At 60.7% G+C, this 230,686-nt stretch carries 200 protein-coding genes, 4 tRNA genes, 3 rRNA genes, 1 other RNA gene and 3 pseudogenes (2 of these 211 cut by a window edge); 76 read left to right on the top strand and 135 right to left on the bottom strand.

Translation table 11 applies throughout. The features are described from left to right. A protein-coding gene (acs, locus tag BVH74_RS01990; protein WP_080048462.1) for an acetate--CoA ligase crosses the window boundary here: on the top strand, nucleotides 1-1,572 show its 3' portion. Its footprint begins 369 nt before the window's first position; 1,572 of the gene's 1,941 nt are visible here — the last part of the coding sequence; its start codon lies beyond the left edge, outside the window; its stop codon occupies nucleotides 1,570-1,572. 162 nt (nucleotides 1,573-1,734) lie between these two features. Beyond that, on the top strand, nucleotides 1,735-2,916 hold the full coding sequence (locus tag BVH74_RS01995; protein WP_080048463.1) for an acetyl-CoA C-acetyltransferase: 1,182 nt from the start codon (nucleotides 1,735-1,737) through the stop codon (nucleotides 2,914-2,916). Nucleotides 2,917-2,946: 30 nt separating this feature from the next. Here BVH74_RS01995 and BVH74_RS02000 read toward each other — a convergent pair whose 3' ends face one another. From BVH74_RS02000 to thpR, 3 genes are all read right to left on the bottom strand, one after another. Beyond that, on the bottom strand, nucleotides 2,947-3,345 hold the full coding sequence (locus BVH74_RS02000) for a DUF2784 domain-containing protein (RefSeq protein WP_080048464.1): 399 nt from the start codon (nucleotides 3,343-3,345) through the stop codon (nucleotides 2,947-2,949). 4 nt (nucleotides 3,346-3,349) lie between these two features. Further along, entirely contained in the window at nucleotides 3,350-4,027 is a 678-nt protein-coding gene (locus BVH74_RS02005; protein ID WP_205890227.1) for an MOSC domain-containing protein, read from the bottom strand. A gap of 90 nt (nucleotides 4,028-4,117) precedes the next feature. Then, entirely contained in the window at nucleotides 4,118-4,657 is a 540-nt protein-coding gene (gene thpR, locus BVH74_RS02010; RefSeq protein ID WP_080048465.1) for an RNA 2',3'-cyclic phosphodiesterase, read from the bottom strand. A 107-nt stretch (nucleotides 4,658-4,764) separates the two neighbouring features. Here thpR and wrbA point away from each other — a divergent pair, with 107 nt between their 5' ends. Continuing rightward, nucleotides 4,765-5,364 carry an NAD(P)H:quinone oxidoreductase gene (gene wrbA, locus BVH74_RS02015; RefSeq protein ID WP_080048466.1) on the top strand — a complete coding sequence of 200 codons (600 nt, stop codon included), beginning with the start codon at nucleotides 4,765-4,767 and terminating at the stop codon, nucleotides 5,362-5,364. Nucleotides 5,365-5,388: 24 nt separating this feature from the next. Here wrbA and BVH74_RS02020 read toward each other — a convergent pair whose 3' ends face one another. After that, nucleotides 5,389-6,489, bottom strand: coding sequence for a rhomboid family intramembrane serine protease (locus tag BVH74_RS02020; RefSeq protein WP_080048467.1), 1,101 nt, complete (start codon nucleotides 6,487-6,489; stop codon nucleotides 5,389-5,391). A 115-nt stretch (nucleotides 6,490-6,604) separates the two neighbouring features. Beyond that, a complete protein-coding gene (locus BVH74_RS02025) occupies nucleotides 6,605-7,561 on the bottom strand; it encodes a sensor domain-containing diguanylate cyclase (RefSeq protein ID WP_080048468.1) in 957 nt (318 codons plus the stop codon). A 279-nt stretch (nucleotides 7,562-7,840) separates the two neighbouring features. Here BVH74_RS02025 and BVH74_RS02030 point away from each other — a divergent pair, with 279 nt between their 5' ends. From BVH74_RS02030 to BVH74_RS02045, 4 genes are all read left to right on the top strand, one after another. Continuing rightward, nucleotides 7,841-8,539, top strand: coding sequence for a pseudouridine synthase (locus BVH74_RS02030; RefSeq protein ID WP_080048469.1), 699 nt, complete (start codon nucleotides 7,841-7,843; stop codon nucleotides 8,537-8,539). A gap of 128 nt (nucleotides 8,540-8,667) precedes the next feature. Then, the gene (locus tag BVH74_RS02035; protein WP_080048470.1) at nucleotides 8,668-9,312 is read left to right on the top strand and encodes an alternative oxidase; all 645 of its coding nucleotides are present in this window, start codon (nucleotides 8,668-8,670) and stop codon (nucleotides 9,310-9,312) included. Between the two features lie 82 nt (nucleotides 9,313-9,394). Beyond that, entirely contained in the window at nucleotides 9,395-10,840 is a 1,446-nt protein-coding gene (locus tag BVH74_RS02040; RefSeq protein WP_080048471.1) for an NfeD family protein, read from the top strand. 25 nt (nucleotides 10,841-10,865) lie between these two features. Continuing rightward, a complete protein-coding gene (locus tag BVH74_RS02045) occupies nucleotides 10,866-11,639 on the top strand; it encodes a slipin family protein (protein WP_080048472.1) in 774 nt (257 codons plus the stop codon). Here the strand turns inward: BVH74_RS02045 and BVH74_RS02050 are convergent. From BVH74_RS02050 to rlmE, 17 genes are all read right to left on the bottom strand, one after another. Continuing rightward, nucleotides 11,636-13,090, bottom strand: a complete 1,455-nt coding sequence (locus BVH74_RS02050) for a hypothetical protein (RefSeq protein WP_080048473.1) — start codon at nucleotides 13,088-13,090, stop codon at nucleotides 11,636-11,638. The two genes, BVH74_RS02045 and BVH74_RS02050, sit on opposite strands and share 4 nt — an antisense overlap. Nucleotides 13,091-13,181: 91 nt before the next feature. After that, nucleotides 13,182-14,078 carry a mechanosensitive ion channel domain-containing protein gene (locus BVH74_RS02055; RefSeq protein ID WP_080048474.1) on the bottom strand — a complete coding sequence of 299 codons (897 nt, stop codon included), beginning with the start codon at nucleotides 14,076-14,078 and terminating at the stop codon, nucleotides 13,182-13,184. Between the two features lie 150 nt (nucleotides 14,079-14,228). Beyond that, complete coding sequence (gene pnp, locus BVH74_RS02060; RefSeq protein ID WP_080048475.1) at nucleotides 14,229-16,337, bottom strand: polyribonucleotide nucleotidyltransferase; 2,109 nt, start codon at nucleotides 16,335-16,337, stop codon at nucleotides 14,229-14,231. Between the two features lie 93 nt (nucleotides 16,338-16,430). After that, on the bottom strand, nucleotides 16,431-16,700 hold the full coding sequence (gene rpsO, locus BVH74_RS02065; RefSeq protein WP_080048476.1) for a 30S ribosomal protein S15: 270 nt from the start codon (nucleotides 16,698-16,700) through the stop codon (nucleotides 16,431-16,433). 146 nt (nucleotides 16,701-16,846) lie between these two features. Next, nucleotides 16,847-17,767, bottom strand: coding sequence for a tRNA pseudouridine(55) synthase TruB (gene truB, locus BVH74_RS02070; protein ID WP_080048477.1), 921 nt, complete (start codon nucleotides 17,765-17,767; stop codon nucleotides 16,847-16,849). Between the two features lie 3 nt (nucleotides 17,768-17,770). Beyond that, complete coding sequence (rbfA, locus tag BVH74_RS02075; RefSeq protein WP_080048478.1) at nucleotides 17,771-18,157, bottom strand: 30S ribosome-binding factor RbfA; 387 nt, start codon at nucleotides 18,155-18,157, stop codon at nucleotides 17,771-17,773. Nucleotides 18,158-18,253: 96 nt separating this feature from the next. Next, nucleotides 18,254-20,785, bottom strand: coding sequence for a translation initiation factor IF-2 (gene infB / locus BVH74_RS02080; protein WP_080048479.1), 2,532 nt, complete (start codon nucleotides 20,783-20,785; stop codon nucleotides 18,254-18,256). Nucleotides 20,786-20,846: 61 nt separating this feature from the next. Next, complete coding sequence (gene nusA, locus BVH74_RS02085; protein WP_080048480.1) at nucleotides 20,847-22,328, bottom strand: transcription termination factor NusA; 1,482 nt, start codon at nucleotides 22,326-22,328, stop codon at nucleotides 20,847-20,849. Nucleotides 22,329-22,378: 50 nt separating this feature from the next. Beyond that, the gene (gene rimP / locus BVH74_RS02090; RefSeq protein WP_080051589.1) at nucleotides 22,379-22,834 is read right to left on the bottom strand and encodes a ribosome maturation factor RimP; all 456 of its coding nucleotides are present in this window, start codon (nucleotides 22,832-22,834) and stop codon (nucleotides 22,379-22,381) included. Nucleotides 22,835-22,964: 130 nt separating this feature from the next. Further along, a tRNA-Met gene (locus BVH74_RS02095) sits at nucleotides 22,965-23,041 on the bottom strand. 100 nt (nucleotides 23,042-23,141) lie between these two features. Further along, nucleotides 23,142-23,226: transfer RNA gene (locus BVH74_RS02100), tRNA-Leu, on the bottom strand. A gap of 13 nt (nucleotides 23,227-23,239) precedes the next feature. After that, the gene (secG, locus tag BVH74_RS02105; protein WP_080048481.1) at nucleotides 23,240-23,620 is read right to left on the bottom strand and encodes a preprotein translocase subunit SecG; all 381 of its coding nucleotides are present in this window, start codon (nucleotides 23,618-23,620) and stop codon (nucleotides 23,240-23,242) included. Further along, on the bottom strand, nucleotides 23,620-24,378 hold the full coding sequence (gene tpiA, locus BVH74_RS02110) for a triose-phosphate isomerase (RefSeq protein WP_080048482.1): 759 nt from the start codon (nucleotides 24,376-24,378) through the stop codon (nucleotides 23,620-23,622). The genes secG and tpiA overlap by 1 nt, the downstream gene beginning before the upstream one ends. Before the next feature lie 154 nt (nucleotides 24,379-24,532). After that, on the bottom strand, nucleotides 24,533-25,882 hold the full coding sequence (glmM, locus tag BVH74_RS02115) for a phosphoglucosamine mutase (protein WP_080048483.1): 1,350 nt from the start codon (nucleotides 25,880-25,882) through the stop codon (nucleotides 24,533-24,535). A 37-nt stretch (nucleotides 25,883-25,919) separates the two neighbouring features. Continuing rightward, complete coding sequence (gene folP / locus BVH74_RS02120) at nucleotides 25,920-26,771, bottom strand: dihydropteroate synthase (protein ID WP_080048484.1); 852 nt, start codon at nucleotides 26,769-26,771, stop codon at nucleotides 25,920-25,922. A gap of 6 nt (nucleotides 26,772-26,777) precedes the next feature. After that, on the bottom strand, nucleotides 26,778-28,712 hold the full coding sequence (ftsH, locus tag BVH74_RS02125) for an ATP-dependent zinc metalloprotease FtsH (protein WP_080048485.1): 1,935 nt from the start codon (nucleotides 28,710-28,712) through the stop codon (nucleotides 26,778-26,780). Nucleotides 28,713-28,862: 150 nt separating this feature from the next. Next, nucleotides 28,863-29,492: a 23S rRNA (uridine(2552)-2'-O)-methyltransferase RlmE gene (gene rlmE, locus BVH74_RS02130; protein ID WP_080048486.1), complete on the bottom strand. Its 630-nt coding sequence runs from the start codon at nucleotides 29,490-29,492 to the stop codon at nucleotides 28,863-28,865. 82 nt (nucleotides 29,493-29,574) lie between these two features. Here rlmE and yhbY point away from each other — a divergent pair, with 82 nt between their 5' ends. Then, entirely contained in the window at nucleotides 29,575-29,889 is a 315-nt protein-coding gene (gene yhbY / locus BVH74_RS02135) for a ribosome assembly RNA-binding protein YhbY (RefSeq protein WP_080048487.1), read from the top strand. Here yhbY and BVH74_RS02140 read toward each other — a convergent pair. Genes BVH74_RS02140 through carA form a run of 4 tightly spaced genes read right to left on the bottom strand, consistent with a single transcriptional unit; the run spans nucleotide 29,876 to nucleotide 35,167 of the window. Further along, a complete protein-coding gene (locus BVH74_RS02140) occupies nucleotides 29,876-30,304 on the bottom strand; it encodes a hypothetical protein (protein ID WP_080048488.1) in 429 nt (142 codons plus the stop codon). The genes yhbY and BVH74_RS02140 overlap by 14 nt on opposite strands. A gap of 5 nt (nucleotides 30,305-30,309) precedes the next feature. Continuing rightward, nucleotides 30,310-30,783, bottom strand: coding sequence for a transcription elongation factor GreA (gene greA, locus BVH74_RS02145; RefSeq protein WP_080048489.1), 474 nt, complete (start codon nucleotides 30,781-30,783; stop codon nucleotides 30,310-30,312). 1 nt (nucleotide 30,784) lies between these two features. Then, complete coding sequence (gene carB, locus BVH74_RS02150) at nucleotides 30,785-34,000, bottom strand: carbamoyl-phosphate synthase large subunit (RefSeq protein ID WP_080048490.1); 3,216 nt, start codon at nucleotides 33,998-34,000, stop codon at nucleotides 30,785-30,787. Nucleotides 34,001-34,030: 30 nt separating this feature from the next. Next, nucleotides 34,031-35,167 carry a glutamine-hydrolyzing carbamoyl-phosphate synthase small subunit gene (gene carA / locus BVH74_RS02155; RefSeq protein WP_080048491.1) on the bottom strand — a complete coding sequence of 379 codons (1,137 nt, stop codon included), beginning with the start codon at nucleotides 35,165-35,167 and terminating at the stop codon, nucleotides 34,031-34,033. 354 nt (nucleotides 35,168-35,521) lie between these two features. Between carA and BVH74_RS02160 the strand changes: the two genes are divergently transcribed. Beyond that, nucleotides 35,522-36,292 carry a hypothetical protein gene (locus BVH74_RS02160; protein WP_080048492.1) on the top strand — a complete coding sequence of 257 codons (771 nt, stop codon included), beginning with the start codon at nucleotides 35,522-35,524 and terminating at the stop codon, nucleotides 36,290-36,292. Nucleotides 36,293-36,350: 58 nt separating this feature from the next. Here BVH74_RS02160 and dapB read toward each other — a convergent pair whose 3' ends face one another. The 4 genes from dapB to grpE all read right to left on the bottom strand — a co-directional run bounded on the left by dapB (nucleotide 36,351) and on the right by grpE (nucleotide 41,005). Continuing rightward, the gene (gene dapB, locus BVH74_RS02165) at nucleotides 36,351-37,154 is read right to left on the bottom strand and encodes a 4-hydroxy-tetrahydrodipicolinate reductase (RefSeq protein ID WP_080048493.1); all 804 of its coding nucleotides are present in this window, start codon (nucleotides 37,152-37,154) and stop codon (nucleotides 36,351-36,353) included. Nucleotides 37,155-37,167: 13 nt separating this feature from the next. Further along, nucleotides 37,168-38,307 carry a molecular chaperone DnaJ gene (gene dnaJ, locus BVH74_RS02170; protein WP_080048494.1) on the bottom strand — a complete coding sequence of 380 codons (1,140 nt, stop codon included), beginning with the start codon at nucleotides 38,305-38,307 and terminating at the stop codon, nucleotides 37,168-37,170. A 108-nt stretch (nucleotides 38,308-38,415) separates the two neighbouring features. After that, a complete protein-coding gene (dnaK, locus tag BVH74_RS02175) occupies nucleotides 38,416-40,335 on the bottom strand; it encodes a molecular chaperone DnaK (RefSeq protein ID WP_080048495.1) in 1,920 nt (639 codons plus the stop codon). Between the two features lie 88 nt (nucleotides 40,336-40,423). Next, entirely contained in the window at nucleotides 40,424-41,005 is a 582-nt protein-coding gene (gene grpE, locus BVH74_RS02180) for a nucleotide exchange factor GrpE (protein WP_080048496.1), read from the bottom strand. A 192-nt stretch (nucleotides 41,006-41,197) separates the two neighbouring features. Here grpE and recN point away from each other — a divergent pair, with 192 nt between their 5' ends. Next, a complete protein-coding gene (gene recN / locus BVH74_RS02185) occupies nucleotides 41,198-42,871 on the top strand; it encodes a DNA repair protein RecN (RefSeq protein WP_080048497.1) in 1,674 nt (557 codons plus the stop codon). Between the two features lie 16 nt (nucleotides 42,872-42,887). Here the strand turns inward: recN and fur are convergent, their stop codons facing one another. Continuing rightward, the gene (gene fur, locus BVH74_RS02190) at nucleotides 42,888-43,295 is read right to left on the bottom strand and encodes a ferric iron uptake transcriptional regulator (RefSeq protein WP_080051590.1); all 408 of its coding nucleotides are present in this window, start codon (nucleotides 43,293-43,295) and stop codon (nucleotides 42,888-42,890) included. 95 nt (nucleotides 43,296-43,390) lie between these two features. Between fur and BVH74_RS02195 the strand changes: the two genes are divergently transcribed. After that, nucleotides 43,391-43,819, top strand: coding sequence for an outer membrane protein assembly factor BamE (locus BVH74_RS02195; RefSeq protein ID WP_080048498.1), 429 nt, complete (start codon nucleotides 43,391-43,393; stop codon nucleotides 43,817-43,819). Between the two features lie 53 nt (nucleotides 43,820-43,872). On the opposite strand, the gene BVH74_RS02200 is transcribed toward BVH74_RS02195, so the two are convergent. The 3 genes from BVH74_RS02200 to BVH74_RS02210 are packed head-to-tail and all read right to left on the bottom strand — an operon-like array spanning nucleotide 43,873 to nucleotide 46,034. Continuing rightward, nucleotides 43,873-44,196, bottom strand: coding sequence for an RnfH family protein (locus BVH74_RS02200; protein ID WP_080048499.1), 324 nt, complete (start codon nucleotides 44,194-44,196; stop codon nucleotides 43,873-43,875). After that, complete coding sequence (locus BVH74_RS02205; protein ID WP_080048500.1) at nucleotides 44,189-44,623, bottom strand: type II toxin-antitoxin system RatA family toxin; 435 nt, start codon at nucleotides 44,621-44,623, stop codon at nucleotides 44,189-44,191. The genes BVH74_RS02200 and BVH74_RS02205 overlap by 8 nt, the downstream gene beginning before the upstream one ends. 7 nt (nucleotides 44,624-44,630) lie before the next feature. Then, nucleotides 44,631-46,034 (bottom strand): sodium-dependent transporter, encoded by a 1,404-nt coding sequence (locus tag BVH74_RS02210; protein WP_080048501.1) that lies wholly within the window; start codon nucleotides 46,032-46,034, stop codon nucleotides 44,631-44,633. A 123-nt stretch (nucleotides 46,035-46,157) separates the two neighbouring features. Here BVH74_RS02210 and smpB point away from each other — a divergent pair, with 123 nt between their 5' ends. Then, the gene (smpB, locus tag BVH74_RS02215) at nucleotides 46,158-46,640 is read left to right on the top strand and encodes an SsrA-binding protein SmpB (RefSeq protein WP_080048502.1); all 483 of its coding nucleotides are present in this window, start codon (nucleotides 46,158-46,160) and stop codon (nucleotides 46,638-46,640) included. A 230-nt stretch (nucleotides 46,641-46,870) separates the two neighbouring features. Beyond that, nucleotides 46,871-47,226, top strand: a transfer-messenger RNA (tmRNA) gene (ssrA, locus tag BVH74_RS02220). A 96-nt stretch (nucleotides 47,227-47,322) separates the two neighbouring features. Here ssrA and BVH74_RS02225 read toward each other — a convergent pair. The 12 genes from BVH74_RS02225 to BVH74_RS02280 all read right to left on the bottom strand — a co-directional run bounded on the left by BVH74_RS02225 (nucleotide 47,323) and on the right by BVH74_RS02280 (nucleotide 62,600). Further along, entirely contained in the window at nucleotides 47,323-48,009 is a 687-nt protein-coding gene (locus BVH74_RS02225) for an NYN domain-containing protein (RefSeq protein WP_080048503.1), read from the bottom strand. Nucleotides 48,010-48,433: 424 nt separating this feature from the next. After that, a complete protein-coding gene (locus tag BVH74_RS02230; RefSeq protein WP_080048504.1) occupies nucleotides 48,434-49,207 on the bottom strand; it encodes a nuclease-related domain-containing protein in 774 nt (257 codons plus the stop codon). A gap of 24 nt (nucleotides 49,208-49,231) precedes the next feature. Then, entirely contained in the window at nucleotides 49,232-50,143 is a 912-nt protein-coding gene (locus BVH74_RS02235) for a restriction endonuclease (RefSeq protein ID WP_080048505.1), read from the bottom strand. Between the two features lie 27 nt (nucleotides 50,144-50,170). Further along, nucleotides 50,171-53,356, bottom strand: a complete 3,186-nt coding sequence (locus BVH74_RS02240) for a type I restriction endonuclease subunit R (RefSeq protein ID WP_080048506.1) — start codon at nucleotides 53,354-53,356, stop codon at nucleotides 50,171-50,173. Then, on the bottom strand, nucleotides 53,356-54,681 hold the full coding sequence (locus tag BVH74_RS02245; RefSeq protein WP_080048507.1) for a restriction endonuclease subunit S domain-containing protein: 1,326 nt from the start codon (nucleotides 54,679-54,681) through the stop codon (nucleotides 53,356-53,358). Before BVH74_RS02245 ends, BVH74_RS02240 begins: the two co-directional genes overlap by 1 nt. Before the next feature lie 124 nt (nucleotides 54,682-54,805). Beyond that, nucleotides 54,806-56,788: a type I restriction-modification system subunit M gene (locus tag BVH74_RS02250; protein WP_080048508.1), complete on the bottom strand. Its 1,983-nt coding sequence runs from the start codon at nucleotides 56,786-56,788 to the stop codon at nucleotides 54,806-54,808. Between the two features lie 275 nt (nucleotides 56,789-57,063). Further along, nucleotides 57,064-59,658, bottom strand: coding sequence for an ankyrin repeat domain-containing protein (locus tag BVH74_RS02255; protein WP_080048509.1), 2,595 nt, complete (start codon nucleotides 59,656-59,658; stop codon nucleotides 57,064-57,066). A 15-nt stretch (nucleotides 59,659-59,673) separates the two neighbouring features. Then, entirely contained in the window at nucleotides 59,674-60,402 is a 729-nt protein-coding gene (locus tag BVH74_RS02260; protein WP_080048510.1) for a TonB family protein, read from the bottom strand. Further along, entirely contained in the window at nucleotides 60,402-60,836 is a 435-nt protein-coding gene (locus tag BVH74_RS02265; protein WP_080048511.1) for a biopolymer transporter ExbD, read from the bottom strand. Before BVH74_RS02265 ends, BVH74_RS02260 begins: the two co-directional genes overlap by 1 nt. A gap of 2 nt (nucleotides 60,837-60,838) precedes the next feature. Next, the gene (locus tag BVH74_RS02270; RefSeq protein WP_080048512.1) at nucleotides 60,839-61,693 is read right to left on the bottom strand and encodes a MotA/TolQ/ExbB proton channel family protein; all 855 of its coding nucleotides are present in this window, start codon (nucleotides 61,691-61,693) and stop codon (nucleotides 60,839-60,841) included. Nucleotides 61,694-61,723: 30 nt separating this feature from the next. Further along, the gene (locus tag BVH74_RS02275) at nucleotides 61,724-62,050 is read right to left on the bottom strand and encodes a transcriptional regulator (protein ID WP_080048513.1); all 327 of its coding nucleotides are present in this window, start codon (nucleotides 62,048-62,050) and stop codon (nucleotides 61,724-61,726) included. A gap of 1 nt (nucleotide 62,051) precedes the next feature. Beyond that, on the bottom strand, nucleotides 62,052-62,600 hold the full coding sequence (locus tag BVH74_RS02280) for a hypothetical protein (protein ID WP_080048514.1): 549 nt from the start codon (nucleotides 62,598-62,600) through the stop codon (nucleotides 62,052-62,054). A 325-nt stretch (nucleotides 62,601-62,925) separates the two neighbouring features. Between BVH74_RS02280 and BVH74_RS02285 the strand changes: the two genes are divergently transcribed. From BVH74_RS02285 to BVH74_RS19095, 8 genes and pseudogenes are all read left to right on the top strand, one after another. Further along, on the top strand, nucleotides 62,926-63,612 hold the full coding sequence (locus BVH74_RS02285; RefSeq protein WP_080048515.1) for a hydrolase: 687 nt from the start codon (nucleotides 62,926-62,928) through the stop codon (nucleotides 63,610-63,612). Nucleotides 63,613-63,754: 142 nt separating this feature from the next. After that, a pseudogene (locus tag BVH74_RS19090) lies at nucleotides 63,755-63,847 on the top strand (antibiotic biosynthesis monooxygenase); the annotation flags it as partial. Then, a complete protein-coding gene (locus tag BVH74_RS02295; protein ID WP_080048517.1) occupies nucleotides 63,844-65,826 on the top strand; it encodes an amidohydrolase in 1,983 nt (660 codons plus the stop codon). The pseudogene BVH74_RS19090 and the gene BVH74_RS02295, both read left to right, overlap by 4 nt. A 1-nt stretch (nucleotide 65,827) precedes the next feature. Continuing rightward, nucleotides 65,828-67,444 (top strand): MFS transporter, encoded by a 1,617-nt coding sequence (locus tag BVH74_RS02300; protein ID WP_080048518.1) that lies wholly within the window; start codon nucleotides 65,828-65,830, stop codon nucleotides 67,442-67,444. A gap of 50 nt (nucleotides 67,445-67,494) precedes the next feature. Continuing rightward, nucleotides 67,495-68,259 carry an alpha/beta fold hydrolase gene (locus BVH74_RS02305; RefSeq protein WP_080048519.1) on the top strand — a complete coding sequence of 255 codons (765 nt, stop codon included), beginning with the start codon at nucleotides 67,495-67,497 and terminating at the stop codon, nucleotides 68,257-68,259. Beyond that, nucleotides 68,246-71,305, top strand: coding sequence for a sensor histidine kinase (locus BVH74_RS02310; RefSeq protein WP_080048520.1), 3,060 nt, complete (start codon nucleotides 68,246-68,248; stop codon nucleotides 71,303-71,305). Before BVH74_RS02305 ends, BVH74_RS02310 begins: the two co-directional genes overlap by 14 nt. Beyond that, nucleotides 71,302-71,943, top strand: coding sequence for a response regulator (locus BVH74_RS02315; RefSeq protein ID WP_080048521.1), 642 nt, complete (start codon nucleotides 71,302-71,304; stop codon nucleotides 71,941-71,943). Before BVH74_RS02310 ends, BVH74_RS02315 begins: the two co-directional genes overlap by 4 nt. A 319-nt stretch (nucleotides 71,944-72,262) precedes the next feature. Beyond that, nucleotides 72,263-72,607 carry a helix-turn-helix domain-containing protein gene (locus BVH74_RS19095; RefSeq protein WP_373279487.1) on the top strand — a complete coding sequence of 115 codons (345 nt, stop codon included), beginning with the start codon at nucleotides 72,263-72,265 and terminating at the stop codon, nucleotides 72,605-72,607. A 49-nt stretch (nucleotides 72,608-72,656) separates the two neighbouring features. Here the strand turns inward: BVH74_RS19095 and BVH74_RS02325 are convergent, their stop codons facing one another. Further along, complete coding sequence (locus tag BVH74_RS02325) at nucleotides 72,657-73,409, bottom strand: SDR family NAD(P)-dependent oxidoreductase (protein ID WP_080048523.1); 753 nt, start codon at nucleotides 73,407-73,409, stop codon at nucleotides 72,657-72,659. Nucleotides 73,410-73,553: 144 nt separating this feature from the next. Between BVH74_RS02325 and BVH74_RS02330 the strand changes: the two genes are divergently transcribed. From BVH74_RS02330 to BVH74_RS02360, 7 genes are all read left to right on the top strand, one after another. Next, a complete protein-coding gene (locus tag BVH74_RS02330) occupies nucleotides 73,554-74,888 on the top strand; it encodes an MFS transporter (protein ID WP_080048524.1) in 1,335 nt (444 codons plus the stop codon). 13 nt (nucleotides 74,889-74,901) lie between these two features. Further along, nucleotides 74,902-75,411: a chalcone isomerase family protein gene (locus tag BVH74_RS02335; RefSeq protein ID WP_080048525.1), complete on the top strand. Its 510-nt coding sequence runs from the start codon at nucleotides 74,902-74,904 to the stop codon at nucleotides 75,409-75,411. Between the two features lie 34 nt (nucleotides 75,412-75,445). Next, a complete protein-coding gene (locus BVH74_RS02340; RefSeq protein ID WP_080048526.1) occupies nucleotides 75,446-76,975 on the top strand; it encodes a cryptochrome/photolyase family protein in 1,530 nt (509 codons plus the stop codon). 76 nt (nucleotides 76,976-77,051) lie between these two features. Next, complete coding sequence (locus BVH74_RS02345; protein WP_080048527.1) at nucleotides 77,052-78,512, top strand: protein adenylyltransferase SelO; 1,461 nt, start codon at nucleotides 77,052-77,054, stop codon at nucleotides 78,510-78,512. Nucleotides 78,513-78,716: 204 nt separating this feature from the next. Next, nucleotides 78,717-79,793, top strand: a complete 1,077-nt coding sequence (locus BVH74_RS02350) for an HlyD family secretion protein (RefSeq protein ID WP_080048528.1) — start codon at nucleotides 78,717-78,719, stop codon at nucleotides 79,791-79,793. Next, on the top strand, nucleotides 79,790-82,537 hold the full coding sequence (gene rbbA, locus BVH74_RS02355) for a ribosome-associated ATPase/putative transporter RbbA (RefSeq protein ID WP_080048529.1): 2,748 nt from the start codon (nucleotides 79,790-79,792) through the stop codon (nucleotides 82,535-82,537). The genes BVH74_RS02350 and rbbA overlap by 4 nt, the downstream gene beginning before the upstream one ends. Before the next feature lies 1 nt (nucleotide 82,538). Further along, entirely contained in the window at nucleotides 82,539-83,654 is a 1,116-nt protein-coding gene (locus BVH74_RS02360) for an ABC transporter permease (RefSeq protein ID WP_080048530.1), read from the top strand. 8 nt (nucleotides 83,655-83,662) lie between these two features. Here the strand turns inward: BVH74_RS02360 and BVH74_RS02365 are convergent, their stop codons facing one another. Next, complete coding sequence (locus BVH74_RS02365) at nucleotides 83,663-84,130, bottom strand: redoxin family protein (protein ID WP_080048531.1); 468 nt, start codon at nucleotides 84,128-84,130, stop codon at nucleotides 83,663-83,665. Nucleotides 84,131-84,138: 8 nt separating this feature from the next. After that, nucleotides 84,139-84,615 (bottom strand): cytochrome P460 family protein, encoded by a 477-nt coding sequence (locus BVH74_RS02370; protein ID WP_080048532.1) that lies wholly within the window; start codon nucleotides 84,613-84,615, stop codon nucleotides 84,139-84,141. 106 nt (nucleotides 84,616-84,721) lie between these two features. Here BVH74_RS02370 and BVH74_RS02375 point away from each other — a divergent pair, with 106 nt between their 5' ends. Next, the gene (locus tag BVH74_RS02375) at nucleotides 84,722-85,285 is read left to right on the top strand and encodes a MarR family winged helix-turn-helix transcriptional regulator (protein ID WP_080048533.1); all 564 of its coding nucleotides are present in this window, start codon (nucleotides 84,722-84,724) and stop codon (nucleotides 85,283-85,285) included. A 4-nt stretch (nucleotides 85,286-85,289) separates the two neighbouring features. Here BVH74_RS02375 and BVH74_RS19035 read toward each other — a convergent pair whose 3' ends face one another. From BVH74_RS19035 to BVH74_RS02400, 5 genes are read right to left on the bottom strand one after another with little or no spacing between them, the layout of a single operon-like run. Further along, complete coding sequence (locus BVH74_RS19035) at nucleotides 85,290-86,285, bottom strand: methyl-accepting chemotaxis protein (RefSeq protein ID WP_080048534.1); 996 nt, start codon at nucleotides 86,283-86,285, stop codon at nucleotides 85,290-85,292. Next, nucleotides 86,285-87,667 carry an aspartate aminotransferase family protein gene (locus BVH74_RS02385; protein WP_080048535.1) on the bottom strand — a complete coding sequence of 461 codons (1,383 nt, stop codon included), beginning with the start codon at nucleotides 87,665-87,667 and terminating at the stop codon, nucleotides 86,285-86,287. Before BVH74_RS02385 ends, BVH74_RS19035 begins: the two co-directional genes overlap by 1 nt. Nucleotides 87,668-87,718: 51 nt before the next feature. Continuing rightward, complete coding sequence (gene gabD, locus BVH74_RS02390) at nucleotides 87,719-89,173, bottom strand: NADP-dependent succinate-semialdehyde dehydrogenase (RefSeq protein WP_080051591.1); 1,455 nt, start codon at nucleotides 89,171-89,173, stop codon at nucleotides 87,719-87,721. A gap of 8 nt (nucleotides 89,174-89,181) precedes the next feature. After that, nucleotides 89,182-90,678 carry an aldehyde dehydrogenase gene (locus BVH74_RS02395; RefSeq protein ID WP_080048536.1) on the bottom strand — a complete coding sequence of 499 codons (1,497 nt, stop codon included), beginning with the start codon at nucleotides 90,676-90,678 and terminating at the stop codon, nucleotides 89,182-89,184. Nucleotides 90,679-90,708: 30 nt separating this feature from the next. Next, nucleotides 90,709-91,392, bottom strand: a complete 684-nt coding sequence (locus tag BVH74_RS02400) for a type 1 glutamine amidotransferase (protein ID WP_080048537.1) — start codon at nucleotides 91,390-91,392, stop codon at nucleotides 90,709-90,711. Nucleotides 91,393-91,675: 283 nt separating this feature from the next. Here BVH74_RS02400 and BVH74_RS02405 point away from each other — a divergent pair, with 283 nt between their 5' ends. The 10 genes from BVH74_RS02405 (at nucleotide 91,676) to BVH74_RS02450 (ending at nucleotide 101,975) form a co-directional block, all read left to right on the top strand. Beyond that, nucleotides 91,676-92,896, top strand: a complete 1,221-nt coding sequence (locus tag BVH74_RS02405; protein WP_155121686.1) for a cytochrome P450 — start codon at nucleotides 91,676-91,678, stop codon at nucleotides 92,894-92,896. Then, the gene (locus BVH74_RS02410; protein WP_080048538.1) at nucleotides 92,893-94,182 is read left to right on the top strand and encodes an FAD-dependent oxidoreductase; all 1,290 of its coding nucleotides are present in this window, start codon (nucleotides 92,893-92,895) and stop codon (nucleotides 94,180-94,182) included. Before BVH74_RS02405 ends, BVH74_RS02410 begins: the two co-directional genes overlap by 4 nt. After that, a complete protein-coding gene (locus BVH74_RS02415; protein WP_080048539.1) occupies nucleotides 94,179-94,619 on the top strand; it encodes a flavodoxin domain-containing protein in 441 nt (146 codons plus the stop codon). Before BVH74_RS02410 ends, BVH74_RS02415 begins: the two co-directional genes overlap by 4 nt. A gap of 47 nt (nucleotides 94,620-94,666) precedes the next feature. Further along, nucleotides 94,667-95,395 (top strand): type 1 glutamine amidotransferase, encoded by a 729-nt coding sequence (locus BVH74_RS02420; RefSeq protein ID WP_177344504.1) that lies wholly within the window; start codon nucleotides 94,667-94,669, stop codon nucleotides 95,393-95,395. 306 nt (nucleotides 95,396-95,701) lie between these two features. Continuing rightward, complete coding sequence (locus tag BVH74_RS02425; protein WP_080048540.1) at nucleotides 95,702-97,078, top strand: glutamine synthetase family protein; 1,377 nt, start codon at nucleotides 95,702-95,704, stop codon at nucleotides 97,076-97,078. Continuing rightward, complete coding sequence (locus tag BVH74_RS02430; protein WP_080048541.1) at nucleotides 97,075-97,767, top strand: substrate-binding periplasmic protein; 693 nt, start codon at nucleotides 97,075-97,077, stop codon at nucleotides 97,765-97,767. Before BVH74_RS02425 ends, BVH74_RS02430 begins: the two co-directional genes overlap by 4 nt. A gap of 81 nt (nucleotides 97,768-97,848) precedes the next feature. After that, nucleotides 97,849-98,574 carry a TorF family putative porin gene (locus BVH74_RS02435; protein WP_080048542.1) on the top strand — a complete coding sequence of 242 codons (726 nt, stop codon included), beginning with the start codon at nucleotides 97,849-97,851 and terminating at the stop codon, nucleotides 98,572-98,574. A gap of 150 nt (nucleotides 98,575-98,724) precedes the next feature. Then, nucleotides 98,725-99,474, top strand: a complete 750-nt coding sequence (locus tag BVH74_RS02440) for a FadR/GntR family transcriptional regulator (protein WP_080048543.1) — start codon at nucleotides 98,725-98,727, stop codon at nucleotides 99,472-99,474. 110 nt (nucleotides 99,475-99,584) lie between these two features. Then, nucleotides 99,585-100,343 carry a cache domain-containing protein gene (locus tag BVH74_RS02445; protein ID WP_080048544.1) on the top strand — a complete coding sequence of 253 codons (759 nt, stop codon included), beginning with the start codon at nucleotides 99,585-99,587 and terminating at the stop codon, nucleotides 100,341-100,343. 438 nt (nucleotides 100,344-100,781) lie between these two features. After that, nucleotides 100,782-101,975, top strand: a complete 1,194-nt coding sequence (locus BVH74_RS02450) for an MFS transporter (RefSeq protein WP_080048545.1) — start codon at nucleotides 100,782-100,784, stop codon at nucleotides 101,973-101,975. 43 nt (nucleotides 101,976-102,018) lie between these two features. On the opposite strand, the gene BVH74_RS02455 is transcribed toward BVH74_RS02450, so the two are convergent. The 4 genes from BVH74_RS02455 to BVH74_RS02470 form a co-directional block, all read right to left on the bottom strand. Next, nucleotides 102,019-102,861 carry an EamA family transporter gene (locus tag BVH74_RS02455; protein WP_080051594.1) on the bottom strand — a complete coding sequence of 281 codons (843 nt, stop codon included), beginning with the start codon at nucleotides 102,859-102,861 and terminating at the stop codon, nucleotides 102,019-102,021. A 76-nt stretch (nucleotides 102,862-102,937) separates the two neighbouring features. Continuing rightward, nucleotides 102,938-104,227, bottom strand: coding sequence for a flavin monoamine oxidase family protein (locus tag BVH74_RS02460; RefSeq protein WP_080048546.1), 1,290 nt, complete (start codon nucleotides 104,225-104,227; stop codon nucleotides 102,938-102,940). Further along, nucleotides 104,214-104,675 carry a GNAT family N-acetyltransferase gene (locus BVH74_RS02465; RefSeq protein ID WP_080048547.1) on the bottom strand — a complete coding sequence of 154 codons (462 nt, stop codon included), beginning with the start codon at nucleotides 104,673-104,675 and terminating at the stop codon, nucleotides 104,214-104,216. Before BVH74_RS02465 ends, BVH74_RS02460 begins: the two co-directional genes overlap by 14 nt. Continuing rightward, the gene (locus BVH74_RS02470; protein ID WP_119701894.1) at nucleotides 104,668-105,444 is read right to left on the bottom strand and encodes an SIR2 family NAD-dependent protein deacylase; all 777 of its coding nucleotides are present in this window, start codon (nucleotides 105,442-105,444) and stop codon (nucleotides 104,668-104,670) included. Before BVH74_RS02470 ends, BVH74_RS02465 begins: the two co-directional genes overlap by 8 nt. Nucleotides 105,445-105,531: 87 nt before the next feature. Between BVH74_RS02470 and BVH74_RS02475 the strand changes: the two genes are divergently transcribed. Then, nucleotides 105,532-107,448 carry a DUF294 nucleotidyltransferase-like domain-containing protein gene (locus BVH74_RS02475; RefSeq protein WP_080048548.1) on the top strand — a complete coding sequence of 639 codons (1,917 nt, stop codon included), beginning with the start codon at nucleotides 105,532-105,534 and terminating at the stop codon, nucleotides 107,446-107,448. Continuing rightward, nucleotides 107,445-108,158 carry a 3'-5' exonuclease gene (locus tag BVH74_RS02480; RefSeq protein ID WP_080048549.1) on the top strand — a complete coding sequence of 238 codons (714 nt, stop codon included), beginning with the start codon at nucleotides 107,445-107,447 and terminating at the stop codon, nucleotides 108,156-108,158. Before BVH74_RS02475 ends, BVH74_RS02480 begins: the two co-directional genes overlap by 4 nt. 33 nt (nucleotides 108,159-108,191) lie before the next feature. Here the strand turns inward: BVH74_RS02480 and BVH74_RS02485 are convergent, their stop codons facing one another. After that, a complete protein-coding gene (locus tag BVH74_RS02485) occupies nucleotides 108,192-109,862 on the bottom strand; it encodes a BCCT family transporter (RefSeq protein WP_080048550.1) in 1,671 nt (556 codons plus the stop codon). A 395-nt stretch (nucleotides 109,863-110,257) separates the two neighbouring features. Beyond that, nucleotides 110,258-110,431, bottom strand: a pseudogene (locus BVH74_RS18855) (transcriptional regulator); the annotation flags it as partial. Between the two features lie 118 nt (nucleotides 110,432-110,549). Here BVH74_RS18855 and ggt point away from each other — a divergent pair. From ggt to BVH74_RS02510, 4 genes are all read left to right on the top strand, one after another. Next, nucleotides 110,550-112,271, top strand: a complete 1,722-nt coding sequence (gene ggt, locus BVH74_RS02495; RefSeq protein ID WP_080048552.1) for a gamma-glutamyltransferase — start codon at nucleotides 110,550-110,552, stop codon at nucleotides 112,269-112,271. A gap of 62 nt (nucleotides 112,272-112,333) precedes the next feature. Next, nucleotides 112,334-113,338, top strand: a complete 1,005-nt coding sequence (locus BVH74_RS02500; RefSeq protein WP_080048553.1) for an amidoligase family protein — start codon at nucleotides 112,334-112,336, stop codon at nucleotides 113,336-113,338. After that, nucleotides 113,335-114,021 carry a gamma-glutamyl-gamma-aminobutyrate hydrolase family protein gene (locus tag BVH74_RS02505; RefSeq protein ID WP_080048554.1) on the top strand — a complete coding sequence of 229 codons (687 nt, stop codon included), beginning with the start codon at nucleotides 113,335-113,337 and terminating at the stop codon, nucleotides 114,019-114,021. The genes BVH74_RS02500 and BVH74_RS02505 overlap by 4 nt, the downstream gene beginning before the upstream one ends. A 9-nt stretch (nucleotides 114,022-114,030) precedes the next feature. Further along, the gene (locus BVH74_RS02510) at nucleotides 114,031-114,324 is read left to right on the top strand and encodes a DUF6916 family protein (RefSeq protein ID WP_080048555.1); all 294 of its coding nucleotides are present in this window, start codon (nucleotides 114,031-114,033) and stop codon (nucleotides 114,322-114,324) included. A 3-nt stretch (nucleotides 114,325-114,327) separates the two neighbouring features. On the opposite strand, the gene BVH74_RS02515 is transcribed toward BVH74_RS02510, so the two are convergent. The 8 genes from BVH74_RS02515 to BVH74_RS02550 form a co-directional block, all read right to left on the bottom strand. Beyond that, entirely contained in the window at nucleotides 114,328-114,792 is a 465-nt protein-coding gene (locus BVH74_RS02515) for a GNAT family N-acetyltransferase (protein ID WP_218189164.1), read from the bottom strand. Between the two features lie 8 nt (nucleotides 114,793-114,800). Then, on the bottom strand, nucleotides 114,801-115,322 hold the full coding sequence (locus tag BVH74_RS02520) for a phage tail protein (RefSeq protein ID WP_080048557.1): 522 nt from the start codon (nucleotides 115,320-115,322) through the stop codon (nucleotides 114,801-114,803). 9 nt (nucleotides 115,323-115,331) lie between these two features. Beyond that, nucleotides 115,332-115,838, bottom strand: a complete 507-nt coding sequence (locus BVH74_RS02525) for a phage tail protein (RefSeq protein ID WP_080048558.1) — start codon at nucleotides 115,836-115,838, stop codon at nucleotides 115,332-115,334. A 10-nt stretch (nucleotides 115,839-115,848) separates the two neighbouring features. After that, on the bottom strand, nucleotides 115,849-116,358 hold the full coding sequence (locus BVH74_RS02530; protein ID WP_080048559.1) for a phage tail protein: 510 nt from the start codon (nucleotides 116,356-116,358) through the stop codon (nucleotides 115,849-115,851). 27 nt (nucleotides 116,359-116,385) lie between these two features. Further along, entirely contained in the window at nucleotides 116,386-127,935 is an 11,550-nt protein-coding gene (locus BVH74_RS02535) for an inverse autotransporter beta domain-containing protein (protein WP_080048560.1), read from the bottom strand. A gap of 271 nt (nucleotides 127,936-128,206) precedes the next feature. After that, complete coding sequence (locus tag BVH74_RS02540) at nucleotides 128,207-128,713, bottom strand: Hsp20/alpha crystallin family protein (protein WP_080048561.1); 507 nt, start codon at nucleotides 128,711-128,713, stop codon at nucleotides 128,207-128,209. A gap of 11 nt (nucleotides 128,714-128,724) precedes the next feature. Continuing rightward, complete coding sequence (locus BVH74_RS02545; protein WP_080048562.1) at nucleotides 128,725-129,105, bottom strand: Hsp20/alpha crystallin family protein; 381 nt, start codon at nucleotides 129,103-129,105, stop codon at nucleotides 128,725-128,727. Nucleotides 129,106-129,116: 11 nt separating this feature from the next. Further along, nucleotides 129,117-129,554 (bottom strand): Hsp20/alpha crystallin family protein, encoded by a 438-nt coding sequence (locus tag BVH74_RS02550; RefSeq protein WP_080048563.1) that lies wholly within the window; start codon nucleotides 129,552-129,554, stop codon nucleotides 129,117-129,119. 168 nt (nucleotides 129,555-129,722) lie between these two features. Here BVH74_RS02550 and BVH74_RS02555 point away from each other — a divergent pair, with 168 nt between their 5' ends. Both BVH74_RS02555 and BVH74_RS02560 read left to right on the top strand, forming a co-directional pair. Further along, nucleotides 129,723-130,682, top strand: coding sequence for a hypothetical protein (locus tag BVH74_RS02555; RefSeq protein ID WP_080048564.1), 960 nt, complete (start codon nucleotides 129,723-129,725; stop codon nucleotides 130,680-130,682). Next, the gene (locus BVH74_RS02560) at nucleotides 130,679-131,176 is read left to right on the top strand and encodes an NUDIX hydrolase (protein WP_080048565.1); all 498 of its coding nucleotides are present in this window, start codon (nucleotides 130,679-130,681) and stop codon (nucleotides 131,174-131,176) included. The genes BVH74_RS02555 and BVH74_RS02560 overlap by 4 nt, the downstream gene beginning before the upstream one ends. Here BVH74_RS02560 and recD read toward each other — a convergent pair. Genes recD through recC form a run of 3 tightly spaced genes read right to left on the bottom strand, consistent with a single transcriptional unit; the run spans nucleotide 131,167 to nucleotide 140,346 of the window. Next, complete coding sequence (recD, locus tag BVH74_RS02565) at nucleotides 131,167-133,236, bottom strand: exodeoxyribonuclease V subunit alpha (RefSeq protein ID WP_080048566.1); 2,070 nt, start codon at nucleotides 133,234-133,236, stop codon at nucleotides 131,167-131,169. The two genes, BVH74_RS02560 and recD, sit on opposite strands and share 10 nt — an antisense overlap. Beyond that, a complete protein-coding gene (recB, locus tag BVH74_RS02570) occupies nucleotides 133,229-136,867 on the bottom strand; it encodes an exodeoxyribonuclease V subunit beta (protein ID WP_080048567.1) in 3,639 nt (1,212 codons plus the stop codon). The genes recD and recB overlap by 8 nt, the downstream gene beginning before the upstream one ends. Then, a complete protein-coding gene (gene recC / locus BVH74_RS02575) occupies nucleotides 136,864-140,346 on the bottom strand; it encodes an exodeoxyribonuclease V subunit gamma (protein ID WP_080048568.1) in 3,483 nt (1,160 codons plus the stop codon). The genes recB and recC overlap by 4 nt, the downstream gene beginning before the upstream one ends. A gap of 156 nt (nucleotides 140,347-140,502) precedes the next feature. On the opposite strand from recC, the gene BVH74_RS02580 reads away from it, so the two are divergent. Further along, a complete protein-coding gene (locus tag BVH74_RS02580) occupies nucleotides 140,503-141,936 on the top strand; it encodes an OmpA family protein (protein ID WP_218189165.1) in 1,434 nt (477 codons plus the stop codon). Between the two features lie 48 nt (nucleotides 141,937-141,984). On the opposite strand, the gene BVH74_RS02585 is transcribed toward BVH74_RS02580, so the two are convergent. Further along, entirely contained in the window at nucleotides 141,985-143,331 is a 1,347-nt protein-coding gene (locus tag BVH74_RS02585; protein ID WP_080048569.1) for a glutamine synthetase family protein, read from the bottom strand. 172 nt (nucleotides 143,332-143,503) lie between these two features. Between BVH74_RS02585 and BVH74_RS02590 the strand changes: the two genes are divergently transcribed. Next, nucleotides 143,504-145,183, top strand: a complete 1,680-nt coding sequence (locus tag BVH74_RS02590) for a VOC family protein (protein WP_080048570.1) — start codon at nucleotides 143,504-143,506, stop codon at nucleotides 145,181-145,183. Between the two features lie 55 nt (nucleotides 145,184-145,238). Here the strand turns inward: BVH74_RS02590 and BVH74_RS02595 are convergent, their stop codons facing one another. After that, entirely contained in the window at nucleotides 145,239-146,477 is a 1,239-nt protein-coding gene (locus BVH74_RS02595) for a saccharopine dehydrogenase family protein (RefSeq protein ID WP_080048571.1), read from the bottom strand. Nucleotides 146,478-146,532: 55 nt separating this feature from the next. Further along, complete coding sequence (nspC, locus tag BVH74_RS02600; RefSeq protein WP_080048572.1) at nucleotides 146,533-147,630, bottom strand: carboxynorspermidine decarboxylase; 1,098 nt, start codon at nucleotides 147,628-147,630, stop codon at nucleotides 146,533-146,535. A gap of 267 nt (nucleotides 147,631-147,897) precedes the next feature. Here nspC and BVH74_RS02605 point away from each other — a divergent pair, with 267 nt between their 5' ends. From BVH74_RS02605 to BVH74_RS02615, 3 genes are all read left to right on the top strand, one after another. Further along, complete coding sequence (locus tag BVH74_RS02605; protein ID WP_080048573.1) at nucleotides 147,898-149,865, top strand: alkyl/aryl-sulfatase; 1,968 nt, start codon at nucleotides 147,898-147,900, stop codon at nucleotides 149,863-149,865. Nucleotides 149,866-150,330: 465 nt separating this feature from the next. Next, on the top strand, nucleotides 150,331-151,647 hold the full coding sequence (locus BVH74_RS02610; protein WP_080048574.1) for an NTP/NDP exchange transporter: 1,317 nt from the start codon (nucleotides 150,331-150,333) through the stop codon (nucleotides 151,645-151,647). Further along, complete coding sequence (locus BVH74_RS02615) at nucleotides 151,631-152,575, top strand: aldo/keto reductase (protein WP_080048575.1); 945 nt, start codon at nucleotides 151,631-151,633, stop codon at nucleotides 152,573-152,575. The genes BVH74_RS02610 and BVH74_RS02615 overlap by 17 nt, the downstream gene beginning before the upstream one ends. Before the next feature lie 58 nt (nucleotides 152,576-152,633). Here BVH74_RS02615 and BVH74_RS02620 read toward each other — a convergent pair whose 3' ends face one another. The 4 genes from BVH74_RS02620 to glnT all read right to left on the bottom strand — a co-directional run bounded on the left by BVH74_RS02620 (nucleotide 152,634) and on the right by glnT (nucleotide 156,584). Beyond that, nucleotides 152,634-153,248 (bottom strand): porin family protein, encoded by a 615-nt coding sequence (locus BVH74_RS02620; protein ID WP_080048576.1) that lies wholly within the window; start codon nucleotides 153,246-153,248, stop codon nucleotides 152,634-152,636. A 146-nt stretch (nucleotides 153,249-153,394) separates the two neighbouring features. After that, nucleotides 153,395-154,003, bottom strand: coding sequence for a TetR family transcriptional regulator (locus tag BVH74_RS02625; protein WP_080048577.1), 609 nt, complete (start codon nucleotides 154,001-154,003; stop codon nucleotides 153,395-153,397). A gap of 52 nt (nucleotides 154,004-154,055) precedes the next feature. Continuing rightward, the gene (locus BVH74_RS02630; protein WP_080048578.1) at nucleotides 154,056-155,150 is read right to left on the bottom strand and encodes a putative urea ABC transporter substrate-binding protein; all 1,095 of its coding nucleotides are present in this window, start codon (nucleotides 155,148-155,150) and stop codon (nucleotides 154,056-154,058) included. A gap of 78 nt (nucleotides 155,151-155,228) precedes the next feature. Next, complete coding sequence (gene glnT / locus BVH74_RS02635; protein WP_080048579.1) at nucleotides 155,229-156,584, bottom strand: type III glutamate--ammonia ligase; 1,356 nt, start codon at nucleotides 156,582-156,584, stop codon at nucleotides 155,229-155,231. Nucleotides 156,585-156,734: 150 nt separating this feature from the next. On the opposite strand from glnT, the gene BVH74_RS02640 reads away from it, so the two are divergent. After that, on the top strand, nucleotides 156,735-157,757 hold the full coding sequence (locus tag BVH74_RS02640) for an alpha/beta fold hydrolase (protein WP_080048580.1): 1,023 nt from the start codon (nucleotides 156,735-156,737) through the stop codon (nucleotides 157,755-157,757). A 5-nt stretch (nucleotides 157,758-157,762) separates the two neighbouring features. On the opposite strand, the gene BVH74_RS18860 is transcribed toward BVH74_RS02640, so the two are convergent. Continuing rightward, nucleotides 157,763-158,014 (bottom strand): DUF1127 domain-containing protein, encoded by a 252-nt coding sequence (locus BVH74_RS18860; protein WP_080048581.1) that lies wholly within the window; start codon nucleotides 158,012-158,014, stop codon nucleotides 157,763-157,765. Nucleotides 158,015-158,275: 261 nt separating this feature from the next. On the opposite strand from BVH74_RS18860, the gene BVH74_RS02650 reads away from it, so the two are divergent. Further along, complete coding sequence (locus tag BVH74_RS02650; protein ID WP_080048582.1) at nucleotides 158,276-159,130, top strand: LysR substrate-binding domain-containing protein; 855 nt, start codon at nucleotides 158,276-158,278, stop codon at nucleotides 159,128-159,130. Here BVH74_RS02650 and BVH74_RS02655 read toward each other — a convergent pair whose 3' ends face one another. From BVH74_RS02655 to flgB, 17 genes are all read right to left on the bottom strand, one after another. Then, entirely contained in the window at nucleotides 159,131-160,225 is a 1,095-nt protein-coding gene (locus BVH74_RS02655) for a sulfate/molybdate ABC transporter ATP-binding protein (protein WP_080048583.1), read from the bottom strand. Between the two features lie 288 nt (nucleotides 160,226-160,513). Then, nucleotides 160,514-161,353, bottom strand: a complete 840-nt coding sequence (gene cysW / locus BVH74_RS02660; RefSeq protein WP_080048584.1) for a sulfate/thiosulfate ABC transporter permease CysW — start codon at nucleotides 161,351-161,353, stop codon at nucleotides 160,514-160,516. 9 nt (nucleotides 161,354-161,362) lie between these two features. After that, on the bottom strand, nucleotides 161,363-162,229 hold the full coding sequence (gene cysT / locus BVH74_RS02665; protein ID WP_080048585.1) for a sulfate ABC transporter permease subunit CysT: 867 nt from the start codon (nucleotides 162,227-162,229) through the stop codon (nucleotides 161,363-161,365). Between the two features lie 12 nt (nucleotides 162,230-162,241). After that, nucleotides 162,242-163,261: a thiosulfate ABC transporter substrate-binding protein CysP gene (gene cysP / locus BVH74_RS02670; RefSeq protein WP_080048586.1), complete on the bottom strand. Its 1,020-nt coding sequence runs from the start codon at nucleotides 163,259-163,261 to the stop codon at nucleotides 162,242-162,244. Nucleotides 163,262-163,481: 220 nt separating this feature from the next. Next, the gene (locus BVH74_RS02675; protein WP_080048587.1) at nucleotides 163,482-163,829 is read right to left on the bottom strand and encodes a tryptophan synthase subunit beta; all 348 of its coding nucleotides are present in this window, start codon (nucleotides 163,827-163,829) and stop codon (nucleotides 163,482-163,484) included. 225 nt (nucleotides 163,830-164,054) lie between these two features. After that, nucleotides 164,055-165,095: a hypothetical protein gene (locus tag BVH74_RS02680; RefSeq protein ID WP_080048588.1), complete on the bottom strand. Its 1,041-nt coding sequence runs from the start codon at nucleotides 165,093-165,095 to the stop codon at nucleotides 164,055-164,057. A 13-nt stretch (nucleotides 165,096-165,108) separates the two neighbouring features. Beyond that, the gene (flgL, locus tag BVH74_RS02685; RefSeq protein WP_080051597.1) at nucleotides 165,109-166,023 is read right to left on the bottom strand and encodes a flagellar hook-associated protein FlgL; all 915 of its coding nucleotides are present in this window, start codon (nucleotides 166,021-166,023) and stop codon (nucleotides 165,109-165,111) included. 38 nt (nucleotides 166,024-166,061) lie between these two features. Then, a complete protein-coding gene (gene flgK, locus BVH74_RS02690; RefSeq protein WP_080048589.1) occupies nucleotides 166,062-167,426 on the bottom strand; it encodes a flagellar hook-associated protein FlgK in 1,365 nt (454 codons plus the stop codon). Then, nucleotides 167,423-168,478 (bottom strand): lytic transglycosylase domain-containing protein, encoded by a 1,056-nt coding sequence (locus tag BVH74_RS02695; protein WP_080048590.1) that lies wholly within the window; start codon nucleotides 168,476-168,478, stop codon nucleotides 167,423-167,425. Before BVH74_RS02695 ends, flgK begins: the two co-directional genes overlap by 4 nt. 2 nt (nucleotides 168,479-168,480) lie before the next feature. Further along, the gene (locus BVH74_RS02700; RefSeq protein ID WP_080048591.1) at nucleotides 168,481-169,584 is read right to left on the bottom strand and encodes a flagellar basal body P-ring protein FlgI; all 1,104 of its coding nucleotides are present in this window, start codon (nucleotides 169,582-169,584) and stop codon (nucleotides 168,481-168,483) included. A 13-nt stretch (nucleotides 169,585-169,597) separates the two neighbouring features. Beyond that, on the bottom strand, nucleotides 169,598-170,257 hold the full coding sequence (gene flgH / locus BVH74_RS02705) for a flagellar basal body L-ring protein FlgH (protein ID WP_080048592.1): 660 nt from the start codon (nucleotides 170,255-170,257) through the stop codon (nucleotides 169,598-169,600). Nucleotides 170,258-170,261: 4 nt separating this feature from the next. Then, a complete protein-coding gene (gene flgG / locus BVH74_RS02710; RefSeq protein WP_080048593.1) occupies nucleotides 170,262-171,047 on the bottom strand; it encodes a flagellar basal-body rod protein FlgG in 786 nt (261 codons plus the stop codon). Between the two features lie 13 nt (nucleotides 171,048-171,060). Next, nucleotides 171,061-171,792 (bottom strand): flagellar basal body rod protein FlgF, encoded by a 732-nt coding sequence (locus tag BVH74_RS02715; RefSeq protein WP_080048594.1) that lies wholly within the window; start codon nucleotides 171,790-171,792, stop codon nucleotides 171,061-171,063. Nucleotides 171,793-171,801: 9 nt separating this feature from the next. Further along, nucleotides 171,802-172,989 carry a flagellar hook protein FlgE gene (gene flgE / locus BVH74_RS02720; protein WP_080048595.1) on the bottom strand — a complete coding sequence of 396 codons (1,188 nt, stop codon included), beginning with the start codon at nucleotides 172,987-172,989 and terminating at the stop codon, nucleotides 171,802-171,804. Nucleotides 172,990-173,025: 36 nt separating this feature from the next. Beyond that, nucleotides 173,026-173,706: a flagellar hook assembly protein FlgD gene (gene flgD / locus BVH74_RS02725; protein WP_080048596.1), complete on the bottom strand. Its 681-nt coding sequence runs from the start codon at nucleotides 173,704-173,706 to the stop codon at nucleotides 173,026-173,028. Next, a complete protein-coding gene (flgC, locus tag BVH74_RS02730) occupies nucleotides 173,706-174,134 on the bottom strand; it encodes a flagellar basal body rod protein FlgC (RefSeq protein ID WP_080048597.1) in 429 nt (142 codons plus the stop codon). Before flgC ends, flgD begins: the two co-directional genes overlap by 1 nt. Before the next feature lie 2 nt (nucleotides 174,135-174,136). Continuing rightward, entirely contained in the window at nucleotides 174,137-174,502 is a 366-nt protein-coding gene (gene flgB / locus BVH74_RS02735) for a flagellar basal body rod protein FlgB (RefSeq protein WP_080048598.1), read from the bottom strand. A 109-nt stretch (nucleotides 174,503-174,611) separates the two neighbouring features. Between flgB and flgA the strand changes: the two genes are divergently transcribed. The 4 genes from flgA (at nucleotide 174,612) to BVH74_RS02755 (ending at nucleotide 178,718) form a co-directional block, all read left to right on the top strand. After that, entirely contained in the window at nucleotides 174,612-175,388 is a 777-nt protein-coding gene (flgA, locus tag BVH74_RS02740; protein WP_080048599.1) for a flagellar basal body P-ring formation chaperone FlgA, read from the top strand. A 290-nt stretch (nucleotides 175,389-175,678) separates the two neighbouring features. Further along, a complete protein-coding gene (gene lafA, locus BVH74_RS02745) occupies nucleotides 175,679-176,509 on the top strand; it encodes a lateral flagellin LafA (RefSeq protein ID WP_080048600.1) in 831 nt (276 codons plus the stop codon). Nucleotides 176,510-176,770: 261 nt separating this feature from the next. Continuing rightward, nucleotides 176,771-177,610 (top strand): lateral flagellin LafA, encoded by an 840-nt coding sequence (lafA, locus tag BVH74_RS02750; RefSeq protein WP_080048601.1) that lies wholly within the window; start codon nucleotides 176,771-176,773, stop codon nucleotides 177,608-177,610. A 250-nt stretch (nucleotides 177,611-177,860) separates the two neighbouring features. Beyond that, the gene (locus BVH74_RS02755) at nucleotides 177,861-178,718 is read left to right on the top strand and encodes a winged helix-turn-helix domain-containing protein (protein ID WP_080048602.1); all 858 of its coding nucleotides are present in this window, start codon (nucleotides 177,861-177,863) and stop codon (nucleotides 178,716-178,718) included. A 220-nt stretch (nucleotides 178,719-178,938) separates the two neighbouring features. Here BVH74_RS02755 and BVH74_RS02760 read toward each other — a convergent pair whose 3' ends face one another. The 17 genes from BVH74_RS02760 to BVH74_RS02840 all read right to left on the bottom strand — a co-directional run bounded on the left by BVH74_RS02760 (nucleotide 178,939) and on the right by BVH74_RS02840 (nucleotide 193,140). Beyond that, complete coding sequence (locus tag BVH74_RS02760) at nucleotides 178,939-179,862, bottom strand: flagellar motor protein MotB (RefSeq protein ID WP_080048603.1); 924 nt, start codon at nucleotides 179,860-179,862, stop codon at nucleotides 178,939-178,941. After that, the gene (gene motA, locus BVH74_RS02765; protein ID WP_080048604.1) at nucleotides 179,859-180,731 is read right to left on the bottom strand and encodes a flagellar motor stator protein MotA; all 873 of its coding nucleotides are present in this window, start codon (nucleotides 180,729-180,731) and stop codon (nucleotides 179,859-179,861) included. Before motA ends, BVH74_RS02760 begins: the two co-directional genes overlap by 4 nt. Before the next feature lie 6 nt (nucleotides 180,732-180,737). Then, entirely contained in the window at nucleotides 180,738-181,478 is a 741-nt protein-coding gene (locus tag BVH74_RS02770; protein WP_080048605.1) for a FliA/WhiG family RNA polymerase sigma factor, read from the bottom strand. An 11-nt stretch (nucleotides 181,479-181,489) separates the two neighbouring features. Continuing rightward, a complete protein-coding gene (locus BVH74_RS02775; RefSeq protein WP_080048606.1) occupies nucleotides 181,490-181,960 on the bottom strand; it encodes a flagellar basal body-associated FliL family protein in 471 nt (156 codons plus the stop codon). Nucleotides 181,961-182,005: 45 nt separating this feature from the next. Then, a complete protein-coding gene (locus BVH74_RS02780) occupies nucleotides 182,006-183,136 on the bottom strand; it encodes a flagellar hook-length control protein FliK (protein ID WP_231705589.1) in 1,131 nt (376 codons plus the stop codon). Continuing rightward, nucleotides 183,136-183,459, bottom strand: coding sequence for a hypothetical protein (locus BVH74_RS02785; protein ID WP_080048607.1), 324 nt, complete (start codon nucleotides 183,457-183,459; stop codon nucleotides 183,136-183,138). Before BVH74_RS02785 ends, BVH74_RS02780 begins: the two co-directional genes overlap by 1 nt. Further along, nucleotides 183,440-183,841 carry a flagellar export chaperone FliS gene (fliS, locus tag BVH74_RS02790; protein WP_080048608.1) on the bottom strand — a complete coding sequence of 134 codons (402 nt, stop codon included), beginning with the start codon at nucleotides 183,839-183,841 and terminating at the stop codon, nucleotides 183,440-183,442. The genes BVH74_RS02785 and fliS overlap by 20 nt, the downstream gene beginning before the upstream one ends. Further along, entirely contained in the window at nucleotides 183,841-185,172 is a 1,332-nt protein-coding gene (fliD, locus tag BVH74_RS02795) for a flagellar filament capping protein FliD (RefSeq protein WP_080048609.1), read from the bottom strand. Before fliD ends, fliS begins: the two co-directional genes overlap by 1 nt. Before the next feature lie 266 nt (nucleotides 185,173-185,438). After that, nucleotides 185,439-185,879, bottom strand: coding sequence for a flagellar protein FlgN (locus tag BVH74_RS02800; RefSeq protein ID WP_080048610.1), 441 nt, complete (start codon nucleotides 185,877-185,879; stop codon nucleotides 185,439-185,441). Then, complete coding sequence (locus BVH74_RS02805) at nucleotides 185,876-186,154, bottom strand: flagellar biosynthesis anti-sigma factor FlgM (RefSeq protein WP_080048611.1); 279 nt, start codon at nucleotides 186,152-186,154, stop codon at nucleotides 185,876-185,878. The genes BVH74_RS02800 and BVH74_RS02805 overlap by 4 nt, the downstream gene beginning before the upstream one ends. A 71-nt stretch (nucleotides 186,155-186,225) precedes the next feature. Next, nucleotides 186,226-186,651 (bottom strand): flagellar FliJ family protein, encoded by a 426-nt coding sequence (locus BVH74_RS02810; RefSeq protein ID WP_080048612.1) that lies wholly within the window; start codon nucleotides 186,649-186,651, stop codon nucleotides 186,226-186,228. Further along, nucleotides 186,648-187,982, bottom strand: coding sequence for a flagellar protein export ATPase FliI (fliI, locus tag BVH74_RS02815; RefSeq protein ID WP_080048613.1), 1,335 nt, complete (start codon nucleotides 187,980-187,982; stop codon nucleotides 186,648-186,650). The genes BVH74_RS02810 and fliI overlap by 4 nt, the downstream gene beginning before the upstream one ends. After that, entirely contained in the window at nucleotides 187,979-188,683 is a 705-nt protein-coding gene (fliH, locus tag BVH74_RS02820) for a flagellar assembly protein FliH (protein ID WP_080048614.1), read from the bottom strand. The genes fliI and fliH overlap by 4 nt, the downstream gene beginning before the upstream one ends. Before the next feature lie 11 nt (nucleotides 188,684-188,694). Then, nucleotides 188,695-189,711: a FliG C-terminal domain-containing protein gene (locus BVH74_RS02825; RefSeq protein WP_080048615.1), complete on the bottom strand. Its 1,017-nt coding sequence runs from the start codon at nucleotides 189,709-189,711 to the stop codon at nucleotides 188,695-188,697. Between the two features lie 11 nt (nucleotides 189,712-189,722). Continuing rightward, nucleotides 189,723-191,375, bottom strand: coding sequence for a flagellar basal-body MS-ring/collar protein FliF (gene fliF, locus BVH74_RS02830; RefSeq protein ID WP_080048616.1), 1,653 nt, complete (start codon nucleotides 191,373-191,375; stop codon nucleotides 189,723-189,725). 20 nt (nucleotides 191,376-191,395) lie between these two features. Continuing rightward, nucleotides 191,396-191,722: a flagellar hook-basal body complex protein FliE gene (fliE, locus tag BVH74_RS02835; RefSeq protein WP_080048617.1), complete on the bottom strand. Its 327-nt coding sequence runs from the start codon at nucleotides 191,720-191,722 to the stop codon at nucleotides 191,396-191,398. A gap of 14 nt (nucleotides 191,723-191,736) precedes the next feature. Further along, the gene (locus tag BVH74_RS02840; RefSeq protein WP_231705559.1) at nucleotides 191,737-193,140 is read right to left on the bottom strand and encodes a sigma-54-dependent transcriptional regulator; all 1,404 of its coding nucleotides are present in this window, start codon (nucleotides 193,138-193,140) and stop codon (nucleotides 191,737-191,739) included. A 384-nt stretch (nucleotides 193,141-193,524) separates the two neighbouring features. On the opposite strand from BVH74_RS02840, the gene BVH74_RS02845 reads away from it, so the two are divergent. From BVH74_RS02845 to BVH74_RS02875, 7 genes are read left to right on the top strand one after another with little or no spacing between them, the layout of a single operon-like run. After that, nucleotides 193,525-194,364 (top strand): FliM/FliN family flagellar motor switch protein, encoded by an 840-nt coding sequence (locus BVH74_RS02845; RefSeq protein ID WP_080048618.1) that lies wholly within the window; start codon nucleotides 193,525-193,527, stop codon nucleotides 194,362-194,364. Further along, on the top strand, nucleotides 194,361-194,732 hold the full coding sequence (locus BVH74_RS02850) for a FliM/FliN family flagellar motor switch protein (RefSeq protein ID WP_080048619.1): 372 nt from the start codon (nucleotides 194,361-194,363) through the stop codon (nucleotides 194,730-194,732). Before BVH74_RS02845 ends, BVH74_RS02850 begins: the two co-directional genes overlap by 4 nt. After that, a complete protein-coding gene (gene fliP / locus BVH74_RS02855) occupies nucleotides 194,729-195,487 on the top strand; it encodes a flagellar type III secretion system pore protein FliP (protein WP_080048620.1) in 759 nt (252 codons plus the stop codon). Before BVH74_RS02850 ends, fliP begins: the two co-directional genes overlap by 4 nt. Before the next feature lie 7 nt (nucleotides 195,488-195,494). Beyond that, nucleotides 195,495-195,767 carry a flagellar biosynthetic protein FliQ gene (locus BVH74_RS02860; RefSeq protein WP_080048621.1) on the top strand — a complete coding sequence of 91 codons (273 nt, stop codon included), beginning with the start codon at nucleotides 195,495-195,497 and terminating at the stop codon, nucleotides 195,765-195,767. Between the two features lie 4 nt (nucleotides 195,768-195,771). Continuing rightward, the gene (locus BVH74_RS02865; RefSeq protein WP_080048622.1) at nucleotides 195,772-196,560 is read left to right on the top strand and encodes a flagellar biosynthetic protein FliR; all 789 of its coding nucleotides are present in this window, start codon (nucleotides 195,772-195,774) and stop codon (nucleotides 196,558-196,560) included. Nucleotides 196,561-196,562: 2 nt separating this feature from the next. Beyond that, entirely contained in the window at nucleotides 196,563-197,693 is a 1,131-nt protein-coding gene (flhB, locus tag BVH74_RS02870; protein ID WP_080048623.1) for a flagellar biosynthesis protein FlhB, read from the top strand. A 13-nt stretch (nucleotides 197,694-197,706) separates the two neighbouring features. Next, the gene (locus tag BVH74_RS02875; RefSeq protein WP_080048624.1) at nucleotides 197,707-199,803 is read left to right on the top strand and encodes a flagellar biosynthesis protein FlhA; all 2,097 of its coding nucleotides are present in this window, start codon (nucleotides 197,707-197,709) and stop codon (nucleotides 199,801-199,803) included. Here BVH74_RS02875 and BVH74_RS02880 read toward each other — a convergent pair whose 3' ends face one another. The 7 genes from BVH74_RS02880 to tyrS form a co-directional block, all read right to left on the bottom strand. Further along, the gene (locus BVH74_RS02880; protein WP_080048625.1) at nucleotides 199,804-200,151 is read right to left on the bottom strand and encodes a PilZ domain-containing protein; all 348 of its coding nucleotides are present in this window, start codon (nucleotides 200,149-200,151) and stop codon (nucleotides 199,804-199,806) included. Nucleotides 200,152-200,336: 185 nt separating this feature from the next. Further along, nucleotides 200,337-200,452 (bottom strand): 5S ribosomal RNA (rrf, locus tag BVH74_RS02885). Between the two features lie 152 nt (nucleotides 200,453-200,604). Beyond that, nucleotides 200,605-203,494: ribosomal RNA gene (locus tag BVH74_RS02890) — 23S ribosomal RNA — on the bottom strand. Nucleotides 203,495-203,798: 304 nt separating this feature from the next. Next, nucleotides 203,799-203,874, bottom strand: a tRNA-Ala gene (locus BVH74_RS02895). 23 nt (nucleotides 203,875-203,897) lie between these two features. Then, a tRNA-Ile gene (locus tag BVH74_RS02900) sits at nucleotides 203,898-203,974 on the bottom strand. A gap of 103 nt (nucleotides 203,975-204,077) precedes the next feature. After that, nucleotides 204,078-205,614, bottom strand: a 16S ribosomal RNA gene (locus BVH74_RS02905). The 16S, 23S and 5S rRNA genes sit together here with 2 tRNA genes alongside, the layout of an rRNA operon. 565 nt (nucleotides 205,615-206,179) lie before the next feature. Next, nucleotides 206,180-207,379 carry a tyrosine--tRNA ligase gene (gene tyrS / locus BVH74_RS02910; RefSeq protein ID WP_080048626.1) on the bottom strand — a complete coding sequence of 400 codons (1,200 nt, stop codon included), beginning with the start codon at nucleotides 207,377-207,379 and terminating at the stop codon, nucleotides 206,180-206,182. A gap of 233 nt (nucleotides 207,380-207,612) precedes the next feature. Between tyrS and BVH74_RS02915 the strand changes: the two genes are divergently transcribed. After that, nucleotides 207,613-209,067, top strand: coding sequence for an OapA family protein (locus BVH74_RS02915; protein ID WP_080048627.1), 1,455 nt, complete (start codon nucleotides 207,613-207,615; stop codon nucleotides 209,065-209,067). After that, the gene (locus BVH74_RS02920; protein WP_080048628.1) at nucleotides 209,067-210,170 is read left to right on the top strand and encodes an anhydro-N-acetylmuramic acid kinase; all 1,104 of its coding nucleotides are present in this window, start codon (nucleotides 209,067-209,069) and stop codon (nucleotides 210,168-210,170) included. The genes BVH74_RS02915 and BVH74_RS02920 overlap by 1 nt, the downstream gene beginning before the upstream one ends. 13 nt (nucleotides 210,171-210,183) lie before the next feature. Here BVH74_RS02920 and erpA read toward each other — a convergent pair whose 3' ends face one another. The 4 genes from erpA to argC form a co-directional block, all read right to left on the bottom strand. After that, complete coding sequence (erpA, locus tag BVH74_RS02925; RefSeq protein ID WP_080048629.1) at nucleotides 210,184-210,537, bottom strand: iron-sulfur cluster insertion protein ErpA; 354 nt, start codon at nucleotides 210,535-210,537, stop codon at nucleotides 210,184-210,186. Nucleotides 210,538-210,603: 66 nt separating this feature from the next. After that, nucleotides 210,604-211,044: a bactofilin family protein gene (locus BVH74_RS02930; RefSeq protein WP_080048630.1), complete on the bottom strand. Its 441-nt coding sequence runs from the start codon at nucleotides 211,042-211,044 to the stop codon at nucleotides 210,604-210,606. Continuing rightward, nucleotides 211,044-211,808, bottom strand: coding sequence for a DUF6776 family protein (locus BVH74_RS02935; RefSeq protein ID WP_080048631.1), 765 nt, complete (start codon nucleotides 211,806-211,808; stop codon nucleotides 211,044-211,046). The genes BVH74_RS02930 and BVH74_RS02935 overlap by 1 nt, the downstream gene beginning before the upstream one ends. Further along, the gene (argC, locus tag BVH74_RS02940) at nucleotides 211,808-212,842 is read right to left on the bottom strand and encodes an N-acetyl-gamma-glutamyl-phosphate reductase (RefSeq protein ID WP_080048632.1); all 1,035 of its coding nucleotides are present in this window, start codon (nucleotides 212,840-212,842) and stop codon (nucleotides 211,808-211,810) included. Before argC ends, BVH74_RS02935 begins: the two co-directional genes overlap by 1 nt. A gap of 112 nt (nucleotides 212,843-212,954) precedes the next feature. Between argC and hemJ the strand changes: the two genes are divergently transcribed. After that, nucleotides 212,955-213,377, top strand: coding sequence for a protoporphyrinogen oxidase HemJ (gene hemJ, locus BVH74_RS02945; protein WP_119701963.1), 423 nt, complete (start codon nucleotides 212,955-212,957; stop codon nucleotides 213,375-213,377). Here the strand turns inward: hemJ and BVH74_RS02950 are convergent. Beyond that, nucleotides 213,374-214,855: a Ycf46 family AAA ATPase gene (locus BVH74_RS02950; RefSeq protein WP_080048634.1), complete on the bottom strand. Its 1,482-nt coding sequence runs from the start codon at nucleotides 214,853-214,855 to the stop codon at nucleotides 213,374-213,376. The two genes, hemJ and BVH74_RS02950, sit on opposite strands and share 4 nt — an antisense overlap. An 87-nt stretch (nucleotides 214,856-214,942) precedes the next feature. Between BVH74_RS02950 and BVH74_RS02955 the strand changes: the two genes are divergently transcribed. Beyond that, a complete protein-coding gene (locus BVH74_RS02955) occupies nucleotides 214,943-215,281 on the top strand; it encodes a histidine triad nucleotide-binding protein (protein WP_080051600.1) in 339 nt (112 codons plus the stop codon). A gap of 64 nt (nucleotides 215,282-215,345) precedes the next feature. Further along, nucleotides 215,346-215,990, top strand: coding sequence for a 2-polyprenyl-3-methyl-6-methoxy-1,4-benzoquinone monooxygenase (gene coq7 / locus BVH74_RS02960; RefSeq protein WP_080048635.1), 645 nt, complete (start codon nucleotides 215,346-215,348; stop codon nucleotides 215,988-215,990). A gap of 15 nt (nucleotides 215,991-216,005) precedes the next feature. Here coq7 and BVH74_RS02965 read toward each other — a convergent pair whose 3' ends face one another. Beyond that, a complete protein-coding gene (locus BVH74_RS02965; protein ID WP_080048636.1) occupies nucleotides 216,006-216,428 on the bottom strand; it encodes an OsmC family protein in 423 nt (140 codons plus the stop codon). A gap of 187 nt (nucleotides 216,429-216,615) precedes the next feature. Between BVH74_RS02965 and crp the strand changes: the two genes are divergently transcribed. The 3 genes from crp to BVH74_RS02980 all read left to right on the top strand — a co-directional run bounded on the left by crp (nucleotide 216,616) and on the right by BVH74_RS02980 (nucleotide 219,426). Further along, nucleotides 216,616-217,260 carry a cAMP-activated global transcriptional regulator CRP gene (gene crp / locus BVH74_RS02970; protein WP_080048637.1) on the top strand — a complete coding sequence of 215 codons (645 nt, stop codon included), beginning with the start codon at nucleotides 216,616-216,618 and terminating at the stop codon, nucleotides 217,258-217,260. Between the two features lie 87 nt (nucleotides 217,261-217,347). Then, the gene (locus tag BVH74_RS02975) at nucleotides 217,348-218,700 is read left to right on the top strand and encodes an adenosylmethionine--8-amino-7-oxononanoate transaminase (protein ID WP_080051601.1); all 1,353 of its coding nucleotides are present in this window, start codon (nucleotides 217,348-217,350) and stop codon (nucleotides 218,698-218,700) included. A 3-nt stretch (nucleotides 218,701-218,703) separates the two neighbouring features. After that, nucleotides 218,704-219,426: a 16S rRNA (uracil(1498)-N(3))-methyltransferase gene (locus BVH74_RS02980; protein WP_080048638.1), complete on the top strand. Its 723-nt coding sequence runs from the start codon at nucleotides 218,704-218,706 to the stop codon at nucleotides 219,424-219,426. 3 nt (nucleotides 219,427-219,429) lie between these two features. Here the strand turns inward: BVH74_RS02980 and BVH74_RS02985 are convergent. From BVH74_RS02985 to BVH74_RS18755, 8 genes and pseudogenes are all read right to left on the bottom strand, one after another. Next, nucleotides 219,430-221,010 (bottom strand): annotated as a pseudogene (locus tag BVH74_RS02985) (methyl-accepting chemotaxis protein); the annotation flags it as partial. Nucleotides 221,011-221,035: 25 nt separating this feature from the next. Beyond that, a complete protein-coding gene (locus BVH74_RS02990) occupies nucleotides 221,036-223,255 on the bottom strand; it encodes a putative bifunctional diguanylate cyclase/phosphodiesterase (protein ID WP_080048639.1) in 2,220 nt (739 codons plus the stop codon). 178 nt (nucleotides 223,256-223,433) lie between these two features. Beyond that, nucleotides 223,434-223,739, bottom strand: a complete 306-nt coding sequence (locus BVH74_RS02995; RefSeq protein WP_080048640.1) for a hypothetical protein — start codon at nucleotides 223,737-223,739, stop codon at nucleotides 223,434-223,436. Nucleotides 223,740-223,836: 97 nt separating this feature from the next. Next, on the bottom strand, nucleotides 223,837-224,130 hold the full coding sequence (locus BVH74_RS03000) for a copper-binding protein (RefSeq protein ID WP_080048641.1): 294 nt from the start codon (nucleotides 224,128-224,130) through the stop codon (nucleotides 223,837-223,839). Nucleotides 224,131-224,150: 20 nt separating this feature from the next. Then, on the bottom strand, nucleotides 224,151-224,666 hold the full coding sequence (locus BVH74_RS03005) for a cupredoxin domain-containing protein (protein ID WP_080048642.1): 516 nt from the start codon (nucleotides 224,664-224,666) through the stop codon (nucleotides 224,151-224,153). An 18-nt stretch (nucleotides 224,667-224,684) separates the two neighbouring features. Beyond that, a complete protein-coding gene (locus BVH74_RS03010) occupies nucleotides 224,685-226,070 on the bottom strand; it encodes a copper oxidase (protein ID WP_080048643.1) in 1,386 nt (461 codons plus the stop codon). A gap of 2 nt (nucleotides 226,071-226,072) precedes the next feature. Beyond that, a complete protein-coding gene (locus BVH74_RS03015) occupies nucleotides 226,073-227,494 on the bottom strand; it encodes a TolC family protein (protein WP_231705560.1) in 1,422 nt (473 codons plus the stop codon). Nucleotides 227,495-227,882: 388 nt separating this feature from the next. Continuing rightward, complete coding sequence (locus BVH74_RS18755) at nucleotides 227,883-228,263, bottom strand: hypothetical protein (protein ID WP_155121689.1); 381 nt, start codon at nucleotides 228,261-228,263, stop codon at nucleotides 227,883-227,885. 137 nt (nucleotides 228,264-228,400) lie between these two features. On the opposite strand from BVH74_RS18755, the gene BVH74_RS03025 reads away from it, so the two are divergent. The 3 genes from BVH74_RS03025 (at nucleotide 228,401) to ispA (ending at nucleotide 230,381) form a co-directional block, all read left to right on the top strand. Beyond that, entirely contained in the window at nucleotides 228,401-229,177 is a 777-nt protein-coding gene (locus tag BVH74_RS03025) for a sulfite exporter TauE/SafE family protein (RefSeq protein WP_080048646.1), read from the top strand. Between the two features lie 68 nt (nucleotides 229,178-229,245). After that, complete coding sequence (locus BVH74_RS03030) at nucleotides 229,246-229,497, top strand: exodeoxyribonuclease VII small subunit (RefSeq protein ID WP_080048647.1); 252 nt, start codon at nucleotides 229,246-229,248, stop codon at nucleotides 229,495-229,497. Beyond that, nucleotides 229,494-230,381, top strand: a complete 888-nt coding sequence (gene ispA / locus BVH74_RS03035; RefSeq protein WP_080048648.1) for a (2E,6E)-farnesyl diphosphate synthase — start codon at nucleotides 229,494-229,496, stop codon at nucleotides 230,379-230,381. Before BVH74_RS03030 ends, ispA begins: the two co-directional genes overlap by 4 nt. 8 nt (nucleotides 230,382-230,389) lie before the next feature. On the opposite strand, the gene BVH74_RS03040 is transcribed toward ispA, so the two are convergent. Next, a protein-coding gene (locus BVH74_RS03040) for an efflux RND transporter permease subunit (RefSeq protein WP_080048649.1) crosses the window boundary here: on the bottom strand, nucleotides 230,390-230,686 show its 3' end. Its footprint extends 2,835 nt past the window's final position; the window shows 297 of its 3,132 coding nt (coding positions 2,836-3,132); the start codon falls outside the window, past its right edge — the gene reads right to left on this strand; it ends in the stop codon at nucleotides 230,390-230,392.

A 230,686-nucleotide genomic window follows, 5' to 3' on the forward strand; every position in this document is an offset into this window, starting at 1 on the left:
AAAGCTCGCGGCGTCAAGAAAGGCGACCGGGTCTGCCTGTACATGCCAATGATTCCCGAGGCCGCCTACGCCATGCTGGCCTGCGCCCGGATTGGCGCAGTGCATTCGGTGGTGTTCGGCGGTTTCTCCCCCGACGCCCTGCGCGACCGCATCCTTGACGCCGACTGCCAGGTAGTGATCACCGCCGACGAGGGTGTGCGCGGCAGCAAAAAGGTGCCGCTCAAACAGAATGTGGAGAAGGCCCTCAAGGATTGCCCCAACGTTCACAGCGTGGTCACCGTGCAACGTACCGGCGCCGACATCCCCTGGCACGAACACCGTGACCTCTGGTACCACGACGCCATTGCCGGAGTCAGTGCCGACTGCGCGGCGGAGCCGATGGACAGTGAAGACCCGCTGTTCATCCTGTACACCTCAGGCTCGACCGGCAAGCCCAAGGGCGTGCTGCACACCACTGGCGGCTACCTGCTCGGTGCCGCCATGACCCACCACTATGTGTTCGACTATCACGAAGGCGAAACCTACTGGTGCACCGCCGACATCGGCTGGATCACCGGCCACTCCTACATCGTCTACGGGCCGCTGTGCAACGGCGCCACCACCCTGATGTTCGAAGGCGTACCAACCTATCCGGACGCCTCGCGCTGCTGGCAGGTGGTCGACAAGCACAAGGTCAACATCTTCTACACCGCACCAACAGCCATCCGCGCCCTGATGGCCAAGGGTGACGAATACGTAACCAGCGCCTCGCGCACCAGCCTGCGCCTGCTCGGCAGCGTTGGTGAGCCGATCAACCCGGAAGCCTGGGAGTGGTACTTCCATGTAGTGGGCGACTCGCGCTGCCCGATTGTCGATACCTGGTGGCAGACCGAGACCGGCGCCATCATGATCACCCCGCTGCCCGGCGCCACCAACCTCAAACCCGGCTCGGCGACCCGTCCCTTCTTCGGTGTTGAACCAGCCCTGGTCGATCCAGAAGGTAATGAACTGGAAGGCCCGGCCAGCGGCAACCTGATCATCAAGCGTTCCTGGCCGAGTCAGATCCGTACTGTCTATGGCGATCACCAGCGACTGATCGACACCTACTTCAGCGCCTACAAGGGGGTATATTTCACCGGCGATGGCGCCCGTCGTGACGAAGACGGCTATTACTGGATCACCGGCCGGGTCGATGACGTGCTCAACGTCTCCGGTCACCGGATCGGTACCGCCGAAGTCGAAAGTGCCCTGGTGCTGCACGATGCCGTAGCCGAAGCCGCCGTGGTCGGCTGCCCGCACGATATCAAGGGCCAGGCGATCTATGCCTTCGTCATGCCAATGCACGATATCGAGCCCAGTGACGCCCTGGTGGCCGAGCTCAAAGCGTTCGTCGCCGAACAGGTCGGCGCATTTGCCCGCCCCGAGTTCATCCAGTGGACCCCTGGCTTGCCCAAGACCCGCTCGGGCAAGATCATGCGCCGCATCCTGCGCAAGATCGCCTGTGACGAACTGGATACCCTGGGTGACACCTCAACCCTGGCCGATCCCAGCGTGGTCGATGAGCTGATCGCCCAGCGTCTGAACCGGGCCTGAGCTGGCTCCATCCCTTGCGGCTGCGAACCGAGTTCGCAGCCGCCGCCTCCCCCCGTGCAATCAACGTGCGCCAGTCGCACGTATTGCGCTGCGCCCGGTTGTCGATCGTGACTGACAAGTCTATCCTAGTCACCCCTGAGAACCGGTCATGAGGAGTCGTTCATGCAAGAGGTCGTCATCGTCGCCGCTACCCGTACCGCCATCGGCAGCTTCGGCGGGCAGTTCGCCAACATTCCCGCCCACGAGTTGGGCGCCACCGTCATTCGCGCCCTGCTTGAACAAACCGCCATCGACCCCGCCAGTGTCGACGAGGTGATCCTGGGCCAGGTACTAACGGCAGGCTGCGGCCAGAACCCGGCGCGCCAGGCCGCGATCCACGCCGGACTGCCGCACAGCGTGCCGGCCCTGACCCTGAACAAGGTCTGCGGCTCCGGGCTCAAGGCCCTGCACCTGGCAGCCCAGGCTATCCGTTGCGGCGATGCCGAGATCATGATCGCCGGCGGCCAGGAATCCATGAGCCTATCCCCTCACCTGCTGCCGACCTCGCGCAGCGGTCAACGCATGGGCCATGGTCAGATCATCGACAGCATGATCCATGACGGTTTGTGGGATGCCTTCAACGACTACCACATGGGGATTACCGCCGAGAACCTGGTCGACAAGTACGGCATCAGCCGGGAAGAGCAGGATGCCTTTGCTGCCGCCTCGCAACAAAAAGCCGTCGCCGCGCAGCAAGCCGGCCGCTTTGACGCCGAGATAACCCCGGTCAGCGTCCCCCAGCGCAAGGGCGAAGCCCTGCTGATCAACCAGGATGAGCAACCGCGCCCAGGCACCACAGCCGAGTCACTGGGCAAACTGCGCCCGGCGTTCAAGAAGGACGGCAGTGTCAGTGCCGGCAACGCCTCCAGCCTCAACGATGGCGCCGCCGCAGTCATGCTGATGAGCGCCAGCAAGGCCGCCGAACTGGGTCTGCCGGTACTGGCCAAGGTAGCGGCCTATGCCAATGCCGGGGTCGATCCGGCGATCATGGGCATTGGCCCGGTCTCCGCCACCCAGCGCTGCCTGAGCAAGGCCGGCTGGCAGGTACAGGATCTGGATCTGATCGAAGCCAACGAAGCTTTCGCGGCCCAGGCTCTGGCGGTTGGCAAGGAACTGCAGTGGGATGCCAGCAAGGTCAACGTCAATGGCGGCGCCATTGCCCTCGGTCACCCGATCGGAGCCTCCGGCTGCCGGGTGCTGGTCACCCTGCTGCATGAAATGCTCAAGCGCGACGCCAAAAAAGGTCTGGCGACGCTGTGCATCGGCGGTGGCCAGGGCGTGGCGCTGGCACTGCAACGCGACTGAGCCGACCACAGGGGCGGCATCATGCCGTCCCTAGCGCCTGAGCGGCGGGTAGCGCCACCAGACCGCCAGCACCAGCAGCGCAAACAGGCTGTAAATCAGGATAAAGACCCAGTCAGGGGCCTCGTAATAGAGCAGGCGCTGCAACCAGTACTGAATGAAGCTACCGGCATAAACCCGGCTGCCGGCCTGCTCACGCAGCCACATCTCCAGCGTGGTCAACGGACATACCAGCCCCAGCCAAGCCTCGGCCACCACCACCAGAATCGTGGCCAGGTGCGCCAGCCGAAACCACAGACGATTGACCCAGCGCCAGCCCCAGGCGTTACCCAGCACAATCAGCACCACCCCCAGGATCACGAACAGTACGATGGCCACATGCACGGCCAGCACCAGGTCAGCCAGCCATTGCCAATAGGCAGGCGCGTTCATCTGCTCAGATTCCCGGCAGCGGTGCGGTCCCTGCCTCCAGCTCGACCAGCCACTCATCCAGCTCGCGCCGCATCCGCAGCGCTATCGGTGATGCCAGCGCTCGCCGCACGAAAGCCTCTGAACGGGTTTTGCCCAGCCAGTAGCGGAAGGTTTCCTCGATACCCGGCCACTCAGCAGCGCCCCGCATTTCCAACTGGCAAGGCATCCCGGCCTCCAGTATCCCCGGCTCCAGCACTCGCACATAAGCCCCGCTTCGGGCAGCCCGGGCAAAAGTCTTGGCAAAGGTTGGCTCACCCGCCCGCGCCGCCAGGGTCGAGCAAGGAATCCGTGGCCCGGTCAGCTCCAGCAGTACCTCGCCAATACGCAGGCGATCACCGATACGCGGCAGCTCCCACCAATCGCTCAGAGTCAGGTTCTCACCGAAGAAGCCCGGCATCAGCTCGCGCTCAAGCTGGCCTGACCACCAGTCGATGTCAGCCTGGCTGTACAGGTACAGCGCCTGATCCGGCCCACCGTGGTGCTTGCCATCAGCGATGAAGTCGCCCACCAGCCCATCCGGGCCAACCGGCACGGGAGCACTCACAGGCCGTTTGAAATGCCCGGTGCGGGCCCGGCGCTTACCAATATCCAGCCATTCGGGCTGCGCTCGGTTGATCGCAATCAGATCAATATCCTGAGTCATGACTCCCTCACAGTATGCATTGCCACTCCAACGACCAGTCTGCCACGAAACCTCAGGCGCGTCCTTCAAGCGATCCCAACGATGGCCGGTCTACTCCTCAACGCACGGATAACGCCCCAGCACCCGATAGCTGGCGCCCTGCTCGCTCAGGTCACTGAGAAACAGACTGACGTGCTCGACCCGAAAACACGGACCTCGCAGGTCTTTGTGGCGCTGCACGTAGTCCTCAGGCCCTGGTTGCGGCCCATGCAGCCGAGCCAGGGTGATATGCGGCTTGTAGCCCTGTCGGTCGGGGCCAATTCCGGCCTCGGCCAGCAGGTGATCGAGCTGCTGCTTGAGCCGGCGCAGAGGTGCTTGCGGACTGACTCCGGCCCACAAGGCCAGGGGCCGGCGCGGAGGCCCGAACCAGCCCATCCCTTTTACCGTCAGGGTAAAGTCCCTAAAACGCAGGCTGGTCAGTGCCGCTATCACCTGCTCGACCTGCCCGGCGGCAACTTCGCCGACAAACCTCAGAGTCAGATGCAACTGCTCGGCTGACTGCCAACGTGCGCCCGGCATCGGCTCGGCAAGCTGCAGCAAGGCTTGTTTAACGGGCTCTGGCAACTCCAGGGCAATAAACAAACGCGGCATGCGCGGCCCTCCTTAACATTGGACTACCACAACCCGCCAGCCTGACCTAGGCTGGGTAGAGTGCCGGTTCTGCCCGACACCCCTTTCCCTACTTCATGGAGGTCAGTATGGCCAAGATTCTGGTGCTGTATTACTCAATGTACGGACATATCGAAACCATGGCCAATGCCGTGGCTGATGGGGCTCGCCAGGTGCCTGGAGCCGAGGTCAGCGTCAAGCGGGTGGCCGAAACCATGCCCGCCGAGGCGTTCAAGAATGCCGGCGGCAAGCTGGACCAGGCCGCCGAAGTGGCCTCCCCGGCCGAGCTACCTGACTACGATGCAATCATCTTCGGTACCCCGACCCGATTCGGCAACATGAGCGGCCAGATGCGCACGTTCCTCGACCAGACTGGCGGGCTCTGGGCCAAGGGCGCGCTGCGCGGCAAGGTCGCCAGTGTATTCACCTCGACCGGCACCGGCGGTGGCCAGGAGACCACGGTGATAACTACCTGGACCACCCTGGCCCATCACGGCATGATCATCGTGCCGCTGGGCTATGGCGCCAGCGAGTTGTTCGACATTTCCACTACCCGCGGCGGCAGCCCCTATGGCGCGGCGACCATTGCCGGCGGCGACGGCTCGCGTCAGCCCTCGGACGCCGAGCTGTCCATTGCCCGACATCAGGGCGAGCTGGTGGCAGGCATCGCGGTGAGGCTGGCTGGCTGAACCTGTGCGCCCGAGGCCCCAGGACTAACGGCGCAAACGCGCCTCGGGCGCATTGAGCATGCGTACCAGCGGATTGGCCGCCTCGACCCGGTCCTGCAGCGCCAGACCGGCCAGCAGGCCAAAGGCGAATCCACCCAGATGCGCAGCGTAGGCGACATTGGTTTCGCCAACCATCATGCCGAAGATGTTCATGCCGCTCCAGATCAGAAAAAACCAGTGCGGTGCCAGTTTCTTCTGCCAAACCACGAACATGAAACTCAGGCTGGAATAGCGGAACCAGATCAGATACAGGCCAAACAGCGTGGCGATAGAACCACTGGCGCCGACCAGCAGCAGGTCACGCCCGCCCAGCCAGGAGGTCACCAGCAGCTCGGCCAATGCCGCTATCACCCCACCCAGCAGATACAGCCCCAGATAGCGCCAGGGGCCCAGCACATCCTCGATGTTGTCGCCAATGATCCAGAGAAAATACATATTGCCCAGCAGGTGCATCCAGCCGCCATGCACGAACTGGTAACTCAACAGTTGCCAAAGCATGGGGGGCTGCCCAACCAGATCGGACTGCACACCCAGTAGCAGCATCAGCACCACCTCCATCTGAGCGCTACTCTGACCCAGCAGAAACACCAGTGCGCACAACCCGATCAGGCTATAGGTTACCCAGGGTGTGCGCCGGGTCTTGATGTTGAATTCGACCGGCATCCGGGTCATGAATTCGAAAAGCCAGGAGCGCCAATTGAGCGTAGCGTTGAGCATCTGCATGGCGTCCTTGAGCTTGGGTGAATGCATAACTTGATCGACCTCGTCATGGTCGAGCCAGACGCCGTCACAGCTCGCACAGCGGTCAATCTCGACCTGATAGTCCGGTAACAGGTGGTAATGCTCCATCGGCGCCTGACAGTGCCAGCAGACCCGCTGGCTAGCCCCCAAATGCTCGCCCAGGTGGCTGACATGGCAGTGCTGATCGATATCCGGGTGGGTATCGCTGATCGCCTGGTTGAGCTGACGGTCCTCGAACCACATCCCTTCGCAGCTGCGGCACTGAAATACCCGGCCAGACTGAAATGGCACCTCATACAGGGTTCGGGTCAAACAGCAGGGGCAATGGGCTTTTCGTAGGGGCATGACAGGCATCCTTGCAAACCGCGGACGGGTATCCGCACGACATGATGCTGGCGATGATAATCGTTTGGCCGCCCAAGCCCAACACCACCACCGCCATTTCCTCGCCACCAGCCCGCTAGCGGGCCTGTGCCTGACCATCGGCAACGATCCGGTTACGCCCCTGCTGTTTGGCCTGGTACAGACGTTCATCCACCAATTCGATCAGGTCTCTGGGCTCATCAGCATGGCCGGGGATACAGCTACCAACCCCAAGGCTGATACTCAGCACCGGCCCGGCCTCGGAGCGCTGATGCGGGATCTGCTCCTTGAAAATCTGTCGGCGGCAACGCTCGGCCACGATCAACGCCGCCTCGATGTCGGTCTCCGGCAATACCAACACGAATTCTTCGCCGCCATAACGGGCCAGAAAGTCCCGGGAGCGGGTTGCTGTCAGGTCCAGAGCCTTGGCCACCCGCTTGAGGCATTCGTCGCCCTGAAGGTGCCCGTAGTGATCGTTGTACTGTTTGAAATAGTCAATATCGATCAGGATCAGCGCCAACGGACTCTGGTTACGCCGAGCCTTGAGCCACTCATCCTCCAGCACCGAGTCGAACAACCGACGGTTGCCCACCCCGGTCAGACCGTCCTTGTAGGACAACTCCTCAAGCTCGCGCTGCAGGCTGACCAGTTTGTCTTCGATCTTCTTGCGCTCACTGATGTCGAACATGAAGCCGACCAGACAATCGACCTCACCATCGGGTTTGCGTACCACATGCACCACATCACGAATCCAGACGTAACGTCCATCCTTGGTCAGCGCCCGGTAGTCGGCTTCGTGATCCACCCCGCTTTGCGACTGGCTGACGCAATAGTTGACCGTCCATTCGCGATCATCCGGATGCATCCGCTCGGCCCAGTCATTGACGCTGGCCCAACTGGAGCGCTCCCAACCAAGCAACTGCTCGATCTGCGGTCCGATGTAGGCGAACTGCATGGTGCTCCAATCGATCTTCCAGGGGATCGCCCGCGTGGATTCGAGCAGGGTCTTGTAGACCGCGCTGTCTAGCTCCATGTCTTTTTCTTGCTCGCTCATATGCGACTCCCCCAGGCGTCCTGGATTCAAGATCGCGGCTGCCTGCCTCCCTGCCCGGCACCTCCAGCCGGCTCAGCTACGCGATGGTCTCTTATTGTTCTCGATATCACTTTAGCATCATCTTTTGACGACCTAGCAGTGGCCTCTTGATGCCAGCCCTATCCTAGACCATCAATCAGGTAATACGCAGACCCACCGCCTGCGGGCACGTACTTAATCAGGGCAGTTCGTCGGAAAGTCATCCGTAGCCAGGGTCAGTTGCCGACTATAATCGTCGCCATGCGACTCGACCGTATCCTCAGCAATCAGGCCCAATACAGCCGCCAGACCAGCCGTCAACTGATCGCCTGCGGCCGAGTCACGGTCAATGGCATTGTTTGCCGCACGCCGGACCAGGAGGTTGATCGCTTCGCCGCCGTCAGCCTGGACGGCGCCCTGATCAAACCTGGCCGGCCGGCCCATTACCTGATGCTACACAAGCCAGCCGGCTACCTCAGTGCCACTTGCGACCCACAACACCCGACCGTGATGACACTGTTGCCCGAGGCCTGGCGCAATGAATTGCATATCGGCGGGCGGCTGGACCGAAGTACTACCGGCCTGCTGATTCTGACCAACGACGGCCTGTGGTCGCGGCGCCTGACCGAGCCGCGCACCAAGCTGGCCAAGGTCTATCATGTCCGTACCCGCCAGCCGATCAGCCCACAGACCGCCAACCGCTTTGCCGAAGGCATTCATTTCGCTTACGAGGGGTTGACCACCTCGCCAGCGCAACTTGAACAACTGGATGAGCACAGCGCCCGACTAACCATTTACGAAGGCCGCTACCATCAGGTAAAGCGTATGTTTCACGCCGTCGGCAATCAGGTTGAGAGCCTGCATCGTGAAAGTATGGGCAGCATTGTTCTCGATCCCCAGCTGGCCCCGGGTCAGTACCGCCCCCTGAGCCCCGAGGAAATAGCCTCGCTTGAGTGCTGAGGGCACGGCCCATCCAACTGGCTTGGCTGGTCATAAAATGAAAAACACCACAACGAACCCCGCAAGTGGCTTGCGGTCCAGATGTCCAGTACGTGACTGAAACCCACTTGCCGCCAAGGAGGCCCGCCATGCCGCAATCCGCGTATTCAGCCACCGCCACCGATGATCCCCTGAGCAGTCACCATCAACCATCGGGACTGTCTGACCAGATTGCCTTTCGGCTGACCCGTTTTCTGCGCTGGTTTGCCGATCGCTTCTTCAAAAAACGCTATGGCCACCGTGCCGTGGTGCTCGAAACCGTAGCCGGGGTACCCGGCATGGTCGGTGGCATGCTGCGCCACATGCGCAGCCTGAGGCGCATGGAGGATGACCGCGAATGGATCCACACGTTGCTCGAAGAAGCAGAGAACGAGCGCATGCATCTGATGACCTTCATTGAAATCGCCAAGCCGTCGTGGTTCGAACGGCTGATCGTGCTGCTGGCCCAGGGTATCTTCTTCACCTGTTTCCTGCTTCTGTATATCGTCTCCGCCAGAACCGCGCACCGACTGGTTGGCTACTTCGAGGAAGAGGCGGTCTACAGCTATACCGAGTATCTCGGCGAGATCGACAGTGGCCGACTGGCCAACACCCCAGCCCCGCAAATTGCTATTGATTACTGGCAACTTCCGGCCGACGCCCGACTACGTGACGTAGTACTGGCTGTGCGCGCCGACGAAGCTGGCCACCGCGACGTCAACCACTCGCTGGCCGATAGTTTCGACCAGAATTGACGCCGCAGGCGCGTCAGAACTGGACAACGGCCGCTATCTGCTAGGCTGAATAGTATCCCCTCGAACCGGACCGGCCCATGCAATGAAGGTTACGAGCTTCCATCCCGCACAGCCGCGCGTCCTGCTCTGGCTAGGTTGCCTGCTGCTGGGCGCACTGCTGACCCTGCTCTCGGCCCTGGCCAATGAACCCGCCGAACGCCGAAGCGGCCTGCTGTTGACGGTCGACGGAGCCATCGGTCCGGCGACCATGGACTATCTGCTGCGTGGCCTGCAGCAGGCAGCCGACGAAAACGCCAGCATCGTGGTAATCCAGATGGACACTCCTGGCGGTCTGATGGAGTCTATGCGCCAGATCATCAAAGACATCCTCGCCTCGCCGGTGCCAGTTGCCACCTATGTCAGCCCGCAGGGCGCCCGGGCCGCCAGCGCCGGAACCTACATTCTCTATGGCAGCCATATCGCCGCAATGGCCCCGGCCACCCACCTTGGCTCGGCAACCCCTGTGCAGATGGGCGGCCTGCCTGGGCGCGAGGAACCTGAAGAGCGTGACAGCGAGCGCCAACCGGAGACGGAGCAGGCCGAACCAGATCAGGAACGGCGCAGCGAACCACGGCGCGGCGGTAGCGCCATGGAGCGCAAGGTCCTGGAAGATGCGGTTGCCTATATCCGTGCACTGGCCGACAAGCATGGACGCAACGCTGACTGGGCCGAGCAGGCCGTGCGCGAGGCGGTCAATCTTGGGGCCAGCGAGGCGCTGGAGCTGAACGTGATCGATGTGATCGCCAGCGACGTGGACGATCTGCTAAGCCAGATCCATGGCCGCAGTGTGGCCATGGCATATGGTGAACGGGTGCTGGATACTGCCAACCTAAATCTGATCCGGGTCGACCCCAACTGGCGCACCCGTCTGCTGTCAGTCATCACCAATCCCAACGTTGCCTATCTGCTGATGATCATCGGTTTTTACGGAATCATCTTCGAACTATCCAATCCAGGCAGCCTGTACCCCGGCGTCATCGGGGTAATCTGCCTGATTCTGGCACTGTTTGCCTTCCAGGTCCTGTCGGTGAACTATGCGGGGCTGGCACTAATCCTGCTCGGCCTGACGCTGATTGTCGCCGAAGCCTTCCTACCCAGCTTCGGCATCCTCGGGATTGGCGGGATTGTTGCCTTTGTCGCTGGCTCGATCATCCTGATGGATGGCAGCCACTACGCCGTCTCACTGCCGACTATCGGTGGCATTGCCGCCATCGCCGCAGTATTCCTGATGTGGGCGGCCGTGCGTTTTATTGGCCTACGCCGCCGCCCGGCAGTCAGCGGCGCCGAACACCTGCGCCTGGAGCAGGCTATTGCTATCGACGATTTTCAACCCCGGGGCAGCCACTTCCACGGTCATGTCCAGGTAAGCGGTGAACGCTGGAAAGCCCTGGCCGCCTATCCGGTACAACAGGGACAAACCGTGCAGATCGACCGGATCGAAGGGCTGACCCTGCATCTCAAAGGCAATCCACAGGAGCACGCCGACTGAGCTCGGCCCACTTCGAGGAGGCACCATGAGTTTCGAGTTCCTACCCTATCTACCTCCGCTGATCTTCCTGCTGATCATTCTCGCCTCGGCCATTCGGATCCTGCCGGAATATCAACGCGGCGTGGTGTTCTTTCTCGGCCGCTTCCAAGGCGTCAAGGGCCCTGGGCTGGTGATCGTCATCCCGGGCCTACAGCAACTGGTGCGAGTCGATCTGCGGGTCGTGGCCCTGGACGTACCCAGCCAGGACGTGATCTCCAAGGACAATGTCACGGTCCGGGTCAATGCAGTGCTGTATTACCGGGTCATCGACCCAGAGCGGGTGATCATCAGAGTGGAGAACTACAGTGAAGCCACCAGCCAGTTGGCCCAGACCACACTGCGCTCGGTCCTGGGCAAGCATGATCTGGACGAAATGCTCTCCGAACGTGACAAGCTCAACAGCGACATCCAGGAAATCCTCGATGCCCAGACCGAAGAATGGGGCATCAAGGTCGCCAACGTCGAGATCAAGCATGTCGATCTCAACGAATCGATGATCCGCGCCATTGCCCGCCAGGCCGAAGCCGAGCGCGAACGACGAGCCAAGATCATTCATGCCGAAGGTGAACTGCAGGCCGCGGAGAAACTGGTCGAGGCTGCCAAGATCCTGGCCCAGCAACCCAGCGCCATCCAGTTGCGCTACCTGCAGACTCTGGCGGACATGAGCACCGGCAACACCTCGACCATTGTTTTCCCATTACCCATCGATTTGCTGGTAGGTTTGAGCAATCGGCAGGACACTCCCGGAGAAACCCGTTAGGGCCTGCTCTGCACGACCGAACTGCGCCTGTAAATGCGTTCCAGAAGATCGGCATCATCGAAATGCCGACGACCGACAAAGGCGGTGGCATGCCGCTGCGCCTGGCGCATCGCCCCCGGCTCGCGTACCCCTGACACCCAGAACAACCAGCGTTCGCGGCGCTCGGTTCCAGGTACCAGGCCATGGCGGCCAAACAGGCTACCCGGACCGCCCGCGCTCACAGCCAGCTGCCGCAGCTCCTGATAATCACGCAACTGATAAACCTGCCCGGTATCGGGTAGCGGGGCAAAGGTCAGATGAGTGACATAGTGACTGGCACTGGTTTGCCTCAGGCGCAGATGCAGCCCCGTCTCGGCCGGACCCGGCCCCGGAAGAATCAGCGGCGGCTCGGCATAGGTGCTACGTAGCTTCGGCTGCAGCCCCGGTAGCGGGTAGTGCTGATGGTAACAGCCGCAATTGTGCATGCTTTCAACGAGCAGCGGGGTAGCCTCGGCATCCAGGGTCAGACGCAGGGTCAGACCATCCAGGCGCCCGGCATACAGATCGAAGCCATCGCCTTCAGGACGCTCAGGAAACCACCAGACATAGTTGAGCTGTACCAAAGTCTGGCTCTGGAAACGTACGGCGCTAAGATAGGTGTAGACACTCGGCAGGCCGGTATCGACCTGCGGCAAGCCATCAGGGTTCAACCCTGGCGCACCGATCCGATCATGATCGGCAGCGCCATCCAGCTCAATGACCGGGGCAAAGCGCGCAAACAGCAGTCGCCAGTGTTCATCCGCCAACTGTGGCCAGCCCAGCGCGTCCCGCTCAGCGGCGGTAAAATACAACCGTCCCTGCTCGGCCTCAGGCTCCAAGACCGGCAGATAGCGCAATCCCGGCGGCACAATGGCCACATCCGCCTCGAACAAGGCCCGCACCCGCTGCTGCCAACGCCCGACCCCAGCGCGGATAAACCAGCGGGTCACAGGGTACAGACCAACGCCACGCTGCCACAGCCGATAATCATCCGCTATCCGCAAGGCCCGCGCCGCCTGCGGCCAGGGCCCATCATCGGCATCCAGCCGATCAGCCCGGCGCAAGCGCTCGGCGCACTGCTCGACCGCCAACACATGACCGGGTAGCCCAGCCGGTCGCTCCAGCCCGTGCAGTGACGATTCTGGCAAGGCCGCCAACTCACGCAAACGCGCCTGCTGATCAAGAGCCTGCCCGGCGTCCAGCCAGGCCCGGCGCAATTCGGGTTGATGCAGTTCCGGCTCAAAGCTGTTGAGGAAGCGATTGGCGCGCAAATAGGGATAGGCCGCAGGCGGCGGACCCAGGCCGTCATGCAGGCCAGCAGCAGCGACTCGCCGGTCCAGCTCGCGCAGATAGCCACGACATTCCGGTTCCGGCCCCGGCACCCGCAACAGCCCAGCGCAGCCGCTGAGCAGCAGCAGCGCGCTGCCAATCATCAGCCAGCACCACACTTCTCGTCTCACCTGTCCACCCGCGTTGGGCAACCTGTCAGACTTTCAGTATCGGCGCCAACAGCTCCAGGTCAAGTTACGTCGTTGCCGCCGGGTCAGACTCGGGAAGACTGCTCACTTCCGGCTTTTTCGCTGCGAAGTCATGCTTGGATAGCACTTCGCTGAGCACTGTCTGTTCGATATAGCCGCGCTGCCCGGAGCGAGTCGGCAGGCGCACGATCAGATGCACTTCACCAGCCACCGGGACCTGGATGGTTACCCGCGGCTCGACCGATGGCACCTCCAGCCCGCGCTGAACATTGAAGCGTTTCATGTAGCGCCGCACCGCCTCAAGATAGGGCTCGCAGTGGCGGTTGGCCGCGTCCAGGAATGCCTGCTGGGCGGCCTGCCAGTTGTCCTCACGCTTGAACGGCACAGTGAATACATGGAAGACAAAATCATGGGTAAAGCTTTCATTGATAACCGGTTCAGAGACGAACAACGCATTGGGGATGACAATCATCCGACCGGTACGCTGGTGGGTAATCTTGCCCGGCCCAACCTCCAGAATGGTGGTAGCCAGCAAGCTCTGATCGATCACGTCACCACGGAAGTCCTTGATCTGAATACGGTCACCGATATTGAACGACCCCGAGCCGGTTTTCAGGATCGAGCCGGTTACGCACAGGATCAGCTCCTTGGTCGCCACCACGAAGGCCACCGCAATAGCCACAATCGACAGCGCCAGGGTCCGCAGTTCATTGCCCCAGATGATCACCAGCCCCAGCAACAGCAGCAACAGGAACCCATTGCGGGTATTGACCAGCCACTTGCGCTGCAGCTCGATGGAGTTCACGGTCTTGCGAATGAAGCGGCCCGCCAGCGCCCGGGCGATAAAAACCGTCAGCAACAGCAACACCGTGCTGATCAGGTGTTGCCACAAACTATCGGAAATGGTGATGGTGGCCGGCAGTTGACCAAGTGTTTCAAGCATACGCACATCCTGTTGGCAGCCCCGGGCAAATCGTACCGGGGTGTAGCGGATAGTGCCTGAGTCATAATCCTCGGTAAAGTGATGCCCTGAAACGCAAAAGCCCCGGCAACTTGCCGGGGCTTAACGCACTACATCAACACTGACCGGTTATCAGACGCCCGAGACCTCGGCGGCTTCGACATCTTTCATCGACAGCTTGATCCGGCCACGGTTGTCGACGTCCAGAACCAGGACCTTGACTTCCTGGCCTTCCTGCAGCACGTCGGTGACTTTCTCGATGCGCTGGTTGGCGATCTGGGAAATGTGTACCAGACCATCCTTGCCAGGCAGGATGCTGACGAAGGCACCGAAATCGACGATGCGCTCGACCTTGCCGGTGTAGACCTTGCCGATTTCCGCTTCAGCGGTAATCGCATCAACCCGGGCCTTGGCGGCATTGGCGGCATCCTTGCTGGCAGCGAAGATCTTGACCATGCCGTCGTCGGTGATGTCGATCGAAGCACCGGTTTCTTCGCAGATACCACGAATAACCGCACCACCCTTGCCGATCACATCGCGGATCTTGTCCGGATCGATCTTCATGCTGATCATGGTCGGGGCGTTGGCCGACAGTTCCTTGCGCGACTCAGGCAGTACTTCGTTCATCTGCTTGAGGATGTGCAGACGGGCTTCGTTGGCCTGCTGCAGCGCGATTTCCATGATCTCTTCGGTAATACCGTTGATCTTGATATCCATCTGCAGCGCAGTGACACCCTTCTCGGTACCGGCAACCTTGAAGTCCATGTCGCCCAGGTGATCCTCGTCACCGAGGATGTCAGTCAGGACTGCGAACTTGTCGCCTTCCTTGACCAGACCCATGGCGATACCGGCTACCGGCGCCTTCAGCGGCACACCGGCATCCATCAGCGCCAGCGACGCACCACAGACCGACGCCATGGAGCTGGAACCGTTGGATTCGGTGATTTCCGACACTACACGGATGCTGTAGGGGAACTGCTCCATGTCGGGCATGACGGCCTGCACGCCGCGGCGGGCCAGACGGCCATGACCGATTTCACGGCGACCAGTGCCACCCATGCGACCACACTCACCGACCGAGAAGGGCGGGAAGTTGTAGTGGAACATGAAGGGCTCTTTGCGCTCACCTTCGAGCATGTCCAGCAACTGTGAGTCACGCGCGGTACCCAGCGTGGTGACTACCAGCGCCTGGGTTTCGCCACGGGTGAACAGCGCCGAGCCGTGGGTACGATCCAGTACGCCGACTTCGATGTTCAGCGGACGCACGGTCTTGGTGTCACGGCCATCGATACGCGGGTTGCCGTTGACGATGCTCTCACGCACGGTGCGGTATTCGATTTCGCCGAAGGCATCCTTGACCTCGCCGACCGAAGGTTTGCCTTCCTCGTCGCCGGTCAGGGCAGCAATGGCCTGATCACGCAGCTCGCCCAGGCGCTTGTAGCGATCCTGCTTGATGGTGATGGTGTAGGCTTGGGCGATCTCGGCACCAAACTGGCCCTTGATGGCATCCAGCAGCGCGGTATTCTCGACCGGAGCGGTCCACTCGAACGCCGGCTTGGCGGCCTCGGCGGCCAGTTCCTTGATCGCCTGGATCACAGTCTGGAATTCCATGTGGGCAAACAGAACAGCGCCCAGCATCTGGTCTTCGGTCAACTCCTGGGCTTCGGACTCAACCATCAAAACGGCGTCTTCGGTACCGGCCACGACCATGTCCAGACGCGAGGTCTTGAGCTGTTCGTAGTTAGGGTTGAGGACGTAACCGGTGTTGTCGTCGAAGCCGACCCGGGCACAGCCGATCGGGCCACTGAACGGCAGATTGGCGACAGCCAGGGCGGCGGAGGTGCCGATCATGGCGGCGACATCCGGATCAGTGCTCTTGTCCGAAGAGACCACGGTGCAGACTACCTGCACTTCATTCATGAAGCCTTCGGCGAACAGCGGGCGGATCGGTCGGTCGATCAGACGCGAGGTCAGGGTTTCCTTCTCGCTCGGACGGCCTTCACGCTTGAAAAAACCGCCGGGGATACGGCCGGCGGCATAGGTTTTTTCGACATAGTGCACCGACAGCGGGAAGAAGTCCTTGCCCGGATCAGCCGACTTGGCGGCAACTACGGTACACAGGACGCTGACGGCATTGTCGATGCTTACCAGCACGGCGCCGGAGGCCTGGCGGGCGATGCGTCCGGTTTCCAGGGTAACGGTACTGTTACCGAATTTGAATTGCTTGATTACCGGTTTCACGGTGCTTTCTCTCTCTTCTCTACTTTGCCTTTTGGCGGAATCCTGGGCATGACCGGGAATCGGACCCGGTCATGTCCAAAAGGGCGAGGTCGCTTAGCGACGCAGACCCAGACGGCCGATCAGATCACTGTAGCGAGCAACGTCTTTGGACTTGAGGTAGTCCAGCAGCTTACGACGCTGGTTAACCATGCGGATCAGACCACGACGGGAGTGGTGGTCCTTGCCGTTTTCCTTGAAGTGACCTTGCAGCTTGTTGATGTTGGCGGTCAACAGCGCTACCTGGACTTCCGGGGAACCGGTGTCACCTTCGCCACGCTTGTACTCGGCTACGATTGCGGCCTTATCTTCAACACTCAGTGCCATCTCTTTACTTCCTCTGAGGTAACAGGCCAGGGCCTTTGCCCTGTGTGATATAGCGAGAAATGACCGTGCCTGTTGACAGCCACCCTCGTGATGACCCGATTCGGGTCAACCAGGTATCCGCCGGCTACTGCCGACGGATGCAAACCTCATGCATTGAAGCGCAACAAACGCTTCGGCGCCACCCGCGCATCATCGGTCATCTCGCCGATACCGATGAAACGCCCGGAAGGCTCATACAACCGGACCATGCCGAAAGCCGGCGCACCCGGCACCCGGACCGCCTGACCATGGTTCAGGTAATAGGCGGTCTGCTCGGTGAGCTGGACCACCGGCCAATCCGCCAGCCCGCTGTCGATCGGCAGCAGCAGATCGTCCAGAGCTTCGGCCCCGCCGTCAGCATGGCGTTGCTCCAGAGTATCCAGACTGACCGCCTGGGACAGACTGAACGGCCCGGCCTGAATTCGCCGCAGCTCGGCAACATGCGCACCACAGCCCAGCGCCTGACCAATATCCTCAACCAGGGTGCGGATATAGGTGCCCTTGCTGCAGTGCACCTCGAGCCGCAGGCGATCGCCGTCGAGTCCGAGCAGTTGCAGACGCGATATTCTAACAGATCGCGCCTGACGCTCCACCGTCTCGCCGGCCCGGGCCAGCTTGTACAGTGGCTGGCCACCCTGCTTGAGCGCCGAGTACATCGGCGGAATTTGCTCGATATCGCCAGTAAAGCGGGGCAACAGAGCTTCGACCTGGGCCAGCTCGACTGCCACCGGGCGCATTTCCAGCACATCGCCTTCGGCGTCACCGGTGGTAGTGGTCATACCCAGCCGCGCCTCGGTGATATAGGCCTTGTCGGCATCCAGCAGGAATTGCGAGAACTTGGTCGCCTCGCCCAGACACAGCGGCAGCACGCCACTGGCCAGCGGATCGAGACTGCCGGTATGTCCACCCTTGTTGGCGTTGAACAACCAGCGCACCTTCTGCAGTGCGGCATTTGAAGTCATGCCCAGCGGCTTGTCGAGAATCAGAATGCCGTCGATATCACGGCGCTTGTTACGCGGACGCGACACCAGCTACTCCTCGCCATCCTTCGGATGCTTGCGATCTTCGGCCACCGCCCGCTCGATCAGCGACGACAGGTGCACGCCGCGGCGAACACTCTCGTCATAATTGAAGTGCAGGTGCGGGATGCTGCGCAGCTTCATGGCCCGCCCCAACTGCATGCGCAGAAAGCCGGCGGCGTCCTTCAGAATCTCCTGATTGAGTGCGACATCTTCGTCACTGTCCTTGCCCAGCAAGGTAAAAAACACCTTGGCATGGGCCAGGTCGCGGCTGACTTCAACCGCGGTAATGGTCACCATGCCCAGGCGCGGGTCCTTGACCTCGCGCTGGACCAGCAGCGCCAGTTCACGCTGCATCTGGTCGGCAACCCGCTGGGTACGGCTGTATTCTTTGGCCATAATTTCAGTTCTACTCAAAAGCGTGAAGCTGAAAGCCCGAAGCTGGGAGTCACGCGAGCAACTCCCAGCTTCCGGCTTCCAGCTTCTGGCCTGGGTTTAGAGCGTGCGTGCAACCTGGACCTTCTCGAATACCTCGATCCGGTCACCAGCACGTACGTCATTGTAGTTCTTCACGCCGATACCGCACTCCATGCCATTACGCACTTCGGCGACATCGTCTTTGAAGCGGCGCAGCGACTCCAGCTCACCTTCGTAGATCACCACGTCGTCGCGCAGCACACGGATCGGGCGATTACGATGGACGGTACCTTCTATGACCATACAACCAGCCACCGCACCGAACTTCGGCGAACGGAACACATCACGCACTTCGGCAACACCCAGAATCTGTTCGCGAACATCGCTGCCAAGCATACCGGTCAGTGCCTTCTTGACATCATCGATGATGTCGTAGATCACACTGTAGTAGCGCAGGTCGATGCCTTCGCTCTCGATGATCTTGCGCGCAGTGGCGTCAGCCCGGACGTTGAAGCCGAAGATTACCGCGTTGGAGGCCAGCGCCAGGTTGGCATCGGTTTCGGTGATACCACCCACCCCGCCAGAGACAATCTTGACCTGAACTTCCTCGTTGCCCAGATCGCTGAGCGAGCCCATCAGGGCCTCCAGCGAACCACGCACATCGGCCTTGAGCACGACGTTGAGAGTCTTCTTCTCGTCCTGGCCCATGCTTTCGAACATGTTCTCGAGCTTGGCCGATTGCTGACGCGCCAGCTTGATTTCGCGGAACTTGCCCTGACGGAACAGTGCCACTTCACGGGCCTTCTTCTCGTCGGATACCACAGTCAGCTCATCACCAGCATCCGGGGTGCCATCCAGACCCAGGATCTCGACCGGAATCGACGGACCAGCTTCCTTGATCGGCTGGCCGTTTTCATCGAGCATCGCCCGCACCCGGCCATAGTTGACTCCGGCCAGCACGATATCGCCCTGACGCAGAGTACCGTTCTGCACCAGCACGGTGGCAACCGGGCCACGGCCCTTGTCCAGCCGCGACTCAACCACCACGCCCTTACCCGGTGCTGATGGCTGGGCCTTGAGCTCAAGTACTTCGGCTTGCAGCAGAACCGCTTCCAGCAACTCGTCGATACCGGTGCCGACCTTGGCCGAGACGTGGACAAACATGGTGTCACCACCCCATTCTTCGGGGATCACGTCACGCGCGGCCAAATCGTTCTTGATCCGATCCGGATCAGCATCTTCCTTGTCGATCTTGTTCACCGCCACCACGATCGGCACGCCAGCAGCCTTGGCATGCTGTACGGCCTCTTCGGTCTGCGGCATCACACCGTCGTCGGCGGCCACTACCAGGATCACGATATCGGTGGCCTGGGCACCACGGGCACGCATCGCGGTAAAGGCGGCGTGACCGGGGGTGTCGAGGAAGGTAACCATGCCACGCTCGGTTTCAACGTGGTAGGCGCCGATGTGCTGGGTAATGCCGCCAGCCTCACCGGCCGCAACCTTGGCCCGGCGAATATAGTCGAGCAACGAGGTCTTGCCGTGGTCGACGTGACCCATGACGGTCACCACCGGCGCGCGCGACACTTCTTCACCTTCGAAATGCATCGATTCGACCAGTTGGTCTTCGATGTCGCTCTCGCGGACCTGCTTGACCTTGTGCCCCATATCCTCGGCCACAATGCTGGCAGTGTCCTGATCCAGCACCTGGTTGATAGTTACCATGGTGCCGTTCTTGAACATGTATTTGATGACCTCGGCTGCCTTCACCGACATCTTCTGGGCCAGTTCGGCCACGGTGATGGTTTCGCCGATCACAACTTCGCGCACTAGAGGTCCTGTGGGCTTCTCGAACCCATGCTGATTGCGTTTCTTGGCCTTGAGTTTGCCACCGCCGCCACGACGCCGGCTCAGACCATCCTCATCCTCGATGATACGAGCGGTCTGACGGGCCTTGTCCTTGCCACCATGACCACCAGCGCGCTTGCGATTGCGCTCTTCCTCTTCCTCAGCCCGGCTTGGCTTGCGCCGGTGCTCTTCCTTCTTCTTGGCCGGTTCAGCTGCGGCAGGTACTGCAGCAGGGGGCTCGGCGGCAACTGCGGCAACCGGCTCCGGCTGCTTGACCGGCTCTTGGGCAGCAGGCTGAGCCTTGACGGCTTCGGCCTTCAGCCGCTCTTCTTCGGCCTTGCGTGCGCTTTCCTCAGCCGCCAGGCGAGCATCTTCCTCGGCCTTGCGCCGGGCTTCCTCAGCCCGCTGACGTGCCTCTTCAGCAGCACGCAGCTCTTCCAGCTCACGCTGACGCTCGGCCTCCAGTTCGGCCGGATCACGCTTGACGTAAGTTTTCTTCTTACGCACTTCGACGTTGACCGTCTTGCTGCCGGACACCTTCAGGGTGCTGACTGTCTTGCGCTGCAAAGTAATCTTGCGCGGCTCGCTGGCCGATTCGCCATGGGCATTCTTGAGAAATGCCAACAGAGCCTGTTTCTCCTCATCGGAAACCGACTGCTCCGGGCCGGTCTGTTTTAGACCTGCTTCTTTCATCTGTTGCAGCAGGCGCTCTACCGGCGTTCCTACCACACTAGCCAATTCTTTGACCGTCACTTCCGCCATTCACTTCTCTCCTCAGTCGGGTCCGTGCGTTACCGCAGGGTGATGTCACCAAACCGACCGGTTATTCAAACCAGGGCGCGCGGGCGGCCATGATCAGGGCGCCAGCCCGCTCTTCGTCCATGCCGTCGATATCGAGCAGATCATCGACAGACTGTTCGGCCAGGTCTTCCATACACAGGATGCCCTTGGCAGCGAGTTGGAAGGCCAGAGCACGGTCCATGCCTTCCATGTTGAGCAGGTCGTCAGCCGGCTGAGCCTCTTCGAGTTTCTCCTCGTTGGCGATGGCCTTGGTCAACAGACGATCCTTGGCCCGGGCGCGCAGCTCATTGACGATATCCTCGTCGAAGCCGTCGATATCCAGCATTTCTTCCATCGGGACGTAGGCGATTTCCTCCAGCGAGGTGAAACCTTCCTCGACCAGTACCTGCGCCAGTTCCTCATCCACATCCAGCTCGTCGATGAAGACCTTGAGCACGTCGCCGGTTTCCGCTTCCTGCTTGGCGCGGATCTCGTCTTCGGTCATTACGTTCAGGGTCCAGCCGGTCAGTTGGCTGGCCAGACGAACGTTTTGGCCGTTGCGACCAATGGCCTGGGCCAGATTGTCCTCAGCCACTGCCAGATCGATGGTGTGAGCATCTTCATCGAGAATGATCGAAGCCACTTCGGCCGGGGCCATGGCGTTGATCACGAACTGGGCCAGGTTGTCGTCCCACAGCACGATGTCGACACGCTCGCCACCCAGCTCACCGGATACGGCCTGGACCCGCGAGCCGCGCATACCGATGCAGGCGCCCTGCGGATCAATGCGCTTGTCCTTGGAACGAACCGCGATCTTGGCCCGCGAACCAGGATCCCGGGCAGCGCCCATGACTTCGATCAGCTCTTCGGCGATTTCCGGCACTTCAATGCGGAACAACTCGATGATCATTTCCGGGCAGGCACGCGACAACACCAGTTGCGGGCCGCGATTTTCGGTACGGATGTCCTTGAGCAGAGCACGGATGCGCACGCCGGTACGGAAGGTTTCACGCGGAATCATTTCCTCGCGCGGCAACACGGCCTCGGCGTTGTTGCCCAGGTCAACGATGATGCTGTCGCGGGTCACCTTTTTCACCGTGCCGCTGATGATTTCACCCAGGCGGTCGCGATAGGCGTCAACGACCTGGGCACGCTCGGCTTCGCGAACCTTCTGCACGATCACCTGCTTGGCAATCTGGGCAGCGATTCGGCCAAACTCGATCGATTCGATCTTCTCTTCGATCACGTCGCCAATGTTCAGCGCGGCATCCCGCTCCTGGGCCTGATCCAAAGTCAGCTGCATCTCCGGCTCTTCGAAGTCTTCGTCAGCCACTACGGTCCAGCGCCGGAAGGTCTCGTAGTTGCCGGTGTGGCGATTGATCTCCACCCGTACATCCACTTCGTCCTCGTAGCGCTTCTTGGTGGCCGTAGCCAGCGCCAGTTCCAGCGCTTCAAAAATGACTCCAGGCGGTACGCCCTTCTCATTGGAAACGGATTCCACAACCAGCAGCACTTCTTTGCTCATCGTATGCCTCGCCTAACGCCGTCCATTGGGTAACTTACGCCCCAAAACCTTCAGAACCGGGGAATGATGTTGCCCTTGTCGATTGAGTCGATCGGCAACAAGTACTCGTGATCATCCACCTGGATAACCACCTCGTCACCCTCCACACCGCGGAGGATGCCCTGAAAATTGCGCCGCCCATCGAACGGAGTACGCAGGCGAATCTTTGCCTGTTCACCGACATAGGCAGCATACTGCTCAAGCTTGAACAACGGACGATCCATCCCCGGTGACGACACCTCCAGGGTGTAGTCATTAGCAATCGGATCCTCAACATCCAATACCGCACTCAACTGCCGGCTGACCGTAGCGCAGGCCTCCACATCTATGCCATCGGCATGCTCGATGTACACCCGCAACAGGGTATGCTTGCCCTGCGAAAGGTACTCGATACCCCAGCATTGATAGCCCAAAGCCTCAATACTCGGGGCCAGCATGGCCTCCAACTCAGTCTGCTTGCCGGACAAATTCAGCGCCTCTTTCAAACACGAACAAAAAATGGGCCCTTGGCCCATCCTGGATCTGGCCACCCCATGCACCAGTCACGGAGTCCAGACAACTAGCTAAGAAAAAGCCCCTCTGAAGGGGCCCTGTGACTGGTTGCGGGGGCAGGATTTGAACCTACGACCTTCGGGTTATGAGCCCGACGAGCTACCAGACTGCTCCACCCCGCGTCGAATCTTAGGGCGTGGATTATACGCCCGGACGCCTAACAAGACAACCGGGCAACGCCCTTGCAATGATCAGAGCCCATATGACGGGCTCTGCTATGGTTGGTGCGGAAGATGGGACTCGAACCCATACACCCTAAGGCACTACCCCCTCAAGATAGCGTGTCTACCAATTCCACCACTTCCGCAAAACTGTTTGGCTTACTCAGCGCTCGGCACATCATCCGAGACTGGAGCCTGAGGAACCTGGCCTTCCACCTCCAGCACAGGTACATCTTCACTGATCACCGGAGCCGGCTGCGTTTGCAGCGCCGGACTCGGCAGACCGGCATCACGCTCGAAACTGGCCTTGTTACTGGCGTAATAAGCCAGACCCAGCGAGGTGACGAAGAATACAGTGGCCAGCACAGCAGTCAAGCGACTCAGAAAAGTAGCTGAACCCTGGCTGCCAAACACGGTGCCCGACGCACCCGCACCAAAGGACGCACCGGTCTCGGCACCCTTACCCTGCTGCATAAGCACCAACCCAACCAGGGCAATGGCGACCAGCAGGTGAATAACCACAACTACGGTTTCAATCATTACACACGTCCCGCGGCACGAGCGATCGCACCAAACTCTTCAGCGTTGAGGGAGGCACCACCAATCAACCCCCCATCGATATCCGGCATAGCAAACAACGCCTCGGCGTTATCAGCCTTCACACTACCGCCGTACACAATCTGCACCATCCGGGCCTGCTCGTCATCGAGCAATGCCAGACGCGCGCGAATCATGGCGTGCACATCCTGAGCCTGCTCAGGACTTGCCGTCAAGCCCGTACCAATGGCCCAGACCGGCTCATACGCCAACACACCTTGTGCCAGACCACCGACACCAAAGGCATCCAGCACTACCTGGAGCTGCCGACCGATTACATCAGCCGTTTCACCAGCATCGCGCTCGGCCTGGGTTTCCCCGACGCAGAGCACTGGACGCAGACCGCAGGCCAGTGCCGCAGCAAACTTGCGCTTGACCACTTCATCGCTTTCACCGAACAGAGTCCGGCGCTCGGAGTGACCAACCAACACATACTCACAACCAGCATCACGCAGCTGAGCTGGCGATATTTCGCCGGTCAACGCACCCGGCTCGGCCTGGTGAGCACAACTTTGCCCACCGATGCGGATCGGCCCGGCTGCCAGCGCTTCGCGGCAACGCTCGATATAGAGCGCTGGCGGTGCAATCATCAGCTCCACCTGCTCAGGCCAGTCCTGCTGGGACAGAGCCACCAGCAGCGCATCGACGGATTGCCGTGTACCGTGCATTTTCCAGTTTCCGGCGACCAACGGACGACGCATGCCTAACCTCTCAGCTCAAGCGGGCGCCAATGTTAACCAAGATGCCCGAACGACACAACCGCCTTTTTGAGCTTTAAGGAACTTCTGAGAACACAGGCGAGGCCGGCAAGGCTGTTTCAGGCAGTCTTGCCAACACTGTTGGTTCTCAGAGATTTCAGTCGTGTTCGGCAAACAGCTCTTTCACCCGCTCAGCCAGCAGACCGGCCTCGGCCTTGACCTGAGCGGCATCCTGGCCTTCGACCATAACCCGAATCAGCGGCTCGGTACCGGACAGGCGCAACAATACTCGACCACTATCACCCAGACGCTGCTCAACGGCCTCGACCGCCGCCAGCAGCGAGGCATCCTGCAACGGCGACTGAGTACCAGGCTGATAGCGCACATTGATCAGCGTCTGCGGGCACTTGCTCATGCCAGCGCAGGCTTCGGCCAAGGTCAGCCCCGAGCGCTGCAATGCCATCAGCACCTGCAACGCGGCGATCACGCCATCGCCGGTTGAGGTATGGTGCAGGCAGACCAGATGCCCGGACGACTCGCCACCGAGAATCCAGCCACGCTCGCGCAACCCGGCCATGACGTAGCGATCACCGACTTTGGCCCGGACAAACTCGACACCTCGCTCCTTGAGTGCCAGCTCCAGCCCCAGGTTACTCATCAATGTCCCTACCACACCTCCGCGCAGCAGGTCTCGCCGATGCAGGTCATCAGCAATGATGAACAGCAACTCATCACCATCAACTTCTCTGCCCTGCGCATCGACCATCATCACCCGGTCGCCATCGCCATCAAAAGCAATCCCCAGATCAGCGCCCTGAGCCAGAACCGCCTTGCGCAAGGCAGCCAGATCGGTCGAGCCGACCCCGGCATTGATATTCAGCCCATCAGGCTGAACACCGATTACACTGACCTCGGCCCCCAATTCGCGAAACACGCTGGGCGCCACTTTGTAGGTCGCCCCGTTAGCGCAGTCCAGGACCAGCTTCAAGCCCTTGAAACTGGCACTAGTGGGCACACTGCTTTTGCAGAATTCAATATAGCGCCCGGACGCATCCTCGACCCGGGTCACCTTGCCCAGGGCTGCCGACTCAACCACTTCAAGCGGTGCATCGACCAGTCGCTCGATTTCCAGCTCCAGCTCATCCGGCAGTTTACTGCCATTGGCCGAGAAGAACTTGATGCCATTGTCGTAGAAAGGATTGTGCGAGGCACTGATGACAATCCCGGCATCAGCCTGGAAAGTGCGGGTCAGATAGGCGATGGCCGGAGTCGGCATCGGTCCGAGCAATTGCACCTGAGCCCCCGCCGCCGACAACCCAGCCTCTAATGCGGACTCGAACATATACCCGGAGATCCGGGTATCCTTGCCAATCACAACTCGGCAACTGCCCTGGTTGCGGAACGCCATACCAACCGCCCAACCCAGGCGCAGCATGAAATCGGGAGTAATCGGGTGGCTCCCAACACGGCCACGAATGCCGTCGGTGCCGAAATAGCGTTTTTCCATCTGCTGATTCCTGTTTGCTTGCGCGCTATCGTTTTAGTCAGCCAGCCTGCTGCACCGCCTCGGCCATTCGCACCGCATCGACGGTGGCCGCAACATCATGGACACGTAGAATACGCGCACCCTTGCCTACAGCCAGCGCCGCCAGAGCCAGACTGCCATATAGACGCTGATCAACCGGCCGGTCCAGCACCTGCCCGATCATGGTCTTGCGCGACACGCCGACCAGCAGCGGCAGACCTGCCGGCTGCAACAGATGCATACGGGCGAACAATTGGAGATTATGATCCAGACTTTTGCCAAAGCCGAACCCCGGATCAAGGATCAGCCGCTCCCTGGGAATCCCGGCCGCCACGCAAGCCGCCACCCGCTCGACCAAGAAAGCATTGACCTCATCCAGCACTGAATCGTAGCTGGGCGAGCGCTGCATAACATCAGGCTCCCCCTTCATATGCATGATGCACACCGGCAAACCCGTGGCAACCGCCGCCGCCAAGGCTCCGGGACGGGTCAGCGAGCGCACGTCGTTGATCAGCCCGGCGCCGACTGCGGCACTGGCAGTGATCACCTCAGGCGTACTGGTATCGACTGAAACTATGGTATCGAAGCGCTGCTTGATCGCTTCCACCACTGGCACGACCCGCTCCAACTCCTGCGCAACACTGACCGGAGCCGCACCAGGGCGGGTGGACTCGCCACCGACATCAATCAGCGTAGCGCCCTCGCCCAGCATCCGCTCGACATGCCGCAGCGCGGCGTCGCGGTGATTGAAGCACCCACCGTCGGAAAACGAATCCGGAGTAACATTAAGAATGCCCATGACCTGGACACGGGAAAGATCAAGCTCCCGGTCGCCGCAAGGCAACCGGGAGCTGCTAGGCCGTTCAACCATGAAGAATCAGTGCTCGCCCGCCGGATCGCCGATCACACCGTCATCACGCTCGGCGTCATCGCTGGCCGCCTGATCGCCAGACTTGGCCGCAGCGCCCGGACCAGCCTTGTCATCACCCTGCCAGTCCTTAGGCTCGCGCGGGGGCCGACCAGCCATGATGTCGTCGATCTGGTCAGAGTCGATGGTCTCGTACTTCATTAGTGCTTCGGCCATCAAATCCAGCTTGTCGCGATTTTCTTCCAGCAGGCGCTTGGCGATGGTGTAGCAGTCATCAATGATACGCCGCACTTCCTCGTCGATCTGCTTGGCCGTATCACCGGACACATTGATGTGCTGACTACCAGCACTGCGGCCGAGGAACACTTCACCCTCTTCCTCTGCATACATCAACGGCCCGAGCTTTTCCGACAAGCCCCACTTGGTCACCATGTTCCGAGCCAACTGGGTAGCCCGCATGATGTCGTTGGAGGCCCCTGTGGTTACGCCATCAAAGCCCAGAGTCATCTCTTCGGCAATCCGGCCACCGAACAGCGAGCAGATCTGACTTTCCAGCGCCCGCTTCGACAAGCTGTAGCGATCTTCTTCGGGCAGGAACATGGTCACACCCAAGGCCCGGCCACGGGGAATGATCGACACTTTGTAAACCGGGTCATGCTCGGGCACCAGCCGGCCAACAATCGCGTGACCGGACTCGTGATAGGCGGTATTGAGCTTCTCCTTCTCGGACATGACCATCGACTTGCGCTCGGCGCCCATCATGATCTTGTCCTTGGCCAACTCGAATTCCTTCATTTCCACCAGCCGCTTGTTGGCCCGGGCCGCGAACAGCGAAGCCTCGTTGACCAGGTTGGCCAGATCGGCACCGGAGAAACCCGGTGTACCGCGAGCAATCAGTGACGGCTTGACGTCATCGCCAACCGGAACCTTACGCATGTGCACCTTGAGAATCTGCTCACGACCACGCACATCCGGCAGGCCAACCACCACCTGACGATCAAATCGGCCCGGGCGCAGCAGCGCCGGGTCGAGAACGTCCGGACGGTTGGTAGCAGCCACCACAATGATGCCGTCATTGGCCTCGAAACCATCCATCTCGACCAGCAACTGGTTCAGGGTCTGCTCTCGCTCGTCATGCCCGCCACCCAGACCGGCACCACGATGGCGACCCACGGCATCGATCTCGTCGATGAAGATAATGCACGGCGCATGCTTCTTGGCCTGATCGAACATGTCGCGAACCCGGCTGGCACCGACACCTACGAACATTTCCACGAAGTCGGAACCGGAAATGGTGAAAAACGGTACCTTGGCCTCGCCAGCGACGGCCTTGGCCAGCAGGGTTTTACCAGTACCAGGCTGACCGACCATCAGTACGCCACGCGGAATATGGCCGCCCAGGCGCTGAAACTTGCCCGGGTCACGCAGAAACTCAACCAGCTCGCTGACCTCTTCCTTGGCCTCGTCACACCCGGCGACATCGGCAAAGGTAGTCTTGACCTGATCCTCAGACAGCATTCGCGCCTTGGACTTGCCGAAGCTCATCGGCCCGCCGCGGCCACCGCCGCCGCCCTGCATCTGGCGCATGAAGAACATGAATAGCGCGATGATGATCAAAATCGGGAAGCTGGCGATCAGCAACTGAGTCCAGATGCTCTGCTGCTCGGGCTGTTTGCCCTCAACCACCACATCATTGTTCAGCAGGTCGCCGATCAGGCCACCGTCCTGAATCGCCGGCCGCACGGTCTTGAAGGTTTCACCATCGCGCCGCTTGCCGGTGATTACAAAGCCATCAACCGTCACCCGCTCGACCTGGCGATCCTTAACCAGCTCCAGGAACTCGGTGTAATTTACGGTACGCGGCTCACTGGGACTGCTGAAGTTGTTCATCACCGTGACCAGGACGGCGGCAATGATCAACCACAGAATGAGGTTTTTCGCCATATCGTTCAAAGTCCTACCCTCTTGCTCCGCCGCTCGCCGGCAGAGCCTTCGCTAAAATCGTGTGTCTGCTTAGACACGATTACCTTACACCAGTTTCACCCCTGACGGCAGATCGGCCAGTGTAACGCCCTATGTCGCCCAGCGGGATTCTCAGTGATCGCCACCCTTGAATCCACGCGCCAGCAGGTAGGTTTCCCGCGAACGACCACGCGAGGCATCCGGCTTGCGGGTCAGCAGCTTGTCAAACTGACCACGCATACCCCGGTAATAATCATCAAAACCTTCACCATGGAACACCTTGATCAAAAAGTCGCCGCCCGGGCGCAACACCCTGGTAGCCATATCCAACGCCAACTCGCACAGATACATGGCGCGCGGCTGATCCACCGCAGGTGTTCCACTCATATTGGGGGCCATATCGGAAATAACAAGGTCGACCGGCTGATCACCAATGGCGGCCAGAATGGCTTCGAACACGCTATCCTCGGTAAAGTCACCCTGAATGAAAGTGACATCAGCAATACTGTCCATCGGCAGAATATCAGAGGCGATCAGCCGCCCCTTCTCCCCCAGCACCCGGCTGGCGACCTGCGACCAGCCACCCGGTGCCGCCCCCAGATCGAGGACCGTCATGCCTGGCCTGAGCAGGCGATCACGCTCCTGGATTTCCAGCAGTTTGTAACTGGCGCGCGAACGATAGCCGTCCTTTTGCGCCTTCTTGACGAAAGGATCGTCGAAATGCTCTTTCAGCCAGCCTTTGCTGGTTTTGGATCGGGCCACGGAATACCTCGTGCAGCGGATCGCGCCGCCGGTTAAACTATGCGCTTTCACTCCATTACCCTAGGAAAGCACTCGGATCATTATGGCGCTCAGTTCGGCACAGAAGAAAGACCTCAAGAAGATCGGCCACCACCTCAAGCCGGTGGTAATCGTCAGTGAACAGGGCGTCAGCGCCGGCGTGCTGGCTGAACTGGAGCGCGCCCTGAACGATCACGAGCTGATCAAGATCCGCCTCAGCGTCGCCGACCGTGAAGCCAAGCAGGCGCTGATCAGCGAGATCTGCCAGCAGACCGGCGCAGAACTGGTTCAGGTCATCGGCAAAATGGCTATCCTGCTGCGCCGCAGCAAGCAACCCAACGCCAACCTGTCCAACCTGCTGCGCTTCAAGAACGCCTGAGCGGTTCGACATCCTCGTCAGGCCTGGGTTGCAATACCAGCACCAGGCCGGCAAATGCCACCACCAGATAGGCGAACATCGCCCAGTATTCGCCACCGGCAAAACCATGCGCGACGAAGAATACCGTACAGGCCAACAGCACCAGCAACAGTAGCTGACCTCGCAGATCGCGCCAGCAGCGTGCGCCAAGAGCAACGCCCGCCACCAGCAACTGCAGCAGCGCGCACGCCGCGGCGAAACCAATCATCAGCGGCCGCATGAACGCACCGATTTCATTGACCAGCAGCGCCGCCAGGCCAAAACGATCAAGCGCAGGCAGCAGCACGAAGTGAACCACCCAGATACCACCAACCCAGAGGGTTTGAGCCAGTTGCCAAGCCACCCGACCACCGCGAGGAGTTGGCCGGGTCAGCATATCGCTCACTGGTGACGCACCTCGACGATTTCGAATTCGACCACACCACCGGGCGTCCTGACAGCAACCACATCACCCTCGTCCTTACCGATCAGGGCGCGAGCGATGGGCGAACCCACGGAGATCTTGCCGGACTTGATGTCTGCCTCATCCTCACCAACGATCTGGTACACCACTTCCTCGTCGGTATCGACATTAGCAATGGTCACGGTCGTGCCGAAGATCACCTTGCCGGTATGCGGAATGCTGGTGACATCGATCACCTGGGCATTGGACAGACGGCCCTCGATATCACGGATGCGCGCCTCAACCATGCCCTGCTGCTCGCGCGCAGCATGGTATTCGGCGTTCTCCTTGAGATCACCCAGCTCACGCGCCTCGGCAATCGCCTGACTGAGCTGCGGACGCACCACGCTCTTGAGCTGCTTGAGTTCAACTTCGAGGGCTTCAGCGCCCTGCTTGGTCATCGGATACTTCATATCAAATTCCTGCGTGCAAATCCTGGAGTCGACGTACGATCTTCTCCGGACCAAACTTCAGCGCCATGCAGATCGCCTGGCCACCGGCCAGGGTAGTGGTCGAGTAGACCTTGTGCTGCAGCGCGTTGCGACGAATCGAATAGGAGTCGGCAATCGACTGACGGCCTTCGGTGGTATTGATCACCAGACTGACCTGATCGTTCTTGATCATGTCGACAATGTGCGGACGCCCCTCAGTCACCTTATTGACCCGGCGTACCGGGATACCGGCCGCCTCGATCACCTTGGCGGTACCACTGGTAGCCACAACCTCGAAGCCCAGCTCAACCAGGTCACGCGCCACCTCGGCAACAAACGGCTTGTCGTCTTCGCGCACACTGAGGAACGCGCAGCCGCCGGTCGGCAGGCGCTCGCCAGCGCCAACCTGAGCCTTGGCATAGGCTTCGGCAAAGCTGTCGCCAACGCCCATGACCTCACCGGTGGACTTCATTTCCGGGCCAAGGATCGGGTCTACACCAGGGAACTTGGCGAACGGGAACACCGCCTCCTTGACGCTGAAGTACGGCGGTACAACTTCCTGGGTAAAGCCCAGCTCCTTCAGGGTTTTGCCGGCCATGACCCGAGCGGCAATCTTAGCCAGCGACTGGCCAATGCACTTGGATACAAAGGGCACGGTGCGCGAGGCCCGCGGATTAACCTCGATCACATAGATGGTCTCACCCTGCACTGCCATCTGCACATTCATCAGGCCAACCACGCCAAGCTCAAGCGCCATCTTGCGCACCTGTTCGCGGATCTGATCCTGAATATTGGCCGGCAATGAGTACGGCGGCAGCGAGCAGGCCGAGTCACCGGAGTGCACGCCAGCTTGCTCGATATGCTGCATGATCGCGCCGATCACCACATCGGTACCATCAGAAACGGCATCGATATCGACTTCGATGGCACAGTTGAGGAAGTGGTCGAGCAGCACCGGGCTGTCGTTTGACACCTTGACCGCCTCGCGCATATAGCGTTTGAGCTCATCTTCCTGATAGACGATTTCCATCGCCCGCCCACCCAATACGTAGGAGGGGCGCACCACCAGCGGATAACCGATATTCTTTGACAGTGCCAGCGCCTGCTCTTCACTGCGCGCGGTGGCATTCGGCGGCTGACGCAGATTAAGCCGCTCAACCATCTGCTGGAAACGCTCACGGTCTTCGGCCCGGTCGATCGCCTCGGGGCTGGTGCCGATGATCGGCACCCCGGCCTCTTCCAGCGCACGCGCCAGTTTCAGCGGGGTTTGGCCGCCATACTGGACGATCACACCCTTGGGCCGCTCGACCCGGACAATTTCCAGCACGTCTTCCAGAGTCACCGGCTCGAAGTACAGACGGTCGGAGGTGTCGTAGTCAGTCGATACGGTTTCCGGGTTGCAGTTGACCATGATGGTCTCGTAACCATCTTCACGCATCGCCAGCGCGGCATGCACACAGCAGTAATCGAACTCAATGCCCTGACCGATCCGGTTCGGGCCACCGCCCAACACCATGATCTTATCGCGTCCGCTCGGATTGGCCTCGCACTCTTCCTCGTAGGTCGAATACATGTAGGCGGTATCGGTGGCGAACTCAGCGGCGCAGGTGTCGACCCGCTTGTACACCGGTTGCACCTTGAGCTTCTGACGGTGGCTACGCAGGGTTTTCTCGCTGACTGCCAACAACTGAGCCAGACGAGCGTCGGAGAAGCCCTTGCGCTTAAGCCGATACATCAGATCGCGATCGATGTTGGCCAGCCCCAGCGTCTTGACCCGCTCTTCATCCTTGACCAGATCCTCGATCTGGATCAGGAACCAGGGATCAATCCGGGTCAGTTCGAACACCTCGTCACGGCTCATGCCGATGCGGAAGGCGTCCGCTACATACCAGATCCGATCGGCGCCGGGCACGGTCAGTTCACGAATGACTTCGGCGCGTACTTCGGCATTGGCCGGATCAACCTTGGGATCGAGACCCACCACGCCAACTTCCAGCCCACGCAAGGCCTTGTGCATAGACTCCTGGAAGGTGCGACCGATGGCCATGACCTCACCCACGGATTTCATCTGGGTGGTCAGACGGGCATCGGCGTTGGGGAACTTCTCGAAAGCGAAACGCGGAATTTTGGTGACCACGTAGTCGATCGACGGCTCGAACGAAGCCGGCGTGCGGCCACCGGTAATGTCGTTTTGCAGCTCATCAAGCGTGTAACCGACCGCCAGCTTGGCGGCGATCTTGGCAATCGGGAAGCCGGTGGCCTTGGAGGCCAGCGCCGAACTGCGCGACACCCGCGGGTTCATCTCGATCACGACCATCCGCCCGGTGTTCGGACAGATACCGAACTGCACGTTGGAGCCGCCAGTTTCCACGCCAATCTCACGCAGCACCGCCAGCGAGGCGTTGCGCATGATCTGGTATTCCTTGTCGGTCAGGGTCTGGGCCGGGGCAACAGTGATCGAGTCACCGGTATGCACACCCATTGGATCGAAGTTTTCAATCGAGCAGACGATGATGCAGTTGTCCTTCTTATCGCGGACCACTTCCATCTCGTACTCTTTCCAGCCGATCAGCGATTCGTCGATCAGCAGCTCGTTGGTCGGCGACAGGTCCAGACCGCGGGTGCAGATCTCTTCAAACTCTTCGCGGTTGTAGGCGATCCCGCCACCAGTGCCGCCCATGGTGAAGGACGGACGGATAATGCACGGGAAACCAACCTGATCGAGTACCGCATTGGCCTCGTCCATGTTGTGGGCGATACCCGAGCGCGGGCACTCCAGACCAATGGACTTCATGGCCTTGTCGAAGCGCGAACGGTCCTCGGCCTTGTCAATGGTGTCGGCATTGGCGCCGATCATCTCGACACCGTACTTCTCCAGCACGCCGTGCTTTTCCAGATCCAGCGCACAGTTCAGTGCGGTCTGGCCACCCATGGTCGGCAGCACCGCATCCGGGCGCTCCTTCTCGATGATCTTCTCTACCGTCTGCCACTTGATCGGCTCGATGTAGGTGGCATCAGCCATGGCCGGATCGGTCATGATGGTGGCCGGATTGGAGTTGACCAGGATCACCCGGTACCCCTCTTCCTTCAGCGCCTTGCAGGCCTGAGCGCCGGAGTAGTCAAACTCACAGGCCTGGCCGATGACGATGGGGCCGGCGCCGAGAATCAGAATGCTTTGAATGTCTGTACGTTTTGGCATGATCTTCAGTAAATCCTGTATTCCGGCGGTTTAGCGGCGCTTGGCCATGGCCTCGATGAAACGGTCGAACAGCGGCGCGACATCATGCGGGCCGGGGCTGGCTTCGGGGTGACCCTGGAAGCTGAAAGCGGCCTTGTCGGTGCGCTCGATGCCCTGCAGCGTGCCGTCGAACAACGACTTGTGGGTAGCACGCAGATTGCCCGGCAGGCTCGTCTCATCGACAGCAAAACCGTGGTTCTGGCTGGTGATCATTACCACGCCGCTATCCAGATCCTGCACCGGGTGGTTGGCGCCATGGTGGCCATGGCCCATCTTCACGGTCTTGGCGCCGGAGGCCAGGGCCAGCAACTGGTGACCCAGACAGATACCGAAGACCGGAATCTCGGTTTCGAGAATCTCGCGAATGGCCTGGATCGCATAATCGCAGGGTTCCGGATCACCAGGGCCATTGGACAGGAATACCCCATCCGGATTCAGCTCCAGCACTTCACTGGCCGACGTCTGGGCCGGCACCACGGTCAGGCGGCAGCCGCGCGCCACCAGCATGCGCAAAATGTTGGTCTTGACCCCATAGTCATAGGCCACGACATGGTAGGGCAGTTCGGCATCGGCTCGCTCGGGGTGGCTGTCACTGGCCAGCTCCCAGACACTGGAGCGCCACTGGTAGGGCGCCTTGACCGTGACTTCCTTGGCCAGGTCCATGCCCTTGAGCCCCGGGAAGCTGCGCGCCAGCTCAAGCGCCTGTTCCTCGCTGACCGAATCACCGGCAATAATGCAGCCGTTTTGCGAGCCCTTTTCACGCAGAATACGGGTCAGCCGGCGGGTATCGATACCGGCAATGGCCACCACGCCGTTGTCTTTGAGGTAATCGGGCAGGCTCTGCTTGCAGCGCCAACTGCTGGCGAGCAGCGGCAGATCGCGAATGACCAGACCGGCAGCGTGCACCCGATCGGCTTCAACATCTTCGGGAGTAACACCGGTATTGCCGATATGCGGGTAGGTCAGGGTTACGATCTGGCGGGAGTAGGACGGATCGGTGAGGATCTCCTGATAACCGGTCATGGCCGTATTGAACACGACCTCGCCGACACTGTGGCCGTCGGCGCCGATGGCCTCACCGCGAAAAATACTGCCGTCGGCAAGGGCGAGAATGGCTGGCTTGGACAAGAAAACCTCCGATTGAGCTGACACGTTTTACCAAACGCGGGCTGCACAAAAGCGGGAATGGGGTGCCGTGACACCACATCCCGCTACAAGGCATTGTCAGATACGCGCTAGATAGACAGATTAGCGCCATAGTCTAGCGGTTTGACCCCAAAATATCCACACCGAATGGCACCGTTCGCCCGACCGCAACAACCGGACACAATCCCATTGTGTTTCATCCTTCGGTCAACTGTGATAAAACCCCCGATGAACGCATGCAGTCATCTGTCCAAGCGCCACCCCGCCGGCAGCACAGACCTTAGCTAACGGTCACGACTTGCATCACAACAAAAAGAAAAACTCGGGGACAACACCATGGTAGTGCACCTGAAACGCATCGTCATCGTGCTGGCATTGTTGTGCATGGCGCCCTTGGCCCAGGCCGACCTTCAGCGCCTGCAAACCCTGCATGAGTTCCGCAGTGAAGGCTATATCACCGGAACCTACCTGCTGATCGACAACAACCTCTATGAGCGAGTACGCGAACCTGGTAACCGCGAAACCTACAACCAGGCCCTGACCCGCATGGACCAGCTCCTGCGCCAGCTCGGCAACCCCAACGAACTACGCAACCCCTATACCGATTTCGTCAACCTGATCCGCGAATTGGAAGGACAGCCGGAAGATGAAGCACACTTCAACCTGGCCACAGTCAACCGCATCATGCAGGCCCATGGCCGCCTGGAACGCACCGCCGCGCAACTTTACAGCGAGCAGATCGGCGGCGCGCCAGAGCAACTGCTGACCCTGCACCAGCAGAGCCTGGAAACCAACCAGATCCTGCTGCTATACCAGAACACCATGTTCAGCTCAGTTGGCGTGTACTTCATGGACGCCGATGAGGGCATCTTTGCCGCCATGGACAAACGCATCACCGAGCGCGCCAGCCAGCTGCACAGCCTATTCCCCGACCAGCAGGCCACACTCAGTCGACTGGACAAACAATACACTTTCATCCAGCCGCGCCTGATCAAGTATTACGAGGACTGGGTGCCGACCATCGCCGCTTTTTATCTGCAACGCAACATACAGACCCTGGACATGTTGGCCCGCGAACAGGTCCGGGTCGCCAGTCAAAGCAGCTAAGCCCACCCCAGATACGACAAAGCCCGGCATTGGCCGGGCCTTGTCCACTCAACCACACTCAGCGTAACGTCAGCACATCCTGCATGTCATACAGGCCCGCAGCCTGAGTTTCCAGCCACAATGCCGAACGCACAGCCCCCTTGGCGAAAGTCATCCGACTTGAAGCCTTATGGGTGATTTCCACCCGCTCGCCTTCAGTGGCGAACAGCACAGTATGATCACCTACCACATCGCCTGCCCGCACTGTGGCAAAGCCAATGGTTTCACGCTCGCGCGCGCCGGTCTGACCCTCGCGACCATAGACTGCAACCTTGTGCAGATCACGCCCCAGCGCCTGGGCAACCACTTCCCCCATGCGCAGCGCCGTGCCCGAAGGAGCATCGACCTTGTGCCGATGGTGCGCTTCGATCACTTCGATATCAGCATCGTCACCCATTACCCGGGCAGCCATATCCAGCAGCTTCAGACACAGATTGACACCCACACTGAAGTTCGGGGCAAACACTACGCCAATTTGCCTGGCCGCCTCGGCGATCTGTTGCTTTTGCTCCTCGGAAAAACCGGTAGTGCCAATCACCATGGCCTTACCATGGGCCCGGCACAACTCCAGATTGACCAAGGTACTGGTCGGATGAGTGAAATCGATCAGCACATCGAAATCATCCAGCACCTGCTCCAGACTTCCGGCCACCGTCACACCCAGGCGCCCAACCCCGGCCAACTCGCCGGCGTCAGCCCCAACCAGAGTGCTCTGCGGACGCTCGATGGCGGCAGTCAATGCCGCACCTTCAGCCTGGGTCACGGCCTCGATCAGGGTCTTGCCCATACGCCCGGCGGCGCCAATCACTGCGATTCGTCTCATGGATTCGCTCCGCTCAGAATTTCATGTCTTCGAAGAAGTTTTTCACCCCTTCGAACCAGCTTTTGGCCCGTGGCGACTGATTGGAGCCTTCGGCCTCCAGGGTGCTGCGCAACTCCTCAAGCAGCTCGCGCTGGCGCTTGGTCAGATTGACCGGCGTCTCGACCACGATCCGGCACAGCAGGTCGCCTGCCGAACCACCGCGCACCGGCACCACACCCTTGCCACGCAGCCGGAACAGCTTGCCGGTCTGGGCGCCTTCAGGGATTTTCAATTTGACCCGACCATCCAGGGTCGGCACTTCCAGCTCACCACCCAGCGCAGCATCGGCAAAACTGACCGGCACTTCGCAATACAGATTCTTGCCATCACGCTGAAAAATCTTGTGCTCACGCACCGATACCACGACATACAGGTCGCCCGACGGGCCGCCATTGACCCCGGCCTCCCCTTCACCCGCCAGGCGGATGCGGTCGCCGGTGTCCACACCAGCCGGCACCTTGACCGACAAGGTCTTCTGCTCTTCCACCCGACCATGGCCATGACAGTCGCCACAGGGGTCGGTAATCATCTTGCCGCTGCCATGACAGCGCGGACAGGTCTGCTGTACCGAGAAGAAGCCCTGCTGCATACGCACCTGACCATGCCCGCCACAGGTGGTACAGGTGACCGGGCTTGAGCCCTTCTTGGCCCCAGTCCCGTTACAGGTCTTACACTCGGCCAGCGTCGGCACCCGAATGGTTACGGTCGTGCCACGCACAGCCTCTTCCAGGTCCAGTTCCAGGGTATAGCGCAGATCACTGCCACGCTGCACGCTGGAACGACCACCACGCCCACCGCCACCACCGAAGATGTCGCCGAACACATCACCAAAGATGTCCGAGAAACTAGCGCCACCACCAAAACCACCGGCCCCGGCCCCCATGTTCGGATCGACTCCGGCATGCCCATACTGGTCATAGGCAGCACGTTTCTGGGCATCGGTCAGCACTTCGTAGGCCTCGTTGGCCTCCTTGAACTTTTCTTCCGCCTCTTTATCGTCCGGATTGCGATCCGGGTGATACTTCATTGCCAGACGGCGATAGGCCTTCTTCAGCTCGGCTTCACTGGCGCCGCGCTCCACGCCCAGCACCTCATAATAATCACGCTTGGCCATCGTTTCCGTTTCCTTCACAACACGCTTGCGGCACAAACGGCAACGCGGGAGCTAAGTCCCGCGTTGCCTGGCACAGTTACCGGTCTGCTGGTACAGACGGCCGGGACATCACTTGTTGTCCTTGACCTCTTCAAACTCGGCGTCCACCACATCATCGGCGCCGCCCTGTGCCGCATCGGCCTGAGCCTCACCCGCCTGGGCGGCCTGTGCCTGTTCGGCATACATCTTCTGCACCACCGGCCCGGAGACCTCTGACAGGGCATTGATCTTGGCTTCGATCAGTTCCTTGTCGTCACCCTTGACTGCTTCTTCCAGCTCAGCCAGGGCTTTCTCAATCGCTGCCTTTTCCTCGTCAGTGGCCTTGTCGCCTACTTCCTTGAGGGTCTTGCGAGTGGCATGCACCAGCTGATCGCCCTGGTTACGGGTAGTGACCAGTTCCTCGAACTTGCGATCTTCCTCGGCATTGGCCTCGGCATCACGCACCATCTGCTCGATTTCGTCCTCGCTCAGACCCGAAGAGGCCTTGATCACGATCGACTGCTGCTTGCCGGTCGCCTTGTCCTTGGCCGACACGTTGAGAATACCGTTGGCATCGATATCGAAGCTGACCTCGATTTGCGGCACGCCGCGCGGCGCCGGCGGGATATCGGCCAGATCGAAGCGACCCAGCGACTTGTTCTGTCCAGCCTGCTTGCGCTCGCCCTGCAGCACATGAATGGTCACGGCCGTCTGGTTGTCATCGGCAGTCGAGAACACCTGCGACTTCTTGGTCGGGATAGTGGTGTTCTTCTCGATCAGCGCGGTCATCACCCCACCCATGGTCTCGATCCCCAGTGACAGCGGGGTCACATCGAGCAACAGCACATCCTTGACGTCACCGGCCAGTACCGCACCCTGAATCGCCGCACCGATGGCCACAGCCTCGTCAGGGTTGACGTCCTTGCGCGGTTCCTTGCCGAAGAACTCGGTAACCGCCTTCTGCACCATCGGCATCCGGGTCTGACCACCGACCAGGATCACCTCATTGATGTCGGACACATCCAGACCAGCATCCTTCATCGCCACACGACACGGCTCAAGGCTGCGCTTGACCAGATCCTCGACCAGCGACTCCAGTTTGGCCCGGGTCACCTTGACATTCAGGTGCTTGGGACCGGAGGCGTCGGCAGTGATGTACGGCAGATTGACGTCGGTCTGCTGGCTGGAGGACAGCTCGATCTTGGCCTTCTCGGCAGCCTCTTTCAGGCGCTGCAGAGCCAGCGGATCGTTGTGCAGATCAACGCCATTCTCTTTCTTGAACTCGTCGGCCAGGTAGTCGATCAGGCGCAGGTCAAAGTCCTCACCACCGAGGAAGGTATCGCCATTGGTGGCCAACACCTCGAACTGATGCTCGCCATCAACCTCGGCGATCTCGATCACCGACACGTCGAAGGTGCCGCCACCAAGGTCGTAAACCACGATAGTGGAGTCACCGCGGGCCTTGTCCATGCCGTAGGCCAGCGCTGCGGCAGTCGGCTCGTTGATGATCCGCTTGACTTCCAGGCCCGCAATCCGGCCGGCATCTTTGGTGGCCTGACGCTGACTGTCGTTGAAGTAGGCCGGCACGGTGATCACCGCTTCGGTAACCGGCTCGCCCAGGTAGTCCTCGGCGGTTTTCTTCATCTTTTTCAACACTTCTGCCGACACCTGCGGCGGTGCCATTTTCTCGCCCTTGGCTTCAACCCAGGCGTCACCGTTGTCAGCCTTGACGATCTTGTAGGGCACCAGCTTGATGTCCTTCTGCACCACGTCCTCGTCAAACCGACGACCGATCAGGCGCTTGACCGCATACAGGGTGTTCTGCGGGTTGGTTACCGACTGACGCTTGGCCGACTGACCAACCAAGGTCTCGCCATCGTTGGTGTAGGCGACGATGGACGGGGTAGTGCGCGCACCCTCGGCGTTCTCGATCACCTTGGTGGCACCGTTTTCCATGATGGCGACGCAGGAGTTGGTAGTCCCCAGGTCGATACCGATAATTTTGCCCATAATTACTCGTTCTCCGAATCTGCTCGCCGCTTTACCCGCGGCCGGTTCAATCTGTCATGCCCACTAAATGGGGGCGCTCACAGCAATTTCAAGCCTGCTCGTCAATTTGCGGCGCGGCCGGTTTATCACTCGGGGTCTTGCTCACCACCACCATCGCCGGACGCAGCAAACGACCACTCAGGGTGTAGCCTTTCTGGAAGACCTTGAGCACGGTATTGGGCTCAACAGCGGCGCTCTCCTCCATAGCCATGGCCTGATGCAGCTCAGGGTTGAAGGGCTCGCCATGCGGCTCCACTGCCTGGACCTGGAAGCGACCCAGAGTATCGGTAAACATTTTCAGGGTCAGCTCAATGCCTTCGCGCATCGGCTTGATCGCCGGATCATTGGGATCGGACAGCTCCATGCCACGCTCCAGACTGTCGAGAATCGGCAACAGATCACCGGCGAAGCGCTCCAGCGCGAACTTGTGCGCCTTCTCGACATCCTGCTCGGCCCGACGACGGGCGTTCTGCACATCGGCAGCAGCGCGCAGCAACTGGTCCTGCGCTGTCGCCAGTTGCTCTTCCAGACTGGCGACACGGGCGGCCAGATCCTCGTCGGCCTGGGTCTCAACCACATCCCCAGCGTCAGGCGCCTGGCCGTTCAGATCCTGTTTATAGTCATCCGCCATGGAAATCTCCTGTGATGCAAAGGGCATACAGCCCGATTAAGCGAAAAATAAGCAACCCATAGTGACAGCCTATATGGGGACGCTGGCGCCAGCTTCAAGGGCTGGCGCGAAGGAATCCTCAGCTCTTGTCGGAGCTAACATAAGTACTGTATAAATAACCAGAACAAATAATCACCGGAGGGGAGCAAGGTCATGCTGGTACATCTGGCAGTGAACAATTACGCCATTGTCGACCATCTCGAACTTGAGCTCAAAGGCGGCATGAGCGCCATTACCGGCGAGACCGGGGCCGGCAAATCGATCATGCTTGACGCTCTGGCACTCACCCTGGGCGACCGCGCCGACAGCGGCGCCGTGCGCCCTGGCGCCGACAAGGCCGACATCCTCGCCACCTTCGACATCAGCAAGATTCCCGAAGCCCAGGCCTGGCTGGACGATCGTGACCTGGACAGCCCCGAGCAACAGGTGATTCTGCGCCGAGTGATCACCGCCGAAGGCCGATCGCGCGGCTACATCAACGGCAGTCCCTGCCCCCAGCAAGATCTCAAGACCCTCGGCGAAATGCTGATCGACATCCACAGCCAGCATGAGCACCAGTCACTGCTCAAGACCGAGACCCATCGCCGGCTGCTCGATGAGTACGCCGGCGCCAGCGACCTGGCCCGCCAGATTCAACTGGCCGCACAGCGCTGCCGTCAGACCGAGCAGGCCCTGCAGCAGGCCAGCGAACACAACGACGAACAGGAGGCGCGCCTGCAACTGCTGAGCTACCAGCTTGAAGAACTGGACAACCTCAGCCTGCTCGATGGCGAACTGGAGTTGCTGGAAGGCGAACAGCGTCAACTGGCCAATGCCGAACAGATTCTGATGGCCTGCCAGCAGGTGATCAACCTGTGCAGCGAGAACGACACTGGCAGCGTGCTGCAGGCCATGACCTCCAGCCTCAACCGCCTGGGCGGCCTGACCGAACACAGCCGCCACCTCAACGAAGCCCACAATCTGCTGGCCAGCGCCCAGATCCAGGTTGAAGAAGCCGTTGGTGAGCTGAGCCGCTACCTGGATCACTTTGAGGCCGACCCACAACGCCAGCAGGAAGTTGAAGAGCGGCTGGGCAGCATCTACGAACTGGCCCGCAAGCACCGGGTCAACCCCGAGGAGCTGCCGGCCCTGCAACAGCGCCTGATCGACGAACTGGAGAGCTTCCAGCAACGCGATGCCGACATCGAGCGCCTGGGCGACGAACTCAAGGCCTACCGCGAGCATTACCAGCAACTAGCCGACAAACTATCCGGCATTCGCCACAAAGCCGCGCAAAAACTGGCCAAGGCTGTCACCAGTGAAATTCAGCGTCTGGGCATGCCGGGCGGGCGGATCGAACTACAGCTAGCGCCCCTGAACCCGGGCCACTATCCACCCAATGGACTGGAAAGCGTCGAGTTTCTGGTCAGCGCCAACCCCGGGCAGCCCGCCAAGCCACTGGCCAAGGTCGCCTCCGGCGGCGAACTGTCACGCATCAGCCTGGGGATTCAGGTCATCACCGCACAAACGTCACGGGTGCCGACTCTGGTATTCGACGAAGTGGACGTTGGCATTGGCGGCCCCACCGCCGAGATCGTCGGTCAACTGCTGCGCCAGCTTGGCGAGCGCGGCCAGGTGCTTACCGTCACCCACCTGCCCCAGGTCGCAGCCCAAGGGCATCAGCATCTGTTCGTGCGCAAGGAGCAAAAAAAGGACTCAACCCGCACCCGGATTGACGAACTCGACCAGAGCGGCCGCATTCAGGAAGTGGCGCGCATGCTCGGCGGCGTGGACTTGACCGAAGAGTCATTGGCCCACGCCCGCAAACTGCTCTCGCTTACAGCATAAACGTGAAAAAGGCGCCTCAGGCGCCTTTTTTCTTCACGTACAACACCAGATTGTGGTCAACCAGCTCGAAACCGTGTTCACGGACGATTTCCTTCTGCCGACGCTCGATTTCCGGATCGAAAAACTCGATCACCTCGCCGGAGTCAACACAGACCATATGGTCGTGATGCTCGCCATCGGCCAACTCGAACACCGCATGACCGCTGTCGAAGTTGTGGCGCACCACCAGACCGGCCGATTCAAATTGAGTCAGAACCCGGTAAACGGTAGCCAACCCAACATCTTCTCCGGCCTCCATCAGGGACTTGTATACATCCTCGGCGCTCATGTGACGCTCTTCGGAATTGTCCAGCATCTGCAGGATTTTTACTCGCGGCAGCGTTACCTTAAGGCCAGCTTTGCGGAGTTCTTGATTTTCAACCATGGTCAGTTTCTCGTTCAGCGCTTCGCAGGGCGGGATCAGTCGGGTATGATTCATGGCTCACTGAGCCATTTCACAATAGTGGATGTTACCACGTCATGCCAAAGACCCTGAACCAAATCTTGTGTATTCTCATTTGCGCGATCAGTTTGAGCGCCTGTGGCTTCCCCGGCGTTTACAAGATTGACATCCAGCAGGGTAACGTTGTGACTCAGGACATGGTCGACCAATTGCGCCCCGGCATGACCACCCGTCAAGTCCGCTTCATCATGGGCACCCCGCTGATTCAGGACACCCTGCACCCCAACCGCTGGGACTACCTGTACAGCATGAAGGCCGGGCACAGCCCGCGTACCCAGGAACGCATTTCATTGGTCTTCGAGAATGATCGCCTGGTAGGCCTGAGTGGCGACTTTGTCCCCGGCACCAGCCGCGACGAAGCCATTATGGGTGGCCAGGCCCCGCGCAGCTCCGGCACCGAAACCTACCCGGTCGATCTGGGCGCCCCGCTGGGCACCGGCGAGTAAACCTCTCATCAATCCTGGCGCCAAGCTGCTGCATGGCGCCAGAGTCGTCTGCACTACTCCTGCTCGCCCTGCTCGTCCTTAACCGCCTTGGCTTTTGCCGCGCGCTGCTTGCGCACTTCCTTGGGATCGGCTATCAGCGGCCGGTAGATCTCGACCCGCTCACCCTGGGCAAGAATCCGCTCAGCCGGCTTGGGTACCGTCTTACCAAACACGCCCATGGCACTGGCATCCAGATCCAGTTCGGGAAAGTGCTCGGCAATGCGCGACAGCTTGGCAGCTTCCAGCATGCTGGTACCCTCGGGCACTGTCAGACTGATGATTTTCTGCTTATGGGCCAGCGCATAGGCCACTTCAACGGCAATAGTTCGTTCAGCCACCGTATTGCTCCTTGGCCCGCTGGCAGAAAGCATCCACCATGGTGTTGGCCGCCTGATTGAACAACGGCCCCAGCGTCGCCTTGACCACCGGGCCGGCATAATTGAAATGCAGATCCAGGCTGATCTTGCAGGCCGCCTCACCCAGCGCCTTGAACTCCCAGACACCATGCAGCTCACTGAACGGACCATTTTCCAGCCGCATCTCAATGCGCTGGCCCGGCAGCAGCTCATTGCGAGTGGTGAACGCCTGCGTCATCCCGGCCTTGGCCACGGTCAACCGGGCTCGCATCTGCACATCCGTCTCTTCCAGAATCTCCGCCAGCGAACACCAGGGCAGAAACTCCGGATAACGCTCTACCCGATTGACCAGATCAAACATCTGTCTGGCCGTATACGGCAGCAAGGCCGAGCGCTGAATATGAGTCATAAGGCTTTCACTTCAACAGTTCAGAGGCAAACACGATCAGCACCCCTACCGGCGCCACGTAGCGAAGCAGCCAATATACCACCGGGAACAGCCGTGGGTATCGGAGCCCCAACTCGGCCCGGAACACCTCGCGATCCAGCACCCAGCCGGCGAACAACGCAAACAGCAAACCACCCAGCGGCAGCATGATCCGACTGGTCAGGTAATCAACCAGTTCGAAGAAGGTCTTGCCACCCTCCGCCCCCCACTGGATCAGATGCCAGCCCAAGGCATCACGGACAAAGAACTTGGCATCGGCCAGCACGTTGAATGACAGCACCGTACCCAGACCCACCACCCAACAGAACAGCGCAATACAGCCGGTAATCTGAGCCCGGCTGCGGCCACTTCGCTCTACCCAGTAGGCCACTGCCGGCTCCAGCATGGAAATGGCCGAACTCCAGGCCGCCACCGCCACCAGCACAAAGAAAATGAAGCCGAACACCTGGCCCATGGCAATATTGCCGAAGGCGATCGGCAGGGTGACAAACATCAGACCCGGACCACCGCCCGGCTCCAGCCCGGCCGCGAACACAATCGGGAACAGCGCCAGGCCCGCAGTCAGCGCCACCACGGTATCCAGCAGCGCCACCGTGATCACCGTGCTACCGATTGAGGACTTTTTCGGCATGTAGGCACCGAACACCATGATCGATCCCACCCCCACACTCAGGGTGAAGAACGCGTGGCCCATCGCTGCCAGAATGCCGTCGGGCACTTCGCTCAAATTGAAATGGAACAGGAATTCGACCCCTTCCATGAAGTGGCCGGTGGTCAACGCATAGCCAAGCAGAATCACCAGCAGCACGAACAGCATCGGCATCATGATCCGCAAGCTGCGCTCAAGGCCGGCCACTACGCCCCGAGCAATGATAAAGGCCGTCACCAGCATGAACAGGCTGTGCCACAGTGTCAGACGCCAGGGGTCAGCGGTCAGCCCGTTAAACCGCTCGCCCGCACCAGGACCGTCGATGGCGGCAAACTCGCCACGGCCCATGCCAATGATGTAGTCCAGCGACCAGCCCGCCACCACACTGTAGAACGACAGAATCAGCAAGGCGGCGATCATGCCCATCATTGCCGCCCAGGACCAGCGCGGCGACGCCGCCGACTGCACGGCCAGGCTACGCAAGGTATTGACCGGGCTCTGGCGGCCACGGCGTCCCAGCACCGTCTCGGCCAGCATAATCGGCAAACCGATCAGGGCAATGCACAGCAGATAGACCAGTACGAAAGCACCGCCACCGTAGACACCCGCCATGTAGGGGAACTTCCAGATATTGCCCAGCCCTACCGCCGATCCGGTCGCTGCCAGAATGAATACCCAGCGACTGGCCCAGATACCGTGGATCGACACATTCTCATTCGCCATGGGAAAACCCGGTCTGCCTTTGAAAAAAGGAAGGCATTGTCCAGATTTTGACCAACCAGGACAAGGGCAAAGCACCGGCCAACGATAGCGGTAATCCCTACAACCCCCTATAATGCGCCGCCTATGAGCAAGCAAAAGAAACCCCAGGCCAACAGCGGCACCATTGCGCTGAACAAAAAGGCCAAACACGACTACTTCGTCGAAGAACGCTTCGAGGCCGGCCTGGCCCTGACCGGCTGGGAAGTGAAGAGCCTGCGCGCGGGCAAAGCCCAACTGGTCGACAGCTATGTCGTCTTCAAGAATGGCGAGGCTTTCCTGTTCGGCGCCCATATCACGCCCCTGCTGAGCGCCAGCACCCACGTGATCGCCGACCCGATCCGCACCCGCAAGCTGTTGCTCAATGCCCGCGAGCTGGAGAAGCTGATCAGCGGCGTGCAGCAAAAAGGCTACAGCTGCGTCCCGATGGCGCTGTACTGGAAGAAGCATCTGGTCAAGTGCGAGATAGCCCTGGTCAGAGGCAAGAAGGACTTCGACAAACGCGAAACCGAGAAAGAACGCGACTGGGCCCGCGAGAAGGCGCGCATCGTTCGCGAGAACCATCGCTGATTTTTTTGCACCTGCGCTGAACTTTGCCGACAGCCCCCGGTCAGAACTGATAACCAGGCTGGTCTGCTCCACCAGCAGAGGTTCAAAGCAAGCAATGCCTAGCCCCGCTCAGCGGGGTATTTTTTTATGCGCAAAACAGCCCGTGCGTTTGCTCAAACCAGCTCACAGCCGCCTTTCAACCCGGGAACCTTTCCCGTACAATGCACTCTTAGAACTGACCAGCAAGATTTGGGGCCGATTTGGATTCGACGACGGTTACAAAACTTGAGGGGCATGCCGAGTTGGTAACAGAACTCGTAAATCCACTGTTGCACACTTATAGTTGCCAACGACGACAACTACGCCCTAGCCGCTTAAGCCGGCTAGCAGCCTCTAGGGGATGCCTGTAAACCCGAAGATTTGGCTGTCATATAGAACAGGATCGCCGCCAAGTTCGCTGTAGACGTAACGGCTAAAACTTATACAGCTCGCTCCAAACACCCTGCCACTCGGGCGGTGAGGAGTTAACTAAGTAGAGATGGCTAAGCATGTAGAACCGATAGCGGCGGACTGGCGGACGGGGGTTCAAATCCCCCCGGCTCCACCAAATTAGAAAGACCTAAGGCCCTGATTATCCTAGTGATTTTCGGGGCTTTTTGGTTTCTGGCGTATGCGAATGTCCAAGCAGTGTCACACCTGAAAATCACCAATAATCGGGCTTCACTATCGCTGGCTTTCTAGGCAACGGGATCTTCGCGGGAAGCTGGCAAGCCTCCAGCTCGGAATCAGAAATATAGGTGCGCATCCAGTCAGAGCATTTTTTCAAAGAGCCTGGAGGGTTACGCATCACGCCACCGGCCTCTTGGCGATGAGGAAGAATGATACCTAGAGCAATATGAGGGAAGTCTTCACGAATGGCACTTAAGGCAGGTGAAAGGTCGGTGTCGCCGGAGACCAAAACAATCTGCGACAACCCGGTAAGATGTGACTTACAAGCTGACCTATACATGCCTAGAGCCAAATTCACATCCGTTTCTTTTTCTTCCAGCTCCCAGATAGCCACCTGATCCAGGCGAGAGGACTTCTTACCATCCAGATACAAGGGGGCATACCCACGCCCCAAACGATGATTACCCAACGTGACATGCACACCTTTGGCCTGCAAGGCCCGAATGTAGCGATGCTGGGCATCATTGGATAATTGACCACGAGTAGCCAGCTTGGCAATGACGGGGGCGGTGAAATAGTGAACTGAATCTAAAAAAGCTGAGGGATCTTGAACGCGCAAAATACTGTCAAGCAGCGCACCTAGATCTAGCCACTTGTGAGGAGACCCGCGTAACAGGCCGTAGTAGAGGTTGTAACCATCAACAAAGAAAGCTGTTCGCACGAATTTTCCATCCCTTGAAACGAAAAAACCGGCTTTCGCCGGTTTCTTCACCCAAGGCTAAGGCTGAACTTAATCGGCCCGCCAAAGGTTGAGTCGTGAATTTAGAATACCTAAACACACCGAATAACACAATCCCGCACCATCTCTGGATATCCCAGAATATCCCACAATGTCCCAGACAGTGAGAGACGACACTGTAGAGCATCATGTTAGCTTTATCGGAACAGATCACTTGAAACGGGGCTCAGGCGGACAGCTTCAGACAAATGATCAGGTGCTAAATGGGCGTAGAGCATGGTGTACAGATCACTGCTTACCGAGCCTCGGCGGCGATCAGCAGCCTCTATGTCGATGGCCTGTGCTGATAGAAAAGCATGTTGATTGCTCAGTCCCATACCCTCGACGGGCTGTTTCGCAAGGGAGTTTAGTTCAAGGGCTGCATGGTTCGACATTTGGGGAAGGCGCTGCAGCCCCAGAACTGTTGGCCGGCCTTGGGGCCGCTCTTGATCGTGCGCACCAGCAGGGTGCTGCCACACTTGGGGCATTGGCGCTCGGCGGAGGGATCGCTGCGCTGCTTGAGGCGCTGCACATGCTCGCGCTGAGTGGCCAATGTTGGAGCGAGGCGACCGCTTTGCAGAGCGTCCAGCATGTCCTCTACCTGAACCTCGCTGAACACTGGCTGGTCGAACGACTTGATGTAGCGGATAAAGCCGGTGCCCTGGGTGACATTGGCCGGCATCGGCGTCTTCAAGGTGGCGCCGCCAACGAAGGCGATTACCGAGTGCAGCTGCTCCGGTGCCACGCCCAGAGCCGTTTCCAGCGCCTTTAGGTGTTTGTAGTTCTGCCGCAGCGGGTTCTGGAATTTGAAGCGCTGCTTGTAGATCTGCTGAGTCCACTGCGCCTGCTGCTCGCTGCCGAATATCCAGCCGCTCATGTTCTTGGTCTCCAGCACGAAGATGCCGAAGGGCGAAAGAAACACATGGTCGATCTGCGTGGTGCCGTCCGGCGTGGGCAGCGTGACGTCATGCAGACGCCGGTAGACCTGGCGATCCAGCTGATAGCGGGCTAATACCCGAACCAGTCGTTCGCCGAACCAGCCCTTGAACCAGGACGTTTTCAGCAGGCCGATCAGCAGCATGAGCGGGATCAGCCACTTCATGGTGTCGAGCAGGGGCTGGAGGATGACGAGGTAGTTCATGGCATTCCTTTTCGTTGTTGCAGATCAGTCTTCGCTGAAGTAGTCACTGTCTAGCTGCTTCACCTCGTACACCTGCTTAACGCTCACGCCCAAGTTGTTTTCCACCATCAGCCGCGCAAGCTCCACACCGTCAATCAGCACCACCTTGATATCCAATCCCAGCGCCGCTTCGCGGGCACCAGAGGAGAACTCCGAGGTGGTGATAAACACGCCCTTGCGCGCCCGCTGGCGGGTCAATGCGCCGATGAACTTGTCTATCTCGGGCCTATGTACCGTATTGGACCAGCGCTTGGCCTGCAGATAGATCACGTCGAGGCCGAGCTTGTCTTCCTTGATGATGCCGTCGATACCATCGTCATTGGTGGCCTGAGTCGCCTTGCCTGCTTCCTTGCGCGACCCGCCGTACCCCATGGCCAGCATCAGATCGACAACCAACTGCTCGAAGAAGCTCGGCGTCGCGGCCCGCACCTGCGCCAACAGCTCATCAACGAGTGACTGCTGCAGCGTTTGATGCGCCTCTGCCAGTTGCTCATCCGGCGTCGTCTCGGCCAAGTCCAGCTCTTTCGCGACCGTCGCATCACTGCCCTGCGGCTTGGCAGTATGAAAGTCAGCGAACTCAGGAAACTGCTTCAACCACCCCACCGTGATGCGTTGCGGGCCGCTGGTCAGCGCCTCTTTCCCTCGCGCGGTAATCTGCACCATCCCCCTGGCCGGTATACACAGCAAACCAGCCTTGTTCAGGTAGGTGCGCGCCCAGCCGATACGATTATTGATCACCGTCTGATGGCCGGAGGGAAGGCGCTCCTTACGTTCGTCCTCCGTCAGCTGGAATTGATTGGCAACTCGCTCGCGCAGCTCATTAAGCGCCAGCGGCACGCCATCCTGCACAGTCGCCAGCACCGGGCGCATTACAGTTTGAAAATCCGGAATTGCCATCGTTACTCCCCGACTTGGTTAGACCGTTCAGGTGCGGCGCTCGCCGCTCTGATCCAGCCCCGCCTGCTGCGTCAGCATCTTCAAAATCACCAACGCAAACGCCCGGCTCTTGGTCTCGTTATCCAGCACTTCCAGCGACAGCTTCTCGTGGTCGGTCATGGCGTCCAGCACTGTGTCCAGCACCCGCTTGGGGAACAGGCCATGCATCACCTGTTCGACCGAGTGGTTGCTCACCTGGGCCATCACATCCTCCTGACGACTGATGCGATTGGCGATGCCGGTGAGAAACTGCAGCTGATCCTCATCACTCACCTCGGCACCGAAAATATCGTTCAGCGCCTCGATGATTTCCGATAGCCGCTTCTTCTCCGGGTCATGGGGTTTGCCGCTGCCCAGTCCTGTGGCCGGGTCGAGGCCGTAGTCGCCGCCCTCCTCGCTCAACCTCAGCTGATGCTCGGCGCGCTTGGTCAGGCGGTAGTGGGTCAGTTGCAGCTCGCCCACGTCCACGTCGTCCTGATCGAGGCGATCCACACGCAGCAGCGGGTGCAGGTGCTTGGCGTAGACGCACAGCTGCTCCAGCTCGCGATCCTCATAGGGAATGATCTGCGAGAGGAACTCGTACAGGCGCACGAAGCTCTGCAGGTTCTTCTTGAACAGGTCGAGCTGGTCCACCTGCTCGCCGGCTTCCTTCACGGCTGCTTCGGCCTTCTTCACACCAGCGCTGTCGCCGTTCTGCTCGGCGGTACGCTTGAACTCCAGCGCGTGCTGGCGTGATTCATGGGCCAGCCTGTAGCGCTTGGCAAAGCGCTCCTTGGCCGGCGCGCAGTAGTAGCTGAGCTTGCTGGCCGCTGCCTTGGGGTCGAAGAAGGCCATGGCGAACGCCTCGACCTCCTGCCAGTAGTAAATGCCCTCGGCATCCAGCTTCTTTTGCAGGTCGTAGATGAGCTGCGGGTCGGTCACGTCGGTCAGCTCGGCCCTGGTGTAGTAGGGCAGGAAGGCGTCGAGAATGTCCTGAGGATCGTTGAAGAAGTCGAGGATGAAGGTCGGCTTGCTGTCGCCGAAGGTGCGGTTCAGGCGCGACAGGGTTTGCACGCAGTCCACGCCCTGCAGCTTCTTGTCCACGTACATGGCGCACAGCTTGGGCTGATCGAAGCCGGTCTGGTACTTGTTGGCGGCGATCATAACATTGAAGTCCTGGGTATCGAAGGCTTCTGCCAGATCACGCCCGTTCAGGCCGGGGTTGAGCAGGCTGCTGCTTTCCGTCACCTCTTCGGGAATCACCCCGTCCGGCAGCACGCTGCCGGAGAAGGCCACCAGCGGGTGCACATCGCCGTAGCCCATCTGCTTTACATAGGCCTGCACCGCCAGCTGGTAACGCACCGCCTCCTGCCGGCTGCCGGTAACGACCATCGCCTTGGCCTGGCCACCCAGCAGGTGGCGGATATTGGCGCGGAAGTGCTCGACGATCACCTCGACCTTCTGGCTGATGTTGTACGGATGCAGGCGCACCCAGCGCGCCAGCTTCATGCGCGCCTTCTTCGAGTCCACTTCCTCGTCGTCGCCGTCCGGGTGGGCGATCTTCCAGGCGGTGCTGTAGGTGGTGTAGTTCTGCAGCACATCGAGGATGAAACCCTCCTCGATGGCCTGGCGCATGGAGTACAGGTGGAACGCCTCGGGCTTGTTGTCGGCGCTCGCCGGCAGCACCGGGTTGGCCGGGCGACCGAACAGCTCCAGGGTCTTGGCCTTGGGCGTGGCAGTAAAGGCGTAGTAGCTGATGCGCTCGTTCGGCGCACGAGCAGCCACGGCGGCGTCCAGCAACTCTTCGGCGCTGATCTCCTCAGCGTCAGGCGCATCGCTACCAAGGATCTGCTTCAGCTTGCTGGCCGATGAGCCAGTCTGCGAGGAATGCGCCTCGTCAGCGATCACCGCATAGCGGCCGCTGGCTAGCTTGGGGTATTTATCCAGTGCATCGAACAGCGCCGGGAAGGTCTGGATGGTAACGATGATGATGCGCGTCTGCTCGGCCAGCGCCTCGGCCAGTTGCTCGGACTTGCTCTGGCTGCCGATATCGCGGGTGATGCACTTGACCACGCCCTGGGCGTGCTCGAACTGGTAGATGGTGTCCTGCAGCTGCTTGTCCAGCACGGTGCGGTCGGTAATCACGATCACCGAGTTGAACAGCCGCTGGCCCTCGGCATCGTAGAGCGAGGCCAGTTGATGCGCCGTCCAGGCAATCGAGTTGGACTTGCCCGAGCCGGCGCTGTGCTGGATCAGGTAACGCTTGCCCGGCCCCTCATTGCGGGTGGTCTCGATCAGCGTGTTGACCACTTCCCACTGGTGGTAGCGCGGGAAGATCAGGGTTTCTTTAGTGACGCGCTGGCCGTCGGCATCTTCCTTCACGCTCTTCTGCAGGTGCAGAAAGCGGCCCAGCACCTTGAGCCAGGCATCCGGCTGGAACAGGCGCTGCCACAGGTAGCCGGTGGCGTACTGGCTGTCATCCGGCGCAGGCGGGTTGCCGGCACCGCCGTCGAGGCTGCCGAGGTTGAACGGCAGAAAGAAGGTGTCCTTGCCCGCCAACTTGGTGGTCATCGCCACCTCATCCTGGCTCACGGCAAAGTGCACCAGCGCGCCGCGCTTGAAGGTCAGCAACGGCTCGGGTTTGCGTGTCAGCGGATCTTTTACCGGGCGATCAACGCGGTACTGGCGCTTGGCGTTTTCCACGCTTTGCTTGAACTCGCTTTTCAGCTCCAGCGTGGCGACGGGGATGCCGTTGACGAACAGCACCAGATCCAGACGCGGGTTGTACTCGCCCTCGCGGTAGTGAGGGGAATACGACACCTCCGGTACCACGCGCAGGCGGTTGCACTGGTAACGCTTGAGGGTGTCCGGGTTCATGCCGTGGTCGGGCTTGAAGCTGCACACCTCGACCTTTACCCCCGGCAGCTTGAAACCATGGCGCAGCACATCCAAGGTGCCGTCCTGCTCCAGCTCGCGCACCAGCTTCTGCACCAGCACGGCTTCAGGGTTATTCGGGTTGGCCTTGGCGAACTTGTCCCAACGCTCCGGCCAGGCGGCCTTGAAGTAACCGAGAAAGTCCTCGGTATACAGCGCCGTGCGCCGGTCATAGCCGCTGGCCCGGCCGGTGAGCCAGCCCTGGGCTACCATCGCGGTGATGATGTCCTGCTGGAATTGCGCTTCCTTGCTATCTGCCATTACACGGCCTCTGCTACGGCTAATTCGGGGGCTTGGATGCTGGCCGGTGGCTGCCAGCCGCGTACGTCGATTTTGCCGGTGACGGCGGCGGAGATAAGGGCGGAGCGGCGTTCTTTGAGTAGCAACATCGATCTCTCCGACTCCTCCATGAGGGCATTGAATACAGATGACTGCCCGCCAATGAACTCGGCGATCATTGTTTGCTCTTCTATTGGCGGCTCAAACATCCAAAACTCAATAGCATCAGCGATGTTGAACTGCTTCTGAGCTGCACCATACTGCACTACTTCGACTTGCTGTCTAACAAGGCGACTGTTCATCACAGCACAAAGCCAGTGCGAGTCATAATTTCCTCGCTTCACTAGCATGACCGAAGCGCAATTTCCCCCTGCGCACTCAGGCGGAACAACTGCTGTTAATCCGGGGTAGCCCACTCGCATCGTGACGATGTCGCCAGCTTCCAACATCGTCTTTCGATTTTTCCTACTGTGCTCTGGCGAAATTTTTCTTGCTTTATCGACCTCGATAAAACCTTCTTTCACCTCTCCGCCATATAAGAATGGGAGTCCCTCATCCGCCACGTAATCACTTGGATTAACAACAATTCCCACTGTAATGAATGGCGATATGTTTTTTAGCCGTTTTTTCACCCAATGTGCCGGCACCTCGCCCAGCCACTCCACGCCGGAGTCTTTCATCGGCACCGTAGGGTCGAGGCCTTTGGTGACGGCGTGGGAGATCACGGCCTGGCGCTTTTCCTTGAGCAGTTCGATCAGGCGCTGCTGCTCTGCGATCAGCGCGTCAATGCGGGCGGTTTCGTGGTCGAGGAAAGCGGCAATGCAAAGCTGCTCCGATACTGGAGGAAAAGGTAGATCAATCAGAACAAAGTTCTGATAGTTCATATCCTGCCCATCGCGAATAAAGTTCGCCGTTGACTGCAATGCCTGAATGTAATCTACCGACTTGAAAAGGCGCTGATAGTAGCCCGGCACAAGATCTGCCCTTGGCCTCAACACCACGTAGGATGAGCGGATTCCTCCCTCAGCCCATGCGCGCTCCAACCCTCCTTGAAAACTTCGCATACTTATTACGAAGTCACCTATCTCAACACGCTTCCTCAACTCTAAGTTTTGATTCAGCTGAACAACCCGCCTCCCGGCTAAGCGCATAAACTCGGCTTGGGAAATCACGCCATACTCCTGAGTGGCTGATAGCTGCTCGTCACTTTCAGGCGCACGCTCTTTGGATTCTGGAAAAAGGCGTTTTGAAGGTAGAACTGTCCAGCGATCCGGAAATTTACAAGGCCATTTAACTTTTCCACTCACGCCCGTTTCTCCATCAACGAGTTATTGCATCTCGGATGCGATAGAAACGTACTTGGGCTATCCCTGCCCTCGCCCTGCGGGCCAACGGCTGCGCCGTTGTTCAAATTTGCTCCCGACAAATCTGTCATGCCGACAGCCCCTCGATCATCTGCTTGATGCGGTCGGTGCAGGCTTTCAGGTCGCGGTCGATCTCTTCCAGCGGGCGCGGTGGCTGGAACACGTAGAAGTGGCGGTTAAAGGGAATCTCGAAACCGACGATGCCGACTTCGCCGTCCTGCGCGTCTGTCTTGCTCTCGTCGATCCAGGCATCCGGCACATGGGGTTTTACTTCGCGCTCGAAGTAGTCGTAGACCGACTCGCCCAGCGGCACGTTCTCGTTGTCGCGCAGGCCGGCGTCGGCTTCCGGCTGGCCTTTGACCATGCAGATATCCGCCTCGGGGTCGCGCTCGCTCAGGGCATTGAGGATGGCCTTCAGCTCCGGCGTGCTGGGGAAGAAGTCATGGTTGCCGAGGGTCTTTTTCAGCAGTTTGCTGAACTGCTCGCGGTTGCGGTGCAGCACGCTGGCATCCATGGCCTGCAGGGCGTTGATCAGGCGCTGGCGTGCCGGGGCTTCCAGCCTCTGGATGGCTTTTTCTTCCAGCACCTTTTCGATGCGCTCGGCGCTGGTCTGGAAGTTCAGGCGCAGCGGGCGCTCGACGGTGATGCGCCGGTAGCCAAAGGCTTCGACGGGGAAGATTTTGCTCTGTGCGGTCTGCTCAAAACGGCCATACAGACGCACCAGATCCTCGATCTGCTCGTCGGTAATGTACTGGCGCTTGCTGCCCAGCGACTTGCGCATCTTGGCAAAGTGCTGGCTGCCATCGATCAACTGCACCTTGCCCTTGCGCTCGGCGGCCTTGTGATTGCTCAGCACCCACACATAGGTGGCGATGCCGGTGTTGTAGAACATGTCGGTAGGCAGGGCGACGATGGCCTCGACCAGGTCGTTCTGCAGAAGGTAGCGGCGAATCTCCGACTCGCCCGAACCGGCGCCGCCGGTAAACAGCGGCGAGCCGTTGAGGATGATGCCGATGCGCGAGCCACCTTCACGCGGGTCACGCATTTTGCTGACCAGGTGCAGCAGGAACAGCAGCGAGCCATCGGACACACGCGGCAGGCCCGGCCCGAAGCGTCCGTTGAAGCCTTTCTCGCTGTGCTCGTCGGTGATCTGCTTTTGTACCTTCTTCCACTCCACACCAAACGGCGGGTTGCTGAGCATAAAGTCGAAGCGGTGCTCGGGGCCGGCCAGTTGGTCGTTGGACAGGGTATTGCCCAGCTTGATGCTGGTGACGTCCTGGCCCTTGATCAGCATGTCCGCCTTGCAGATGGCGTAGGACTCGGGGTTGAGCTCCTGGCCGTGCAAAGACACTGTGACCTGCTGGCTGATGGACTGGATGTACTCGTCGCCCTCGGAGAGGAAGCCGCCGGTGCCGGCAGTCGGGTCGTAGATGGTGACGATGCTGTTGGGCTTGAGCTTGTCGTCCTGCCCGGTGATCACCAAGGATGTGGTCAGGTGCACGATATCGCGCGGGGTGAAGTGCTCCCCGGCGGTTTCGTTGGAGCTTTCCGCGAACTTGCGGATCAGCTCTTCGAAGATGATGCCCATGCCGAAGTTGCTGATGCGCTCGGGGCTGAGGTCGGTGGCGGCAAATCGCTGGACCACCTGATACAGCAGGTTGGCCGACGAGAGCTGCTGCACGAAGTCCTCGAAGTGGAAGTGCTCGAAGATCTCGCGAGCGTCCTTGCTGAAGGACTGCACATAGCTCATCAGGTCGGCAGCGGTCTGGGTGTCGGACAGCGTGCCCAAGGTCAGTTTGGAGGCATTGAAGAACTGCTGCCCGGCGGCACGCAGCAACAGCCGCTCGCGCACCAGATCAGGCCGACCTTCCTGGGCATGGGCCTCACGGATCACCGCGTCTTTGGTCGGCGCTAGCACACATTCCATGCGCCGCAACAGGGTGAACGGCAGGATGATGCGGCCGTACTGCGACTGCTTGAAGTCACCGCGCAGCAGGTCGGCAATCGACCAGAGAAAGGCGGCCGTCTGGGAATGGTTTTCCGTGTTCACGTAACAGCTCCAGGGTGAGGCGGCAAAACCTGAACTTTAACCCACTATGCATGCTGAGATCAGCCCGCGCGCTTGAATAATCGATGCTGGCTGGATATGCGTATTGGTTGCTTGGATACGCCGCTGGAAGAGGAATCCACGCCTAGGTATCCAAGGTTGGTATCCACGCAATTGAGCTTTTTGCGCCGATGAGCTGGCCCCGGCACGGCTCAGGCTGCGGGCAGCGACAGAGTGACCCCGGTTCAGGGGCTTTTACTTTCCAGCATCGAAACCAACTACTCGGTCACCACCAACTGATACTCGGTCCAGCTCCGTCCGCGTGTGTGTATAAGCACATAACCCTGCCCGGTAGGGCGAAAGCCCTGAGTCAGGGCGGCGCTGTAAAGCGCCCGCCAGGTTGACTCGGCATCATTGCGCTCAGCATCAAAGGGCGTGCTCAGTACCTGCATGGCCGGGCTTGTCGACAGGGCATAACCGGCCACTGCTGCTCCGCTACCACTGACCGGAAAGGACACCTGCAAAGGCACATTCTCTGGGCTGACCGCCGCCAGGTCATCGAAGACCAGCGTCAAAGGGCCGCTGATGCTCAAACGGGCACGCCTGTTGGCTGCTATACCTACGTTGGTAGCCAGACCGCGCAGGTCACTGCGCAAGCGTTTGGGCGTTAACTGGTAATGCCGCCCAAACAGTTGGGTTTCGCCGCGCTGCAGCAGGCTGACCGGATACTCGATACCCTCGTCACGAATCACCAGCACATCACCCTCTCGCAGATTGGCTGCCACCTGTCGGCTGACCGGCAACGGCGCATAATCATCCTCCACGCACAGGCGGGCCCGCAACGCCTGCTGCGTGCTGGCAAGTAGCTGCGCATTGCCAGCCAGCGCCGTGCAGACGGCCATATCGTAGCCGCCCCAGGCTTGGCGCGCGGCATCGGCAGCCAACAGTTGCGTGATAACGGTTTCCGAGGCCTGTTCGGCGGCCATCAGCAGTGCGGTCTGGCGTCCCCGAGCTGCTTCCTGGCGATCCGGCCCACCGACACCAGCCTGGCGGGCACGGGTCTGGGCGTGCACGTCGGCACCGGCTGCCAGCAGCAGGCTTACCGCTTCGGCGTTGTCCTGTTGCACGGCGGTCATCAGTGCGGTCTTGCCCCAGGCATTGGCCTGATTTGGGTCCAGCCCCTGTTCAAGCAGATAAGCCAGCGCTGGCGGGTTGTTGGCGGCGGCCATGAGGGCCGTATCAGCGTCGGCACCGAGCCCGCGCTCCTCGCCGAAGGTGCGGCTTTCCCAGGCCAGAAAGTCACGCACTGCCGGCAATGGCCCCTGATTCAACAGCACGCTGTGCAGGCGCTGGAAATTGCGTCCGTGTTCCAGTTCACCTGGGGCCGGGGCAATCGCGTAACGCGGCTGATAGCTGGCAAATCCCGCCAGCGGCAAGCCCGGCACACCGGCTGGCGCCTGCAGATTCTCCAGACTCCGGGCAAATGTTTCATGCAGCAGCAGGTCCGCGGCAGCGCCCGCCTGAGCGGCATCCAGCCCCTGCTGCTGATACATCGCGTGCAGCTCAGCGTGTGCCGGACGCAGCAACGGCAATAACTGCTGGTAGCGCTGCTTGCTGCGCAGGTTGTGCTCGGACCACTGGAACAGCATCTCCAGCGCCTGGTCATGGCGCTGACGCAGAGCTGCCTCGCGGCCATACCGTGACAGTGCATCAGCACCCAGCAGCGGCAGGTTCAGCAGCGTCCACTGACGCTCCTTCCAGCGCTGAAAATTGTCACGCCGTTCATGCTGGGCATACCCAGGCAAGGGATCACCCGCCAGCGTATCCAATGCTTCGGTCAACTGGCTGTAAATCGGTAAGCCTTCAAGCAGGCGCGTGCGCGGCGGGGTCAGGTAGCTTTGGTACAGGCACAGCGGCTGCAGACTACCGCCTTGCAGCGCATAGAGTCCGGCAAACGCCGACTCGCCTCGCGCAGCTGGCGAGTAGAAGCCCCAGGTTTCATTGACCAGCACCAGGGGGCGGCCCTCGCGCTCAAAAACGTCAATCCGCGCATAGTCGCCGGTCTGTGACGAGGATACGTTGGCCCGCCCGCCATAGTTCGGCTGTGCCGCGACCCAGCGCGGCAACGTGCGCTGATCCAGTTGCAGCACGCCGTTGATGCTCAGGCCACGGCTGCGCTGCTGATAGCCGGCAAACGGCCCGGCATTATAGCGATCGACCTCCAACTGCACGCCGGCCAGATTGATCTGTTGCTCACCACCTGCGCTGCTGATCAGCGCACGATTGCCGGGCAAACGCGCTACATCCGGATCACCATGGCGCCTCAAGTCGGCATTCAGGGCGTTGGCCAGTGGCTGGCACAAGGCATCATGCCCCTCGACCAGACGAAACTCTGCGTAAGCCGCCAACGGGTGCTCGGCATTACTGCGCGGACTGACCGACGGCCAGCTATCCAGTGCCTGCAGCCGCTCCTGATAGAGCCGGCCCAGACAAGCCTGTGCAGCTGGATCGGCAACCCCGCTACTGGCGCTCTGCTCGCCCAGGCCGCACTGGCCCGCCCGGCTCAACTGCCACTGGCGCTGACTGGCCTCGAGCAGCAACGCACCGACCAGATCCAGCTCCTGCACACGCTGGTGCACACGCTCGGCCAACTGCCGATCAAGGCTGGCCAATGCATCACTGGTACAGATCTGCCAGTGCACCTCGGGCAAGGCGCCGCTGCAGGCAAAGCTGGCACGCATGGAGACTGGCGGCGGCAACACCTGCGGCGCCTCAGGGGTTTGAACAGGAGCCGGTGGCGCGCTGACGCAGCCGCCAAGCAGCAGCCCGGCAAACACTGGCAAGAACCATGAACGGGACAGGGCAAGCTGCATGGCTGGGTTCTCCGGTTATTTGATGAAAATGGCCGTGCCGTAAATGGTCACCTGGCCGCTGCCACCCGGAGGTGGCGGAAATGGGCCGGCATTGAGGATGGCGCGCTCGGCAGCCGCATCGAGCAACTCGTCGCCACAGCGGTCGATCGTGTAGGACTGCATCCGCCCATTGGCATCGACCACGATTTCATAGGGGATATAACACTGGCGCTTGAAATCATTGGGATCACCCCGATAACCGGGCGGCGGCTTATAGACCGAACCTTCGGGGCGCTGCAAATGGGCAGTCACGCGGTTCTTCACCGTATCGGCATAACCGGACGGCGCCATCCGCGCGCGCGAACCACTGCTGGTACCGGGCGCCGGCGGTGCAGCCCAGTTCTGGTTGGAGCCGAAGGCATAGCTCGGTGGTGCGGCCGGATCGGCAGCGGCCGGTTGCCGCGCTGCCGGACTCGGACTCGGGCGGGGCGCCGGCGTCGGTCTGACTGGCTCGGGCTCGGGCTCGGGTTCAGGCTCCGGTTCAGGCTCTGGCTCTGGTTCAGGCGCGGGCATCTCGATCAGCTCCACCGCCACAACCGCAGACGCATCAACCACCGGGCGACTGAAACGCTCACTCAGCAACCAGGCCAGCAAGGCGGCATGCAACAGCAGCGAAAGCAGGATCAACAGCATCCGCAGCGGCCAACCAATCGGCGCTGCCTGGTCAGCCATCGTCGAGCGCTCTGATGTCGGCTGGCCGGACATCAGAGCGCAAGCTCCTCGGTGGCAACCAGGCTGATACGGCTGTAACCGGCCTTCTGCAGGGTATTCATGACGCGCATCAGGGTGCCGTAATCGACCGCCTGATCACCCCGCAAAAACAGCCGCGCCTCGCGGTTGCCACCCGACTGCACATCCACACGGGCAGCAATCTCGGTCAGGCTGCTCGGCTGCTCCTGGACAAACAGCGTGCCGTCGGCCTGCACGCTGACGTAGATGGGCTCCAGCGGCGGCGGATTGGCCTGCGCGGCATTGCTGGGCAAATCAACCGGCACATCCACCGTAGCCAGCGGCGCAGCGACCATGAAGATGATCAGCAGAACCAGCATCACGTCGACAAAGGGCGTGATGTTCATTTCGGCGTTCTGCTGGTAGTTGTGGCGCTTGACCACCGGCCCGGAGTCAAACTGGATGCCCATGCTCAGTGCCCCTCGTCGATCTTGCGCGACACGCTGGCAATCATTTCCGCGGAGAAGTTGTCCAGTGCACCGACGAAGCCGTTGATGTCACGGGCGAACTTGTTGAAGATCATCACTGCTGGAATCGCCGCAAACAGCCCCAGCGCAGTGGCCAGTAGCGCCTCGGCAATCCCCGGTGCGACAATCGCCAGGCTCGCCGAGCGCATGGTGGCAATGCTGGCGAAACTGTTGAGAATCCCCCAGACCGTGCCGAACAGTCCAATAAAGGGCGCCGTGGCGCCGATGGTAGCCAGCACGCCCATCATGCTGCCCAGCCGCGCCAGATCACGCTCCTGAACGATGCTGGCGTTCAGCGACATACGCTGCAGCATGCGGTTGACCCGACCGGCATCGGCACTGGCACCCGGCTGACGGCAGAATTGCTGGTACTCACCCATACCGGCCTGCCACATGCGCCCCATGGCGCTTTGGCTCAGACGCTCACCCAGCACTTCAATGGTTCCGGCACGAAAGTGCGTCAGAAAACGCTGGTTGGCACGTCGGGCGCGGACAAACACCAGCAGCTTTTCCAGCAGCACGGCCCAGGTCAGCAGCGAGCACAGCACCAGGAAGATCATCACCGACTTCACCACCCAGTCAGCCTGTTCGAACATCTCGCGCACGCCGAAACGCTCGCCCACCGCCGGCAACTCGTCCAGAGGCTGGATCTGAGCCGATTCAGCGGGCGCCACCGCCGCCGTGTCGGCAATCACGTACCCCGCTGATAGCGCCGCGACAGACAGCAGCGCGGCAATGGCCGCCAGTCTGGCGCGGTTCAGCCAGCGTTGAGTCGACTCACTAAGAAGTGTGGTGAACATGGAATCCCCGATTTGGTTGTTGTTGTCAGGTCAATCACCGGTCTCACCACTGTCGGTGTCCAGTGTTTGCAGTTCGAGAATGGCGTGCAGGGCAGCGACATAACTGGCAAACGCCTCGCGCCCGCGAGCGCTCAGGCATACCCGGGTACGCGGCTTCTTGCCGGCAAAATCTTTTTTGATGCGCACGTAATGAGCGCTTTCAAGAGTATTGAGATGGGCCCCAAGATTGCCGTCGGTGGTATCGACAATCCGCCGCAGGGCAACGAATTCCAGCCATTGGCTGCTGCCCAGCGTATTCAGTGCCGCCATGATTTTCAGGCGCACCGGCTGATGGATAATCTCATCGGGTGTTTGCATATCAGAGCCTGCCGAGCCAGACACCCGAAAGCATCAGGGTGCCGCCCCAGGTCATCGCCATGGCCCACCAGAACCAGGGGCCAGCAAACAGGAAGCTGAGCAGACTCAGACCGGCCAATGCGCCGCCGATCACCAGATAGCGCGGACGCAGCAACACCCCACGGAGAAAATACAGTACGCCGACGAACAGCGGCGCGATCATCGCCCCCTGCTCGGGCGCCAGCGGCCAGAACACCGCATGCAAAGCAACGATGAGAAACAGGATGGCACCGAGAATCAGCAGATAACGCCAGCCAATCCCGGGCAGCAAGGCATTGGTGCGACGTGCCAACAAGGCACCGGCAACCAGACACAGCAGCACCAATGGCACCCAGATCTGCAACAGATGCTGTTCGAACAGCGCCGTGGCAACCAGACCAATACTGTTGGCCGCGCCCCAGAGGATGAGCTGCGCCGACTCGGCCTGATAGTCCTGAAAGCCGGCGGCACGTTCCTTGATAGCGTCGATTTCACGCAGCGCTCGGGCTGCTTCTTCAGCGGAGGGCGACATGGCAACTCGCATGTTTGTTCTTATTGCAAAGCACTCTATTTCACAGAGTAGACAAAAACAAGAGCTGTCTCAAAGATTGATCCGGGTGATGCCTGAGCATTGGCAAAATGATGTCGCATCGACGGCGTCAACCACCATCAGGCACGCATCTGCAGCCTGGACGCGGATAGGTATCTCGAGCGCATGAAAGTACCAAAACCACAACAACATCCAATCACAAGCACCGATTCTATTTTACTTTCTTCGGACCTGACCGAGCCCAGCCCTACAGCCCTATACCGCTTCGGCAGAATATCCCCCCCGACACCGCTGACAGGTAACCGATATGAGCAATCCAAAAACCGAAGTTCTGACCCCACAGAACAGCCAGCTGATCTTCATCGACCATCAGCCGCAAATGGCCTTTGGCGTGCAGAGCATCGACCGGCAAACCCTGAAGAACAACACCGTGGGTCTGGCCAAGGCGGCCAAAATTTTCAACGTGCCTACCATCATCACCACGGTCGAGACCGAAAGCTTTTCCGGCCACACCTACCCCGAGCTGCTCGCCGTATTCCCAGACGCGCCGCTACTTGAGCGCACCTCGATGAATTCCTGGGACGACCAGAAGGTACGTGACGCGCTGAAGAAGAACGGCCGCAACAAGGTCATCGTCTCCGGTCTGTGGACCGAGGTGTGCAACACCACCTTCGCCCTGTCGGCCATGCACGATGCCGGCTACGAGATCTACATGGTCGCCGACGCTTCTGGCGGTACTTCGCAGGCCGCTCATGATTACTCCATGCAGCGCATGATTCAGGCCGGCGTGGTGCCAGTGACCTGGCAGCAAGTGCTGCTGGAATGGCAGCGCGACTGGAAGAACCGCGACACCTACGACGCCGTCATGGCCCTGGTCAAGGAACACTCCGGCGCCTATGGCATGGGCGTGGACTACGCCTACACCATGGTGCACAAGGCACCGGAGCGTGTGGAGCATGGCCCGACCCTGGCCCCGGTCGCAGCGCCCATCTGACCCCATGACAGCCGCACCAGTGGCGCGTATCGGTGCGCGCCGCTGGATCGACAAGACCACGGTCTCGAGCAGAGTCTCCAGCATGAGCGAGACGCAACAGGAAACCGTCACCTGGTGGTGCGCCATCAGGTTCGCCGAAAACATTGTTTTGTTCGTGGTGTACCTGTTCATGCCCATGGCCACGCGGCTGTTCGCCGCCTGGCTGAGCCCAACCGCAGACGAGGATCGACCATGAGCCAGGATCCCTCCGACCCGAAACGCCGCCATTTTCTCGCCACCAGCAGCATCCTCGGCGCCGCCGGGGCGCTGTGGTCCACCCTGCCTTTCGCCGCCATGGTCGGCGACTCATCCGCCAGTTCATCAGGAGGCAACATGAGCGCCGATCTCATTCTCTACAACGGTCGCCTGCACACGGTCGACCGCGAAAACCCCCAGGCCAGCGCCGTGGCCATCAAGGACGGGCGCTTCGTCGCCGTCGGCAGCGATGCCGAGGCCATGGCCATGCGCGGCGATGCCACCCGCGTGATCAACCTGCAGAAACGCACCGTCATACCCGGCCTCAACGACTCGCACCTGCACCTGATCCGCGGTGGCCTCAATTACAATCTGGAGCTGCGTTGGGAAGGCGTGCCGTCGCTGGCCGACGCCTTGCGCATGCTCAAGGAACAAGCCGACCGCACACCAACGCCGCAGTGGGTGCGCGTGGTCGGCGGCTGGACCGAATTCCAGTTTGCCGAAAAACGCCTGCCGACCCTGGATGAACTGAACAAGGCGGCGCCCGACACCCCGGTGTTCGTCTTGCACCTCTACGACCGCGCCCTGCTCAACCGCGCCGCGCTGCGCGCCGTGGGCTACGACAAGAACACGCCGAATCCGCCCGGCGGCGAGATCCAGCGCGATGCCAGCGGCGAGCCCACCGGCATGCTGATCGCACGGCCCAATGCGCTGATCCTCTACGCTACCCTGGCCAAGGGACCGACGCTGCCGCTGGAGTATCAGGTCAACTCCACCCGCCAGTTCATGCGCGAGCTCAACCGCCTGGGCGTGACCAGCGCCATCGACGCTGGCGGCGGTTACCAGAACTACCCCGACGACTACCAGGTGATCCAGGAGCTGGCCGACAAGGATCAGCTCACCGTGCGCATCGCCTATAACCTGTTTACCCAGAAACCCAAGGAAGAGCTGACCGACTTCAAGAACTGGACCGGCAGCGTCAAACTACACCAGGGCGATGATTTCCTCCGTCACAACGGCGCGGGCGAAATGCTGGTGTTCTCCGCCGCCGACTTCGAGGACTTTGTCGAGCCGCGTCCAGACCTGGCACCGAGCATGGAAGCCGATCTGGAGCCGGTGGTGCGTCATCTGGTCGAGCAGCGCTGGCCGTTCCGCCTGCACGCCACCTACGACGAATCCATCTCGCGCATGCTCGACGTGTTCGAGAAGGTCGACCGCGACATGCCGTTCAACGGCCTGCCCTGGCTGTTCGACCACGCCGAGACCATCAGCCCGCGCAACATCGAGCGGGTACGGGCGCTTGGCGGCGGCATTGCCATCCAGCACCGCATGGCCTTTCAGGGCGAGTACTTCATCGACCGTTACGGCGCCAAGGCCGCCGAAGCCACCCCGCCGATCCAGCGCATGCTGGCCGAAGGCGTGCCGGTCGGTGCGGGTACCGACGCCACCCGCGTGGCCAGCTACAACCCCTGGACGGCGCTGTACTGGCTGGTCAGCGGCAAGACGGTCGGCGGCACCACGCTCAACCCGCAGGGCCTTTCGCGCGACACCGCGTTGCAGCTGTTCACCCACGGCAGCGCCTGGTTCTCCAGCGAACAGGGCAAGAAGGGCCAGATCAAGGTCGGTCAACTGGCCGACCTGGTGGCCTTGAGCGCGGACTTCTTCAGCATCGAGGAAGAACAGATCAAGTGGCTGGAGTCGGTACTGACCATCGTCGGCGGCAAGGTAGTGCATGGCACCGGCGAGTTCGACAAGCTCGCCCCGCCGACGCTGCCGGTACTGCCGGACTGGTCGCCGGTGGCGATGGTGCCCGGGCATTGGAAGCCGGCAGCGGCGCCCATGGCCGCCAGCATCCACCAGTGCATCGGCGCCTGCGCGGTGCATGCCCACCAGCATGACCGCGCACGCCGCAGCAATGTGCCGGTGAGCGATCACCAGGGTTTCTGGGGCGCCTTCGGCTGCTCGTGCTTTGCCTTCTGACATGGCCAGCGAAAAACCCTCGCCCTGGGGTGCACTCAAGCACAGCACCTTCCGCTGGCTGTGGCTGGCCAGCATCGCCTCGAACATCGGCACCTGGATGCACGAAGTCGGTGCCGGCTGGCTGATGACCAGCCTGTCGGCCAACCCCATGCACGTGGCGCTGGTGCAGGTCGCCGGTTCAGCGCCGATGTTCCTCCTGGCGCTGCCGGCCGGGGCCATGGCCGACATTATCGACAAGCGTCGCTACCTGCTCGGCGTGCAGTTGTGGATGGCGGCGGTAGCCAGTCTGCTGGCCGTGCTTACCCTGCTCGGCCTGACCACGGTCTGGCTGCTGCTGAGCATGACCCTGGCCATGGGCGTCGGCACCGCGCTGATGATGCCGGCCTGGTCGGCGCTGACGCCGGAGCTGGTGAGCAAGCGCGACCTGCCCTCAGCCATCGCCCTGTCCAGCCTCGGCATCAACGTCGCCCGCGCCCTCGGCCCGGCCATCGCCGGGGTACTGGTCAGCTTGAGCGGCCCTTGGGCGACCTTCGCCCTCAACGCCCTGTCGTTCTTCGCGGTCATGGTGGTGCTGCTGACCTGGAAGCGCGAGCGCCAGGTCGCCACCTTCCCGGCCGAACGCCTGCTTGGCGCCATCCGCGCTGGCTGGCGCTACAGCCGGGCCTCAAAACCGCTGCAGGCGGTACTGGTGCGTGCCGCGGTATTCTTCGTCGGTGCCAGCGCCGGCATGTCGCTACTGCCTTTGATCGTGCGCGGCGAGTTGCAGGGCAGCGCCAGCGACTTCGGCCTGATGCTCGGCAGTGTCGGCGTCGGTGCAGTACTTGGCGCCACCTTGCTGCCGCGCGTTCGCGAGCGCATCAGCAGTGACCGCCTGGTGTTGCTGGCCAGCCTGCTCTACGCCCTGGTGCTGGTGGCTCTGGCCAGCCTGCGCCACTTTGCCGCCTTGCTGCCGGTGATGCTGCTCAGTGGTGCGGCGTGGATCGCCGTACTGTCCAGCCTGCAGGTCGCCGCGCAAACCTCGGTGCCGGACTGGGTCAGGGCGCGGGCTCTTTCCGTCTATATCCTGGTGTTCTTCGGCAGCATGGCCGCCGGCGGCGCGCTCTGGGGGTTCGTCGCCAGTCATGCCTCCATCCCGCTCGCCCTGCTCGCCGCAGCCGGATGCCTGGCGCTGGGCGTGCTACTGACTCCCCGTTTCCCGTTGCCGGTTACCGAAGCCGAGGACCTAGCGCCATCGCTGCACTGGCCAGTGCCGATTCTGGCCAACGAGTCCGACCGCGAACGCGGTCCGGTGATGGTCACGCTGCAATATGACGTCGCGCCGGAGCATGCCATGGCCTTCTGCCAGGCGATGAATGAAGTGGCACGAATGCGCAGACGCAACGGCGCGTTCTCCTGGGGGCTGGTGCAGAACAGCGAGAATCCTCGGCATTGGCAGGAGTTCTTCTTCGACGAGTCCTGGCTCGAACATCTGCGCCATCACGGCCGGGTCACCCGCGCCGAGCAGCGCATCGAGGCTGCTGCCAGACGATTCCAGAGCCCTGGAGTACCAATTCTCATCGAGCACTTCCTGGTGCCCGCCAAGGACACCCCCCAGCCAGCGGAATCAGCGCATGCCTAACCCTAGCTACAGTGACTGCCCCAGGCAGAGCACGACATACTGAATCGGACATGCATAGGCACGCTCTGTTCATCCATGGCTGCTGGCTCACTCCTGCAATTTGGGATTCGTTCCAGCGGCGCTTCAGAGCATGTGGCTATAGCTGCAGCGCACCGTCCTGGCCACAAGACCCGAAAGATCAGCCCGGAGAGCCCAAACAGCAAATGGCGCAATTGAGTATCCGCTCACTCCTCGCTTACTACGAAGAACACATTCGCACTTTAGACCAACCTCCAGTTTTGATCGGTCACGACCTCGGCGGCCTGCTGGTGCAATTACTACTCGACCGTGGCCTGGGTCAGGCGGGCATAGCAATCAGCCCGCTACCGCCTCGCGCAAGCCTGCTAGATTTGTACCGTAGCCGTCACTGGTTGCTACAGTGGGCAGGCTGGCGCAACATGCTGTACATGAGACATGAGTATTTCGCGCACAATATGGCGCAAAACCTGACACCGGAGCAGCAATACGCTGCCTATGCGCGACACATCGTACCGGCACCGGGCAGAGTGTTCTTCGAGGCCACGCTTGGGATAGGCAGTCGCCTTGATTTCTCCAATGCCGACCGTGCGCCTCTACTACTGGTCGCAGGAGGCCAGGCCCGGACCGTTCGCGCCAACATGGTTGCCGCCACTTATCGTCGCTATCGACGCTCGGCAGCCGTAACCAGCTTCAAGCAGTTCCCCGGCTACAGCCACTGGCTGATCGCCGAGCCCGGATGGGAAACAATCGCCGACTACAGCATTGAATGGGCGCAGAACCAACTTGGACGCTTCTAGACAACCGCTGGCCTCACTACCCTGCCTCGGCATTGTACTTGGCCTGTTTTGCCTGTTGCTTTTCAGCCCCGCGGCCCAGGCAGACAGAAGTGTACTGACACAGCAGCTGGAGCATCGCCGCTGGGCACACAACGACGACAGTCCCAGCCAGATCGGGGCTCTGGCCGAAACCCGCGATGGCTATCTATGGCTGGGTACCCATGACTCCCTATACCGCTTCGACGGCTTCAAATTCACTGGTTACCACACACCGAACGGTCGTGATTTGGGCATCGTCTCCAGTCTGCTGACCAGCCACGTCGGGCTATGGGTAGGCCAGCGCAATGGTCGCATTCGCCTGATCACTTCAGAGGAAGAACCGCCGGTCACCTTCGACCTAGGCCGCGGCGTGATCTACGCCCTGGCGCAAACAGCGGATGGTCGAGTTTGGGCGGCCGCCAACGACGGCCTGATGCGGTTCGACGGTAAGCATTGGGAACAACTGGGTAGTGTTGACGGTTTTCTTGGCAGTAATGCCTACAGCCTCTTTGTCGATAGCAGTGACAGACTTTGGGTTGCCGACGAACAACGCCTCTATTACTTGCAGCCCGGCACAAAGATGCTGCGCGACAGTGGCATTCGAAGCAATCGCACCCGACAAATGTCACAGGCGCCTGACGGGGCGCTGTGGCTGATCGAAGGCGATCACGAAATCTTGCTTCGGATTGAAACAGACAACCCCCAACAGCAGGCGACTCGCATCCCTGTTGGCGAGCCGGTCAACGCGATGCTCTTCGACCAATATGGCTACCTGTGGCTGAGTACGGCTGGCGGCGGTCTGCTGCGCGTGACCAACCCCAACGACTATGGCAGTGAAGGTTTCAACTCCAGCGAGCGGTTTTCCTCACGCGACGGTCTTAGCTCCGACTTCACCAGGTCGTTGTTCGAAGACAGCGAAGGCAGTCTCTGGATCGGCACACACAACGGTCTGGACCGTCTACGCGAGCGCTTCTTACTGCCTGCTGGCTTTCCAGCCAACGCGCAGAATCTGGCACTTGCTGCCGATGACCAAGGTAATCTCTGGGCGGGTAGCAGCAACCTACCCGTCATGCGCCTGAACGAAGATGGTCTGCATTACCTGGCCCTGCGCACACCCGTCAGCGCGATCAGCAAAGCCCCTAACGGTTCGGTCTGGCTGGCCGGCCCCGAAGGCATCTGGCGCAGCATTGACGATCAGATGCAGAAAATCTCTGCCCTCCCCGTCGAGCGCGAACTGGACTCGTCGGTTCGTACTCTATTAATTGATCACCAAGATACGCTTTGGCTGTCATTGAATCGCCAGGGCCTCTACGTTCTGCGTCAGGGGCAGTGGCAAAGGTTGCCCGCGCCAACTAACAATCCGGCACAACTGATGCCGGTAAGCTCAGGTCTTGCACCTGACGGCCGACGCTGGTTCGGCTACCGCGACAACCTGCTCGTCAGCCACGATGATCAGGGCGAACACCACTGGAGCGACACCGACGGGCTTGATATCGGCCATGTAACCGCGATGGCCCATCTATCAAGTCACAGTTGGTTCGGTGGTCAGCGAGGGTTGGCTCGTTTCGACGGTACGCGGTTCACTACCCTGCCGCTCCCTGATAACGGCCTGTTCGACAATATTTACGCCATCATTCCCGTCGCCAGCGAACATGGCGAAGATCTCTGGGTGCAAGGCAAAGGTGGTATTTTCCAGTTACCGGCCGAGGAAATCGAGCAAGCACTGAAGACCTCCCAACACCATATCATCTACCGTACCTATGACCTGCAAGGCGGGCTGGCCAATGACCCGCAGCAGGTGCTCGCCTTGCCCACAGCCGCACTTACCACCCAAGGAAAGTTGTGGTTCGTGACCCGCCAGGGCGTTGTCGGGCTGGATCCAGATCGTGCAATACAGAAAAGCACACCGCCCAAGGTGCGCATCGAGTCGATGGTCGTTGACGGCGAAGCAATATCACTAAAAACACCGCCAACGTTATCTGCCAGCAGTAAACGCCTGGCTATCGGCTACGGCGCCTTGAGTCTATCCACCCCCGAAGGCCTGCATTTTCTCTATCGCCTCGATGGTTTCGATAACGACTGGCACTCCGCCGGACGACAACGCGAAGCGACCTATACTGGCCTGCCCGCCGGCGACTACCGCTTTCGCGTGCGAGCCCTCAACCAGAGGGGGATAGCCAGTGAGCAGGATGCAGAGTTGAGCTTCAGCATCGACCAAGTGTTCTACCGCCATCCTCTGTTCATCCTGGCTGTAGTTCTGGTCATGCTGGTTATGCTACACCTGCTCTACCGAAGCAATATGCAACGAGCCTCTGAACGTCTGCGTACTCGCCTGGAAGAGCGCCACGACGAGCGTGAACGAATAGCTCGCGAATTGCACGACACGCTGCTGCAGGGAGTACAGGGACTGATGCTGCATGTACAGGCCGCCGCGGACAGCCTCCCAGCCGATCAGCCAGCACGGAGCAAACTGGAAAACGCCTTGGATCGCGCCGATCAGGTGATCGCCGAAGGGCGCGACCGGGTACGCAATCTGCGTCACATTCAAGATGCTTCGGCCGATCTGCCAAAGACCCTGCGCGAGCTCAAACACCTGCACGGACACACCGACATCGGTTACCACGTCGATATCGAAGGCATACCCTGCCCATTGCACCCAGTGGTACATGATGAACTCTGCCAGCTTGCCCGTGAAGCCGTCAGCAATGCCTTTCGCCATGCTATGGCCAGCAGTGTGCACGTACAGCTGGACTACAACCCTAGACAGTTTTCACTACGGATCAGCGATGACGGGCAAGGTATACCGACCAAGCACCAGCAGAGTGATGAATCCGTTGATCATTGGGGCTTGAGGGGAATGTACGAACGCGCCGCCAAAATTGGTGCTATCTTGAACATTGAGAGTACACCCGGGCATGGCAGCCAGGTGCAGTTATCCCTTGCCGGTTCACTGGCCTACCATCAACCGCAGCCTCGCGCAAAGCGCTGGCTGCAGTGGAAACGATTCGCCAAGAGCTCGCCCCCATGACAACCGTCACCCCTATTCGTGTCCTGGTCGCCGATGATCATCCCCTGCTACGTGAAGGGATCGCTGCGGTACTCGCTGGGCAGTTAGACATTGATCTAGTCGGTGAAGCCAGTGATGGTCGTGAAGCATTGGACTGCTTTCGGCGCCTGCGCCCGGACGTCACCCTGATGGATCTACAGATGCCATGTATGAACGGCATTGATAGCATTCTGGCGATTCGCGATGAATGCCCAGATGCGCGCATCGCTATCCTCACCACCTACCGTGGTGACGTGCGAGCCCTGCATGCCATTCAGGCAGGCGCACAGGCTTATCTGCTCAAGAGCAGCCTGCGCAAGGAACTGGTCGGAACCATTCGCACACTGGCCGCTGGCAAGCGCCACATTCCCCCAGAGATCGCCACCGATCTAGCCGAGCACTTAGGCCAGCAGTGTTTGAGTCCACGCGAGATCAGTGTGCTAGAGGCCGCGTCCATAGGCCGCTCAAACAGAGATATTGCACAACAGCTATGCATCAGCGAAGACACGGTCAAGGGCCACATGCGCCTGATCATGGACAAGCTAGGCGCCAAAAACCGCACCCATGCTGTCGTCATTGGAGTTCAGCGCGGCATTCTCGACATCTTGCCCACACTTTAGTGTTGATAATGCCCCCTTCCTTGTGAGCTGTGCACTGACGTCAAAGCAGCACATGCTCTGACTGTACTCATAAGGAGGGACTCAAATGGGTTCATTCGCGGAAATTAAAAGTACTGCGCCACCCCGTTCGCACTCGGAGTGTTGCAATATGCAAACTCTCTCACAGGTCGCCCGCCTGTTAAGAGAAGCCAAGACCGTGCTTTACGAGGACACCAAGTGCGCATATTGCTACCTGGATCAGGCCGAGGCACTACTAAGTCAACAGGATGTTTACAGTCACTTCAAGCCCAGTCAGCCGGGCGAACTCAGCCTATGGCAGATGCGACGCGTGGGCGAATACATCAGTCAGAATTGTGATGCCCCCATCCGTACCAGCAGCCTAGCCGCCCTGATCGGACTTAGTGCCAGCCATTTTTCTCACCTGTTCAGAAAAACCTTCGGTATGACACCTCACGCCTACGCAACACGGATGCGAATAGAGGCTGCGTGCAAGACGATGCTTGACACTGAGGAGCCGCTGACACATATCGCACATGCTTATGGTTTCTGCGACCAATCACACTTCAGTCGCACCTTCCGCCGCGTGATAGGCACAAACCCGCAGGCCTGGAGGCAGAGATACAGTCATGAAGAGCTGCCTCTTCGGGAAATACCTCGTAGGTAGAGGCCTTATCCATTACGCCAATAACCTGAGCCTGCCCCAGGCTCCGATCTCACCTGAGCATCCTGCGCGCCAACGGCAGCCAAAACAAATAGGGCAGACTCCTCACCCCCTTCATCAGCCAGCCAAATCCCCTGGGCACAAGAATCTCAAAGCGCCGCCCATCCACCTCACGCAGCACGGCGGCGGCGACCTGAGCCGGTTCGGTCAGCCCAGGCATCGGGAAGTCATTCTTGTCGGTTAGCGGGGTGCGCACAAAGCCCGGGCAGATGAGCCGCAGGCGCACTCCATCGCGGGCGAATTCGGGCTGCAAGGATTCAGCCAGGCTGATCAGCGCGGCCTTGGTCGCCCCATAGGGAGCGGCATAGGGTAACCCGCGATAACCCGCAACACTGGCGGTTATCATGATCTGCCCTCGCTTGCGCTCACGCATGCACCGCTGCAGCGCATCCAACCCATGAACCACGCCGATGTAGTTAACCTGCATCAGACGGACAAAGAGCGCCGCACTAAAGTCATCCAGCGCCATCGGCTCATAATCTCCGGCATTGAGAATCGCCGTGTCGATTTCCCCCCAACGGGCCTCAATCGCCGCCACAGCCCGGTGCATGGCATCCAGATCGGTTACATCAACCGGAACGGCAAACAGCCGCTCTGGGTCCTGCGCTGCCTGCTGATGCAACAGCTCTGCCCGCCGGGCCGACAGGGCCACTCGCCAGCCGGCCCGGTGAAAAACATCAACCAGCGCGGCGCCAATGCCGGTACTGGCTCCGACCACCCACAGCGTACGTTGTACCTGTGACATGACAAAAACCTATACAAGTGAATGCCGATATATCCAAGAGCCGCCTGCTCAAAGGACCAATGACTCAGTAAATCATCACACAGCAACATTAGACAAATATTATACAAAAGAAATAATATACCTATACAAAATAGAGCCAAAGCCATGACCAATGTGACCTGCACCGCACCTGCTGCGAACGACCCGGCCAACCGGATCGGTACTCGGCTGGCCTATGGCTTGCCGGGGCTACCCCTGGCCATGCTTGGCGTTCCGCTGTACGTCTATTTGCCGCCCTTTTATGCAGCCCAGGTGGGGCTGGGGCTGGCGGCTGTCGGTACCGCGTTGATGCTGACCCGGCTGTTCGATGTGTTGAGCGATCCGCTCATCGGTTACCTGGCCGATCGCCTGCCAGCCGCCTATCGACGGCGCCTGATGATGCTGATCGGCACTCCGCTATTGCTGTTTGCCCTCCATCGCCTGTTACTGCCACCACCCGCCATCGGCCTGGCCTATCTCTATGGCTGGGCGCTACTGGCCTATCTGGGCTGGACCATGGTTACCCTGCCCTATCAGGCCTGGGGGGCGGAAGCGACTTTGAACTCGCATGGCCGCACCCGGCTGGCCACCAGCCGCGAAGGGTTCGCCATTGTCGGTATCGTGCTGGCGGCTGCCTTGCCGCTATTGATCGGCAGCGAAGACCCGGCGCGGGTTCTGGCTGCGGTCGCCATGCTGGTTCTGGTGCTGCTCCCGCTAGCGGTACTGCTGCTGTTTTGGCGCGTGCCGGAAACCGGCAAGCCCCAACCAGCCCAGTCCTGGCGGACCGGCCTGCGGCTGATTCGTAGCCAGCTGGCACTGCGTACCTTGCTGGGCGCCCACTTTCTCAACAGCCTGGCCAACGGCCTGCCGGCAGCGCTGTTTATCCTGTTCGTCAGCCACCGGCTGCAGGTTGAGTCCGCCTTGGGGCCGCTGCTGTTGCTGTACTTCGGCGCCGGAGTTATCGCACTGCCCGGCTGGAGCCTGCTTGCCCGCCATCTGGGCAAGCGTCTGGCCTGGCTGGCGTCGGTTTTGCTGGCGGCCAGCGCCTTCGTCGTAGTGCCATGGCTCGGACCCGGCGATCTGCTGGCCTTTGCTCTGGTGTGCCTGATTTCCGGGCTGTCGCTGGGCGCCGACCTGGCCTTGCCAGCCTCCATTCTCGGCGATCTGGCCGACGAGCAAAGCCACACCGGACTGCTGTTTGGCTTGCTGGGGCTGGTTGGCAAGCTGGCTCTGGCCATAGCGGTTGGCCTGGGCTTCGGCCTGCTGGAGTTGAGCGGCTTCCAGGGCGCGGACACAGACTCCACCGGCATGCTGGCCCTGCTCTACGGCGGAGTGCCGGTAGCCCTGAAACTGCTCGGCGGCTGGCTGATCTGGTCGCCGCTTGGGCGTCATTACCGGCCAGCGGCGCTGACCAGCGCGGCCGCAGAGCCCCTGCCGCAGTCACGCCAGCCACTCCCTTAGCGAGGTCGCCACAATGAAACCGCTTGCTCTGTTCATGACACTGATCCTGGCACTGCCGGCCACCGCCAGCCCGTCCAGCCTGACCCTGTTCGGTGAAGGCACCGCCAGCTACCTGCTGGTACGGGTCTACGACGCTCGACTTTATGCCCCAGCGCAAACACCCGTTGACCGCCTGCTGGATCAACACACGCCACGCCGGCTGAGCCTGGAATACCGCGTGGCCATCGACCGCGCGGATATCGAAACTGCCGCCTGGCGCACGCTTGAGCGCCAGCACGACAGTACCCGGCTGGCCGCACTGCGCCCCGCCATTGATCAACTCCATGGCGCCATGCAGTCGGTCCAGCCCGGCGACCGCTACCTGCTGGAATACCAGGGCGACGGTACTCTGGAACTGTACTTCAACGAACAACCGGTGATCCGTCTCCAGAACCCGGAATTGGCCGAGGTATATTTCGGCATCTGGTTGGGCGAGCCGCCGCTCTCACCCCGGCTCCGCGCCCAACTGATCGGCCGGCGCTGAGCGTGCTGCCTGCCAGCCGCTGGGCAAGAACCCAATGCGCAACCTGATTGTGGTACTTGGCGATCAACTGGATCGCCACAGTGCGGCGCTGGATGATTTCGACCCCGACCAGGATCTTGTCTGGATGGCGGAAGTCCAGACAGAAAGCCGTCACGTCTGGTCTCACAAGGCACGCATTGCCCTGTTTCTTGCCGCCATGCGCCATTTCGCCGAAGACATCCGTGCCAGAACCTGGCCGATCGAATACCTGTATCTGGATCAGCACCCGCATCCTGACCTGGCCAGTGCCCTGGCCGATACGCTGGCACGTCGACGCCCACGCCAACTGGTCATGGTCCCGGCAGGCGACTGGCGGGTACAAACGCAAATCGAAGCCGTCTGCACCCAGGCTGCCATCCCGCTGACAGTACACCCCGACCGCCACTTCATCGCCCAGCCCGAGGAATTCAGCCGCTGGGCCCATGGCCGCCAGCTGTTTCGTCTGGAGCACTGGTATCGCCGGTTGCGTCAACGCACCGGGCTGTTGATGGATGGCCGGCAACCGCTGGGCGGACAATGGAACTTCGATGCCGCCAACCGCAATGCCTTCGATGCCCGTGGCCCAGGCCTGCTGTGGCAACCCCAACGTTTCGCGCCGGACGCCCTGACTGGCGAGGTACTGAGCTTGGTCGCGCGGCTGTTCCCGGATCATCCGGGTAGCCTGGCGGCATTCGACTGGCCAGTGACCCCGACACAGGCGCATCAGGCGCTGGAGGATTTCATTACCCACCGCCTACCGCTGTTCGGTCGCTATCAGGATGCGATGTGGCACTCAGAGCCCTGGCTGTACCACAGCCGCCTGTCCGCGGCCTTGAATCTCAAGTTGATCGACCCACTGACGGTCTGCCAGCGGGCGGAGGCAGCCCTGCACGCCAGGCAGGCGCCAATCGAGGCCGTGGAAGGTTTCATCCGCCAGATCCTCGGCTGGCGCGAATACGTCCACGGGTTGTACCGTTTGTGGATGCCGCAATGGCTGGAGTGGAATGCCTTGTCAGCCCATGAGCCGCTGCCAGCCTGGTTCTGGACCAGCGAGACCGACATGGCCTGTCTGCACCAGGTTATCAACCAGACCCTGCAAACCGGCTACGCTCACCATATCCAGCGACTGATGGTGACCGGCCTGTTCTGCCTGCTGCTTGGGGTCGAACCACGCCAGGTCCATGAGTGGTATCTGGCCGTTTATGTCGATGCCGTTGAGTGGGTCGAGCTGCCCAATGTGTTGGGCATGAGCCAGCATGCCGATGGTGGGCGCATGGCCTCCAAACCCTACATCGCCAGCGGTCGCTACATTCAGCGCATGAGCAACTACTGCAGTGGCTGCCGCTTTCGCCCCGACCAGGCCAGCGGCGCCAATGCCTGCCCTTTCACCACCCTGTACTGGGACTTTCTCGACCGCCACCAGTCTGAGCTGGCCAGCAATCCGCGCATAACACCACAACTGCGCAACCTTGAACGCCTCGATCCCAGCAGCCGGCAGAACATCCGTCAGCAGGCCAAGCAGTTGCGCAAACAACTACGCGCCTGACAACAGCGCCAGCAGCATTGCATCCCGGCGCCAGTGCGCGACAATGAGCGAACAGCCTTATGCTCCGGAGCCGCCCATGTGGAATTTCGACAACAGTTACGCCCGCCTGCCCGACAGCCTGCATGCCCGCCAGGCCCCCACGCCCGTGGCGCAGCCACAGTGGGTGGTGCTGAACCGCGCGCTGGCTACTGAACTGGGCTTGTCGATAGCCGCGCTGGAAAGTGCCGAGGGGCTGGCGGTGCTGGCTGGCAATACCTTACCGGCAGGCGCGCAGCCGCTGGCCCAGGCCTATGCCGGGCATCAGTTCGGCAACTTCACCATGCTGGGTGACGGCCGTGCGGTACTGCTCGGTGAGCACATCAGCCCGGATGGACAGCGCGTCGACATCCAGCTCAAGGGCTCGGGACCAACCCCGTTTTCCCGCCGGGGCGATGGCCGGGCGGTGCTGGGGCCGATGTTGCGCGAGTACATCATCAGCGAGGCGCTGCACGGGCTGGGTATTCCCACCACCCGCAGCCTGGCGGTGGTGAGCAGCGGCGAAGCGGTCATGCGCCAGATGCGCGAACCCGGAGCGGTACTGACCCGCATCGCCAGCAGTCACCTGCGGGTCGGCACCTTCGAGTATGCGATCCGCAAGGGCGGGGTCGAACTGGTCCGGGAACTGGCCGATTACACTATTGAGCGTCATTACCCGCACTGCCGCACCAGCGACAATATCTATCTGGCCTTGCTGGAAGCCGTGATGGAACGTCAGGCGACGCTGATCGCCAGTTGGATGCAGGTCGGCTTTATCCATGGTGTGATGAATACCGACAACATGAGTCTGTGCGGCGAAAGTATCGACTTTGGCCCGTGCGCCTTCATGGACAGCTACAAACCAATGACGGTGTTCAGCTCGATCGACCATCAGGGCCGCTATGCCTACGGCAACCAGCCGGCGATTGGCCAGTGGAACCTGGCGCGGCTGGCCGAGACCCTGCTACCGCTGCTGTCCGACGAGCAGGAACAGGCCGTTGAACTGGCCCAGCAGACCCTCGGCCGCTATGTCGAGCGCTATCAGCAGGCCTGGCTGCAGGGCATGGGGGCCAAGCTTGGCTTGTTCCAGGCCGGCAGCAACGACCGGCAACTGATTGAGGACTGGCTGCAGTTGCTCGATGAGCAGCAGGCCGACTTCACCAACAGTTTCCGCGCACTGGCCGGTGATCCGGCCTCACTGGCCGAACTGCCCCCCCAGCCACTGTTCGACAGCCCGGCATTCGCCGCCTGGCGCCAGCGCTGGGAAGCCCGGCTGGCGCAGCAAAGCGAATCCGCCGAACAGGCCAAGGCCCTGATGCAACGCCACAACCCGCAACTGATTGCCCGCAACCATCAGGTCGAAAAGGCCCTGCAGGCTGCCAGCGAGTCCGGCGACCTGCAACCTGTGCTGCGCCTGGTCGCGTTGCTCCAGACGCCGTATCAGGTCCAGCCCGGCTGCGCCGACTATTGCCAGCTGCCGGAGCCGACCGAGCGGGTATTCCAGACCTTCTGTGGTACCTGAACTCTGGGCACGGCAATAACTGCGCAAGCGAATTACTCCAGCTGGCTGGCCAATCCGGCTGCACGGGTATAGGCTCTTTTACGTTACCCAACATGAACATGACCGATGTCAATCAAGGTTGAAGTGTCATCGGTCATCATGCCTGTCATACCAGCCTCTGTTGTTTGGTAACTACTCAACTCTGTCATCAAAAGGATATTAGGCATGACGTTGAAACTCTCCCGTACCGCCTCCCGAGCCCTGATTGCCCTGGCTGTGTTGCTGGTCATTGGCCTGCTGGTCTGGCTGGAAATGCGCCCCAGCGGCTATGGCGAGGCCTTCGTCAGCGGCAACGGGCGCATCGAGGCGACTGAAATCGACGTAGCCACCAAGTTGGCCGGGCGGATTCAGACCATCCATGTCGATGAGGGCGATTTCGTTCAGCCCGGCCAACTGCTGGCGGAAATGGATATCAGCTCGCTGCAGGCTCAGCTTAACCAGGCCGAAGCCCAGACCCGCCAGGCCGCCAACGCGATTGAAACCGCCCAGACCCTGGTGGCCCAGCGCGAAAGCGAAAAGGCCACCGCCGAAGCAGTGGTACTGCAACGCCAGGCGGAAGTGACCGCGGCTGACAAGCGCAACAACCGGGTCCGGGTGCTGGTACAGCGCAACGCCATGTCCCAACAGGATGCCGACGATAGCCTGACTGCGCTGCAGAGTGCCCAGGCCGCGCTGGCCGCGGCTCGCGCCCAAGTCCATTCCGCCGAGGCCGGCATTGCCGCCGCACGCTCCCAGGTCATCGGCGCCGAATCGGCACTGGAAGCCAATCAGGCTGCGGTGGAGCGAATCAAGGCTGATATCAGTGACAGTCGCCTGAGCACCGATCGTCAGGCCCGGGTACAGTTTCGCACCGCCCAGCCCGGCGAAGTACTGGGCGCTGGCGGGCGGGTACTCAATCTGGTTGACCTGTCCGATGTGTATATGACCTTTTTCGTTCCCGAGCGTCTGGCCGGCCGCATCCCGCTCGGCTCTGAGGTGCGGATCATCCTCGATGCCGCACCCGAGTACGTGATCCCGGCCAACGTCAGTTTTGTCGCCAGCGTGGCCCAGTTCACCCCCAAAAGCGTCGAGACCGAAAGCGAACGGGAAAAGATGATGTTCCGGGTCAGGGCCAGGATCGCCCCTGAATTGCTGCAACGCCATCTGGAGCAGGTCAAGACCGGCCTGCCCGGAGTCGCCTGGCTGAAGCTCGACGGCGAGGCTGACTGGCCCAACGCCCTGCGTGTGAATGTTGGCCAATGACTGCGGCCAGCCCGCCAGTCGCCCTGGTGCGGGACGTCAGCCTGCGCTATGGCAAGACCCTGGCTTTAGCCAACCTGACGCTGGAGCTGCCGGCCAACTGCATGGTCGGGCTGATCGGCCCTGACGGGGTTGGCAAATCCAGCCTGCTGGCCCTGATCTCCGGCGCGCGCCAGCTGCAAACCGGCGATTTGCAAGTACTGGGTGGCGATATGCGCGATGTCCGCCACCGCCGCCGGGTCTGCCCACGGATCGCCTACATGCCCCAGGGCCTGGGCAAGAACCTCTATCCGACGCTCAGCGTCTTCGAAAACCTCGACTTCTTTGGCCGGTTGTTCAATCAGGAACCAGCCGAGCGCCAACGACGCATTCACGACCTGCTGGCCAGCACCGGTATGAGTCCATTCATCGACCGGCCGGCCGGCAAGCTGTCTGGCGGCATGAAGCAGAAACTCGGGCTGTGCTGCGCACTGATCCACGACCCGGACCTGCTGATTCTCGATGAGCCAACCACCGGCGTTGACCCGCTGTCGCGCAACCAGTTCTGGGAGCTGATTGCCCGGATTCGTCAGCAACGTCCAAACATGAGCGTGCTGGTCGCCACCGCCTACATGGACGAAGCTCAACGCTTCGACTGGCTGGTGGCGATGGACGAAGGCCAGGTCCTGGATACCGGCAGCCCCGCCGAGCTGCTACAACGTACCGCCAGCCACAACCTGGAACAGGCCTTCGTTGCTCTGCTACCAGAGGCCAAGCGCAGCCAGCACCGGCAGTTGCAGATCCCCCCGCGCCAACCCAGTGATGAGGTGGCGATTGAGGCCCACGACCTGACCTGCCGGTTCGGCGATTTCACTGCGGTGAACAAGGTCAACTTCCGGATTGAGCGCGGAGAAATCTTTGGCTTTCTCGGCTCCAACGGCTGCGGCAAGTCGACCACCATGAAAATGCTCACCGGCCTGCTGCCGTTCAGCGAAGGCGAGGCCTGGCTGTTCGGCAAACCGGTCGACCCGCACGACATGCAAACCCGCCAGCGGGTCGGCTACATGTCCCAGGCCTTCTCGCTCTACAGCGAGCTGACGGTGCGCCAGAATCTGGAATTGCACGCCCGGCTGTTCCATATCCCGGCCGAACGCCGCAGCGCCCGGATCGAGGAAATGCTGACCCGTTTCAGTCTGCACGAGCAGGCCGACAGTTTGCCGATGAGCCTGCCATTGGGGATCCGTCAGCGCCTGTCGCTGGCCGTAGCGGTAATCCACGCCCCGGAAATCCTGATCCTCGACGAGCCCACCTCCGGGGTCGACCCGGTAGCCCGTGACGGGTTCTGGGAATTGCTGGTGCAGATGTCACGTGAGGAAGGGGTAACGATCTTCATTTCTACCCACTTCATGAACGAGGCCGAGCGCTGCGATCGCATGTCGCTGATGCATGCCGGCCGGGTGCTGGACAGCGACACCCCGCAGGCGCTGATGGACAAGCGCGGCATGGACAACCTCGAAGAGGCCTTTATCGCCTACCTGCGTGAAGCCAGCGAGCAGAACCAGCCGGCTGACAGCAGCCCCGAGCAGCAACCGACCGAACCGGCTCCCGAACCTGCCGCCCATACAGCTTCCAGCCGTCTGCCTCGCTTCAGCCTGCGCCGGCTGTTCAGCTATGCCCAACGCGAAGGCATGGAGCTGCGCCGCGACCCGGTACGCCTGGTGCTGGCGCTGTTCGGCACAGTGTTTCTGATGCTGATCATGGGTTACGGCATCACCATGGATGTGGAAGACCTGAACTTCGCTGTGCTGGATAACGACCAGACCACCCAGAGCCAGGCCTATACCCTGAACCTGGCCGGTTCGCGCTATTTTATCGAACAGCCGCCGCTACGCAGCCAGGACGAAATGCGCCAGCGCATGCGCGAAGGCAAGATCAGCCTGGCAGTGGAAATCCCGCCCGGGTTTGGCCGCGACCTGCTGCGCGGCGCCAACCCCCAAGTGGCGTTCTGGATCGATGGTGCCATGCCCATGCGCGCCGACACCATTCGCGGCTATGTGCAGGGCATCCACCTGAGCTACCTGCAGCAACTGGCCCGCCAGGCGCCAGCCAGCTACAACGCCACCCTGGTCGATATCGCCGTACGTTATCGCTACAACCCGGACGTGCAGAGCCTGCCGGCCATGGTTCCGGCGGTCATCCCGATGTTGCTGCTGATGATTCCGGCGATGCTCACGGCTCTGGGCGTGGTGCGGGAAAAGGAGCTGGGCTCGATCACCAACTTCTATGTCACCCCGGTCACCCGGCTGGAGTTTCTGCTTGGCAAGCAGTTGCCCTATGTCGCGCTGGGCATGGTCAACTTCGTCACTCTGATTCTGCTGTCGGTGCTGCTGTTCAAGGTGCCGATTACCGGCAGTCTGCTGACCCTGACGCTGGCGGCGCTGGTCTATCTGATCTGCGCCACCGCTATCGGCCTGATGATGTCGACCATCCTCAGCAGCCAGATCGCAGCGATCTTTGCCACGGCAATCGTCACCCTGATCCCGGCGGTACAGTTCTCCGGCCTGACCCATCCGGTGTCGGCGCTGGAAGGCGCCGGAGCGCTGATCGGCCAGCTGTACCCGACCAGCCATTTTCTGGTGATCAGCCGCGGGGTGTTTTCCAAGGCGCTCACCCTGATCGAACTGTGGCCCTACTTCGTGCCCATGCTGATCGCCATTCCGGTGCTGACGATCTTCAGCGTCGCCGGCCTGAAAAAGCAGGAAAAATGACATGCGCAGCCTGAGCAACATTCTCCAGCTTGGTATCAAGGAACTGCGCAGCCTGTACCGCGACCCGGCCCTGCTGTTGCTGATTCTCTACGCCTTCACCCTGAGCATCTACACCAGCGCCACAGCCACCCCGGAGTCGCCGCACCGGGCCACCATCGCCGTGGTCGATGAAGACCAGTCGCCGGTTTCTCAACGGATCACCGACGCCTTTCAACTGCCCTACTTCATGCCACCGCAACTGATCGATCACGGCGCCATGGACCTGGGCATGGACCGCGGGCTGTATACCTTCACCCTGAATATTCCGCCGAATTATCAGCGTGACCTGCTGGCCGGGCGCAACCCGACCATTCAGCTCAACGTCGATGCCACTCAGGTCAGCCAGGCCTTCACCGGGGCCGGGCATATCCAGCAGATTATCCAGGCCGAGGTCACCGCCTTCGTCCAGCGTTATCGCAGCGAAACCGCGCTGCCGATCGACGCGGTGGTACGCACCGCCTACAACCCCAACCTTGAACGCTCCTGGTTCGGTGCCATCACCTCGGTGATCGACCAGATCACCATGCTGTCGATCATCCTGACCGGCGCGGCCCTGATCCGCGAACGCGAGCACGGCACCATTGAGCACCTGCTGGTGATGCCGGTCACCCCGTTCGAGATCATGCTGGCCAAGGTCTGGGCCATGGGTCTGGTGGTACTGCTGGCCTCCAGCCTGGCCTTGCGGGTAGTGGTCCAGCAGGCGCTGGGGGTACCGATCCAGGGCTCGGTGTCGCTGTTCATGCTGGGCACCGCCCTGCACCTGTTCGCCACCACCTCGATCGGGATTTTCTTCGGCACGGTGGCCCGCTCCATGCCCCAGCTCGGGCTGCTGGTGATCATCAGCCTGATTCCTTTGATGATTCTGTCCGGCGCCCTGACCCCGCGAGAAAGCATGCCCGAGATTCTGCAGCAGATCATGCTGGCCGCGCCGACTACCCACTTCGTGGAACTGGCCCAGGGTATTCTGCTGCGTGGCGCCGGACTGGCAATCGTCTGGCCCCAACTGCTGGCCCTGACAGTGATCGGCAGCCTGTTCTTCGTCGGTTCGCTGGCGCGGCTGCGCAAGTCGTTGCAGTAGTAGTGCGCTTACTTGAGCGCCAGCAGTTCGCCAACCAGAATTCCCAACTGCAGGTCATCCACCCCACCAGTGGCCTGCAGGCGAATGTGCCCGGTTCGGTCGATCAGTACCAGAGTTGGGGTACCCTCCATGGCATAGGCGCGCATAGTCGCGGGAATCGCCGTGCCAGCCAGCGGCTGATCAACAGCGACCGGGTGGGTGATCCGGTATTCCTTGAGAAACACTTCCAGTGCACTCGGCGCCATCGCCAGATGGTGTTCAAACACCGTATGCAGGCCCACCACCACCAGTTCGGCGCTGGCAAAACGCCGATGCAGGCGTTCGGCTTGCGGCACGGCATGACTAACACAGCCGGGGCAAAGCATCTGAAAGGCGTGCAGCACCACCACCCGGCCGCGCAAGGCGGCCAGGCTCAGTGGAGCGCTGTTGAACCACTGGCAGACCTGCCATTCAGGTGCGCGAACCTGCGTATCCATAGTCAGACTCACTCACGCAGACGGCTGAACACATAGTCGTATTCGCGTTCCGAGGTATGGCAAGCGAAGCAGGCATCATAGGCATTGGCACCCACCACCCGGGCCGCCGGATCGCCAGCGGCAAACCCCTCGAAGCCCCAGCCGGCGGTTTCCGGATAGGCTGCCTGATCCTTATGCATGACGCCTAGCACCTTGCGCACCCCTTCGACCACCGCATGATCGGCGCGCTCGGCTTCCAGCAGATCGAAGGCTATCACCGCACCATCAGGGAACTGCCCGCTACGATAGCCTTCCATTGCCAGCGGATTGGCGTAGATATGATGAATACCGCCGAAGGCCTCATAGAGCGGATGCCCCTGTTCGATCAGCATGCTTTTGACATGCTGCCACTGACGGTATTCGGTTGGATAAGGCACCTCGGTTTGCGCCTGGGCGCTCAGCCCCAGCGCCGGCAGTACTACCAAAGCGAGAGCAAAACGGTTCATGACCAACTCCTCGCAAGACGTTATGTATTGACTCGATACATCACTATTTAGCTTAGAGCCGGACCCGAGCTTGTCAAATTATGTAGCGAGGCGATACATTGCAGCCATGAGCACCTCATCTCTGCTTCTTGAGCGCCTGAGCGCACTGATCCAGCAAGCCGTGCGCGACGACGCTGCCCGCCATGGCCTGCTGCCGATCCAGTTACAGGTGCTGCATTATTTGGTCCAAGCCAACCGCTACAGTGACTTGCCGATTGCGATTGCCGAATATTTCGGCATCACCCGCGGTACCGTCTCCCAGACCCTGGCAGTTCTGGAGCGCCGCGGCCTGCTGGTCAAACAGACTGATCCCCGGCACGGCAAACGCATCCACCTGCAGTTGACCGACAATGCCCGGCAGATTCTCGAACACAGCTGGGTCCAGCGGCTGGACAGCGCCCTGCACAGCCTGCCTGCAGCCGAACACACAGAGGCCGGCCTGCGTGAACTGCTGAGCGCTCTGCAACGACTCAACGGCCAGCAGGCGTTCGGCATTTGCCAGCACTGTGTCCATTTCTGCCCGGACTCGCACGGCCACCACTGCGGCCTGACCAGTGAGCCGCTAGAATCTGAGCAAAGCCAGTTGATCTGCCGGGAGTGGCAGGCGCCAGCACAGTCGAGGGAGACCTGAAGCCCTAGCGGCGTTGCTCTATTGCCGCCACGCCCTGCCCGCGCTTGTAAGCCGCCAGCATTTCCTGAATCTTCAACGTCGCCTCACGGGTTCGCCCCGACAGCTGTTTGACTTCATCGGCGACCACCGAGAAACCCCGCCCAGCCTCGCCGGCCCGCGCCGCTTCAATCGCCGCGTTGAGTGCCAGCAGGTTGGTCTGATCAGCGATGCCACGAATCACTTCAACCACCTGGGCAATCTGGGCATAGGTGGCTTCGGTCGCAGCCTGCTCACGCTGACGCAGGCTTTCGGCATGTTTTTCATCGGAAATATCGCGCATCGCGCCAACCACTCGGGTCAGGCGTCCACGGGCATCGCGCAGCCCGCGCCCACGCTCGCGGAACCAGGTTTCGCCCCTGGTCTTGTGGGTCATCCGGTACTCGACCACGTAGCAGGCCTCCGGATCCTTCGACTGAGCGAACTCGGCGAACACCGCCATCATGCGCTTGAAGTCCTCGGGATGAGTAATCCGTTCATAGCTGTCCCAGCCATCGGCAAACTCCTCGGCGCTGTAGCCGATCAGTGCGCGGAACTGTGGGGACCAGCGCAGCACGTTGGCCGGGTGATCGACATCACCATCGACCACTCTCAGATCCCAGCTACCCTCGGTCAGGGTCTGGCGGGTCAGTTCCCAGACCGCCTGTTCTTCTCGATAACGCTCCAGGGCCGCCAGGCTTTCGCCCAGCTCAGCCTGGGCCTGCTGATACTGCTGTTGATAAAGCTGCGCCTGGGACTCGGCCGCAGCCAGTTGCTGCTGCAACCCGGACGACGGCTCAAGCTGAGGTTGACGCTGATCCTGTAGGCTGGGCCGGGTCAGCTCCAGCCAGTCGCTAGCCAGTCGCCCCAGTGCCTGTTCAAGCTCAGGGTAGCCGCCCATCTCTGGCTGCCCTCGGCCATCGAGTACCTGGTGGATAGCGGCGGCGGCCCGCTCTGACAATGCACGCCGTTTGGCACCGAACATTACTGCTGCTCCCGGAACCAGCGTTCGGTATCATCCAACGCCCGGGCAAAACGCTCGAGGATCATATCGATTTCAGCGGCTTGCACGATCAGTGGCGGGCAGAAGGCCAAGGCATCACCCATATTGCGGTTGATCATGCCGTACTGCTGAGTCCGTCCGGCCAGGTATCGTCCCAGACGCCCCACCGCCTCAAACGGGGCCTTGCTGGCCTTGTCGGCGACCAGTTCCACCGCCCCGATCAACCCGCACCCACGCACCTCCCCGACCAGCGGATGATCACTGAAGCCGGCCAGCCCGGCATGCAGGCGCTGGCCCATAAGCGCCGCCTGCTCAACCAGATGCTGCTCTTCAATGATCCGCAGATTCTCCAGCGCCACCGCCGTGGCGACCGGGTGACCGCCGCCGGTAAAGCCGTGGCCCAACGCCCCGAAGCTGTGGCTCTGGTCGGCAATCGGCTGGTAAATGCTGTCGTTGATTAGCAGCGCGGCGATCGGCTGGTAGGATGAAGACAGTTGCTTGGACAGCACCATGACATCCGGCTCAATGGCAAAGGTCTGGCTACCGAACATCTGCCCGGTGCGGCCAAAGCCGCAGATCACCTCGTCAACCACCACCAGCACATCATGCTTGCGGCACACCGCCTGGACCCTTTCCCAGTACCCCCTGGGCGGCACTATCACCCCGCCGGCGCCCATCAACGGCTCGGCATAGAAGGCCGCCACGGTCTCCGGGCCCTCACGCAGGATGGTCTGTTCCAGCTCATCGGCCAGCCGCCCGGCAAACTGCTCCTCGGTTTCACCGGGCAGGGCATGGCGATAGTGGTGTGGACAGCCAACATGCACAAACCCCGGCAATGGCACATCGAAGCCGCGCTGGTTGGCCGGCAGTCCGGTCAGGCTGGCACTGGCCAGGGTAATGCCGTGATAGCCATTGAGACGACTGATGAATTTCTTTTTCTGGTTAAGCCCCAGGGCATTGTTGCGATACCAGATCAGCTTGATCACAGTGTCGTTGGCCTCGGAACCGGAGTTGGTGAAGAACACCTTGCTCATCGGTACTGGCGCCATCTCGATCAGTTTTTCCGCCAGTTCGATGCTCGGGGCATGGGCCTTGTGACTGAACAGATGATAGAACGGCAGGCTGCGCAACTGACGCTCGGCGGCCTGGATCAGGCGCTGATTGTTGAACCCCAGCGCCACACTCCAGAGCCCGGACATAGCCTCGATGTACTCGTTGCCCTGATCATCGTAGACATAAATTCCTGCACCCCGCTCGATCACCAAAGGCCCCTGCTGTTCATGCAGGCGTGCGTCGGTATAAGGGTGCAGATGGTGGCGGATATCTTTTTGCGCCAGGCTCGACAGCGATGCGAGTTGGTTCATGAGCTGATCTCCAAAATCGTGGGCATATATCTCAAGGCTAGTCGACCGGGCTCAGTGGATGCCGCCCAGACACAGGTATTTGATTTCCAGGTAATCGTCGATGCCGTACTTCGAGCCTTCACGGCCCAGTCCGGAGGACTTGACCCCGCCAAACGGTGCCAGCTCGGTGGAGATCAGTCCGGTATTGATACCGACCATGCCGTACTCCAGCGCCTCGGCTACCCGAAATACCCGCCCCAGATCCCGGGCATAGAAATACGAGGCCAGACCATATTCAGTGGCATTGGCCAATGCGATCACCTCGGCCTCATCCCGAAACCGGAACAGCGGTGCCAGCGGGCCAAAGGTTTCCTCTCGGGCGACCAGGGCATCAGCCGGCACATCGACCAGAATGGTCGGCTCGAAGAACCCGCCCCCCAAGGCATGCGGCTGCCCCCCACAAACCAACTGCGCGCCCCGCGTCAGGGCATCATCAATATGCTGCTGAACCTTGGCCAGCGCCTGGGCATCAATCAACGGGCCGGTGGTCACCCCGGGCTCCAGACCATTACCAATCTTCAGGCCGGCCACCGCGACCCGCAATTTGTCGACGAACGCGTCATAGACCTGATCATGGATATACAGGCGATTGGCACAGACACAGGTCTGCCCGTTATTGCGGAACTTGGAGATCAGCGCTCCCTCTACCGCAGCATCCAGGTCGGCATCCTCGAACACGATAAAGGGCGCATTGCCACCCAGTTCCAGTGACACCTTCTTGATATCGGCGGCGCACTCGGCCAGCAGTTGCCGGCCAATTTCGGTCGAACCGGTGAAGCTCAGCTTGCGCACGCTGGGATTACTGGTCAGTTCGGCACCGACGTCTGCGGCACTGCCGGTGACCACACTGAACACCCCCGGCGGAATCCCGGCCTGCTCGGCCAGCTCGGCCAGCGCCAGGGCCGAGAACGGAGTTTGCGACGCCGGTTTCAGCACCATGGTGCAACCGGCCGCCAGCGCTGGCCCGACCTTGCGGGTAATCATGGCACTGGGGAAGTTCCACGGCGTGATCGCCGCCGTCACCCCGATCGGTTGCTTGAGCACTAAAATCCGCTTGTCGTGCTGGTGCCCGGGAATGGTATCGCCGTAGACCCGCTTGGCTTCCTCGGCAAACCATTCGAGGAAGGAGGCCGCATAACCGACTTCGCCCCTGGCCTCAGCCAGCGGCTTACCCTGCTCCAGGGTCATCAGCCGGGCCAGGTCATCCTGGTTGGCCAGCATCAGTTCATACCAGCGCCGCAGCCGGGAGGCCCTCTCCTTGGCCGTCAACGCACGCCAGCCCGGCAGCGCCCGCTCAGCGGCGGCAATGGCCCGCCGGGTCTCCGCGCGACCCATCCGCGGCACCTGGCCCAGCAGCTCGGCGTTAGCTGGGTTACGTACGGCGAGCAGCTGACCATTGTCGGCCTCACTCCATTGCCCATCGATGTAGGCCAACTGACGAAACAGACGCGGATTGTTCAATTGCATGGCAAACCTCACAACTTGATCCAGGTGGCCTTGAGTTCGGTGTACTTGTCGAACGCATGCAGCGACTTGTCACGGCCGTTGCCCGACTGCTTGAAGCCGCCGAACGGCGCGGTCATGTCACCACCGTCGTACTGGTTGACCCAGACACTGCCGGCCCGCAGCGCCTTGGCTGCCCGGTGGGCCTTGGACAGGTCGCGGGTCCAGACCGCCGCCGCCAGCCCGTAGATGGTGTCGTTGGCAATCGCAATGGCTTCATCGAAGTCCTTGAAGCTGAGCACCGACAGCACCGGGCCAAAGATTTCCTCGCGGGCGATACGCATGTCATTGCGCACCCCGTCGAACAGGGTCGGCTCGACATAGAATCCGCCGGTTTCCTCCAGCACCCGCTGACCGCCACTGACCAGCCGTGCACCATCCTCATGCCCGGCCTCGATATAACGCAGCACGGTGTCAATCTGGCTGGTGTCGACCAGCGCGCCGACCGTGGTGTTCGGGTCCAGCGGGTTGCCCGGCTGCCAGTGGGCCTTGAGCGCCGCGGCGACCTTCTCGACAAAGGCGTCCTTGATTGAGGCTTCGACCAGCAGCCGCGAGCCGGCAGTGCAGACCTCGCCCTGGTTGAAGGCGATGGCACCGGCAGCGGCCTGGGCCGCGGCGTCCAGATCCGGGGCATCGGCGAAGACGATGTTCGGGCTCTTGCCACCCGCTTCCAGCCAGACCCGCTTCATGTTCGACTCGCCGGCATAGATCATCAGTTGCTTGGCCACCCGGGTTGAGCCGGTGAACACCAGAGTATCGACATCCATATGCAGGGCCAGAGCCTTGCCGACGGTATGACCGAAACCCGGCAGCACATTCAGCACCCCGGCCGGCAGGCCGGCCTCAAGGGCGATCTGGGCCAGGCGGATGGCAGTCAGCGGCGATTTCTCCGAGGGTTTGAGCACCACCGAGTTGCCGGTAGCCAGGGCCGGGCCGAGTTTCCAGCAGGCCATCAGCAGCGGGAAGTTCCACGGCACGATGGCGGCGACCACGCCGACCGGCTCGCGGGTGACCAGCCCGAGTTCATCGTGGGCGGTGGCCGCCACTTCGTCGTAGATCTTGTCGATCGCCTCGCCACTCCAGCGGATCGCCCGCGCCGCACCGGGGATGTCCACTGCCAGGGCGTCGCTGATCGGCTTGCCCATGTCCAGGGTTTCCAGCAGGGCCAGCTCTTCACCATGCTGTTCGATCAGCTCGGCAAAGCGGATCAGCACCTGCTTGCGCTGGGTCGGCGCCAGGCGTGACCAGACCCCGGAATCAAAGGTGGCGCGGGCATTGGCCACCGCCAGATCGGCATCGCTCTGACCACAGCTGGCGATCTGCGCCAGCACCCGGCCGTCGATCGGGCTGAGGCAGTCGAAGGTTTCGCCACCGACGGCGTTCTGATACTGACCATTGATAAAGGCCTGACCTTGAATCTGCCAGGCACGGGCCCGTTGTTCCCAGGTTTCACGAGTAATGCCGGTCATGCAGTTAACCTCTGAGGAGTGGTTAAGGCGTTAGAAACGCTCAAGAAAGTCCGCCAGCAGGCGCCGGCAGTTGTCCTTATTGTCCGCCGCACGTAGACCAATTTCGGCCCGCATGCGCTCGGGCAGATCACCGGCGGTGGCGAGAAACTGCTGGCCTTGCGGACTACTTCGCCAGTAATTGGTCCAGGTATCGAACATCGACACAGTGATTTCCGGGTGGAACTGCACACCCAGCGCCCGTCCCTGGCGGAACGCCTGCGGGGCCAGATCAGTTTCAGCCAGCAAGCTGGCGGTCGCCGGCAGCCGGAAGGTATCGAAGTGAAAATTCAGCCATGGTCCAGGATGTTGCCACTCGTCGCGGACCAGACACTGCAAAGGAGTCCAGCCGATCTCAGCTTGGCGATTGCGCACAGCTTGCCCGCCCAGAGCCCGGGCCAGGATCTGACTACCAAAACAAATCCCTAGGGTAGGCACTCCGTATCCCTGGACCCGTTTCAACCAGGCCAGCTCTGCAGCAAGCCAAGGCAAACTCTGATCGTAAGCCGACTCAGGACTGCCCAGCACCAGCAGCAGATCGAGGGTTTCCGGGGCCGGCAATGGATCAGTGACCTGGAGCAGTTCCAGATCAATTCCCTGCTCAGCCAACAGCTCGGGAAGCGTCCCGGCAACGTCACCGGGGGCGTGGAGAATGGCTACAGCACGAGAAGTTTTCATGGAACGGCTCCGGCATCGAATAAAACTTATGAAACCATATCTTATATTTCAAACCATGCCAATAGCGATGCGCATTTCTTAACAGACTCCAGCCGGTCGCTGCCTCTATCTTGGTAAAAAGCCGCAAAAATCCATGTAAAAAGCAAAACAGCTATTGAAAGATATAAAACCATATTTTAAATTGAAATCACTTTCTGGTGCCTGAACCAGCCTCGGCACCACCCCTAAACCTACGGTCAGCCATACCAAACAACCAGGCTGAACCCGTTAACGGAGGTGTTGAATGTCTACCGCTATCCCGTCGTCAACCGATGATGCACCCTATCTGGATGTGGCCAACCCGGCATTCTCTATGCGTTCGCCTGAGGTGCTGGCCGCTCGGGAAAAGAGCTGGTACGCCCGCACACCCTACGGCATTGCAGTACTGCGCTATGACGAGGTTAACAAGCTGCTACGCGACCAACGTCTGCGCCAGGGCAGTTATGCTTGGCCTGCTCACAATAACGCCACCGGCAGCTTTTCCGACTGGTGGATGCGCATGCTGTTGAGCAAGGAAGGTGCCGATCATTCGCGCCTGCGGCGTCTGGCCAACCCGGCCTTTTCTCCAAAACTGGTCAAGGCCCTGACCCCAGCATTTCAGGAAATCGCCAACGAGCTGATCGGCGATTTCATAGCCGACGGTCAATGTGAGTTCGTTTCACAGTTCTCAGAGCCCTACGCCACCCAGGTCATCTGCACCCTGCTCGGACTACCACGTAGTGAATGGAAGGCTCTGGCCAAGCTTGCCTCGGATATGGGCCTGGCGCTGGGAGTGACCTTCAAGCGTGACGAAGCCATTATCAACGCCGCCACTGACCGCCTGTTTGGTTATGCCGAACAGGCGGTAGCCAACCTCAAGCGCCAAGGCCTGGGCGAGGACTTTCTCAGCAGCCTGGTACGTGCCAATGAGGAAGACAAAAATGCGCTCAGCGATCAGGAGCTGTACGACATGATCGTGTTGGCTATCTTCGGCGGCATCGATACCACCCGCAACCAGATTGCACTGGCCATGGATACCTTCATCCAGCACCCCGAACAATGGCGTTTGCTAGGCGATGATCCCGAACTGGCCCGGGCGGCGGTCGAAGAAGTCATGCGGATACGCCCGACCGTAACCTGGGTAACCCGAGAGGCTCTGGAGGATTTCAGTTATCAGGGCCTGGAAATCAAACAGGGTACCACCGTGCATCTGTTCAGCCAGGCCGCAGGCACCGACCCACGAGCATTCAATAATCCCGAGTTCGACATCACTGCCAAGCGTTGCCCGCACTTCGGTTTTGGTGCCGGCGCTCACCATTGCATCGGCCACTTCATCGCCCGCGGCGACATGACCGTGGCCCTGGCGCTGCTGGCGCAACGGATGAAGAATCCTCGCTACAAGGGAACCCCCGAATGGTTGCCGGACAGCGGCAACACCGGCCCAATCAGCCTGCCGATTCAGTTTGATCCGGTATCGCAGCCATGAACTCGCCCAGCATTGCCATTGTGGGCAGTGGCCCCTCTGGCTGCTATCTGGCTCAGGCGCTGCGCAAGCACTGGCCAGCCAGCCAGGTATGTCTGCTCGACCGCCTGCCCGTCCCCTACGGTCTGGTACGCTATGGGGTGGCGCCTGACCACCCCGGCACTAAAGCAGTAACTCGCCAGTTCGACCGGCTGTTCGAGCGTGAAGGAGTTCACTTTATTGGCAACCTCGAGGTTGGCCAGCATCTGCCGCTCGCCTCACTGCGCGCCGCCTTCGATATCGTAGTCTTGGCAACGGGCCTGTATGCCGACCGCCAGTTGGGGATTCCCGGTGAGCAACTGCCCGGTGTCTACGGTGCCGGACGCCTGACCCGACGCTTCAACGACCACCCGGATGAAGTCGGCTTCCAACCCGAACTGGGCCAGCGCTGCCTGATCATCGGTAACGGCAATGTCGCCATCGACGTCCTGCGTCTGCTCAGCAAAACGGCAGAGGAATTCGGCGGCTCTGAGGTTTCTGCCCGCACGCTGGCCCACTTTCAGCGCCAACCGCTGGCGCGGATCGATATCGTTGGCCGCTCCGCGCCTGATCAGGCCAAGTTCGATCCGGTCATGCTGCGTGAACTCGCTCAGTTACAGCAGGTACGTTTTGAAATTCAGGCCAAGGATCTGCACTGCGACAGTGACGACAGGCTGGCCCAGGCCAAGATCGAAGCCTTGCGTTTGCTGGCTGAGCACACCCCCAGCCAGCCACCGCGCCGCACAATCGCCTTTCACTTCGGCTGGAGTCCTGAGCAGATCGACGGTGAGCGACGGGTTCAAGGTATGCGCTTTCGGGCCAGCGCCAGCCGTGACGAGACCCTGCAGCTAGCCGCCGACAGCATCATCACTGCAATCGGATTTGCCGAACATGATGGTCAAGCCTTGAGTCAACACCACCTGGCTGGCCAGCATGCTAATCCAGCTCACGGCCGGCTTGAACCTGGACTGTATTGCGCCGGCTGGTTCAAGCGTGGGCCACACGGCACCATTCCGGACAATCGGCTCGACTCCCGGCGAGTTGCCGACACCATCATCAGTGACGCTGAACAACTACCACTGGGCAAACCCGGGCTTGATGCCCTACCCAGAGGACTGTTGCAGCACTGTACCGATTACGCTGGTTGGAAACGCCTGGATGCCGAGGAGACCTCCCAGGCTCCGGCCAACCGCCTGCGTCAAAAAATCAGCGACCTGGCACTCATGCTGGAGATTGCCCGCCCCACAATGACTGGAGAACAGCAGCCATGAAGATACTGGTGATTTACGGAACCGAAACCGGCAACGCAGAAATGGTCGCCGATGATCTGGTCGATGCCCTGAGCCAGGACTTTGAATCCAGCGGCCATGACATGGCGCACTTTGATCCGGCTACAATAGCCACCGATGACGTGCTAATCGTGGTCTGCTCAACCTACGGCGATGGCGAATTGCCCAATTCTGCCCAACCCTTTTTCCAGCATCTGGACAGCCAGGCTCCGGACTTGACTGGAGTGCGTTTTGCTACGTTCGGGCTGGGCGACAGTTTCTATGAAACCTTCAATCGGGGAAGTCAGATCATTGCCGACAAGCTGGCCACATTGGGTGCCTGCGAATTCGGTCAACGAGGTGTGCATGATGCCTCCAGCGGTGAGTTGCCCGGCGAGATAGCCCTGAGCTGGCTCAAGCAGACGCTGGCGGAACTCTGACCACGTAAAGCCGCGTCCGTCTTTTTCTACCAGAGGCTTGAGCTACTATGAGTCACACCGAAAATCGCCCCTTGCAGCTATGCATTATCGAAAACGGCTTGGTACCGGAGGAATTGCAAACCCGCTTTGCTTCCTACCCAACCATGATCGAGCAGTGGTTGTCCCCGGCCCTGCCCGAGGCCCGTTTCAGCCAGGTATCGGTAGTGCGTGGAGAGCCGCTGCCAGCTCCCGAGGCCTTCGATGGCTATCTGCTGACCGGTTCCAAACACAGTGTTTACGAGCAAGCTAACTGGATGCAGCGACTGATCACCTTCCTGCAACAGCTGAAAACCCTACGTAAACCAGTGTTCGGTATCTGCTTTGGTCACCAGATAATGGCCGACGCCTTCGGCGGTCGCACCCGCAAGGCCGAACAGGGCTGGGGGGTCGGAGCTCAAGCATACCGGGACAATGGGCACGGGCCAGGAGCTGGTGCCAACCTGATCTTCCATCAGGACCAGGTTGTCGAACTGCCTCCCGCTGCCCAGGTGCTGGGCGGCTCAGATCATTGCCCAAACGGCGTATTAGGTTACTGTTTTCCAGCGTTATCGGTGCAATACCATCCCGAATTCAACCCGGACTATGTCAGCGCTCTAGCCGAGCGCTATAGCGGCAATCTGATCAGTGCCGAGGTTGCCGATCATGCTTTGACGTCTTTGCAACAACTGTGCATCGACAACCAGCGCGTTGCTCGCTGGGCCGCGCAGTTCTTCCGCCAGCATGCACCTCAACCCTAGATTAAACCTATTAGACAGAATCTTTAAATAGCTCAAATTATTCTCCTTGGCCGGCCTCCCGCTTCATCGGGGCCGGCTTTTTTATCTCTGCTGCGCACCCACCTCTTTTAGATCCCATATAAATCAATCCATTCTGCGGACATCCAGAAGAAAATCGACAAAACCCGAAATTTATATTGAAAACTATAAAACCATATTTTAAATTTAAACTGTTCCTGCCGCACATCACTGCTCACAGCCGCGCAGGACCCACAACATGATTCGCCGCATTCGCCTTGCCCATGCCGGCGTCAAAGGAGAGTTCACATGACAGCGTTAGATCTGCATCGAGAACACAACACCAGCTCGGGAGTTGCCGAAGACCTGGCCGCGCGTATTCGTGATGCTGGTGTCGAGTATCTGTACTATCAGGTGGTCACACTGACCGGCCGGGTCATCGCCAAAGTAGTTCCAGCCAAGCATCTGCTGCGCAATCTGGACAAAGGTGTCCAGTTCCACCGCACCGCGATCTCCGACCTGCAAAGTACCCGTGAAGGGGTCCTGCTCGGCGGCGGCGCCCAGGCGGCCGAATTCACCGCCATGCCCGACGCAGGCAGCTTCAATGTACTGCCCTGGGATCGTTCACTCGGCGCGTTCTTCTGCCGCCTGTACGAACCGGAGCACCGCCCGGAGATCGGCGGCCAGACCCTGGCCACCGACCCGCGGAGCCTGCTGATCGACAGCCATCGGCGCTTTACCCAGGATACCGGACTGACCCTGAAAACCGGGTTGGAGCCGGAAATGTCCTGGCTGGGCAAGGATCTGGAAGTACACGTCCGCCCAGGTGCAAGCCCGGCCTACCATCTGGGCAACCTGGAACTGATGCGACCAATCTTCAAGAAGGTCATGGAATACGCCAGCGCCATGGGGCTGGACATGATCGAAGGTGATTACGAGGATCCCGGGCAACTGGAATTGAACTGGATGTTCGATGACTGCGAACTGACCGCCGACCGAATGATGACCTATCGTCTGATCTGCCGTCAGGTCGCTCGCGAGATGGGCGTTCAGGCCAGCTTCATGCCCAAGCCGACCACTGGCAGCATGGGTAACGGCTGTCACCACAACTTCAGCCTCTGGCGCGGTAACCAGAACGTGCTGGCTGAGTCTGGCCGGCGCGACCTGCACCTGACCGATACCGGCCTGCATGCACTCGGTGGCGTACTCAAGCACGCCCCCGGCTCGATGATGATCATGGCCTCGACGGTCAACTCCTACAAACGCTACTGGGATGCCGGGCTGTTCGCCCCCAATTGCGTCAACTGGGGTATGGACAACAAGACCTGCACCGTTCGGCTGTCGGCCAACGGCCGACTGGAATACAAGATCCCCGACGCCAGTGTAAACCCCTATCTGTCGCATGCCCTGTTGCTGGCCGCCATGCGCGATGGCCTGGAAAACCGAATCGAGCCCGGCGCTCCAGACAACAGCAACAGCATCCCCAGCGCCCCTGACCCTGCACGGATCCTGCCGAAAACCCTGGGTGACGCAATTCAGGCCTTCGACCAGGACCCAGTGATCCGCACTGCCCTGCCCGCCGATATGGCTCAGCTCTATCGTGACCTCAAGGCTGATGAGTGGGCCCGGTTCTGTTCCTATGTCACCGACTGGGAACGCAAGATGTATGTGGAGTACCTGCCATGAGCCCTCCCTTCCGTGTGATTTGCGCCGACCTGCCCGCTCCGCCGCTGTTCTGGAAGGACGCCGACGGCTACCGGCATGGCTACGAGTCCGATGTCGCCCGCTTGCTGGGCACCAAGCTCGGCCAGGAAACCCGCTTTGTCTACCAGAACTGGGCCGATTTCTATCCGGCCCTGGAAGCCGAGACCGGCGACATTCTGCTCTGCGGTCAGGGAATCTCCGAGTACCGCAAAAGCCTGGCCGATTTCAGCGAGCCCTACGCTGTTTTTGATGAAGCCGTCATGGTGCTGCGCGGCAGCCCGATCAGCAGTCCCACGGATCTGATCGGCAAGCGCGTCGGAGCCATCGCCAACAGCCTCAATATGGCGCTGGCAGAAACCTTCAACGGCTGCATTACGGTGCCGTTCGCCGGTGACTCCGAGGACGTCTTGGGCGATATGGTCAAGGCTCTGCGGGCCGGCAGCATCGATGCCTTCGTCGATGATGACGTCGCGCTAGTGCCACTGGCCGAAGAGGTCGATCTGGCCATTGCATTCACCGTGCCCAGCAACAACGCCTGGGGCATTGCGGTCCGCAAGGGGGCCCCCGAGCGCTTGACGGCGGTCAACCAGGCCCTGGCCGAGGTCAAGCGCAGCGGTGAGCTGCAGGCCCTCTGGCACAAATGGATGCCCAGCCTGAGTTATCCGTTCTGATGCTCATTCCGGCCTGCCGCCCGGCAGGCCTTACTGTCACGCGCCGGGCCTGACCGGCGCGCCCACCCGCGAGGAGAGACCATGAAAAAAACAACAACCTGCCTGTGCTCCGCCTTCATCTTCGGCACCGCTCTCACGGCTAGTGCAGAGTCCTTTGACACCCCACTTGGCAGCATTGATGCCAGCATGAGTGTTACCCTGGCCAGCGACTATATCTGGCGCGGCCAGTCACAGACCGCCGGAGCTGGCGCGATTCAGGGCAGCCTCGACTTTGCCCATGAGTCAGGGCTCTACATCGGGGCCTGGGCCTCGAATGTCGATGCCGACACCTTCGGCGCCAGCATCGAGATCGACTACTACCTGGGTTTCGCCGGCCAGCTCAGCGACAACCTCAGCTATGACCTGGCCTGGGCGACCTATACCTATCCCAAGGCTGGCGGTGCCGCCAGTGTCGATGAGATTCTGGCCAGCTTCAGCTTTCATGGCCTGACCATCGGCAGCAAGTACGCTTATGAGCCCCAGAGCGCTCTGTATACCTATGTCAGCTATGCCTTCGAGCTGCCCTATGATCTAGGCCTTGAGCTGCATATGGGACACACAGACACCAAGGATCCGCTCAATCCGCCGGCCGACAATGGCAAAACCTACCGTGACTGGGCCGTAACCCTGGGCAAAACCCTGCTGGGACTGGAGTGGGCTCTGATGTACTCGGACACCAATCTCAAAGGTTCGACCTGTGCCGCCTGGTACGGCAAGAGCCGCTATTGCAACGGCAATCTGACCTTGTCGGTATCCAAGGGCCTCTAAACCAGCAGTGCCTGTGGTCCGCCGCACCAGGGCGGACCATAAGCGTGCAGCCCTGGTGCGGCAACTCTGATAGACTGCATTCCATCCGAAGACACAGATGGATCTGTCTGAGCCCTTCGGGCAGGATGATCACACAAGGCTGCACGCACCATGAACGGAAAATCCACTCCCAACGCTGGTTCCTTCATGCGCCTTCGTCAGGAAGGTCGAACTGAAGAGGTTGTTCGACGCCTGATGGAAGCCATTGATCTGGGCCTGTATTCCGAAGGCCAGCAACTGCCCAGCGAAAGCGAGCTGGCCATGCAGTTCGGCGTCGCCACAGTCACCCTGCGCGAGGCCTTAGCCTATCTGCGGCAACGCGGTGTGATAGAAACCCGACGCGGCCGCAACGGCGGCAGCTTCGTCTGTAATTCGGTAGAAATTCCCGCCGACATACTGCTCGACCAACTCAACGAACTCAGCACCATCGAACTGCGCGACCTCGGTGATGAACACGTTGCCATCGCCGGTACCGCCGCACGCCTGGCAGCCAAACGCGGCACCGAAGAGCACCACCAACACCTGGCTCACTACATCGCGGCCTTGGGCGAAGCCCAAAGCCGGCGCGAGCGGCGCCGGGCCGATGCTCGCTTTCATATTGAGGTGGCTGCAGCCTCGCAATCGGTGCGCCTGACCCATGCGGAAATTCGCCTACAGGCGGAAGTCGGTGAGCTTCTGTGGCTGCCATCAGCTTCAACACCAAACCCCGAAACAGTGCAACAGGAACATCAGGCCATTCTGGATGCCATCATCAGCGGCGATTCAACGCTGGCTGGAGCCTTGGCTGAAGCACACGTCAACCGGGGCATCAAGCGCCTGATCAGCCTCAAACTGGAGCTTTTATCCTCTGAGACTGAATGATTGGCATAACCCTTGCCTGCTATTTTTTGACCAACATCAAAAATCTCCCGCCTGATCCCGTTATTTCCTCGGGAAACCTCACTAGGTCAGGCACAGCGAGGGTTAAGGCCATGGCCGAAGACGCACTCAACCGCGAACTGCAGGACTGCATCTCACGGATCGACGTTTCCATCAGTAACATCTTCGCCCAGATCGACATCCTGGCCCGAGAAGTCTGTGCCATCTGGCAGCAGCAAGGCTCACCCGGCAAGGCACCTGCAGCACGCGACCTGAAGTCCCTGCGACCACTGATCGATAGCCATCTGGCAGCCCCCAGAAGTTGCCTGCAAGGTACAGGAGTGGTGCTTGAACCTAACGTGCTACAGGATCGGGAGATGTACTGCGAGTGGCGACACCTGACCACCAACGGTCGCATCGCCCCACTGGATCTGAACTTCAACCGCAGCAGTGACAGCTACTACAATTACCGCGACATGCCCTGGTTCACCCGCCCGCGCAGTACTGGCCAGCGGGTTGTCATCGGCCCCTATATCGACCTCTACGGGCAGGACACCTATATTCTTACCTTCGCCCAGCCGCTGAATGTCGACGGGCGCTTCATCGGCATTGCCGGGGCCGATATCGCCCTCGGTCGCTTCGAGCGCATTCTGGTCTCTGGGCTGCTGAAAATGAGCCATGAAGCCTTCATTGTCACCGATGAAGGCCGGGTAGTAGCAGCCAACACTGCAAACTGGACTGCCGGCGAGCTGGCCCGGCATGCCATGTCGCGTAGCGAAAATCACTGCACGGTCGTTGACCTGGGTGAGCAGGCTTCACACTGGGCACTGGTCCAGCGTCCCTGTATCCGTCAGTTAGCGGGCGCCGCCTGAGTTCCTCACCGGCCAATCAACGGTAGCTTAGTGCTACCGTTGTTACCATAAAGTATTACATCAGCTTATTAAGGTTACACTCTGTAACAACCGCTTCTGCCGCCTCTGACCCCATCGTGGGGCAAATCCATACCATCACGCACAAACCCGGGGCAGTATCTCCCCACGCCAGAGGGCTTAGAAGCGCATTAGAGTCACAAAAACAAATACATTTAAACTCATATGAAATATGGCACGAGCCGTGCTTGTAATAAAGCAGACCCACGCGGACCGCCTCAGGCCGGCACGGGTTCACACCACCGATAGGCCAGACCACAGAAGACAAAACCGCCTATGGAGCGCGCCAACAGGCGCAGGAAAACCGGTACCGCCGCTCGGATCGAGTACTGGTTATGCCTGCCCAGCGCCCTTCAGGACCATTGCTTGAGAGGACTTCCCATGAAAAATCTGCGTCACTTTATGCCAGAAAGCTGGAGCCTGGTGTTTTCCGCCTTCGCCGCCGCTTACGGGGTCGGCCTGCTGGCCTTGCTAGCCTTGCCGTTTCTGATCAGCGCCGTGATGAGCGACCTGGGTCTGGATGAAGCCCAGGCAGGCTTTCTATTGTCGGCCGAATTCATCTTCACCATGCTCGCCTCACTATTCATAGCCCCAATCATGGGTCGAGCACCACGCAAGACCATTGCCCTGATTGGCGCCAGCATTGCTATTACCGCCAATCTGATCTCGGCAAGCATCACCGATGCCTATCTGCTCACCGCTTTGCGTTGCGTTGCCGGTATTGGCGCCGGCTTGGCACTAGCCTGCGGCAACGCTTGCGTCTCCAGCGCCCGCGACCCGGACAACGTTGCAGGCTACATGAACGTTCTGTTCGTTGCTTTGATGATCGTAGTAATGCTGGCCTTTGCCAGCGCTATGGCCAGCAGCGGTCTGGCTGGACTGTACTACGCAATGGCCATAACCCAGGGAGTGATGGCTGTGCTGATCCTGAAGATGCCGCAACGGGCCAGTGTCGAGCATCACACTCATCACCATCACGCCCCCAACAGCAAGCTGCTGTCCACCGTAGCAATCTGCATGATGGCCGCCATGTTTTTGTTCTCAACCCGTGACACCATGGGCTGGGCGTTCGTCGAGCAGGTCGGTGTACGGGTCGGCTACGACGGTGAAACCCTAGGCATGCTGTTCTCGCTGCAGGCCTTTGTCGGCCTGATCGGGCCGCTGCTGGCGGCAATCATCGGCAAGCGCTTCGGCATGAGTACCCCGGTGATCATCGGTATCCTGCTGTGTGGCGCATCGAGTCTCGGGTATGTTTTGGGTGAAGCCTCGAAAACCATGTACACCATCGCGGTGATGATGATTGCAGCCACCTATTTCTACACCCTGGCCTACCTGACTGCACTGGCCGCCTCGCTCGATCGAGAAGGCCGGGTGGTCGCCGCCTGCGGCAGCTTCCTAACCCTGGGTATCGCGGTAGGCCCGGCTATCTCCGGCATGCTGATCTCGATTGGAGGCTATACCCTGACCGGTTGGGCTATTGCTGTTACGGTCATCCTTACTCTGCTGGCTGTCTCGGTGCCACTGGCCCGTGCCAAGGAGCGCCACAGCGCGGCTCTGGCCGCTGCAGCAGGCTGAGCCAACAAAGAGCTCGGTGTCTTCCCCGGCACCGAGCTACCGGCTAATAGCGCCGGGCCTGTCCCCACAACACCAAACCAATCCCGCCCAGAGTCATGGCCGATACCAGCAGCAAACGCAAGCTGAGGCTTTCCGCCAGCAGCAGACTGCCAAGCAATGCGGCGATGACCGGTACGCTGAGCTGCACACTGGCACCCTGGATGGCACTCAGGCCCTTGAGCGCGGCATACCACAGCGCATAACCCAGCCCCGAGGTCAGCGCCCCTGACAACAGCGCGTACAACAGCCCCAGCCCATCGACCTGCCAACTCCCGGCAAAGGCCAACAGCATCAACACCCCTAACGGAGTGGCGCGGAGAAAGTTACCGGCGGTGCTCGCCAGCGGATCGCCAGCGCGCCGACCAATCAATGAGTAGCAAGCCCAGGCCAGCCCGGCCAGTACCATCAGCAGGGTGCCCGACAACGCTGGCGCACTGCTGCCGGGCAACAGCCACAGCCCTAGTCCCAGCGCCGCCAACGTCAATCCCGCAGCCTGCAATCGGGTCAGCCGCTCGCCCTTGAGCAGCCCCCAGCCACTCATGCCAAGCTGTACCGAACCGAACAGAATCAGCGCACCGACCCCGGCATCCAGATGCAGATAGGCCAACGAGAACGCCCCAGCATAGACGAACAAGGCCAAGGCCCCAGACCAGTTGCCCTGGAGCGCCATCCGGCCGCTGCCAAAACGCAGCAACAGCAGCAAAATCACGGCCCCGGAAGCCAGTCGCAGGGCGGTAAAACTGGCGGGGTCGATGGCCGTATCACGTAGTGCCAGGCGGCACAGCAGCGAGTTGCCGGCAAACGCCAGCATGGCCAGGGCGGTCAACAGCAGGGTGCGATAGGACAAGACAGGCATTGGCTACTCCGGCCAGCAAAGCCCCGACCCTAACCAGTCGGTCAGCAGCGCTCAATCCCTCTTTAGGCTAAGACCAGATGCCCGCCTCAGTCATGAGTTGCTCCAACGCCTGACAGCGCTCTGCATCGGACATAACTTCCACCCGTAGCGCCTGCTCGCCACTGGCAAAGCCGCACAACATAGGGGCACCAGCTACATCACTGACATCCACCAGCGAGTCAAACACTGGCGGCTCTTCGGCAGCCAGCATGAACCCCCGTCCTGCCGGCCAGGCTTGACGTTCGCAATGAAAGAAGGTCTTACTGACACAGCCCGAACCGATCCGCCTCAGCGCCTGGCGTACCGGGGCCGGCAACTCCGGCTGAATGCGCAGGCGCTGGTCCCGCACCGGGCCCACTGCCGTGGCGACAATCACCGCATCGGCCGACCAAACCTCACCCTGCTCGCAATGGACCAGCCATTGCCGCTGAGCCGACTCCAACTGCAGTGCCCGCTGGCCGAAGCGAATATCCAGCCCTGCGGCCAGCTCGCTGACAAACTCGGACAGCCCACCGGTAATCAGTTGGTTGCTCCCCGCCAAATGGAAATCCTCGGCCCGGTGCCGGGTACTCAGATCAGCCAAGGGGGCCGAAACCAGGCTGGCATATTCCAGACGCAACCAACTGTTCAACACCAGCCGCTCGACCCGATCACAATCGGCCAGATCAATGGCCGTCAGACTGTCTCGCAAACAGGTATCAGCCGCTGACGGCTGTTGATCCAGTTGCTGCTCAATGCCAGCCAACCGTGCCTGCAAGCGCTCGTACAGGAGAGGCTCCAGCCGGCCCTGGCCCAGGATATAGGTATTGGCATAATCCCAGGATCCAGAAGCGATATAGCTCACCCGCTCTGCCAGGGGGTGACCCTGCTCGCCATGCAACCAGGCGCCGCCCAACGGCAGCGGCATGCCCAGACGGCTATCACAGCGGGCCCGCCCTCCGGCGTGCGGGCCAGCCTCCAGCAGGCGAACCGCCACACCAGCCCGGTGCAAGCTGCGCGCCGCCGCCAGCCCAGCCAGACCGGCACCGATAACCAGCACCGAAGCAGGCCCGGCCAGACCACTGGCAAGCACCTGCCGGGCCGCCCGCTCGCCACTGAAGAAAGCGCCATGCAAGGTGCCCGGCCCGGCCGCCCATGTGTATTCACCGGCCAGCCAGAGCCGCGGCGCGATCTCGCCAGCCAGCCGCTCCCGATCAGCCGGCGTGCCGCCGGGACGCAGGTACGAATACACCCCGGCAAAATCCGGGTTACGGTTCCAATCGGTACTCAGCACCCCGAGAATCCGTGGTCGAGGGAACCTGGGCTCAGAATAATTCACGTTGCATCAACCAGTTATCGCCCCGCCAGGCCTGAAATTGCTCCATAACCTGCCAGCCGCGCCGGACGTAATAGTCGCGCCGGTCATGGGTGTGCAGGTAAATCCGTTGATAGCCCTGGCGGCGTGCCTCGGCCATGATCGCCTCGATCAGCCGTTCGGCCAGGCCCTGACCTCGAACCTGAGGCTGCACATAGACGCATGCCAACCAGGGCCCCAGCTCTGGCCGCTCGGGCAGATCATCCCGCGCCAAGGCCGCGCCACCCAGCAACCGCTCGCCCTCAAGCGCCACCAGTGCTGGCCAGTCACCGTTGAGCTGGCCGGCGGCGAACTCCTGCTGCCAGTCCGTCAGGCTCTGGCTGGCAAACTCATAATCAAACTGTGCATGCAGCCAGGCGGCCAGCGTCGGGCAGTGCTGCATATGCTCGCGCAACCAGTGCAGTTCAATCATCGACACCCCCAATCAGTTCCAGCAACTGCGGCAGCCAGTGCCCCGCCGGTCCCTGCAGTGACCGCTCGCGCTCGGCCCGCGGCGCGATTGAGTCAGGGTTAACGTGCACCAGCCAGGCACCGGAGGCCAGGGCGTGCTGGGGAATATGAGCTGCCGGATAGACCTGCCCGGAAGTGCCGACCGCCAGCAGCAGGTCGCATTTGCCAGCAGCATCCAGCGCCTGCTCGAAGGCGCCGTCCGGCAGCATCTCGCCAAACCACACCACCCCGGGACGAATCCAGCCCCCACAGAACCCGCACTGTGGCGGACTGATCCGCTGCCCTTCCACCACCTCGGCCAGCACGTCATTCGACAACGGATGAGGCCGGGCACAGTCGAAGCAGCGGGTAGCACTGAGGCTGCCATGCAGATGAATAACATCGCGGCTGCCGGCCCGTTCATGCAGATCATCGACATTCTGGGTCACCACAGTCAACTGCTCGACCCGCGTCGCCAGTGCTGCAATCGCCCGATGGGCCGGGTTGGGCTGGGCCTCGGCGACCTGTCGCAGGCGCCACTGGTACCAGCCCCAGACCAGATCCGGCTCAGCGGCAAAGGCCTCGGCCGTAGCCATGCTGGCTGGATCGTAACGCGCCCACAGTCCGCTCAGCGCATCTCGAAAGGTTGCGATCCCACTTTCAGCCGAAACCCCTGCTCCAGTGAACACCACCGCTCGACGCACCCGACGCATGGCCGCCAGCCAATCCGGGTCCATTGCCTGCCCCATCATCCGTTCACCTCGCTGCTGGCCGGTTTAAGCCGACGACCAATAACCATTACACTGTACGAGCATACCGCAGAGCCGCCGGGAGAACCCATGCAGGTTGAACTGATCGAGATCCGCGACCACATCAGCCGTTTCCCTCCGTTCGATGAACTGCCATCCGACACCCTTGACGAAATCGCGCGTCAGGTCGAGATCGGCTACTTCAAGGCTGATAGCGATATTCTGGTCTACGACCAGAGCATTCACGACCTGTACTTCATCCGCAGCGGCGCCGTCGAAGTGCACCGACGTAACGGTGAACTCTACAACCGCCTGGGTGAGGGTGACTTCTTCGGCCACTTCGGCCTGCTGCGTGGCCACCGGGTCCGTTACCCGGTACGCGCGATCGAGGATACCCTGATTTATTTCATCCCCGACCGGCTGTTCCGTGAACTGTGCGAGCAGTTCGACAATTTCTCCGACTTTGTCGAACTGGAGGGCGAGTCACGGCTTAAGTCGGCGGTGGCGCTGCAGGGCAAGGCCAGCGAACTGATGAAGGTCAAGGTTCGCAAGCTGATCAACCGGCTACCGGTTACCCTGTCGCGCAATGCCAGCATCCGCCAGGCCGCGCAACTTATGAGCGAACAATCCGTTTCTTCACTGGTAGTGATCGACCCGGATGCCGGCTGGCCCGATCCAGAGCGGGTGCCAGTGGCTGATCAGCAGCATCAGGTGATGGTCGGCATTCTCACCGACCGCGACTTTCGTACCCGGGTAGTTGCCCAAGCCCTGCCACCTGAAACCCCGCTGAGTGCGGTCATGTCACCCAACCCGATCACCGTACAAGCCGACGATTCAGTGTTCGAGGCCATGCTGTGCATGCTGCGCAACAACATCCACCACCTGCCGATCCTGCATCGGCGTCGGCCGATCGGAGTGATCAATCTATCAGACATCATCCGCTACGAATCGCAGAGTAGCCTGTATCTGGTCAGCAACATCTTCAACAAGCAATCAGTCGACGAACTGCAAAACCTATTGCCGGATGTGCGCGCCACCTTCGTGCGAATGGTCGGTGACGAGGCCAACGCCCACATGATCGGCTGCGCGATGTCGAGCATCGGCCGCGGCTTCATTCAGCGCCTGGTTGAGTTGGCCGAGGACCAGCTTGGCCCGCCGCCAGTGCCTTACTGCTTCCTCGCTCTCGGCTCGATGGCCCGCGACGAGCAACTGATAGTCACCGACCAGGACAACGCCCTGATCCTTGACGACAGTTTCGACCCGGTCGAACATGACGCCTACTTTTTCAAGCTCGCCAGTTTCGTCAGCGATGGTCTGGCCGCCTGCGGTTACAGCTACTGCAAGGGCGGCATCATGGCCACCAACCCCAAATGGCGCCAACCGCTGGCAGTGTGGAAACAGTATTTCAGCGACTGGATCGAGCGGCCGAACCCGCAGACCCTGCTCAACAGCAACATCTTCTTTGACTTGGACAGCGTCTGGGGCGAGGCAGAACTGGCCGAACAGCTCAAGGACCTGATCGCGGAAAAGGCCAGTCGCAACGAACCGTTCATTGCCCTGATGGCACGCAATGCCCTGAACCGGACCCCACCGTTGGGTCTGTTCCGAACCTTCGTGATGGAAAAGGATGGCGAACAAAACAACATCATCAACCTCAAGCGTCGCGGCACCGCCCCCTTGACCGACCTGATCCGGGTCCATGCACTGGCCTGCGGCTCCAAGGCGCAGAACTCGTTCGAGCGTTTAGACGCCATCGCCGCCACCAAACTGATGCCGCCCGAGGCCCTCGATAAACTGCGCTATGCCCTGGAGTTTCTGTCGATCGTGCGCATCCGCCATCAGGCCATGGATATCGAAGCCGGGCGCGAGCCAGACAACAACATCGAACCGGAGAAAGTCTCCACCGCCGAACGTCACAGCCTCAAGGAAGCCTTCCAGGTGCTGAGCAACGCCCAGAAATTCCTTCGCTTCCGCTACCCGGCTCTGCAGGCGACCCGACCGTTATGAGCGCCCAGCCAGAGCAACTGCTCGATTGGCCCAGGCGCCTGGCCAACCTGGCCGCCAGCAGCCGCGATCCACGCCTGGCCTCCTTCTATCGAGCCGGCTGCCCGGCCGCCGACTGCCCACTGGAGCAGCTACCGATGGTCGCCCTGGACATCGAAACCACTGGCCTGGACCCCAAGCGCCACGCCATTGTCAGCCTGGGCCTGGTGCCCTTCGACCTGCAGCGCATCCGTTGCAGTCAGAGCTGGTATCAGGTGGTGCGCCCCAGCACTTCGCTACATCCCGAATCGATTGCCTTCCATCGCATCACCCACTCGGAAATCGAGCAGGCACCGCCACTAAAGGCGGTACTGAGCGAGTTACTGGAACGCCTGGCTGGCAAGCTGGTAGTAGTGCACTACCGCCCTATAGAGCGCGGTTTTCTCGATCAAGCCCTGCGCCGCGAACTGGGCGAAGGCTGGCAGTTTCCGCTGATTGACACTATGGCTATCGAGGCTGAACTGCACCCGCAGCGCCAACCCGGCTGGCTGCTGCGCCTGCTGGGCAAGCAGCCGATCTCGATCCGCCTGGCAGACAGCCGCAGCCGTTATGCCCTGCCGCTATATCAGTCCCACCATGCCCTGACCGACGCTATCGCTACCGCCGAACTGTTTCAGGCGCAGATAGCCACCCATTTCGACCCGCAGCTGCCCGTCAGCCGGCTTTGGTGCTAACCCACGCCCTGTCCAGCAGGGCGTGGGGATCCTTCAGCGCCTTGGCTCACTCAATAGTCCCTTGATAATGGCAATACAGCCAACCAGCAGCACCAGAGTAAACGGCAAACCAGTAGATACCGCCATCGCCTGCAATGCCACCAGGCCGCCGCCCAGCAGCAGGGCAATGGCCAGCACCCCCTCGATCACAACCCAGAATACCCGTTGCGGCACCGGCGCATTGACCTTGCCACCAGCCGTGATGGTGTCGATCACCAATGAGCCGGAATCAGACGAAGTGATGAAGAATACGATGACCAGCACGATACCGATAAACGAGGTCAATTCGGTCAGCGGCAGTTGACTAAGCATGGCGAACAACTGCAACTCCAGCGCTGCCTCCTGCACACCAGTGAAGCCATCGCCCAGCAACTGACTGATCGCCGTGCCGCCAAAGGCGGTCATCCACAGTACCGACACCAGCGACGGCACAAGCAGTACGGCAATCAGAAACTCACGCACGGTCCGGCCACGGCTGACCCGCGCGATGAACATGCCGACAAACGGTGACCAACTGATCCACCAAGCCCAGTAGAAGGCGGTCCAGCCCTGACTGAAGTTGGCATCTTCGCGTCCAATCGGATTGGACAGCGCCGGCAGGTTGACCAGATAGGCCCCAAGGTTGCTGAAGAACCCGCTCAAAATCGCCAGTGTCGGCCCCACCACAATCACGAACAGCAGCAACAACACCGCCAGTCCCATATTGATTTTCGACAGCCGCTGCACGCCCTTTTCCAGGCCTGCCAATACTGAGAGCAATGCTATCGCTGTGATGCCGATGATCAGCAACACCATGGTCAGATCACCGCTCGGAATACCGAACAGATGACTCAGACCCGCCGCCGCCTGCTGGGCACCCAATCCCAGCGAGGTGACCAGGCCAAACAGAGTGGCAAATACCGCAAGAATATCTACCACATGACCAGGCCAGCCCCAGACCCGCTCACCCAGCACCGGGTAAAAGATCGAGCGCACGCTCAACGGCAAACCCTTGTTGAACGAAAACAACGCCAGCGCCAGCGCCACCACCGCATAAATTGCCCAGGGGTGCAGGCCCCAGTGGAAGATAGTCGCCGCCATACCAAGCCTTAGGGCCTCTTCACTATCGCCGGCCGCAGCGGCCAGTGGTGCCCAGTCGCTACGCAGTCCATCAGCGCCAACCGACACTCCACCGACGGCAGCGGAGTAATGCGACATCGGCTCGGATACGCCATAGAACATCAGGCCAATGCCCATACCGGCAGCAAACAGCATCGAGAACCAGCCCAGATAAGAGTAATCCGGCCGTGCATCCAGCCCGCCCAGACGCACCTTGCCTAGCGGTGAAACAATCAACGCCAGACACAGAATCACGAAAATGTTCGCCGCCCCCAGGAAAAACCAGGCCAGCTTGCTGGTCAGCCAGCCACGCAGGCTGGTAAACAATTCTGCCGCTTCGCTTTGCAAAGCCAGCGTCAAAACCACGAACAGCAGCACCGTCAGGGCCGAGATCAGAAAGACCTTGCCGTGGATATCGAGCGCAATGGTGATCTTGCCGGAGAAGTTGTCCTGACCCACCACATAGTCGGTGTCGATCAGATTGGCATCCCCGCTCGGGGCCGGAATGCCATCGAGACTGGGCGTCTCGTTCACAGCGGCGGTTTCATTCAAGGGTTGGCTTCCCATCTGAATTACTCCATTGAGGTCCGTGGCCACACAGGCACACACAAACAACGCGGCATCGCCTGACGGCGGCGCCCTGAGCGCCCATATGGGCATTGAGGTGCAGACTTCGGGATACCCAGGCCAAAGCCATGGTGTTTTCCTAGCGTCGCATTTTGATAATATTTTTCAATCAACGTGCAATGATAACCCGAAAAACGTAATCAAGGGAAATCAAGGCCTTGTTGATAATCAAGCAGAGCGCCGAAATTCAAAGCCAATCGACGCTGTTGATATCCAGTATAGCCAAATTCATTCACGGCTCTGGCACAAGACATAGCTACGCCGTCCTGCCTTAACAACACAACAGGTTGGTTTGCCGATAAAACAGATAAAGCTATCGCAGATCAGGACGTGCGCAGAATCTCCAGCACGTCGCGCGCGGACATGCCATAGGCTTTCATCAGAGCCTTGAGTTCATCATTAAAGGCCAGTTCCTGCTTCAAACCCGCATCCTGCTTCATGGCTTCAAGCTGGGCCAGTTGCTGGGCCAGCTTGCGCTCTGCCGCACGGAATTCCGAGAGCTTGCTCATGGTTGTAAATCACCCCGACATGGACGTGAAAAGAGAATCAAATAGGGAGAAAGCCCAAGATTCTACACCAACTCGCAGGCATTGGACCTGTTCGTTATTGACGGCTAGCCTATCAGCCATGAGTCGAGCGTTTTTAACCGGACTGGCCCTGCTACTGATCCTGGGCGGCTGCGGCCCCGTCGACCCGGTCAGTCCTCAGCCATCAAGACAAACCGAGAGCGAGCGCAGCGCCAAGCGCTTTATGGTCTCAGCCGCCCACCCGTTGGCGGTCGAGGCCGGACTTGAGGTTCTGCGCCGCGGCGGTCATGCGGTCGATGCCGCGGTGGCGGTCAACATGGTACTCGGCTTTATCGAAGCTCCAGAAACCGGCATCGGCGGCGGCGGCTTTCTGCTGCTGCACGAGCCTGCCAGCGCCACCACCCGGTTCTATGATGGCCGAGAAACCGCACCGCTGACCGCAACCCCGGAACGCTTTCAGCGCCTGGGCATACCATTGCCACTGGCTCTTGCGATACCCAGCCCTGAAGCCGTTGGCGTACCCGGACTAGTCGCCCTGCTGGGCGAGGCACATGCCCGCCATGGCCGGCTACCCTGGGCTGAACTGCTGCAGCCGGCTATCGAGCTGGCCGAGACCGGTGTGCCGATGCCTCCACGCCTGCGCCAGCAGATCAACGACGACTGGTCATTACGGCTGTTTGCCGATACCCGCCACCATTTTCGCGCCCAGGCCCAGAGCGATCCCCCGCATCTGCGCAACCCGGAACTGGCGGCCACACTGCGCCAGTTGGCCAAACACGGACCGCACGCTTTCTATCAGGGGGCCATCGCCGAGCAGATCGTCGAGCGGCTTGAGCACCGGGCCTGGGGGCGCACCGACCTGACCCTGCAGGATCTGGCCAGCTACCAGGTGGTCGAGCGCGCGCCACTCTGCGGTCGTTATCGGCAATGGACCCTGTGTGGTGCACCACCACCCTCCTCCGGCGGCCTGACCGTGCTACAGGCGCTGGGGATACTCGAGCACTTCCCGCTGCCCGACATGCCTGCGGATACGGCCGAAACCCTGCATCTGATCGCCGAAGCCAGCCGCCTGGCCTTCGCCGACCGCAACCACTATGTCGGCGACCCGGCCTTCGTCAGCGTTCCAGTCCAGGCACTGCTGGATGCCGACTACCTGCGCCAGCGCGCCGACCTGATCGATCCACAGCGCGCCCTGGCCGAGGTCAAACCAGGAGCCCCCGGCGTCCAGCCCTGGCTTGAACATGCCCAGGCCCGAGCCGAGCCCGGCGGTTCCGGCACCTCGCATATCAGCATTGTCGACGGCGAGGGCAACTTGCTGGCCCTGACCAGCTCCATCGAGGCACCATTCGGCGCACGCATGCTCAGTCAGGGCTTCGTCCTCAACAACCAGTTGACCGACTTCAGCTTCAACCCCGAACAGGATGGCCAGCCACACCCCAACGCCGTCGGCCCCGGCAAGCGCCCCCGCAGCTCCATGGCCCCATTCATTGTCTTCGACGCCAGCGGCGCACCGCGCCTGGTGATCGGCTCACGCGGTGGCAGCCGGATTATTGGCCATGTACTCAAGACCCTGATCGGCGTGCTGGACTGGGACATGGATATTCAGCAAGCAATTGCCTTACCAGCCATGGTCGAGCGCGGGCGCGGTATCGAGTTGGAGGCCGGCACCGCACTGGAGCAACTGCAACGCCCTCTGGAAGAACTTGGCCATCGGGTGCGGGTCGAAACCATGACCAGTGGCCTGCATGGCATAGAGTGGCTGGACAGTCGCTGGCGTGGAGGCGCCGACCCTCGACTGGACGGTCTGGCCAGCGGCGATTGATACATACTAGGTACGTGCCATGCTCAAGGACAAACAGCAACATTTCCCGGAGGAACACCTCAATGGCCACAGCACCACCAGCATTCCCCTGGCCACCACGTAGCCAGCGACTTGACGGGGCACTGCGGCGGGTCGGTGTAGAGCTTGAGATGAACGGTCTGAGCCTTGATCACTTGACCCATCTGAGCGCCGAATTTCTCGGTTGCGAGATACAGAGCAGCAGCCGCTATGAGCGCATCCTGCACGGTGATCCGGCTGGCGATTGGGTGGTGGAGCTGGACTTCAGCCTGTTGAAAAAGCTCGGCCGCGAGCAACGCCGGGCCAATGATCTGGGCGATGAACTGATGAACTCAGCCGAAGAAGCCCTCAAATGGCTCTCTGAAGCCCTGGTCCCTCTCGAGCTGGTCAGCCCTCCGCTGCCGCTGGATCGCCTGCACAACGTCGACGCTTTGATCGAGCACCTGCGCCGAGCTGGCGCCAAGGGTACTGGTGATCGCCTGACCAACGCCTTTGGCATGCAGTTCAACCCCGAAGTGCCGGACACTGAACCCGCCACCCTGCTCGCCTATCTGCAAGCCTTCCTGTGCCTGCACGACTGGCTGCGTGAGCGGGCCAACATCAACTTTACCCGACGCCTGACCAGTTACGTCGACCCGTTCCCGCTGGACTATGTGCGCCAGGTCATCGCTGCCGACTACCAGCCCGGGCTCACGAGCCTGATCGACGATTACCTGACCGCCAATCCAACCCGTAACCGCGCCCTGGACCTGTTACCGCTGTTCAAGCATCTGGATCCACAACGGGTTCTGGCCCGTGCGGGTGACGAACTGATCAAGCCCCGACCAACCTTTCATTACCGCCTGCCCGACTGCCTTATCGACCAGCCCGGCTGGGGCCTGCACCTGGCCTGGGGCGACTGGCTGGAAGTCGAACGCCTGGCCTGCGACCCGGCGCGCCTGAAGGCCTGCTGCCGGGCTTATGCCCGCCATCTGGATCAGGGCCTGGCGCGCCTGCTCGACAACTGGCCCGAGCAGATCAGCCACCACTGGCTGAGTGATACGCAATGAATCGGCCAATAGTTGTCATTACCGGCCCACGGCGCGGTGCGTTCGGCCCACGCGTATTGGTCGCCGCGGCTATCCGCCTATATGGCGGCCAGCCCGTACAAGTACGTCCCGGAGATGCCTGGGAACAACTCAGCTATCAGGCCGTGGTGATCACTGGCGGCCACGACATCGACCCGGTACTGTATGCCGCCGAGCCCGAAGTCCACCCCAAGTACGACCCCGAACGTGACGCGCTGGAAGCAGCGGTGATCGATGACGCCCTGAATCGCGGTTTGCCGCTGCTGGGGATCTGTCGTGGCGCGCAGTTGCTCAATGCCAGGCTGGGCGGCAACCTGTTCCAGGAGCTGAAATCCCATCGCAAGATGACTTCAAACCGCTGGACCGTGCTGCCGCTGAAAACCCTGCAGGTTCAGGAAGGCTCGGGGCTGGCCGAACACCTGGGCACCCAGCGCTGCCGGATCAACAGCCTGCATAATCAGGCCATTGATCGCGTTGGGGCGGGTCTACAGGTAGTAGGTCGGGATCTGGACGGTATTGTCCAGGCGGTCGAGGACCCGCGCGAGGATTTTCTCATCGGGGTACAATGGCACCCGGAATTTCTGCTGTTCAGTACCCGTCAGCGACGGCTGTTTGCCGAGCTATTGCGTGTCGCACGCACCCGAACAGTCTGCCAACAAGATTAAGGACATCCTATGCAACAGATCAGCCAGGAACGCTTCACCCAGCATCAGGGCAGCCAGTTCGAAGTCCTTGCTGCTCCTGACTACCCGCTTCAGCTCGAGGCGGTGAATAGCTCTACGCCCCCCAGCCCGGAGTTCGAGGCCTTTTCACTGAATTTCAGCGGACCACGGCCACACCTGCCGCAGGCCACCTATGTCCTGCAGCATGCCGAACTGGGTGAGCTGGCCCTTTTCATCACCCCGGTAGCCGAGCGCGGTGGCCGTATCGAGTACGAGTCGGTGTTCGTGCGCCAGCGGGTGGCGTAAGAGTCAACCGCGCGGCTGGCGCTCCAGCATCAGATAGATACCCTTGTCTTCGCACAGTTGAAACCCCAGGCGCTGATATAGACGCAGCGCCGGGTTATGACGCTCGACATGAATACTTGTCACCTGCGCGCGGCTGTCAGCCTCGGCCAGTAGCTGAGCCAGCAACTGCCCACCGATGCCGCGTCCGCGCCAGTCCGGCAACAGACTGATGTCGATGACATGAAGACGCTGCGATGTGCGCTCGACATACAATCGCCCAATCACCGCTTGCTCGAGCAGAAGCAGATCGTGCCGGGCATCGGGATAGTACGTGCGATAGTGACGTTGCTGGGCGGTAAACTGCTGACGCAAAAAAACATCGATCTGCGCCTGCGGCCAGCCAGTCACCGCCAGCTCCTGCTGGCGGGTACTGGCATAGATCTGCGCCAACTGTTCCTCATCGTCCGGCTGTACCGGACGAAGTTGCACGGACAGGCTCATGAGCGTGGCGGGAAAATCCCCTGCAGGGCAATACAGAAGATCATTCCCAAGTATGGCTGCATGTTGTTGTGCGGCAGACTGCCGCCGCTGGGGCCAATCGCCTCGGGAGCCATCATCACATTGGCGCCGCTGGCGTTCATGATCAACTGGCTTTGCGATGCCGAGGCCAGAAACACGTCGCCCGATGGCGTGCCGTTGTTGGCCGGACGAATCGAAGCCTGCCAGGCATGACTATGGCTGGGTATTTCGCTCTCCAGCAAGGTCACCGTCTGGCTCCCGCCCACCTCACCTTGGTCGCGATGAGTAAGTCCCGGCCCCTGACCACATTGCAGCGGCGCAGAACCCTGCAGATCCGGCAGGGCAAAGGTCGATTTGCCGTCACCACCGTACATGGTACCCAGCAGTGAAAACAGTGCCGTATTCTGTGAAATCGGCATCAACTGGCCGTTGCACAGCGCCCAACCCTTGGGGGCGAAGTTAAAACCGAAAATGCGGATCTCGCCTACAAAAGGATCCATAGGTGCTCCTCAGGTCTGGCTCGGGAAAATCCCGAACAGCGAAATAATGAAGTTGACGGCCAGAAACGGCATCATGTTCTCATGCGGCTGACTACCGCCGACACTGCTCACGGTTGACTGCGCCAACGTCTGATAGGGGCCGGACGATCGATAAATGTCTATATCCGCAGCGGTACGCGCCAAAACGTTGCCCTGTGGATTGGTGCCAGTTGCCAGACTGCCCGAGGCCAGCAGACTATGGCTGTGACTCGGCATCTGCGCAGCAGTCAGGGTGACCGTTTCACTGCCCAGCATCTGGCCAAGAACCTTGCCATTGCCCATATGCACGGGTATCCGCCCGCGCAAATCCGGCAGGGCAAAGGTGTTCTGCCTGTCACCGCCATAGGTCGTGCCAATCAGCGTGAACAGGGCGTCATACTCGCTGATCGGCAATAGCGAGCCATCGCACAGGTGCCAACCGGCCGGGGCGAAGTTGCCGCCAAACATGCGGATCTCGCCAATATAGGGTGTGCTCATCGACTGCTCCTCAATTCTGGCTCGGGAAAATGCCCTGCAGGGCAATGCAGAAGTTCAGTACCAGCGACGGCTGCATGTTGTTGTGTGGCTGGCTACCCCCCTGGGTCATCAGGCTATCGGAACTGAGACTGACCGATTGCCCCGGCTGGGCATAAATCGCAGCACCGCTGATGGCCAGCGACTCGCTGTTGGCCTGGTTAATGCCTGACAGACTGGCCGGCTGGTTTGAAGCCATCGGCAGGTGTAGATGTTGCGGCATCTGCTGTACGTTCAGAGTCACAGCCTCTTCGCCGGCCCGCTGACCCTGGGTAATCCCGCTTCCACTATGCACCGGCACCCGGCCACGCAGATCCGGCAGGGCAAACGTGGTCATCCCGTTGCCGCCGTAGGTGGTACCCAGCAGCGCGAATAGCGCTTGGTTCTGATTAATCGGCAGCAACTGCCCGTCACACAGCGCCCAGCCTTTGGGCGGAAAGTTGAAGCTGACCAGCTTCACTTCACCAAGAAAAGGCTCACTCATCGGCATACTCCTTGTGGATTGTTATTCTCATGGTGTCAGGCAGACACTGTTGTAAGTGATGCTGCCCTCGCTATAGACAGTCGCCCCCAGGTTAGCCGCGCTGATAGCCGCATCGCTGCCCTGGGCAATCAAAATCTGGCTGCCACCCTCGGCCAAAATGCCAATATCATCAAAGAAGGTCGTGGTGTGGTTGATGCTGTTGCCCTGCAGGTTGCCACACAGTGTTGCTCCAGCATTGACCCCGTTGAGCATGATCGACTCTTCATTGTTGAAGCTGGTGGTGATGTTGTTGTTGAGGATGCTGACATCCAGCCGGCCGCTGCTGGTATTGCGTGACAGGGCCACCACAGCCTGTTCAAGGCCATTGATGGTGTTGTCACTGATGACAAAGCGCCCGCTGAAGTTGCCGCCCCCCCCCCCATCACCCACCAGGCGAACCGCCACACTGGCGGCCAGGTTAGGGCCGCTGAACTGGTTGTTGGTGACACTGCCATTGACCACCGAATTGTCATAGGCCCCAAGCGCCAGACTGCTGGAGTCCAGGTCAATGAACTGGTTGTTGGCAATCAGCAACTCCATCTGCGCGGTCTGCGTGGCGGTCGCGACGATACCGGTGCCAGAGCCTGCGCGACTGATGTTCTGGAAGGTACTGCCGGCCACATCCAGCCGATGGCTGCCACTACCCTGGGCATTCAGGCGAATGCCGCTGCAGCAGATGCTGTCGATGCCGGAACCGAAAGCCGAGCCAAACACCGAATCGCGTACGGTGATATTGAAACCAGCGTTGCCGACCATATTAGCGTTGAACAGCACCGCCTGGTCGTTGCTCAACTGATTGGCGTTGCGGAAGGTCAGACCAGTCAGCTCAATGATCGCATTGACGCTGGTATTGTTGAGCCACAGGCCATTTCGCGCATAACCATCGAACAACACATTGGTCAGCGTCAGGCCACCAACCAGGTTGTTGCTGGTACGGGTCAGAGTGATCGCATCACCGCCGGCGGCACGAATCTCGCCATTGCTGAAGGTCAGCGCATTGCTGGTCGGCGTCAGCCCGCTCAGCACGGTGCCATCCAGGCCATGGCTGGCGCTGGCATTGATGATCATGCCGTTGAAACGTGCATCAACACCATTGGTCAACAGGATACCGGCGCCACTACTGTTGCTGATGGTACCGCCGTCCCCCACACTGTTGCCGTTGCCGGTAACATTGATACCGCCCAGCAGACCAGTATTGTTCAGGCGGATGCCGTTAGTGCCACCATTGGCGCTGATCGAGCGGAAGTTCAGCCCCGCGGCCGCAATGCTGGTGTTGCTGACATCCAGCGCGCCAGCGCCAGTGGTGCTGAGGGTGTTACTGCTACCCAGTACCGCCAGGGTGCCGGCGTTATCGGCGACAAAACCGGTTTGACCGCTGTTGCTCAGGGTCAGGCCGTTGAAGGTGGTGGTGCCGGTATTGTTCTGCAGGAACACCCCGTAGCTTCCCGCACCGCTGCGGCTGATCTGGCTGAAGCCACTGCCGGAAACCGCCGTACCAGTAATACGCACGCCGAAACCGTCGCTGGCACTGACCCCGCTGCCGGCATTGTTGACTATCAGGCTGCCAGTATTCTCGGCGCTGAACCCATTGCCGCTAACCCCGATATTCAGTGCGTCAAAACGGTAGCTGCCGGTATTGCCATTCAGATTGACGCCTGTGCCGCTGCCATTTACCGTCAGCGCACCGACATGCAGTGCGCCGCTGCTGCCACTGACCAGCAGCCCTGCGCCCCCAAGCGGGTTCTGGGTACTGACGGTGGAAAAGTTGACCCCGCCCCCGCCCATGGCGACGTTCTGCAGTACCAGCGCACGATCCGACTGGGTCTGCAGGCTACCCCCAGCCACCGCCAGGCCTACACCACTGGCATCCAGGGCCACGCCGTTATTAAGCGCGGCGCTCAGGCTGGTGAAACTGCTACTGCCGCCGGTCCCACTCAGGCTGACCGCACCCCCACCAACACTGTTCACGGCACTGATATCGACATCGCCGAACAGCAGGCTGCCACCTGACTGACTGGCACGAATCACGTGCATGCCGGCACCGCTCTGTCCGCTACTGACCAGATCGCCAAAGCGCAGGGTGCCACCGCTCTGCCCCTGGATATCGATCAGCCGGTTGCTCTGACTGCCGGTATTGATATTGAAGCCATCGGCATCGATATCGCGTGCACCGGCACCGATATAGAAGGCGCCGCCGGCGAAGCTGCCGAGCGTGCTGTTGCCTAGGTCGATACTGGCCGTACTGGCGCTGTTGCGATCAATGTCGAACAGGTAATGGGCGGTACTGGCCGCCAGGCTGACATCGCTCAAAGTCACGCCGGCGGCATTGCCATCCAGCGTCAGCGCCGCTGCCCCGTTGGCCAGGAGACTGGCCCCACTGATCTGCAACTGGCCTCCTGTGGTGTTGCGCAGACGCATCCCATGCCCACTGAGAACGCCGCTGCCGGCCTGCAGTAGCAGGTTGGCGTCACCGCCATCCAGATTGAGCAACTGGCCACTGACATTGATGCTGTTGTCACGAATGACCACATTGCCACCGGCATTGACCAGATTGAACAGGTAGCCGCTACCAGCCAGGAACTCGGCCTGCTCTACGGTCAGGTTGGTGAAGCTGTCGCCATGCAGACCATGCACACCGCCACCGATGCGCAGGTGGCTGATGCGGTTGTCGTTTGCCAGGGTGATCACGTTACCTGTGGCCGTGGACAGCAGCGCGGCACCATTGCCGGTGGGATCCTGGATATCGATGGCGCCGAAGTCGCCAATCAGGTTCGCCGGCGCCTCATAGCCAAAACTGTTGCCGTTGCCAAAACCGCTGACTACCTGGCCGTCGGAAAGCTTGAAACTGTTGTCGGCCAGACCGAAGAAATCGATTACGCCACCGTCGTTGATGAACACGAACGTGGTCAGCTCGCCGGTATCCGCACGGGCCTGCGCTGCAGCCACCGTGGCGCGATTGTTGATGCTGCTGCCATCGCCCAGACCGGTGGCATTGGCAGCGACAAAGAACAGCTCGCCGACCTGCCCTGCCTTGCCGGGGAAACGGAAGTCACCACTGAAACTGACACCGGTAAAGTCGTAACTACCCAGCGTTGCATTCAGCCCCAGACTATCCATAACCACCGCACCAGGATTGGCAACGATGCTGCCGCCACCGAACACAAAACTGGCATTGGCACTGTCATCGGTGTCATCGGTACGGCTGAACTGCACGCCGGTACCGGTAAAGTTCTCCAGGGTGCCACCATTGGTCACGGTTATGGTGCCACCAGCGTTGGTCAGGTCGATCGCGGTCACACCGCCGCCCACGTTCAGGGTGTCGGCGCTGAAGGTGCCGCTGAACCCCTCGAAGTCCACCCCGGTGCTGGCAATGGCTTCAATATTCAGACTTCCAAAGCCAATCGCGCCGGTGGCGCCGTTCAGCGTCACCCCGTGGTTGCCGGTGGTGTCGATGATGGTAGTGCCGAAGTTGAAGTTGCCGTCGGAGTCGCTAACCACAATACCGCTGCCACCGGCATTGGTCACAGTGGTGGCCCCGATCGTGATATCACCCGAGATCTGATCGATCAACAGACCGTGGCCGGCGGCATCGGTGGAGGTAATACTGGCGAAGGTAGAAGCCATGGTCACCGGGTCGATATCCAGGGCGGTGCCATTGGTGGTGTTGATGCTGCCAGCGGTGTTGCCGAACAGGAATTCCTCGCTGCCGCCCTTGTCCGCATCGCGGATAAACAGGCCCGTACCACCATCGTTGCCAATATTGAGTGTGCCGAAGCCGATGCTGCCCAGCACATCATTGAGCCACAAACCGTGACCACTGATATTGCTGGGGTTGATGAGGTCTCCAATGCTGGTGTTGCCACCGGCCACCTGCTGGATGCCGGCAGCATCGGGATCGGCGTCGAAGATGGCATTGTCGACCAGCAGGCCGCCTGTGCCGGTATTGATGGCGTTGCCGTCCAGGCTGGTGATGAACAGCGTACCGGCGCCTGCGGTGCCGTTGAGTTCCATACCCGCGCCAGAGCCAGCGTTGACTGTGTTGCCATCCACCGCCAGACGCAGATCGCCCGCGCCGGTGTTGCGCAGGAAGATGCCCCGGCCCAGGGCATTCACGGTGAGGTTGTTAAGACTGGCCGTGCGGCTGGTCGCGTCGGTGTTCACCACCTCAATGCCGGTATTGGCCAGGGCGCCGTTGCCGCCCAGAGTCAGGTTATTCAGGGACAGGTTGGCGTTGTTGACCAGAATACCGCCATCGTTGGTGCCGTCGATGCTGCCACCATTGACAGCGAAGGTGCCGCTGCTGGCGGTCGCACTACCCAGGCGCAGACCGTAGGCACCGGCACCGTCCACCACCAGTTCGTTGATGGTCACCGCACCGCTGATGTTGTTGGCCAACACGCCCGAGCCACCCGCATTGCTCAGACTGGTCGTGCCATTGAGGTTCACGGTGCCGGCAATGTTGTTCAGTGTCAGGGCGTTGTTGCTGCTCGTGGTGGTGTTCACAGTCAGACCGTTCAGGTCCACCGCCGCACTGGCGTTGATGTTCTGGATAAGACTGCCGGCGCTGTTGCTGTCGCTCAGGGCGCCGGTCAGGGTAATACTGCCGCCAGTGATGGCACTGCTGTTACCGATACTCAGAAAACGGCTGCCGCCGCTGTTGGTGATATCGCCAGTAAACAGAAGCTCGCCACTGGTACCATTGATCATCAGCGCCGCCTGAAGTGACGCCGTGCCGGTGTGTACCAGGTTGGCGCCGATGTTCATATCGACGCTGCCGCCGGCGAGCACGACAGTGCTCTGGGGCCCCGTGTGGGTCCAGGTGCCGCCGGTGGCATTGACGCTGCCACTGTTATCGGCCAGATGCAGGGCGGTGCCGTTGTTGGCAATGACGTTGAGGTTATTCAGGTTGAGCGTGCCACTGGCCGCTTGGTTATCCATGCGTATGCCGAGACCGGCAAGGGGGGTGGTGTTGCCAAAGTTGCCATTATTGAAGCTGATGGTGCCGTTGTTTTGATCCAGCGTCAGCGCCCGCAGGCCGCCCTGGATATCCAGATTGTTGAACACCAGATCGTTGGCGGTGTTCTGGGTGTTGATGCCGAAGTTGCCGGCGTTGCTGATCTGCACCTCATTAATCTGCAAGGTGCCACCGCTGGTGGCTTGCAGGTGGATACCGTGGTTCAGGTTGCTGCCGCCCGCAGCACTGGTGGAGTGCACCGAACCCAGGGTGATGCCGTCGCTGTGAATGACCACATCGTTCAGGTTCAGCGCCTGGCCGGCGTCGGCGTGGATGCGGCTGGACTGGTCGATGCCCAGGGTCAGGCCGCCGATGGCGCTCAGGCCCATGCCCGCACTGGCCTGAATGTCCAGGCCGCCAAAGTGCACCGCGCCACTGCCGGCGAGGGTCACGGCGTTGTTGCCCACACGGTTGAAAGCATCGATATCCACCGCGCCAAAGTTGAGCGTGCCGCCGCTCTGGCCAGCCATGCGGATCACATGATCTGAACCGGCATGGCCGTCACTGGTGATGTTACCCAGGCTGATGGTGCCGCCACTCTGGCCGTTGATGTCGATCAGATGTGCGCTCAGATTACCGGCGTTGAGGTTGAAGCCTCCGGCGTTGATATCCCGAGCACCGGCGCCGATGTTAAAGGCCCCACCGGCCAACGCACCGCTCTGGGTGACATTGTTCAGGGTAATGGCTCCGGTGCTGGCGCCGCCCTGATCAATGCTGAACAGGTAGTGGTTGGTGGCGGAAGACAAGCTGGTGTCGGTGAGCGTGACTGTTGCGACGTTATTGTTCAGCAACACCGCTGAGGCGCCATTGGCCTGCAAGCTGGCGCCACTGACCTGCACACTGCCGCCAGTGGTGTTGCGCACCTGCAGGAGGCCGCCGCTCAGCACCCCGCTGCCGGCACTGAGCAGCAGATTGGCGTTGCCGCCGTCAAGGTTGAGCAGCCCACTGCCCGTATTTACATCATTGTGACTGAAGCTCAGCGTGCCACTGGCATTGCGCAGGTCGAAGGTAAAGTCATTGCTGCTGCCAAACACGCTGTTGCTGACACTCAGGTCGCTGAAACCATCGCCAAAGATGGCGCTGCTGCCACCGGAGAAGGCAACGTGGCGAATCTGGTTGCCATTGCCGACGCTGATGATGTGGCCGGTGCTACTGGTCAGTACCGCAGCACCATTGCCGGTCGGGTCTGAGATCGACAACCCGGCTGGCACGCCGATGATATTGATCGGAACTTCCAGGCCGAAGCTGTTGCCATTACCGAAGCTGCTGACCACCTGACCGTCCGACAAGGTGAAGCTGCCGCCAGCCAAGGCGCTGAAATCGACCACATTACCGTCGTTAACGAATACGAAGGTGGTAGCCAGCCCGGTGTCGGCACGCGCTTGCGCGGCGCTGACCGAAGCCAGATTGCTGACACTACTGCCATCGCCAGCCCCACTGGCATTGGCGGCAACAAAATACAGATCCCCCACTTGCCCAGCAGACGGGTTGAAACGGAAATTACCGTTCAGCGCCACGCCCGTCAGATCGTAGGTACCCCGTGTGCTGTCCAGTCCAATACCGTCGAGTACCACGGCAGCACCGCTGGCGGTGATGCTGCCCCCGCCGAAGATGAACAGTGCGTCAGCACTGTCAGCCAGATCATCGCTGCGACTGAACTGGATACCAGTTTCGCTGAAGTTTTCCAGCACGCCGCCCTGAGCGATCTGGATAATACCGGCGGCCCGCGTCAGGTCGATGGCCGTACGTGCGCCATCAACATCCAGTCGGCTGGCGTTGAAACTGCCGGAAAATCCTTCGAAATTGACTCCTGTAGCGCCGATATCTAGCAGGCTGACGTCGCCGAAACTGAGCTCACCACTGGCGCCGTCCAGGCGAATACCGTCCAGGCCGGTCTTCTCGATCAGGGTCTGGCCAAAACTGAAGTCGCCGTCGGAATTGATCACCACAATGCCGTCGCCACCAGCATTGATCACCTGGGTAGCGCCAATGACTATCGAGCCTGAGATGGTATCAATGAGAATGCCGCTGCCAGCCGCATCGGTTGAACGCACGCTGGCAAACTGCGAGTCCATGGTGACTGGGTCGATGTCGATGGCGCTGCCGCCCTGAGTATCGATACTACCGCCGCTGTTAGCGAAGGCGAAGCTGCCGCCTTTGCCTTCGGCATCGCGAATGTACAAACCGGTACCGTTGCTGTTGGCAATATCCAGCGCCGACAGCGCAAGATTACCGAGCACATTATTCAGCCACAGGCCATCGCCCTCGATGGCGCCCAGATCAAGTGGATTACCGATTGCGATATCACCACCGGCCACCGACTGGTAGCCGGCAGCCAGCGGGTCGGCATCAAAGATCACGCTCTCAAACAGCATCGCACCGCTACCGGCACGGACAATCTGGTTGCCCTGCAAGGCGGTGACAAACAGTTCGCCACTGCCTGCACTGCCGTCTACCCGCACAGCGCTGCCATCGGCACCGATGCGGCTGTCATTAAGTTCCAGCCACAGATCGCCACTACCCTGGTTGTCGACACTCAAACCATGACCGCCGGCATCCACCTCAAGCTGATTGAGGCGATAGCGACGCGTGATGGCATCGTTATTGATCAGCACGATGGCATCGTTATTGATCGGGTCATTGCCGCCCACTCGCAGGGCGTTGATCAGTATTTCGGTATTGATCGCCACAATCGCCTGGGCGGCATCATCAATGCTACCGTCCTCGATCGTCACCTGCCCATTGTTGGCTGCCAGCGAGCCCATCGTCAGACCCGCGCCTGCGATACCACTGAGCGCCAATTGGTCAAAGCTCAGGGTGCCGTCGATCCCGTCCAGCACGATGGCATCTCCACCAGCCCCACTGATGCTGGTCACACCGGCAAAACGCAGATCACCCTGCAGACCATTGACCAGTACCGCGTTGCCGAGCAGGTTGCCGGCCTCCAGCTGAATCTGCAGGCCACCGACGCTGACGTTTTGCAGGTTGAGCGCCACACCCTGCTGCTGGTCGAGGTGCACCGGCTGGCCAGTACTCAGACTGACACCTTCGGCGTGCAGACCGTTACCCGCGCTGACCGTCAGCGACAGGCTGTCAAAGGATACGCTGCCAGCACCACTACCCTGCAGACTGATGGCCTGCCCACCGGGGCTGTTGTAGCCGCTGATCTGTACATCAGCGAAGCTCAGGCTGCCGCCGCTCTGGTTAGTGCTGATGATCACGTTGGCCGCGCTGGAGCCACTGCTGAGCAGATTGCCCAGCGCGATGCTGCCACCGCTTTGCTGGTCGATGCGTACCAACGGCGCCGTTCCACCAGTGGCATTGATGGCAATGCCACTGGCCAGAATGTCGCGCGCGCCACGACCGATATCAAAGGCTGTGCCGCTGTTGCTGTCCAGGCTGCCGGACAGACTGATACGGCCCGTGCTGTCGCCGCTGAAGGTATCGATCAAGAAGGCGGTATCGCCAGCCTGGCGATTGACCTGCAACTGACTCAGGCTGATGTCGGCAGCATTGTTGTCGAGCGTTACCGCGGCCCCACCCTGGGTCGCCAACTGCGCCCCTTGGATGCTGATGCTGCCACCCAGAGTATCGCGAATGCTTAGTCCCTGGCCCTGCAACAATCCGGAGCCGACACTGATGTTTACCTCGGCGTCACCACCGTCGATGCGCAGTAGTTGGCCGGTGCCGACGATATGGTTGTTCAGCAGATTGACACTACCGCTCATGCCGACCAGCGCCAGCGCCTGATCATAGACACCACTGATCTGCGTGCCGAGCAGGCTCAGGCCGCTGTGGCCATCGGCGTAGACCGCACTGTTGCCGTTGCCGAGCAATTCGACGTGGCTGATCAGACTGTTGCCGGCGGTACTGATCACGCTGCCGCTGTTGCTGGTCAATTGGGCCGCGCCGTTGCCGGTCGGGTCGAGCAGTTGCGCACCAGCGATATCGCCAATGATATTCAGCGGCACATCCAGCCCCAGGCTGTTGCCATTGCCGAAACCGGTAATGGCCTGCCCGGCCGACAATTGGAAGGTTCCACCAGCCAACCCGGAGACATCGATAACGCTGCCGTCGTTGACGAATACGAAGGTGGTCGCCAGGCCACTGTCGGCGCGTGTCTGGGCGTCGGCAATACTGGCCAGATTGGCCGTATCACTGCCGCTGCCATTGCCGGTGGCGCTGGCAGCCACGAAGTACAGATCACCGATCACGCCAGCGTTGGGGCTGAAACGGAAATCACCCTGCAGGTCAACACCGGTGAAATCGTAAAGGCCCGAGAGCGGGTCCAGGCCGATGCCGTCGAGCACGAAACCACCCGGACCGGCGACGATGCTGCCACCTCCGAAGCGGAACTGCGCGTTGGCGCTGCGCGCTGTATCATCGGTATTGCTGAACTGCACACCAACGCTGCTGAAACCTGTGATATCACCACCGTCAACGATCTCGATCTGCCCGGTCGCGGCGGTCAAATCGATGGCCGTCACGCCCCCGTCGATATCCAGACGCTGAATCACAATATCGGTGCTGCTGTCTTCCAGGTTCAGGCCGACATTGGCGCTGTCACGAATCTGCACCGCGCCCATCTGCAACGATCCATTGCCGCCGCTGATGCGTATCCCGTCACTGCCGGCCTGCTCGATCAGCACCTCTGCGAGATTCAGCTCACCGGCAACGTCTTCAAGCTGCACACCATATCCGGCGGCAGCGCGCGAGGTCAGGCTATCGAGCGCCAAACCGGCACTGCCCACACTCAGCGATTCCAATCGCAGCGCGCTGCCCCCATCGCTGGCCAGGCTGTTGCTGCCGCTCAGCGACAGGCTGCCGAGCTGACGCGCCACGAAGGCATCGCCGGCATCGATGGCGATATCCACCCCACCAGCCAGATGCACTTCAGTATTCGGGCTGGCATCCAGAAAAACACCACCAGACGCGCCAGTAGCGCGCACAGGCGCATCGACCTGCAACGAACCGCCGGTCATGTTGCGCACATCCAGCAGGTTGCCCGCCTGGCTGCGCTCCAGGCTGCCGGAAGCGAAGTGCACATCGGCATCGCCACCGTCGATTTGCAGTCCCGAGACCTGCATCTGTGTCAGCTGCACGCGACCGCCGACCGCATTGAGCTGCAGATCACCTACGCGCCCCTGCGTCAGGCTCAGATCACTGACGCCATTGGCGATCAACCCACCATTGAGATCTACTCCGGAAATGCGCGCATCATTACCGCTGACCGTCAGCCCGGTATCCAACTGGGCACGTCCCTCAGGCGCACTGAAGACACCGGTCAGACCTGAGGTGGTCGAACCACGCACAGTGATACCCGCTCCGCCGGACAAGACCCGCAGGCTGTTGGCCGACAGGTTGCCACCCTCAGCAAAGGCTCCGCCGTCGGCACTCAGCACCAACAGCCCGTCATCCTCGACCAGATTATTCAGCGCCTGGGTCAATCCAGCCGGATTGGCCGCCGTACCGTCACCGCTGGCACCGGCCTGGGCATAAACCACTCGACCGATGGCCTGACCATCTTCGTAGACCGCCAGCTCGTTGACCGCCGGCAAGGTTACCGAGCCCACTTTGCGCGTGCTGTCGATCGCCACCACGTCAACATCGCGCACCGGCTGGGCAAGCATGCGATCACGCTGCCAGTCGCTGCCACTGCGCTGCGCACTGCGGCTACCGCCACCGAGCGGAATGTTCAAGCCCACACTGACGTAACTGTTGGTGCCACGCACTCCATCATTCTGCCACTCAGCACCCAGGCTGAGGCTGGCGCCGGCCTTCAGGCCATCCAGCGGCGCCTGCCATTGGGCGCGCAGACGCGGCCCCTCGACAGCACGAGCGCCACTGGCATCAAATTTGTAATAGCCGGCATAGACGGCCACATCATGGGCAATACCGGGTATGTGAAAGCCCAGCTCCAGATCATGACCACCGAGCGAGCGCTCTTCGCGCTGAAAGGTATTCTGAATCACGCCATCGGCGACGAAGGTCAGTTGCGAGTCGATCACCTGCAACTCAGCATCACGCACCTCGGTATCGGTGAACTGGCCACCAACAGATGCCGAACGCCGGCCTACGGGAACGTAACGATTGACGCGAGCGCTGTAGAGCGCGCTCTGCACTTCAAGCCCCAACGTGGCCTGACGAAAACGGTTGCCCTCACGGCTGTGCAGATGATCGTAATAGCCATACAGGCCGAACAGCAGCTCATCATCAGCCTCCCAGCGGAACCCCAAACCGAGGTTATATTCCTGAGAGGAACGATCATCGGCGCGTCCGCGCAAGTCGGCAAACAGAAGATGGTCGGGGTTTTGAGTCAGCGGCAGCATCAGCCCGAGGGTGGCGATATTGCGCTGATTACCGAGTTTGATTTCCTGATACAGCTGCGGTGACCAGTAGGCCATGCGCTGTTCGATGTCGGCCAGGGCATCGGCCATCTCTGTGGCCTGAGCCATCGCTGGACCACAGAGGCCGAGCAACCAGTAGTACTTGAGGGAACTGCCGTGAAATGCCTTGCCCGCCATACCTCATCACTCCCTGACCCACGGATCATCCCTGCCAGCCCTTGTACGTGAATACCGCACACGTGACGGATCTGATCGTTGTTCTTATTACGGCGCAAACCTGGCGCCCATTCTTGGGGCGAGAGTATAGCCTATCAATGTCAGCTTGACAGCAATTGGCAGCCTGAGACCTGACTGGAGCGATCCGGGCCCGCGAAGACCCGGACCACTCCTTGCAAGTCACCCTCGCAGCTGTTCCAGAACCTGGTTCAGAACACGAACGCCCTGGCGTTCACTCGACCTTGATGTGCCGGCCCTGGGCTGCACCGGGATGCCGTTTAGGCAACTCTATTCTCAGCACACCATCGCGATAGCTGGCCTTGGCGGAATCCGCCTCCACCTCGGCCGGCAACGGCACAACTCGACGGAAACTGCCATAGGCGCACTGCATGACCCGCCAACGTCCCTCACTGGACTCCTGTTCGAAACGCTTTTCGCCCTTGACCACCAGGCTATCACCCAGCACCTCGATCACCAGGTCATCCTTGTGCATACCCGGCACTTCCAGGCGCACCACCAAACGCTTCTCGTCCTCGAACAGATCGCCACCGAGCATCGACCAGCTCTGGGTTGGCAGGTAGTGTTCATCATCGACCGAGGCGGCGCTGGGCATATCGCTCTTGTCGCCGGGGTGAAACGTGGTCAGGGCGCTGCCGGCCGAGCGGGTCAGATGGCGCCAACCCTCGGCCACCGAGTCCCACAGTGCCGAAGCGCTGTCTTTGATATATCGCATGTCCATGGAGCACCTCCTCAGACCGGTTCGATGACAATTCGGCGTGGCTGGGCCTGGGCCAGCTTGGGAATGCGCAGATGCAAGACCCCCTGTTCCAACCGGGCACTGATAGCGTCACGATCAAGTTCATGCGACAGGGTGAAAACCCGCCGGTAACGCGGCACCTGCCATTCAACATGGCTGGCTTCCATGGCCTCAGGGGTTTGCAGACTGATTTCGCCAGCCAATGTCAGGGTGTCACCTTCAACATCGATTTGCAGTTGCTCTCGTCTAACGCCGGGCATATCGGCCAGCAAAGTGATGCCCTCACTGTCCTCAAGCACATCAACCGCCGGGCTGATAGCCGGCAAGCGCGCAGTTTCTACCCCTTGCAGCGCCTTATCTTTTGCGGAGTTCATCACACACCTCCTCACTGAATACTGATACGCCGGGGCTGAACCTCCACCCGGCGCTGGATGCTGACATGCAGCACACCATCGCGGCAGCGGGCACTAACCCGTTCCGGATCGATATCGTCAGGCAGGCTGATAACCCGCCGGAAACGTCCGCTGAAGCGCTCATCAAGATGGCTGTTACGTGATGTGTCGGCTGGATCGTGCACGCTGGGCCGCTCGCCGGAGAGGGTCAGAACTCCCTTTTCCAAGTGCAACTCCAGCGTCTCTGGCGCCAGGCCAGGCACAAAGGCAAAGATTTCTACAGACTGCGGGGTAACCCCGGTATTGATAGCGGGAAACCCGCCGCGTCCCACACCGCGAATGGCCGGTGACCGCTCGAAGGCCTCCTGCATACTGCGCTGCAGGCGATCGAATTCGGCAAACAGGTCACGCGGAAACAGTGTCTTGTTCATGACGACTCCTCCTGTGGCTGATAACCAAAACGACAGCAATGACATTCTCGGGATTATCGCGACACTCAGTATTGATCTAGGGCAAAAGCCATGATTTTCAAGCCCCCCTCTCGCACAATCACGCCGCGCCGCCTACCATGCGAACAATCTCCGCACACGGGCTCAATCATGCTGTTCAAGGAAAAGCTGCTGCTTTCCAACTGCGACTCGGTACGCGGGCTGTCCGGCCCCGAGTGGCGCAAGCGTTTTCTCACCGGCCTGGCCTTTGCCGATGGAGTGGTGTTGTCACCCAACACGCTGATCGACAATGCCGAAGTGGTTCAAGCCCTGAGCCAGCAGAACGTGATCAAGTACCTCAACGAAGAAGGCAGCGGCAAACTGGTGATCCGTGGTTTCAACCTCAGCCAGTACACCAGCCTGCTCGATTACTACCAGGCACTGCCGGACAACTTCATTATTTCCAGCCTGCCCGGCGCACCGAGCAAGGGCCAGCTCAGCAGTCAACAGCAGCGCGAGTTGCTGCAGCGCCTGCAGCGCCTGCAGCAGGCCCTGGGCGAAGTAAAACCCCGACTGGAAACTCTAGTGCTGGCGCGCGAGAGCCTGCGCGATGAGATTTTTCGCCGGCTCGACAGCCCCGACGCGGTCGGCCAGGTCTTCGAGTCCGATGGCGAACGCACACTGTTCATGCTGCGCGGCCAGCAATGCATTTCCCGCTCGGACTGGTACAGCCATGCCCAGGCGTTTTTCCATAGTCGCGGCCAGGACGCCTTCGCCCGGTTTCGCGCCGAGGTCATCGACCCGGCCTACAACGCGCTGTTCGCTGTCCCCAACGAGGGCTTTCTGCAGGACAACATCCGCTTTCTGCAGGGTGTGCCGGAAGCCGTGCTCGACTCGGGTATCGCCTTCAAGGCGTTGCGCCGCGAGATTGAACTGATTCAATACCCACTCAAGGTGTTCAACTTCATCTCCAGCCTGGGCGCTGGTGAAGTCGCCCGGTTCCTGACCGATGAAGCGCTGAACTACCTGGAGGACAAGATGACCGATGTCGGCGAAGGTTATCTGACCCGACGCAACTGGTTCGGCATGTACCCACGTCTGCGCCAGTTTATGGGCCTGGAGATCAAATGAGCACGCAATACGAAAACCCCTGGTTCCGGGTAGTGCGCGAAGACGGCTTCCACTGGGTAGTCGAGGATGGCGCGCGCAACGGTGCCGCCGTACTGGCCATTGTCGATGAGCACGAGGTAGCGCTGGTGCAAACCCGGCGCCCGGCCCAGGGACATCGGGAAGCTCTGGAGATCCCGCGCGGCTATGGCGAGCCGGGCGAAACCAGCCTGGCCTGCGCCTGCCGCGAGCTGCGCGAAGAAACCGGCTACCAGGCCCGCCCCGAGCAACTGACCCGACTTGGCCACTACCAGCCCAACAGCGCTATTCTGGCCTCCAGCGTCGAACTGTATCTGGCCCGCCTGAGCGCCAGCGACCGGGTCGGTGAGCATGACAGCGAAGTAACCGGTGTGATCCTGCTACCGCTTGAGACGTTACGCCAACGCCTGCTCGCCGGTGAACTGAGCGACGGCTTTACCCTGGCGGCGCTGGCCTACTACTACGCCGCTCAGCTCTGACCAGCCGGCTCCAGCGCCAGTCCGCTGATCCGTCGTACCCGGGTGCGCACCGCCTCCTCGAACACGCCCTCGCGGCTTTCCAGCAGGCTGAACTGGGCACTGGCGCGGGTGATTGCGGTATACACCAGCTCTTTGGTCAGCACCGGGTTACGCGCCGGCGGCAGCAGCAGTGCGGCATGGGCAAACTCCGAGCCCTGGGACTTGTGGACGGTCATGGCGAACACGCTTTCGACATCGGGCAAACGGCTGGGCAGGACAAAGCGAATGCCCCCGCTGCCATCGTTGCGCGGGAATGCCACCCGCAGTGCCTCACGCTCGGGCTCAGCGGGATTGAGCGCCGGCTCGCGGATGCGCAGGGCAATGCCGATATCGCCATTCATCAGCCCCAGGCTGTAGTCGTTGCGGGTCACCAACACCGGCCGGCCCTCGTACCAGCCATGCTCGCCGGCCAGCAAGCCGCGCCGGCACAATAGGCTGGCGACCCGCTGATTGACCGCCTCAACGCCCCAGTCGCCCTTGCGCACCGCGCACAGCAGCTGGAACCGATCAAAGGCCTGCAATACCGATCTGGCCCACTGTTCCCAGGCCGGATCACCACCGCCGACCTGCGCTCCCGGGCGCCCCTGGCGCAGTTGCTCAAGGTAGCCGGCATAGCCGGGCAGGCCGCCCTCGCCCAGCACCAACGCAGCAAAGGCCGGGTCACCCGGGCCTTTCAACGGTCGGCTGCGGATATCACTGAAGCCGCCGCGGCTCAGCAGTTGCCGGGCCTGTTCAGCGTCACAGTGATTGACCGCCCGGGCCAGCTCGCCAATCCCGCTGTCACGACCAAAACGGTGAGAGTGACGCAGCATCGCGGTCTGCTGCTCCAGTGCATGAGTATCGGCCTGCCCTTCGAGCAATCCGGCCTCGGCCAGCGACTGGCCACTGACCTGTTCCAGCCAGGCCCGGGTCTCAGCGCTGTACCAGCCGCCGTCGGCGCGCCGACACAGATCGCCCAGTACCGCACCGGCCTCGACCGAGGCCAGTTGGTCCTTGTCGCCCAGCAGAATCAGCCGTGCCTGCTCGGGCAAGGCGGTGAGCAGGCAGGCCATCATTTCCAGATCGATCATCGACGCCTCATCGACCACCAGCACATCCAGCGCCAGCGGGTTGCCGGCATGATGGCGGAAGTGACGGCTGTCCGGCAGACTGCCGAGCAGCCGGTGCAGGGTGCTGACCTCGGTCGGGATCGCCGCCTTGACCGCCTCATCCAGTGCCAGCGCACCGACCTGCTGACCAATCGATTCGGTCAGGCGCGCGGCAGCCTTGCCGGTCGGCGCGGCCAGGCGGATGCGCAGCGGCTGGCCGACCGCCACCGCCGGGGTCTGGAGCAGACCGAGCAGGCGCACCACGGTAGTGGTCTTGCCGGTGCCAGGGCCGCCGGTGATGATGCTGAAGCGCCCACGCGCAGCCAGCGCGCAGGCCAGCAATTGCCAGTCCGGGCGTTGCTGGCTAGTGGCAAACAGCTGTTGCAGACGCGCCGGCAGGTCAGCCGTCTGGGGCAGCGGCTGGCCCAGGCGCCGGCCCAGACTGTCGACCACCTGGCGCTCGTAATGCCAGTAACGACGCAGGTACAACCGCTCGCCAACCAGCACCAGCGGCCGGTTGCCCTCGGCCGGCTGCCAGCTGTCGACCAGCGCACTGGCGGCCAGCGCCGAGCGCCAGTCGGCGACACTCAGCCCGCCGAGTACTTGCGAGGGCAGCAGAGTATCGCTGCCGGTCTCACCATCGGGTGGCAACGACAGGGCGAAGTCCGGCTCGCTCAGGGTCGCGGTCAGATCCAGGCAGACATGCCCATGGCCGAGTTGGTGACTGACCAGGGCGGCGGCCAGCAGCACCCTGGGGTCCGCCTCGGGCTGCTGTTCCAGCAGCAGCCCGACCAGCGCCCGGTCCAGCGCGCGCAACCAGCCATTGCTCTGCCAGCGATCAAGCAGCGCCAACAGGGCCTGGCTGTCATGCAGCGGCGCTGGGGTTGGCGGGGTGGCAAACAGGTCAGCCTGTTCGGATTGGCGCTCAACCATCGACAGCCTCCAGCGTCTGGCCGGCAAACAGCCGATCCAGGGTTTCGATCAGGGTACGTGGCGGCTTGGCCTGCCAGAGCCCGCCGCTGTCCGCCTCGACCCCACGCACAAACCAGTAAATGGCACCGCCGACATGGCGGTCATAGTCGTAATCCGGCAACCGGGCGCGCAACTGCCGGTGCAAGGCCAGCAGATAGAATACGTACTGCAGGTCGTAGCGGTGCTCGAGAATGCTGCGCTGCATCGCTGCCGGGGTGTAGTCGGCCGGCCCCTGGCCGAGCCAGTTGGACTTGTAGTCGAGTACCCAGTAGCGGCCCTGATGTTCGAACACCAGATCGATAAAGCCCTTGAACAGGCCATTCAGGCGCTCGGCGGCCAGTTGCGGACGGGGCTGGGCATCCAGGGTCTCTGCGCAGACCAGGGCATCGATCTGCCGGGCATCGACCCGCTCGGCGCTGAACATGAACTCCAGCTCGCTCTGGTAGGTTCCCGGCAACAGATCGGCCAGCGCCAGTGGCTGATCCGGCAGCAGACCTGGATGGCGCAGCAGTTGCCCCAACCAGTCGCTCAGACAAGCACTCCACTCGCCCCAACCACGGCGCTGACAACGCGCCGCCAACAGCTCATAGCCACGCGCGGGCTCGGCCAGACGGGCAAAACCCTCACGTCCGGCCAACTCCAGCAGCCCATGAATAAAAGTGCCCGGCTGCGGGCCGCGCGGGAAGCGGTGGATGGTCGGCGTCTCACCCGGGCGCAGCGGCACAAAGCGGTTGCTGCGCTCGTCATCGCCCAGATGCTCGGACAACGCACTATCAGGCGCCTCGCTACCGCTGACCAGGGCGCTGTAGGAGCCGATCCACCAGTTCTGAAAGCGCCGGTGCAGGGGCTGGCGCTCGCGTAGTTCAGTCTGCGCCGGCTGCGGCGGCTGGTACACCTGGGCTTGCGGCTCAGGCGCCGGTAGCACCTCGATCTCACCGGGCTGCTCCCAGGCGGCCAGCCAACGCGGCAGCGCCGCCGACTCCGGCAATGGCTGACCACCGGCGAGCAGCCAGGCAACCGCACTACGGTGCAAGGTCGAGGTCTTGCCCTGACCCTTTTTCAGGTCGGCCAGCCCCAGCCAGCAGGCGTGCCGGGCCCGGGTCAGGGCCACATACAGCAAGCGCAGATCCTCACCCAGGCGCTCATCGTCGGCCCGGCGCAGGGTCTCCTCATCCGGCTCGAGCACCAGTTGGCTGCGCACGCCATCGTGCACCCGCAGCGGCTGACGGCCATCGACCGGGCGGCAGTCGGCAATGAACGGCAGGAACACCAGCGGATATTCCAGACCCTTGGACTTGTGGATGGTCACCACCTTGACCAGCTCGGCATCGCTTTCCAGTCGCAGCACCTGCTCGTCGGCGGCGCTGGCCCCGGGCTGCTGGATCTGCTCGGCCAGATGGCGGATCAGCGCCTGTTCACCGTCCAGCTCACGGGCGGCGCGTTGCAGCAGTTCGGCCAGGTGCAGCAGGTTAGTCAGCCGGCGCTCGCCATCACCCAGTTGCAGCAGCCGGGCCGGCAAGCCGAAGTCGTGCAGCAGCCGATGCAACATCGGCAGCACACCCTGGCGCAGCCACAGCCGACGGTAATCACGGAACTGGTCGACACGCTGCTCCCAGTAACGCTCATCCTGATTCAGCCGTTCCAGCTCGGCCCAGCTCAGATTCAGGGTCGGGCTGGCCAGCGCGGCGCGCAGCAAGCGATCATTGCCCGGCTCGCTGCAAGCGCGTAACCAGCGCAGCAGGTCACGGGCTTCGAGACTGTCGAGCACCGAGTCCTTGTCCGACAGATAGACACTGCGCACCCCGCGCTCGGCCAGCGCCTGACGGATGTACTGGGCCTCGCGGCCGGTACGCACCAGCACCGCCATATCCGCCGGTTTGACCGGCACCAGCGTCTCGCCACGCCGGAAGCCAGCAACGCCGCGCTGGCCGGCCTGCAGCAGTTCGACCATGGCGCTGGCGCAGCGTTCGGCCATGCTCTGACGGTAGCTCTCGGCACTGATCGGCGTCTCGCCGGGCAGATACCAGGCCGTCAAAGCCGCTGCCGGGTGGCCCTCCAGGGTCCATTGCTCGCTCCGTCCCTGGGCCTGGACCGGCAAAAACGGCAGCGGGTTGTCAGCCGCCCGACGGAACAGGAAAGCCCCGCGCGGGTTGTTGGCTTCGGCCTGGCTAAACACCCGGTTGACCGCCGCCACCATGTTCTGGCTGGAGCGATAGTTGGTGTCGAGGTTTTCATGCCGGCCCGCGGTGGCGCTACGGGCCTGCAGGTAGGTGAAGATGTCGGCACCACGAAAGGCGTAGATCGCCTGTTTCGGGTCGCCGATCAGCAGCAGGGCACTGTCCTGATCATTCTCGGCAACCCGGTAGATGGCGTCGAAGATCCGGTACTGCAACGGATCGGTATCCTGAAACTCGTCGATCAGGGCAACCGGGAACTGCTGGCGGATCACCTCGGCCAGACGCGCCCCGTTAGGGCCTTGCAGGGCAGCGTCCAGACGGCTCAGCATATCGTCAAAACCCATCTGCGCGCGGCGGCGCTTTTCCGCCTCGAAACGTACGGCGACCCAGGCCGCGGCATGGCGCAGGGCCGGTTGCTGGGGGCCGGGCAGCTGTGCCAGCGCCTGACGCAGCTGCGGCAATTGCCGCAGCGCCGGATGGGTCGGTGGTGCGCCCTGTTTCCAGACCTCGTCCAGCCCCTCTTCACTGAGCCGGTTCCAGGCCGCCTCCGGCAAGGCTAGTTCGACCTGCTGCGGATCGCTTGCCCACTGCCGCACCAGCTCAAACCAGGGTGCGTAGTAGCGCCGCTGGAGCTTGCGCCCATCGACCAGCTTCTGCGTCACACCCTGCTCGATTAACTGTTCCAGCTCGTCAGCCCAGGCCAGCCAGGGCACCTTGAGTTCCGCCAGCTGTCGGGCCTGCTCAGTCAGGGCCTGATCGATCAGGCCCTGCAAGCCGGGCTCGGCGCCCGCTGTGACCTGCTCGCCGAGCAGCGGCCGCAGCGCCTGCAACAGTTGATCCGGATGCTGCCAGTGCTGCGCCACCCAGGCCAGGGCCTGAGCCTGCAACGGGTAACAGTGCAGCCGCCAGTAGTCCCGGGCCACCTCGGCCAGCAGCTCGCGCTGATCGGTTTCCAGACTCTGCTCGAACAGGCTGCCACTGTCGAAGGCATGCTCACGCAGCATGCGCTGACACCAGCTGTGGATGGTCGAGACTGCCGCCTGATCCATCCACTGGGCCGCGATCTCGAGCTTGCGGGCGCAGCTGGGCCACTGCGCGTCCGGGATCTGTGCGCGCAGGCTGGTGATGATCGGGTCGGGCTCGGGCAACTCACCACGAAACGCCTGGGCGGCCTCGACCAGACGCGCACGGATGCGGTCACGCAGCTCCTGGGTTGCCGCATCGGTGAAGGTCACCACCAGTATCTGGTAAGGCAACAGCTCGCGGGGAAAATCAGCCGCATTGCCCAACCCCAACACCAGACGCAGATACAGCGCCGAAATGGTGAAGGTCTTGCCGGTGCCGGCACTGGCCTCGATCAGGCGGCTGCCACGCAGCGGGCAGCGTAGCGCCAGCGGCAACTGTTCAGTACTCATTGATCAGCCTCCCCGGTACTGCTGAACTCCAGCCAGCCATCCTGCTGCGCCAGTGCCAACGGCTGATACAGCGCCTGGGCCCAGCGCTCGAAGGCGCCGGTCTGCAGCAGGCTGGCAAAATCCGCATAACTGCGTTGCAACGCCACGCTGCGCTGCACCTCGCCCTGGCTGAACCCCGAGCCCTCGTAAGCCTCGCGCGCCTTGTCCAGCGCCTTGTGCTCGTCACGTTCGGTCAGCCAGGCAAACGCGCTGACCGGCGCCACCGGCAGCGGCTGACGCAGGCCCTCAAGCCAGGCCCCGAGCCAGTCGCTGACGATCTCCCGGGCCCGCTGCGGCTCCAGCGCCAGCATCTGCACGCTGGCATCCACACCAATCAGGCAGGTGGTCAATGGCTGGCCGCTGGCGTTGGCCACCACATGCAGACACAGCGCGTTGAGCAAGCGCCGCCAGCGCAGACTCGGACGCTTGCCCTTGCCATCGAGCAGCCGCCCGGTTTCCAGTTGCAGGACCAGCAGGCCTTCCAGTTCGGATGAACGGCGCACCCCGCTGAGCCAGTCCTGCAGTACCAGGCCCGGCACCTCGACCTGCAGCGCCAACGGCTGTTCCTGAAGCTGATCCCACAGTTCCAGCTGCTGGCGATAGCGTTGCAACTGCTCGCCTAACGGCTCGACCAGTTGCTGCCGGGCCAGTTCGCCAAAGCCGGCCAGGGGCAGTTGGCCACGCTCGGCAAGACGGGCGGAGCCCTGCTGCAGCAGGGCCTGCCAGTCGGCTTGCGGGCCACCGGCCAAGGCCTGTTCCAACAACCACTGACTGAGCTGATGCTGTTCCAGCGCATTGAGCCCGAAGGGTTCGTCATCGGCATTGCCCAGCTCATCATCACGGAACCAGACCTTGAGCCGTTCGGCAAAGAAGTGTTCGACCGGCTGGCGCAACAGGCGTTGCAGGTCGGCCAGGCTGATCGGTGCCTGCGGCGTCAGCGGCGCCAGCGCCGCTTCGGCGCCTGCCGGCGCAACCTGGTCATGCAGCCGACACCAGTCACGCGCATAGCTGAACAGCGCCGGGTCGCTGCCATCGAAATAGCGGCGGCTGAATGGCTGCAATGGGTGTTCGGTGGTCAGTTGCGCCAGCAGATCGCCGCTGTCGCAAGCGGACCAGCCACTGGCCAGATGGTCACGCAACTGTCCGATCAGCACCGACGGCGGTCGCTCGCTGTTGTCACGGATACTACGCCCGACCCAACTGACGTGCAGGGCATCTCGTGCCGAGAGCAGCGCCTCGAGCAGCAGATAGCGGTCATCCTCACGGCGCGAACGATCACCCGGGCGGTAATCGTTGCCCATCAGGTCAAAGTCCAGCGGGGGCTGGGCGCGCGGGTAGTCGCCATCGTTCATGCCCAGCAGGCAGACCCGGCGAAACGGGATGGCGCGCATCGGCATCAGGGTGCAGACATTCACCGCGCCAGCGAGAAAGCGCTGGCCCAGTGCGCTCTGGCCGAGCGTCTGCAACCAGGCCTCGGCAACCACGTTGAGCGGCAACGGCTGCTCCAGGGCCACGCCGTCACACAATTCCAGCCAGTGCGCCAGCCCTTCATGCAACTGCGCCAGCAGTAACTGGTCCCGGTCGCTGGCCGGACTGAAGAAGTCCTCCAGCAAGGCCCGCAGCCGCTCACCCCAGACAGCGGGAGCAGCCGGCGTGCGCAGCGCCTGCTCATGCCGGTCCAGGCATTGCAACAACTGGTCGAGCGGGCCAACCAGGGCGGCATCCAGCCCAGCGACTTCGTCATAGGGTTCGATACCGGCCCAGGCCTGGCTGTCGCCCACGGCATAGCCGAGCAACATCCGACGCAGGCCAAAGCGCCAGCTGTTGGCTTCCAGCCCGGCCGGCATGCCCAGCGCTTCACGGCGCTGGCGATCCAGCCCCCAGCGAATTCCAGCGCCCTCGATCCAGCGTCGCAAAGTCGGCAGGTCAGCCTCGCTCAGCGCAAAGCGCTGGCGTAGCGCGGCGACATCCAGCAGGTCAAGCACTTCGCTGACCGGCAAGCGGCTGTCGGGCAGGCCCAGCAGGTGCTCCAGGGCGATCAGCAGCGGCTCGCGGCCACGCTGGCCCTGATCGGCCAGAGTGAAGGGAATGTGTCTGGGATCGTCCACGCCATATTGGCCGAACACCGCCTGAATGTGCGGCGCATAGGCATCGACATCCGGCAGCATGACGATGACGTCGCGCGGCTTCAGGCTCGGATCGCGGCCAAAGGCATCGAGCAACTGATCATGCAGGATTTCCACCTCGCGCTGGGCGCTGTGGGCGACATGAAAACGGATCGAGTCGTCTGCCTGGCTATCCACCGCTGGCCAGTAGCTGCGGGTTTCCGCCAACGGGCGCAAGTCGAGAATATCCAGCTGCAACTGCTGCAGCAGGCGCTCGCCGGACGGCGGTTCGAACAGGTCGACCCGCCCGCCGTTGATGGCGGCAAAACGGGTCTCGTAACTGCCGCGCTCGTCGTGCTGATCGAGCAGGTTGATGTAGTCGCGCCCCTGTTTGCCCCAGGCCGCCAGCAGCGGGTGGGCATGCTGGTGTAGACTGGCATCGTCCAGTTGCAAGGGGGTGCCCGGACGGCGCTGCTGGCGCTGGTACTGATGGCGCAGCAGATCCTGGTCGGCAACGATGTCGCCCCAGTAATGCTGGCAGGGGTTGAGTACCGCCAGCAGTACCTGACTGAAACGCCCTATGGCGGCCAGCGCCTCCAGGGTCTGGGCCGGCAGCGAGGAAATACCGAACACGATCACCCGGCGCGGCAGCGCGCTCGGACGCTCACCGGCGGCCAGCAACTGCTCGATGAAACGCGGATGAATACCGGCGCGGCTGTCGCGCAGCCGCTCGACCCCGACGTCAGCCAGCACCGCCCGCCACAGGGCCGGCTGCCAGCGCTCCTGGGCGCTCAGTTGGCGGTAGCCCTCGCGCGCCAGCGCTATCCGATCCTGGCCGCCAGCCCAGTCATTCAGCCAGTCGGCGCGGTACACCTGATACTGATCGAACAGGTCAGCCAGGCGCTGCGCCAGTTGGTAGCACTTGCGGCAGTCCTGGTCATCGGCGAGAAACTGCCGCAGCGGGGCGAAATCCGGCTGTTCGAGCAGGGCCGGGAGCAGGCGCATCAGCCGCCAGGTCAGTGGCTGTTTGTCCAACGGCGAGCTTTCTGGCACCGCTTCACGGCCAAGCACCCCGCGATAGGCCTGCCACAGAAACTGCGCCGGCAACTGCACCTCCAGCGCCGCGGCAATACCACAGCCGCCCTGCTCAGGATCGGCCGCCAGCGCCATCTGCAGCCACTGGGCAATGCCATTGCTCTGCACCAGCACTACTTCATTTTCCAGCGGTGCCAGCGGGTGCGCACGCAGCCAGTCGACCATCAACTGGCGCAGGCTTTCCAGGCGGTTGCCGTGGATGATCATCAGGCCGGGTGAAAGGCGGTCGGCGTCCTGCATGGCGGATCCTGGTCGAATGCGGTTGTTGTCGGCGATAGTATCAGGCTGCCTGCGACAGGTCAGGTCGCAGTGCCCCGTCCGCTGCTGCGCAATCTGCGCCGATTCGGTTTATCCTTGGAGCCTGCAAGGGAATTCACTGTTACGCAAGGATATCGCATGTTGCCCCGTTACCTGACACTCGCCCTGATCGCCAGCCTGGCCGCCACCGGTGCCAGCGCCGATGACCATCCACTACTCAGCCGCTTCCCGGGCGCGCAGCTCAAGGGGCACGAGTCCATCGCCTATGAACACGTCGCTCTGCCACAGGCAGCGGCCGATGCACCCGACACCGAACCACTGGTGCTGGTCGGCGACCTCAGCCGGCATACCTACGAAATCGGCAACGTCTCCACCCTCAAGGTCTGGGAAAACTATCAGGCGGCGCTACAGCGGGCCGGCTTCGAAATCCTGTTCCAGTGTGAGCGCGAGGCCTGTGGTCCGGGACGTGACGTCAAACGCATGGCTGATCCGCTGGCGGTCAGTGGCAATGTTTACAATTTCTACCGCAACCCCTATTACCTGCTCACGCGCCAGGACAATATTCACCTGGCCCTGTTCATCGGCGGCCATAACGACCGCGTGAGCGTGCAACAGGTGATTGTCGAAACCGTCGCGCGCGATACCGACCTGATCAGCCTGGATAGCGACTATCTCAACCAGGCCGACGACAGCGCCCTGCCCGAGATCAGTGCCGAGCAGCGGGCCGAAGACCATCCACTGCTGTCACGCTACCCCGGAGCCCGCGTGCGCAATCGCGAACGCCGCGACTATGAGCAGTTCATCCTCCCGGTCCCGCCCGGCAGTGCCGCCGAGCCGCTGCCACTGGTCGGCGACCTGACCCGGCACTTCTACGAAGTGCGCAATGTCTCGACCCTGAAACTCTGGGACAACTATCAGGCCGCACTGGAGAGCGGCGGCTTCGAGCTGCTCTGGCAATGCCAGCGTGACGCCTGCGGCAATCAGCGCGAGCGCAAAGCGCTGGGTGACCGGCTATCGCTAGAGGGCAATGTCTACAACTACCACTCCGCCCCCTACTACGCGGTCTATCAGCGCGACGGCAGCCAGGGCCCGGTTCACGTAGCCCTTTACATTGGCGGGCATGCTGACCGGGCGGCGATCCAGCAGGTAGTGATCGAGGGACGCGGGCGCGCCGATGACCTGATTCAGGTGAACGCCGAAGGGCTGTACCGAGACCTGCAGGAAGCCGGCAAGGCGTTGATCTACGGCATCCACTTCGATACCGACAGTGCCGCCATCAAGCCCGAATCGGCTCCTACGCTGCAAGCCATTGCCGAGTTGCTGGGCCAGCATCCAGCGCTGCGCCTGTATGTGGTCGGGCATACCGATGATACCGGTAGCGAACAGCACAACCTGCGCTTGTCTTCGGCCCGGGCCGAAGCGGTAGTCAAGGCTTTGAGTAGTGACTACGCAGTGGCCGCCAACCGGCTGCAGAGCGCGGGCGTCGGCCCCTATGCGCCGGCCGCCGGCAATCTGGATGAGGCTGGCCGTCAGCGCAACCGGCGGGTCGAACTGGTACAGCGCCTGCCCTGAACAAGCGGGGCGGCGCGCTGGCCCTGGGCTCAACCAAGCACAGTGGTGCTATACCTGACTGCCCAGATAGCGCCGCTCCCAGGGCGTGATTTCGTCCATGAAACTGGCCAGCTCCAGACGCTTGGTGGCCAGGTAACCGTCGATGAACTCGTCACCGAACAACTGCCGCGCCAGTTGGCTGCGCTCAAGCCGATGCATGGCCTCAGGCAGGGTATCGGGCAGGGTCAGCGCGTCCGGGGCCTGAAACACCCCCTGCACCGCCGCACTGGGCGTAAGCTGCTGGTCAATCCCGTGCAGGCCAGCGGCCAGGCTCACGGCAATCGCCAGATAGGGATTGGCGTCACCGCCCGGCAGGCGATTCTCAACCCGCCGCGCCGCTGGCTCACTGGCCGGAATCCGCAGTCCGGCCATGCGGTTGTCACTCGACCAGCACAGGTTGTTGGGTGAGGCGTAGGTGTTGCAGAACCGCTGATAGGAGTTGATGTGCGGCGCCATCAGCAGAGTCAGCTCACCGAGGCAGGTCTGCAACCCGCCCAGGTAATGCTCAAACTGGGCTGTGGGCCCGGCATTGCCAAGATCGGTAAAGATATTGCGCCCGGTCTGATCCACCACACTCTGATGCACATGCATCGAACAGCCCGGCACACGCGGCAACGGCTTGGCCATGCAGACGGCAATCAGACCATGCTTGAGCGCTACCTCATGCAGCAGATGCTTGAACAGGAAGGTCTGGTCGGCCAGCAGCAGCGCATCGCCATGCACGAAATTGATCTCGAACTGGCTGATACCCATCTCGTTCATGAAGGTATCGCGCGGGATGCCGAGCGCGGCCATGCCGGCCTTGAGTTCCTCGAAGAACGGCCGCAGACCGTTGGCCGAGCTGACGCTGAAGGCCGAAATACCCGGCTCACGCCGGCCATCCAGACCAACCGGGGCCCGGAATGGCTGGTACTCGTCGGCCTGGCGCTCGAACAGAAAGAACTCCAGCTCGGTGGCTACCACCGGTTGCCAGCCTCGCTCGGCATAGCGCTTAAGCACTCGTGCCAGCAGCGCCCGGGTCGACAGCCCTGAGGGCCGGCCGTCCAGCTCCACTGCCTCACAGACCGCCAGCGCGCGCGGCACCTCAGCCCAAGGCAGCACATGCACCTGCTCGGGCAGGGCCTGCAATACCAGGTCACCATCGTCGTGACCATAGAACTCCGGTTCCGGGTAGCCGCCCATCACCGCTTGCAGCAGCACGCCCCGGGCCAGTTGCAGCCGACGCCCGGCCAGAAAGCCCTCAACGGTCATTACCTTGCCCCGCGGGATGCCATTCAGATCGGGGGTCACACACTCGATATCGGCTACCCCAGCCAGGCGCTGGGACAGAGGGACAATCAACTGCGGGGAATTCATCAATGCTTGCCTTATGCTGCATGCCGAGTTGGCAACCAAACGATGATACCCCAAGCCCGCCGACTACGTCGCCTGCCCCCTCTGTGCAGAACATTCTCGACAAAACGCAGGAGCTGCCTTACTCTCAGCACCATGAACGAACGTTCATTCATAAAAATAACAGGACATCACCATGCGTCATACCGGCAAACACCTGACCTTCCTGCTGCCCGCAGTGCTGCTGCTCAGCGCCTGCCTGAGTGGGGGTGGCAGCAGCAATCGCGCCCCCAGCCCTACCCCTCCACCGAACAATGACCCAATACCTACGGTCAACTATCTGAGCGCCATCGGCATTGGCGTCAGCGATCTGGACGCCGCAGTCAAACTCTATACCCAGGGCCTGGGCATGCGCGAACTCAAGCGCCTGCAACGCGACAACCGCCACGAGGTCATCCTTGAGTCGGCCGATGGCCGGGGCTCGCTGGTAGCTCTGATGAGTTTTACCGACGGCATTGGCCGTAACGTCCAGCAAAATCCGGGCAAGCTGGTGTTCTACGCCCGCGACCCCAACACCTTCGCGGCACAGTTCAACGCGGCTGGCGGGCGCATTACCCTGCCGCCGATGCCGCAAGCCGCCTTTGGCGGTGTGCTGGTCGGCTTCGGCCGGGATCAGGACAACAACCTGATCGAAATTGTCGGTGACGACAGCGCCAATCACTCCTATTTTGGCGCCTTTGGCCTTGGCGTCAGTGATCTGGAAGCGGCGCGGGATTTCTACACCGAGGTGCTGGGACTGGAGCAGAGTTTGTTTCTGGAAATTCCCGGTCAATACGATGAATACATCCTTCAGTCTCCGGTGCCCGGCGGCTCGGCCCTGGTGCTGATGCACTGGACCAACGACAGCGTGCGCAACTACAGCGACAACCCGATCAAGCTGGAATTCGCCTCATCCGACCCGCAGGCTCTGGCTGGCGCACTGGAGCGCAGCGGCATGGCCATCGAACGCCCCCTCGCGCCCAGTGCCGAACCCGGCCTTGAGAACCAACTGGTGGGCTACAGCAGCGATGCCGACGGCAACTTGCTGGAACTGCGCCAAGGCATCCGTGGTTATCTGGGCGGCGCCGGCATCGGCACCGACGACCTTGATGCCGCCCTGCGCTTTTACACTGAAGGCCTGGGCATGCATGAAGTCACTCGTCGCAGCCGCACCGACCGCGACGAAGTAGTACTGGAGTCAGCCGACGCACGGGGCTCGCAACTGGTACTGATGCAGTTCACCGATGGCGAGCCGCGCAGCATGCGGCGTAACCCCGGCAAGCTGGTGTTCTATGTCAGTGACCCCGAGCAGACGGCGCTGGACCTGATCGCCGCTGGCGGCCTGGTGACGCTGCCGCCAAGCTTCCAGCCCGGCCTGAATGTGGTGGTTGGCTTTGGTCGCGACCCGGACAACAACCTGATCGAGCTCGTCGGTAGCCCGGCAGCCGTACAGAGTTACTTCGGTGCCTTCGGCATCGGGGTCAGCGATCTGCAGGCGGCCCGCGACTTCTACGTCGACACCCTGGGTCTGCGTCAGGTGCTGTTCCTGCCGATTCCCGGCCAGTATGACGAATACATTCTGCAAGGTCAGGGCGGCTCGGCATTGGTACTGATGCACTGGACCAACGCAGTCCCACGCAACTACACCGACAACCCGGTTAAGCTGGAATGGCGCAGCATGTCGCCGGATGGACTGATCAGCGGAATCGAACAGGCGGGAGAGCGGGTGGTTCAGACCCCGAACTCCGACGACACCCGCGACGATGAGCAGGTGGCCTATGCCAAGGATGCCGATGGCACCTTGCTGGAGATCTTGCCGGCGCCCTGGGGGCGCTAGCGCTGTGCATCAGCCACTCAAGCCAAAGCGCTTGAGTGGCTGATGAAGTAGCGTTTCAGAAACTCAGAGCCCGGTCACCCTGCTCGTCCTTGATCCGGGTCGGCAGACCCATCTCATTGAGCAGGTTGATAAACGGCTTGGGATCGAGTTCTTCAACGTTGACCATCTTCTGCACATCCCAACTGCCATTGGCAATCAGGATCGCCGCAGCGACTGGCGGCACGCCGGCGGTGTAGGAGATACCCTGACTACCGACTTCCTGGTAGGCCTCGGCATGATCGGCAACATTGTAGATGAACACTTCCTTATCCACCCCGTCCTTCTTGCCCTTGACCACGTCGCCAATGCAGGTCTTGCCGCTGTAGTTCGGTGCCAGTGAAGACGGATCAGGCAATACGGCCTTGACCACCTTAAGCGGCACCACTTCCAGCCCTTCGGCGGTCTTGACCGGCTGTTCGGACAACAGTCCGAGGTTCTTCAGCACGGTGAACACATTGATATAGTGTTCGCCAAAGCCCATCCAGAACCGGATGTTGGGCACATTCAGATTCTGCGACAGTGAGTGCAGTTCGTCATGCCCGGTCATGTAACTGGTCTGCGAGCCAACCACCGGCAGGTCGTCGGTACGCTTGATCTCGAACATGCTGTTCTGAGTCCACTGGCTGTTCTGCCAGGACCAGACCCGCCCGGTAAACTCGCGGAAGTTGATTTCCGGGTCGAAGTTGGTGGCGAAGTACTTGCCGTGGCTACCGGCGTTGATATCGATGATATCGATCTCATCGACACTGTCGAAGTACTCGTTGACCGCCAGCGCCGCATAGGCATTGACCACACCCGGGTCGAAGCCGACGCCGAGAATCGCGGTGATGCCCTTCTCTTCGCAGATCGCCTTGCGCTTCCATTCGTAGTTGGCGTACCACGGCGGGTTTTCACAGATCTTGTCCGGCTCTTCGTGAATGGCGGTATCGAGGTAGGCGGCACCGGTTTCGATGCAGGCCTGAAGTACCGACATATTGATGAAAGCCGATCCGACATTGATCACCAGTTGCGACTGTGTCTTGTCAATCAACGCCTTGGTGGCCTCGACATCGAGCGCATCCAGAGCATGGGCTTGCAATTCACCGGCAACCTTGAGGCTGCCCTTTTCCCTAACGCTGTCGACGATCTGCTGGCATTTCTCCAGCGTGCGCGAAGCGATATGGATATTGCCCAGCACATCGTTGTGCTGGGCGCACTTGTGTGCGACCACCTGGGCCACACCACCGGCACCAATAATCAGAACGTTTTTCTTCATTTCTCTTCCTCGAAACGCCTCCTTGGACGGGCTGGGAGCGAGTAGTGGGATAGCCTCAGGAGAGGCTGCTGACAAAGTCTTCGAAACCGAATTCCCTGACCAGTTCGATGCTGCCATCCAGTTGGCGCACCGCAATCGCCGGCATTTGCACGCCGTTGAACCAGTTCTTCTTGACCATGGTGTAGCCAGCAGCGTCGATAAACGACAAGCGGTCGCCGACCTTCAGTTCACGATCAAAATTGAACTCACCGAAGATGTCTCCGGCCAGGCACGACTTGCCGCACACCATGTACGGGTACGGGCCATCGCAGGGCTCCATCTTCGCCGGTTGACGATAGATCAGCAGGTCAAGCATGTGCGCTTCGATCGAGCTGTCGACGATCGCCAGCTGCTTGCCATTGAACAGGGTATCGAGCACCGTGACTTCCAGTGAGGTGCTCTGGGTGATAGCAGCCTCGCCGGGCTCCAGATAGACCTGCACGCCGTAACGCTGGGAAAACGCCTTGAGTCGGGCACAGAAGGCATCGACCGGGTAACCCTCACCGGTAAAGTGGATGCCGCCCCCCAGACTAACCCACTCGACTTGCTCCAGCAGCGCGCCGAAACGCTCTTCGATCTGATTGAGCATCTGGTCGAACAGGGCAAAGTCACTGTTCTCGCAGTTGTTGTGGATCATGAAGCCGGAGATCTTGTCGATCACCTTCAGCACCTTGTCAGCATCCCACTCGCCCAGGCGGCTGAACGGCCGCGACGGGTCGGCGATGATGAATTCGGAACTGGAAACCCCGGGGTTCAGGCGCAGGCCGCGCACATGGCTGGCCGAAGCCTGCTCGAAGCGTTCGAGCTGACCGATCGAGTTGAAGATGATCTTGTCCGAATGCGCCAGCACCTCTTCGATCTCATGATCGGCATAGGCGACGCTGTAGGCGTGGGTTTCACCACCGAATTTGAGCTTGCCCAGCTTGACCTCGTTGAGCGAGGAAGAGGTGGTGCCGTCCATGTACTGGCTCATCAGGTCGAATACCGACCAGGTGGCGAAGCACTTTAGGGCCAGCAGGGCCTTGGCTCCGGACTGCTCGCGCACGTACTGGATGATGTCCATGTTGCGCTTGAGCTTGCTCTTGTCGATCAGGTAGTAGGGCGTCTGGATCAATTCGGTGTTACCTCCTGCGGTTCCAGGCTCCGGGTACCCCCGGTTTTTCGAGAAAGCGCGCGATTATAGAGTAAAGGTCGCCACGCTTCGAGTAAAAATACCCCGTCATCTCTCAAGATCCGTCAGCCTAACGCGCATTCAAGTCAGTTTAAAGACAGACACCCTTGCGAAATACCAAAAACGCATTAAATCAGCAACATGAATGCATTAGACCTATTCAGTTATACACCTATAGTAGATCTGACACCCCCTCAACGGAGAACAACAATGTCCAACTCCCTGCCCCGCCAACTGGGCCTGGGCCTGCTCGGGCTGGCCCTGAGCGGTGCCAGCCTGGCCGCGCCGAAACCAGCCGAACCAACCACCGCCACTGCCAACAGCGCCGTGCTTGAGCAACTGCCGTTTGCCGACACCCGGGCCTTTGACGACGCCCGACGGGGCTTCATTGCCGCGCTACCGGATGGTCTGGTGGTCGATGGCAGTGGCCGTACCGCCTGGAACATGGCCGCCTATGCCTTCCTCGACAAGGAACAGGCCCCAGCCACGGTCAACCCCAGCCTCTGGCGCCAGGCCCGGTTGAATGCCATTCACGGTCTGTTCGAAGTGGTTGAAGGCATGTACCAGATTCGCGGCATGGATCTGGCCAACATGACCATCATCGAGGGCGAGACAGGGCTGATCATCATCGATCCGCTGCTGACCCCAGCCACCGCCAAGGCCGGTCTTGAGCTGTACTACCAGCACCGGCCGCAGAAGCCGGTTGTAGCCGTACTCTACACTCACAACCACGCCGACCACTTTGGCGGGGTCAAGGGTGTGATCGACGAGGCTGACGTTCGCGCCGGCAAGGTCAAGGTCTACGCCCCCTATGGCTTTATGGAGCATGCCGTTTCGGAAAACGTAATTGCCGGCAATGCCATGGCCCGGCGCGCCACTTACCAGTTCGGCGCCGGGCTGCCGGCTGGCGAGCGTGGGCACGTCGATACCGGCCTGGGCAAGGCGCTGGCCAGCGGCCCGCTGTCGCTGATCGCTCCGACCAATACCGTGCCGGATGATGCGACCCTGACCATCGACGGCATCGAGATCGAATTCCAGATGGCCCACGGCACTGAAGCCGAAGCGGAAATGATGATGTACTTCCCGCAGTTCAAGGTGCTCAACACCGCTGAAATCACCAGCCAGCACCTGCACAATATCTACACCATCCGCGGCGCCGCGATCCGCGATGCCAGCGCCTGGTCGCACTATATCGACAGAGCTCTGGAGCGTTTTGGTGACCGTGCCGACATCTTGATTGCCCAGCACCACTGGCCGATCTGGGAGCGCGAGCGGGCTCAGCACTTCCTCGCCGTGCAGCGCGACCTGTACAAGTTCATCCATGACCAGACCGTGCGGATGATGAACAAAGGCCAGTTGCCCGGTGACATCGCCGAAAATATCAAGCTGCCGGCCAGCCTCGATCAGGAGTGGTACGCCCGCGGTTACTACGGCACCCTCAAGCACAACGCCCGGGGCGTTTACCAACGCTACATGGGCTGGTATGACGCTAACCCGGCCAACCTCGACCCGCTGCCGCCACGCCAGAACGCCGCCAAGACCATCGAGTACATGGGCGGTGCTGACAAGGTGCTCGAGCAGGCTCGCCAGGACTTTGCCAACGGCGAGTACCGCTGGGTCGCCTGGGTTATGAGCCAGGCCGTATTTGCCGACCCGGACAACCGCGCCGCTCGCGAACTGGGGGCAGATGCGCTGGAACAACTGGGTTATCAGGCTGAGGCCGGTACCTGGCGCGGTGCCTATCTGATGGGCGCACAGGAGCTGCGCAACGGTGTCGGTGAGGCGCGACGCGGAAGCGGACTCGATCCTGATCTGTTGCAGGCGCTGGAGGCTGGCATGTTCTTCGATTTGCTGGCGGTGCGCCTGAACCCGGAGAAAGCCGACGGCAAGCATCTGGTGATCAACTGGTCACTGACCGACCTGGACGAGCACTACCGGCTCAACCTACAGAACGCCACCCTCACCTACCGTTCAGGTGCGCTGGCTGAGCAGGCCCATGCCAGTGTCAGCATGACCCGCGAGACGTTGGACCAGATCCTGCTGCGCCGCACCACCTTCCCCGAGGCGGTGCAAGGTGGCCAGATCAAGGTTGAAGGCGAGCCCAAGGCGTTCTTCGCCCTGCTGCAAATGCTCGACGAGCCATCCGGCAACTTCCCGATTGTCGAACCGGTACGCTAAACCACCGGCGCAGGAGCCTGGCTTCGTGGTGATCCAGCAATACTTCTGGATGGCCACGTCGCTACGCTCCTCGCCATGACCCCGAGGGTGGCACCACCGCCCTCGACTACCCGCTCTCACTACCCCATCACCCTCACCGCCGTCATCACCAGGCGCAAAGCGCCGTGGTGATCCATACGCCCTCTGGATGGCCGCGTCGCTACGCGACTCGCCATGACACCAAGGGGAACACCCCCGCCCTCGACTCCCCCTCACCACCCCTTCACTCTCCCTCCCGTCATCACGAGGCGCAAAGCGCCGTGGTGATCCACACGCCCTCTGGATGGCCGCGTCGCTACGCGACTCGCCATGACACCAAGGGGAACGCTGTGGTGACCCAAAGCGGCGACACATTTCCACATACCTCTAAAAGCAATGGCACCCGACCAGGGCTACCCTGAAAAGGATTGCCGTCTGGGAGGCCCAATGAGCGAGGCATTGCAACGCCTGTTCAATCTGCGCCGTGAAGAGCTGCTGCCGGTTAGTCTGGCGATGGCTTTCTTCTTCTGCGTGTTGACCGCACTGATGGTCCTGCGCCCGGCGCGTGAGGCTTTGGGCATGCAGGGCGGGATCGATGCGGTGCGCTGGCTGTTCATCGGTACCGCGCTGATCACCCTGCTGGTCAATCCACTGTTCGGTCTGCTGGTCAGCCGCCTGCGCCGACTGACGTTCATCACCCTGACCTACCTGTTCTTCATCGTCAGCCTGCTGTTGTTCCATGCCATATTACGGCTCTCGCCGCAGGTGATCGGCATCACTACCGGCCAGGTGTTCTATGTCTGGTTCAGTGTCTTCAACCTGTTCACCACCATGGTGTTCTGGGCCTTAATGGCCGACCGTTTCAGTCTCGAACAGAGCAAACGGTTCTTCGGTCTGATCGCGGTTGGCGGCACCTGCGGGGCGATTTTCGGGCCCTGGCTGGCTACTCGCCTGGCTGAGCCGCTGGGCACTGCGCAACTGTTGCTGGTGTCCTGCGGTTTTCTGCTGCTGGCCCTGGCCGCCGCCTGGGGCATCGCCCGCCTGCAACCAGAGCGCCCACCCGGCCAGCCACCGACAGCCGAACCCGAGCGTATCGGTGGCAGCGCCTGGGAAGGTCTGCGTGCACTGTTGAGTTCACGCTACCTGCTGGGGATCGCCAGCTACGTGGTGATTCTGGCGATCATGGCCACCTTCATCTATTTCACCCGGCTGCAGATGGTCGCCGCCCAGGGCGAGGAACTGGACCTGCGCACCGCGCTGTTCGCCCGTATCGACCTGATCACCCAACTGACCACGCTGGTATTGCAGATCCTGGTGGCTGGTCATCTGATGAAACGCCTTGGCGTGCACATCACTCTGGCTCTGCTACCGCTGACCGCCGCACTGGGTTTCATCGGCCTGGCGCTGGCCGGCTCGCTGGCGGCCCTGATCGTGTTCGAAGCCTGTTTCCGCGCGGTACAACGCGCTCTGATGCGTCCGGCCCGGGAAACCCTGTTTACCGTGGTCAGCCGTGAGGACAAGTACAAAGCCAAAGCCTTTATCGATACCTTCATCTACCGTGCCGGCGATGTGGTCGGCGCCCAGACCGAAGGTTTACTGGGGCGCCTGGGCATGGGACTGGCGGCCGTCGCCAGTGTCGCCGTGCCGTTGGCACTGGTCTGGGCAGCACTGGGCCTATGGCTCGGTCGCGCCCAACAGCGTCAGGCCGACACCCCGACTTTCACACCAGAACCTGGAGGAACCCGCCATGATCTCCCGTCGTGACTATTTGAAACTGGCGCTGCTCAGCGGCGCCGCCCTGAGTCTCAAGCCAAGCCTGCTATGGGCCAGTGATCAGGCCCTGCCGCTGCTCACCCGTCAGGTACCGTCTTCAGGCCAGACTCTGCCGGCAGTGGGGCTGGGCAGTTCGGCAACCTTCTCCCGGGTGGCCGGCAGCGATGATGTCGAGGCTCTGCGTGCAGTACTGCAGGCCATGCTGGAACACGGTGGCAGCGTGTTCGATACCGCTCCCAGCTATGGCGCCTCCGAGCAGGTGGCCGGACGTATCGCCAACCAGGAGGGCATTGCCGAACGGCTGTTCTGGGCCACCAAGCTGAATGTGGCCGGACGCGGCGCCGGCCAGGCCGACCCGCAGGCGGCCCAGGCGCAACTGGATGCCTCGTTCGCCCGGATCAACAAACCGGTGATCGACCTGATTCAGGTCCACAACCTGGGGGATGTGCCAACGCAACTGGGACTGCTCAAGGATTTGCGCGAACAGGGCCGGGTACGGCATATCGGCGTCACCACCACCTTCGCCCAGCAGTACGAGTATCTCGAGCAGGTAATGCAGCGTGAGCCGCTGGATTTTATCGGCATCGATTACGCCATCGACAACCTGACCATGGAGCAACGGATTTTGCCGCTGGCCCAGGAGAAAGGTATTGCCGTACTGGTCTATGCACCGTTCGGCCGGACCCGCCTGTGGGACCGGGTCCGCGGCCATGAAGTGCCGGACTGGGCGAGCGAGTTCAACGCCCACTCCTGGGCCCAGTTCTTCCTCAAGTTCGTGCTCGCCCATCCGGCGGTGACCTGCGCCACCCCGGCCACCAGCCGCCCGCATCATATGATCGACAATATGGGCGCGGCGCTCGGCGCACTACCGGATGCCGACATGCGCCAGCGAATGATTGCTCACCTGGAAAGTCTGTAAGCCAGAAACGACAAAGGCGATGCCGAGGCACCGCCTTTGTGATGAGCACCGCAGACGATCAGAAGTTGTAACGCAGACCCGCGGAGACAAAATCCACATCGTAGGTATCGGCGACATCGCGGTAGCGCTCATACTCGGCCACCAGGCTGAAGCTTTGGGTCAGCATCAGGCTGGCACCAACGCCCCAGGACCAGACCCACTCCTTGTCCGAGTAGCTTTCGCTATCAGTGATGCCAAATACCGTGAACTTGTCCTTGGCCTTGGTACGCAGCTGATGATAGCCAACCTTGCCGAACAGGCTCAGGCGATCCAGCGGCAGGGTCCCTACGGCGTTAAGACCCAGACCCTGGGTTTCAGCGGTCGTTCTGGCAACCGCGACCCCATCAGTGGCCTTGTAGCTGAGTTCGCCCAGGTCAATGTACTGGAACTCCACGCCCACGTAAGGGTTTAGCTGAATACCGGCACCGATCTTGAAGGCCGTGTCCTTGGTATCGAGGGAGGAGCTGACGCCCGGTACAACCCCCCAATAGTTGTCGAGAGCGCTTTTGGAAATATCCGCATCAGACTGACCGACACTGGCAAACAGGTAGCCGTTGACCTGTTCGGCCTGGGCAACGCCAGTCAGGCTGGCCAGGCTGATTACGGCGGCAGAAAGCAGGGTTTTCTTGAACATTATTGTGACATCTCCATCTGACTTGTCATAACCGCCTTCATGGCGGTGGTTCCGTTACTCGGCCTCTCCCGGCCCGAGTGGGGCAATCATACGACCAGATAAAGGCATTGCGCCATAGCCTGACAAAACAAAAAAGCGCCTCAGCCTCAAGGCAGTGACAGCAGAGTTTGCAAACGCTCAACGAAGAACGACCGCTGCTGTTTCAGACTGAACAGCCGGGGAGCGAACAGCCAGCTTTGGGTGACACCCATCAGTTGGGTGTATATCAGCAAAGCCAGACTTTCCGGGCTCTGCGCCGCAGGCAGCAATGACTGACGCTGGGCCTCGGCCACCAGCGCGCTGAGCGCATCGATGATGCGCCGGGTCAGCTTGCGCTCGCGCTTGAGCGTGGGCGCAAGCGCCTCAGTCAGTTCAGTCTTGTTCAGCAGAATCTCGAACGACTGACGAAACCAGGCATCCTCGACCAGCAGCTCCAGCCAACGACTGGCGAACCTTTCGATAGCCTGCAGCGGCTGCTGATGACTGGCCGCCTCGGCTACCAAAGCCTCCAGCGGCTCCTGCGAATAGGCCAATACCGCCTGGTACAGGTCATCCTTGTTCTTGAAGTGCCAGTAGATCGGCCCGCGGCTGTAGCCAGCTTCCTTGGCGATCATCGCCAGAGTGGTGTTGGAGTAGCCGTTGCGGCTGAACAGCGTCAGCGCGGCTTCGATGACTTTCAGGCGGGTTTTTTCCGCTTCTTCCTTGGTTCGACGCATGGGTGTTCCGGGTAAACCGCCACCACCGGGTGATGGTGACGGTGAATGGGTATCAGAGCGCGCCGTCGGCCGCCATCTGCATGTAGCTGGGGTCAAAACGCAGCCTGATGTTAGCGCTATCGCCCAGGGTCACGCCATTGGGGAAGCTGATGCCAACGAAATCGGCACTGGGAGCCCCCTCGCCAAGCAAGCCCTTGTCGAAGGAGAACTCACGCACGCTGTCCATCGCCTCGACCGCCTCCGGGCTGGCAATGAAGGCCAGCGCATCGGCAGCCTGCCAGAACATCTGCATCCCCGCCAGTTGCGCCTCGTAGCCTGCCTGATCAGTGCCCGACGCCTCGCCCAAAAAGGCACGGGCCTTCTGCCCTTCTTCACTGTCAGTGCCGAGCACCGCCATCAGCTCGAACCAGGCGCCGGTCAGTGCCTTGCCCAGCGCCGGATTGGCTGCAAGCGTAGCCGTGTTGACAATGGTCAGGTCCTTGATATGCCCGGGAATCATGCTCGAATCAAACACCCGGTTGGCGCCCGGTACGCTGGCCACATCATCAAGCAGCGGGTTCCAGGTCACCACGTTGCGCACTCCCGAAGTATTGAACGCGGCCACGATATCAGCATCACCGGTATTGACCACGGTCACATCACGCTCACGCAGGCCAACACTGTCCAGTGCCCGCGCCAGCAGATAGTGCGACACCGAAAGCTCCACCAGATTGACCTGCTGGCCCTTGAGGTCGGCAACATTGGTGCTGTCCTTCATCACCAGCCCGTCGTTGCCATTGGAGTAGTCACCAACGATCAGCGCAGTGGTATCGACACCACCGGCAGCCGGGATCGACAGCGCATCCATGCTGGTCGCCACCACCCCGTCAAACTGACCTGCGGTGTACTGGTTGATCGACTCGATGTAATCGTTGATCTGCACGATCTCGACCTCAATGTCGTACTTGTCGGCCCATTTCTTCATGATCCCCGACTCGTCGATATACAGCCACGGAATCCAGCCGGCATAGATGCTCCAGGCCAGCTTGAAGCTGTCGCGCTCCTGGGCCGAGACCACCGGGGCCGCCAGTGTCGAGGCGGCCAACGCTAACACCGCGCCCTTGGCCAAACGGCTCACACGGCGAGTAAAGGGGGTTGGCTTTTTCATGATTCAACTCCTGAATGGATTTGGGTGTTGCCTCCGGTACAGCAAAAGCCGCGCCAGCTTTGCCTGGCGCGGCCGTGATCAGAAAAACTTCAGATAGCGGTTCAGTTCCCAGTCCGAGACATGGGTGTGGTATTCGCTCCACTCGCGGCGCTTGAAGGTAACGAAGCTGTCGAACATCGCCGGGCCGAATACGGCTTTTGACAGGGGGTCGGCGGCAAACGCCTCAATCGCCTCGCCCAGCGTCTGCGGCAGCATCTCGATACCCAGCTCACGGACCTCGGCATCGCTGTAGTTGTACATGTTCTCGCGGTGTGGCTGGCCTGGATCGATGCCCTCGCGGATCCCTTCCAGACCCGCCGCCAGAATCAGCGCCGCGCCCAGGTAAGGGTTGCAGGCAATGTCGGCGGCGCGGCATTCGACCCGGGCACCCTGCGACGGAATGCGCAACATATTGGTGCGGTTGTTGTTGCCGTAACAGACAAATACCGGCGCCCAGGTCGAGCCGGACATCGCCCCCTTGCGCACCAGGCGCTTGTAGCTGTTGACCGTCGGTGCAATCACCGCACTGATGGCCTTGGCATGCTTCATGACCCCACCGATAAAGTGATAGGCCATCTGCGTCACCCCACAGCCATAGGGATCCTCGCCGGCGGCCGGATCGAACAGGTTGCGCCCGCTCTCGCGGTCGGCCAGCGACATGTTGTAGTGCGCACCACTGCCGGTCCGGTTGGCCGATGGCTTGGGCATGAAGCTGGCAAAGCCGCCGTGCTTGCGCGCAATTTCGTTGGCCATCAGGCGGAAGAACACCAGCCGGTCGGCCATGTGCAGGGCATTGGTGTAGGTGAAATCAGTCTCGAACTGACCGTTGGCATCCTCGTGATCGAAGGAATAGACATCCCAGCCCATGGCGTTCATGGCTTCCACCAGTTCGCCGACAATCGGCAGGTTGTCCATCAGGGTGCGCGGGTCATAGCACGGCTTGGCCAGGGTATCGCGGGCGCTGAGCGGCTCGAAGCCGCCATCTTCGGTATCACGAAACAGGAAGAACTCGGTCTCGATCCCCAGATTGAAGGTCAGCCCCATGTCGGCGGCCGCCGCCACCTGACGTTTGAGGATATTGCGTGAGCAGGCCTCGAACGGCGCCCCGTCCAGGTGCAGATCACTGGCGAACCAGGCCAGCTCCGGATTCCACGGACAGACAGTCACGGTATCGGTGTCCGGCATCGCTGCCACCTCGTTGTCGCTAATGTCCTGCGGCACTCCATCCAGCGCTGCCCCGGTGAACAGCTCAGAGCCCTTGAGCATACGCCCCAGGTGATCCAGCGGCACGAACTTGCCCTTGATCACACCATGCAGATCAACATAACCGGCCAGCGCGTACTTCACACCTTTGGTCTGCAACGATTGCTTGAGTGCTTCAGTGGATGCGGACATGACATGACTCCAACGGTTGAACGGCGCACCCGTGGCGCCTGGTACGAATCTTTCATTCAACATACATGCCAGCATGCATGTATAGATATTAACCAGGCACTTCGCGACCAGCCGCCGCCGCTCTCACTACGCTTTCGGGAGAAATGGAAAATGAAAGAAAATCAGCCGCTTGTGCAGACATATCGACTCGGCAACCTGACCCTGCAGAATGGCCAGACTCTGTATGACGGCCAACTTAGCTACTTGAAATTGGGTGAACTGAATGCCGCTGGCGACAACTTGATCGTACTGCCGACGTACTATGGTGGAACACACTTGGGCAATTTGCCCCTTGTTGGTGCGCACAGCCCGCTGGACCCAGCCCGCTACTGCATCCTGATTCCCAACCTGCTCGGCAACGGTCAGTCCAGCTCACCCAGCAACAGCCCGACGCCCCAACACGCCGCACACTTTCCGGCCATCAGCCTGGCCGATAACGTGCGGGCACAGAAGCAACTGATTGAAGCACGCTTTGCCGATGCCGCCCCAGCGCTGGTGCTCGGCTGGTCGATGGGGGGCATGCAGGCGCTGCAATGGGGTTGCCTGTATCCCGAGCGGGTCAGCCGAATTCTCAGCATCTGCGCCACTGCCCGCTGCTGGCCGCACAACCGGGTGTTTCTCGATGGCGTTGAGGCCGCCCTGACCTGCGACCCGCAATGGCAGAACGGTCACTACCAGAGCCCGCCCCGCGCCGGCCTCAAGGCCTTCGCCCGGGTCTACGCCGGCTGGGCCTACAGCCAGGCCTTCTACCGTGATGCGCTGTACCGGCAATTGGGGTTCGACAACATCGACGCTCTGCTCGCCTACTGGGAACAGGACCACCTGGCTCAGGACGCCAACGACCTGCTGTGCATGCTGGATACCTGGCGCCGTGGCGATATCAGCGCCAACCCGCAGTTCAACACCGACTTCACCGCCGCCCTAGGCGCCATCCGGGCCAAAACCCTGATCATGCCGTGCAGCACCGACCTCTACTTCACCGCCGAGGATGCCGCCTGGGAAGCACGGCGCATGCCTGATGCCGAACTACGAGTGCTGCACTCGGACTGGGGCCACTGCGCCGGTGCCCCGGGCCGGCACCCAGCCGACACCCGGCAAATATTGCGCGCCTGCGCCGAACTGCTGAACGCCTGAGCCCCCTACTCCCCCGGCCGCTCATCCCAGAACGGTCGCTGACTTTCACGCAGGGCGTCGGCCCGGCTCAGGCCAATGTCCTTGAGCGCACCGTGGTCCATCGACGCAAGCAAACGCCGTTCATAGGCCACCCGGCGCCAACGTTGAATGCGTTGCCAGAGACGCGTGAACCAGACCTGCGGTTTGAACTGGACCTGGCAACCCACGTCAGCAGGCCGGGAACGCTGATTCAACACACCGGAGTCCACTGACGGCATTGGCGCTCGACGGTTTTGGACCGTCGATGCCCTGGACGGGCATCGTCGAGCGGCCAGGGACGGCTTCACAGCGTGTCCAGAACCGTCGAGCGTCAATGCCGTAAACACCGCACGCTCTTTGATCAGCGTTCCCCATGCACGGGGCAATAACCTTTCACCTTTCATCAGCCATCCTCCTATTCAGGATGGCGTCAGTGTCGCGCCGGGTTTAACATCAATCCAACGAATGTTTTTTATGCAACCCATCTTAGGATTTGATGCATGGCCCACTACCCCGTTATCGACAGCGAACTGCTGCGCAGCTTCGTCGCCATTGCCGACCATGGCGGCTTCACCCGCGCCGCCGAAGCCCTGAACCGTACCCAATCGGCGATAAGCATGCAGATGAAGCGCCTGGAAGATGATGTGCTGGAACGCCCGTTGTTCCAGAAAGATGGTCGCCAGCTCAGCCTGACCGCCGAAGGTCAGTTGCTACTCGGCTATGCCCGTAGAATTCTCAAATTGCAGGGTGAAGTGCTCAACAGTCTGCGCGCGCCACACATGGTCGGCAGCGTCCGGGTCGGCACTCCTGACGACTACGTCATGCGCTTTCTGCCTGAGGTGCTGTCGCGCTTCGCCCAGGCCTACCCCATGGTCCAGGTGGAAATGCACTGTGAACCCTCGTACCAGTTGCTGCAGCGCAAGGATCTGGACCTGACCATCGTCACCCGCCAGCCGGGCCAGGAAATTGGCCAGTTGCTGCGTCAGGAGCAGATCGTCTGGGCCCAGGCCGCCGGCTTTGACCTGCACCGCAGCGACGTCTTGCCGCTGGCCATGTTCAACGCCGACTGCTTTTGCCGCGAATGGGCCTGCAACGCCCTCGACACCATGGGCCGTGACTACCGGGTGGCCTACACCAGCCCCAGCCTCTCGGCGATCATGGCCGTGGTTGGCGCCGGTCTGGCCTTGACCGCGCAGTTGCAGAGCCTGATACCCGCCCATATGCGGATCGTTGGCAAAGAGGAAGGATTACCCGACATGCCCTCGGCCAGCATCGTGCTGCTGCGCAATCCACAGACCCGTTCACCCATCACCGAATGCCTGGCCGAGCATATCGCCGAAGGCTTCCGGCTCTGATCAGCCCCAGTACAGCGTGCGCGGCTGGCCGCCCCGGGCCTCAAACAGATGACCTACATCCGGCACCGCATAGCAGCGGTCACCACGCTGTGGCTGCCAGGCATTGTATTCGGCGTGGGTAATGCCGATCTCCCACAACTCATCGGCCTGCCAACCGCACGGCCTGAGTTCCAGACGCACCTCGGCACCAATCAGATTGATCGCCTCGACCTGTAGCGGCAGGTGGGCATGCTCAACCGCATGCAACTGCAGGCGCACCTCATGCGGGCGCAGATACAACTGCACCTCGCCCCCGGCGCCAGCCGGCTCCGGCAGACGCACCCAGCCTTCGCCCTGGCGCACTTCGCGCCCATCCAACGCCCCGGCGAACACATTCACATGCCCCAGAAAATCGAACACGAAGCGACTGTCCGGCTTGGCATAGAGTGCCTGCGGCCGATCGACCTGTTCGATACGCCCGGCACTCATCACCACCACCTGATCGGACAGCTCCAGCGCTTCCTCCTGATCGTGGGTGACGAACACGCTGGTGAAATTCAGTTCATCGTGCAGGTTGCGTAGCCAGCGCCGCAGATCCTTGCGCACCTTGGCATCCAGCGCCCCGAACGGCTCGTCCAGCAGCAGAATGCGCGGTTGCATGGCCAGTGCCCGGGCCAGGGCGATGCGCTGCTTTTGCCCGCCCGACAGTTGCGACGGATAGCGCTCAGCCAGATGCGCCAGTTGTACCATTTCCAGCAGCTCGCCAACCCGCCGGCGAATCTCGGCCGCCGCCGGGCGCTGCTTGCGCGGCAGCACATCCAGACCAAAGGCAATGTTCTGGGCCACCGTCATGTGGCGGAACAGCGCATAGTGCTGAAACACGAAGCCGACGCGCCGCTCACGCACATGCTGGCCGGTGACATCCTCGCCCTGAAACAGAATGCGGCCACCGTCGGCACTCTCCAGCCCGGCAATGATCCGCAGCAGAGTGGTCTTGCCCGAACCGGAGGGCCCCAGCAGCCCAACCAGCTGGCCGTCACCGATCTCCAGCGAGATGTCGTTGAGCGCCTGGAAATTGCCGAACGACTTGTTGATCCGTTCGAGGGAAATACTCATCAGCGAAGATCCTGTTGTTCATGCTAGGGTCTGTTGACGTTTCATCGCAAACCACGTTGCTGCGAAAAATGTCGCCAGGCTAGGCGTGGGACGCAGGTAATGGTCGCTCCCTTGCCAAGTCCCACAACAACGCATGGCGACATTTTACGCGCAACCCGAAGGGCCGGGCCTGTTTTTGCGCGATGCTGCGTTGCTCAATGCTTATTTGGCCCACCAAACCTCGCATCTCGCGCCTTGCCTCGCGCAAAAACAGGCGCCGGCGCGGTTGCGATGAAACGTCAACAGACCCTAGGGCACCCGCTGGCGGGCCTGGCGCCATTCGACGAAACTCTTGACCAGCAGGGTCAGCAGCGCGATCCCGGCCAGCAGCGAGGCGCTGGTAAAAGCCCCGACCGCGTTGTAATCCTGGTACAGCAGCTCGACATGCAGCGGCAAGGTATTGGTTTCGCCGCGGATATTGCCGGACACCACCGACACCGCACCGAACTCGCCGACCGCCCGGGCATTGGTCAATACCACCCCGTAGAGCAGCGCCCACTGGATATTCGGCAGCGTTACCCGGCGAAACAGCTGCCAGCCACTGGCGCCCAGCACCACCCCGGCCTCTTCTTCCTCACGCCCCTGCTGCTGCATCAGGGGGATCAGCTCGCGGGCCACGAACGGACAAGTGACGAACACCGTGACCATGACAATGCCCGGCCAGGCGAACATCAACTGCACATCGCGCTCCATCAGCCAGCCACCGAGCCAGCCATTGCTGCCGTACAACAGCAGATAAAGCAGGCCAGCCACCACCGGCGATACCGCGAAGGGAATGTCGATCAGGGTAATCAGCAGCTTGCGCCCAGGAAACTCGAAGCGCGTCACCAGCCAGGCCAGAAACACCCCGAACACCAGATTGATCGGCACCGTCAGCGCCGCGACGAACAGCGTCAGACTGATGGCGCGCAGGGTGTACTGGTCAGTCAGGTTGGCCCAGTAGGTCTGCACGCCACCGGAAAAGGCCTGAACGAAAATGATCACCAGCGGCATCACCAGCAACAACACGGTCAGGCTGACGGCCAGGCCGATCAGGCTCCATTTGACCCAGGGCTGGTCACCAACCCGCATACCACCGAGTTTTTTCATCTGCAGCCCTCAGCGTCCATGCAGGCGGCGCAGGTAACGCGCCTGCCACAGGTTGATCGCCAGCAGCAGGAGCAGCGAGGCCAGCAGCACCACCGAGGCAATCGCGCTGGCGGCGGCATGATCAAACTCCTGCAACCGGATGAAGATCATCAGACTGGTGACTTCACTGATGTAGGGCATGTTGCCGGCGATAAAGATGATCGCGCCGAACTCGCCCAGACTGCGGGTAAACGACAACGCGATACCGGTCATCAGCGCCGGCCACAGGGCCGGAAACAGAATGCGCCGAAACACCGTCCAGTCCGAGGCGCCCATGCTCACCGCCGCTTCTTCGTCCTCGGTCGGCAGATCCTCCAGCACCGGCTGCACAGTTCTGACCACGAACGGCAGGCTGGTGAAAGACATGGCGATAATGATACCGATCGGAGTAAAGGCCACTTTGATGCCGAACAACGCAAACAGCTGGCCGTACCAGCCGTTTTCGGCAAACAGCGCGGCCAGGGTGATACCGGCCACCGCGGTGGGCAGGGCGAAAGGCAGATCCATGATCGCATCAACCAGGCGCTTGCCGGGGAACTCGTAGCGCACCAGTACCCAGGCCAGCAACAGCCCGATCAAACCATTGACCAGCGAGGCGATCAGCGCCGCCCACAGGGTCACCCGGTAGGAGGCCACGACCCGTTCGTCACTGATCACCGCCCAATACTCGGCCCAGCTCATGCCGGCACTTTCGACGATCAGACCGGTAACCGGCAGCAGCAGAACCAGGCTGATAAACAGCAGCGAGATCCCCATACTCAAGGCAAATCCCGGCAAGACGCGCTTGCCGGGATTACTGGAGAACAACGAGGAAACGCCGCGGGGCGCTGAACTCATGCAAGACCCCGCTTAACGGCGCTGCAACTGGTCAAGTTTGGCCCCGTTGGCAAAATGCTCACGCATGGCGGTTTCCCAGTCACCGGTAATGGCCTCGATCGGCAGCAGTTCCAGCTCGGGGAAGCGCTCGGCGAACTCGGCCTGGACCTTTTCATCATGCACCCGGTAATTGAACCCGGCAATCAGGCGTTGGGCCGGTTCGCTATAGAGGTATTCCAGGTAAGCCTTGGCCAGTTCTTCAGTGCCGTTGCGCTGGACATTACGGTCAATCCAGGCGACCGGAAACTCAGCCAGGAAGCTGACCTTGGGTACCACCACTTGATAACCGCCATCCGGGTACTCGGCAATGATGTTGTTGACCTCGGACTCGAAGGTCAGCAGGACGTCACCGATACCACGCTCGACGAAGGTGGTGGTGGCGCCGCGACCACCGGTGTCGTACACCGCAACATTGCCGAGAAAGGTGCGCAGGTAGTTATCAATCGCCTGTTGATCATCACCGTGAGCTTTTTGCGCATAGCCGAGTGCCGCCAGATAGGTATAACGGCCATTGCCCGAGGTCTTGGGATTAGGCAGCACCGAGCTGACGTCAGCCCGGGCCAGATCGTCCCAGTTATGGATATTCTTCGGGTTGCCCTGGCGCACCAGGAACGCCATGGTCGAATAGTAGGGCGAGCTGGCATTGGGTAGTCGGTCACGCCAGTCGGCCGGGATCAGCTTGCCACGCTCATGCAGCATATCGACATCGGTCACCTGGTTGTAGGTCACCACATCGGCACGCAGGCCCTGGATGATCGCCTGAGCCTGGCGTGAGGAGCCACCATGCGATTGCTTGATTTCGACCGACTTGCCGGTTTCGGCCTGCCAGTGCTCGGCAAACAGTTCGTTATAGGCTGAAAACAGTTCGCGGGCGATGTCGTAGGACGAGTTCAGCAGTTCCTGGTCGGCAGCCTGAGCCGGACCGGCCGTCAAGCCGGCCGTCAGCGCCAGGGCACCGGCCACACGGGTAATCCAACGGGGTTTGTTCAACATGACAGCCTCCGGCTGAAAGTTCAGGTAAGAACGCCCCGCAGGTGCGATGGCAGATGCTCGTCCGCTTCGCGCCCGCAGGGCACTCCTACAAGCTTGTTCAGGATGTTTCTTAAAGGAGATTCAGACTACCTAAGCCCGGCCTTTAGAACAATAAGCTTGTTATACGGATTTGCTTATTACTCCAAACACTAAGACATAAGTATTTGTTGCGCAGCAACGCTCAGTGCTTTTGTGGTTTACCGAGCCGCTCGTTGATCTCGCTACTAAGCCCTTCCAGCTCGGCACGCGCCAGCGCCCGCTCATCCAGCTTGTTACGGGCCGCTTCGGGCAGGTCGGTAAAACTGATCACACCACGTTCGACCAGCACGATGACCACATCCTCAAGTACCCGAATCAGGTCAAGGTCGGTCTGCTTCAGGCTGGCCAGCCGGGAATGTACTTCTTCGCGGGTCTTGAGCCAGCTTTCCAGCTCCTCGCTTTCGACCGCCAGGGTGTCGGTCATCCCTTCGAACGGTTCACTTTCAACACGCAACAGCAGGCCTTCCGCGTCGCGCTGTACATACACCATGGATACCTCCGGCCAGACCTGATTGCGCCGAGTCGACAATTTAGCCTCGAAGGATGTACCGGCAGACGCCTTGTGTCCAGGGTATTCGTTTTTATCTGTAGAGTCAGCCATCGTCTTTTATCAGGAGTATCAGCGCCGTAGGGCATCTTTGTTTGCCATTGGACCCGGATTCCATGGATCATCGGCGCTACCGTCAGGTTCCCCCGAAGGCGCCGCACCGGGCGCTCAAGACAGCAGGCTGACCACGGCAAAGCGGTTCAGGTTAGCCTGGGCAACCACTGCCTGGGTCACCGCTGCGTAGCTGGAGGCGGCCTTGTGCATCAGGCCGAAAACCGAACGGGCGTACTCCTGAGCCCACTCCTGTTCATCCTGATCGCTCTGCTGAGCCAGAAACTCGCGAATTTCTTGCTGCCGCTGGGCCAGCTGGTCACGCAGCAGGGCAATCCGATCCAGGGCCTGGACCACCTCATCAAGCATCTGCCGCTGGGACTGAAAGTTGTCCAGCCGACTATTGCCATCCAGATTCAGCAAGCGCTCTTCGCGGGGGTGCAGCTGGGTAAACTGTCCGCCCTCGAACAGCCGGCCTTCCCCCTGTACCTGGATCCCACCCTGGAGTCGCTTCCAGTCCGCTTCACGGCTACTGAAGCGCAGGTCACCCTCGGCGTTCAATTCGGCGCGGATACCCACTGGCATCAGGGCATTATTGAAGCGGCGCAGGAGCTGCTCGGCATTGAGCCCTTCCTCAAGGGCCACCACCCGGGGCTCGGACTGCTGGCGCCCGGCCTTGATGATCAGGGTTTCTCGCCCGGCCACTTGCAGTGCCTCAAGCGACTCCAGCCCGGGCAGGCTGAAGCGACTGCGGGCCGGCTCGTTCAGGCTCAGGCGCAAATTGGCATCCAGACTACCGGCCGAGCGCTCGGAGCGCTGCTCAAGCAGACGGTTGAGATTGTCGATTGTCTGACGCAGCACCTGACGCTCTTCACCCTTGCTGCTGGTCAGTTGCCGGCTCAACGACAGTTTCAACTGGTCGAGCCGGCCAGTCAGATCGGCCAGATAGCTGTCGGCTGACTGCATGGCGCTGAGCTGGCGATTCAGTTGCAGGCCGTAGCCGGAGCTGCGGCTGTTCTTGCGCGCCCGTGCAGCCGGCTGCTCGGCAACCACCGCCGGTTGCCGGCTGGGCTCCAGCGGGCGCTCCCTGACCACCGTCTGACGCCGCCCCTGCGGGTCAACCGGGGTCACTACAGGTAATTGCTTGTCGATCTTCATGCGTACCAGCCTCTTACAGCAGACTGAACAAGGTTAGCTGATTCAGCTTCAAATAGGTCTGCTGCGTTGCCTGCAGGGCCAGCATGTACTGGTTCAGATCAATACTCGCGCCAGCGTAATCGAGCTGCGACAGCTCGCCCTCGATCTTCTGATTGACCAACGACACCTCAGTATTGCTGTCATCTAGCAGAGTCAGGGTATTTTGCCGCCCACCCAGTTCGGAGACCTGCCCCAGCAGGTTGACATGAGTACGGTCCAACTCGTTCAGAGTGTCGGTCAACTGCTGCTTGAGCAGCGGATCAGAGGCGTCCAGCAGCGGGTCCTGCAGCATGCCGACCAGTTCATGCAGACGATTGAGGAAATCCAGGTCAGTGCCGAAGATTTCCATCACGGTAACGTTTTCGTCAATCAGCACGCCGTTGGCCACCGCGGCCTGGCGATGCTTGTCATTGCCGCTGGCCTGATAGCTGCCAGTGAGCGGATCGAAGGTCACCGCCGGGTTATTGCTGAGAGTGCCGGAAAACAGGAAGCGACCTTCCTCGTCACGCACATTCAGAAAGCTCACGAGCGTCTGCTCGATGTTGGCCATTTCCCCGGCGATCGCTCGCAGGTCGTCATCGCCATTGGTGTCGTTGGCCGCCCACAGCAACAGGTCGCGCAGGCTGAGCATGGTATCGGAGGCCGCCGTGAGATTGGTCTCCTGGGTCGCCAGGCTGCCGGACAAAGTGCCGATGTTGCTCCGGTACTGGGCCAGACTGGCCTCCTCGCGCTGGATGCGCAGCAGGCGCACGCTGGCTACCGGGTCATCGGAAGGCTGCAATAGCCGCTGGCCGGTCGCCATCTGCTGCATCAGCTTGCCCAACTGTGCCGAATTGGCATTCATTGAGCCCTGCATCATGGCGGTAATCTGGGCGTTGGTGATGCGCATGCTCATGCGGCCTTGTCACTCCGGATTTATCGTTGTTGTCAGAACGCGGCCAACAGGTCGTCGAACAGTTGGCTGGCCGTGGTAATCACCTTCATGTTGGCCTGATAGGCCTGCATGTAACTCATCAGGTTGACCGCCTCCTCATCCAGGTTGACCGCGCTGATGCTGTCACGCTGGGCCTGGGCCTGCTCCAGCACAGCGGTCGCCGAACGCAGGTCGGCCTGGTTCTGCCGACTGTCGCTGGCCACCTGGCCGAGCAGCCCGGCATAGGCATCGTTGAGGGTGACCTGATTACCATTGAGCGTGATCGGTGCCTGACGCAGCTCCAGCAAGGCCAGCAACGCCTGGTTGTTACCCACCTCGCCAGGCTCACCTGACAGCGCCAGCTCCGAAGCACTGAGAGGGTTGACGGTCAGCATTGCGGTGATGCTGGTGGGGTCGTAACTGAACAGCGGCTGCCCCGGGTTGCCCTGCAGATCATAACCACCAGCCAGCACCGCATTGACTGCCTGGCTCAACTCGCTGGCCATGCCATGCAGGGCCTGCTGGGTCGGGCGCAGCGATTGGTATTCGACCTTGTACAGGCCACCCAACGCACCACCCAGGCTGTCCTGGGTCAGCGGAAAACTGGAGGTGGCAAAGCTCAGAGCCAGTTGCTGCTCGCCGCTGGGTAACTGATTGACCTCAAGCCGGCCGGCGGTACTGCCGGCTACCAATGGCTGGCCGTTGCTCAGCGATACGGTCAGCGAACCATCATCGACTTCGTTGACCCGGATACCGGCGAACTGGCTGAGCTCCTTGACCAGAATTTCCCGGTGGTCGCGCAGTGCTTTGCTGTCGCCACCCACCGACTCGGTAGCGACGATCTGCCGGTTGAGTTCGGCGATATTGCCGAGCAGCCCGTTGACCTCCACGCTCATGCTCTGACGTTGCTCATGCAGTGCACGCAACTGGGCGTCGATATTGCCATTCAGGCCATTGAAGCGCTGAGCCAGGTTGCCAGCCTCGCTGATCGCCTGCTGACGCAGGGCCGGCGACTCGGGGCTGACGGTCAGCTCGCTGAGCGCGGCGAAGAACTGGTCAAGGCCGATGCTGATACTGGAGCCATCGCCACTCATCAGGCTTTCCAGCGCGCCAAGATACTGCTGGGCACTGGTATGGGCGTGCATTTCGGTATTGGCCCGCCACAACTGCTGATTCTGAAACTCGCTGGTCATACGCCGGATACTGGTGACCTGCACCCCGCCACCGGCGGTCAGTCCGGCCTGGCCGGACAGCGAGCTCATTACCGAAGTCAGCCGGCTGAAACCCGGAGTATGCACGTTGGCAATATTTTGACCGGTCGCGGTCAGCGCCAACTGTGTCGCGTGCAGACCGGTGTAGGCAATCTGGCTCAGGCTCATGCGGCAGGCTCCTTGGTGGCAGGCCGGATCGTCGGGGCAAAGGCGGGCGAGCGCAGCGCCAGCTCGCCAGTGCTGCGTTGCCCTTGATCATCCAAGGCGACCGTCGCCGACTGCGGCTTAAATGTCTCACTCGCGGACTCGCTGCCGACTCGACTCAGCGATGGCCGCAGACTGGGCGGCAAGCTTTCCTGGGCGGTGCTCTGGCGGATATCGCGCAAAATGTTGCGGGTGTAATTGCGGGTCTCGGCAAACGGAATCCGCTCCACCCACTCAGCCTCACTGACAGAGGGCTGACGCGGGTCGCCAAAACGTTGCAGCCACTGATCGACCCGACCAGGCCCGGCGTTATAGGCCGCCAGCGCCAGCACTTCGCTGCCGCTATAGCGATCCAGCATCTTGTTCAGGTAGGCACTGCCCAGGCGCTTGTTGTAATCACCATCCTGCAGCAACCGGGCCTCGTTGTAGGGCACTCCCAGTTCACCGGCCATTTCCCGTGCGGTATCAGGCATCAGCTGCATCAATCCCAGCGCGCCGACCGGCGACACCGCATCGACCCGCCCACCGGACTCGTGCTTGACCACACTATCGACCAGGCGCTGGAACGCTACACTGCCCCGCTCCCAGACCCGCTCCAGTTGTCCGACCCCACGCCGCCAGGTATCGGCCAGCGGCTGAAAACTGCTGGCACTGGCCGTGCTGCGCGGCAGCGGCTGCTGGTCCATGGCCGCCAGTCGCTGGGCCTGGTCACTGGCGTCCTGATCACCCGCCAGTTGCTGCACCAGCAGATCACTGATGCCGGTCTGGCGCCGGGTGGCCAGGCTGTCGGCCAGGGTTTCATCATAGAAATCGCGCAGCGTGTCGAGGTCGCGGCTACGCATCGGGTTATCGGCACTGAGCACGTCCCCGGCCTTGCGCATCTGCTTGAGGATCTGTTGCAGGAACATGGCCTCGAACTGCTCGGCGGCGGCCTCCAGTTGCTGGCGACGGGCGTCGACTGCGCCACCGTGGGCGCTCAGGCGTTGCTGCGGATGGGTTAGCGATAGAATATTCATGGTCACATTACGATCAATTCGGCGTTCAGGGCCCCGGCCCGTTCCAGCGACTGGAGGATGCTCATCACATCATCCGGGGTCGCGCCCAGGCTGTTGACGGTACTGATGATACTTTGCAGGCTGGCGCCCTCGGGCCACTCGAACATAGGCTTGACCTGCTGCGCCACCTCAATGCCGGTACGCGGCACAACTGCGGTCTCTCCGCCGGAGAAGGGCCCAGGCTGGCTGACTTCCGGGTTCTCGCTGATGGTCACGGTCAGGGTGCCGTGGGCCACGGCTGCAGCCCGGACCCGCACGCCTTCGCCGACCACCACGGTACCGGTGCGGCTGTTGAACACCACCTTGGGCCGGGTCCTGCCCTGCTCGATCTGCAACCCTTCCAGCATGGCCATGAAACTCATGCGCTGGGTACTGGACACCGGGGCACGGACCGAAACCTTGGTGGCGTTCAGGGCCTTGGCGGTCCCCGGGCCGAAAATGTCGTCGATACGCTCAACAATCCGGGTTACGGTCTGGAAACTGGGCTGACGGACATTGAGCATCACCTCGGGGCGTTCGGCGAAATCACTCGGAATCATGCGTTCGACGGTCGCCCCATTGGGAATCAGCCCGGTATTGGCGCTATTGACCGCCACGCTCGAGCCACTGGCACCGGAGGCATTCAGTCCGCCCACAACCAGATCACCCTGAGCCAGGGCGTAAACCTCACCATCGATACCGCGCAGCGGGGTCATCAGCAGCAAGCCGCCGCGCAGACTCTTGGCATCGCCCAGCGACGATACGGTGACATCGATGCTCTGGCCCGGACTGAAGGAGGGCGGCACCTCGGCAGTCACCATCACCGCCGCAGCATTTTTCAGGTTCGGGTTGACGTTCTGCGGCAGGCTGACGCCGAATTCCTGCAGCAGGTTGGCCACCGACTGGCCGGTAAAACGCACCTGACTACGGTCACCGGTACCGTCCAGGCCGACCACCAGGCCGTAGCCGATCAACTGGTTGCCACGAATACCCTCGACATCCACCAGATCCATCAGCGCGACCTGAGCCCGGACCGGTGCGGCCAGCAGGCTCGCCAACAGTATCAACAGGGTGATAACGACACGCATCAGCAGCTCCGGATCAAAGAGGGAACAAAGGACTGGTGAAGAACCGGGTCAACCAGCCGGGGCTGTTGCTGTCGGCCAGCACCCCACGTCCGGCGTAGGAAATACGCGCATTGGCGATATTCTGCGACGACACCTGATTGAAGCGGTTGATATCGTCGGCGCGCACCAGCCCGGTCAGCCGAATGACCTCGTCACCCTGGTTCAGGCGCAGGGCTTTCTCACCCTTGACCACCAGAGTGCCGCCCGGCAGCACCTGATGCACAGTCACCGCGATCGAGCCGCGCAGGGTGTTCTGCTGCGAGCTACGCGCCGAGCCGCTGAAGTCGCGCTCGGCTGAGGCCGAGCTTTCCAGCCGGTCGATATCACGCCCGAACAGGGTCGGCACCCCGACCCCCATGCTGGTGGACTTGCCGAAGCTGGTGCCGGCGCTCTTGCTCGACTGGGTCGACTCTTCCAGCACCACGGTGATGATGTCGCCGACCCGGGTGGCACGCCGATCGCCGACCAGCGAGCCGCTGTAGCCGCTACGGAACAGCCCACCCGCCTGGGCTTCGGGCAGGATGTAGTCGGGCTCGGCCGGGGCATAGAGTTCGGCGTCGTCGGCATACAACCCGCCGTAACTCTGACAGCCACCCAGCAGCAGCAACCCCAGCAGACAAAGAGCGCGCTTCATCGGCTTATACCGTCTGATTGAGGAACTGCTGCATGCCCGAGGCCGCATCCAGTACCTTGGCATTGGCTTCGTAGGCGCGCTGGATCGCGATCATCGACACCATGGCCTCGACCACCTGGACATTCGAGCCTTCCAGCACGCCCTGTTTGAGCTGACCCAGGCCATCGGCCCCCGGCTCGCCCTCGACCGGCTCACCGCTGGCGATAGTCTCGCGATACAGGTTGCCGCCCAGCGCCTCAAGACCCGCCGGATTGGCGAAGTTGGCCAGGGTAATCTGCCCCAGCTCAACCGGCAGCGCCTCTCCGGCCAGCACCGCGGTGACAATGCCATCGCTGCTGACGGTAAAGCGGCTGCTACCGGCCGGCACTTCGATCGCCGGCACCAGCGGCAGGCCCTGTGCATTGACCATCAGGCCCTCGGCATTGAGCTGGAACTGACCATTTTCGGTGTAGAACACCTCGCCGGCCGGCGATTCGACCTGAAAGAAACCGTTACCGACAATCGCCAGATCCATCGGCTGACCGGTGGTCTGCATGCTGCCTTCGGTAAACACCTTCTGGGTCCCAGCTACCCGCACGCCACTGCCAAGCTGGATTCCCGAGGGCACGGTGTTGACCTGATCAGCCTGGGCCCCAGGCTGCTTTTCGATGGTGTAGAACAGATCCTCGAACACCACCCGATCGCTCTTGAAGCCGTTGGTGTTGACGTTGGCCAGGTTGTTGGCCACCGCTGACAGCGCCTTGTCCTGCGCGGCCAGACCGGTTTTGCTCACCCACAATGCTGAACTCATTTCATCTCTCCCCTCAGCTGCCGCGCATCATGCGGTTGCCGACCGTTGACAGATCGTCGGCGGCTTTCATCATTTTTACCTGGGTCTCGAACAGCCGGTTCAGGCTCATGGTCGATACCAGTTGCTCAATCGCCGACACGTTGCTCGACTCCAGATGACCGGAGACCAGCACCACGCCATCATTCAGTTCTGCCGGCTGGCCGTCCTGGCTGGCGAGCAGCCCATCGAGCCGCTTGCTCAGGGCTTCGGCCGGCAGATCGACCAGCTTGATCCGCCCCGCTTCCAGGGTCAGGAAGTCGCCACGCGGCATGACCGAAATCACCCCGTCGCTGCCGATGTTGATACTGTCGTATTCGGGCAGCACGATCGGCCCGTCCTCGCCCAGCACCGGCCGGCCATTGACGGTCAGGCGCATCTCGGCGTCGACCTGCAAGCTGCCATGGCGGGTATAGGCCTCGCTGCCGTCGGCGGCTTCCACGGCGATCAGGCCATGGCCCTGAATCGCCACGTCCAGCGGTCGACCGGTCGCCATCAACGTGCCCGGGCGCAGATCGACACCGGAGTTTCTGACCACCGCCAGATGCCGGCTGTCATAGCCATAGCCTTGCACTGCAACAGCCTGCGCGGCCTCCAGGTCAGCCCGAAAACCCGGGGTGTTGACGTTGGCCAGGTTGTTGGCCTGCACCTGCAGCGACAGCATGCTGCGGCTGGCGGCGGTCATTGCGGTATAACCCAAACGGTCCATGACTCAGCCTCAGATCGCGTTGAACAGCACCTGGGTGAGTTCCTTGTCGGTACTCAACACCTTGGAGTTGGCCTGGTAGTTGCGCTGACTTTCCATCAGCCCGACCAGTTGCTGGGTCAGATCGACGTTGGAGTTTTCCAGCGAGCCGGAGGCGATCTGGCCGTTCTGGCCGACGCCAGGAATACCGATCAACGGATCGCCAGACTCGTCGCTGGCGCTCCACTGGGTGCCGCTCTCATTCTTCAGCCCCTGCGGATTGACGAAGTTGGCCAGCACCAACTGGCCCTGCAACATGCGCTGGCCGTTGCTATAGGTGGCGTAGATCCGGCCGTCCTTCTCGACCGCCAGCCCGGTCTGCTCACCGGCGCTGTAACCGGTGGCCCGGTTGCTGGTCACCACGAAATCGGAGCCGTACTGACTGGTGCCGCTGTAGTCGACCTCAATGGCGATCGGGTTGGCACCCGGCACCGGGAAACCGACCGCGACGGTGCCGACCGGCCCGGTCAGGGCGCCATCGGTACCAAAGGTGATCGCCTGCGGGCCAGCAACAGCGGCGCCATCGGCGTAGTAATGGGCTTCCCAGGTATTGTCCGCGGTCTTGACGAAATACTGGGTCAGGGTGTGCTCACGGCCCAGCGAGTCGTAGATCTTGGTGGTGTAGGTTGAGTTGAAAGTGTCGGCGTTGTCCGGGTCGAACGGCGCCAGCGCCGGTACATCCTGGTTGGCGTTGAGGTTGGCGACGAAGTTCAGACTGTCGGTGGCCCGCGCCGGCAGGTTGGTGGTCTGCAACTGGATATCACCGATCCCGCCCATCTGCAGGTTGCCAGCGGCATCGACCGGATAGCCCTGCAACCGGCTGCCGGTGGCGCTGACCACATAATTCTGGTTGTCGGTATTGAATACCCCGGCACGGGTAAACATCTGCTCGCCGCTGGTGCTGCGAGTGACGAAGAATCCGCCGCCGGAAATCCCCAGATCCAGGGTCCGCCCGGTAGCCACCAGCGTACCGTTCTGGGAAATGCTCTGGGTCTTGCCCAGCACCTCGACCCCCAGTGCCTGCGACTCGGCATAGACGCTGCCGAAGTCGGCACGCGAGGATTTAAAGCCGGTGGTGCCGGCGTTGGCAATGTTGTGGCTGATGGTCCCGAGCTGTTCGGAGACGGCGTTCAGGCCAGACAGGGCGATATTGAAACTCATGGGGTACTGCCTCCCGAAAAAGGTGCTTGCAAAGGATTACATCAGCCCGGTCAGCGGCTGCCGACCAAACTCGGTGATCAAATAGAACGGCACGCTGCCGACTCCGGCGATTTCCAGTACCGGCCCTTCATCGCTGACCCGTACCTGAGCCACCGTGCCAGCCACTTCAACCTGTGGATACTCGCCGGTATCGGTCTCGACCTCGATCAGATAATGGCCGGGGCTGAGCCCCAGGGCCTGCGGATCAATCTCGAAGTTGACCGCGCCGGCAGCCTGCCCGCCCAGGCGGATCTCATGGGTCTGGCCAGTGCCATCGGTCAAGCGCACCAGGGTCTGGCCCGAAGCGTGCTGCTGGTTGATCCGGCCACTGACCACCTGATCGCTCAGTTGCAGCCGCTCGACCTGCACCTTGACCTCCTGCCCGACCAGACCGGCTGCAGTCAGGGTTTGCAGGTTGTCCATCAGGATCAGGTTGTTGCGGCTCAGCGCCGCCATGTTCTCCAGACTCTTGACCTGGGACATGGCCGAGAACTGATTAAGGAACTCGGTACCATCGAGCGGATTGGTCGGATCCTGGTTCTGGATCTGGGCGGTCATCAGGGTGATGAAGGTGTTCTCCATCTGCGCCGCATCACTGAGATTGACCGCCTGGCGCGGTGACTCATTGCCGGCTGCCGAACTGCTGCCCGAGCCATATTGCGTATTAACCGTAGTCATCAGACTTCCCCCAGTCGCAGCAGGCCCTGCTGCATGCTCTTGATCCGGTTCAACACCTCGACACTGGTCTCGAAGCTGCGCGAGGCCGACATCATGTCGGTCATTTCCTCGATACTGTTGACGTCGGGGTAATAGACATAACCCTCGGCATTGGCTAACGGGTTGCCCGGCTCATAGCGGCGCTGCGGATCACGCCCGGTGGTCACCACATCCAGCACCTGCACATGGGCGCCGCCCATGCCGACCGGTCGGGTCAGTTCGCCGTTCTCGTAGACGGCGGCGAACACCGGCTTGCGCGCCTTGTAGACGGCATCTTCACTGCTGGCCGCCGACTCGGCGTTAGCCAGGTTGCTGGCCACGGTATTGAGTCGCACGGTCTGGGCATTCATGGCCGAGCCGGCAATGCGATAAATCGAATCGAACGACATGCTTACTGTCCTTCTATGGCTTTTTTCAGCCCGCTGAATTTCATGGTCAGGAAGGTCAGGCTGGTCTGGAAATCCATGGCGTTACGGGAAAACTCGGCCTGCTCGACGCCCAGCTCCACGGTATTGCCATCCTGCGAGGCCTGGTGCGGCACCCGGTACTTCAGCTCCTGGGCTGACAGTCCAGCGTTCAGAGACATGCCCGCACCCTGCTCAAGGCGACGCATGGCGGAAGCGAAATCGATATCCCGGGCCTGAAATCCCGGCGTGCTTTCGTTGGCCAGGTTGGCCGCCAGAATCTCGCTGCGCTGCATCCGCAGCTCCAGCGCCTGGACATGCACCCCCAATGCCTTGTCGATCTGTATACTCACTGTCGGGCCCTGTTCAAAAGTCGTGACGGCACACTTCCATGCGCACAATGCAGGAACCATGCCGACATCAAAATGAACAGTTAAGCAATTGAAATAAAAGGTTGTTTTAATGAGTAGCAAGCCCCACAAAGCCGCCTTTTTTCCGCTTTGCCAAACCGGCGGACAACGGTGGGGAAAAACCCTTTCCGCCTGCCTGGCGCTCCTCCTGCTGCCGATCACATCAGCCCTGGCCAACAGCGCCAGCGAGCAGATCGAGCAGGCGGTCAGCCAGTACCTGGAAGCACTGATCGAACTGGAAGCCCAGCGCCAGGGTTGGCAGGATCTCAACCACAACCTCAACATTACGCCGCTGACCGACAGCAGCGGCTTCCCCCCCTGCTCCCAGCCCGTGCGCGTGACCCAGACCAGCGGCCAGCCGAGCCCACTCGAACGCCTGCGCCTGGAAGTCCGCTGCCCGGACAGCCCCGGCTGGAGCTTGCTGGTCAGTACCCAGCAGAACCTGTTCCTGCCGGTGCTGGTCACCGCCACTACGGTGGATCGCGGTCAGCCCCTGGAAGCCGGACACCTGAAGTGGCAGCGCATCAACATCTCCCGCGCCCAGCGCGGTTTCATGGTCAGGGAGGATGAAGTGATCGGTTTGAGCGCCCGTCGTCGCCTGCGCACCGATCAGGTACTCAACCCCAGCTTGCTCAGCGAAGCCGCCGCAGTACGTCGTGGCCAGCAGGTACGCATCCTAGCCCGCCAGCACGGCATTGAAGCCTCAACCCTGGGCGAAGCCCTGGCCGACGGCCAGCCCGGCGACATCATCCGGGTCCGCAACCTCAGCAGCGACAAGGTAATTCAGGCCCAGGTGCTGGGCCCGGCACTGGTGACCAGTACCTGGTAGCCCCCGGCCTGCGCGATGCTGGAATTATCTGATGGCACTGTGTTGCCGGTTGGCTCTGTGTCGCGCGGGCGCGCGACACTCCCAGGCGGCTGCACGGAGATGGGGGGCTGACCTGGGGAGCGTCGCGCGCCCGCGCGATGCTGAAACCCTCCGCAGCCACGGTGTTGCCGGCCAGCCCAGGCAGTTTTCAAAACAATTTAATTAGCCACCCATCACGGTCGTCTTCCCCTCATAGCGGGCGATACTTCAGCCAGCTTCCAACTCTCACTTTGCAGAAAAGGATGACCAACATGGCTCTGTCCATTCATACCAACTACTCGGCGCTGATCACTCAGTCCAGCCTGAGCAAAACCAACAGCGCCCTGGGCACCAACCAGCAGCGCCTGAGCACCGGTTTCCGCATCAACAGCGCCGCTGACGATGCCGCCGGCCTGCAGATCGCCACCCGCCTGAACGCCCAGTCGCGCGGCATGGACGTGGCCATGCGCAACACCAGCGATGCCATCTCGCTGCTGCAGACTGCCGAAGGCGCGTTCAATGAAATGACTGACATTGTTCAGCGCATGAAGGATCTGGCCACCCAGGCAGCCAACGATACCAACAGCGACGAAGACCGCACCGCTCTGGCCGCCGAGTACAACGAGCTGGCCGATGAGCTGAACAACATCTTCGACAACACCAAGTACGCGGGTGAAAACCTGTTCGGCACCGGCAACAAGTTCGATGGTGCGGTCAATTTCCAGATTGGCGCCAGCTCCGATGAAACCCTGGCTCTGACCATCAACTTCGGCACCTTCGATCCGTCCGCCTACGATGGCAGCGAAACCCTCGCCGACGCCACGGTTGCTGCCGCCGCAATGGATGCCCTGGAAACTACCCTGGACGACATTGGCGCGGTACGCGCTCAGTTCGGCGCCAACATCAACCGCCTGAACCACACCGCCAACAACCTGGCCAACATGCGTGACAACACCGAGATGGCCAAGGGTCGGATCATGGATGCCGACTTCGCTCGCGAAAGCGCCAACATGACCAAGAACAGCATGCTGATGCAGTCGGGCATCTCCATGCTGCGCCAGGCCGGCCAGATGCCGGGCATGGTTATGTCGTTGCTGGGCTAATCAGCCGCGACAGCAGTTGCCAGCAACGCCCCCGCCTCGCCGGGGGCGTTGTCCTTTCCGCGTCCCGAAAAGTCTCGAGCATAAGACCCTGACAGGTGCCGCTCATCAGCTCCTAGCATAAACATATAGCGCCGCATCACAGTCAACGCTTTGTCCGCTTAAAACCATTTAATAGCCTGCCGGCGGCGGTCGCCTTCCCTTCATAGCGGGCGATATTTCAGCCAGCTTCCGTCTCTCACTTTGCAGAAAAGGATGACCAACATGGCTCTGTCCATTCATACCAACTACTCAGCGCTGATCACTCAGTCCAGCCTGAGCAAAACCAACAGCGCCCTGGGCACCAACCAGCAGCGCCTGAGCACCGGTTTCCGCATCAACAGCGCCGCTGACGATGCCGCCGGCCTGCAGATCGCTACCCGTCTGAACGCCCAGTCCCGCGGTATGGACGTGGCCATGCGCAACACCAGCGATGCCGTATCGCTGCTGCAGACCGCCGAAGGCGCGTTCAATGAAATGACTGACATTGTTCAGCGCATGAAGGATCTGGCCACCCAGGCGGCCAACGATACCAACAGCGACGAAGACCGCACCGCTCTGCAGGCTGAGTTCGATGAACTGCAAGCCGAGCTGGTCAATATCCGCGACAACACCAAATACGCCGGTGAAAACCTGTTTGCCGCTGGCGGCAAGTTCCTCGCCCCCATGACCTTCCAGATCGGTGCCAGCAGCACTGAGCAACTGAGCCTGGATGTCAGCACCGAAGTCGGCGATCTGACCACCGCCATCACTGGCCTGGCTGCCGAAACGCTGGACGACGCCGCCAACTCAGCCACCGCCATGGACAGTCTGGAAGATGCCCTTGACGACATCGGCGCTCTGCGTGCCCAGTTCGGCGCCAACATCAACCGCCTGAACCACACCGCCAACAACCTGGCTAACATGCGCGACAACACCGAGATGGCCAAGGGCCGGATCATGGATGCCGACTTCGCTCGCGAAAGCGCCAACATGACCAAGAACAGCATGCTGATGCAGTCGGGCATCTCCATGCTGCGCCAGGCCGGCCAGATGCCAGGCATGGTCATGTCGCTGCTGGGCTAATCAGCCACGACAGCCGTTGCCAGCAACGCCCCCGCCTCGTCGGGGGCGTTGTCGTATTCCCCTAGTCATAAATTTCCGCTATACCTGTAAACAGCCGCTCTGGCGTTCAAGCAGGATTACCCCAGGGCTGAGCCGCTTGCCCAAAGGCCCGTGCCCGGGCTTGCATACCGCCCCCGGCAGACGCCACAATGCCGACCAATAATCAAAGTATCTGCCAAATCAAGATCTTGAGGGCCAGATAATCCTGCCCATGAATGCGCCACAAACATCTTCGACCTCACAAGAGTCGATTACACCGCTGGGCCAGTTGCTGCTGCGTACCGGGCGCGAAGGTCGCTGCGTGTGCTTCTGCCCATCGCTGTTCCAGGTAGTGATTCGCCAGTCAGAAGTACCCGAAGAGCGAATCGAGCTTGGTTACGCCGGTAGCCGCCTGCTCGAACGTCTGCTCAAGATACCGGGAGAGGTAGTCACGCGTGAGGAGTTAATGGCCTACGCCTGGCCGGATCGGGTCGTCGGCCAGGGCAGTCTGAATCAGCAGATTTACTCGCTGCGCCAACTGTTTTGTGACGAAAAGGGCCGCGAAATCATCCAGACCCTGCCGCGCCGAGGGTACCAGTTCAACCCGCAATACATCATTCAGCAATCAACTATCGCGCCAGCACCGCCCCAACCACCGAAGCCAGGATCGGAGTTGGCACCAGGACCAACGCAGTCCTCAGCCATCACACCGCGCCGCCCCCAGCGTTACTGGCTTGCCGGCGCCCTGCTCGGCCTGGCGCTTATCGGTCTGATATTCAACTTGTGGCCCCATAGTGCGCAGCAGATTCAGGCCCAGGAGCTGAGCATTCGCGAACTGCAACATGGTCCGATACAGATTCGTCTGTTTGCCATCGACCATGCCAGTCTGGATGCGCTCGAACCTTTGGCCAGCACACTGGCCCAGCGCCTGCCGCAGGACCACACCAGCCCGAGGCTACTGACCCTGGATTTACACGGAAGTTATTACCGGGTGCTCTGCGAGCATGGGGGAAACGCCAGTGCCCTGATGGTTCACCGCGGGCAATTTGAGCAGCTCGATATCGGCCAGCTACGCTGGTGCCAGCCTTGAGCTAGGTAAGCCCTCGCGCAGCACCCCATACGCCCTCATGGATGGCCACGTCGCTGCGCTCCTCGCCATGACGAGACAGTGGCAACCATCCCGCTGTGCCGATGCCACCACACCACTCAAATCGTCATCACGAGGCACGTAGTGCCGTGGTGATCCATACGGCCCTGTGGGCAGCTACGCGCCATGACGCGGGTGGAGGTTGATAGCGGCTGCGTACTATTTAGAGCGACTCCGTACCTTCACGGTACTCGGCACCCTGTTCAGAGTAATCGACCCGCGCAGTACGCTCGCCGAACAACTCCTGATACAGGGTTTCAGCCTGGATAGTCAGCAGCAATAGCTCAATACGCCGGTTGGCGCCACTTTCCGGCTCATCCGGGCGTAGCAACATGCCGTCGGCCTGGGCGGTAACCTGCAGAATATGCGCCCCCGGCAGACCGGCCTCGACCAGCACATTGCGGGCTCGCAGGGCCCGATCGCCAGACAGGTTCCAGTTGTTGTAGCCAGCACCACCACGATAAGGCGTGGCATCGGTATGACCGCTGATGATCAGCTTGTTGTCGACCCGCCCCAACACGGCAGCCAGACGCCCGAGCAAGGCATGAAAGTGTGGATTAAGTACGGCGCTGCCGCGCTGGAACATGAACCGCTGCTGATCGTCCTTGACCAGAATCCGCAAGCCCTGGGGCACCACCTCCACCTCCAGATTGGCCTCGGCGTTAACCGCCTCGGCCATCTCGCGCATCAGTTCAGCCAGACTCTGCAGCTCTTCAATCCCGGCCAGCCCCAGATGCTCCCGGCTATCCAACTCAAGCTGGCGTGAGCGTGCTGGTGCTGGCGGCTCATCACCGACGGAGACCGTCGCACTGTCACCCAGGCTCTCGATCAACAGTGGGCTGGTGCCATCAAAAATACCGGCACCGCCTTCCCAAACCGGGCTGGCCAGCGCTTCACTGCTGTGCTTGGCCGCTTCCTCGTTCTTCATCGCTTGAACCAGCCAAAGCACCATGAACAGCGCCATCATGGCCATGGTGAAGTCGGCGAAGGCAACCTTCCAGGCACCACTATGTTCGTCGTCGTGATCCTTTTTGGCCTTGCGCTTGACGATGGTTATCTCGTCATGGTTCGCGCCACGCTTTTTCATGCCGCGTCCCTTTGCTCTTCAAAGTCGTTGACCCAGACCTCCAGCTCCTTGAACGCCGGCTTGACGTCCTGCTCGATCAACTTGCGCCCGGCATCCACCGCCAGCAACGTCGGCTTGCCGGCCAGATGCGCAACCAGGGTGGTACGCACACACTCCAGCGCCGACAGCTCGGTCTTGATCCGCAAGCCCATGGCGTTGCTGAGCGGTCCCATCAGGCAGTAGCACAGAAAGATCCCGAAGAAGGTTCCTACCAGCGCCGCCGCCACATGGTTACCGATCTCGGCCACCGAGCCATCGATATGGCCCATGGTAATGACGATCCCCATGATCGCCGCCAAAATGCCGAAACCCGGCATGGCCTCGCCGGTCTTGTGCAGCGAGCGTGAGGGCTGCATCAAGGCCGCCTCCATGGCATCCAGCTCCTGCTCCAGGAAGCCTTCAAGCTCATGGGCGCTGATCTTGCCCATGGCCATCAGCCGGAAGTTGTCGGCGATGAAGGCCATCAGGTTGCGCTCCTGACTGATCAACGGGTACTTGTTGAACAGCTCGCTTTCCTCCGGCTCTTCGATATGCTGATCCAGCGCCTTGAGTCCACCGACCTCGACCGTTTCCAGCAATTCATACAGCAGCATCAGCAACTGACGCTGAAACTCTTCACCCCGGCGCCGGTAGATGAACACCCCCTTGGCCTGGGTCAGCATTTCACCCAGCACTTCCTTGGGATTACCAACAATCAGGCTGCCGATCCCGGCGCCGAGGATGATGACCATTTCCGCCGGCTGCCAGAGCATGGCCATGTCACCGTTGGCCATGGCATAGCCACCCAGAACACCGGCAATGATGATGAAGGATCCAAGTACTTTCAGCATGATGGTTCAGGACTCTGCATGTGCGGTTAGAAAGGCGCAGGCTTTGCTCAGGGCCTGCTTGCTCAGTTGACAGACCCGGGCATCGCTCAGATCGAGGACCAGGGCGATTTCCTTGAGACTCAGTTCCTGCTGGTAATAAAGGGTCAGAATCAGCCGCTCGCGCTCCGTCAACCGGCTCAGTGCCTGGGTCAGCAGCCGCTGCTGGAGCAAACGCTCCTCAAAGCCGTTACTCTGTTCCGCGCCAGGCTCCAGCCCCTTCTGCAGCAAGTCGTCGAGGCTTTCCACCGCCTCGACGGCATCGGCCTGGAGAAAGTCGAGATAGCCCTGCTGGTCGAGCCCGGTATGTGCGAGAATTTCCTCATCGCAGGGCTCACGCCCCAGGCTCCGCCCCAATGCACGAATCGCATCACGAACTTTATGCACCTGCTGGCGCACCTGGCGCGGTCGCCAGTCCTGGCGCCGCAGTTCATCGAGAATGGCACCGCGAATACGCAGAGCGGCAAAGCGTCCAAAGTGCTCGTCGGGGGCCCCGTAACGACGCAGACCTTCGAGCAGTCCCATCAGTCCAATCTGCTCCATGTCCTCGCGATCAAGCACCTGATTGGCCTGCAACGACAACTGGTTGACGATACGCCGTACCAGCGGCAGGTACTGACGCACCCAGCGCTGCTCCTCAGCCGCCGACAGCAGCACTGACGCTCCCTGGGGCGAACCGTAATCGTGATCGATGGCACAGTTGGCGTTCATCTGGGCACCTGTTACTGGACGATCATCTTGCTGACCAGCACATGGGCGAACGGCTGGCTTAGATTGCGTGCGGCCAGATCGGCGACCAGCACCGACTCCAGACGCCCTTGCAGTTCACCGATCGACATGGCGCGCAACTCCTGAAAATCCAGACCGGACAAATGAGCCACTACCGAGTTGCGCACAATCGGATCGATCTGCTCCAGGCGCCGCTGATCAACTTCCAGTTCGGCCTGCAACACCAGATCAAGCACGAAATAATGCTCGCGGTTCTGCCCACGCAGATTGACGATCACCTTTTCGATCGGAAAGAACTGGAACTCCCGGGTAAGACTTTCTTTTGGCGGCTCGGCTGCCTGGAAAAGTCCGACAGGCCCAGCCGCCGAAATGTTGTTCAGCAGATGCAGGTTCAGCCCCACACTGCCCAGCAGTACAAGGGTATTGATGATCAGAACAATCAGGATAATGCGTGGCAACGCCATGATTCATACTCGCTTGCGATTGGGAAACCGTCGGAGCCCGCAGGCTCAGACACTGATCAACACATCATCCGGCTGGCCACTGCCATGGCGACCTGCCGTCTCGTTTGGCAGCTCTTGGGCTTGGCGCACCAGCTCTTGCTCTGGCAGTTGCTGGCGACCTTGACGGCCCTGCTCAGCGTCGGCACCAACCTGCACCTCAACCTGGGTGAAGTGCAGCCCCATCAGTTCGTTGCGCAGGCGCTCACTGAGCAAATTCAGCAGGCGCGCGACATCCGCCTGGGCGGCATTGATCTGCACACTGAGCTTGCCCTGCTCGTGCTGAATCTGGATGTCCAGACTGCCCAGCTCTGGCGGGTCCAGGCGGATGGTTGCCTGCTGCGAACGCTGCTGCACCTGCATTTCCACCTGTTCGCGCAGAGCTGCCAACATCTGCTCACCCCAGCGTGCCTCGGCTGCGACAGGCCGCACCTCGACCGCCAGGCCCGGATTGATCACGGGGCCCGCCTGAGGTTGAATGGCCGGACTCAGCAGGGCCGGCTCGCCACTGCGCAGCGAGCTGCTCTCAGGTGCCAGTGCCAACCCTAACGCCTCCGCCAGCATTGGCATTTTCAGCGCCGGGCCTGAGACTTCGGCCCTTGGCTCAAACACACGCACCTGCTCATCCAGACCCGTTTCTTGAGCCGGCGGCATCAACGTTTGCAGCTGTGGCTGTGGCTGTGGCTGTGGCTGCGGCGTCTGCACCCGCAGATCAGGCTGACGCCCAGCCGGCTCATGTTCAGCAGCCTGTCGCGCCCTTAGCTGTACAGCCAGCGGCAGATCGACAACGTCCGATTCGGGCACCCCGGGCAGCGATTCACGCGCGCCCAGTTGCAGACCCTGCAGCTCCTGTTGCTGCTGTAGCCAACCTTCGAGCTGCTCCAGACTCGGCGGCGCCGAGTGCAGCCCCTGTGTAGCCCCATGACTATCCAGCGGCTCGCGCTCAACTGGCGCCACAACAGCCCCTGACTGCGCCTGATCAGTTGTCGCCTCGGCCAGCAACGCTAGCAGCGTCTGCATGTCTGCAGTTGGCACCTCAGCCTGCTCACCTGTCGCGAGGCTCACTACGCTCAGTAGCGCCTCGCGTACAGCCTCGACAGACTCGGCCCGGGCGCCATGGCTGTTACCGATCAGTTCCATCACAATCCGTCTCCCCCCAGGCTCTCGGTCTGCAGGTAGGCCGAGCGGCCCTCCCCGTATTCAATATGGCGCTGCAAAACCTGACGCAGGCGCTCGCATTCAGCCGCACAAGCCTTGACGCCATGGGCGTGCAGGCGTTGCAGGCGTTGGCGCAGCTGACCACTGGCCGGCTCCAGCTCGGCCTCATCCGGCAAGCTCTGCAACAGTTCACGCACGGCCAGATCGGCCTCGGCGACCGCCTCCCAGTCCGCCGCCTCAAGAGCTTGACGCAACTGGCCGTAGACCCGGGCAATGCGCTGGCTCTCAGGGCTGACGGGTGCCATTCACACCTTCCCAGCCTTCACGCAGAATGCCGACCAGCTCGATCACCTCGTCCATGCCTTCGAGCGACAGGCTGACGCTGACATCGGAAAGTCGGTAGATGCAGTAGTCGTACAACCGGGCCAGGCCTGCCACAACCTCACCGCCGTTGTCGAAATCCAGAGCGCTGTTAAGGCCGTTGAGGATGCTCATGCACTTTTCCAGTGACACGCCCTTTTGCTGGTAGCGCCGGCCTTCGATATGACCGCGAGCCCGGGCCAGCTCATCAAGCAGGCCATCGAACAGAACCAGCACCAGTTCATAGGGCGAGGCCGCTGCAGCCTTGGCTTCCAGATCTACCGAGCGGTATTGCTGGTAGCTGTCATTGAGGTAGTAATCGTTCATCAAAACATACCCTGGGTTTGCTGCATCGCCGCCATCATCTGCATCATGTTGGTGTACTGCTTCAAATAGCGGTTGTAGTAACGGTCGTACTGCTGTTCCAGCGTCGACATCTGCTGATCGGTGCGGCGCAGCATCAGGTTGATGCTTTCCTTGCGGTTCTTCAGCACGCCAGTGGTGACGTTGGTATACAGGTGCAGGCTCTTGTCGAGACTGTCGATCAGGTTGTCCTTGCCACTGAACAGCTTGTTCAAACCCTCAGGGTTGGCCGCCACCGCTGCGTCGAAACGGCTGGAGTCCAGGCTCAGGCGACCATTGCGATCAGCGCTGATGCCAAAGTCCATCAGCCGCATGCCATCAAACTCGTTACGCAGCGTCCGGTTCAGCATTTCCTGGATCGCCCGCACACTGGAATCGCCAGCCAGCGGGCCACGCGTGCTGTTCTCGCCGCCACTGGCGGTCAGGCCCTTAAGACTGGCCACCAGGCTGTTATAGGCATCGATAAAGGTCTTGACCTGAGCCTGGGTCGCCTCACTATCCTGACCAACCTCGACCGTCAGCGGGGTATCCCCTGCGCTGTGAGTACGATTGAAGGTCAGGCTGACTCCATCGATCAGTTCATCAAATGTGTTGCTGGAACTGGTCAGCAGCAAGCCAGTCTCGCCGCCCAAACGTACTCGGGCATCCCGCGCAGCCGACAGCTCCAGCGGGTTGGCCACCGCATCGGCGAAGTTCGCACTACCCGGCCCAGCCCCGCTCAAGCTCAGGCCGATTGCGTTGGAGGCGCCGCTGTTTTCGCTGGTCAGTACCAGGCTGACCTCACCATTGCTGCGCACCAGCGTGGCCTGCACACCGGCATTGTCCGAGGCGCCATTGATCGCCGCCGACAGTTCGGCAAGGCTCACCACGCCATCACCGCTGCTGTCGGCCGCGCTCAGGTCAATGCTGAAACTTTCCCCGCCAAGATCGATCTGCAGACTACCGGTTGCCTCGATATCACCGTCCTGCAACCCCTGCAGAGCAATCTGGTGCTGACTGGCCAGTTGCTCGACAAAGAACTGGTAGTTGCCCGGCACGGCATTGGCCTTGACGTTGGCCGTGGCGTAGCCTTCCTGACTGAAACTCGCCGAGTTGACCAGCATGGTCTTGCCGCCGCTTTTGAGCCCAGTCACAGCACTGCGGAACGTGCGCAAGGCACTTTCCAGCTTGGTCACTGCGTCCAGCTGAGCACGGTAATTGGCTTCGTTGCGCCGCACCCTGGCCAGGCCGGGCTGCACATCGTAGCTGGCCAGTTGTTCAGCCATGGATCTTGCGTAATCAGAGTCGATATTCATCGTCGGGTATCCTTTGACAGCCTTCAAGCAATAACAATGCCAAGACATCAAGCCATTGATTTAAATGGCTTTAAGCCAGATAACAGGTGAAAAACGTCTTCCGCTTGAGCGACCTTATGCAGCCAGCGGAAATGCTCCTTCCCCTCGGCAAGAATCAACGCGGATCAGGGAAAACCGCACAGCGTGACAAACAACACAGGCGACAGCTGAGCTGCACCGCTTAAGCCTGAGCGACGATCAACAAGCCCAAAGGCTCAAGGAATTACTCAGTAGTACTGGGGGGAATAGAGACTGGACTGGGCAGACTGACCCAGCAGTTGATTGAGGATATCGTGCTGCATGGCCAGCAGGCGGCCATTGCGTTCGTTCTGACGCTGACAGGCCTGCGCCAGATGACCAAGCGCCTCCCAGCCGGCACTCAGGCGCTGACGCTGGGCTGGCGGGCAACCGGCGAACAGGCGCTGCATGCCATCGGCATCGGCGTGCAGGGAAAATGCCGCCAGAATGCGGCTGCGTCGCGCGGCGCGATGGGCCGCCGCCGCTGAGAGACTGCTGATGTCCTGATTGAGACGCTCGATCTGCTGCGCGTCACGCTGCAGCAGGTGCGCATGCAGTGCTTCGGTCAGATCCAGCAGGCGCTGATAGTCAGCCTGATCGCGCTGCAGGTCCTCATCGAGCGCAGCCAGCAGGCGCTCGCGCGAACTCACTGATCGCTGCCCCGATGGTAGGCCAGCATGTCAGCCGCCAAACCTTCGGCACTGGTATCCAGGCGCCCTTCGCTCAGCGCCTGACGCACCGCCGCCACCCGATCAAGATCGACCGATGGCAAGGCTTGCAGCGCCGCCTGCAAAGCTTCAAGTGGCAGCTCGGCGGGCGGTAAGCTGGGGGCACTATTAGTCGCCTGCGGGCGCTCGCCGGGAGTACCGGTGGAAAGTTCGGTCACCGGACGGAAACCGTTGCTGCTGGGCCGAGAAATATCCATGCTGACATCCAAAAATGAGCGGGTTACAGACTTATGGCGACCGACTGCGACCTGCGCTTAAATCTTTTTTCCTATAGTGCTTGGGCTCGCCACCAAGCCTGAGCCGCCAGACCGTCCTGTATCTTCTGCTCCTGACTGGCCAGCAGATGCTGCCATTCGCGCAGCTTGCCGTCCAGCACCTGACTAATGACCTTTTCATTACGCATGGCGCTGGTCAACTCGCCTCGAATCCGGTTCAGCGCCTGCTCCGCCACCGCCAGTTCGCGGCGCTGCAACTCGATCATCCGATGCAGCGTCAACTTGTAGCGCTGCTGATTGTCACGCTGCAGCGGAGTGGTCATCGGTGCGGTATAGCCGCACAGGCGACTGAGCCCCTCGATATTGTTGCGATAGCGCTGGCACAGGTTCTGCTGGTAGTTGACCCGCCCCATCAGCTCCTGCACCTTGTTGCCGCGCAGCAACGCCAACCGCGACAGGGTGTTTATCTGTTCCTTCATGACGGCCTCTTGACCAGCTTGAGCAAGGTAGCAACGCAGTCTTCCAGTTCGGCTCCCACCCCAACCTCCTGACGCAAAAAGCGCTCGATGTGCGGCGCCAGCTGCACCGCCCGGTCGGTCTTGGCGTCCATGCCTGGGCTGTAGCCACCCAGCGGAATCAACTCACGAATCTTTTCAAAGCTGCTGTACAGCTCCTTGAGTTGGCGTGCCGCGCCCTGATGCTCCGGCGCACTGACTTGACTCATGCAACGACTGACCGAGGCGGCAATATCGATAGCCGGGTAATGGCCAACATCAGCCAGCCGCCGCGACAATACAATATGCCCGTCGAGAATCGCCCGGGCACAGTCAACGATAGGGTCCTGGTGGTCATCACCCTCGGCCAGCACGGTATACAGGGCGCTGAGGCTGCCGGTAGTGCTGGCACCGTTGCCGGCGCTTTCCACCAACTCGGGCAGCAGGCCAAATACCGACGGCGGGTACCCCTTGGTTGCCGGCGGCTCGCCCAGCGCCAGGGCGATTTCGCGCTGGGCCATGGCATAGCGGGTCAGGGAGTCGACCAGCAGCAGCACATCCTGACCCTGGTCGCGGAAATAGGCGGCGATGCTGTGACACAGCTCGGTAGCCTTGAGCCGCATCAGCGGCGACTCGTTGGCCGGAGCGACCACCACCACGGCCTTTTTCAGGCCTTCAGGCCCCAGTGAGTGCAGCAGAAACTCCTGCACCTCGCGGCCACGCTCGCCAATCAGCCCGACCACGACCACATCGGCCTTGGTCTGCCGGGTGATCATGCCAAGCAACACGCTCTTGCCCACGCCACTACCGGCAAACAGGCCAACCCGCTGGCCCTTGCCCAGGGTCAGCAGGGCATTGATCGCGCGCACGCCGACATCCAGCGGCTCGCATACCGGACGACGGCGCAGCGGATTGACACTGGGCAACTCGGCCGGCAAGGGGTTACGTCCAGACAGTTTCCCCTGGTCATCCAGGGGCTCGCCCAGACCATTGACCACCCGCCCCAGCCAGGACTCGTCGATGTGCAACAAGCCTTCTTCACGGGCCGGAAAAACCCGCGAGCCGGCCGTCAGCCCGACCGGCTTCTTGAACGGCATCAGGTAGGTGATGTCGCGATTGAAGCCCACTACCTGGGCTTCGAGCATGCTGCCGTCGGCCTGCTCGACATAGCAGCGCTGGCCGGTCATGCGCCGGCAGCCAAGGCTTTCCAGCAGCAGCCCGGACACCCGCACCAGACGCCCGCTGACCTTGGCCAACTGCACGCCCTCAAGCGAGCGCAGCGCCTCGTCCAGACTGAACGCCTCGCGTACGCTCATGATTCATTGACCTGCAGGTGCCCGGCCAGTGTCTCCATGCAGGAGTCCAAGCGCTGTTGGCAGCCGATATCCGCCTCGGCCTGCTCGGTCACGACCCGACACTCACCCAGCGCCAGTCGCTCATCCGGAACCAGGCGCCACTCCTCGGCCCGCTCCGGGGCAATATCGCGGATGCGCGCATATTCTTCCGGGTTAAGCAGAATCCGCACATCGGTCACATCGCCCGGCAAGCTGGTCAGCGCTTCTTCAGCCAGCGCCAGCAGTTGCGTCGGGTTGATCGTCAGCTCACAGCGAATCACCTGACGGGCCACCTTGCGCACCAGTTCGAGCAGTTCCTGACGACGTTTGAGCTCATACTGGTCCAGATACCCGCGCAACTCACCACGCATCCGTGCCAGCGGCGCACTGGCCTGTTCGAATACCTGCAGGCCCTGATGTCGCCCTTCCTCCAGGCCACGTTGACGGCCCTGCTCGCACCCTTCGTCAAAGCCCTGCCTGCGCCCGGCTTCCAGACCTTGCTGCAAACCTTCCTGATAGCCCTTTTCCATGCCCTCGCGAAAGCCGTCGCTGACCGCCTGCTGGACACTGGCCTGGCCTCCGCCACCAACCTCACCGATCAGCGCCCTTGGTCCAGAACACAGCGGCGGAAAACGGAAGACCCGCCACGCCCGGCCACTGGCCTTGATCACCCTGACTGTCATGCTGCCTCCGGTTACTCGATGGTCTGCTCACGGAACAATTGCAATTGCAGCTCACCATTGCCGGCCATTTCCCGCACCACCGCCATGATGTCCTTGCGTACCTGCTCGACCCGGCTCATGGGCACCGGCCCCTGACGCCGGCTGATCGACTCCATCTGCTGGCGCTGGCGCTTGGGCATGGCATTCTGAATCGCTCGCACCAGCTCCGGCTCGGCCCCCTTGAGCGCCACTACCCACTCTTCCATAGGCACGGCCTCAAGCAGCAACTGCAGCACTTCTTCGGTCTGCCGCGAGAGGATGAAGAAGTCGTACATTTCATCCTCAATCCGGTTGACCAGTTCATCGCTGTGCGCCCGCAACAACTCGAACATCTGTTCGCGGTTGCCCTTGAAGCGATTCATAATGTCGGCAGCCTGCTTGATCCCGCGCACTTGCGAGCCCTGGTTGGTCAACACGCTGATGCTGCGCTCGATCAACTGCTCCAGCTCGCGAATCACGTCACTGTTGACCTCACTCAGATTGGCAATCCGATACAGCAGCTCATCCTGACGCTCGGCCGGCATCTGTTCGAGCACCTCCGCGGCCATCGCCGGCGGCAGGAAGGCCAGAAAAACGGCCTGCATCTGGGCATGTTCCTTGGCGATCAAGGCGGCAAACTGCTTGGGATCAATCCACTCCATCTTGGCCATCTTGGCGCGAATTTCCTCGCCATAGATGCTGTCCAGCAAGCTGCGGGTAATATCGCTGCCCAGCGCCTTGCCGAGCATGCCGCTGAGGTAGCCGCGCGAGGCACCCTTGATGCTGCTCTGCTCGCGGTAATCCTCGAAGAACCGCCCAACCACTTCCGAGACCATAGGCTGCTTGACGTTGCTCAGCCGGGCCATGGCCTGGCTGATACTGATGATCTCCTCACGGGAGAAGTGCTTGAGCACGCCTGCCGAAGTCGCATCATCCATGCTCAGCATCAGGATCGCGGCCTGCTCCAGGGAACTGAGCTGCCGAACATTACGCACATTGGATTCCTTCATTGCCAGGCCCCTCAGGTAGACGACAGGTCACGATCATTGCGACCGATCCAGTGCTTGAGCACCTCAGAAACCCGCTCAGGATCATTGCGCGCCAACATCTGCAAGTGCTCAATCTGTAGTTCAAGACCTGAATTGGGTGCCGGCAGGCGAATCTCCGACAGCGGGCTCAACTCGCTGAGGATGCTCAGGCCCGGACGCTCTTGCTGCAACGGCAAGGCGCGCTCAGGTGCGGGCGGATCAAGCTCGACCAATTCCTCAGTGAGCACCGGCTGCTCCGGACGGCTGACAATACGCATTGCCGGGCGTACCACCAACAACAGGATCAACAGGGCCAGGAACCCTAAGAGACCGAGGCGCGCCAGTGCGTGCATCTGTTCGCTCTCCCACCAGGCCAGCTCTGCCAACAGCGGCTCGACCGTACTGAAGGGCAGCACGCTCAGCGTCAGTTGATCACCGCGGGCGGCATTGAACCCGGCGGCGCTGCGAATCATCGCTTCCAGCTCAGCCCGGGCCTGTTCGCTCCAGCCGCCCTCGGGAGCGCTGGCCGCATTCAACACCACGGCAATGCTCTGTTGGCGCAAGGCAAAGGGCGCATGCTTGACATGAGTTACCGACTGGTCGTAATCGAGCTGGCGATTGGACTCCTGGCGCAGCGAGGTCGCGGCCTGGTTGCCGTCATTACCTTGCGCACCGTCCTCACCGGCATCCACCGCCGGCGCAGGCAACTGCAACGGCAGATTGCTCAGCGAACCTGGTACCCCTAGCGCCAACTGATCGATCGCGCTTTCACTGCGCAGCTGCTCGTTACGCACTCGCGGCGCTTCGCCATAGGTCTGTACGGTTTCTTCGCGCTGGCTGAAGTCAACATCGGCTGCCACGCTGATCCGGAAGTTGCCCGCGCCCAGTACCGGAGCCAGCACCTGCTCGATATTGCCTACCGCCTTGTGCTGATAGTCCTCGACCACCTGCCAGTTGCGCGCCGGCCCACCCCAGCCATCCAGACCGCGCGACAGCAGGGTACCGTGCTGATCGACCACACTGACATCGGCCACCTCGAGCTGCGGCACACTGTTGGCAACCAGATTGACGATCGCACTGACCTGATCCGGTTGCAGCCGGGTGCCTGGAGCCAACTGCAGCATTACCGAGGCTTTGGCCGGCAGACGGCGCCCCACCACAAACGAACGATTCTCTTCACGGGCCAGATGCACCCGGGCCTGCTCGACCCCTTTGAGGCTCATGACCGTGCGCGCCAATTCACCTTCCAGACTGCGCTTGAGCCGCACATCCTGAACAAACTGGCTGGTGCCCAGCGGCTCGTCCCGATCAAACAGTTCATAGCCCGGCGGCACCGCGACACTGACCCCCCGGGCCGAAAGTTGCAGGCGCGCCCGGGCCAGATGATCTTCACGCACCAGCACCTGGCCGCTCTGCCCATGCAGGCGGTAGCGAATACCCTCGGCCTCGAGGACCTGCATGACCTCAGCCGCCGGATAACTTTCTCCAGCGCCGTACAGTGGTCGATAGGAGGCTGGCTCGCGCCAGAGATACAGTGCGATCCCGATAGCCACCAGGCCGGCGGCCAGGGCCATGCCGAATAGGGTCATCCGTGGGTCGAGCTTGAACCCGCTCACGGGCAGTCTGCTTTTGATGGTCTGCAACACGGCTGTGTACTCGCGCCTGGTTAAACCGGCATTCTCATGATTTCATCGAAGGCGCTGCTCATCTTATTGCGCACCTGCACCAGCGCTGCGAACGACAGACTGGCTTTCTGACTCTGGATCATCGCCCCGACCAGATCCTTGCTCTTGCCACTATCGACATCGGCCAGCGCTTGACTGGCCAGATGCTGCTCGCTATCAATCGTGCGCAGCACATCCGTAAAGGCCTGCCCCACCCCGCCAACCGGCGGCTTGTCCAGCGCTGCACGCACCACCGCGCCCGAAGACGCCGCCTGCATCTGGCTCATGCGCTCGAGCATCTGCTGCTGTACCTGGGTAATCGAATTCATCCTGCCCTTTCTCCTTACACGGGAATCTGCACGCCCTGCTCACGCATGGCGTTCAACCGGTAGCGCAAAGCGCGCGGGGTCATCCCCAGACGCTCGGCAGCCTTGGCCTTGTGCCCGCCGCACTGGCGGATGGTGTCAATCACATGCTGATACTCGGCCCATTTGCCGCTGGCCTTGAGCGCGGCCTTGCCGGTCTCACTGACCGGAGCCAATTGCCGGGCTTCAGTGCCGGACAGCTCCTGGACAGCCAGACCCAGATCACAGGGCTGGATGAAAAGCCCATTGCGCAGAACCAGCGCTCGCTGCAGGGTGTTTTCCAGCTCCCGGACATTACCCGGCCAGTCATGCTGCATCAGCGCCTGACAGGCTGCCTGGGTGAGCAGTTCCTGATGTGCTTCATGGGGGGCATACTTACGAATGAACTGGCGCGCCAAGGGGATCACATCTTCCTTGCGCTCACGCAGCGGCATCAATTGCAGCGGCAGTACATCCAGGCGGAACATCAAATCAGCACGGAACCGTCCGGCCTCAACCTCGGCCTGCAGATCACGGTTGGTGGCCGCGATGATACGCACGTCCAGATGGATTTCCCGCTGACCGCCCAGACGCTCAACCCGCTGCTCCTGTAGCACTCTGAGCAGTTTGGCCTGCAGCGCCAGTGGCAACTCCCCGATCTCGTCCAGCAACAGCGTGCCGCCATTGGCCTGCTCGAATTTGCCCGGCTGGGCGCTGACCGCACCGGTAAAGGCTCCACGCTCATGACCAAACAGGATCGACTCCAGCATGGCTTCCGGAATCGCCGCACAGTTGACTGCAACAAAGGGAGCCTCGGCACTGCTTGAGAAACGATGGATATAGCGCGCCATCATTTCCTTGCCGGTCCCGGTTTCACCGCTGATCATGATTGGCGCTCGGGTCATGGCTACCCGCTGAGCCATCGCCAGCAGCCGACGCCCGGCGTGTGAACAAGAGACAAAGTCTTCTTGGGCCAGCTCGGCCTGACGGACCCGGTGCAGCAGTTGAAACAACTGCTGATCACTGAACGGGCTGAGCAGATAGTCAATGCAACCCAACTCCAGCAGCGTCGCCGCCTTTTCCTGGTCCTGGTATTCAACAATCGGCACTACACTCAAACCCGGCCAGCGACGGGTCAGGCGTGCGACCTGGTCATACAGTCCGCTCGGCTCAAGCCCACTGACCAGTACCAGCAGCAAACCAGCACCACTGAGGCGGCGCTCATCCAACTGCTCCAGACTGGCAACGCGATGCACCTGACAGCCGGCTGCCCGCAGACCTCGGGACAGGGAGACGTCATGGTCCTGATCCTCAACGCCGGCAATCACCACCCCTCCGGTCACGACCAGATCGGCGCCGCCTTGCGACTCGCTGTAGTTCATTGCCTGACTGAGATGCTTCACCGTGTATCACCTGTCGTTTTTTTGCGACGCAGTTAACAGTTTTCTTTTCACAGGACTGAAATAATTTCATCCGTCAGTCGCCTTGTTATGTTCTGTGGCGACCAATGCGCACGGACATTAGCAACGCCCATACTCAATCCGTGAATTACTTTCTCTAAATAGATATCAAAAGCGCATATCAGCGCCTGCTGATGTAATTTGATATCTATTGATTTAATCCCCAGCCCTTACCCCCCCTAGACTGCCAGTCCATCCGCCATGGTCGACGCAGCGCGCCTGCGCACATCACCGGCGTCATGGACAATCGGCCAGCCGGGCCTGCCTTAAATGCACTCGGCCGCGCTCAACGAGGCAACAGTTACTACCTGGGAAAGCAGTTCACACATGATTGGTAATTCGAAAGTCCACCATGGCGTGCCGGCCGATGCCCTGGTCAAATTGAAACCTCACAAGCTGGGGCGCCACTATCACAAGGTGCCGCAGTACATCAGCGAAGCCGCCAACAAATACCCGCGCCTGATCGGCGACTACTTCCTGCGCAACTTCCGCATCAATCTGGAACTACAAGGTGTCAGTGTCAGCGAACAGATCGCTAGCGAACCTGACTGCCTGTTCCGCTCCGAACTGGGCAAGATCGGCTTCTCGATTTCTCGCCCGCTGCTGGCTGAGGCGTTGGAGTGCTATTACGGCGGCACTACCCTGCCAAGCCACGAGGCCACACCAATCAGCACCTCAGAGCAGCGTATGCGTGATCGCCTGGGTCGGGATATCGCCGAGATTTTCGGTCGGGTGATCATGGCTGGCACCAGCCTCGGTCAGCTTGAGGCTCATGACAACGCCTATGACCAGCCGCTGTGGGAGTACCTGGTCGAGTTCTCGCTGACCAGCCACCTGACCTCGACCACCGCATCGCTATTCATCTATCTGGACAATCAGTTGGCCGACCTGTTGACCAGCAAGATGGCCCTGCCAGGCAGCAGCCAGCCGGCAGGCGATCCGCTGAGCAACATCAAGCGCCTGCCGGTGCGCCTGGAATGCGTGCTGGCCTCGGTACAGATGTCCCTGGCCGACGTACTGGCACTGCAACCGGACGACATTCTCATGATCCGCATGCATGAGCGCTGCGATGTCCGTATCAACCAGCAAAAACTGTTTCGCGGGGCCATCTTCGAAGATGACGGCGCCCTTTGTCTTACCTCTCTGGAAAGCGTGAAGAGCCCATGAACGAACAACTCAGCGACCAAGAACTCGACAACCTGATCAACGATGGCGACCTGCAACTTGACGATGAACCCGTCGCCGCCAGTCTCAGCGAGGCCAGCCCACGACTACCGCAACAGGATTTGAGCTTCTTCGGCAAGATTCCGGTACAGGTCACTCTGGAGGTCGCCTCCGTTCAGTTGCCGCTCAAGGACCTGATGGACGTCGATGCCAGCAGCGTGATTGCACTCGACAAGCTGGCGGGCGAGCCACTGGACGTGAAGGTCAACGGCGCACAGTTCGCCAAGGCCGAAGTCGTGGTGGTCAATGGCAGCTATGGCCTGCGCATCCTCGAACTCAGCGGCACCGGCTTGAAAGACCTGACCGCATGAGCCTGCTACGCCGTCTGACCCTGACTATCCTGCCACTGTTGCTGGGCCTGAGCCCGGCCCTGGCCCAGGCGGCGGGAGGCGAGATTTCGCTGTTCTCGCTGAACGAGACCGAGGACGGCCAGGAACTCAGCGTCAAGCTGCAAATTCTGATCATCATGACCCTGCTCGGCTTTCTGCCAGCCATGCTGATGCTGATGACCTGCTTTACCCGCTTCATCATCGTGCTGGCGATTCTGCGCCAGGCCATCGGCCTGCAGCAAAGCCCGCCCAACAACGTATTGATCGGCATTGCACTGTGCATGACCCTGTTGGTCATGCGCCCAGTTTGGCAGGACATGTACAGCAACGCCTATGAACCGTTCCAGGCCGATGAAATCAGCCTGGAGCAGGGCCTGGGTGAAGCCAGGACCATTCTCAGCCGGTTCATGCTGGCGCAAACCAATGAAACCGCGCTCTACACCATCGTCTCGCTGGTCGACGAGGAAATTCCCGAGGATCTGGAAAGCATCGACTTCACCCTGCTGCTGCCGGCTTTTGTGCTCAGCGAACTGAAGACGGCCTTTCAGCTCGGCTTCATGATCTTTGTCCCATTCCTGGTGATCGATCTGGTGGTGGCCAGCGTACTGATGGCCATGGGCATGATGATGCTCTCACCGATGATGATCTCACTGCCGTTCAAGCTGATGATTTTCGTGCTGGTCGATGGCTGGAGCCTGATGATCGGCACGCTGACCACCAGCGTACAACCCTATTGAGGCCACCATGCTGACACCGGAAAATGCCGTCGCGCTGATCGCCCACGCGGTTTACATCATCGGCTTGGTCGTCTGCATCCTGGTGATTCCCAGCCTGATCGGCGGCCTGATCGTCAGTATTTTCCAGGCCGCGACCCAGATCAATGAGCAGATGCTGAGCTTTCTGCCACGCCTGCTGATCACCCTGGGCATGCTGGTGTTCGCCGGGCACTGGATCTTGCGCACACTCAGCGAACTGTTCATCGAAACCTTCCAGCAGGCCGGCCATCTGGTCGGCTGAACCCATGTCCGCCACTGAAGCGCTGTTTGACGCCAATCGCTACCTGCTGCTGGTACAAAGTTACTGGTGGCCGTTCTGCCGCATCCTTGCCGTGTTCACCCTGGCGCCCATGTTCAGCCACAAGGCCCTGTCATTGCCTGTGCGCATTCTGCTGGCCCTGGCTCTAACCCTGGCGCTGGGTGGCGCCCTGCCCACCCCACCGCTGCTTGACCCGCTGTCGCTGGCCGGGCTGCTGGCAACCCTGGAACAGATTGCCTTCGGCCTGATGCTCGGGCTGTCGCTACAGCTGGTATTCACCGTCTACAGCCTGGTCGGGGAAATAATCTCGACCCAGATGGGTATGAGCATGGCGCGCTACAACGACCCACAGAACGGCGTCTCGTCTTCATCAATCCTCTACCAACTGTACTTCACCCTGCTGGTGTTTCTGTACTTTGCCATTGATGGCCACCTGGTCACCGTCAGCATCCTGTACCAGAGCTTCGTCTACTGGCCGATCGGCAGCGGCCTGCACTTTACCGGCATGGCCAGCACCCTGTACGCCATCAGTTGGGTTCTGTCCGCCGCCGTGCTGATCGCCCTGCCGATGGTGTTCTGCATGACTCTGATCCTGTTCAGCTTCGGCCTGCTCAACCGCATTTCACCGGCGATGAATCTGTTCGCCCTAGGCTTCCCAATTGCCATTCTCACCGGCTGGATGGCGATCTTCTTCACCTTGCCGAACATGTCGGAAAGCTATCTGCTGCTAACCCGGCAACTGCTCGACAACCTCGGCATAGTGTTGCTGGAGTAACCATGTCCGAGCAGAACGCCAGCAGTCAGGAAAAAACCGAGCAGCCCACCGCGCACAAACTCAAGAACAGCAAGCGCGAAGGTCAGGTTGCCCGCTCCAAGGATCTGGCAACCACCGTTTCGCTGCTGATCACCCTGCTGGTGCTGAAGTTCAGCTTCGGGCTGTTCTACGAAGGCCTGCAGGACCTGTTCCGACTGTCGTACATCAACTTTCACCAGAGCGAAATAAGCCTGGATGATCTCAGCCTGATTCTCGGCCACAACCTGTTGGTGTTCATCAAGCTGATGTTGCCCCTGCTGATAACCACCCTACTGGTCATAGTGCTGTCACTGATCCCCGGCGGCTGGGTGTTCTCATCCAAGAACTTCATGCCCAAGCTCAGCAAGCTCAATCCGATCACAGGGCTCGGGCGGATCTTTTCCGCTCAGAACTGGACCGAACTACTCAAGTCGATCCTCAAGGTCGTAGTGCTGTGCGCCACCGCAGTCATCCTGCTGCTGGCTACCGCTCCCAAGTTCATGGCCTTGCAGCGCGTGGACATCCATACCGCGATCAGTGGCGCCATGACCTTGGCATTCTATCTGGCGATGATGTTGATTGTGGTGTTCATCCTGTTCTCCCTGATCGACATCCCCCTGCAGAAATTCTTCTTTACCAAGAAGATGCGCATGACCAAACAGGAGGTAAAGGAAGAGCACAAGAATCAGGAAGGCAGGCCAGAGATCAAGGCCCGAATCAAGCAATTGCAACGCCAGTTGCTGCAACGCCAGATCAGCCGGGTCATCAAGGATGCCGACGTGGTGATCGTCAACCCACAGCACTATGCCGTTGCCCTGCGCTACGATCTGGACAAGGCCGAAGCTCCCTACGTGCTGGCCAAGGGCGTTGATGAAACCGCCCTGTATATCCGCAAGATGGCCAACGCCCATAACCTGGAAGTAGTCGAGGCGCCGCCGCTGGCGCGCGCGGTCTACTACAGCACCCAGGTCAATCAGCAGATACCCATGCCGCTCTATACCGCGGTGGCCCACGTACTGACCTATGTATTGCAGCTCAAGGCCTGGCGCCAGGGGCGCCGCAGCAAACCGGAGCTGGCCAGCCAGTTGCCGATTCCCGAATCACTGATCCGTTGAGACCCGACCAGCCATGAAGCCTTATCAGCAACTGATGCCCATCCTGACCTCCGGCCAGATCGGTATACCCCTGGTCATTCTGTCGATTCTGGCAATGATCATTCTGCCGCTGCCGCCGCTGCTGCTGGATATCCTGTTCACCTTCAACATCTCCATGGCCGTGCTGGTGCTGATGGTCAGCGTCTCGGCCAAGCGGCCGCTGGACTTCTCCCTGTTTCCCACGGTAATTCTGATCACCACCCTGCTGCGCCTGACGCTCAACGTCGCCTCAACCCGGGTCGTGCTGTTGGAAGGTCACAACGGCAGTGATGCCGCTGGCAAGGTGATCCAAGCTTTCGGTGAGGTGGTCATCGGCGGCAACTTCATCGTCGGCCTGATTGTTTTCGTGATCCTGATGATCATCAACTTCATGGTGGTCACCAAGGGTGGCGAGCGAATATCCGAGGTCACCGCGCGGTTTACCCTCGATGCCCTGCCCGGCAAGCAGATGGCTATCGACGCCGACCTCAACGCCGGGCTGGTTACCCAGGAGGAAGCCAAGCAGCGGCGCCAGGAAGTCGCCAAGGAAGCCGACTTCTACGGCGCCATGGATGGAGCCGCCAAATTCGTTCGCGGTGATGCCATCGCTGGCATTCTGATTCTGCTGATCAACTTGTTTGGCGGCTTCGCCATCGGCCTGTTCATCTACGATCTGTCTGCAGGCGATGCATTCCAGCAGTATGCCCTGCTGACCATTGGTGATGGTCTGGTCGCCCAGATTCCCGCACTACTGCTATCAACCGCCGCAGCCATCATCGTCACCCGCATCAACGAGTCAGCAGCCATCACTTCGCAAGTACGCAAGCAGATGCTGGCCTCGCCAACCCTGATCTACACCGTGGCCGGCATCCTGTTCGTGCTTGCTTTGGTCCCCGGCATGCCACACATGGCGTTCCTGGGATTTGCCGCCTTGCTCGGGTTCATCGGCTGGTGCGTATCTCGCTTCCAACCAGTTGATGAAGCCAGCGGTGTTGAGCAGGCCGAAGCGCTCAGCCAGGCCATGGAACGCGAACGGCTTCAGACGTTGGAGTGGAGCGACATTCCTCTGGTCGAGCGGATCTCCATCGCCCTAGGGTACAAACTGGTCAACCTGGTCAGCCCTGAAACCGGCGCGCCACTGCCGCAACGGGTACGCGGGGTACGCCAGACCCTCTCCGAATCGCTTGGCTTTCTCCTGCCGGAAGTACAGATCCGCGACAGTTTGCGGCTCAAAGCCTCGCAGTATCAGATCCACATTAATGGCGACAAGGTCGAGTCGGCTGAACTGCATGCCGATCGGCTGATGGCGATACCCTCACCAGAAACCTATGGCGAGCTGGATGGCATTATCGGCATCGACCCGGCCTATGGCATGCAGGTAGTCTGGATCAATCCCGAGGACAAGCCCCGGGCACTCAACCTCGGCTATCAGGTCATTGACTGCTCCAGCGTGATCGCCACCCACCTGAACAAGATCGTGCGCGAACAGCTGCCGGAAATCTTCAAGCATGATGATGTCGAACAGCTGATGCAGCGTCTGGCGCTCCAGGCCCCCAAGCTGGCCGAAAGTCTCAAGGCCCAGCTCAATCATACTCAGCAACACCGGGTTTATCGGCAACTGTTGCAGGAGCAAGTCTCGCTACGCGATATCGTCAGCATAGCCACCGCTATGCTTGAGAGCAGTGAAAGTACCAAGGACCCGCTACTGATTGCTTCGGATGTACGCTACGCGCTGCGTCGCAGCATCGTTTCAAGCATCGCCGGCGATCGTAGCGAGCTGGCCGTATTCATCCTCGACAATGGCTTGGAGAATACGCTGATGAGCGCCTTGAGCGCAGCCCAGCAGGCCGGCCCGGTCAGCCTCGACAGCATTCCCGTCGAACCCAATCTGCTCAACCAGTTGCAGAACAGTATGCCGGTGGTGAAGGAAAAACTGCGCAAGGAAGGCCACCCACCGATCCTGGTCGTCATGCCCCAGCTCCGCCCCCTGCTGGCCCGTTATGCCAAGGTGTTCAGCCCAGGACTGCACGTACTGTCTCAGAATGAAATCCCCGAGCGGGTCGGCGTCAATATCCTCGGTACCCTGGGCTGATCAGCCCGGGGATTTACTCGCTCGCTTGGCTCGCATCCCCGCGACCAGGCGAGCAAACTCCTCGGATGGCTGGTGCAGCGAGCACCCGGACTCATGATAGCCGGTCCGGATATTCTCCTGGCACCACAAACAGATGACCTCAACATCCAACATCTGCATCTTCCCCTCCTCGTCGCGTAGGCGAATCTGCAGTGCTACCGGCACATCCAGCGCCATGGGCTCATCGCTGAGCAGCTTGAAGCCCCCTTCGGAAATGTCCCCGACATAACCAATCAATCGCCCAGTGTCACGGTCCGCGACTTTGATGCGGAAGATCGAACGAAACACCATACGGCTTTGCTCACGCACAGATAAATCCCCTGGCTTTTGTTCTAGTCTGCGCAAGAACAAGGCGACCAGCGAATTATGAAGATTAAGGGGAGAGCAGGGCTTGCAGGCAGCAGTCGCATTGTTCAGAGGCTAAGAGCCAGCCAGTTTTCTTGGCCCAAAGAAGAAACCCCGATCTGCATGCAGACCGGGGTTTCGGTATAGGAGCTTGACGATGACCTACTCTCACATGGGGAAGCCCCACACTACCATCGGCGATGCGTCGTTTCACTGCTGAGTTCGGAATGGGATCAGGTGGTTCCAACGCTCTATGGTCGTCAAGCAATTCTTTAGCGGTGTCGTGTTAGCTGGTAGCTTTCACGCCATCGCGAATTGGGTGTTGTGATTGAAGCACATGCTAGGTTTGCAATCTCATGTGGAGCTCCACATTGTCTGTACGGTGTCTTGCCACACCCCAGATTGCTTGGGTGTTATATGGTCAAGCCACACGGGCAATTAGTACTGGTTAGCTCAACGCCTCACAACGCTTACACACCCAGCCTATCAACGTCGTAGTCTTCGACGGCCCTTTAGGGGAGTCAAGCTCCCGGTGAGATCTCATCTTGAGGCAAGTTTCCCGCTTAGATGCTTTCAGCGGTTATCTTTTCCGAACGTAGCTACCCGGCAATGCGTCTGGCGACACAACCGGAACACCAGAGGTTCGTCCAACCCGGTCCTCTCGTACTAAGGTCAGCCCCTCTCAAATCTCAAACGTCCACGGCAGATAGGGACCGAACTGTCTCACGACGTTCTAAACCCAGCTCGCGTACCACTTTAAATGGCGAACAGCCATACCCTTGGGACCGGCTTCAGCCCCAGGATGTGATGAGCCGACATCGAGGTGCCAAACACCGCCGTCGATATGAACTCTTGGGCGGTATCAGCCTGTTATCCCCGGAGTACCTTTTATCCGTTGAGCGATGGCCCTTCCATACAGAACCACCGGATCACTAAGACCTACTTTCGTACCTGCTCGACGTGTTGGTCTCGCAGTCAAGCGCGCTTTTGCCTTTATACTCTACGCACGATTTCCGACCGTGCTGAGCGCACCTTCGTACTCCTCCGTTACTCTTTGGGAGGAGACCGCCCCAGTCAAACTACCCACCATACACTGTCCTCGATCCGGATAACGGACCAGAGTTAGAACCTCAAAGTTGCCAGGGTGGTATTTCAAGGTTGGCTCCACGCAGACTGGCGTCCACGCTTCAAAGCCTCCCACCTATCCTACACAAACAAATTCAAAGTCCAGTGCAAAGCTATAGTAAAGGTTCACGGGGTCTTTCCGTCTAGCCGCGGATACACTGCATCTTCACAGCGATTTCAATTTCACTGAGTCTCGGGTGGAGACAGCGCCGCCATCATTACGCCATTCGTGCAGGTCGGAACTTACCCGACAAGGAATTTCGCTACCTTAGGACCGTTATAGTTACGGCCGCCGTTTACCGGGGCTTCGATCAAGAGCTTCGCCGAAGCTAACCCCATCAATTAACCTTCCGGCACCGGGCAGGCGTCACACCCTATACGTCCACTTTCGTGTTTGCAGAGTGCTGTGTTTTTAATAAACAGTTGCAGCGGCCTGGTATCTTCGACTGGCATGGGCTTACGGAGCAAGTCCTTCACCCTCACCAGCGCACCTTCTCCCGAAGTTACGGTGCCATTTTGCCTAGTTCCTTCACCCGAGTTCTCTCAAGCGCCTTGGTATTCTCTACCTGACCACCTGTGTCGGTTTGGGGTACGATTTCTAGTTACCTGAAGCTTAGAGGCTTTTCCTGGAAGCATGGCATCAACCACTTCGCATTCTAAAAGAACGCTCGTCATCAGTTCTCGGCCTTGAGATCCCGGATTTGCCTAAGATCTCGGCCTACCACCTTAAACACGGACAACCAACGCCGTGCTGGCCTAGCCTTCTCCGTCCCCCCATCGCAGTAACTAGAAGTACGGGAATATTAACCCGTTTCCCATCGACTACGCCTTTCGGCCTCGCCTTAGGGGTCGACTCACCCTGCGTCGATTAACGTTGCGCAGGAACCCTTGGTCTTCCGGCGAGGGAGTTTTTCACTCCCTTTGTCGTTACTCATGTCAGCATTCGCACTTCTGATACCTCCAGCCAACTTCTCAATTGACCTTCACAGGCTTACAGAACGCTCCTCTACCGCTCATCCTAAGATGAACCCGTAGCTTCGGTGTATGGTTTGAGCCCCGTTACATCTTCCGCGCAGGCCGACTCGACTAGTGAGCTATTACGCTTTCTTTAAAGGATGGCTGCTTCTAAGCCAACCTCCTAGCTGTCTAAGCCTTCCCACATCGTTTCCCACTTAACCATAACTTTGGGACCTTAGCTGACGGTCTGGGTTGTTTCCCTTTTCACGACGGACGTTAGCACCCGCCGTGTGTCTCCCGTGCTCGCACTCGCTGGTATTCGGAGTTTGCATCGGTTTGGTAAGTCGGGATGACCCCCTAGCCGAAACAGTGCTCTACCCCCAGCGGTGATACACGAGGCGCTACCTAAATAGCTTTCGAGGAGAACCAGCTATCTCCGAGCTTGATTAGCCTTTCACTCCTATCCACAAGTCATCCGCTAACTTTTCAACGGTAGTCGGTTCGGTCCTCCAGTGCCTGTTACGGCACCTTCAACCTGCCCATGGATAGATCGCCCGGTTTCGGGTCTATACCCAGCGACTAAACGCCCTATTAAGACTCGGTTTCCCTACGCCTCCCCTAGACGGTTAAGCTCGCCACTGAATATAAGTCGCTGACCCATTATACAAAAGGTACGCAGTCACAGAACAAGTCTGCTCCCACTGCTTGTACGCATACGGTTTCAGGTTCTATTTCACTCCCCTCACAGGGGTTCTTTTCGCCTTTCCCTCACGGTACTGGTTCACTATCGGTCAGTCAGGAGTATTTAGCCTTGGAGGATGGTCCCCCCATGTTCAGTCAACGTTTCACGTGCGCCGACCTACTCGATTTCACGGCTAAGAGTCTTTCGTGTACGGGGCTATCACCCACTATGGCCGCACTTTCCAGAGCGTTCCACTAAACTCAAAACCGCTTAAGGGCTGGTCCCCGTTCGCTCGCCACTACTTGGGGAATCTCGGTTGATTTCTTTTCCTCAGGGTACTTAGATGTTTCAGTTCCCCTGGTTCGCCTCACACACCTATGGATTCAGTGTGTAATACCCGTCTTATGACGGGTGGGTTTCCCCATTCAGACATCTCCGGATCAAAGGTTGTTTGCCACCTCCCCGAAGCTTTTCGCAGGCTACCACGTCTTTCATCGCCTCTGACTGCCAAGGCATCCACCGTATGCGCTTATTCACTTGACCATATAACCCCAAACAATCTGTCAATCGGGCGAACCCGTTTAACACATCGTTAGAAGTCTGGCCGTGACACTGATTCACGACAATCCGGAACTTGCACTTGAGATTACAAGTTTACCTTAGCCACATCGCATGCAGTGAAACATGCCATGTGCTGTACTTCTATCACATTACCCAAATTTTTAAAGAACGTTCTGGTTCAAAGACCAGACAGCAATGATCACCAACTACGGATCATTCTTGTCTGAACTCTGCGGCGATATATGAGCAGTACCTGCTGCTGACCATCTACTGACCAACTGCGAGATGGTGGAGCCAAGCGGGATCGAACCGCTGACCTCCTGCGTGCAAGGCAGGCGCTCTCCCAGCTGAGCTATGGCCCCGTAGACCTTCACACCTCGACAATTGGTGGGTCTGGGCAGATTCGAACTGCCGACCTCACCCTTATCAGGGGTGCGCTCTAACCAACTGAGCTACAGACCCAATCGTCCGGGCTTGTGCAGCTCTGCGAGCCACATCCCAATCGCCTCTTTCCAGGGAATCAAGTAATTCGTGTGAGTGCTTGAAAGCGTCGTGATCTTTCGATTAAGGAGGTGATCCAGCCGCAGGTTCCCCTACGGCTACCTTGTTACGACTTCACCCCAGTCATGAATCACACCGTGGTAACCGTCCTCCCGAAGGTTAGACTAGCTACTTCTGGTGCAACCCACTCCCATGGTGTGACGGGCGGTGTGTACAAGGCCCGGGAACGTATTCACCGCGACATTCTGATTCGCGATTACTAGCGATTCCGACTTCATGGAGTCGAGTTGCAGACTCCAATCCGGACTACGAACGGTTTTAAGGGATTAGCTCCACCTCGCGGCTTGGCAACCCTCTGTACCGCCCATTGTAGCACGTGTGTAGCCCTGGCCGTAAGGGCCATGATGACTTGACGTCATCCCCACCTTCCTCCGGTTTGTCACCGGCAGTCTCCTTAGAGTGCCCACCATAACGTGCTGGTAACTAAGGACAAGGGTTGCGCTCGTTACGGGACTTAACCCAACATCTCACGACACGAGCTGACGACAGCCATGCAGCACCTGTGTCTGAGTTCCCGAAGGCACCAATCCATCTCTGGAAAGTTCTCAGCATGTCAAGGCCAGGTAAGGTTCTTCGCGTTGCTTCGAATTAAACCACATGCTCCACCGCTTGTGCGGGCCCCCGTCAATTCATTTGAGTTTTAACCTTGCGGCCGTACTCCCCAGGCGGTCAACTTAGTGCGTTAGCTGCGCCACTAAAATCTCAAGGATTCCAACGGCTAGTTGACATCGTTTACGGCGTGGACTACCAGGGTATCTAATCCTGTTTGCTCCCCACGCTTTCGCACCTCAGCGTCAGTATCAGTCCAGGTGGTCGCCTTCGCCACTGGTGTTCCTTCCTATATCTACGCATTTCACCGCTACACAGGAAATTCCACCACCCTCTACTGTACTCTAGCCAGGCAGTTATGGATGCAGTTCCCAGGTTGAGCCCGGGGATTTCACACCCATCTTACCTAGCCGCCTACGCGCGCTTTACGCCCAGTAATTCCGATTAACGCTTGCACCCTCTGTATTACCGCGGCTGCTGGCACAGAGTTAGCCGGTGCTTATTCTGTTGGTAACGTCAAAACAGCAGAGTATTAATCTACTGCCCTTCCTCCCAACTTAAAGTGCTTTACAATCCGAAGACCTTCTTCACACACGCGGCATGGCTGGATCAGGCTTGCGCCCATTGTCCAATATTCCCCACTGCTGCCTCCCGTAGGAGTCTGGACCGTGTCTCAGTTCCAGTGTGACTGATCATCCTCTCAGACCAGTTACGGATCGTCGCCTTGGTGAGCCATTACCTCACCAACAAGCTAATCCGACCTAGGCTCATCTGATAGCGCAAGGCCCGAAGGTCCCCTGCTTTCTCCCGTAGGACGTATGCGGTATTAGCGTTCCTTTCGAAACGTTGTCCCCCACTACCAGGCAGATTCCTAGGCATTACTCACCCGTCCGCCGCTGAATCCAGGAGCAAGCTCCCTTCATCCGCTCGACTTGCATGTGTTAGGCCTGCCGCCAGCGTTCAATCTGAGCCATGATCAAACTCTTCAGTTCAAATCAATTTGGGTTTTGAGAAAACCCTAAACTTGGCTCAGCCGTACAAATAAACTCATGAATTCACAGAGTTACTTGCTTAGGCTGATAATCATGCGATCATCAATCCACTCACAAGCACCCACACGAATTACTTGATTCCAATTTTTTAAAGAGCGATTCGGCTTGCGTTTCCGCTTAACCAAGGCCGCGCATTTTACGCTAACCTTCTAATCTGTCAAGCATTTTTTTGAGCTTTCGTTGCGAGCAACACCACCTCAAAAACCGCTTGAGCGACCCGGCCAGTCAGTGACTTTGCCGTGCCAGGGAGGCGCATTCTACAGCACTCAAAACCGCTGTCAACACCTTCCGTCAAACTCGATTCGAAGCACAAATCCAACCCCGAATCAGCACCCGAAAGAACCAATCACTCCGCCCTTCCGAGGCCGGCGCATTCTACGCCGTTTCGCTGACCTGTCAACCGGTTATTTCGCCTCGAGAGACCCGTAACCCATTGATCCTAAAGCACTTTAAACAAAGCACCGCGATCAGCGAGAGGCGCATTATAGGCACTTTCAAAACACCGTCAAGACTTTTTCAAACGAATACGGGCAAATTTTTTCTTGCCCGCCTGGCAGACATGCTCGCACCCCAGAGCGAATACAAAATCCTTGTCCACTACCTGGCCATCGACCTTGACCGAGCCCGCGCTCAACAGATCGCGCGCCGCCGCGGCATTCTTGGTCATGCCCGCACGGTTAAGCACCGCCGACACCGGCAGATCCTCAGCCGACTCCAGTTCGATCTCCGGCAGATCCTCAGGCAGCTCACCATCCTGCAAGCGATTGCCTGCCGATTTGTGCGCTGTTGCTGCAGCTTCTTCGCCATGGAAGCGCGCCACCAACTCTTCGGCCAACTTGATCTTGATGTCACGCGGATTGGCTCCCGCCTCAACATCAGCCTTGAACGCCTCGATCTCATCCAGGCTACGGAAGCTGAGCAGTTCGAAATAGCGCCACATCAAACTATCTGGCATGGAAACGATCTTGTTGTACATCTCGCCAGGACGATCATCGATACCAACGTAGTTACCCAGCGATTTGGACATTTTCTTCTCGCCATCCAACCCTACCAGCAGCGGCATGGTGATAATGACCTGAGATTCCTGACCATACTGACGCTGCAACTCTCGCCCCATCAACAGGTTGAATTTCTGATCGGTACCACCCAGCTCGACGTCGGCACGCATAGCCACGGAGTCGTAGCCCTGAACCAGCGGGTAGAGGAACTCATGAATGGCAATTGACTGCCCACCCTTATAGCGCTTGTCGAAATCATCGCGCTCAAGCATCCGAGCCACAGTGTATTTACCAGCCAACTGAATCATGTCAGCAGAGGTCAGCTTGTCCATCCAGGTGGAATTGAACATCACCTGTGTCCTGGCCGGATCGAGAATCTTGAACACCTGCTCTTTATAGGTCTCGGCATTGGCCAACACCTGCTCGCGAGTCAGCGGCTGGCGAGTAATGTTCTTGCCCGAGGGATCACCGATCATGCCGGTGAAGTCACCGATCAGAAACAGCACCTCATGCCCCAGATCCTGAAACTGACGCAGCTTATTAATAAGCACGGTATGCCCCAGGTGCAGATCGGGAGCGGTCGGATCGAAGCCAGCCTTGATGCGCAGCGGCGTCCCGCGCTCGAGCTTGGTTCGCAACTCACTCTCGACAAGAATTTCATCCACTCCGCGCGCAATCAGCGCCAACTGCTCATCAACCGGCTTCATAACTCAAGGAATCCTGTTATCGGGGTCTCACGAAAGGGAACCAAACATACAACATTGCGGACCAATTACAAGTTTGGCCGCCACTGGGGGCAGAGCGCCGTCGTGCCATAAAGCTGACGAGCACAACGCTGTAAAACTGACGGGCGGCAACACCGAAAGCTTGCCATGAGGCACTTTCGGTTATAATTTAGCAAGTTAGTTCACTTTTTTCAGATTCGAGCATAAGAGCGCTTATGGGTAACCACAAGTCAAAAACACCGCGCTACCCGAAGAGTCACCTCGTGGCGGCCAGCGGTATCGCAGCAGCGCTGAGCATTTTCCTGCTCGTCATTCCCACCACCGATGTTGAAGCCAAAAAGACATTAATCCCTCTGGAGCTGGAGGTGCCGCCAACGCTTGACGCCAATGTCAGCGGTTCGCGCTTCTCTGAACAGTTGGACGCGCTGATCAACGAAACCGTCACACTCCCCGCCGCACCGCTTGAAGTGCGCAAGCGCAACGAGCCACTGGTTACCGTTGAGGCGACTTCTGGCGGGGACATGAGTCAAGACTACAGTAGCGATACCGCCAGCCAGCCAGCCAAAAGCGACTGGCTAAGCATCACCGTAGCCAGCGGCAATACACTGTCAGTACTGTTCAGCCAGGTCGGCCTGTCGGCCGGTATCATGCATTCCGTATTGAACAGCAGCAAGGACGCCAAGCGCTTCACCCGCCTCAATGTCGGCCAGGTCCTTGAGTTCAAACTGGACGACCAGGGCGAGCTGCTCAGCCTGCGCAGCAAGATCAGCGACCTGGAAACCATCCGAGTCGATCGCGCCGAGCAGGGCTACGCCTTCAGCAAGGATGTGATCGAGCCAGAAGTGCGCACGCGCTTCGCTCACGGCGAGATCAACAGCTCGCTGTTTTTGGCAGCGCAGCAGGCCGGCATGTCGCATAACCTGACCATGCAGATGGCTAACATCTTTGGCTATGACGTGGACTTTGCCCGGGACATTCGCACCGGCGACAACTTCGAGGTACTGTTCGAGGAACTGCATGTCGGCGACAAGCGTGTCGGCACCAACAACATTCTTGCCGCACGCTTCACCAACCGCGGCAAAACCTTCACCGCCGTGCGTTATACCGATCGCCAGGGTCATACCAGCTATTACCGCGCAGACGGTACCAGCATGCGCAAGGCGTTCATCCGCACGCCAGTAGAGTTTGCCCGGATCAGCTCGCGCTTCAATCCCAACCGCCGACACCCGGTACTCAACAAGATCCGCGCCCATAATGGCGTCGACTATGCAGCCCCGACCGGCACGCCAATCAAGGCCACCGGTGACGGTCGCATTGTTCATATCGGCCGCAAGGGCGGCTACGGCAACACGATCATCGTGCAACACGGACAGAAGTACAAAACCCTGTACGCCCACATGAGCCGTTACGCCAATGGCCTGCGCAATGGCAGCAACGTCTCTCAGGGTCAAGTGATCGGTTACGTTGGCATGACCGGCCTGGCTACCGGCCCGCATCTGCACTATGAGTTTTTGGTCAACGGTCGCCATGTTGACCCACTGCGAGTCGACCTGCCGGTTGCCGATCCTATCCCGCAAAGCGAGCGCGCAGCCTTCATGAGTATCAGCAACCAACTCATGGCCAGCATGGACCAGAGCCGCGAAACCCAAGTCGCGCTGCTGGACCGGTAATGACCAATCTGTATGTCGGTATCATGTCAGGCACCAGCCTGGATGGTATCGACATCGCTTTGACCCGCTTCAACGCAGGGCGTCAAGCTGAACTAGTCGACGCCCTGTGCCTGCCTTTCCCCGTCCAACTCCGTGAAGAACTGCTTAGCCTGTGCCAACCCGGCGACGATGAATTACGCCGTGCGGGTCTGGCGGGCCAAGCCTGGGCTCGACTGGCAGCCGATGGCGTCCTGCGCTTACTGCGGCGCAACCAATTGGCAGCCGACCAGATTGAAGCCATTGGCAGCCACGGTCAAACCCTGCGACACCACCCCGAACTTGGTTTTAGTTGGCAGGTTGGCGCCCCCGCTCTCTTGGCCGAACTGAGCGGTATCCGCGTGATCAGCGATTTTCGCAGCCGCGACCTGGCCGCTGGCGGTGAAGGTGCTCCCCTGGTTCCGGCTTTTCATGACTGGCTGCTGCGTGACAACGAGGCTTGCCGAACGCTGGTCAATATTGGCGGCTTCGCCAACCTGACGGTCATGCGCCCAGGCGAACCGGCCGTAGGCTTTGACAGCGGCCCCGGCAACGTATTACTGGACGACTGGATCAACCTGCACCTGGGCAAAAGCTTCGACAGCAATGGTGATTGGGCGCGCAGCGGACAAATCCAGGCGGAACTGCTGCGCAGCATGCTTGATGACCCTTACTTTCATCGCCAGGGCCCCAAGAGTACCGGCCGCGAATACTTTCATCGCACCTGGCTAAACGCCCGACTCAAACAGCTTGACCTCGCACCAGAGCCCCAGGACGTTCAAGCCACACTATTGGAACTGACAGCACAATCCATTGCCCACGCCGTGCGCACCCATGCCGCCGATAGTGAAGGCGTATTCATTTGTGGCGGTGGTGCCAACAACACCCGCCTGCTGGAACGCCTGCAGAACCTGCTGCCCTCCATCACAGTGAGCACTACCGCCAGCCTGGGCGTCCATCCGGACTGGATGGAAGCAATCGCGTTTGCCTGGCTCGCCTGGCGATGCCAGCAAGGACTGCCGGGCAACCTGCCGGACGTCACTGGCGCCAAGGGGGCACGCGTTTTAGGGGCAATCTATCCGGCCTGAACGACCGGACAGTTCAAATCGAGAAGGAAGAACCGCACCCACAGGTCGTGGTAGCGTTGGGATTGTTGATGACGAACCGCGAGCCCTCAAGCCCCTCTTGGTAGTCGACCTCCGAGCCCGCCAGATACTGGAAACTCATCGGATCAACCACCAGCCGCACACCGTCGCGCTCGACCACGGTGTCATCCTCGGCCAGCTCATCATCGAACGTGAAGCCATACTGAAAGCCGGAACAGCCGCCACCGGTAACAAAGACCCGCAGACTCAAACGCTCGTTGCCCTCCTCCTCGATCAGCGAGCGCACCTTGCTCACGGCGCTGTCGGTGAAGGCCAGGGGGGTGGGGATAAAGACTTCAGCAGTGGACATACAACCTCCGGCGGCCGGATGCCGCGCACATCAAGGGTGTATTATCGTTTTCCCCGAGTCTTTTGGTCAACTATTGTCCACAGGCTCGGACTCCTCCGAGGCAAACGCTGGAGCAGGCAAGGGCGCCGAAGCCACCACAAAATCGGACTGAAAATGCAACTGGCCGCAAACCTGCGCCCCCATCACCATTTCCATAAACCGGTAGTACACATCACCACTGATACGCGCCTTGGCGTCCAGTTCCAGATGCTCTGGGGCATGCACATCGCCAACCACTTCGCCGTTGACCAGCACATTGGGAGCGTGAATGACGCCCTCGACATAGCCGTGCTCACTGATTCGTACCAGGCCCTGCTCCGCATGGATATTGCCAATCACCCGACCATCCACCTGCAGCGCGCCGGTAAACCGCAGATCACCTCGAATCTCAGCGTCCTGAGCGATAATCGTGGTCTTGCCATTGAATTGGCTGAGATCGGCTTTCTTGTGCTTGTCAGCTCCCCACATCAGGGTCGTACTCCTGTCACTGTCCAATCAAAAGTCTGCTCAACCAGGGTCTTGCCATCCTGCTGCGCACTCAACAGCACGCGCTCAGGCTCAAAGCCTTCTGGCAGCGTCAGTTCCGCCGCACGGCTATTGCCAGGTACTACCTGAAAGTACCGAAAATCCAACTCTAGCCCTTCATCATTCTCAAGCTCACTCAGGGCCGATAACGGCAAGGTAACACTCCTGCCGCCCTGCTTTCCTTGCAGGCGCACCAACAACCGTGCCTGCACGGTATCGCTTTCGCTGCCCACCCTGCTGACCATGACTTTGTACCGGAAAACCTGTGGCGATTCTGTGGCGTGCAGCTCAAATGCTTGAATCCGCAACCCAGGAGTCAGTGCACTGGGAGCCAGCGCCCCCTGATACTGAGCCAAATCCTGCTGCAGACGAAACAGTTGTTGCTCAAGGTCATGAATCACTTCACGCCCCTCGCTGACCGATTCGCGGGCCACCAACAAATCGACTTCGAGTTGCTGGTAACGCTGCCGGTTGCCATCCAGCTCCTGCAGCAACTCGGACTGACGCTGCAGCAGTTCGGCATGGTCCTTGAGCAGTTCGCGCTGGGTTTCGAGCGCCAGACGCCAGCCAAGCAAACCGCTAATCGGTACCGCGAGAAACAGCAGCGCCAGCAGAATCCCGCGCCACAGTCGGGCGTACTTGCCATTACGCGGCATGAACACCACGTCCTGTTCACGCAGCGGCGCCCGTTTCTTGAAGTTGACCATCAGGGCATCAGCGCCGGATGCGACAATCCCAGGGTTTCTTCCAGCCCCATGGCGATGTTCATGTTCTGCACAGCCTGGCCAGATGCGCCCTTGACCAGGTTATCAATCACCGACAGTACGACCACCAGATCGCCCCCTTGCGGGCGATGCACAGCAATTCGACAGGTGTTGGCACCCTTGACGCTTCGAGTTTCGGGGTGGCTACCTGCCGGCATCACATCCACGAACGGCTCAGCGGCATAGCGCTGCTCGAACAGCGCCTGCAGATCGACCGAGCGATCCTTGACGCTGGCATAGAGAGTGGCATGGATACCACGAATCATCGGAGTCAAATGCGGGACAAAGGTCAGCCCCACCGGCTGACCCGCTGCCAGATTCAGGCCCTGACGAATTTCCGGCAAGTGGCGATGCCCAGCCACAGCGTAGGCCTTCATGCTCTCGGAGGCTTCGCACAGCAGCGAGCCGACGCTGGCGCCGCGTCCTGCGCCACTGACGCCGGACTTGCAGTCAGCAATCAGTTGAGCTGGATCCGCCAACCCTGCCTCCAATAGCGGAATCAGGCCAAGCTGCGTGGCAGTTGGGTAACAGCCCGGTACTGCTATCAGCCGGGCACTGCGAATTGCCTCGCGATTGACCTCCGGCAAACCATAAACTGCCTGCTCCAGCAGTTGCGGCGCCCCGTGCGGCTGGCCGTACCAGCGGCTCCACTCCTCGGCATCGCGCAGACGAAAATCCGCCGACAGGTCGATGATCCGCGTCCCGGTCGCCAGCAGTTCACCCGCCAGCGCATGGGCAACACCGTGCGGCGTAGCGAAAAACACCACATCGCAGGCACCGAGGCGGTTCACATCCGGCACGCTGAACGCCAGCCCGTCATAGTGACCACGCAGGTTCGGATACAGGTCGGCCACCTTGACCCCGTCCTCGGAGCGCGAGGTAATGACCTCGACCCGAGCCTGCGGATGCTGCGCCAACAGTCTCAGCAACTCCACTCCGGTGTAACCGGTACCTCCGACAATGCCGACCTTGATCATGACTGCTTACCCGCCTATTTCCGAAACTTGAGTTGAAGGTGAATGGTTTATGATAAGAGCGCTAGCGAAAATTACCAGCGCGCGCCCTCGGGAATACTTATGGAGCCTGTCCGTGTATCTATGGATCAAAGCCTTTCACATCATCGCCGTCGTCACCTGGTTCGCCGGGCTGTTCTATCTCCCGCGCCTTTTCGTTTATCACGCCATGAGTGAAGACCGCGCCAGTCAGGAACGGTTCAAGGTCATGGAGCGCAAACTGTACCGCGGCATCATGATCCCCTCGATGCTGGTCGCGGTAGGGCTGGGTATCTGGATGCTGTACCTGGTGCCAGCCTGGCTGCAGCAGGGCTGGATGCACGCCAAGCTGGCACTGGTGGTCGCCCTGATCGGCTACCACCACGCCTGCGGCACCATGGTCCGACGCTTTGCCAATGACGCCAATCGCCGCTCCCATGTGTTCTATCGCTGGTTCAATGAAGCGCCGGTACTAGTCCTGGTTGCAGCCGTCATTCTGGTGGTAGTCAAACCGTTCTAACCGGCCATCACTGCCCGCTCACGCGCCCATTCGCGCAGCGCGTGTAAGCGCTCGGCCATGACTACCGATAGCGGTGAGGTCTGGCCGAGCGCTTCCAGCACATGCTCATTGCCGACCGGCTGCTGACGTGCGGCCCCGGCATAGACGGCTGTGACCACTGCCTGCTCGATTTCCGCCCCGGAAAAGCCCTCGCTGGCCGCCGCCAGGGCCGGCAGGTCGAACTGCTCGGGCAGCAATTCTCGCCGAGCTAGATGAATGCGGAAAATATCGCCACGCACCGCCAAGTCGGGCAAGTCGACGAAGAACATTTCATCCAGCCGGCCCTTGCGAATCAGCTCCGGTGGCAACTGACTGACATCGTTGGAAGTCGCCACCAGAAATACCCGGGTCTGACGCTCAGCCATCCAGGTCAGCAGACTGCCAAGCAGGCGCCGTGAAACGCCCTGATCCGCCGAATCCGGAGCAATGCCCTTTTCGATTTCGTCGATCCACAGCACACACGGCTCCATGGCATCGGCCATCTGCAATGCTTCGCGCAGGTTCTTCTCGGTTTCACCAATGTACTTGTTGTACAGCGCCGCAAAGTCCAGACGCAGCAGCGGCAACCCCCAGAGCCCGGCTACCGCCTTGGCCGCAAGGCTCTTACCGGAACCCTGCACACCAACCAGCATTACCCCCTTGGGCACATCCTTGAGCGCCCCAGACTGGGTGAAGGCTACCTGCCTGTCCGCCAGCCACTGCTTGAAGCGCCCCAGACCGCCAACGTCGGCGAACCGCGCGGTATCCTGCTCGAAACTGAGTACGCCCTGCATGTCGAGCAGCTCGAACTTGGCCTGATTCAGAGCCGGCAGATCTTCCTGGGTAATCGCCCCATCGTCGACGATCAGGTTACGCGCCAGCCGCCGCGCCTCAGCCTGGGTGGTACCGCGCAGGTTACGCACGACCTGTTCCAGGGTCCGGTTATCGGTCCGCACCCTACGCCCCTGGTTCTGCTGACTCCAGAGCGCCGCCTCTTCCCGCACGATGGCAGCCAACTGGTCATCGGACGGCATACGGAGGCTGAAGCGGGCCGCCAGACGGCTAAGCTCGGCCGGCAGGTTCAATGCATGACTGACCAGAATGATGGTCGGTGCTTGCTCGCCAGTCTCCATGGCCAGCGCCTTGAGCTGGCGTACCAGGCGCGAAGAATCCAGAAACGGATGCAGGTCGCAGAATACGTAAAGGCCGGGAGCGGCATCACGCCGAATCTGCTCCAACGCAACCTCCGGGTCACAGGTCTTCTGCCCCGGATCGACATCCGCCCCAAACCCCAGGCGCGACAATCCATCGACCTGATTCCAGGTGTACCAACTCAGCGCCCGCTTGATCGCCAGTGAACCGATGGTTTCCAGCACCCGGCGTTCTTCCCAGGACTCGATCACCACCAGCTTGACCTTCGAATCCAGCACCAGCCCGAGATCATGTATATCGTTCTTCAACACAGCCTCCCTGTGAGCGGCGGATGCCATTCCGGCCGCGGACGGTTACACTGGATGCACTATATAGCCAATGATGAGGAGCACACAGTGGATTGTCTGTTCTGCAAGATCGTCGAGGGCAAGATCCCGGCGAAAAAAATCCATGAAGATGATCAGGTAGTGGCCTTTCACGACATCAATCCGCAGGCCCCGGTACATTTTCTGGTGATTCCGAAAAAGCATATCGCCACGCTCGCCGAACTGACTGAGGCCGACAACGCCCTGGTGGGTCATATGGTCTTCACCGCTCAGCGCCTAGCCCGGGAACTGGGTTGTGAAGCGGGCTTTCGTACCGTATTCAACTGCAATGAACAGGGCGGGCAGACCGTCTACCATATCCACCTGCACGTCCTCGGTCAGCGCCAGATGACCTGGCCGCCAGGTTGATCTCAATCAACCCCCGAATGGCCCGGCTGCAGGTATACTGGCCGGGCATTTTCAGGAGTACTCCATGAACAGCCGCCATTACAGTTTGCTCGACCGCCTGCTGACCCAGGCCGATCAGTCCCTGCGCACCCTGGTTCCCGGTGCTGCCCAGGCTCAGCGGCCATCGCCCGCCGCCCAACTGGCCAATGTACCCATGGATGATGAAGAGCGCCGCCATATCGCCGGCCTGATGCGCATCAATCACACCGGCGAGGTCTGTGCTCAGGCGCTCTATCAGGGCCAGGCGTTGACGGCCCAATTGCCGGATGTTCGGGAAAAGATGGAGCATGCTGCGGCCGAGGAAATCGACCACCTGGCCTGGTGCGAGCAGCGCCTGCGCGAACTCAACAGTCAGCCCAGCGTCTTCAACCCACTGTTCTACGGACTGTCATTCGGTATTGGCGCGGCCGCCGGATTGATCAGTGACCGGGTCAGCCTCGGCTTTGTCGCCGCCACCGAGCAACTGGTTGAGCGTCATCTGGACGATCACCTGGCCCAGTTGCCGGAAGAAGACATCAAGTCGCGGGCGATCCTCGAACAAATGCGCGAAGACGAAATTGAGCACGGCAATCAGGCCTTGGATGCCGGAGGGGTAGTGTTCCCGCCTCCGGTCAAGGCAGCCATGGTACTGCTGTCCAAAGTCATGACCAAGGCCACCTACCGGACCTGAGCCCGGTAGGTGCGCTCAGTCGATCTCGACAATTTCGTAGTCGTGGCTGATCTCGACGCCTCCACGCCCGAGCATGATCGAAGCCGAGCAGTACTTTTCCGCCGACAGCTCGACCGCGCGTTTGACATGAGCTTCCTTGAGCCCCTTGCCACGGACCACGAAATGCACGTGAATACGAGTGAACACCTTGGGTTCACTATCGGCACGCTCGGCGTCGAGCAGGGCATGCACATCGCGAATGTCCTGGCGGGCCTTTTTCAGGATGCTGACCACATCGTAACTGGCGCAACCGCCCAGACCGATCAGCACGGTCTCCATCGGACGAACGCCCATGTTGCGGCCACCGGCTTCTTCCGGCCCGTCCATGACCACGGTATGACCACTGCCGGATTCACCAAGGAACATGGCTCCGTCAACCCATTTGATATGCGCTTTCATCGTGTTTCTCCCGCCAGACACCCATTGTTCGAGGTTGCGCAGAATACCACAGTCGTCGACCCCACCATGGCATACTGGCCATCACCGGCAAAACTGGACATAATCGCGATTGGTCTCAGCACGAGGCTTTTAATACCACTCTGCCATCACAACATACCCGACACAAGAATCGGCCAGGATATAGCTAATGGTTCCTATCACCTTGACTCCTAAAATAAAAAATCTCGATGCATTCCTGACCCACTGCCACCGCCGTCGCTTCGCCGCCCGCAGCACCATCATCCATGCCGGAGACAGTTCTGACAGCCTGTTCTATATCGTTAAGGGCTCAGTCACCATCCTGATTGAAGATGATCAGGGCCGCGAAATGATCATTGCTTACCTCAACCAGGGTGACTTCTTTGGGGAAATGGGGCTGTTCGATCTTGAGCAAAGCCAGCAGGACCGCAGTGCCTGGGTGCGCACCAAGACCGAGTGCGAAGTCGCAGAAATCGGTTACAGCAAATTCCGGGAAATTACCCAGCACGACCCGGAACTACTGTACTCGGTAGGCCGGCAGATGGCTGAGCGGCTGCGTAACACGACCCGCAAGGTCGGCGACCTGGCCTTTCTCGACGTCACCGGACGAGTTGCCCGCACCCTGCTGGACCTGTGCAAACAGCCTGACGCCATGACCCATCCCGACGGGATGCAGATCAAGATCACCCGCCAGGAAATCGGCCGCATTGTCGGCTGTTCACGGGAAATGGTCGGACGGGTACTCAAGGGCCTGGAGGATCAGGGCCTGATTGAGGTCAAGGGCAAGACCATGGTGGTCTACGGCACCCGCTGAGATCGGGCTATCATTGATGGGGCCGCCTGACGGCGGCCCATGGCCTCAGGTACAATCGCCGGACATTTTCCTGCCTGCGAGGTGAACATGGGCCTGAACAACCAGTGGATGCAGCGTGACCTGTCGGTGCTGTGGCATCCCTGCACCCAGATGAAAGACCATGAACACATGCCGATCATCCCGATCCAGCGCGGCGACGGTGTGTGGCTGCATGACTTCGAGGGCAACCGCTACATCGACGCGGTCAGCTCCTGGTGGGTCAACATCTTCGGCCACGCCAACCCTTATATCAATCAGAAGGTCAAGGATCAGCTCGATCAGCTCGAACACGTGATCCTGGCTGGCTTCAGCCATACCCCGGTAATCGAGTTATCGGAAAAGCTGGTAGCCATGACCCCCGCGCCGCTGACTCGCTGCTTCTACGCCGACAACGGCTCCTCATGCATCGAAGTGGCGCTGAAAATGAGCTTCCATTATTGGCTCAACAGCGGCAAACCGCAGAAAAAGCGCTTCATCACCCTGAGCAACAGCTACCACGGCGAGACCCTGGCGGCATTGGCGGTCGGCGATGTCGGGCTGTACAAGGAAACCTACCAGCCACTGCTGATGGATGTGATTACCGTCCCCTCGCCGGACTGCTATTTCCGCGAGTCAGGGCAAAGCTGGGAAGACCACAGCCGCGCCATGTTCGCGCATATGGAGCAGACCCTGGCCGAGCACCATGAAGAAGTCGCAGCAGTGATCGTCGAGCCGCTGATCCAATGCGCCGGCGGCATGCGCATGTATCACCCGGTCTACCTGAAACTGCTGCGTGAAGCCTGCGATCGTTATGGCGTACACCTGATCCACGACGAGATTGCCGTCGGCTTCGGTCGCACCGGCTCACTGTTCGCCTGCGAGCAGGCCGGCATTGCTCCGGACTTTCTGTGCCTGTCCAAGGCGCTGACCGGCGGCTACCTGCCGATGGCCGTATGCCTGACCAACGACCGCATCTACCAGGCCTTCTACGACGACTACGAAACCCTGCGCGCATTCCTGCACTCGCACAGTTACACCGGCAACCCGCTGGCTTGTGCTGCCGCACTGGCTACCCTGGAACTGTTCGAGCAGAACAACGTGATCGAGGCCAACCGCGTGCTCTCGGCACACATGGCCAAGGCCACCGCGCACTTCGCCGAGCACCCGCACGTCGCCGAAGTGCGTCAGACCGGTATGGTTCTGGCGATCGAGATGGTCAAGGACAAGACCAGCCGCGAAGCCTACCCCTGGCAGGAGCGCCGCGGCATCCGGGTCTACCAGCATGCGCTGAAGCACCAAGCGCTGCTGCGCCCGCTCGGTAGCGTAGTGTATTTCATGCCGCCCTACGTGATCACTCCGGAACAGATTGACCATCTGGCCAGTGTTGCCTGGGAAGGTATTCAACTGGCGACCAGGGACTGAGCCGTGCGGGTCTCGCGCTTTTACTGCAACCAGCCACTGGCCAGCGGCGAACTGACGCTCGACGGCGATCTGGCTCACTATATCAGCCGGGTGCTGCGTCTCGGGGCGGGAGCGCCAGTGCAGCTGTTCGATGGCAGCGGCCAGGAGTGGCCGGGCACGGTGCTGGAAGCCAGCAAGCGCCAGGTTTGCCTGCGCCTGGACAAACCGCTGGACGGCCAGCCTGAATCGCCGCTGCATACCCACCTGGGTCAGGTAATGTCGCGCGGCGAGCGTATGGACTGGGCGATCCAGAAAGCGGTCGAACTGGGCGTCAACGAAATCACTCCGCTACTCAGCGAGCGCTGCGAGGTCAAGCTGCAGGGTGAGCGCGCCGACAAGCGCCAGAGCCACTGGCAACAGGTGGCAATCAGCGCCTGTGAGCAGTGCGGACGCAGCCGGGTTCCGGTGGTACACGCCCCGCAGCCGCTGGAGGCCTGGCTCGACGGGCTTGCCGCCGAGCTCAAGCTGGTTCTGCATCATCGTACCGAACAGAGCCTGACCAGCCTGGATAAACCGGCAAGCCTGGCGCTACTGATCGGCCCTGAAGGCGGGCTCAGCAGCAGCGAAATTGCCCAGGCCGAAACCCGTGGCTTCATTGCGGCCAGCTTTGGTCCAAGGGTTTTGCGCACAGAGACCGCTCCGGTGGTTGCCCTGAGCGTTTGTCAGCATCTGTGGGGCGACTTCTGACGAACCTCGGTGAGCAAGCCAGAACTCGCTGGCCAACAACTCCAGGCGCAAAACCAGCTCCGCCAACTGCCCGGCATGGGCATCGTTACGCTGCATCGCCTCAGCACTCTGCTCGCTACTCTGGCGAATCCGCTGCAGACTGCAACTGATCTGCTCGCTGACCTGACTCTGCTGCTCAACCGCCGCGGCAATCTGTACGCTGGCCTGACTAATACCAGCAATGCGCCGCTCGATGCCATCCAGCGCCCGGGTTGCCTCGGTCACCCCCTCAACACATTGGTCGACCTGAACCAAACTGGCCTGCATGGCGCTGACCGCTTCGCGACTGCCCTGCTGAAGCGTTTCGACTGACTCGCGAATGCTGGCGGTCGACTGCTGGGTGCGCCCGGCCAATGCCCGTACCTCATCGGCAACCACGGCAAAGCCGCGTCCCAGCTCACCGGCCCGCGCCGCCTCGATGGCAGCATTGAGCGCCAGCAGATTGGTCTGTTCGGCAATCGCATTGATCACCCCGACCACTTCGCTGATCCGCTCACTCTGCGCGGCCAGCCGTTGCAGGCGTTCACTGGCCTCTCCGATCGCCACCGTCAGCTGCTGCATTTGCTGGCCGGTCTGCTCGACCACCCGATGCCCGTCACTGGTGGCCCGCTCTACCCCCTCGGCATCATTGGCAGCCTGCTGGGCGCTGTGCGCCACCTCCTGAACGCTGGTGGCCATTTGCTCAACGGCGGCAGCCACCTGATCGGTTTCATCCTGCTGACAGCGATTGACCTGATTGCACTGACGCACCGCCTCGACCATCTCGCCGCTCTGTTCGGCCAATCGCCGGGCCGCATCACTGATACGCCCGACCAGCGCTGCAGCCTCAGCCTCCTGCATAGTGAAGGCAAACTCCAGCTGCCCGAACTCATCCCGGCGACCACTGTAAAGCCACTGACTGAGCGGATTGTCGCCCACCTGACGGGCACGCTGGACCAGCGCCCGCAACGGTCCAAGCTGTTGCCACAGACCCGCCAGCAGCAGCAGGTAGACCAGGCCCAGCATAGCCAGCAGACCGGCAGAGGCCAGCCCCAGCGCCAGCGCCGCCAGTCCGGCTCCGCCCAGCAGTCCGGCACCGCCCAACGCCAGCCGACCGAACAGACCCAGCACCGGCAGACGCATGGCCCTGGGCGCTTTGCCGGCCTGCAGGGCGGCGTAGCAATCCTCCGCCGCCGCAACCTGTTGGCGTGTCGGCCGCGTACGTACCGACTGATACTCCACCACCTGACCATTCTCGTGGACCGGGGTAACGTAGGCGCTGACCCAGTAGCAATCACCCGACTTACTGCGGTTCTTCACCAGCCCCATCCAACTGCTTCCGCGCTTCAAGGTTTCCCACATCTGCCGGAACGCCTCGGGCGGCATATGCGGATGGCGAATGATATTGTGGTTCTTGCCTATCAATTCCTCGGCGGCATATCCGCTGATATGGACAAAGGTTGGGTTGGCATACGTAATAGCGCCTTTCAGATCCGTGGTGGTCAGAAGGTTGTCCCCTTCCTGCAACAGCACTTCACGATCAGTAATCGGCAAGTTGATTTTCATGCTGTCTCTCGAGTGCAGTTTATTGTTATTCAGCCCCTAGGCATCCCTGCAGCAACTGCTCCAGTGCTTTTCCGGACATGGGCCGTCCGAGCAGAAATCCTTGCCCAAGACAGCACCCCTCGCCCAGCAGCAGCTCAATCTGATCCTGTCGCTCAATACCCTCGGCCACTACCTTGAGCCCCAGACTGCGACTCAGACCGATAATGGCCCGGCACAGACTCTGCTGCTTTGGATTGCTGTGGACTTCGTTAAGAAAGCTGCGATCGAGCTTGATCACGTGCAGCGGAAAGCGGTTGAGATAACCCAGGGAACAGTAGCCCGTACCAAAATCATCCAGGGCAATCTTGACGCCCATGGCAGCCAGCTCGCGCAAACTGGCCAGTGTGCTGCCCGCCTGATCGATCAGCAGGCTCTCGGTAATTTCCAGCACCAGTTTCCGGGCGGGCATTGCGGTCTTTTGCAGGATCTGCCGCAAACGCTCGACAAAGTCTGGCTCCTGTAACTGCAGACCAGACAGGTTGACCGAACAATACAGGTTGGGCGCACTCGCCTGCCACTGACGGACCTGGAGGCAGGCCTGCTCAAGCACCCAATAACCTACCGGAATAATTTCACCCGACTCTTCCAGCACTGGAATGAATGCAGCCGGAGCGACCACTTCCTCTCCATGCTGCCAGCGTAGCAATACTTCGACCGCTACTGGCTGCTCGCTCCGGTCAGGCCGCAGGTCAAACACCGGCTGAAAATGCAGCGTGAACTCATTGCGCTGCAACGCCTGCAGTACATTGCTTTCAACCTTCAGGCGCTGACGCACACGATCTTGCATGCTCTGGTCAAAGCGTTTGAAACGAGCCTTGCCGGCTTCCTTGGCACTGTATAGAGCCAAGTCCGCCGCCTGAAGGGCATCTTCCAGCCCTTGCTCGGGGAGTATTGGCGCCACACCGATACTGGCGCTGACCACCAGACTCCGTTCCCCAAGACACAGCGGCTGGCGCAGAGCAACCAGCACCCGTGCGGCAACCTCCTCGGCATCCTCAATGCAGGCCAGGTCATCGAGCAACATGACAAACTCGTCACCACCAAACCGGGCCAGATGATCACCACCGCGCAGGCAGCCGCGCAGACGCTCTGCCACATGTACCAACACCCGATCACCAGCGGCATGGCCGAGACTATCGTTGATCAGCTTGAAGCGGTCCAGATCAATGAACAGCAAAGCCGCATGACGGGCCCCTGGGCGGCTCAAACGACGTGCAGCAGCCAGCAACTGCAGGTTCAATTGCTGGCGATTTATCAGCCCGGTCAAAGGGTCGTGTCGCGCGGCATATTCCAGCTGTCGCTGAAAATGCTGACGTTCGCTGATATCAGTCTGCGACCCGGCAATGCGCCGTCTGCCTTCGGCATCGCGCTCCATAACACCACGGGTCAGAACCCAAAGGTAATCGTCGTCGAACTGACGAATTCGATATTCATGATGGATCCAGGGCTGACGTCCCTGGACATGTTCATCGATAGCCCGCCGCAACCCCGGCAGATCATCAGGGTGAACCCGCTCAAACCAGTGTGCCGAACGTTGGCCAACCTGTTGCTGGGCAAGGCCGAGCATATTGGCCCAGCGCTCGGATACGTACAGCAAGTCATGCTCAAGATCCCAGTCCCAGATGCCGTCATTGGCTCCTCTGAGTGCATGCGCATAGCGCGCTTCGCTGGACTCCAGCGCACGGTGTTCGGCAGCGATATAGGCCTCGGCGGCCAGGCTCATATCGAAGAACACAATCTTCAACAGACTGTCAAAGGCTGCCAGAAGCTCCTGCCGAACTGGCTCACGAGGGTCATCCAGCCAGGCTTCAAGCACCCGGCTAAGGAATAACCGGTAAGCTCCGAGATACCACTTCAGCTCGACCCCGACCCGCTCATGCACTTGCCCGATCTGCACTCGTTCGCGCAAGTAATCAATGCTGATACGCCCCTCAAACAAGCCTCGGTAGTAGGCCCGCTGCCGCCCCTTGAGTCGCCCCACAACCTCGGCATCACGCAAGATCGCTGCCGGCTCAGCATAACGCCCCAGACGCTCGTACAGTTCCTCGACGAATCCAGCGCTGACTACTTCTGCTGCGCCGGCAAGGGCACGCAGACGCTCACCGTCCTGCTCACTCCAGTCAAGGTAGTCCAAGCGCTGCTGAAGTCCGGCACCCTCGAGCCCCAAGCGGTCGAGCAACTGGGTCAGCACGACTACTGCTTCCATGTCCGTATTACCTCGTGGATATAACCGCTTGTCGTTATTGTTGACTGCTGAATTTCAGGCAATAAAAAAAGCGCCACCCCCGAGGAGAATATAAATCCTCGGGGATGGCGCTTTGTCTTTCAGGCCCTTATGTCCTGACCGGCAAAGCCGTCAGCATTTCATAGAGCTTTAAGCTAGCCTAGCGTGCCGATACTGGCAAGCTTTCCAGCAATAGCTGAAGGCGCTTGCGCAAACCACCCAACTGTTTCGAGCGAAAGGCGTGACGGGTCTGCTCAAGGGTATGAATAGCCTCAAGCAGCTCACTGGCGATGCGGCCCACATCGTTCAGCCGCTCAGGCGCCAGCCACCGGCACAACGGCGCCTGGGCACAGTCTTCGGGCTGGCATAGCAGCTCACAATCGAGCGCCGCCTCATCCAGCAACCGGGCAATGACCTGGCGTTGCCGGTTATCGGCACTAACGACAACTTTCAGCGGTTTGCTCATGAAGAAAGAACCAATGTGGCATTCATTTGATATCACATTAAACCACACATTTATCATGGCTTTATAGTCTTCCCAGAGATAGACAACCGCCTGAAATTCACTCCACTTTTTCCAACTCTGTCACTACATAGCCACTATCCTGCTGCTCGGCCCTGAAGCGCACCTTGTCACCTGGGGCCAGTGACTCCAACTGCTCGGCCACAGTGACGCGAAACACCATGGTCATCGGCGGCATCTTGAGGTTGTCGATCGGGCCGTGGCGCAGAGTGATGCGCTGACCGGCCTGATCGATGCGGCGCACTTCGCCCTCGCTGAAGTCGTGGCTAGTGGCAAATGCGCTGGAGCCCAGCAGCAAACCCAGGCCAAGTACGATGGTTTTGATCAGTTTCATGGGAATGTTCCTCGTTGTAGTTAATGGTTGTGTCGAGCCAGTTTTGGCTCGCTGACTTGAAGCGCTCCCAGCATGCCGGCCTGGTAATGGCCAGGCAGCAGACAGGCGAATTCAAAGCGTCCGCTGCGGTTGAAGGTCCAGATCAGAGTCTGGCTCTGGCCTGGGTCGACATGCGCCATCCACGGCTCGTCATGCTCCATGTCCGGGAACTGGGCCATCATCTCGGCATGTTTGGCCAGTTCCTCGGCGCTCCCCAGCACCAACTCATGTAGCAACTGGCCCTCATTGCGAATGACCAAGCGCAGGGTTTCACCTTCACGGACCTCCAGGTGGTCGGGATAAAAACGCATGCGATCATCCATGCGTATCACCACTTCACGATCAACTGCAGACTCATCTCCAGCGATACCCCAGGCGGTTTGTTCGGGCGGCAACTGCGGTCGCTCGCCATGGTGGGCCGGGCCGTGAGCCAAGACGTTCAGACTGGCCAGACTGATCGCCATGGCCAGACCAGTGCTCAGCAGAGAATTGTGCATATAAGTCTCCTGTTCGGTTCAATGGCCAGCATGGCCGGAAGGTTTACGCACTTGCACATCGACCGCCGGGGCGGCAGTTTCAGCCTTGAAACGTGCAGGCTCCGGGAGCGGCCCGGTCCATTCATAGGCCTGGGTGCCCGCTGGCTGGCGATACCAGCCCGGATCGCGATAATCGTCGGCGGCCAGCCCCTCACGCACCTTGAGCATGGTGAACATGCCGCCCATTTCCACCGAACCATAGGGGCCATCGCCGCTCATCATCGGCAAGGTGTTGTCCGGTAGCGGCATTTCCATTTCGGTCATATCGGCCATACCGCGCTCACCCATGACCATGTAATCCGGAATCAGCCGGCTGATCTGGGTAACCACCTTGCGGTGGTCAACGCCGATCATCGTCGGCACGTCATGCCCCATGGGGTTCATCACGTGGTGACTCTTGTGGCAATGGAACGCCCAGTCGCCCGGCTCATCGGCGATGAACTCGATCTGACGCATCTGCCCGACGGCGATATCGGTGGTCACTTCCGGCCAACGCGCCGACTTTGGCACCGGGCCACCGTCGGTACCGGCTACCTCGAACTCATGACCATGCAGATGGATCGGGTGATTGGTCATGGTCAGGTTGCCGATTCGCACCCGAACCCTGTCACCCTTGCGTGCCACCAACGGGTCAATGCCGGGGAATACCCGGCTGTTGAAGGTCCACAAATTGAAGTCGAGCATTTCCATGATCTTCGGGGTATAGCTGCCCGGCTCGATTTCATAGGCGTTGAGCAAAAAGCAGTAATCCCGGTCAGCCTCGTCGATATCCGGGTGCGGCTGGCGTGGATGAGTAATCCAGAAACCCATCATGCCCATAGCCATCTGTACCATTTCGTCGGCATGCGGGTGATACATGAAGGTGCCGGGCCGTTTGGCCTCGAATTCGTAAACGAACGTCTTGCCGGCCGGAATGGCCGGTTGGTTGAGGCCGGCAACCCCGTCCATACCATTGGGCAGGCGCTGACCGTGCCAGTGGATACTGGTGTGCTCCGGCAGCTTGTTGGTGACGAAGATCCGCACCCGGTCTCCCTCCACAACCTCAATGGTTGGCCCTGGCGACTGGCCGTTGTAACCCCACAGGTGCGCCTGCATACCGGGCGCCAGTTCACGGACCACCGGCTCGGCTACCAGATGGAACTCTTTGACCCCATTGTTCATCCGCCAAGGCAGCGTCCAGCCATTGAGGGTGACCACTGGGCGGTACGGCCGACCATTAGCCGGTTCAAGCGGTGGCGCGGTATCCGGGCGGGTTTGAATCACAGGTTCCGGCAAACCGGCCAGAGCGACCCGGCTGACGGCCGAGCTGGCGACGGCGGCGGTCAGCGCCCCGGCACCCAGAAAAAAATCACGTCGTGAGACCATATTCAGTGTCCTTTGGCAGGCGTACTAACAGGAGCGGCGGCAAGACCGGGGGCACTGGGGCTGACCGGCCCAAAGCGCACCAGATCCAGCTCGGCCTGGGCCACCCAGAAATCACGCTGGGCCTGGAGATAGCGGTTGACCGTGGCGATCTGCTCACGAGCATCGGCCAACAGATCAAAGACCCCGATAAACATGCCGTTGTAACGCAGCAGCTGTTCTTCGCTGATACGCTGGCGCAGCGGCACTATTTCGTCACGATAGTGCGCTGCGACATCCCAGGCATTGCGGTAGCTCAGGTAGCTTTCACGCACCTGCGAGCGGGCGTTGACCGCCACCTCGGCGGTACGCTGTACGGTCTGCATGTACAACGCCTCGTTGCGAGCCATGCGCGCACCACTCCAGTCAAACAGGGGCAATTCAACGCTGATCTCGACCCCACGCTGGACCGGGTCCTGGTTCGAGCTGTTATGTTCCAGCCCCAGTTCCAGCACATTGATAAAGCGAGTCGCGCGGCCCAGCTTGAGATTGTCGGCCATGCGCTCGGCTGCCAGCCTGGCCGCCTGCACATCCAGCCGGCTGATCATGGCCTGGCGTTCGAGCTGTGGTTGGTCGAGTGGGGCACTTGGCAGCTCCGGCATCCGCGCGGGCAAGCTGAACGCCAGTTGTTCACCCCACACGCCGAGTTGGCGGATCAAGGCTTCGCGACTGGCCATCCGTTCCCGCTCGGCCTGCAGCTGGCCCAGCGCTGCCTCGGCATAGAAGCTCTGCTCGCGGGCCTGCTGCAAGGTGTTGTAGTTGCCGACAGCAGCCATGCGCCGGGCCAGTTCGGCGGCGGCTTCGGCAGCCTCCATGACCTGCTTGCTATAGGCCAGACTCTGCTCGGCTGCTACCGCCCGATACCAGGCAATGCGGGTCTGGGTCGCCAGCCGGATCACCTCCAGGCTGACCTCCTGCTGCACCTGTTCGGACTGGCCTTCGGCAATCCGTCGAGTCATCGGCAGAGCAATCAACCGGGCCAGGTTCAGATGCAGACCCCGCTCCCATTCCACCTCACTGCCCCGACTAACCCGGCCGATTGAAAACCCGGGATTGGGCACGCGACTGGCCTGAACCCGCTCAGCATCGGCAATGCCCAGATCGAACAGTCGAGCCTGCAAGCCTGGGTTATTCAGCAAAGCCACTTCCACAGCCGCCTCCAGACTCAGCGGCTCGGCCAGCAATTCATCGACCCGCTGACGAATCGCAGGGTCAGCTTGCTCGCTCCTGGCCCAGTGCAGTTGCGCCTGTCCAGTCACCTCGACACTGTTCTGCTCGACCGCCTGCAACGCCTGCTGTGGCGCCAGACTGGCACAGCCAGCCAGCATCAGCAGCCCAACCAGCAGTGACCCCACGCGTAGCGCGGAGCCAGACATGCGTATAGACATGATCTCGACTCCTCAATGGGCGTGATGCTGGTGACTGGGGTGGGGCGCAGGGGCGGCAGCATCCTCAGACTGGGATTGACTCGCCTCCCAGACTTCAGCGGCATAGCTCTGCCAACCGCCAATGCGGCCCACCTCATCATTAGCTTGGCGCCAGTCGCCCGGAGCCTGGGGCTTCCAGCCGTGATACTGACCCAAGGGGGAATGGTAGTTCTGCACCGGGACCGATATATCGGCCCAGGGCTCAGCCTGGGCGAGCGACTGGGCTGAAAGCACAAACCCGCCGCAGCCTAAGGCTGTGGTCAACAAATAACGAGTGAACATGGTCACCTCTCAATGGTTGAACGCCCGTTCTACGGGCAACAGCTCGGCCACCAACGGGCCGGCACCATCAAAGCAGGTGGTTACGGGGAGGTCGTCGCGGAGTATCGCCGACATGACCGGCGAAGTAGGAGTACAGCAGCGCAGCGGGCGCTGCCGGAGACAGGGACACACCCAGTTCAGAAGGTGAGGTCAAAGCCCCGGTGGCATGGCAACTACCGGCACATAGCGGGCAGTCAAGATGCAGCGCCGGTGGCGCATCATCAGCGTCATGCCCGGAATGCATGCCATGCCCTGCAGCATGAGCAGCCGCATGATCAGCCCGATCCAGGCTTTGTTCATGGGCCTGACTGGCCAGACACAGCGGCAGCAGCGCATTGGCCAGCGCCTGCGTTGGCAGGAGCAGCATCAGCAACCACAGCATGATTGTGCGCGTCTGGGGTAACGGCATTGGCCGGTCCGAAATATTGATAATGGTCAATTATCCTACACATCACTCAGCCTGACTGCCAGCGCCACAGAGCAAACCCGGATAACCGAAGCGATTGTCGTATACTCGACGGCCGACTCAAGCAGCCCGGTAATGATATGGAACTCTGGCACATCGCCCTGATCGCCCTGGGCGGCTTCGCCGGTGGCGCGATGAACGCCCTGGCCGGTGGCGGCACTTTCTTTTCCTTTCCCGCACTGCTGGCCGCCGGGGTCACCCCGGTCAGCGCCAACGCCACCAACGCGGTGGCTCTTTGGCCCGCCAGTCTGGCCACGGCCTGGGCCCTGCGTCCGGAACTGCGACGCCTGCCCTGGCGCGATTACCTGCGCCCGCTACTGATCGCCGCCGCCGTCGGCGGCTTGCTCGGTGGGCTGCTGTTGCTGCTGACCAGTGATCAGGCCTTCTTTACCCTGATTCCCTGGTTACTGCTGATCGCCACCCTGCTGTTCACCTTCAGTCGTGTCATCGGTCAGGCCGTTGAGCGTCTGGCCCGGCGCCCGCGCGAGCCAGGCCGGCTGGGGCCGGTCGGCTTTATCTGTCAGTGGCTGGTCTCTGTGTACGGCGGTTTCTTTGGTGCCGGCATGGGCATCATGATGATTGCCAGCCTGGCGATTGCCGGGCGCACCCAGGTGGTCGAAATCAACGCGATCAAAAGTCTGATGTCGTCGGTGATCTACAGTGTGGCGGCCCTGACCTTCATCATTGCCGGCGCGGTGCACTGGCCAGCGCTGGCAATTATGCTCGGCGGCACCCTGCTGGGCGGTTACTGCGGCGGGCTGTTCGCCCGCGCCCTGCCGGACGCCTGGCTACGCGCGCTGGTGATCCTGATTGGCTGGGGGCTGACTCTGTTCTACTTCTACGAGGTGTATCATTGATTGACCCTGCCCAGGCCCTTGGGTAATGTTCAGCCGATTCCCGTTCCGCCCCCGACCGAGGTAGCCACATGGCCCGGAAAAAGACCACCATTGATTTCGAGCAGTCGCTGACCGACCTGCAAGCGCTGGTCGAGCGCCTGGAAAGTGGCGAACTGAGCCTGGAAGAGTCCTTGACCGCCTTTGAGCAAGGCGTAGCCCTGACCCGCGACTGCCAGCAGGCACTGACCCAGGCCGAGCAAAAGGTCCAGCAACTGGTCGAACGTAATGGCCAGGCCGACACCGTACCTTTTGACGCAGAGCGTGACGACCAACCCGAATGAGCGATTTCAACCAGTATCTGAGCGCCTGCCAGCAACGCATCAACAGCTTCCTGACCGACCAGTTGAACAATGACCAGGCGCGTCTGGAGCGGCTGTTCAGCGCCATGCGTTACAGCGTCACCATCGGCGGCAAACGGGTACGCCCGCTATTGGCCTATGCCGCCTGTGAAGCGCTGAACGGTCAGCCGGCCCAGGCCGATGCGGTAGCCGGCGCGGTTGAGCTGATTCATGCCTACTCACTGATTCATGATGATCTGCCGGCCATGGACGATGACGATCTGCGCCGTGGCCAGCCGACCTGTCACAAAGCCTTTGACGAGGCCACCGCCATTCTCACCGGTGACGCCCTGCAAGCCCTGGCGTTCGGCTGGCTGGCCAGCTTGGGCGAGTATGCCCCAGCCACCCGGCTGCACATGGTGCAGATACTGGCGCACGCCGCCGGCCCGCAGGGCATGGTCGGCGGTCAGGCCATTGACCTGGGCGCTGTCGGGGAAAAGCTCGATCTGGCCACCCTGGAAAGCATGCACCGGCACAAGACTGGAGCGTTGATCAGCGCCAGCGTCCAGCTCGGCGCACTGGCCAGCGGGCAGGCCAGCGAACCCCAGCTCAAGGCCCTGGCCCAATATGCCGAGTCCATAGGCCTGGCCTTCCAGGTTCAGGACGACATTCTCGATATCGAAAGCGATACCAGCGTGCTGGGCAAGCGCCAGGGCGCCGATCTGGCCCGCGACAAACCCACCTACCCAGCACTGCTTGGACTGCAGGGCGCCCGCGACCTGGCCAGCCAGCTACGCGATCAGGCCCTGGACAGCCTGAGCGGGTTTGGCACTGGCGCAGAGCGCCTGCGCCAGTTGGCTGACTATATCGTCCAGCGCCGCTTCTGAATCAGCTGTCAGCTCGCCTTCAGCTGCCGACGCCGCAACAACCACCAGGCTGGCGGCAATACCAGCATCGACAGTAACGGTGCGGTTACCATGCCGCCGATCATCGGCGCGGCGATACGACTCATGATCTCACTGCCGGTCCCGGAGCCCAGCAGAATCGGCAATAAACCGATGACCAGGACCAGAACCGTCATGGCCTTGGGCCGAACCCGCTGCAAAGCGCCCTCGTGGATCGCCACCAGCAGCGCGGTTTCCCCGTGCTCGCCCTGTACCAGCCGTTGCTGCCAGGCATTGCGCAGATACAG

Source organism: Halopseudomonas phragmitis (genome assembly GCF_002056295.1).
Taxonomy (GTDB): Bacteria; Pseudomonadota; Gammaproteobacteria; order Pseudomonadales; family Pseudomonadaceae; genus Halopseudomonas; species Halopseudomonas phragmitis.

Excerpts from the sequence above, each read along its gene's own strand:
- BVH74_RS01995 (WP_080048463.1), top strand. The coding sequence starts at position 1,735 with ATGCAAGAGGTCGTCATCGTCGCCGCTACCCGTACCGCCATCGGCAGC.
- BVH74_RS02000 (WP_080048464.1), bottom strand. The coding sequence starts at position 3,345 with ATGAACGCGCCTGCCTATTGGCAATGGCTGGCTGACCTGGTGCTGGCC.
- BVH74_RS02005 (WP_205890227.1), bottom strand. The coding sequence starts at position 4,027 with ATGACTCAGGATATTGATCTGATTGCGATCAACCGAGCGCAGCCCGAA.
- thpR (WP_080048465.1), bottom strand. The coding sequence starts at position 4,657 with ATGCCGCGTTTGTTTATTGCCCTGGAGTTGCCAGAGCCCGTTAAACAA.
- wrbA (WP_080048466.1), top strand. The coding sequence starts at position 4,765 with ATGGCCAAGATTCTGGTGCTGTATTACTCAATGTACGGACATATCGAA.
- BVH74_RS02020 (WP_080048467.1), bottom strand. The coding sequence starts at position 6,489 with ATGCCCCTACGAAAAGCCCATTGCCCCTGCTGTTTGACCCGAACCCTG.
- BVH74_RS02025 (WP_080048468.1), bottom strand. The coding sequence starts at position 7,561 with ATGAGCGAGCAAGAAAAAGACATGGAGCTAGACAGCGCGGTCTACAAG.
- BVH74_RS02030 (WP_080048469.1), top strand. The coding sequence starts at position 7,841 with ATGCGACTCGACCGTATCCTCAGCAATCAGGCCCAATACAGCCGCCAG.
- BVH74_RS02035 (WP_080048470.1), top strand. The coding sequence starts at position 8,668 with ATGCCGCAATCCGCGTATTCAGCCACCGCCACCGATGATCCCCTGAGC.
- BVH74_RS02040 (WP_080048471.1), top strand. The coding sequence starts at position 9,395 with ATGAAGGTTACGAGCTTCCATCCCGCACAGCCGCGCGTCCTGCTCTGG.
- BVH74_RS02045 (WP_080048472.1), top strand. The coding sequence starts at position 10,866 with ATGAGTTTCGAGTTCCTACCCTATCTACCTCCGCTGATCTTCCTGCTG.
- BVH74_RS02050 (WP_080048473.1), bottom strand. The coding sequence starts at position 13,090 with ATGATTGGCAGCGCGCTGCTGCTGCTCAGCGGCTGCGCTGGGCTGTTG.
- BVH74_RS02055 (WP_080048474.1), bottom strand. The coding sequence starts at position 14,078 with ATGCTTGAAACACTTGGTCAACTGCCGGCCACCATCACCATTTCCGAT.
- rpsO (WP_080048476.1), bottom strand. The coding sequence starts at position 16,700 with ATGGCACTGAGTGTTGAAGATAAGGCCGCAATCGTAGCCGAGTACAAG.
- rbfA (WP_080048478.1), bottom strand. The coding sequence starts at position 18,157 with ATGGCCAAAGAATACAGCCGTACCCAGCGGGTTGCCGACCAGATGCAG.
- infB (WP_080048479.1), bottom strand. The coding sequence starts at position 20,785 with ATGGCGGAAGTGACGGTCAAAGAATTGGCTAGTGTGGTAGGAACGCCG.
- nusA (WP_080048480.1), bottom strand. The coding sequence starts at position 22,328 with ATGAGCAAAGAAGTGCTGCTGGTTGTGGAATCCGTTTCCAATGAGAAG.
- secG (WP_080048481.1), bottom strand. The coding sequence starts at position 23,620 with ATGATTGAAACCGTAGTTGTGGTTATTCACCTGCTGGTCGCCATTGCC.
- tpiA (WP_080048482.1), bottom strand. The coding sequence starts at position 24,378 with ATGCGTCGTCCGTTGGTCGCCGGAAACTGGAAAATGCACGGTACACGG.
- glmM (WP_080048483.1), bottom strand. The coding sequence starts at position 25,882 with ATGGAAAAACGCTATTTCGGCACCGACGGCATTCGTGGCCGTGTTGGG.
- folP (WP_080048484.1), bottom strand. The coding sequence starts at position 26,771 with ATGGTTGAACGGCCTAGCAGCTCCCGGTTGCCTTGCGGCGACCGGGAG.
- ftsH (WP_080048485.1), bottom strand. The coding sequence starts at position 28,712 with ATGGCGAAAAACCTCATTCTGTGGTTGATCATTGCCGCCGTCCTGGTC.
- yhbY (WP_080048487.1), top strand. The coding sequence starts at position 29,575 with ATGGCGCTCAGTTCGGCACAGAAGAAAGACCTCAAGAAGATCGGCCAC.
- BVH74_RS02140 (WP_080048488.1), bottom strand. The coding sequence starts at position 30,304 with ATGCTGACCCGGCCAACTCCTCGCGGTGGTCGGGTGGCTTGGCAACTG.
- greA (WP_080048489.1), bottom strand. The coding sequence starts at position 30,783 with ATGAAGTATCCGATGACCAAGCAGGGCGCTGAAGCCCTCGAAGTTGAA.
- carB (WP_080048490.1), bottom strand. The coding sequence starts at position 34,000 with ATGCCAAAACGTACAGACATTCAAAGCATTCTGATTCTCGGCGCCGGC.
- BVH74_RS02160 (WP_080048492.1), top strand. The coding sequence starts at position 35,522 with ATGGTAGTGCACCTGAAACGCATCGTCATCGTGCTGGCATTGTTGTGC.
- dapB (WP_080048493.1), bottom strand. The coding sequence starts at position 37,154 with ATGAGACGAATCGCAGTGATTGGCGCCGCCGGGCGTATGGGCAAGACC.
- dnaJ (WP_080048494.1), bottom strand. The coding sequence starts at position 38,307 with ATGGCCAAGCGTGATTATTATGAGGTGCTGGGCGTGGAGCGCGGCGCC.
- dnaK (WP_080048495.1), bottom strand. The coding sequence starts at position 40,335 with ATGGGCAAAATTATCGGTATCGACCTGGGGACTACCAACTCCTGCGTC.
- grpE (WP_080048496.1), bottom strand. The coding sequence starts at position 41,005 with ATGGCGGATGACTATAAACAGGATCTGAACGGCCAGGCGCCTGACGCT.
- recN (WP_080048497.1), top strand. The coding sequence starts at position 41,198 with ATGCTGGTACATCTGGCAGTGAACAATTACGCCATTGTCGACCATCTC.
- fur (WP_080051590.1), bottom strand. The coding sequence starts at position 43,295 with ATGGTTGAAAATCAAGAACTCCGCAAAGCTGGCCTTAAGGTAACGCTG.
- BVH74_RS02195 (WP_080048498.1), top strand. The coding sequence starts at position 43,391 with ATGCCAAAGACCCTGAACCAAATCTTGTGTATTCTCATTTGCGCGATC.
- BVH74_RS02205 (WP_080048500.1), bottom strand. The coding sequence starts at position 44,623 with ATGACTCATATTCAGCGCTCGGCCTTGCTGCCGTATACGGCCAGACAG.
- BVH74_RS02210 (WP_080048501.1), bottom strand. The coding sequence starts at position 46,034 with ATGGCGAATGAGAATGTGTCGATCCACGGTATCTGGGCCAGTCGCTGG.
- smpB (WP_080048502.1), top strand. The coding sequence starts at position 46,158 with ATGAGCAAGCAAAAGAAACCCCAGGCCAACAGCGGCACCATTGCGCTG.
- BVH74_RS02230 (WP_080048504.1), bottom strand. The coding sequence starts at position 49,207 with ATGAACTACCTCGTCATCCTCCAGCCCCTGCTCGACACCATGAAGTGG.
- BVH74_RS02235 (WP_080048505.1), bottom strand. The coding sequence starts at position 50,143 with ATGGCAATTCCGGATTTTCAAACTGTAATGCGCCCGGTGCTGGCGACT.
- BVH74_RS02240 (WP_080048506.1), bottom strand. The coding sequence starts at position 53,356 with ATGGCAGATAGCAAGGAAGCGCAATTCCAGCAGGACATCATCACCGCG.
- BVH74_RS02255 (WP_080048509.1), bottom strand. The coding sequence starts at position 59,658 with ATGCAGCTTGCCCTGTCCCGTTCATGGTTCTTGCCAGTGTTTGCCGGG.
- BVH74_RS02260 (WP_080048510.1), bottom strand. The coding sequence starts at position 60,402 with ATGTCCGGCCAGCCGACATCAGAGCGCTCGACGATGGCTGACCAGGCA.
- BVH74_RS02265 (WP_080048511.1), bottom strand. The coding sequence starts at position 60,836 with ATGGGCATCCAGTTTGACTCCGGGCCGGTGGTCAAGCGCCACAACTAC.
- BVH74_RS02270 (WP_080048512.1), bottom strand. The coding sequence starts at position 61,693 with ATGTTCACCACACTTCTTAGTGAGTCGACTCAACGCTGGCTGAACCGC.
- BVH74_RS02275 (WP_080048513.1), bottom strand. The coding sequence starts at position 62,050 with ATGCAAACACCCGATGAGATTATCCATCAGCCGGTGCGCCTGAAAATC.
- BVH74_RS02280 (WP_080048514.1), bottom strand. The coding sequence starts at position 62,600 with ATGTCGCCCTCCGCTGAAGAAGCAGCCCGAGCGCTGCGTGAAATCGAC.
- BVH74_RS02285 (WP_080048515.1), top strand. The coding sequence starts at position 62,926 with ATGAGCAATCCAAAAACCGAAGTTCTGACCCCACAGAACAGCCAGCTG.
- BVH74_RS02295 (WP_080048517.1), top strand. The coding sequence starts at position 63,844 with ATGAGCCAGGATCCCTCCGACCCGAAACGCCGCCATTTTCTCGCCACC.
- BVH74_RS02300 (WP_080048518.1), top strand. The coding sequence starts at position 65,828 with ATGGCCAGCGAAAAACCCTCGCCCTGGGGTGCACTCAAGCACAGCACC.
- BVH74_RS02305 (WP_080048519.1), top strand. The coding sequence starts at position 67,495 with ATGCATAGGCACGCTCTGTTCATCCATGGCTGCTGGCTCACTCCTGCA.
- BVH74_RS02315 (WP_080048521.1), top strand. The coding sequence starts at position 71,302 with ATGACAACCGTCACCCCTATTCGTGTCCTGGTCGCCGATGATCATCCC.
- BVH74_RS19095 (WP_373279487.1), top strand. The coding sequence starts at position 72,263 with ATGCGACGCGTGGGCGAATACATCAGTCAGAATTGTGATGCCCCCATC.
- BVH74_RS02325 (WP_080048523.1), bottom strand. The coding sequence starts at position 73,409 with ATGTCACAGGTACAACGTACGCTGTGGGTGGTCGGAGCCAGTACCGGC.
- BVH74_RS02330 (WP_080048524.1), top strand. The coding sequence starts at position 73,554 with ATGACCAATGTGACCTGCACCGCACCTGCTGCGAACGACCCGGCCAAC.
- BVH74_RS02335 (WP_080048525.1), top strand. The coding sequence starts at position 74,902 with ATGAAACCGCTTGCTCTGTTCATGACACTGATCCTGGCACTGCCGGCC.
- BVH74_RS02340 (WP_080048526.1), top strand. The coding sequence starts at position 75,446 with ATGCGCAACCTGATTGTGGTACTTGGCGATCAACTGGATCGCCACAGT.
- BVH74_RS02345 (WP_080048527.1), top strand. The coding sequence starts at position 77,052 with ATGTGGAATTTCGACAACAGTTACGCCCGCCTGCCCGACAGCCTGCAT.
- BVH74_RS02350 (WP_080048528.1), top strand. The coding sequence starts at position 78,717 with ATGACGTTGAAACTCTCCCGTACCGCCTCCCGAGCCCTGATTGCCCTG.
- rbbA (WP_080048529.1), top strand. The coding sequence starts at position 79,790 with ATGACTGCGGCCAGCCCGCCAGTCGCCCTGGTGCGGGACGTCAGCCTG.
- BVH74_RS02360 (WP_080048530.1), top strand. The coding sequence starts at position 82,539 with ATGCGCAGCCTGAGCAACATTCTCCAGCTTGGTATCAAGGAACTGCGC.
- BVH74_RS02365 (WP_080048531.1), bottom strand. The coding sequence starts at position 84,130 with ATGGATACGCAGGTTCGCGCACCTGAATGGCAGGTCTGCCAGTGGTTC.
- BVH74_RS02370 (WP_080048532.1), bottom strand. The coding sequence starts at position 84,615 with ATGAACCGTTTTGCTCTCGCTTTGGTAGTACTGCCGGCGCTGGGGCTG.
- BVH74_RS02375 (WP_080048533.1), top strand. The coding sequence starts at position 84,722 with ATGAGCACCTCATCTCTGCTTCTTGAGCGCCTGAGCGCACTGATCCAG.
- BVH74_RS19035 (WP_080048534.1), bottom strand. The coding sequence starts at position 86,285 with ATGTTCGGTGCCAAACGGCGTGCATTGTCAGAGCGGGCCGCCGCCGCT.
- BVH74_RS02385 (WP_080048535.1), bottom strand. The coding sequence starts at position 87,667 with ATGAACCAACTCGCATCGCTGTCGAGCCTGGCGCAAAAAGATATCCGC.
- gabD (WP_080051591.1), bottom strand. The coding sequence starts at position 89,173 with ATGCAATTGAACAATCCGCGTCTGTTTCGTCAGTTGGCCTACATCGAT.
- BVH74_RS02395 (WP_080048536.1), bottom strand. The coding sequence starts at position 90,678 with ATGACCGGCATTACTCGTGAAACCTGGGAACAACGGGCCCGTGCCTGG.
- BVH74_RS02400 (WP_080048537.1), bottom strand. The coding sequence starts at position 91,392 with ATGAAAACTTCTCGTGCTGTAGCCATTCTCCACGCCCCCGGTGACGTT.
- BVH74_RS02405 (WP_155121686.1), top strand. The coding sequence starts at position 91,676 with ATGTCTACCGCTATCCCGTCGTCAACCGATGATGCACCCTATCTGGAT.
- BVH74_RS02410 (WP_080048538.1), top strand. The coding sequence starts at position 92,893 with ATGAACTCGCCCAGCATTGCCATTGTGGGCAGTGGCCCCTCTGGCTGC.
- BVH74_RS02415 (WP_080048539.1), top strand. The coding sequence starts at position 94,179 with ATGAAGATACTGGTGATTTACGGAACCGAAACCGGCAACGCAGAAATG.
- BVH74_RS02420 (WP_177344504.1), top strand. The coding sequence starts at position 94,667 with ATGAGTCACACCGAAAATCGCCCCTTGCAGCTATGCATTATCGAAAAC.
- BVH74_RS02425 (WP_080048540.1), top strand. The coding sequence starts at position 95,702 with ATGACAGCGTTAGATCTGCATCGAGAACACAACACCAGCTCGGGAGTT.
- BVH74_RS02430 (WP_080048541.1), top strand. The coding sequence starts at position 97,075 with ATGAGCCCTCCCTTCCGTGTGATTTGCGCCGACCTGCCCGCTCCGCCG.
- BVH74_RS02435 (WP_080048542.1), top strand. The coding sequence starts at position 97,849 with ATGAAAAAAACAACAACCTGCCTGTGCTCCGCCTTCATCTTCGGCACC.
- BVH74_RS02440 (WP_080048543.1), top strand. The coding sequence starts at position 98,725 with ATGAACGGAAAATCCACTCCCAACGCTGGTTCCTTCATGCGCCTTCGT.
- BVH74_RS02445 (WP_080048544.1), top strand. The coding sequence starts at position 99,585 with ATGGCCGAAGACGCACTCAACCGCGAACTGCAGGACTGCATCTCACGG.
- BVH74_RS02450 (WP_080048545.1), top strand. The coding sequence starts at position 100,782 with ATGAAAAATCTGCGTCACTTTATGCCAGAAAGCTGGAGCCTGGTGTTT.
- BVH74_RS02465 (WP_080048547.1), bottom strand. The coding sequence starts at position 104,675 with ATGATTGAACTGCACTGGTTGCGCGAGCATATGCAGCACTGCCCGACG.
- BVH74_RS02470 (WP_119701894.1), bottom strand. The coding sequence starts at position 105,444 with ATGATGGGGCAGGCAATGGACCCGGATTGGCTGGCGGCCATGCGTCGG.
- BVH74_RS02475 (WP_080048548.1), top strand. The coding sequence starts at position 105,532 with ATGCAGGTTGAACTGATCGAGATCCGCGACCACATCAGCCGTTTCCCT.
- BVH74_RS02480 (WP_080048549.1), top strand. The coding sequence starts at position 107,445 with ATGAGCGCCCAGCCAGAGCAACTGCTCGATTGGCCCAGGCGCCTGGCC.
- BVH74_RS02485 (WP_080048550.1), bottom strand. The coding sequence starts at position 109,862 with ATGGGAAGCCAACCCTTGAATGAAACCGCCGCTGTGAACGAGACGCCC.
- ggt (WP_080048552.1), top strand. The coding sequence starts at position 110,550 with ATGAGTCGAGCGTTTTTAACCGGACTGGCCCTGCTACTGATCCTGGGC.
- BVH74_RS02500 (WP_080048553.1), top strand. The coding sequence starts at position 112,334 with ATGGCCACAGCACCACCAGCATTCCCCTGGCCACCACGTAGCCAGCGA.
- BVH74_RS02505 (WP_080048554.1), top strand. The coding sequence starts at position 113,335 with ATGAATCGGCCAATAGTTGTCATTACCGGCCCACGGCGCGGTGCGTTC.
- BVH74_RS02510 (WP_080048555.1), top strand. The coding sequence starts at position 114,031 with ATGCAACAGATCAGCCAGGAACGCTTCACCCAGCATCAGGGCAGCCAG.
- BVH74_RS02520 (WP_080048557.1), bottom strand. The coding sequence starts at position 115,322 with ATGGATCCTTTTGTAGGCGAGATCCGCATTTTCGGTTTTAACTTCGCC.
- BVH74_RS02525 (WP_080048558.1), bottom strand. The coding sequence starts at position 115,838 with ATGAGCACACCCTATATTGGCGAGATCCGCATGTTTGGCGGCAACTTC.
- BVH74_RS02530 (WP_080048559.1), bottom strand. The coding sequence starts at position 116,358 with ATGAGTGAGCCTTTTCTTGGTGAAGTGAAGCTGGTCAGCTTCAACTTT.
- BVH74_RS02535 (WP_080048560.1), bottom strand. The coding sequence starts at position 127,935 with ATGGCGGGCAAGGCATTTCACGGCAGTTCCCTCAAGTACTACTGGTTG.
- BVH74_RS02540 (WP_080048561.1), bottom strand. The coding sequence starts at position 128,713 with ATGGACATGCGATATATCAAAGACAGCGCTTCGGCACTGTGGGACTCG.
- BVH74_RS02545 (WP_080048562.1), bottom strand. The coding sequence starts at position 129,105 with ATGAACTCCGCAAAAGATAAGGCGCTGCAAGGGGTAGAAACTGCGCGC.
- BVH74_RS02550 (WP_080048563.1), bottom strand. The coding sequence starts at position 129,554 with ATGAACAAGACACTGTTTCCGCGTGACCTGTTTGCCGAATTCGATCGC.
- BVH74_RS02555 (WP_080048564.1), top strand. The coding sequence starts at position 129,723 with ATGCTGTTCAAGGAAAAGCTGCTGCTTTCCAACTGCGACTCGGTACGC.
- BVH74_RS02560 (WP_080048565.1), top strand. The coding sequence starts at position 130,679 with ATGAGCACGCAATACGAAAACCCCTGGTTCCGGGTAGTGCGCGAAGAC.
- recD (WP_080048566.1), bottom strand. The coding sequence starts at position 133,236 with ATGGTTGAGCGCCAATCCGAACAGGCTGACCTGTTTGCCACCCCGCCA.
- recB (WP_080048567.1), bottom strand. The coding sequence starts at position 136,867 with ATGAGTACTGAACAGTTGCCGCTGGCGCTACGCTGCCCGCTGCGTGGC.
- recC (WP_080048568.1), bottom strand. The coding sequence starts at position 140,346 with ATGCAGGACGCCGACCGCCTTTCACCCGGCCTGATGATCATCCACGGC.
- BVH74_RS02580 (WP_218189165.1), top strand. The coding sequence starts at position 140,503 with ATGTTGCCCCGTTACCTGACACTCGCCCTGATCGCCAGCCTGGCCGCC.
- BVH74_RS02585 (WP_080048569.1), bottom strand. The coding sequence starts at position 143,331 with ATGAATTCCCCGCAGTTGATTGTCCCTCTGTCCCAGCGCCTGGCTGGG.
- BVH74_RS02590 (WP_080048570.1), top strand. The coding sequence starts at position 143,504 with ATGCGTCATACCGGCAAACACCTGACCTTCCTGCTGCCCGCAGTGCTG.
- BVH74_RS02595 (WP_080048571.1), bottom strand. The coding sequence starts at position 146,477 with ATGAAGAAAAACGTTCTGATTATTGGTGCCGGTGGTGTGGCCCAGGTG.
- BVH74_RS02605 (WP_080048573.1), top strand. The coding sequence starts at position 147,898 with ATGTCCAACTCCCTGCCCCGCCAACTGGGCCTGGGCCTGCTCGGGCTG.
- BVH74_RS02610 (WP_080048574.1), top strand. The coding sequence starts at position 150,331 with ATGAGCGAGGCATTGCAACGCCTGTTCAATCTGCGCCGTGAAGAGCTG.
- BVH74_RS02615 (WP_080048575.1), top strand. The coding sequence starts at position 151,631 with ATGATCTCCCGTCGTGACTATTTGAAACTGGCGCTGCTCAGCGGCGCC.
- BVH74_RS02620 (WP_080048576.1), bottom strand. The coding sequence starts at position 153,248 with ATGTTCAAGAAAACCCTGCTTTCTGCCGCCGTAATCAGCCTGGCCAGC.
- BVH74_RS02625 (WP_080048577.1), bottom strand. The coding sequence starts at position 154,003 with ATGCGTCGAACCAAGGAAGAAGCGGAAAAAACCCGCCTGAAAGTCATC.
- BVH74_RS02630 (WP_080048578.1), bottom strand. The coding sequence starts at position 155,150 with ATGAAAAAGCCAACCCCCTTTACTCGCCGTGTGAGCCGTTTGGCCAAG.
- glnT (WP_080048579.1), bottom strand. The coding sequence starts at position 156,584 with ATGTCCGCATCCACTGAAGCACTCAAGCAATCGTTGCAGACCAAAGGT.
- BVH74_RS02640 (WP_080048580.1), top strand. The coding sequence starts at position 156,735 with ATGAAAGAAAATCAGCCGCTTGTGCAGACATATCGACTCGGCAACCTG.
- BVH74_RS18860 (WP_080048581.1), bottom strand. The coding sequence starts at position 158,014 with ATGCCGTCAGTGGACTCCGGTGTGTTGAATCAGCGTTCCCGGCCTGCT.
- BVH74_RS02650 (WP_080048582.1), top strand. The coding sequence starts at position 158,276 with ATGGCCCACTACCCCGTTATCGACAGCGAACTGCTGCGCAGCTTCGTC.
- BVH74_RS02655 (WP_080048583.1), bottom strand. The coding sequence starts at position 160,225 with ATGAGTATTTCCCTCGAACGGATCAACAAGTCGTTCGGCAATTTCCAG.
- cysW (WP_080048584.1), bottom strand. The coding sequence starts at position 161,353 with ATGAAAAAACTCGGTGGTATGCGGGTTGGTGACCAGCCCTGGGTCAAA.
- cysT (WP_080048585.1), bottom strand. The coding sequence starts at position 162,229 with ATGAGTTCAGCGCCCCGCGGCGTTTCCTCGTTGTTCTCCAGTAATCCC.
- cysP (WP_080048586.1), bottom strand. The coding sequence starts at position 163,261 with ATGTTGAACAAACCCCGTTGGATTACCCGTGTGGCCGGTGCCCTGGCG.
- BVH74_RS02675 (WP_080048587.1), bottom strand. The coding sequence starts at position 163,829 with ATGGTGTATGTACAGCGCGACGCGGAAGGCCTGCTGTTGCGTGTTGAA.
- BVH74_RS02680 (WP_080048588.1), bottom strand. The coding sequence starts at position 165,095 with ATGAAGATCGACAAGCAATTACCTGTAGTGACCCCGGTTGACCCGCAG.
- flgL (WP_080051597.1), bottom strand. The coding sequence starts at position 166,023 with ATGCGCATCACCAACGCCCAGATTACCGCCATGATGCAGGGCTCAATG.
- flgK (WP_080048589.1), bottom strand. The coding sequence starts at position 167,426 with ATGAGCCTGAGCCAGATTGCCTACACCGGTCTGCACGCGACACAGTTG.
- BVH74_RS02695 (WP_080048590.1), bottom strand. The coding sequence starts at position 168,478 with ATGAATATTCTATCGCTAACCCATCCGCAGCAACGCCTGAGCGCCCAC.
- BVH74_RS02700 (WP_080048591.1), bottom strand. The coding sequence starts at position 169,584 with ATGCGTGTCGTTATCACCCTGTTGATACTGTTGGCGAGCCTGCTGGCC.
- flgH (WP_080048592.1), bottom strand. The coding sequence starts at position 170,257 with ATGAAGCGCGCTCTTTGTCTGCTGGGGTTGCTGCTGCTGGGTGGCTGT.
- flgG (WP_080048593.1), bottom strand. The coding sequence starts at position 171,047 with ATGAGTTCAGCATTGTGGGTGAGCAAAACCGGTCTGGCCGCGCAGGAC.
- BVH74_RS02715 (WP_080048594.1), bottom strand. The coding sequence starts at position 171,792 with ATGGACCGTTTGGGTTATACCGCAATGACCGCCGCCAGCCGCAGCATG.
- flgE (WP_080048595.1), bottom strand. The coding sequence starts at position 172,989 with ATGAGTTTCAATATCGCCCTGTCTGGCCTGAACGCCGTCTCCGAACAG.
- flgD (WP_080048596.1), bottom strand. The coding sequence starts at position 173,706 with ATGACTACGGTTAATACGCAATATGGCTCGGGCAGCAGTTCGGCAGCC.
- flgC (WP_080048597.1), bottom strand. The coding sequence starts at position 174,134 with ATGTCGTTCGATTCGATTTATCGCATTGCCGGCTCGGCCATGAATGCC.
- flgA (WP_080048599.1), top strand. The coding sequence starts at position 174,612 with ATGAGTAGCAAGCCCCACAAAGCCGCCTTTTTTCCGCTTTGCCAAACC.
- lafA (WP_080048600.1), top strand. The coding sequence starts at position 175,679 with ATGGCTCTGTCCATTCATACCAACTACTCGGCGCTGATCACTCAGTCC.
- lafA (WP_080048601.1), top strand. The coding sequence starts at position 176,771 with ATGGCTCTGTCCATTCATACCAACTACTCAGCGCTGATCACTCAGTCC.
- BVH74_RS02755 (WP_080048602.1), top strand. The coding sequence starts at position 177,861 with ATGAATGCGCCACAAACATCTTCGACCTCACAAGAGTCGATTACACCG.
- BVH74_RS02760 (WP_080048603.1), bottom strand. The coding sequence starts at position 179,862 with ATGAAAAAGCGTGGCGCGAACCATGACGAGATAACCATCGTCAAGCGC.
- motA (WP_080048604.1), bottom strand. The coding sequence starts at position 180,731 with ATGCTGAAAGTACTTGGATCCTTCATCATCATTGCCGGTGTTCTGGGT.
- BVH74_RS02770 (WP_080048605.1), bottom strand. The coding sequence starts at position 181,478 with ATGAACGCCAACTGTGCCATCGATCACGATTACGGTTCGCCCCAGGGA.
- BVH74_RS02775 (WP_080048606.1), bottom strand. The coding sequence starts at position 181,960 with ATGGCGTTGCCACGCATTATCCTGATTGTTCTGATCATCAATACCCTT.
- BVH74_RS02780 (WP_231705589.1), bottom strand. The coding sequence starts at position 183,136 with ATGGAACTGATCGGTAACAGCCATGGCGCCCGGGCCGAGTCTGTCGAG.
- BVH74_RS02785 (WP_080048607.1), bottom strand. The coding sequence starts at position 183,459 with ATGGCACCCGTCAGCCCTGAGAGCCAGCGCATTGCCCGGGTCTACGGC.
- fliS (WP_080048608.1), bottom strand. The coding sequence starts at position 183,841 with ATGAACGATTACTACCTCAATGACAGCTACCAGCAATACCGCTCGGTA.
- fliD (WP_080048609.1), bottom strand. The coding sequence starts at position 185,172 with ATGAATATCGACTCTGATTACGCAAGATCCATGGCTGAACAACTGGCC.
- BVH74_RS02805 (WP_080048611.1), bottom strand. The coding sequence starts at position 186,154 with ATGGATATTTCTCGGCCCAGCAGCAACGGTTTCCGTCCGGTGACCGAA.
- BVH74_RS02810 (WP_080048612.1), bottom strand. The coding sequence starts at position 186,651 with ATGAAGGAACAGATAAACACCCTGTCGCGGTTGGCGTTGCTGCGCGGC.
- fliI (WP_080048613.1), bottom strand. The coding sequence starts at position 187,982 with ATGAGCGTACGCGAGGCGTTCAGTCTGGACGAGGCGCTGCGCTCGCTT.
- fliH (WP_080048614.1), bottom strand. The coding sequence starts at position 188,683 with ATGACAGTCAGGGTGATCAAGGCCAGTGGCCGGGCGTGGCGGGTCTTC.
- BVH74_RS02825 (WP_080048615.1), bottom strand. The coding sequence starts at position 189,711 with ATGAAGGAATCCAATGTGCGTAATGTTCGGCAGCTCAGTTCCCTGGAG.
- fliE (WP_080048617.1), bottom strand. The coding sequence starts at position 191,722 with ATGAATTCGATTACCCAGGTACAGCAGCAGATGCTCGAGCGCATGAGC.
- BVH74_RS02845 (WP_080048618.1), top strand. The coding sequence starts at position 193,525 with ATGATTGGTAATTCGAAAGTCCACCATGGCGTGCCGGCCGATGCCCTG.
- BVH74_RS02850 (WP_080048619.1), top strand. The coding sequence starts at position 194,361 with ATGAACGAACAACTCAGCGACCAAGAACTCGACAACCTGATCAACGAT.
- fliP (WP_080048620.1), top strand. The coding sequence starts at position 194,729 with ATGAGCCTGCTACGCCGTCTGACCCTGACTATCCTGCCACTGTTGCTG.
- BVH74_RS02860 (WP_080048621.1), top strand. The coding sequence starts at position 195,495 with ATGCTGACACCGGAAAATGCCGTCGCGCTGATCGCCCACGCGGTTTAC.
- BVH74_RS02865 (WP_080048622.1), top strand. The coding sequence starts at position 195,772 with ATGTCCGCCACTGAAGCGCTGTTTGACGCCAATCGCTACCTGCTGCTG.
- flhB (WP_080048623.1), top strand. The coding sequence starts at position 196,563 with ATGTCCGAGCAGAACGCCAGCAGTCAGGAAAAAACCGAGCAGCCCACC.
- BVH74_RS02875 (WP_080048624.1), top strand. The coding sequence starts at position 197,707 with ATGAAGCCTTATCAGCAACTGATGCCCATCCTGACCTCCGGCCAGATC.
- tyrS (WP_080048626.1), bottom strand. The coding sequence starts at position 207,379 with ATGAAGCCGGTTGATGAGCAGTTGGCGCTGATTGCGCGCGGAGTGGAT.
- BVH74_RS02915 (WP_080048627.1), top strand. The coding sequence starts at position 207,613 with ATGGGTAACCACAAGTCAAAAACACCGCGCTACCCGAAGAGTCACCTC.
- BVH74_RS02920 (WP_080048628.1), top strand. The coding sequence starts at position 209,067 with ATGACCAATCTGTATGTCGGTATCATGTCAGGCACCAGCCTGGATGGT.
- erpA (WP_080048629.1), bottom strand. The coding sequence starts at position 210,537 with ATGTCCACTGCTGAAGTCTTTATCCCCACCCCCCTGGCCTTCACCGAC.
- BVH74_RS02930 (WP_080048630.1), bottom strand. The coding sequence starts at position 211,044 with ATGTGGGGAGCTGACAAGCACAAGAAAGCCGATCTCAGCCAATTCAAT.
- BVH74_RS02935 (WP_080048631.1), bottom strand. The coding sequence starts at position 211,808 with ATGGTCAACTTCAAGAAACGGGCGCCGCTGCGTGAACAGGACGTGGTG.
- argC (WP_080048632.1), bottom strand. The coding sequence starts at position 212,842 with ATGATCAAGGTCGGCATTGTCGGAGGTACCGGTTACACCGGAGTGGAG.
- coq7 (WP_080048635.1), top strand. The coding sequence starts at position 215,346 with ATGAACAGCCGCCATTACAGTTTGCTCGACCGCCTGCTGACCCAGGCC.
- BVH74_RS02965 (WP_080048636.1), bottom strand. The coding sequence starts at position 216,428 with ATGAAAGCGCATATCAAATGGGTTGACGGAGCCATGTTCCTTGGTGAA.
- crp (WP_080048637.1), top strand. The coding sequence starts at position 216,616 with ATGGTTCCTATCACCTTGACTCCTAAAATAAAAAATCTCGATGCATTC.
- BVH74_RS02975 (WP_080051601.1), top strand. The coding sequence starts at position 217,348 with ATGGGCCTGAACAACCAGTGGATGCAGCGTGACCTGTCGGTGCTGTGG.
- BVH74_RS02990 (WP_080048639.1), bottom strand. The coding sequence starts at position 223,255 with ATGGAAGCAGTAGTCGTGCTGACCCAGTTGCTCGACCGCTTGGGGCTC.
- BVH74_RS02995 (WP_080048640.1), bottom strand. The coding sequence starts at position 223,739 with ATGAGCAAACCGCTGAAAGTTGTCGTTAGTGCCGATAACCGGCAACGC.
- BVH74_RS03000 (WP_080048641.1), bottom strand. The coding sequence starts at position 224,130 with ATGAAACTGATCAAAACCATCGTACTTGGCCTGGGTTTGCTGCTGGGC.
- BVH74_RS03005 (WP_080048642.1), bottom strand. The coding sequence starts at position 224,666 with ATGCACAATTCTCTGCTGAGCACTGGTCTGGCCATGGCGATCAGTCTG.
- BVH74_RS03010 (WP_080048643.1), bottom strand. The coding sequence starts at position 226,070 with ATGGTCTCACGACGTGATTTTTTTCTGGGTGCCGGGGCGCTGACCGCC.
- BVH74_RS03015 (WP_231705560.1), bottom strand. The coding sequence starts at position 227,494 with ATGTCTATACGCATGTCTGGCTCCGCGCTACGCGTGGGGTCACTGCTG.
- BVH74_RS18755 (WP_155121689.1), bottom strand. The coding sequence starts at position 228,263 with ATGCCGTTACCCCAGACGCGCACAATCATGCTGTGGTTGCTGATGCTG.
- BVH74_RS03025 (WP_080048646.1), top strand. The coding sequence starts at position 228,401 with ATGGAACTCTGGCACATCGCCCTGATCGCCCTGGGCGGCTTCGCCGGT.
- BVH74_RS03030 (WP_080048647.1), top strand. The coding sequence starts at position 229,246 with ATGGCCCGGAAAAAGACCACCATTGATTTCGAGCAGTCGCTGACCGAC.
- ispA (WP_080048648.1), top strand. The coding sequence starts at position 229,494 with ATGAGCGATTTCAACCAGTATCTGAGCGCCTGCCAGCAACGCATCAAC.